213 protein-coding genes, 3 tRNA genes and 1 other RNA gene (2 of these 217 only partly in view) are annotated in these 227,134 nt (G+C 61.9%); 75 read left to right on the plus strand and 142 right to left on the minus strand.

Translation table 11 applies throughout. The features are described from left to right. Window positions 1–974: the 3' portion of a HupE/UreJ family protein gene (locus tag HAD_RS00245; RefSeq protein ID WP_051595793.1), read on the plus strand. The gene continues 34 nt to the left of window position 1, outside the view; only the last 974 of its 1,008 coding nucleotides appear in the window; its start codon lies beyond the left edge, outside the window; its stop codon occupies window positions 972–974. A 4-nt stretch (window positions 975–978) separates the two neighbouring features. Here HAD_RS00245 and HAD_RS00250 read toward each other — a convergent pair whose 3' ends face one another. After that, a complete protein-coding gene (locus HAD_RS00250; RefSeq protein ID WP_051596192.1) occupies window positions 979–1,800 on the minus strand; it encodes a sulfite exporter TauE/SafE family protein in 822 nt (273 codons plus the stop codon). A 281-nt stretch (window positions 1,801–2,081) separates the two neighbouring features. Here HAD_RS00250 and HAD_RS00255 point away from each other — a divergent pair, with 281 nt between their 5' ends. Then, entirely contained in the window at window positions 2,082–3,437 is a 1,356-nt protein-coding gene (locus HAD_RS00255) for a vWA domain-containing protein (protein ID WP_035568565.1), read from the plus strand. A 21-nt stretch (window positions 3,438–3,458) separates the two neighbouring features. On the opposite strand, the gene HAD_RS00260 is transcribed toward HAD_RS00255, so the two are convergent. Beyond that, window positions 3,459–5,255, minus strand: a complete 1,797-nt coding sequence (locus tag HAD_RS00260; protein ID WP_035568566.1) for a flavin-containing monooxygenase — start codon at window positions 5,253–5,255, stop codon at window positions 3,459–3,461. A gap of 182 nt (window positions 5,256–5,437) precedes the next feature. Between HAD_RS00260 and HAD_RS00265 the strand changes: the two genes are divergently transcribed. Continuing rightward, window positions 5,438–6,346, plus strand: coding sequence for a DMT family transporter (locus HAD_RS00265; RefSeq protein ID WP_035568568.1), 909 nt, complete (start codon window positions 5,438–5,440; stop codon window positions 6,344–6,346). A 3-nt stretch (window positions 6,347–6,349) separates the two neighbouring features. Here the strand turns inward: HAD_RS00265 and HAD_RS00270 are convergent, their stop codons facing one another. From HAD_RS00270 to HAD_RS00345, 16 genes are all read right to left on the minus strand, one after another. After that, the gene (locus HAD_RS00270) at window positions 6,350–6,754 is read right to left on the minus strand and encodes a DUF1489 family protein (RefSeq protein ID WP_241765273.1); all 405 of its coding nucleotides are present in this window, start codon (window positions 6,752–6,754) and stop codon (window positions 6,350–6,352) included. 53 nt (window positions 6,755–6,807) lie between these two features. Then, window positions 6,808–7,458: a hypothetical protein gene (locus tag HAD_RS00275; protein WP_156942102.1), complete on the minus strand. Its 651-nt coding sequence runs from the start codon at window positions 7,456–7,458 to the stop codon at window positions 6,808–6,810. Window positions 7,459–7,670: 212 nt separating this feature from the next. Next, window positions 7,671–8,090: a Fur family transcriptional regulator gene (locus HAD_RS00280; protein ID WP_035568572.1), complete on the minus strand. Its 420-nt coding sequence runs from the start codon at window positions 8,088–8,090 to the stop codon at window positions 7,671–7,673. Between the two features lie 15 nt (window positions 8,091–8,105). Beyond that, on the minus strand, window positions 8,106–9,302 hold the full coding sequence (locus HAD_RS00285) for a winged helix-turn-helix domain-containing protein (RefSeq protein ID WP_035568573.1): 1,197 nt from the start codon (window positions 9,300–9,302) through the stop codon (window positions 8,106–8,108). Window positions 9,303–9,309: 7 nt separating this feature from the next. Then, window positions 9,310–9,858 carry a methylated-DNA--[protein]-cysteine S-methyltransferase gene (locus tag HAD_RS00290; RefSeq protein ID WP_035568574.1) on the minus strand — a complete coding sequence of 183 codons (549 nt, stop codon included), beginning with the start codon at window positions 9,856–9,858 and terminating at the stop codon, window positions 9,310–9,312. A 59-nt stretch (window positions 9,859–9,917) separates the two neighbouring features. Then, window positions 9,918–10,802 (minus strand): dienelactone hydrolase family protein, encoded by an 885-nt coding sequence (locus HAD_RS00295; RefSeq protein ID WP_035568575.1) that lies wholly within the window; start codon window positions 10,800–10,802, stop codon window positions 9,918–9,920. A gap of 80 nt (window positions 10,803–10,882) precedes the next feature. Next, window positions 10,883–11,338, minus strand: coding sequence for a GNAT family N-acetyltransferase (locus HAD_RS00300; protein ID WP_084331705.1), 456 nt, complete (start codon window positions 11,336–11,338; stop codon window positions 10,883–10,885). Continuing rightward, the gene (gene tsaB / locus HAD_RS17645; protein WP_051595794.1) at window positions 11,335–11,979 is read right to left on the minus strand and encodes a tRNA (adenosine(37)-N6)-threonylcarbamoyltransferase complex dimerization subunit type 1 TsaB; all 645 of its coding nucleotides are present in this window, start codon (window positions 11,977–11,979) and stop codon (window positions 11,335–11,337) included. Before tsaB ends, HAD_RS00300 begins: the two co-directional genes overlap by 4 nt. A gap of 12 nt (window positions 11,980–11,991) precedes the next feature. Continuing rightward, window positions 11,992–12,591 (minus strand): malonic semialdehyde reductase, encoded by a 600-nt coding sequence (locus tag HAD_RS00310; protein WP_035568577.1) that lies wholly within the window; start codon window positions 12,589–12,591, stop codon window positions 11,992–11,994. 71 nt (window positions 12,592–12,662) lie between these two features. Continuing rightward, window positions 12,663–13,241, minus strand: coding sequence for a NifU family protein (locus HAD_RS00315; RefSeq protein ID WP_035568579.1), 579 nt, complete (start codon window positions 13,239–13,241; stop codon window positions 12,663–12,665). A 94-nt stretch (window positions 13,242–13,335) separates the two neighbouring features. Beyond that, window positions 13,336–14,412 (minus strand): hypothetical protein, encoded by a 1,077-nt coding sequence (locus tag HAD_RS00320; RefSeq protein WP_035568581.1) that lies wholly within the window; start codon window positions 14,410–14,412, stop codon window positions 13,336–13,338. Between the two features lie 190 nt (window positions 14,413–14,602). Then, complete coding sequence (locus tag HAD_RS17650; RefSeq protein WP_051595795.1) at window positions 14,603–15,061, minus strand: copper chaperone PCu(A)C; 459 nt, start codon at window positions 15,059–15,061, stop codon at window positions 14,603–14,605. 94 nt (window positions 15,062–15,155) lie between these two features. Then, window positions 15,156–16,196, minus strand: coding sequence for a tryptophan--tRNA ligase (gene trpS, locus HAD_RS00330; protein WP_035568582.1), 1,041 nt, complete (start codon window positions 16,194–16,196; stop codon window positions 15,156–15,158). A gap of 24 nt (window positions 16,197–16,220) precedes the next feature. Further along, complete coding sequence (gene murJ, locus HAD_RS00335; RefSeq protein ID WP_035568583.1) at window positions 16,221–17,777, minus strand: murein biosynthesis integral membrane protein MurJ; 1,557 nt, start codon at window positions 17,775–17,777, stop codon at window positions 16,221–16,223. Between the two features lie 22 nt (window positions 17,778–17,799). Continuing rightward, window positions 17,800–20,646: a [protein-PII] uridylyltransferase gene (locus tag HAD_RS00340; protein WP_084331707.1), complete on the minus strand. Its 2,847-nt coding sequence runs from the start codon at window positions 20,644–20,646 to the stop codon at window positions 17,800–17,802. A 33-nt stretch (window positions 20,647–20,679) separates the two neighbouring features. Continuing rightward, entirely contained in the window at window positions 20,680–21,150 is a 471-nt protein-coding gene (locus tag HAD_RS00345) for an Lrp/AsnC family transcriptional regulator (RefSeq protein ID WP_035571329.1), read from the minus strand. 108 nt (window positions 21,151–21,258) lie between these two features. On the opposite strand from HAD_RS00345, the gene HAD_RS00350 reads away from it, so the two are divergent. Further along, the gene (locus HAD_RS00350; protein WP_035568584.1) at window positions 21,259–22,461 is read left to right on the plus strand and encodes a methionine gamma-lyase; all 1,203 of its coding nucleotides are present in this window, start codon (window positions 21,259–21,261) and stop codon (window positions 22,459–22,461) included. On the opposite strand, the gene HAD_RS00355 is transcribed toward HAD_RS00350, so the two are convergent. The 4 genes from HAD_RS00355 to HAD_RS00370 form a co-directional block, all read right to left on the minus strand. Beyond that, window positions 22,458–23,303, minus strand: coding sequence for a hypothetical protein (locus HAD_RS00355; protein WP_035568585.1), 846 nt, complete (start codon window positions 23,301–23,303; stop codon window positions 22,458–22,460). The two genes, HAD_RS00350 and HAD_RS00355, sit on opposite strands and share 4 nt — an antisense overlap. Before the next feature lie 118 nt (window positions 23,304–23,421). After that, entirely contained in the window at window positions 23,422–24,837 is a 1,416-nt protein-coding gene (locus HAD_RS00360) for a mechanosensitive ion channel family protein (protein WP_206741233.1), read from the minus strand. A gap of 47 nt (window positions 24,838–24,884) precedes the next feature. Further along, window positions 24,885–25,250 carry an EthD domain-containing protein gene (locus HAD_RS00365; RefSeq protein WP_035568586.1) on the minus strand — a complete coding sequence of 122 codons (366 nt, stop codon included), beginning with the start codon at window positions 25,248–25,250 and terminating at the stop codon, window positions 24,885–24,887. Then, entirely contained in the window at window positions 25,247–26,482 is a 1,236-nt protein-coding gene (locus tag HAD_RS00370; RefSeq protein ID WP_035568587.1) for an acyl-CoA dehydrogenase family protein, read from the minus strand. Before HAD_RS00370 ends, HAD_RS00365 begins: the two co-directional genes overlap by 4 nt. A gap of 126 nt (window positions 26,483–26,608) precedes the next feature. Between HAD_RS00370 and HAD_RS00375 the strand changes: the two genes are divergently transcribed. Then, complete coding sequence (locus HAD_RS00375) at window positions 26,609–28,846, plus strand: copper-transporting P-type ATPase (protein WP_035568588.1); 2,238 nt, start codon at window positions 26,609–26,611, stop codon at window positions 28,844–28,846. A 5-nt stretch (window positions 28,847–28,851) separates the two neighbouring features. On the opposite strand, the gene truA is transcribed toward HAD_RS00375, so the two are convergent. The 8 genes from truA to HAD_RS00415 form a co-directional block, all read right to left on the minus strand. Further along, window positions 28,852–29,589, minus strand: coding sequence for a tRNA pseudouridine(38-40) synthase TruA (gene truA, locus HAD_RS00380; RefSeq protein ID WP_035568589.1), 738 nt, complete (start codon window positions 29,587–29,589; stop codon window positions 28,852–28,854). An 11-nt stretch (window positions 29,590–29,600) separates the two neighbouring features. Continuing rightward, window positions 29,601–30,089 (minus strand): GNAT family N-acetyltransferase, encoded by a 489-nt coding sequence (locus HAD_RS00385; protein WP_035568590.1) that lies wholly within the window; start codon window positions 30,087–30,089, stop codon window positions 29,601–29,603. Between the two features lie 172 nt (window positions 30,090–30,261). Then, window positions 30,262–31,215, minus strand: a complete 954-nt coding sequence (fmt, locus tag HAD_RS00390) for a methionyl-tRNA formyltransferase (protein ID WP_035568592.1) — start codon at window positions 31,213–31,215, stop codon at window positions 30,262–30,264. Between the two features lie 56 nt (window positions 31,216–31,271). Next, complete coding sequence (locus tag HAD_RS00395) at window positions 31,272–32,261, minus strand: NADPH:quinone oxidoreductase family protein (RefSeq protein WP_035568594.1); 990 nt, start codon at window positions 32,259–32,261, stop codon at window positions 31,272–31,274. A 46-nt stretch (window positions 32,262–32,307) separates the two neighbouring features. After that, on the minus strand, window positions 32,308–32,838 hold the full coding sequence (gene def / locus HAD_RS00400) for a peptide deformylase (protein ID WP_035568596.1): 531 nt from the start codon (window positions 32,836–32,838) through the stop codon (window positions 32,308–32,310). A gap of 57 nt (window positions 32,839–32,895) precedes the next feature. After that, a complete protein-coding gene (locus HAD_RS00405; protein WP_035568598.1) occupies window positions 32,896–34,236 on the minus strand; it encodes a DNA recombination protein RmuC in 1,341 nt (446 codons plus the stop codon). Between the two features lie 56 nt (window positions 34,237–34,292). Then, window positions 34,293–34,616: a YbaB/EbfC family nucleoid-associated protein gene (locus tag HAD_RS00410; protein WP_035568599.1), complete on the minus strand. Its 324-nt coding sequence runs from the start codon at window positions 34,614–34,616 to the stop codon at window positions 34,293–34,295. An 11-nt stretch (window positions 34,617–34,627) separates the two neighbouring features. Then, a complete protein-coding gene (locus tag HAD_RS00415) occupies window positions 34,628–36,331 on the minus strand; it encodes a DNA polymerase III subunit gamma/tau (protein ID WP_035568601.1) in 1,704 nt (567 codons plus the stop codon). A 125-nt stretch (window positions 36,332–36,456) separates the two neighbouring features. Here HAD_RS00415 and HAD_RS00420 point away from each other — a divergent pair, with 125 nt between their 5' ends. Continuing rightward, window positions 36,457–37,269, plus strand: a complete 813-nt coding sequence (locus HAD_RS00420) for a hypothetical protein (RefSeq protein ID WP_035568604.1) — start codon at window positions 36,457–36,459, stop codon at window positions 37,267–37,269. Window positions 37,270–37,287: 18 nt separating this feature from the next. On the opposite strand, the gene HAD_RS00425 is transcribed toward HAD_RS00420, so the two are convergent. Beyond that, window positions 37,288–38,067, minus strand: a complete 780-nt coding sequence (locus tag HAD_RS00425; RefSeq protein ID WP_035568607.1) for a tyrosine-protein phosphatase — start codon at window positions 38,065–38,067, stop codon at window positions 37,288–37,290. Window positions 38,068–38,201: 134 nt separating this feature from the next. On the opposite strand from HAD_RS00425, the gene HAD_RS00430 reads away from it, so the two are divergent. Beyond that, on the plus strand, window positions 38,202–38,759 hold the full coding sequence (locus HAD_RS00430; RefSeq protein ID WP_035568608.1) for a lipid-binding SYLF domain-containing protein: 558 nt from the start codon (window positions 38,202–38,204) through the stop codon (window positions 38,757–38,759). Window positions 38,760–38,828: 69 nt separating this feature from the next. Here HAD_RS00430 and HAD_RS00435 read toward each other — a convergent pair whose 3' ends face one another. The 3 genes from HAD_RS00435 to HAD_RS00445 all read right to left on the minus strand — a co-directional run bounded on the left by HAD_RS00435 (window position 38,829) and on the right by HAD_RS00445 (window position 42,071). Continuing rightward, the gene (locus HAD_RS00435; RefSeq protein ID WP_035571331.1) at window positions 38,829–39,656 is read right to left on the minus strand and encodes a mechanosensitive ion channel family protein; all 828 of its coding nucleotides are present in this window, start codon (window positions 39,654–39,656) and stop codon (window positions 38,829–38,831) included. A 155-nt stretch (window positions 39,657–39,811) separates the two neighbouring features. Further along, a complete protein-coding gene (locus HAD_RS00440; RefSeq protein ID WP_035568609.1) occupies window positions 39,812–41,263 on the minus strand; it encodes an AMP nucleosidase in 1,452 nt (483 codons plus the stop codon). 118 nt (window positions 41,264–41,381) lie between these two features. Beyond that, window positions 41,382–42,071: a hypothetical protein gene (locus HAD_RS00445; protein WP_035568611.1), complete on the minus strand. Its 690-nt coding sequence runs from the start codon at window positions 42,069–42,071 to the stop codon at window positions 41,382–41,384. Between the two features lie 747 nt (window positions 42,072–42,818). Here HAD_RS00445 and HAD_RS00450 point away from each other — a divergent pair. Next, the gene (locus HAD_RS00450; protein WP_035568614.1) at window positions 42,819–43,172 is read left to right on the plus strand and encodes a UrcA family protein; all 354 of its coding nucleotides are present in this window, start codon (window positions 42,819–42,821) and stop codon (window positions 43,170–43,172) included. Between the two features lie 150 nt (window positions 43,173–43,322). Here HAD_RS00450 and HAD_RS00455 read toward each other — a convergent pair whose 3' ends face one another. After that, the gene (locus tag HAD_RS00455; protein ID WP_035568616.1) at window positions 43,323–43,679 is read right to left on the minus strand and encodes a YXWGXW repeat-containing protein; all 357 of its coding nucleotides are present in this window, start codon (window positions 43,677–43,679) and stop codon (window positions 43,323–43,325) included. Window positions 43,680–43,692: 13 nt separating this feature from the next. Beyond that, a complete protein-coding gene (locus tag HAD_RS00460) occupies window positions 43,693–44,361 on the minus strand; it encodes an EF-hand domain-containing protein (RefSeq protein WP_035568617.1) in 669 nt (222 codons plus the stop codon). 217 nt (window positions 44,362–44,578) lie between these two features. On the opposite strand from HAD_RS00460, the gene HAD_RS00465 reads away from it, so the two are divergent. After that, a complete protein-coding gene (locus tag HAD_RS00465; protein WP_162177449.1) occupies window positions 44,579–45,895 on the plus strand; it encodes a sensor domain-containing phosphodiesterase in 1,317 nt (438 codons plus the stop codon). An 82-nt stretch (window positions 45,896–45,977) separates the two neighbouring features. Here HAD_RS00465 and HAD_RS00470 read toward each other — a convergent pair whose 3' ends face one another. Then, window positions 45,978–47,015 carry a ribonucleotide-diphosphate reductase subunit beta gene (locus tag HAD_RS00470; protein WP_035568621.1) on the minus strand — a complete coding sequence of 346 codons (1,038 nt, stop codon included), beginning with the start codon at window positions 47,013–47,015 and terminating at the stop codon, window positions 45,978–45,980. A 306-nt stretch (window positions 47,016–47,321) separates the two neighbouring features. Between HAD_RS00470 and HAD_RS00475 the strand changes: the two genes are divergently transcribed. Beyond that, the gene (locus tag HAD_RS00475; protein WP_035568624.1) at window positions 47,322–47,867 is read left to right on the plus strand and encodes a 2'-5' RNA ligase family protein; all 546 of its coding nucleotides are present in this window, start codon (window positions 47,322–47,324) and stop codon (window positions 47,865–47,867) included. A gap of 39 nt (window positions 47,868–47,906) precedes the next feature. Here the strand turns inward: HAD_RS00475 and HAD_RS00480 are convergent, their stop codons facing one another. Next, window positions 47,907–48,266 (minus strand): group I truncated hemoglobin, encoded by a 360-nt coding sequence (locus HAD_RS00480; protein ID WP_035568626.1) that lies wholly within the window; start codon window positions 48,264–48,266, stop codon window positions 47,907–47,909. A 141-nt stretch (window positions 48,267–48,407) separates the two neighbouring features. Between HAD_RS00480 and HAD_RS00485 the strand changes: the two genes are divergently transcribed. Beyond that, the gene (locus HAD_RS00485) at window positions 48,408–49,103 is read left to right on the plus strand and encodes a winged helix-turn-helix transcriptional regulator (protein WP_035568628.1); all 696 of its coding nucleotides are present in this window, start codon (window positions 48,408–48,410) and stop codon (window positions 49,101–49,103) included. A 17-nt stretch (window positions 49,104–49,120) separates the two neighbouring features. Here HAD_RS00485 and HAD_RS00490 read toward each other — a convergent pair whose 3' ends face one another. Further along, complete coding sequence (locus HAD_RS00490; RefSeq protein ID WP_035568630.1) at window positions 49,121–50,836, minus strand: SulP family inorganic anion transporter; 1,716 nt, start codon at window positions 50,834–50,836, stop codon at window positions 49,121–49,123. A 75-nt stretch (window positions 50,837–50,911) separates the two neighbouring features. Then, window positions 50,912–52,657 carry a cation:proton antiporter domain-containing protein gene (locus tag HAD_RS00495; RefSeq protein WP_035568632.1) on the minus strand — a complete coding sequence of 582 codons (1,746 nt, stop codon included), beginning with the start codon at window positions 52,655–52,657 and terminating at the stop codon, window positions 50,912–50,914. 166 nt (window positions 52,658–52,823) lie between these two features. Between HAD_RS00495 and HAD_RS17655 the strand changes: the two genes are divergently transcribed. Next, window positions 52,824–53,678, plus strand: a complete 855-nt coding sequence (locus tag HAD_RS17655) for an alpha/beta hydrolase (RefSeq protein WP_162177450.1) — start codon at window positions 52,824–52,826, stop codon at window positions 53,676–53,678. A 71-nt stretch (window positions 53,679–53,749) separates the two neighbouring features. Here HAD_RS17655 and HAD_RS00505 read toward each other — a convergent pair whose 3' ends face one another. The 6 genes from HAD_RS00505 to ffs form a co-directional block, all read right to left on the minus strand. Beyond that, window positions 53,750–54,439, minus strand: a complete 690-nt coding sequence (locus HAD_RS00505) for a TerC family protein (protein WP_035568634.1) — start codon at window positions 54,437–54,439, stop codon at window positions 53,750–53,752. A gap of 120 nt (window positions 54,440–54,559) precedes the next feature. Next, window positions 54,560–56,536 (minus strand): alkyl/aryl-sulfatase, encoded by a 1,977-nt coding sequence (locus HAD_RS00510; RefSeq protein WP_035568636.1) that lies wholly within the window; start codon window positions 56,534–56,536, stop codon window positions 54,560–54,562. Between the two features lie 236 nt (window positions 56,537–56,772). Then, the gene (locus HAD_RS00515; protein ID WP_084331711.1) at window positions 56,773–57,849 is read right to left on the minus strand and encodes a lipid A deacylase LpxR family protein; all 1,077 of its coding nucleotides are present in this window, start codon (window positions 57,847–57,849) and stop codon (window positions 56,773–56,775) included. A 17-nt stretch (window positions 57,850–57,866) separates the two neighbouring features. Then, window positions 57,867–58,718, minus strand: coding sequence for a lipid A-modifier LpxR family protein (locus HAD_RS17660; protein ID WP_051595798.1), 852 nt, complete (start codon window positions 58,716–58,718; stop codon window positions 57,867–57,869). A 407-nt stretch (window positions 58,719–59,125) separates the two neighbouring features. After that, a complete protein-coding gene (locus HAD_RS00525) occupies window positions 59,126–60,994 on the minus strand; it encodes a ribonucleoside-diphosphate reductase subunit alpha (RefSeq protein ID WP_035568638.1) in 1,869 nt (622 codons plus the stop codon). A 462-nt stretch (window positions 60,995–61,456) separates the two neighbouring features. Beyond that, window positions 61,457–61,554: signal recognition particle sRNA small type (gene ffs, locus HAD_RS18295), an RNA gene on the minus strand. Window positions 61,555–61,720: 166 nt separating this feature from the next. On the opposite strand from ffs, the gene HAD_RS00530 reads away from it, so the two are divergent. From HAD_RS00530 to HAD_RS00540, 3 genes are all read left to right on the plus strand, one after another. Further along, the gene (locus HAD_RS00530) at window positions 61,721–63,796 is read left to right on the plus strand and encodes a S9 family peptidase (RefSeq protein WP_035568640.1); all 2,076 of its coding nucleotides are present in this window, start codon (window positions 61,721–61,723) and stop codon (window positions 63,794–63,796) included. A 72-nt stretch (window positions 63,797–63,868) separates the two neighbouring features. Beyond that, window positions 63,869–65,917 (plus strand): tetratricopeptide repeat protein, encoded by a 2,049-nt coding sequence (locus HAD_RS17665; RefSeq protein ID WP_051595799.1) that lies wholly within the window; start codon window positions 63,869–63,871, stop codon window positions 65,915–65,917. Beyond that, window positions 65,904–66,311, plus strand: coding sequence for a globin (locus HAD_RS00540; protein ID WP_035568643.1), 408 nt, complete (start codon window positions 65,904–65,906; stop codon window positions 66,309–66,311). Before HAD_RS17665 ends, HAD_RS00540 begins: the two co-directional genes overlap by 14 nt. A gap of 47 nt (window positions 66,312–66,358) precedes the next feature. On the opposite strand, the gene HAD_RS00545 is transcribed toward HAD_RS00540, so the two are convergent. Together HAD_RS00545 and HAD_RS00550 are read right to left on the minus strand one after the other, a co-directional pair. Next, the gene (locus HAD_RS00545; RefSeq protein ID WP_035568644.1) at window positions 66,359–66,544 is read right to left on the minus strand and encodes a hypothetical protein; all 186 of its coding nucleotides are present in this window, start codon (window positions 66,542–66,544) and stop codon (window positions 66,359–66,361) included. A gap of 77 nt (window positions 66,545–66,621) precedes the next feature. Next, complete coding sequence (locus tag HAD_RS00550; RefSeq protein WP_035571338.1) at window positions 66,622–67,245, minus strand: LysE family translocator; 624 nt, start codon at window positions 67,243–67,245, stop codon at window positions 66,622–66,624. Window positions 67,246–67,320: 75 nt separating this feature from the next. Between HAD_RS00550 and HAD_RS00555 the strand changes: the two genes are divergently transcribed. Then, window positions 67,321–67,773 carry an Lrp/AsnC family transcriptional regulator gene (locus tag HAD_RS00555; protein ID WP_035568646.1) on the plus strand — a complete coding sequence of 151 codons (453 nt, stop codon included), beginning with the start codon at window positions 67,321–67,323 and terminating at the stop codon, window positions 67,771–67,773. 8 nt (window positions 67,774–67,781) lie between these two features. On the opposite strand, the gene typA is transcribed toward HAD_RS00555, so the two are convergent. Next, entirely contained in the window at window positions 67,782–69,611 is a 1,830-nt protein-coding gene (typA, locus tag HAD_RS00560; protein ID WP_035568647.1) for a translational GTPase TypA, read from the minus strand. Window positions 69,612–69,859: 248 nt separating this feature from the next. On the opposite strand from typA, the gene HAD_RS00565 reads away from it, so the two are divergent. Beyond that, window positions 69,860–70,435 (plus strand): type 1 glutamine amidotransferase domain-containing protein, encoded by a 576-nt coding sequence (locus HAD_RS00565; RefSeq protein ID WP_035568649.1) that lies wholly within the window; start codon window positions 69,860–69,862, stop codon window positions 70,433–70,435. A 61-nt stretch (window positions 70,436–70,496) separates the two neighbouring features. Next, a complete protein-coding gene (gene nudC, locus HAD_RS00570; RefSeq protein ID WP_051595800.1) occupies window positions 70,497–71,420 on the plus strand; it encodes an NAD(+) diphosphatase in 924 nt (307 codons plus the stop codon). A 65-nt stretch (window positions 71,421–71,485) separates the two neighbouring features. Here the strand turns inward: nudC and HAD_RS18485 are convergent, their stop codons facing one another. From HAD_RS18485 to HAD_RS00590, 4 genes are all read right to left on the minus strand, one after another. Beyond that, on the minus strand, window positions 71,486–71,833 hold the full coding sequence (locus HAD_RS18485) for a hypothetical protein (RefSeq protein WP_156942105.1): 348 nt from the start codon (window positions 71,831–71,833) through the stop codon (window positions 71,486–71,488). Between the two features lie 68 nt (window positions 71,834–71,901). Then, complete coding sequence (locus HAD_RS00580; RefSeq protein ID WP_035568651.1) at window positions 71,902–72,510, minus strand: porin family protein; 609 nt, start codon at window positions 72,508–72,510, stop codon at window positions 71,902–71,904. Window positions 72,511–72,622: 112 nt separating this feature from the next. Next, complete coding sequence (locus HAD_RS00585; RefSeq protein WP_084331713.1) at window positions 72,623–73,081, minus strand: YHS domain-containing (seleno)protein; 459 nt, start codon at window positions 73,079–73,081, stop codon at window positions 72,623–72,625. A 14-nt stretch (window positions 73,082–73,095) separates the two neighbouring features. Further along, the gene (locus HAD_RS00590) at window positions 73,096–73,617 is read right to left on the minus strand and encodes a hypothetical protein (protein ID WP_051595801.1); all 522 of its coding nucleotides are present in this window, start codon (window positions 73,615–73,617) and stop codon (window positions 73,096–73,098) included. Window positions 73,618–73,797: 180 nt separating this feature from the next. On the opposite strand from HAD_RS00590, the gene HAD_RS00595 reads away from it, so the two are divergent. Beyond that, window positions 73,798–74,691, plus strand: coding sequence for a LysR family transcriptional regulator (locus tag HAD_RS00595; RefSeq protein ID WP_035568653.1), 894 nt, complete (start codon window positions 73,798–73,800; stop codon window positions 74,689–74,691). Window positions 74,692–74,699: 8 nt separating this feature from the next. Here HAD_RS00595 and HAD_RS00600 read toward each other — a convergent pair whose 3' ends face one another. Beyond that, window positions 74,700–75,524: a prephenate dehydratase gene (locus HAD_RS00600; protein WP_035568654.1), complete on the minus strand. Its 825-nt coding sequence runs from the start codon at window positions 75,522–75,524 to the stop codon at window positions 74,700–74,702. Window positions 75,525–75,681: 157 nt separating this feature from the next. Here HAD_RS00600 and HAD_RS00605 point away from each other — a divergent pair, with 157 nt between their 5' ends. Then, on the plus strand, window positions 75,682–76,509 hold the full coding sequence (locus tag HAD_RS00605; protein ID WP_051595802.1) for a c-type cytochrome: 828 nt from the start codon (window positions 75,682–75,684) through the stop codon (window positions 76,507–76,509). A gap of 3 nt (window positions 76,510–76,512) precedes the next feature. Here HAD_RS00605 and HAD_RS00610 read toward each other — a convergent pair whose 3' ends face one another. Both HAD_RS00610 and HAD_RS00615 read right to left on the minus strand, forming a co-directional pair. Beyond that, window positions 76,513–77,361, minus strand: a complete 849-nt coding sequence (locus HAD_RS00610) for a C40 family peptidase (protein ID WP_035568655.1) — start codon at window positions 77,359–77,361, stop codon at window positions 76,513–76,515. Window positions 77,362–77,382: 21 nt separating this feature from the next. Next, entirely contained in the window at window positions 77,383–77,778 is a 396-nt protein-coding gene (locus HAD_RS00615) for a MarR family transcriptional regulator (protein ID WP_241765274.1), read from the minus strand. Between the two features lie 124 nt (window positions 77,779–77,902). Between HAD_RS00615 and HAD_RS00620 the strand changes: the two genes are divergently transcribed. Next, entirely contained in the window at window positions 77,903–78,388 is a 486-nt protein-coding gene (locus HAD_RS00620; protein WP_035568656.1) for a Fur family transcriptional regulator, read from the plus strand. After that, window positions 78,385–79,308: a thioesterase family protein gene (locus HAD_RS00625; protein ID WP_156942106.1), complete on the plus strand. Its 924-nt coding sequence runs from the start codon at window positions 78,385–78,387 to the stop codon at window positions 79,306–79,308. The genes HAD_RS00620 and HAD_RS00625 overlap by 4 nt, the downstream gene beginning before the upstream one ends. A 6-nt stretch (window positions 79,309–79,314) precedes the next feature. Here HAD_RS00625 and HAD_RS00630 read toward each other — a convergent pair whose 3' ends face one another. From HAD_RS00630 to hppD, 7 genes are all read right to left on the minus strand, one after another. Further along, window positions 79,315–80,511 (minus strand): amino acid aminotransferase, encoded by a 1,197-nt coding sequence (locus tag HAD_RS00630; protein WP_035568657.1) that lies wholly within the window; start codon window positions 80,509–80,511, stop codon window positions 79,315–79,317. Window positions 80,512–80,573: 62 nt separating this feature from the next. After that, the gene (locus HAD_RS00635; protein WP_035568658.1) at window positions 80,574–81,203 is read right to left on the minus strand and encodes a CoA transferase subunit B; all 630 of its coding nucleotides are present in this window, start codon (window positions 81,201–81,203) and stop codon (window positions 80,574–80,576) included. Beyond that, complete coding sequence (locus tag HAD_RS00640; protein ID WP_035568659.1) at window positions 81,203–81,910, minus strand: CoA transferase subunit A; 708 nt, start codon at window positions 81,908–81,910, stop codon at window positions 81,203–81,205. Before HAD_RS00640 ends, HAD_RS00635 begins: the two co-directional genes overlap by 1 nt. Window positions 81,911–82,083: 173 nt before the next feature. Continuing rightward, window positions 82,084–83,097 carry a fumarylacetoacetate hydrolase family protein gene (locus HAD_RS00645; protein WP_035568660.1) on the minus strand — a complete coding sequence of 338 codons (1,014 nt, stop codon included), beginning with the start codon at window positions 83,095–83,097 and terminating at the stop codon, window positions 82,084–82,086. Between the two features lie 3 nt (window positions 83,098–83,100). Further along, entirely contained in the window at window positions 83,101–83,652 is a 552-nt protein-coding gene (locus HAD_RS00650; protein ID WP_035568661.1) for a VOC family protein, read from the minus strand. Next, complete coding sequence (locus tag HAD_RS00655) at window positions 83,653–83,865, minus strand: hypothetical protein (protein WP_035568662.1); 213 nt, start codon at window positions 83,863–83,865, stop codon at window positions 83,653–83,655. It abuts the gene before it with no gap. Continuing rightward, a complete protein-coding gene (gene hppD / locus HAD_RS00660) occupies window positions 83,862–84,953 on the minus strand; it encodes a 4-hydroxyphenylpyruvate dioxygenase (RefSeq protein ID WP_035568663.1) in 1,092 nt (363 codons plus the stop codon). Before hppD ends, HAD_RS00655 begins: the two co-directional genes overlap by 4 nt. A gap of 85 nt (window positions 84,954–85,038) precedes the next feature. On the opposite strand from hppD, the gene HAD_RS00665 reads away from it, so the two are divergent. Next, window positions 85,039–85,506, plus strand: coding sequence for a MarR family winged helix-turn-helix transcriptional regulator (locus tag HAD_RS00665; RefSeq protein ID WP_156942107.1), 468 nt, complete (start codon window positions 85,039–85,041; stop codon window positions 85,504–85,506). 10 nt (window positions 85,507–85,516) lie between these two features. On the opposite strand, the gene HAD_RS00670 is transcribed toward HAD_RS00665, so the two are convergent. Both HAD_RS00670 and HAD_RS00675 read right to left on the minus strand, forming a co-directional pair. Further along, window positions 85,517–86,494 carry an alpha/beta fold hydrolase gene (locus HAD_RS00670; RefSeq protein WP_035568666.1) on the minus strand — a complete coding sequence of 326 codons (978 nt, stop codon included), beginning with the start codon at window positions 86,492–86,494 and terminating at the stop codon, window positions 85,517–85,519. Continuing rightward, complete coding sequence (locus HAD_RS00675) at window positions 86,494–87,249, minus strand: DUF4197 domain-containing protein (protein WP_035568668.1); 756 nt, start codon at window positions 87,247–87,249, stop codon at window positions 86,494–86,496. Before HAD_RS00675 ends, HAD_RS00670 begins: the two co-directional genes overlap by 1 nt. Window positions 87,250–87,456: 207 nt before the next feature. Here HAD_RS00675 and HAD_RS00680 point away from each other — a divergent pair, with 207 nt between their 5' ends. From HAD_RS00680 to HAD_RS00700, 5 genes are all read left to right on the plus strand, one after another. Then, window positions 87,457–87,819, plus strand: a complete 363-nt coding sequence (locus HAD_RS00680; RefSeq protein ID WP_035568669.1) for a BlaI/MecI/CopY family transcriptional regulator — start codon at window positions 87,457–87,459, stop codon at window positions 87,817–87,819. After that, window positions 87,816–89,756, plus strand: coding sequence for a M56 family metallopeptidase (locus HAD_RS00685; RefSeq protein WP_035568670.1), 1,941 nt, complete (start codon window positions 87,816–87,818; stop codon window positions 89,754–89,756). The genes HAD_RS00680 and HAD_RS00685 overlap by 4 nt, the downstream gene beginning before the upstream one ends. 146 nt (window positions 89,757–89,902) lie before the next feature. Continuing rightward, window positions 89,903–90,355, plus strand: a complete 453-nt coding sequence (locus HAD_RS00690) for a hypothetical protein (protein ID WP_035568673.1) — start codon at window positions 89,903–89,905, stop codon at window positions 90,353–90,355. 5 nt (window positions 90,356–90,360) lie between these two features. Beyond that, window positions 90,361–91,170 carry a 3-deoxy-manno-octulosonate cytidylyltransferase gene (kdsB, locus tag HAD_RS00695; RefSeq protein ID WP_035568675.1) on the plus strand — a complete coding sequence of 270 codons (810 nt, stop codon included), beginning with the start codon at window positions 90,361–90,363 and terminating at the stop codon, window positions 91,168–91,170. A 5-nt stretch (window positions 91,171–91,175) separates the two neighbouring features. Next, a complete protein-coding gene (locus HAD_RS00700; protein ID WP_035568678.1) occupies window positions 91,176–91,781 on the plus strand; it encodes a histidine phosphatase family protein in 606 nt (201 codons plus the stop codon). 13 nt (window positions 91,782–91,794) lie between these two features. Here HAD_RS00700 and HAD_RS00705 read toward each other — a convergent pair whose 3' ends face one another. Further along, complete coding sequence (locus HAD_RS00705; RefSeq protein WP_051595804.1) at window positions 91,795–94,137, minus strand: PAS domain-containing sensor histidine kinase; 2,343 nt, start codon at window positions 94,135–94,137, stop codon at window positions 91,795–91,797. Between the two features lie 156 nt (window positions 94,138–94,293). After that, a complete protein-coding gene (gene pepN, locus HAD_RS00710) occupies window positions 94,294–96,873 on the minus strand; it encodes an aminopeptidase N (RefSeq protein ID WP_035568680.1) in 2,580 nt (859 codons plus the stop codon). Between the two features lie 129 nt (window positions 96,874–97,002). Here pepN and HAD_RS17670 point away from each other — a divergent pair, with 129 nt between their 5' ends. Then, a complete protein-coding gene (locus tag HAD_RS17670; RefSeq protein ID WP_156942108.1) occupies window positions 97,003–97,359 on the plus strand; it encodes a VanZ family protein in 357 nt (118 codons plus the stop codon). Window positions 97,360–97,363: 4 nt separating this feature from the next. Here HAD_RS17670 and HAD_RS00720 read toward each other — a convergent pair whose 3' ends face one another. Further along, window positions 97,364–97,939, minus strand: a complete 576-nt coding sequence (locus HAD_RS00720; protein WP_035568681.1) for a hypothetical protein — start codon at window positions 97,937–97,939, stop codon at window positions 97,364–97,366. 192 nt (window positions 97,940–98,131) lie between these two features. On the opposite strand from HAD_RS00720, the gene HAD_RS00725 reads away from it, so the two are divergent. The 3 genes from HAD_RS00725 (at window position 98,132) to HAD_RS00735 (ending at window position 100,764) form a co-directional block, all read left to right on the plus strand. Then, complete coding sequence (locus HAD_RS00725) at window positions 98,132–99,247, plus strand: acyl-CoA dehydrogenase family protein (RefSeq protein ID WP_035568683.1); 1,116 nt, start codon at window positions 98,132–98,134, stop codon at window positions 99,245–99,247. Window positions 99,248–99,259: 12 nt separating this feature from the next. Further along, a complete protein-coding gene (locus tag HAD_RS00730; RefSeq protein ID WP_035568685.1) occupies window positions 99,260–100,459 on the plus strand; it encodes an acyl-CoA dehydrogenase family protein in 1,200 nt (399 codons plus the stop codon). Between the two features lie 116 nt (window positions 100,460–100,575). After that, window positions 100,576–100,764 (plus strand): YgaP family membrane protein, encoded by a 189-nt coding sequence (locus tag HAD_RS00735; protein ID WP_035568687.1) that lies wholly within the window; start codon window positions 100,576–100,578, stop codon window positions 100,762–100,764. 15 nt (window positions 100,765–100,779) lie between these two features. Here HAD_RS00735 and HAD_RS17675 read toward each other — a convergent pair whose 3' ends face one another. Genes HAD_RS17675 through HAD_RS00755 form a run of 4 tightly spaced genes read right to left on the minus strand, consistent with a single transcriptional unit; the run spans window position 100,780 to window position 104,229 of the window. Further along, window positions 100,780–101,370 (minus strand): ABC-type transport auxiliary lipoprotein family protein, encoded by a 591-nt coding sequence (locus tag HAD_RS17675; protein WP_051595806.1) that lies wholly within the window; start codon window positions 101,368–101,370, stop codon window positions 100,780–100,782. Continuing rightward, complete coding sequence (locus HAD_RS00745) at window positions 101,370–102,329, minus strand: MlaD family protein (RefSeq protein ID WP_035568690.1); 960 nt, start codon at window positions 102,327–102,329, stop codon at window positions 101,370–101,372. The genes HAD_RS17675 and HAD_RS00745 overlap by 1 nt, the downstream gene beginning before the upstream one ends. 17 nt (window positions 102,330–102,346) lie before the next feature. After that, window positions 102,347–103,111, minus strand: coding sequence for an ABC transporter ATP-binding protein (locus HAD_RS00750; protein ID WP_035568692.1), 765 nt, complete (start codon window positions 103,109–103,111; stop codon window positions 102,347–102,349). After that, complete coding sequence (locus tag HAD_RS00755) at window positions 103,108–104,229, minus strand: ABC transporter permease (protein WP_035568695.1); 1,122 nt, start codon at window positions 104,227–104,229, stop codon at window positions 103,108–103,110. Before HAD_RS00755 ends, HAD_RS00750 begins: the two co-directional genes overlap by 4 nt. Window positions 104,230–104,316: 87 nt before the next feature. Between HAD_RS00755 and dgcA the strand changes: the two genes are divergently transcribed. Next, window positions 104,317–105,300: an N-acetyl-D-Glu racemase DgcA gene (gene dgcA / locus HAD_RS00760; RefSeq protein WP_051595807.1), complete on the plus strand. Its 984-nt coding sequence runs from the start codon at window positions 104,317–104,319 to the stop codon at window positions 105,298–105,300. A 10-nt stretch (window positions 105,301–105,310) separates the two neighbouring features. Here the strand turns inward: dgcA and HAD_RS00765 are convergent, their stop codons facing one another. After that, on the minus strand, window positions 105,311–106,870 hold the full coding sequence (locus HAD_RS00765; protein ID WP_035568697.1) for a DHA2 family efflux MFS transporter permease subunit: 1,560 nt from the start codon (window positions 106,868–106,870) through the stop codon (window positions 105,311–105,313). A gap of 27 nt (window positions 106,871–106,897) precedes the next feature. Then, window positions 106,898–108,208 (minus strand): HlyD family secretion protein, encoded by a 1,311-nt coding sequence (locus HAD_RS00770; protein ID WP_084331716.1) that lies wholly within the window; start codon window positions 108,206–108,208, stop codon window positions 106,898–106,900. Window positions 108,209–108,314: 106 nt separating this feature from the next. Between HAD_RS00770 and HAD_RS00775 the strand changes: the two genes are divergently transcribed. Together HAD_RS00775 and HAD_RS00780 are read left to right on the plus strand one after the other, a co-directional pair. Then, window positions 108,315–108,983 (plus strand): TetR/AcrR family transcriptional regulator, encoded by a 669-nt coding sequence (locus HAD_RS00775; protein WP_051595809.1) that lies wholly within the window; start codon window positions 108,315–108,317, stop codon window positions 108,981–108,983. A 70-nt stretch (window positions 108,984–109,053) separates the two neighbouring features. After that, window positions 109,054–110,190 carry an EstA family serine hydrolase gene (locus HAD_RS00780; RefSeq protein ID WP_035568700.1) on the plus strand — a complete coding sequence of 379 codons (1,137 nt, stop codon included), beginning with the start codon at window positions 109,054–109,056 and terminating at the stop codon, window positions 110,188–110,190. Window positions 110,191–110,196: 6 nt separating this feature from the next. Here HAD_RS00780 and HAD_RS00785 read toward each other — a convergent pair whose 3' ends face one another. Next, on the minus strand, window positions 110,197–111,309 hold the full coding sequence (locus HAD_RS00785) for an Rv3169 family protein (protein WP_035568702.1): 1,113 nt from the start codon (window positions 111,307–111,309) through the stop codon (window positions 110,197–110,199). Between the two features lie 104 nt (window positions 111,310–111,413). Between HAD_RS00785 and HAD_RS00790 the strand changes: the two genes are divergently transcribed. Together HAD_RS00790 and HAD_RS00795 are read left to right on the plus strand one after the other, a co-directional pair. After that, window positions 111,414–111,842: a PaaI family thioesterase gene (locus tag HAD_RS00790; protein WP_035568705.1), complete on the plus strand. Its 429-nt coding sequence runs from the start codon at window positions 111,414–111,416 to the stop codon at window positions 111,840–111,842. Next, a complete protein-coding gene (locus tag HAD_RS00795) occupies window positions 111,839–112,201 on the plus strand; it encodes a DUF423 domain-containing protein (RefSeq protein ID WP_035568708.1) in 363 nt (120 codons plus the stop codon). Before HAD_RS00790 ends, HAD_RS00795 begins: the two co-directional genes overlap by 4 nt. Window positions 112,202–112,226: 25 nt before the next feature. Here the strand turns inward: HAD_RS00795 and HAD_RS00800 are convergent, their stop codons facing one another. Beyond that, complete coding sequence (locus tag HAD_RS00800) at window positions 112,227–112,682, minus strand: hypothetical protein (RefSeq protein WP_156942109.1); 456 nt, start codon at window positions 112,680–112,682, stop codon at window positions 112,227–112,229. Window positions 112,683–112,958: 276 nt separating this feature from the next. Here HAD_RS00800 and pip point away from each other — a divergent pair, with 276 nt between their 5' ends. Next, complete coding sequence (gene pip, locus HAD_RS00805) at window positions 112,959–113,948, plus strand: prolyl aminopeptidase (RefSeq protein WP_035568714.1); 990 nt, start codon at window positions 112,959–112,961, stop codon at window positions 113,946–113,948. A 138-nt stretch (window positions 113,949–114,086) separates the two neighbouring features. Here pip and HAD_RS00810 read toward each other — a convergent pair whose 3' ends face one another. From HAD_RS00810 to HAD_RS00845, 8 genes are all read right to left on the minus strand, one after another. Then, entirely contained in the window at window positions 114,087–115,511 is a 1,425-nt protein-coding gene (locus HAD_RS00810; protein ID WP_035568716.1) for a sodium-dependent transporter, read from the minus strand. A gap of 82 nt (window positions 115,512–115,593) precedes the next feature. Next, the gene (rodA, locus tag HAD_RS00815; protein WP_199285835.1) at window positions 115,594–116,817 is read right to left on the minus strand and encodes a rod shape-determining protein RodA; all 1,224 of its coding nucleotides are present in this window, start codon (window positions 116,815–116,817) and stop codon (window positions 115,594–115,596) included. Continuing rightward, a complete protein-coding gene (mrdA, locus tag HAD_RS00820) occupies window positions 116,814–118,748 on the minus strand; it encodes a penicillin-binding protein 2 (protein WP_035568718.1) in 1,935 nt (644 codons plus the stop codon). The genes rodA and mrdA overlap by 4 nt, the downstream gene beginning before the upstream one ends. Next, window positions 118,745–119,296: a hypothetical protein gene (locus HAD_RS00825; RefSeq protein ID WP_035568720.1), complete on the minus strand. Its 552-nt coding sequence runs from the start codon at window positions 119,294–119,296 to the stop codon at window positions 118,745–118,747. Before HAD_RS00825 ends, mrdA begins: the two co-directional genes overlap by 4 nt. Beyond that, window positions 119,296–120,168: a rod shape-determining protein MreC gene (locus HAD_RS17680; protein WP_051595810.1), complete on the minus strand. Its 873-nt coding sequence runs from the start codon at window positions 120,166–120,168 to the stop codon at window positions 119,296–119,298. The genes HAD_RS00825 and HAD_RS17680 overlap by 1 nt, the downstream gene beginning before the upstream one ends. Before the next feature lie 38 nt (window positions 120,169–120,206). After that, window positions 120,207–121,247 carry a rod shape-determining protein gene (locus HAD_RS00835; protein WP_034763228.1) on the minus strand — a complete coding sequence of 347 codons (1,041 nt, stop codon included), beginning with the start codon at window positions 121,245–121,247 and terminating at the stop codon, window positions 120,207–120,209. A gap of 267 nt (window positions 121,248–121,514) precedes the next feature. Further along, a complete protein-coding gene (locus tag HAD_RS00840) occupies window positions 121,515–122,996 on the minus strand; it encodes a flavin-containing monooxygenase (protein ID WP_035568722.1) in 1,482 nt (493 codons plus the stop codon). An 87-nt stretch (window positions 122,997–123,083) separates the two neighbouring features. Next, window positions 123,084–124,856 (minus strand): hypothetical protein, encoded by a 1,773-nt coding sequence (locus tag HAD_RS00845; RefSeq protein WP_035568724.1) that lies wholly within the window; start codon window positions 124,854–124,856, stop codon window positions 123,084–123,086. A gap of 224 nt (window positions 124,857–125,080) precedes the next feature. Between HAD_RS00845 and HAD_RS00850 the strand changes: the two genes are divergently transcribed. From HAD_RS00850 to HAD_RS00865, 4 genes are all read left to right on the plus strand, one after another. Then, window positions 125,081–126,889: a sensor histidine kinase gene (locus HAD_RS00850; protein WP_156942110.1), complete on the plus strand. Its 1,809-nt coding sequence runs from the start codon at window positions 125,081–125,083 to the stop codon at window positions 126,887–126,889. Between the two features lie 116 nt (window positions 126,890–127,005). Then, window positions 127,006–128,268 carry an FAD-dependent oxidoreductase gene (locus HAD_RS00855; RefSeq protein WP_035568729.1) on the plus strand — a complete coding sequence of 421 codons (1,263 nt, stop codon included), beginning with the start codon at window positions 127,006–127,008 and terminating at the stop codon, window positions 128,266–128,268. Between the two features lie 30 nt (window positions 128,269–128,298). Continuing rightward, window positions 128,299–130,221, plus strand: coding sequence for an asparagine synthase (glutamine-hydrolyzing) (asnB, locus tag HAD_RS00860; RefSeq protein ID WP_035568732.1), 1,923 nt, complete (start codon window positions 128,299–128,301; stop codon window positions 130,219–130,221). Window positions 130,222–130,325: 104 nt separating this feature from the next. After that, window positions 130,326–131,627 (plus strand): serine hydrolase domain-containing protein, encoded by a 1,302-nt coding sequence (locus tag HAD_RS00865; RefSeq protein ID WP_206741235.1) that lies wholly within the window; start codon window positions 130,326–130,328, stop codon window positions 131,625–131,627. A 276-nt stretch (window positions 131,628–131,903) separates the two neighbouring features. Here the strand turns inward: HAD_RS00865 and HAD_RS00870 are convergent, their stop codons facing one another. The 6 genes from HAD_RS00870 to HAD_RS00895 form a co-directional block, all read right to left on the minus strand. Further along, window positions 131,904–134,918, minus strand: coding sequence for a TonB-dependent receptor domain-containing protein (locus HAD_RS00870; RefSeq protein WP_051595811.1), 3,015 nt, complete (start codon window positions 134,916–134,918; stop codon window positions 131,904–131,906). 229 nt (window positions 134,919–135,147) lie between these two features. Further along, a complete protein-coding gene (locus tag HAD_RS00875; RefSeq protein ID WP_035568734.1) occupies window positions 135,148–135,579 on the minus strand; it encodes a VOC family protein in 432 nt (143 codons plus the stop codon). A gap of 44 nt (window positions 135,580–135,623) precedes the next feature. Then, window positions 135,624–136,127: a c-type cytochrome gene (locus HAD_RS00880; RefSeq protein ID WP_162177451.1), complete on the minus strand. Its 504-nt coding sequence runs from the start codon at window positions 136,125–136,127 to the stop codon at window positions 135,624–135,626. Between the two features lie 10 nt (window positions 136,128–136,137). Continuing rightward, window positions 136,138–137,379, minus strand: coding sequence for a DUF1552 domain-containing protein (locus HAD_RS00885; RefSeq protein WP_162177452.1), 1,242 nt, complete (start codon window positions 137,377–137,379; stop codon window positions 136,138–136,140). A gap of 95 nt (window positions 137,380–137,474) precedes the next feature. Next, on the minus strand, window positions 137,475–139,163 hold the full coding sequence (locus tag HAD_RS00890; protein WP_084331719.1) for a DUF1592 domain-containing protein: 1,689 nt from the start codon (window positions 139,161–139,163) through the stop codon (window positions 137,475–137,477). After that, a complete protein-coding gene (locus tag HAD_RS00895) occupies window positions 139,150–140,607 on the minus strand; it encodes a hypothetical protein (RefSeq protein ID WP_156942111.1) in 1,458 nt (485 codons plus the stop codon). The genes HAD_RS00890 and HAD_RS00895 overlap by 14 nt, the downstream gene beginning before the upstream one ends. Before the next feature lie 419 nt (window positions 140,608–141,026). On the opposite strand from HAD_RS00895, the gene HAD_RS00900 reads away from it, so the two are divergent. Beyond that, complete coding sequence (locus HAD_RS00900; protein ID WP_162177453.1) at window positions 141,027–141,620, plus strand: TetR/AcrR family transcriptional regulator; 594 nt, start codon at window positions 141,027–141,029, stop codon at window positions 141,618–141,620. On the opposite strand, the gene HAD_RS00905 is transcribed toward HAD_RS00900, so the two are convergent. After that, window positions 141,600–142,451 (minus strand): TetR/AcrR family transcriptional regulator, encoded by an 852-nt coding sequence (locus HAD_RS00905; protein ID WP_035568745.1) that lies wholly within the window; start codon window positions 142,449–142,451, stop codon window positions 141,600–141,602. The two genes, HAD_RS00900 and HAD_RS00905, sit on opposite strands and share 21 nt — an antisense overlap. A 280-nt stretch (window positions 142,452–142,731) precedes the next feature. Between HAD_RS00905 and HAD_RS00910 the strand changes: the two genes are divergently transcribed. Both HAD_RS00910 and HAD_RS00915 read left to right on the plus strand, forming a co-directional pair. After that, window positions 142,732–144,180 carry a carboxylesterase/lipase family protein gene (locus tag HAD_RS00910; protein WP_084331720.1) on the plus strand — a complete coding sequence of 483 codons (1,449 nt, stop codon included), beginning with the start codon at window positions 142,732–142,734 and terminating at the stop codon, window positions 144,178–144,180. A 65-nt stretch (window positions 144,181–144,245) separates the two neighbouring features. Next, window positions 144,246–145,415 carry an amidohydrolase family protein gene (locus HAD_RS00915; RefSeq protein ID WP_035568749.1) on the plus strand — a complete coding sequence of 390 codons (1,170 nt, stop codon included), beginning with the start codon at window positions 144,246–144,248 and terminating at the stop codon, window positions 145,413–145,415. Between the two features lie 197 nt (window positions 145,416–145,612). Here the strand turns inward: HAD_RS00915 and HAD_RS00920 are convergent, their stop codons facing one another. From HAD_RS00920 to HAD_RS00955, 8 genes are all read right to left on the minus strand, one after another. Beyond that, window positions 145,613–145,921 carry a DUF2149 domain-containing protein gene (locus HAD_RS00920; protein ID WP_035568751.1) on the minus strand — a complete coding sequence of 103 codons (309 nt, stop codon included), beginning with the start codon at window positions 145,919–145,921 and terminating at the stop codon, window positions 145,613–145,615. Further along, the gene (locus HAD_RS00925) at window positions 145,918–146,400 is read right to left on the minus strand and encodes a MotA/TolQ/ExbB proton channel family protein (protein ID WP_035568753.1); all 483 of its coding nucleotides are present in this window, start codon (window positions 146,398–146,400) and stop codon (window positions 145,918–145,920) included. The genes HAD_RS00920 and HAD_RS00925 overlap by 4 nt, the downstream gene beginning before the upstream one ends. Continuing rightward, window positions 146,400–150,278, minus strand: coding sequence for a cobaltochelatase subunit CobN (cobN, locus tag HAD_RS00930; RefSeq protein ID WP_035568755.1), 3,879 nt, complete (start codon window positions 150,276–150,278; stop codon window positions 146,400–146,402). Before cobN ends, HAD_RS00925 begins: the two co-directional genes overlap by 1 nt. 14 nt (window positions 150,279–150,292) lie before the next feature. Next, window positions 150,293–152,242, minus strand: a complete 1,950-nt coding sequence (locus tag HAD_RS00935) for a TonB-dependent receptor domain-containing protein (RefSeq protein ID WP_035568757.1) — start codon at window positions 152,240–152,242, stop codon at window positions 150,293–150,295. A 394-nt stretch (window positions 152,243–152,636) separates the two neighbouring features. Beyond that, the gene (locus tag HAD_RS00940) at window positions 152,637–153,332 is read right to left on the minus strand and encodes a class I SAM-dependent methyltransferase (RefSeq protein WP_035568759.1); all 696 of its coding nucleotides are present in this window, start codon (window positions 153,330–153,332) and stop codon (window positions 152,637–152,639) included. A 33-nt stretch (window positions 153,333–153,365) separates the two neighbouring features. Beyond that, window positions 153,366–153,977, minus strand: coding sequence for a DUF1826 domain-containing protein (locus tag HAD_RS17685; RefSeq protein WP_162177454.1), 612 nt, complete (start codon window positions 153,975–153,977; stop codon window positions 153,366–153,368). Beyond that, on the minus strand, window positions 153,977–155,182 hold the full coding sequence (zigA, locus tag HAD_RS00950; protein ID WP_035568761.1) for a zinc metallochaperone GTPase ZigA: 1,206 nt from the start codon (window positions 155,180–155,182) through the stop codon (window positions 153,977–153,979). Before zigA ends, HAD_RS17685 begins: the two co-directional genes overlap by 1 nt. Window positions 155,183–155,238: 56 nt before the next feature. Further along, complete coding sequence (locus HAD_RS00955; RefSeq protein WP_035568763.1) at window positions 155,239–155,634, minus strand: MerC domain-containing protein; 396 nt, start codon at window positions 155,632–155,634, stop codon at window positions 155,239–155,241. Between the two features lie 101 nt (window positions 155,635–155,735). Here HAD_RS00955 and HAD_RS00960 point away from each other — a divergent pair, with 101 nt between their 5' ends. From HAD_RS00960 to HAD_RS00970, 3 genes are all read left to right on the plus strand, one after another. Continuing rightward, window positions 155,736–156,242, plus strand: coding sequence for a Fur family transcriptional regulator (locus HAD_RS00960; RefSeq protein WP_162177455.1), 507 nt, complete (start codon window positions 155,736–155,738; stop codon window positions 156,240–156,242). Window positions 156,243–156,331: 89 nt separating this feature from the next. Further along, a complete protein-coding gene (locus tag HAD_RS00965) occupies window positions 156,332–156,904 on the plus strand; it encodes a DUF2796 domain-containing protein (protein ID WP_035568766.1) in 573 nt (190 codons plus the stop codon). Between the two features lie 41 nt (window positions 156,905–156,945). Then, complete coding sequence (locus tag HAD_RS00970; protein ID WP_051595818.1) at window positions 156,946–157,653, plus strand: DUF3299 domain-containing protein; 708 nt, start codon at window positions 156,946–156,948, stop codon at window positions 157,651–157,653. A gap of 179 nt (window positions 157,654–157,832) precedes the next feature. Here the strand turns inward: HAD_RS00970 and HAD_RS00975 are convergent. From HAD_RS00975 to HAD_RS00985, 3 genes are all read right to left on the minus strand, one after another. Further along, window positions 157,833–157,908, minus strand: a tRNA-Val gene (locus HAD_RS00975). 88 nt (window positions 157,909–157,996) lie between these two features. Continuing rightward, window positions 157,997–160,411 carry an endopeptidase La gene (gene lon / locus HAD_RS00980; RefSeq protein WP_035568768.1) on the minus strand — a complete coding sequence of 805 codons (2,415 nt, stop codon included), beginning with the start codon at window positions 160,409–160,411 and terminating at the stop codon, window positions 157,997–157,999. Window positions 160,412–160,577: 166 nt separating this feature from the next. Then, window positions 160,578–161,879, minus strand: coding sequence for an NADH:flavin oxidoreductase/NADH oxidase family protein (locus HAD_RS00985; protein ID WP_035568771.1), 1,302 nt, complete (start codon window positions 161,877–161,879; stop codon window positions 160,578–160,580). Between the two features lie 53 nt (window positions 161,880–161,932). Here HAD_RS00985 and parE point away from each other — a divergent pair, with 53 nt between their 5' ends. Together parE and HAD_RS00995 are read left to right on the plus strand one after the other, a co-directional pair. Then, window positions 161,933–163,936, plus strand: coding sequence for a DNA topoisomerase IV subunit B (parE, locus tag HAD_RS00990; RefSeq protein ID WP_035568774.1), 2,004 nt, complete (start codon window positions 161,933–161,935; stop codon window positions 163,934–163,936). Window positions 163,937–164,061: 125 nt separating this feature from the next. Continuing rightward, window positions 164,062–164,484: a hypothetical protein gene (locus tag HAD_RS00995; protein WP_051595819.1), complete on the plus strand. Its 423-nt coding sequence runs from the start codon at window positions 164,062–164,064 to the stop codon at window positions 164,482–164,484. 97 nt (window positions 164,485–164,581) lie between these two features. Here HAD_RS00995 and HAD_RS17690 read toward each other — a convergent pair whose 3' ends face one another. The 3 genes from HAD_RS17690 to HAD_RS01010 all read right to left on the minus strand — a co-directional run bounded on the left by HAD_RS17690 (window position 164,582) and on the right by HAD_RS01010 (window position 167,683). After that, window positions 164,582–165,199, minus strand: a complete 618-nt coding sequence (locus HAD_RS17690) for a DUF1036 domain-containing protein (RefSeq protein WP_051595820.1) — start codon at window positions 165,197–165,199, stop codon at window positions 164,582–164,584. A 166-nt stretch (window positions 165,200–165,365) separates the two neighbouring features. Further along, complete coding sequence (locus tag HAD_RS01005; RefSeq protein ID WP_035568777.1) at window positions 165,366–165,611, minus strand: YrhK family protein; 246 nt, start codon at window positions 165,609–165,611, stop codon at window positions 165,366–165,368. A 191-nt stretch (window positions 165,612–165,802) separates the two neighbouring features. Then, the gene (locus tag HAD_RS01010) at window positions 165,803–167,683 is read right to left on the minus strand and encodes a DUF6119 family protein (RefSeq protein WP_035568780.1); all 1,881 of its coding nucleotides are present in this window, start codon (window positions 167,681–167,683) and stop codon (window positions 165,803–165,805) included. 215 nt (window positions 167,684–167,898) lie between these two features. On the opposite strand from HAD_RS01010, the gene HAD_RS01015 reads away from it, so the two are divergent. Beyond that, the gene (locus tag HAD_RS01015) at window positions 167,899–169,548 is read left to right on the plus strand and encodes an NAD+ synthase (protein WP_035571376.1); all 1,650 of its coding nucleotides are present in this window, start codon (window positions 167,899–167,901) and stop codon (window positions 169,546–169,548) included. Between the two features lie 2 nt (window positions 169,549–169,550). Here the strand turns inward: HAD_RS01015 and HAD_RS01020 are convergent, their stop codons facing one another. The 5 genes from HAD_RS01020 to HAD_RS01035 all read right to left on the minus strand — a co-directional run bounded on the left by HAD_RS01020 (window position 169,551) and on the right by HAD_RS01035 (window position 173,599). Further along, on the minus strand, window positions 169,551–170,495 hold the full coding sequence (locus HAD_RS01020) for a diguanylate cyclase (protein WP_162177456.1): 945 nt from the start codon (window positions 170,493–170,495) through the stop codon (window positions 169,551–169,553). Window positions 170,496–170,617: 122 nt separating this feature from the next. Then, entirely contained in the window at window positions 170,618–170,746 is a 129-nt protein-coding gene (locus HAD_RS18805) for a hypothetical protein (RefSeq protein ID WP_277813267.1), read from the minus strand. A 69-nt stretch (window positions 170,747–170,815) separates the two neighbouring features. Then, a complete protein-coding gene (gene acuI, locus HAD_RS01025; RefSeq protein ID WP_035568783.1) occupies window positions 170,816–171,811 on the minus strand; it encodes an acrylyl-CoA reductase (NADPH) in 996 nt (331 codons plus the stop codon). A 13-nt stretch (window positions 171,812–171,824) separates the two neighbouring features. Then, window positions 171,825–172,463, minus strand: a complete 639-nt coding sequence (acuR, locus tag HAD_RS01030; protein ID WP_035568785.1) for an acrylate utilization transcriptional regulator AcuR — start codon at window positions 172,461–172,463, stop codon at window positions 171,825–171,827. A gap of 284 nt (window positions 172,464–172,747) precedes the next feature. Then, window positions 172,748–173,599: a hypothetical protein gene (locus HAD_RS01035; RefSeq protein ID WP_156942113.1), complete on the minus strand. Its 852-nt coding sequence runs from the start codon at window positions 173,597–173,599 to the stop codon at window positions 172,748–172,750. A gap of 145 nt (window positions 173,600–173,744) precedes the next feature. Here HAD_RS01035 and gltX point away from each other — a divergent pair, with 145 nt between their 5' ends. Together gltX and HAD_RS01045 are read left to right on the plus strand one after the other, a co-directional pair. Further along, the gene (gene gltX / locus HAD_RS01040) at window positions 173,745–175,085 is read left to right on the plus strand and encodes a glutamate--tRNA ligase (RefSeq protein WP_035571381.1); all 1,341 of its coding nucleotides are present in this window, start codon (window positions 173,745–173,747) and stop codon (window positions 175,083–175,085) included. A 186-nt stretch (window positions 175,086–175,271) separates the two neighbouring features. Continuing rightward, on the plus strand, window positions 175,272–175,595 hold the full coding sequence (locus HAD_RS01045) for a hypothetical protein (RefSeq protein WP_035568787.1): 324 nt from the start codon (window positions 175,272–175,274) through the stop codon (window positions 175,593–175,595). Window positions 175,596–175,669: 74 nt separating this feature from the next. On the opposite strand, the gene HAD_RS01050 is transcribed toward HAD_RS01045, so the two are convergent. Next, window positions 175,670–177,574, minus strand: a complete 1,905-nt coding sequence (locus HAD_RS01050) for an acetyl-CoA carboxylase biotin carboxylase subunit (RefSeq protein WP_035568789.1) — start codon at window positions 177,572–177,574, stop codon at window positions 175,670–175,672. Continuing rightward, window positions 177,543–178,460: a DUF817 domain-containing protein gene (locus HAD_RS01055; RefSeq protein WP_084331725.1), complete on the minus strand. Its 918-nt coding sequence runs from the start codon at window positions 178,458–178,460 to the stop codon at window positions 177,543–177,545. Before HAD_RS01055 ends, HAD_RS01050 begins: the two co-directional genes overlap by 32 nt. A 150-nt stretch (window positions 178,461–178,610) precedes the next feature. Between HAD_RS01055 and HAD_RS01060 the strand changes: the two genes are divergently transcribed. Then, entirely contained in the window at window positions 178,611–178,955 is a 345-nt protein-coding gene (locus tag HAD_RS01060) for a hypothetical protein (RefSeq protein WP_035568790.1), read from the plus strand. 4 nt (window positions 178,956–178,959) lie between these two features. Here HAD_RS01060 and HAD_RS01065 read toward each other — a convergent pair whose 3' ends face one another. From HAD_RS01065 to HAD_RS01085, 5 genes are all read right to left on the minus strand, one after another. Continuing rightward, complete coding sequence (locus tag HAD_RS01065; RefSeq protein ID WP_035568793.1) at window positions 178,960–179,760, minus strand: enoyl-CoA hydratase-related protein; 801 nt, start codon at window positions 179,758–179,760, stop codon at window positions 178,960–178,962. A gap of 87 nt (window positions 179,761–179,847) precedes the next feature. Beyond that, window positions 179,848–180,861, minus strand: a complete 1,014-nt coding sequence (locus HAD_RS01070) for an acyltransferase family protein (RefSeq protein WP_241765275.1) — start codon at window positions 180,859–180,861, stop codon at window positions 179,848–179,850. A gap of 137 nt (window positions 180,862–180,998) precedes the next feature. Further along, window positions 180,999–181,325 carry an EF-hand domain-containing protein gene (locus HAD_RS01075; protein ID WP_035568796.1) on the minus strand — a complete coding sequence of 109 codons (327 nt, stop codon included), beginning with the start codon at window positions 181,323–181,325 and terminating at the stop codon, window positions 180,999–181,001. A gap of 152 nt (window positions 181,326–181,477) precedes the next feature. After that, on the minus strand, window positions 181,478–182,059 hold the full coding sequence (locus HAD_RS01080; RefSeq protein ID WP_035568799.1) for an NAD(P)H-dependent oxidoreductase: 582 nt from the start codon (window positions 182,057–182,059) through the stop codon (window positions 181,478–181,480). Between the two features lie 90 nt (window positions 182,060–182,149). Then, window positions 182,150–183,757 carry a carboxyl transferase domain-containing protein gene (locus HAD_RS01085; protein ID WP_035568801.1) on the minus strand — a complete coding sequence of 536 codons (1,608 nt, stop codon included), beginning with the start codon at window positions 183,755–183,757 and terminating at the stop codon, window positions 182,150–182,152. Between the two features lie 116 nt (window positions 183,758–183,873). Between HAD_RS01085 and HAD_RS01090 the strand changes: the two genes are divergently transcribed. After that, a complete protein-coding gene (locus HAD_RS01090; protein WP_241765276.1) occupies window positions 183,874–185,691 on the plus strand; it encodes a patatin-like phospholipase family protein in 1,818 nt (605 codons plus the stop codon). 67 nt (window positions 185,692–185,758) lie between these two features. Next, entirely contained in the window at window positions 185,759–187,732 is a 1,974-nt protein-coding gene (locus HAD_RS01095) for an ATP-binding protein (protein ID WP_241765277.1), read from the plus strand. A gap of 12 nt (window positions 187,733–187,744) precedes the next feature. Here HAD_RS01095 and HAD_RS01100 read toward each other — a convergent pair whose 3' ends face one another. The 5 genes from HAD_RS01100 to HAD_RS01125 all read right to left on the minus strand — a co-directional run bounded on the left by HAD_RS01100 (window position 187,745) and on the right by HAD_RS01125 (window position 192,687). After that, on the minus strand, window positions 187,745–188,290 hold the full coding sequence (locus HAD_RS01100) for an arsinothricin resistance N-acetyltransferase ArsN1 family B (RefSeq protein ID WP_035568806.1): 546 nt from the start codon (window positions 188,288–188,290) through the stop codon (window positions 187,745–187,747). A gap of 2 nt (window positions 188,291–188,292) precedes the next feature. Continuing rightward, a complete protein-coding gene (locus HAD_RS01105) occupies window positions 188,293–189,465 on the minus strand; it encodes an isovaleryl-CoA dehydrogenase (protein WP_035568809.1) in 1,173 nt (390 codons plus the stop codon). Between the two features lie 38 nt (window positions 189,466–189,503). Then, a complete protein-coding gene (locus tag HAD_RS17695) occupies window positions 189,504–190,664 on the minus strand; it encodes a glycoside hydrolase family protein (RefSeq protein ID WP_051595823.1) in 1,161 nt (386 codons plus the stop codon). Between the two features lie 118 nt (window positions 190,665–190,782). Then, a complete protein-coding gene (mgtE, locus tag HAD_RS01120) occupies window positions 190,783–192,201 on the minus strand; it encodes a magnesium transporter (protein ID WP_241765278.1) in 1,419 nt (472 codons plus the stop codon). 27 nt (window positions 192,202–192,228) lie between these two features. After that, complete coding sequence (locus tag HAD_RS01125) at window positions 192,229–192,687, minus strand: MarR family winged helix-turn-helix transcriptional regulator (protein WP_035568813.1); 459 nt, start codon at window positions 192,685–192,687, stop codon at window positions 192,229–192,231. Between the two features lie 254 nt (window positions 192,688–192,941). Here HAD_RS01125 and HAD_RS01130 point away from each other — a divergent pair, with 254 nt between their 5' ends. Further along, window positions 192,942–193,511, plus strand: coding sequence for a tetratricopeptide repeat protein (locus HAD_RS01130; RefSeq protein WP_035568815.1), 570 nt, complete (start codon window positions 192,942–192,944; stop codon window positions 193,509–193,511). A 234-nt stretch (window positions 193,512–193,745) separates the two neighbouring features. Here HAD_RS01130 and HAD_RS01135 read toward each other — a convergent pair. Further along, window positions 193,746–193,830 (minus strand) — tRNA-Leu (locus tag HAD_RS01135). Between the two features lie 85 nt (window positions 193,831–193,915). Here HAD_RS01135 and lipB point away from each other — a divergent pair. Continuing rightward, window positions 193,916–194,614: a lipoyl(octanoyl) transferase LipB gene (gene lipB / locus HAD_RS01140; protein ID WP_084331921.1), complete on the plus strand. Its 699-nt coding sequence runs from the start codon at window positions 193,916–193,918 to the stop codon at window positions 194,612–194,614. Here lipB and HAD_RS01145 read toward each other — a convergent pair. From HAD_RS01145 to HAD_RS01165, 5 genes are all read right to left on the minus strand, one after another. Continuing rightward, complete coding sequence (locus tag HAD_RS01145; RefSeq protein ID WP_035568817.1) at window positions 194,599–195,378, minus strand: hypothetical protein; 780 nt, start codon at window positions 195,376–195,378, stop codon at window positions 194,599–194,601. The two genes, lipB and HAD_RS01145, sit on opposite strands and share 16 nt — an antisense overlap. Before the next feature lie 40 nt (window positions 195,379–195,418). Continuing rightward, a complete protein-coding gene (locus tag HAD_RS01150) occupies window positions 195,419–195,943 on the minus strand; it encodes a DUF805 domain-containing protein (RefSeq protein ID WP_035568820.1) in 525 nt (174 codons plus the stop codon). A gap of 164 nt (window positions 195,944–196,107) precedes the next feature. Then, complete coding sequence (locus HAD_RS01155; RefSeq protein WP_035568823.1) at window positions 196,108–196,557, minus strand: DUF805 domain-containing protein; 450 nt, start codon at window positions 196,555–196,557, stop codon at window positions 196,108–196,110. Between the two features lie 100 nt (window positions 196,558–196,657). Then, window positions 196,658–197,191: a DUF805 domain-containing protein gene (locus HAD_RS01160; RefSeq protein WP_035568826.1), complete on the minus strand. Its 534-nt coding sequence runs from the start codon at window positions 197,189–197,191 to the stop codon at window positions 196,658–196,660. Between the two features lie 148 nt (window positions 197,192–197,339). Continuing rightward, window positions 197,340–199,343, minus strand: a complete 2,004-nt coding sequence (locus HAD_RS01165; protein WP_035568829.1) for an acetyl-CoA carboxylase biotin carboxylase subunit — start codon at window positions 199,341–199,343, stop codon at window positions 197,340–197,342. 148 nt (window positions 199,344–199,491) lie between these two features. Here HAD_RS01165 and HAD_RS01170 point away from each other — a divergent pair, with 148 nt between their 5' ends. Further along, window positions 199,492–200,460, plus strand: coding sequence for a hypothetical protein (locus tag HAD_RS01170; protein WP_035568831.1), 969 nt, complete (start codon window positions 199,492–199,494; stop codon window positions 200,458–200,460). Here HAD_RS01170 and HAD_RS01175 read toward each other — a convergent pair. Then, a complete protein-coding gene (locus HAD_RS01175) occupies window positions 200,457–200,918 on the minus strand; it encodes an ion channel (RefSeq protein WP_035568833.1) in 462 nt (153 codons plus the stop codon). The genes HAD_RS01170 and HAD_RS01175 overlap by 4 nt on opposite strands. 126 nt (window positions 200,919–201,044) lie before the next feature. On the opposite strand from HAD_RS01175, the gene HAD_RS01180 reads away from it, so the two are divergent. The 4 genes from HAD_RS01180 (at window position 201,045) to ald (ending at window position 205,911) form a co-directional block, all read left to right on the plus strand. After that, window positions 201,045–201,860, plus strand: coding sequence for an SDR family NAD(P)-dependent oxidoreductase (locus HAD_RS01180; RefSeq protein WP_051595825.1), 816 nt, complete (start codon window positions 201,045–201,047; stop codon window positions 201,858–201,860). Window positions 201,861–202,035: 175 nt separating this feature from the next. Beyond that, window positions 202,036–202,713, plus strand: a complete 678-nt coding sequence (locus tag HAD_RS01185; RefSeq protein ID WP_035568834.1) for a TorF family putative porin — start codon at window positions 202,036–202,038, stop codon at window positions 202,711–202,713. A 169-nt stretch (window positions 202,714–202,882) separates the two neighbouring features. Next, on the plus strand, window positions 202,883–204,706 hold the full coding sequence (locus HAD_RS01190; RefSeq protein ID WP_051595826.1) for a cation:proton antiporter domain-containing protein: 1,824 nt from the start codon (window positions 202,883–202,885) through the stop codon (window positions 204,704–204,706). Window positions 204,707–204,795: 89 nt separating this feature from the next. Then, complete coding sequence (ald, locus tag HAD_RS01195) at window positions 204,796–205,911, plus strand: alanine dehydrogenase (RefSeq protein ID WP_035568835.1); 1,116 nt, start codon at window positions 204,796–204,798, stop codon at window positions 205,909–205,911. Window positions 205,912–205,986: 75 nt separating this feature from the next. Here ald and HAD_RS01200 read toward each other — a convergent pair whose 3' ends face one another. Together HAD_RS01200 and HAD_RS01205 are read right to left on the minus strand one after the other, a co-directional pair. Next, complete coding sequence (locus HAD_RS01200; RefSeq protein ID WP_051595827.1) at window positions 205,987–206,520, minus strand: MlaC/ttg2D family ABC transporter substrate-binding protein; 534 nt, start codon at window positions 206,518–206,520, stop codon at window positions 205,987–205,989. Window positions 206,521–206,861: 341 nt separating this feature from the next. Next, window positions 206,862–206,945, minus strand: a tRNA-Leu gene (locus tag HAD_RS01205). Window positions 206,946–207,127: 182 nt separating this feature from the next. On the opposite strand from HAD_RS01205, the gene HAD_RS01210 reads away from it, so the two are divergent. Further along, entirely contained in the window at window positions 207,128–207,562 is a 435-nt protein-coding gene (locus HAD_RS01210) for a hypothetical protein (RefSeq protein ID WP_156942115.1), read from the plus strand. Here HAD_RS01210 and HAD_RS01215 read toward each other — a convergent pair. The 5 genes from HAD_RS01215 to HAD_RS01235 are packed head-to-tail and all read right to left on the minus strand — an operon-like array spanning window position 207,559 to window position 212,194. Beyond that, window positions 207,559–208,770: an acetyl-CoA C-acetyltransferase gene (locus tag HAD_RS01215; RefSeq protein ID WP_035568837.1), complete on the minus strand. Its 1,212-nt coding sequence runs from the start codon at window positions 208,768–208,770 to the stop codon at window positions 207,559–207,561. The two genes, HAD_RS01210 and HAD_RS01215, sit on opposite strands and share 4 nt — an antisense overlap. A gap of 5 nt (window positions 208,771–208,775) precedes the next feature. Beyond that, window positions 208,776–209,558, minus strand: coding sequence for an enoyl-CoA hydratase (locus HAD_RS01220; protein WP_156942116.1), 783 nt, complete (start codon window positions 209,556–209,558; stop codon window positions 208,776–208,778). A gap of 33 nt (window positions 209,559–209,591) precedes the next feature. Further along, window positions 209,592–210,080, minus strand: a complete 489-nt coding sequence (locus HAD_RS01225; protein ID WP_035568839.1) for a hypothetical protein — start codon at window positions 210,078–210,080, stop codon at window positions 209,592–209,594. Beyond that, window positions 210,077–210,853 carry a competence/damage-inducible protein A gene (locus HAD_RS01230; protein ID WP_035568841.1) on the minus strand — a complete coding sequence of 259 codons (777 nt, stop codon included), beginning with the start codon at window positions 210,851–210,853 and terminating at the stop codon, window positions 210,077–210,079. The genes HAD_RS01225 and HAD_RS01230 overlap by 4 nt, the downstream gene beginning before the upstream one ends. A gap of 24 nt (window positions 210,854–210,877) precedes the next feature. Next, entirely contained in the window at window positions 210,878–212,194 is a 1,317-nt protein-coding gene (locus HAD_RS01235) for a serine hydrolase domain-containing protein (protein ID WP_035568842.1), read from the minus strand. A 145-nt stretch (window positions 212,195–212,339) separates the two neighbouring features. Between HAD_RS01235 and HAD_RS01240 the strand changes: the two genes are divergently transcribed. Together HAD_RS01240 and map are read left to right on the plus strand one after the other, a co-directional pair. Beyond that, complete coding sequence (locus HAD_RS01240) at window positions 212,340–212,780, plus strand: OsmC family protein (protein ID WP_035568844.1); 441 nt, start codon at window positions 212,340–212,342, stop codon at window positions 212,778–212,780. Window positions 212,781–212,842: 62 nt separating this feature from the next. Then, window positions 212,843–213,664: a type I methionyl aminopeptidase gene (map, locus tag HAD_RS01245; RefSeq protein WP_035568846.1), complete on the plus strand. Its 822-nt coding sequence runs from the start codon at window positions 212,843–212,845 to the stop codon at window positions 213,662–213,664. A gap of 3 nt (window positions 213,665–213,667) precedes the next feature. Here map and HAD_RS01250 read toward each other — a convergent pair whose 3' ends face one another. Further along, the gene (locus HAD_RS01250) at window positions 213,668–214,312 is read right to left on the minus strand and encodes a cupin domain-containing protein (protein WP_051595828.1); all 645 of its coding nucleotides are present in this window, start codon (window positions 214,310–214,312) and stop codon (window positions 213,668–213,670) included. Window positions 214,313–214,441: 129 nt separating this feature from the next. On the opposite strand from HAD_RS01250, the gene radC reads away from it, so the two are divergent. The 7 genes from radC to rnhA all read left to right on the plus strand — a co-directional run bounded on the left by radC (window position 214,442) and on the right by rnhA (window position 220,776). Further along, the gene (gene radC / locus HAD_RS01255) at window positions 214,442–215,131 is read left to right on the plus strand and encodes a RadC family protein (RefSeq protein WP_051595829.1); all 690 of its coding nucleotides are present in this window, start codon (window positions 214,442–214,444) and stop codon (window positions 215,129–215,131) included. A 107-nt stretch (window positions 215,132–215,238) separates the two neighbouring features. Beyond that, window positions 215,239–216,747 (plus strand): spinster family MFS transporter, encoded by a 1,509-nt coding sequence (locus HAD_RS01260; RefSeq protein ID WP_035568848.1) that lies wholly within the window; start codon window positions 215,239–215,241, stop codon window positions 216,745–216,747. A gap of 32 nt (window positions 216,748–216,779) precedes the next feature. After that, window positions 216,780–218,261 carry a spinster family MFS transporter gene (locus tag HAD_RS01265; RefSeq protein ID WP_035568849.1) on the plus strand — a complete coding sequence of 494 codons (1,482 nt, stop codon included), beginning with the start codon at window positions 216,780–216,782 and terminating at the stop codon, window positions 218,259–218,261. 9 nt (window positions 218,262–218,270) lie between these two features. Further along, window positions 218,271–219,245 carry a homoserine kinase gene (gene thrB, locus HAD_RS01270; protein ID WP_035568850.1) on the plus strand — a complete coding sequence of 325 codons (975 nt, stop codon included), beginning with the start codon at window positions 218,271–218,273 and terminating at the stop codon, window positions 219,243–219,245. After that, window positions 219,242–219,736: a hypothetical protein gene (locus tag HAD_RS01275; protein ID WP_035568851.1), complete on the plus strand. Its 495-nt coding sequence runs from the start codon at window positions 219,242–219,244 to the stop codon at window positions 219,734–219,736. The genes thrB and HAD_RS01275 overlap by 4 nt, the downstream gene beginning before the upstream one ends. Before the next feature lie 65 nt (window positions 219,737–219,801). Beyond that, entirely contained in the window at window positions 219,802–220,293 is a 492-nt protein-coding gene (locus tag HAD_RS01280; RefSeq protein ID WP_156942118.1) for a hypothetical protein, read from the plus strand. A 39-nt stretch (window positions 220,294–220,332) separates the two neighbouring features. Continuing rightward, on the plus strand, window positions 220,333–220,776 hold the full coding sequence (rnhA, locus tag HAD_RS01285) for a ribonuclease HI (RefSeq protein WP_035568855.1): 444 nt from the start codon (window positions 220,333–220,335) through the stop codon (window positions 220,774–220,776). Here rnhA and mnmH read toward each other — a convergent pair. Beyond that, window positions 220,773–221,819, minus strand: a complete 1,047-nt coding sequence (gene mnmH, locus HAD_RS01290) for a tRNA 2-selenouridine(34) synthase MnmH (protein ID WP_035568857.1) — start codon at window positions 221,817–221,819, stop codon at window positions 220,773–220,775. The two genes, rnhA and mnmH, sit on opposite strands and share 4 nt — an antisense overlap. Window positions 221,820–221,971: 152 nt before the next feature. Continuing rightward, window positions 221,972–222,853: a hypothetical protein gene (locus tag HAD_RS01295; RefSeq protein ID WP_035568859.1), complete on the minus strand. Its 882-nt coding sequence runs from the start codon at window positions 222,851–222,853 to the stop codon at window positions 221,972–221,974. 374 nt (window positions 222,854–223,227) lie between these two features. Between HAD_RS01295 and selD the strand changes: the two genes are divergently transcribed. Further along, complete coding sequence (selD, locus tag HAD_RS01300; protein ID WP_035568861.1) at window positions 223,228–224,274, plus strand: selenide, water dikinase SelD; 1,047 nt, start codon at window positions 223,228–223,230, stop codon at window positions 224,272–224,274. Here selD and HAD_RS01305 read toward each other — a convergent pair whose 3' ends face one another. The 3 genes from HAD_RS01305 to HAD_RS01315 are packed head-to-tail and all read right to left on the minus strand — an operon-like array spanning window position 224,275 to window position 226,179. Then, window positions 224,275–224,703 (minus strand): hypothetical protein, encoded by a 429-nt coding sequence (locus tag HAD_RS01305; protein WP_035568863.1) that lies wholly within the window; start codon window positions 224,701–224,703, stop codon window positions 224,275–224,277. Between the two features lie 47 nt (window positions 224,704–224,750). Further along, complete coding sequence (locus HAD_RS01310) at window positions 224,751–225,185, minus strand: hypothetical protein (protein WP_035568864.1); 435 nt, start codon at window positions 225,183–225,185, stop codon at window positions 224,751–224,753. 4 nt (window positions 225,186–225,189) lie between these two features. After that, window positions 225,190–226,179: an NAD(P)H-dependent flavin oxidoreductase gene (locus HAD_RS01315; RefSeq protein WP_035568865.1), complete on the minus strand. Its 990-nt coding sequence runs from the start codon at window positions 226,177–226,179 to the stop codon at window positions 225,190–225,192. A gap of 142 nt (window positions 226,180–226,321) precedes the next feature. Here HAD_RS01315 and HAD_RS01320 point away from each other — a divergent pair, with 142 nt between their 5' ends. Next, on the plus strand, window positions 226,322–227,134 hold the 5' portion of the coding sequence (locus tag HAD_RS01320) for a 5'-nucleotidase, lipoprotein e(P4) family (RefSeq protein WP_035568866.1). It continues 102 nt past the right edge of the window; the window shows 813 of its 915 coding nt (coding positions 1–813); its start codon is at window positions 226,322–226,324; its stop codon lies beyond the right edge, outside the window.

A 227,134-nucleotide genomic window follows, 5' to 3' on the forward strand; every position in this document is an offset into this window, starting at 1 on the left:
CAGCCTGCCTGGCAGGTGTCGCCGCATGGCTGATGATGGCTGCCCCGGCGGCGGCGCATGAAGTGCGTCCGGCCTATCTGGAAGTGATCGAAACGGCGCCCGGCACATATGATGTCACCTGGAAACAGCCGGTCCTGGATGGCCGCCGCCTCAAGATTGATCCGGTGTTTCCGGAAGCCTGCGCTCGCGAAGGCGAATATGTCGCCTCACCCGGCGGGACGCTGGTGCAGCGCTGGACCACACGCTGCAATCTCAATGTGGGCGAGATCCGGATCGACGGACTGGAACGGACCCTGACGGATGCCTTTGTCAGGATCGACCGGCTGGAAGGCGATGATCTCGAGGCAGTGCTGCGTCCATCCTCTCCCGTGCTGGACCTGACCGTCCCGACCGGCGCGCCTGTGGCCGCGTATTTCCGGATCGGTGTCGAGCACATCATCTTTGGCTGGGACCATCTTCTGTTTGTGCTGGGCATGGTCTTGCTGGTGCGGCCGCGTCAATTGCTGCTGACGCTGACCGCCTTCACTGTCGCGCATTCCATTACGCTGGCCGCGGCAACACTCGGCGGGATCACCCTGCCCGGCCCGCCGGTAGAGATCACAATCGCCATGAGCATTGCCCTTCTGGGGGCCGAAGCCATGCACCGCATCAAGGGTTGGGACACGCTCAGCCAGCATATCCCCTGGGCCATTGCTTTCGGGTTCGGCCTGATCCACGGCTTTGGCTTTGCGGGGGCCCTGTCGGAAATCGGCCTGCCCAAGGGGGCCGAGGCGCTGGCGCTGCTCTTGTTCAATGTCGGCGTTGAAGCCGGTCAGGTCCTGTTTGTGAGCGTCGTGCTGGCGGCGGCCTTCATCGTCCACAAGCTGGCAGCCGGGCGCATGGTGCCGGTGCGCGTGGGTCTGGCCTATTTCATCGGCTTCATGGGCAGCTACTGGGCGATCGAACGGATCGCCGGCGCCTTTTTCGGCGTTTGACCGGCTAGAAGCCCAAGGCTTTCCACAACATGCGTGCGGCCACCACGGCCAGCAGGATAGCGAACATCCGGCGCAGGCGCGCGGCGTCCAGCTTGTGGGCCAGCGACGCCCCGACCGGGGCCATGGTGACGGTAAACAACGAGATCAGCGCGAACGCCGCAAGGTTCACATGGCCGAGCGAGAATGGCGGCAGGCCTTCCCGCCCCCAGCCGATATAGATGGCCATGAGCGCAGACGGCAGGCCGATGGCAACACCCCAGCCGGCCGCGGTCGCCACAGCCTGGTGGATCGGCCGGCCATAGAGCGTCATCAGGCTGACGCCGAAGGTGCCCCCGCCGATGCCCATCAGGGCGGACAGCGCCCCGACCGCCATGCCCAGCGCGGCCCGCAGCGGCCCTTTCGGCATCTCATCGGCGAGGCGCCATGTGGGCCGGCCGAAGAACAGCTGCGCCGACAGCACGAACGCCAGCGATCCGAAGATGCCGAGCAGCGCCCGTTTCGACAGGAACCCGGTCAGGGACATGCCCGCCAGAGCGCCCAGCACGATCCACGGGGCCCAGCCCCGGATGATCGACCAGTCGACGGCCCCGTGACTGTTGTGGGCGCTGACACTGCGCGCCGAGGTGAGGATGATCGTGGCAAGCGATGTGGACACCGCCACATGCATCGCGGCTTCGCCATACCCCATGGCATCGAACAGGAAGTACAGGACCGGAACGATAATCGCCCCGCCGCCAATTCCGAACAGGCCAGCCGCCAGCCCGGCTGTGGCCCCGGCCAGCGCAAGCGCCACCAATAAAGGCCCATACTGAACGATCAGCTCCATCGTTTCCTCCTCCATCCCCGCTGCAGATTGGCCTGGCAGGCGCCCTGCGGCAGCGATTTTCGCCAGACAGGCTGTTTGCACGAGCCAGCATGTCATGACCAGTATCAAACGCTGCGTTCTGTTGCAGGCCTTGCGCGACCAGACCGGTTCCCGCCTACGGAAGGCCGGCAAAACCTTACCAGAAACTTGCGACGCGTAAGGAGTTTTGGCCTGCATCTTAGCCGCGCAGAAACGTTAATCATCCATAATCCATGATGAATATGTGAAAGCGGGACGAGCTGATGTTGAACAGGCTGACCACATGGAAAGAAAATCGCGAAGGCAATGTCGCGATCATTCTGGCAATCGCGATCATCCCGATTCTGGCGCTGATCGGCATTGCAATCGACTTGCAGAACACGAACAGGAGCCGCCAGTTCGTCCAGTACTCGCTGGACAATGCCGTGATCGCGGGGTCGCGCGCAATGCAGTCTGGAAAATCCAAAGCCGAAATCAACGCTTACATCAACGACTTCGTCGACGGCGTGTTGAAGGCCAAGAACTATTCCGCTTCCTGCAAGCCGGTTGACGTGTCCTATTCCAAGGGCAGCCAGGACATCAACGCCACGATCAAGTGCCAGCAGAAAACCACGCTGACCGAACTGATCGGTCATCAGTATCTCGATTTCACCGTCTCCTCCGGCTCCACCTACGGGATCGGCAAGGTCGACGTCTCCTTCGTGTTCGATATTTCGGGTTCCATGGGCTGGTCTGGAAAAATGGACGCCCTGAAGGATGCGGCGGAAGATGCTGTCGATGTTCTCTTGCCAACAGGCGAGGCGGCCGACATGGGCGACGTGCGCATCTCCATGGTGTCCTATTCGAACTACCTCGATGCTGGCAGCTACTTCCAAAAAGTTACCAACAAAAATCCGACGCGGACCTACACCGAAACATATACGTCGCGCGAACGGGTCTGCGTTCGGTGGAAGCGTAATGGCCGTTGCCGGAAATACAAATATCAGGATGTCGAGCATACTTCGACAAAATCGATTACCAGCACATGCGTGCAGGAACGCCGCGGTTCCGAAACCTATACGGATGAAGACCCCGGCCCGTTTGCATGGATCGAGGCCGTCGAACCGACATACGACTCCAGTCGAGATCGCTGGAACATGCCTTCCTGCAATCCGATCAGCCCCCTTCCGCTGACGGATGACCGGGACGACCTGAAAGACTATATCGGCGACCTGAATGCCAATGGCGGCACGGCCGGCCATATCGGCATCGCCTGGGGCTGGTATTCCATCTCCCCCGAGTGGAAAAGCGTCTGGCCATCGGGCTCCGATCCGCTCGGTTATGACGAGCCGGATTCGGCAAAAGCCATGATCATGATGACCGATGGTGACTTCCTGAACTGGCACAATACCGGCGAGGGTACGTCCTTCGACCAGGCCAAGGTGCTGTGTGACAACATCAAGGAAAAAGGCGTGCGGCTTTACACCGTGGCTTTCCAGGCGCCGACAGCCGGTAAGCAGATCCTTGAATATTGCGCCTCAGGGACGGAGTTCGCCTTCAAGGCGGAGAGCGCCGACGAGCTGACCGACGCCTACACCAAGATTGCCCAGTCCATCTCGGACCTGCGCATCACCTACTGATCCGGCGATTGGCGGGGCCGCTCAACCGAGCGACAGCCCCGCCAGTTCCCCCTCTTCCCGCCATGTCTTGAGGATGGCGAAATACGGATCGGGCCCGGCTCCATAGGACGCATCCTGACGGCTCCGGTCACCCGGCTTGCCCTCATTGTTGTAGTAACCGGGCGTGCACTCCTCCAGGAACTTCTGGCGCAGCATGGCCTTTTCGATGATCGTATCCACCCAGGCCTGCTCGGCGTCTTCCGTCAGTTCGAACCGGCTCGCCTGCCGCGCTTTCGCTTCCGACATCGTGTAACCGATCTGCACGGCTTGCTCCGCCAGCAGGTGCGGATAGTTCGCCGTGAACCCGGCCTGGCCCGGCCCCATCACGAACAGGTTCGGAAAACCGTGCACGAACATGCCGTGCAGGCTGCGCATGCCGTTCTGCCAGACGTCCGCAAGCGATGCGCTGGAACGTCCGACAGGATTGTAGCCTGCCCGCCTTGTATAGTCGGTGCCGACCTCGAACCCTGTGGCATAGATCAGGCAGTCGACCTTGTACTCCTTGCCATCGACGACCACGCCGTGCTCGGTGATGGCATCGACGCCCTGTCCTTCGGTGTCCACCAGGGTGACGTTGTCCCGGTTGAACGCCGCAAGATAGTCATCATGGAAACAGGGCCGTTTGCAGAACTGGCGATACCAGGGCTTCAGGGCATTCGCTGTCGCGGGATCCTTCACGATCTCATCGACCCGGCCGCGCACCTGCTCCATCTTCTTGAAGTCGGCGATCTCTGCCAGCTCGGCCAGCTTTTCGGGCGACAGGTTCTGGTTCCCTTCCTGTGTCGCGATGTGCAGCAGGTTGCGGATAATGTCCGTCCACCCGTCCTGCACCATGTCGACCGGGGCGAAACCACCTGAAACCAGCGTATTGAAATTCTCCATCCGCGCCTTCTGCCAGCCAGGCTTGAGCGATTTCACCCACGCGTCATCCGTCGGCCGGTCACCGCGATAATCGACCGAGGACGGCGTACGCTGGAACACGTAGAGATGCTTTGCGCCGCGAGCGAGATGCGGCACGCACTGCACGGCCGTCGCGCCCGTTCCGATAATCCCCACCACCTTGTCAGACAGTTTGTCGAGCCCGCCGGAACAATCGCCGCCGGTATAGTCGTAATCCCACCGGCTGGTGTGGAAGGAATGCCCCTTGAAGGTTTCCACACCCGGAATGCCAGGCAGTTTCGGCCGGTTGAGCGGGCCGTTGGACATGACCACGAACTGCGCGGTGAAATCGTCGCCGCGATTGGTCAGCACCTGCCAGGCGTTCTTTTCTTCAATCCAGTTGAGGCCGGTGATTTCCGTCCCCAGAAGGGCATTGCGGTAGAGGTCATAGTGCCGGGCAATCCGGCGGGAATGTTCGAGGATTTCCGGCGCGCGGGAATATTTCTCCACCGGCATGTAGCCGGTCTCCTCCAGCAGCGGCAGGTAGATATAGCTTTCGATATCGCAGGCTGCGCCGGGATAGCGGTTCCAGTACCAGGTACCGCCGAAATCGCCGCCCTTCTCGACCATGCGAATATCGCCGAACCCGGCCTCGCGCAGTTTCCCGGCCGCCAGAAGCCCGCCAAAACCGCCGCCGATCACGCAGACTTCCACATGATCCGTCACCGGATCGCGTGGTTCGAAATCGCAATACGGATCATCTATGTAATGGGCGAAATCGCCCGCCATGTTGACGTATTGCTCGTTGCCTTCAGTCCGCAGGCGCTTGTCGCGTTCCGCGCGGTACTTGTCGCGCAGGGCGTCCGGATCGAACGCCTCAGGCCGTGCATCGTCTGCCATGGCCGCTTCCTCCTGATGTTTCCTCGTCCGGATCTTTGTCCGGTTGAGGCCAGTTTACCGGAACCGCGCGGCCTGAAACAGGCTGACCCAACGCAAACCTGAAGCAGAAAATGGATGCACCCGTTCAAGCCGTCCACTTCCCCGCTTGACGGAAAGCAATCCGCCAGCGAAGGCTCCGGCCCATGCGTCTGCCCCACCCCATCATCCTTGTCTGTCTCGCCGTCCTCTGCGGCTGTACGCTCGACGCCACGATGAAAGGCGTCACGCTGGGTGGCACCGGCGTCATCACCGCAACGGCCTGGCGCTATATCCTGGCCTCGTTCATCATGGTGGGATTGTTCCTTGCCATGCGCCGCCCGATGCCGGGCTGGAAGGCGATCCGCTTCCACACGTTGCGCTCCATCGCGCAGGTGACGTCATCGGTTACCTTCTTCTACGCCCTCACCCAGATCACGCTCGCCGAAGCGGTCGTCATGGGGTTTACCGCCGCGCTGATGATCGCACCGATCGCGCGGGTCCTGCTGGGGGAGCGGATGAGCCCGGTCACGGTCGGCGCGTCGCTGGTCGGTTTTGTCGGCGCCGCCATCGCCATTTCCGGGGAGCCCACCAGCATGCCGGAAGGCGGAACCCGTGTTTACGGCATCTCGGCGATGCTGGTCTCGGCTGTCGGATATGCGCTCAATATCGTCCTGCTGCGGATGCGCACGAAGGAAGAAGACGCCATTACGCTGGTCACCTTCATGAACGTGCTGCCCGTTCTGTTCCTGCTGCCCTTCCTGCCTTTTGCCGGCGCGCTGCCGGAAACGAACACATGGCCGCTTCTGGGGGCAGCCTCACTCGCCGCCGTCGGCATCTGGTCGTTCATGACGCTCGCTTATGCCCGGGCCAGGGCGCAAACGCTGGCGCCGTTTGAATATACCGGCCTCATCTGGTCGTCCCTGTTCGGGTATGCCTTCTTTCAGGAGATCCCGAATGTCCGGCTCTATGGCGGCGCGGCGATCATCATTGTCGCCTGCCTCGTCGTGGCGTTCGAAACGCACTTCACCGCCCGGCGCGAAGCCCGTGCGGCAGCCGCCGAAATCGCGCCGTGAGGCTTACCAGACACCTGCATTTTTGAGGGCCGTGTCGAGGTCTGGCGGAATATCGAGCGCCGCTTCGCCAGACTTCAGGTCACGCGGGGCATCTTCCGGCTTGAGATAGCGCCAGCCCTGGAAGGGCCGCTTGGGCTTTGCATAGGTGCGCACCAGCTCCGGATCGAAGATCAGGGCGCACATGTCCCGCCCCTCTGAATCCTGTTCCTGCCGGATATCGACGATGCGCTGGCGCACGCGGATCGCACCTTTCACCACCCAATAGATGGACCCGCCGCGCAGGATTTCTTCCGCACGCTTCGGGAACATGCGGGTGTAATGCGCCGGATTGGGCGACGTCTTCAGGTAGCGCGCCTGCCAATTGGCTATGTCTTCGACATCTTCGGAGCCGACGCTGAGTTTCACCATGTGAATCGTCATGGGCAGAAGTCTAGCGCGCCCCGGCCCGGAGACCAAAGCACCTACTGCGTCAGATGGACGGACTCGAATTCCTGCTGGGCTTCGTTGCTGGCGAAAAAGAATTCGGCCTTCACGATATTCGCCGAATAGCGCCGGTCGATTGTGCGGAAGGCCGCGCGGGCCTGCAGGTCGATGGAAAAACCGGAGACATAGCTCATGCCCCAGCGCGGCTCTGTCCGGATGAAATAGGACTGGTCGTACCGGGTGAGCGTGCCGCCTTCCGGCCCGGCAACGGGATTCGGCAGCGTGTAGTCGATGCGCAGGAACCGCTCGCCCACCGGGTCCAACCAGGCGGTCGCCCGCAGGCGCTCTGCGGCCCAGACGTCGAACGCCCCGTCATTGCTGGAGGGCCGGTGGTGGAAGGAGACTTTCCAGGCCGCGCCCTTGTCGTCCACCGTCACTTGCGGGCCGAGGCTGGCGCGCAGGTCGTCCGGGAACAGGCGCCCGTCCGGGGCGGTCTCATGGGCCCATTCGGCGGCGACCGTGTCGAGTTCCTCGTCGTCGCCTTCCCAGGCCAGCGCCGTCCAGCGCGCCGGGCCCTTCTTGCGCGGATCGAAGCGGTAGACGCGCCGGGCGTGGGACGATTGCAGCTCCACCGTGAAGGCCGCCCGCAGGGTCGTCGGCGCTTCCGTCGCCTGCAGCGCGGAATTCATGGGGCCAGATCCGGTGGCCAGGGTGAAGGTGAGCAACCAGGCTAGAAACATGACAGTGACGCAATCCTCCAGACAGGGTTAGGCCCGGATTACGGCATCACTACGGCGGATCACGCAGGACTGAACCATGACCAAGGCGGATCACAGCATGCGCTCTCAATGATTTACGTGAGTTGAACGGAGCGGTCAGACGAGCAGCCGGCAGGTGCCCGTCAGTCCTTGTCGGCATCCTTGAGCGGGACGCCGTAGAGTTCCAGCCGATGATCGACCAGCCGGAAACCGAGCCGCTTCGCGATCAGCTCCTGCAGCTCCTCGATTTCCTCGGAGTGGAATTCGACGACTTCCCCGGTGCGGACATTGATCAGGTGATCGTGATGCTCGTCTGGCACCTCTTCATAGCGGGCGCGGCCATCGCGGAAATCGTGGGCCTGGATGATCCCGGCATCCTCGAACAGCTTCACGGTGCGGTAGACCGTGGCCAGCGAGATGGAGGCATCCTGGGCATTGGCCCTGCGGTGAAGCTCTTCGGCGTCCGGGTGGTCCGTCGCGGTCGAAAGCACACGCGCGATCACGCGCCGGGGCTCCGTCATGCGGAGGCCTTTCTCAACGCAGAGTTTTTCGAGTCGATCCATGCTACGTATTTGCCCTTAGCGCGACGGTAAGTCCAGTTTCAGATGTTTGTTCCGGACGACGCTGTCAACTCCGGCGAGCCGTGCGAAGCGAGCGAGTTCTGCTTCCAGACGGGCATCCCGGGCACTGGTCCACGCGACCCCGGGCTCCGGCCAGAGCCGTTCCACGCTCAGCGTTCCGGCGGCCCGGTCGGCTTTCACCTCCACCCGGCCGACCATACGGTCCCCTTCCAGCAGCGGATAGACATAATAGCCCCAGCGGCGTTTGGCCGCCGGGACGAAGATCTCGATCCGGTAATCGAAACCGAACAGGCGCTGCAACCGGGCCCGGTCGCGGATCACGGGATCGAACGGGTTCAGGATGCGCAGGCGCGAGGTCGGCGCGGGCGCGGTCTCCAGCCGGGTCTCGATGTCCGCCGGGGCGAGTGCGCTGACCCATTTGCCGTCTGCGCCTTCGATCCGCACCGGCACGAGGCCCGTCTGCTGCCCCGCCCAGTCTTTCACCTCGGCGAGGTCTGCTGCGTCCCAGAAGCGCTGGATATCCCCTTCAGAGCCGAACGCCAGCCGGTCCAGCGCCTGGCGGCACAGCCAGTCGACCTGTTCCTCCTCCGGCGGTTCGTCCTCCCGGTGATGGCCGGGAATGACCCGGTCTGTGAGGTCGTAGAATTTGGTGAAGTTTTCCCGGTGCGAGGTCGACAGCTCCCCCGCATACCACATGTAGTCCAGCGCCAGCTTGTGCGGCGGGCGGCGCCACATCTCGCGCGGCCCTTTGATTTTCGTGTCGAACGCCTTGGTGCTGAGCGGGCCTTCTTCGCGGATCCGGTCCACGATGCCGTTCCGGCCCGTCTCGTCCAGCATGCCGCGATGCCAGTCCCAGCCGCGGACTTTCGCCTCCAGACGGCGGAACTGGCGCCGCCAGTTGGGATAGAACTCCATCGGGATGACCGAGGCGTCGTGCGTGAAATGTTCGAAGATCCCGCGATCCTTCCGCATCAGCTTGTCCAGCATGGGTTCGCGGTAGTTCTGGTTACGGGACCAGAGGATGTGATGATGCGCCCGCGAGACGACGCGGATCGAATCGAGCTGGACGAAGCCGAGGCCTCGGATCAGGCCCGGCAGGTCCAGCGTTCCGGTTGGCGTGGCCGACAGGCCCTGGGCATGCAGCCAAAGCCGGCGGGCATCACGATTGCGGATTTCGAGCGGTGCTTTGGTCATCGGGGCATCATTCAAACAGTTTCAGCTGGCCGCCGTCCGGGTAAACGCCCTCGCGCGCCAGCAGCGCTTTCTTGGTCAGCGTCCCGCCCGGTGCGGAGAAGCCCCCCAGCCAGCCATTGGCGCCCAGCACCCGGTGGCACGGCACGATCACCGGCCAGGAATTGCGCCCCATGGCGGTGCCGATCGCCTGCGCACCGCCCGGCCGTCCGATGGCAGAGGCGAGGTCGCCATAGGTCACCGTCTGGCCCCATGGCACTTTGCGCAGCGCGTCGTAGGCCGCCCGTTCAAACGCGGAATGCCGCGCCATATCGAGCCGCTGGCCGTCAAAGCCGGTCGGGTCACCGGCGAGGAATGCCTTCAGGGCCGCTATCACCTCGGCGATCTCCGGCGGAACGTCCGCCTCCTTCATCAGCTCAGCCCCATGGCGGGTGATCCGCGCAACGGTCTGCTCCGCGTCAGCCTCCGGCAATTGCACGCCGGTCAGGCCCGCTTCAGTCCAGGCAAGACCGCACCGGCCGATTGGTGTGTCAAAATGGGACGCCCACTCCTTGAACATAGAGGGAACATTTCTCAGTTTGAGATGCGAGTCCATCCCTGTCCCGGAACATATCGCGATCAGGCGAGGTGTTTTGCGAAAAAGTCGAGTGTCCGGCTCCAGGCGAGCGCCGCCGCGTCCGCGTCATATCGGGACGTCGTGTCATTGTGGAACCCGTGGTTCACGCCCTCATAGAGGTACACCTCGTACGGCTTGCCAGCCGCATTGAGCGCGTCCTGGTAACTCGGCCAGCCTGCATTCACGCGGTCGTCCAGCCCGGCGAGGTGGATCTGCAGCGGCACTTCCAGCTTTGCGGCGTCCTCGGCGCTCGGCCAGCCGCCATAATACGGCACGGAACAGGAAAGCCAGGGCTGTTTCACAGCCATCAGATTGGTGATGGCGCCGCCAAAGCAAAAGCCTGTGATGCCGACCTTGCCATTGGTCGCCTCATGGTCGCGCAGGAAGTCTGCTCCGGCCATGAAGTCCGCCAGCATTTTCCCGCGGTCACGCTTGGCCTGAAGGGCCCGGCCGTCATCATCATTGCCGGGATAGCCGCCAAGCGGATACAGCGCATCCGGCGCAAAGGCGACATAGCCTGCCTTGGCTGCGCGGCGGGCGACATCCTTGATATACGGATTGAGCCCCCGGTTTTCATGCACAACCAGCACACCGGGCCGGACCCCGCCGCCCGCGGGGCGCACGAGGTAGCCTGCCATCTCGCCCGCCCCATCGGGCGAGGCATAGGTCACCATCTCCGTAGTGATGTCGCCATCGTCTTCGGCGGTCTGCTGTTTCGAATAATCCGGCATCACGCAGGCCGCGAGCGAGGCGACGCTTAATCCGCCCACCGCATACTTTCCCAGCCCCTCGAAAAAGCCGCGGCGTGACAGGTGGCCGTGGCAATATCTGTCGTAAAGGTCGAACACGCCCTGAGGGATCTCTGCCGGTTTCATGTCGTCTGCCATTGCGTGTCCTCCTGTTGCTGCGGGGATCGTAGCGCAGATGCAGGATTTGGATAGGGCAAAGCGATCACGTCTGTGTGGGGTCAGAGGCCCATATTGCGCGACATGAGCACCGCATCGACTGGCACATCGCGCCCGCTCGTATAGTAACGCGGACGGCGGCCATCCTCAGTAAATCCGAATCCCCGATAGAGCGCACGGGCGGGCGAATTGTCCTCGGCCACGTCCAGCGTGATGCGGGAGACGCCCCGCTCGCCCAAACGGCTGATGAGGGCACTGATCAGGGTGGCGCCGAGGCCCTTGCGTCGATGTTCCGGCGCGGTGGCAATGGTCAGGATGTCGCTCTCGCCTGCAACGGTCTGCGCCATCGCAAAGGCGGCGAGCCCCCCGTGCAGCTCCACGCCCAGTGTCAGGATGGACGTATCCAGCAACAGGCCGCGGAACGAGATGGCGCTCCATGGATCGTCGAAACAGCGCATGTGCAGCTGGCTCATGCGCCCCGCATCGTCGGGGCGCAGGACGAGCACGGGATGGGTCACTTCCGGGGCTCCGGCAGGGTCGCGTCCGGATCGCGGGCATAGACCGGGGACGGAGGATGCGTTGCCGGATCGAACTGCCCGCCCTTGATCGCCGCGGTGATCGCCGACGGCAGGAGTGGACGCAGGTCCAGCTTTTCCTTCATGTCGCCGACGGCATCGGCATTGTCCATGAAGATCGGCGCGTGGAAGCCTTCCAGCATGGGCAGCAATTGTTCGAGGCGCAGTTCCAGCACGTCGGCAATCCCCTGCCCCTCGCTGATGCCCTGGATCCACCAGGTCTGATCCGGCGGTCGTTTCTGACCGGCGAGGCAGCCCATCACAGTGTCTTCCATCCCGGCTGGCACGGCGGCTTCCAGGCTGGTCACGCCGACGCAGTCCGCCCCGGTCACCAGCGACAGGCCGCGCGCATAGGCAACGCCGATGCGGATGCCGGTAAAGCTGCCGGGGCCGGTGACGACGGCGATCCGGTCAACCTCGTCCAGCGTCACGCCCTCCGCATCCAGCAGGCCCTGGACGAGGGCCGGCAGATGCTTGTCCTGGCCGCGGGCCATCACCTCGCGCGCATCGGCGAGGATTTCACCGTCACGCACCAGCGCCACTTCCATGGCTGTAAAAGCGGTGTTCAGCCCCAGGACCAGCATCGTCTTTTCCGCTTAAAGAATGCGGCACGCCTCATCGAACGCCAGGCGCGGGGAGCGGTCGAAGATCGTCGTCCGGTCGCCATGGCCGATATTGCAGATGAAGTTCGCCTTCCAGTTCTTCATCTCACCGTCCTGGCTCTCGAAGAACTCCTTGTTGACGGCATCCATGTCGAAGCCGGACATCGGGCCACAATCGAGGCCGAGCGAGCGGGCCGCCAGCATCAGGTAAGCGCCCTGCAGCGTCCCGTTCCGGAACGCGGTCTCTTCCTTGATATGGTGGAACCAGTCCTTGGCGGCCGGCGCGTGCGGGAAGAGTTTCGGAATCTTCTCGTGGAACTCCATATCGTGCGCAATGATCACCGTCCACGGAGCATTCTGCGTCTTCTCGCGATTGCCTTCCGACATCAGCGGCACAAGGCGGGCCTTGCCTTCTTCGGAACTGATGAAGACAAACCGCGCCGGGGAATTGTTGGCGCTGGTCGGGCCGAGCTTCGCAAGGTCATACACCGCGCGGATCAGGACTTCCGGCACGTCTTCCTCGCGCCAGCCATTGTAGGAGCGCGCATCGCGGAAAACCACGTCCAGCGCATGGTCGTTCACAGGGTGGGCCATCAGGATAGTCCTTTTGCTTTTGGGGATATGCGGCCCGGCTTCGCGCGGGCCGTCAAGATGTCAGATCGAACCTAGAGGACGGCTTCGACCGCCGTCACTTCCGGCACATAGGTCTTCAGCATGTTCTCGATGCCCTGCTTCAGGGTCATCGTCGATGACGGACAGCCGGCACAGGCCCCGCGCATCGACAAGTGGACGATGCCGGTATCCGGTTCAAACCGGTGGAAGATGATGTCGCCGCCATCCTGCGCCACAGCCGGACGCACGCGCGTCTCGATCAGCTCACGGATCTCTTCGACGATTTCGGCGGCTTCGCCTTCATAGGTCACGTCGGCCTCGGAAGAGGCGGAGGGTTCGGCGCCGTCTTCCACGACCGGCAGACCGGCCATGTAATGATCCATGATCGCGGCCAGGACCATCGGCTTCACATGCCGCCAGTCCTTGTCTTCCGCCTTGTTGATCGACACGAAGTCATTGCCGAGGAACACACGCTCGACCCCGTCGACCTGGAACAGCGCACGGGCCAGCAGGCTGATGCGCGCGCTGGCAACATCCGGAAAATCGAATGGGCCGCGGTCGCCTGCTACGTCATGTCCCGGCAGGAATTTAATCGTGTCCGGGTTGGGAGTCGGTTCGGTTTGGATGAACATCGCCGCCTGCCCTTTCTGTCAAAAGCTTCACCTGTGCAACAGATGGCGCGGACGGGCAGTCGTATCAAGGGCTGAAAGGCTTAAGAAGCCGGTCTCAGTGGGCAGCGCTGGCTATGGCCGGATCGAGCTGGGCCACTTCTTCGCCGGTTTCAGGCGCTTCGGATGGCGGCAGCGGCTGGTCGAGACGCTCGGCCAGCTCCAGAGAGGTCCGCTGGGCATCGCGCAGGAAGAAGCCGAGGCTGGCGAGATGGTTGGCCATGATGGCGCCATCGCCTTTCTGGTTGGAGACGACCAGCGGGCGGATCCGGGCGGCACGTGTCCAGGCTGCTTCGGCCTTGTCATAAGCGGCCATCGTATCGGCATCGGCCAGGCTGTCACGGTCGGCCAGACGGGCCGCTTTCAGCATCTGAAGAGCAATGTGGGCACGGGCCTTGGCGGCATAGAAAACGCGGATGTCCTGCTTGGAGGCGGGCCAGCCGGTCGATTCCTGATAGATCTGGGTGGACAGGTCGTCCTGGTCGGCTTCGGCCCAGCCAGCGAACATGCGGGCTTCGTCAGCGGCCAGCACCCGGCGGTCGGCGACGGTAACGAGGCCACGGCTGGCGCGGGAGTCGAACCGGTTGAGGGCTTCGGCTGCGGCGGTCATGCGCGGGCGCATGTCTTCGCCGGGAATGCCATGCAGCAAACGCGAGGCGGCGATCAGGTCGGCATCCGGTTCGCCATTTTCGTCCGGCACGGCGGCGGCGGCCATGCGGGTAAATTCGGACAGGCCATCCGCGGTGGCTTCCTGCCAGGCAGGCATGGCCGTCAGGCGGGACTGCGGGTGCCAGTTCGGCTTGTCCTCGGCCCAGCCCTTCCCTTCCAGTTCACGCGCAATCTTGGTGATGGCGATGCCGGATTCCGGGAAGGCCCATGCCTGGCCTTTCGCAAAGACAATGTCGGAATCGTCGATCTTGTGGGACATGACCACGGAGAACGGATAGGCGCCGACCAGCGCGAACAAGAGGCTCAGCTTGAAAAGGAAAATCGTACGGCGCCAGAAGCCGCGGAAGAAATCCATGATCGGATGCGGCTCTGCCTCATCCAGTTCACGCAGATGTTCTTCGGACACCTCGTTGGGATCTGGTCCCTCTTCAAGGTAGGCAGCGTGCAAGCGGCTGTCGAAGGCCATACTCTACAAATCCCCGGCTTTGGCGCGGTGTTGCTTTCACAACACTATGCGTTCGATTGTGGCATTTTAACAGGTCATTAACTGTTAAATGTCCGCAACCTGCAGTCTGTGCACGCAAATGCTGCGCCAAATGCGCCGGGGGTGTCAGTTTTCAGCCAGAACGGGGCTGTCCGCAGTCGGATCAAGCGGCTCAGTCGCCGAGTCCCTTGACCTCAGCGCTGGTCACCACCGTCTGCGAGGTGCCGTCCGAATCACGGAACTCCAGAGAGAGGTCGACCGTGTCGCCCACGGCCATGGCCGGATCGAGGCCGAACAGCATGAGGTGGTTGCCGCCGCGCTGGAGCACGATGGGATCGCCTTCGGATGCGGTGAAGCTCTCCACCTGGCGCATCTGCATGACGCCGTCTTCCATCGTCATCGTGTGCAGCTCGACCCGGTCGGCAATGTCGGTCGAGGCGCCGACCAGTTCCACCGGCGCGCCGGTGACATAGGCCATCAGGCCACCCCCGGCGACGTCGCGGCCCTCGGCCGGCTTGATGATGAAAGCGTCCTTCACTTCAATCACGGACTCGCCGGCGGGCGACTCGGCCGGACCGGAACAAGCTGCCAGCATCAGGGCGGCGGCGGGAATCAGAACGCGAAACAGCATGGGGCACATCCTTTCAGAACCTGCGCGCAAGTCGTAGCCCGCCCGCCGGGCAGGTCAATGTGCCGGAATGGCACGCTGACCTGTCAGGCAGATATCAGGGTCGCCAGTATCCGACGGCGCGGCGAACATCTTCCATGATCGGTGCGGCGATGGCATTCGCCTTCTCGGCCCCGTCGCGCAGGATGGCGTCGATCCCGGACTGGTCTGCGAGGATGTCGCGGAAGCGCTGCGTGATCGGGGCGAGATGCGCCACCATCACATCGGCCAGCGCCGGCTTGAACACGCCGAAGCCCTTGCCGCCATATTCGGCCAGGACCTCTTCGACGCTCTGCCCGCTCACGGCGGAATAGATGCCGACAAGGTTCTCGACCTCCGGGCGCCCTTCCAGTCCCTTCACTTCGGACGGCATGTCGCCTTCCAGGTCGGTCTTGGCCTTCTTGATCTTCTTGGCGATCAGGTCGGCATCATCGACCAGGTTGATGCGCGACAGGTCCGACGGGTCGGACTTGGACATCTTCTTGTTGCCGTCCTTCAGGCTCATGATCCGCGCGCCGGGGCCCTTGATCAGCGGTTCCGGCAGCGGGAAGAAACCCGGTACGTCGTATTCGCGATTGAAACGGTCGGCGATGTCGCGGCTGAGTTCCAGGTGCTGCTTCTGGTCTTCGCCCACGGGCACATGCGTTGCCTTGTAAGCCAGGATGTCAGCCGCCTGCAGGACCGGATAGGTGAACAGGCCGACGGAGGCCCGCTCGGCATCCTTGCCGGCCTTGTCCTTGAACTGGGTCATCCGCTCGACCCAGCCCATGCGCGCAACGCAGTTGAACACCCAGGCCAGTTCGGCATGGGCCGGCACAGAGGCCTGAGCGTAGACAATCGATTTCTTCGGGTCGATGCCGCAGGCGATGAACGCTGCCGCGATCTGGCGGGTCTGGTCGGCCAGCACCCCCTTCTCCACCGGCATGGTAATGGCGTGCATGTCGACGACGGAATAGACACAATCCCAGCCGTCATTCTGGAGGTCGACGAACTTCTTCAGCGCGCCGAGATAATTGCCGAGGTGGAGGTTACCGGTCGGCTGGATACCAGAGAAGACCCGCTGGGGGCCGGTGTATTCGGATGTGTTTGTGTCAGTCATGCGCAAGCGCTGTAACCGATTTACCTAGCGGCGCAAGGCCTGCGTGATGTCGCGGGGCCGGATCGCGCCGGTCAGGAAGGCCGCAACGGCATAGATCAGGCCGCCGGCGAGGATCACGATTGCAGCGGCCAGCGCGCGCGAGTCGATGATCGTGTCCCGCACCCACTGGAAATTGTGCACCATGAACCAGACCGCCCCGGCCATCAGGCCGCTGGCGATCAGGGCCCGCAGCGTGCGCGATACCAGAACCGGACCCGGCCTGTACCAGCCGCGGGCTGCCAGCGTGGTGCCCAGCAGCAGGGCGTTCACCCAAGCGGCCACCGATGTGGCGATGGCGAGGCCGACAAAGCCAAGCTGCCCCTGACTGTTCAGCCAGAAGAACAGGCCTGCGCCGAGCGAGGTGTTGATCGCCACCGATGTCAGCGCGAACCGCATCGGGGTTTTCGTGTCTTCCCGGGCGAAGAAGGCCGGGGCCAGCACCTTGATCAGCACGAAGGCAGGCACGCCCCAAGCATAGTGGAACAGCGCCCCGCCGGACGCCTCGGCATCCGATTGCAGGAATGCCCCGCGTACGAAGAAGGCTTCGATGAGGAAAACCGGAGCGACCAGCAGCGCCGCGGCAGCCGGAAGCGTCAGCGCCATGGCGAGGCCGATGCCTTCGTCCATCGTCGCCTGGCTGCCTGCATGGTCTTCACTTCGCGCGGCCCGGCTGAGGCGCGGCAGGATGGCAACGCCGACCGCGACGCCGACCAGTCCGAGCGGCAGCTGGTAAAGCCGGTCGGCGGTGTAGAGCCACGATTTGGCCGCCTGCTCGAAGCTGGCCAGCGACTGGCTGACAATGATGTTGATCTGCGTGCCCGACGCCGCAATCGTGCCCGGGACGGCCAGCGCCATGACCCGGCGCACGGCCGGCGTGATGCGCGGCCAGCCAATCAGGCTGAGGCGCACCTTCTGGCGTGTGACGCCCCACCAGAGCAAGGCCACCTGAAGCACGCCCGCGATCAGGACCGCGACCGCCGCAGCCTTGGACACGACCTCCGGCACGTTCGAAACCAGCGCCGCCGGGATAAGGCAGAGATTCAGCAGCGTCGGCACGCCAGACGACAGGATGAACCGCTGGCCGGAATTCAGCACGCCGGACAAGAGCGCCGCCAGCGCCATACAGGTCAGGTATGGCATGGTGATCCGTGTCAGGAGCACAGCCAGATTGTAGTGCACATGGTCGTCAGCCTGTCCGCCATGGATAATCAGCAGCACCCAGGGCATGAAGATCTGGGCGAGAATGGTCAGCGCCGCAGTGAACGCGAAGAGGACGCGCAATGCCTCCTGCGCCACGGCCTGCGCGGCCTCTGGTCCTTCGGCCTCCAGCGTGCGGGCATAGGTCGGCACGAAGGCGGACGCGAAGGCGCCCTCGGCAAAGATGCGGCGGAACAGGTTCGGGAATTGCTGGGCCGTCACCCAGGCATCATTGATGGGCCCCGCGCCCAGCTTCGCCACCAGAAGGATATCCCGGGCAAAACCGAGGATACGGCTGCCCAGCGTCAGCGAGGATTGCACCAGGGTGTTGCGGGCGATGCTCATGGGGCCTGTCGTGCAGGGGTTCTCAGAAACTGTCTACGGCCCGCGACCGGCGCAGCTTCCGGGCCGGTGTGTGCGGGGCATCCGGTTCATGGCGGCCCAATACGTCAAGAAGCTGTTCGCGCAGGGACTCTTTGAGGGCAGCATCCTGCTGCAGTTTCTGGCCGTCTTCTGTCTGCACATAGAAGGCATCGAACATCCGCTCGCCGAACGAGCCGACATGCGCCGAGTGGATCGAAATGCCGGAATCGGCCAGGCAGTTCGCCACATCGTAGAGCAGCGCCGGCCGGTCGCGCCCGGCAATGTCGATGACCGTGTGGTCGGCTGAAAGGTCGTCCCGGATCTGCACCGAAGGATGCACCAGGAAGGCCGCTTGCCGTCGGCCCAGGCGCTCGCGCACCGACATGTCGACAGGCTCTCCGGCCAGCACCTTGTGCAGATCCGCCTGCAGCCGCTCGAGCCGGGCCGGGTCGTCCTTGCCGAACGGCTTGTCCTGAATGTCGTGCAGCATGAAGACGTCGATGATGCCGCCTTCGCGGCTGGTATAGACCTGCGCCGCGATAATGTTCGCGCCGTTGTGGGCAATCGTCCCGGCAAGGTCTGCGAACAGGCCGGGCCGGTCTTCGCCTGAGACGAACAAGGCCATCGCCCCGCCTGCCAGGGACAGGCGGTGATGGACCTGGTTGCCGCCGCCATTCAGGGCCTGCGCATGCCAGGCGAGATCGTCGATGTCGAAGCCGGTCCAGTAAGCCGTCTCCATTGCGAGCATCAGCGGAGGCACCATGCCCAGCCGGTCGACCAGTTCATTCTGGCGGCGTTCGGCGCGGGCTTCGAGTTCGGCCTGCACGCCCGCCTCGTCGGTCCGTCCGCCGCGCAGCGCGGCCGCTGTGTTGTGGTAGAGGTCCGTCAGCAGCTGGCCTTTCCAGGCATTCCACACACCTGGACCGACGGCCTTGATGTCGGCAATCGTGAGAATGTAGAGCAACCGCAGCCGCTCCAGAGAACCAACCATTTCCGTAAATTTGGTCACGGTCCGCGGATCGGAAATATCCCGCTTCTGCGCCGTCTCGCTCATTTCCAGATGGTGGCCCACCAGCCAGGAGACGAGCTCCGTTTCGTCTTCCGACAGGCCGAGCCGTTCACAGGCTTTCCGGGCGGTCTTCATGCCGGCGATCTGCTGGTCGCCCTTCCCCTTGCCGGTGTCGTGCAACAGCATGGCGAGGTAGAGCGCCCGGCGGTTCTCGATCAGGTCGAACAGCTCGCCGACCAGTTTGATCGGGTGTTCATCGCGGCCATATTCCATCTCTGCGATGGCTTCCACGGCGCGGATCGTGTGCTCGTCGACCGTATAATGGTGATACATGTTGAACTGGGTCTGGGCGACGATGCCGCCAAATTCCGGGATCGCCCGCCCCAGAACCCCTGCTTCATTCATCCGGCGCAGGATACGGCCGGGATTATCCCCGCCCAGGATGGCGTCGAGGATCAGCGCCTGCGCTTCCGGCTTCTCGCGCGTCCGCTCGTTCAGGGCACGGAGCGCCCGGGTCAGCAGGCTCAGCGCGTGGGGGTGAATGTCCTTGCCTTCATCGCGCGCCACAATAAACAGGCGCAGCATGTTCAGCGGATCGGCCCGCATGGCCTTGTCGTCCTGAACATTGATCCGGCCATTATCGATAATGAAGCCCGGCTCATCCAGTTCCACCGGTCCGCGCACCGGCAGGAAGCGGCGCAGGCCTTCCGGCTTTTTCTTCTGGTCCGCTTCCAGTTTTGCCGCGAGAATCCGCGTCAGGCCGCCGACATCCTTGGTGACAAGGAAGTAGCGCTTCATGAAACGCTCGACGCCCTGCTGCCCGCGCCGGTCACGATAGCCCATGCGCGCCGCGATCTCCGGCTGCAGGTCGAAGCTGAGGCGCTCCTCTGCCCGGCCGGTAACGAAATGCAGGTGGCAACGTACCGTCCACAGGAAACGCGCCGCGCGGATGAAGACAGTATATTCATGGTCCGTGAACGGACCGGCCTGCATCACGTCTTCCAGCGTATGCCCGCCATAGGTCTGTTTGGCGATCCAGTAGAGCGTCTGCAGATCGCGCAATCCGCCCTTGCCCTCTTTCAGGTTCGGCTCGACGACATAGCGCGCATCGCCCTGGCGGGCGTGGCGAGCGTCGCGCTCGGCCAGCTTGTCGGCAATGAACTGCGCGTCGCGTCCCTTGACCGCGCCCTCGTGGAAGGCGGTCAGCATCTCTTCGGCCAGCGCCTCGTCGCCGCAGATATAGCGGGCATCCAGCAGGCTGGTCTTGATGGTCACGTCTTCCAGCGACAGCTTCACGCAATCGCTTGGCGTACGGAACGCATTGCCCACCTTCAGCCCCATGTCCCACAGGGCGTAGAGCATGTATTCGACAACGCTCTCGGTGTGCGGGCTGACCTTGTAGGCGCGCAGGAACAAGAGGTCCGTATCCGAGGACGGCCCCATCACGCCGCGGCCATAACCGCCGGTCGCCATGATGGTGATCCGCTCGGCCTCGGTCGGGTTGCGGGCCCGGTGCACGTGCGTGGTGGTGAAGTCGTAGAGCGCGCTGATCACCTCGTCCTGCACGGCGGAGAGGAGGCGCGCGGTGTCCAGCCCGTCGGCGCCCTGCTGCAGACGTTCCTGCGCGATCATGCGGCCGCGGAACATGGCCCCGTGCAAGAGGTCCAGCGCTGCCTTGCGGGCCGCCTGGGGGTCCCCGAAATTGTCGAGCGCCGCGGCGGTGAGCTTCACGCGCAGGGCGCGGCCGTCGATGATGTTGGAAATACGCCACTTGCCCGGCCGGCGCAGGAGCGGGCTACGGGTTTCGAGGAGTGTCGGGGCCTTGGTGGGCGGTAGGGTCATGGGGCCTGTCTATAGCAGGTTCCGGGGCGGGTTCTATGCACCCTTTTCCACACGAACCGGCAGGATGCGGGACTTCTTCACAACCCCGTAGGCAAAACTGGTCTCGATGGAGGCGATTCCCGGCAATTTCTGGATCGTGTGGCGCACGAGCTGTTCGTAATCGTCGAGGCTGCGGGCGACGATTCGCAGCTCGTAATCGGCGCCGCCGGTCATCAGGTAACAATCGAGAATCGCTTCGGTTTCCGCGATTTTCTTCTCAAAGGCCTGCACGTTTTCCTGCGAATGGTTGGCGAGCCGGATGCGGACGAGGCAGGTGATGGGATAACCGCAAGCTTTCTGGTCGACGAGGGCGGTGTAGCCCTGGATCACGCCGGCGGCCTCAAGGTTGCGCACGCGGCGTAGGCAGGGTGAGGGCGAGAGCCCCACTTCCTCGGCCAGTTCGAGGTTGGTGAGGCGTCCATCGCGCTGCAGGGCGCGGATAATCCTGGCATCTATGGCATCCATATACACCAGTATTGGCATATTATGCCAATTTACAAGCAATATACGACGCAGTTCGGCACCTTTCGCCCACATTCCCATGGTAGAATCTCCTCAAATACGGAGACCCCCATGGCATTCGATGCAACCCGCCCGCTCGGCCCCGCCACCCGCGCCATTCATCATGGCTATGACCCGGCTAAAAACGACTATGCGCTGACCCCGCCGGTGCATCTGACGTCTACCTTTGCCTTCCCGGATGCGCAGACCGGCGGCGCCCTGTTTGCAGGCGAGGCCGAGGGCCACATCTACTCCCGCATCTCGAACCCCACCGTCGCCCTGCTGGAAGACCGCGTCGCCAGCCTCGAAGGCGCCGAAGCGGGCCTCGCCACCGCCAGCGGCATGGGGGCGATCAGTTCCCTCATGTGGACGCTGCTGAAACCGGGCGATGAGGTTATCACCGACCAGACGCTGTATGGCTGCACCTTCGCCTTCATGCGCGACGGCCTCTCCCGCTTCGGCGTGAAGATCACCCATGTCGACCTGCGCGACCCGGCGAACCTCTCCGCCGCCCTCTCTGACAAGACGCGCGTCGTGTATTTCGAAACCCCGGCCAATCCGAACATGCGCCTGGTCGACATTCGGGAAACGGCCCGCATCGCGCATGAAGCCGGCGCGCTTGTGGTGGTGGACAACACCTATGCCTCTCCCCTGCTGACGCGGCCGATTTCGCTCGGCGCGGACTTCGTCGTCCATTCGGCGACCAAATATCTCGGCGGCCATGGAGACCTTGTGGCCGGCATGGTGCTCGGCCGGGCGGAGGCCCTCAAGGAGGTCCGCATGTTCGGCGTGAAGGACATGACCGGCTCCGTCATGGCGCCTTTCAATGCCATGCTGGTGATGCGTGGACTGAAGACCCTGCAGCTGCGCATGGCGCGCCATTGCGAGAGCGGCCAGAAAGTGGCCGAATGGCTGGAAGCCCAGCCCGGCGTGGACACCGTCCACTATCCGGGCCTTGCCAGCCACCCGCAGCATGAGCTGGCAAAGCGCCAGATGGACGGCTTTGGCGGGATGATCGCGTTCGAATTGTCCGGCGGTTATGAAGCGGGTATCGAGATGATGAACCGGCTGCAGCTGATCCGCCGCGCGGTCAGCCTCGGCGATGCCGAGACCCTGATCCAGCATCCGGCCAGCATGACCCACTCGACCTACACCGAAGAAGAACGCCTCGAACATGGCATCAGTAATGGCCTGATCCGCCTCTCCGTCGGATTGGAGGACGTCGACGACATCCTGGCGGATCTTGCAGACGCGCTGGGAAGTAATGCAGGCTAGTCGGCAATCCCCCGCCAATACTCCCGCCAGTTCACAACGCCATTTCCATCGCGATCATAAACTGCGAAGCGCGCACGAATAAGCTCCGCCTGCATCGGCGTCGGCGCGTCCGCTTTACCGTGCAGCCAAGCCTTCCTGGTTTGAGCCTCGGCGGCTGGTATTTCCTTGTTCTTCGGTCCCCGCCCCCAATAGCCGCCTACATGGTCCCGGCCACGGCCGACTGGCGGATTGAGCGCTTCCTCCAGCCTGATCGCACGATCTCCATCCGCATCGATCTCATCAAACAAAGTGAGAAAGAGCGTTTCTTGTGACGCTTGGTATTCTGCCTTCGTCGCAATTCCATCTTCATTCGTGTCGTACCTGGCAATGAAATGGCGCGCGGAGGCCCGGGCACTTTCCTCAGATGACGCCCTGACCCTCTCATAGGTCTCTTGCGGGAGATCCCGTCTGACCTCTTCCAGAAACATTGTCCTGGATTCAGAATTCAGAAAATCTTCCGGCCCCAGCACACCGTCGCCATTCGTGTCCTTGTGGGCAAAGTACTCAGCCCATCTCGGTTCCGGTTCCGCTTTTGACGGTAATGCCGCGACGCTCAAAGCCCCGGCGATCAGCGCCGCGAGCCCACCGCCGCGCACCCACCATGGCGTGCGGCGGACAGCTTCGATGGGGCGGGCGATCATGGGCTGGTGAAATCGCGCCACATATTCCTCGATCAGGCGGCGGATGACGCCGGAAGCGGACTCCCCCCGCTGTTCGCAGGTTTCGTGAAACGCCTGTTTGGTCTCGGGCGCGAGGCGCACCTCGATCTTGTCGGTCTTTTTCGATCTGCGCTGGTCCGCCATCGCTGCCTCCGTTTGCTTGCCCTCATCACAAGCGAAACGGGTGCGGCCTGCCAACCCCCGATTGTGTCAGGCAGGCTGGATTTCGTGTCATGACATGCGGGAAACAGCGCCAGCCGCCCTACTCCACCGGGCTTTCTTCATCCAGCAAGTCGGGCTCTTTGCTGCTGGCGCGTTCGGCGGCGACTTTTTCGTCGATAGTATTGTCGGCGGCGACGTCTGACGCTTCGCTTGTATCGACTGGCTTTTTCGGCGGCGCGGCTGGAGGGGACGGCGTACTGACGGTCGCACTGCCTGTGGAACCGCCTTTCAGCGCGTCCTCGATCTTGCTGTCGAAGCGCAGCTTGTAGATCGGCTCCGGCAGCGTGAAGCCGCCCTCTTCCAGGGCATCCTTGGTGGCGGCGATGGCGAGCCCCCGGCCCTTGGCGAAATTGGTCTCGGTCTGGTTCACCCAGCCCATGAAGCGCAGCACGATATTGGAGTCGCCGACCGTCTGGATGAAAGCTTCCGGCTCCGGATCCTTCAGCACGAACGGCATCGCCTTCAGCCGGTCGAGACCGAGCTGCATCGCCGCCACAGGGTCGTCGGCCGCATCGACACCGAGGTCGAACTCAAAGCGGCGCTCGGGATTGCGCGTATAGTTCAGGATCACCGACTTGAAGACGATCGTGTTGGGAATGCGCAAATGGTTGCCATCCAGCGTCATCAGGATCGTGGAGCGCGAGGTGAGGCGGATGACCTTGCCCTCGTGATCGTCGATCACGACATGCTCGTTCGCGCGGAAAGGCTGGCGCACACTGAGCATGATGGAGGAGATATAATTCTCCAGCGTATCACGCACCGAAAAGCCGATGGCGAGGCCGATCACGCCTGCCCCGCCCAGAATGGTGCCCATCAGCGTGGTGGCGCCGAGGACGTTCATCGCCATTACCAGCGCCACGAGAAGCGCCACGATGCGGAATGCGCCGGAGACCAGTTCGACCAGGAACGGATTGGGCAGGATCAGGCGCCAGAAGCCGCGCCAGGAAGCAATCAGGTGCCCCAGCAGGGCAATGACCAGGAACACGGCCAGCGATACGCCATAGAGCGGCAGGGCGCGGTAGAGCTTTTGCAGGCGGCTGGACGAATCCCCGAACAGGCTGCCGGTGCTGTCTTCCACGGCCAGACGGCGCTCGATCTGGTTCTCGACCGTAACGACGCCGTTGACGCGCAGCGCCAGCTCTTCGGCCCGCGCATCGGCGGCGCTGCTGGACACATCCCCGCCAAGCGTCACCACGCCATGGTTCACTTCGACGGTCACCCGGCGAAGGGAGTCGATCTCGGCGAAAATGTCCGTGATGCGCGTCCGGATGTCGGCGTCGCTGGCCTGTGGCGGCGGCGTCTGGATCGCGGGGGTCGGATCGGTTGGTTCGTCCGGCCCCGGCAATTGCGCCAGCGCGTGCGGCGCAGACAGAGCGAAGCACAAGAGAAACAGCCCGGCGCGCAGCCAGCGCGCCGCTGCGGCGGGGAACTCAGTCGGGTTTGTTTTCGGGCTCACCGAAGCACAACCCGCGAGACCGGACAAAGTTCCCTGAGCCGGACGAATTACCCCACCACCTCCGTCTCGTCCCCGAACCAGAGCGGGGAGTTGGCGAGGTCGATGAACTTCTTCTCGTCCTCCAGCAGTTCGGCGCCGGCTTTTGCCGCCGCCTCGCTGGTGTTGGCGGCCATGGCCTCTTCGCTTTCGAACCAGAGTTCGGCCACGCCGTCATAGGAAGGCGGCCCGCCACGGCTGGCCTGCATGGCCGCGTTCAGCGGGTCATGCGCGGTATGGTTCTGGACATATCGGAGAATGCCCAGAACCTCCGCATGCTTTGCCACCAGCGGGGCGTGCTGCTCCCGCCAGTAAGTCTGAAATTCCTCCCGGGAGAGGTGCGGCAGGCGCCTCAGGCAGAAGGTCAGCTTGATCACAGCAAATCTCCGCCCGCTGCGGCGGCGCTGGTGCCGTCTTTCTTGAAGGCGCGGATGACGTTCTTGCCGGTGATCCATTTGTGCACCTCGTCCGGCCCGTCGACGAGGCGCTGGGACCGGATGTGCGTGTACCAGGCCGCCAGCGGCGTATCGAGCGAATAGCCGAGCGCGCCGTGCAGCTGGATCGCCGTGTCGACCACTTTGTGCACCATATTGGCCAGGAACACTTTGGCGATGCCATTCTCCTGGCGGATGTCCATGCCGTTCTCGGCCTTGTAGGCAATGTGCATCAGCATCAGGCGCGCGATGTAGAGCTGGCTGGCGCATTCGGCCAGCATGAACTGGACACCCTGACGGTCTTCCAGCTTCTTGCCGAAGGTTTCGCGGCTGGTGACATGTTCCGTTGCCAGATCAAGTGCGCGCTGGGCCATGGCGACATTGTGCATGCCGTGGCGCAGGCGGCCATAGGCGAGCCGGTGCTGGCCCATGGCAAAGCCCTGCCCTTCGCCGCCGAGCAAATTCTCTTCGGGCACAATCAGATTGTCGATCTTCACCTCGGCATGCCCGCCGCCCATCTCGGCATAGTGCGGCCCGTGCACCGCCATGGTGGGGATGTCGCGCAGGATGTTGTAGCCGGGGTTCGGCAGCTCCACGATGAAGGTGGAATATTGCTGGTGGCGCGGGGCGTCCGGATTGGTCTTGGCCATGACGACCGCGATGTCGGCGGCCGTCGCGGCGCTGGAGAACCATTTCTCGCCATTCAGGACGTAGTTGCCCTTGCCGTCTTTCACCGCTGTGGTCTGCATGCCGGTCGCGTCGGCACCCGCAGCCTTCTCCGTCATGGAGTAGCAGATCCGCTTTTCGCCATTGATCAGCGGTTTCAGGTATTTCTCTTTCTGGAAGTCCGTGCCGTGGGCCAGCAGCGTCAGCATGGTCGCGTCGTCCGGGCCTTGCGAGTTCATCGACAGCGCACCGAGGTGGCTCTGCCCCAGTTCCATCTGCACCAGCGCATTGGCCAGCGGCCCGAGCCCCATGCCGCCATGCTCGACCGGGAAGAAGGGCAACCACAGACCCTTGGCGCGGGCTTTGGCGCGCAGCTCGGCCAGCACTTCCTTGTAGGGCTTGCCATCTGCCATTTTCTTCTCGGCCGGGATGCATTCCTCCTGCACCCATTTGCGCACGCGCTCGCGTACTTCCTTGGCCTCTTCCGGTATCGTGAAATCAATCGCCATGTTTCGCTCCCTTGTCTTTATGACCGAGAGGCTAGTGCCGAACGCCGTGCCCGCAAGCCTGACTTCGCGTCAGACGGTTCAAAGGCCCGGCCTTCATTCTGACGGGATCGTTCTTACCTCTACGGCATGACACATGATCATTCCGGCCATCACGATCACGAAGAGTCCGGCAGCCACTGCCATCATGACCATGGGGCGAAACCGGACAAGCCAGACAGTGCGTATGACCATATCCCGCCCGGCTATGCCGGCACGGTGTGGACCTGCCCGATGCACCCTCAGGTGCGCGAAACGTCCAATACAGGCTGCCCGATCTGCGGCATGGCGCTGGAAGCTGAAACAGCGACAACAGAAGAAGACACGTCCGAACTGGACGACATGACCCGGCGTTTCTGGGTCGGCGTCGTCCTGTCAGTGCCTTTGCTGGTGATCACGATGGGCGAGATGATCCCCGGCGTCTCCCTGCCCGGCTTCACGAAGACGCCCGCTTTCAACTGGGTGCAGTTTGCGTTGGCGACGCCGGTGGTCGCCTGGTGCGGCTGGCCTTTCTTCGTGCGCGGCTGGCGTTCTGTCGCGAACCGCAGCCCGAACATGTTTACCCTGATCGCCCTCGGCACCGGGGTCGCCTATCTCTATTCGCTGGCCGCCACATTGGTGCCGGGCATCTTTCCGGAAACCCTGCGCGGGCCGGACGGGCATGTGCCGGTCTATTTCGAATCTGCCGCCGTGATCACCACGCTGGTCCTGCTGGGCCAGGTGCTGGAACTGCGCGCCCGGCGGGCAACGTCCGGTGCGATCCGGGCCCTGCTGCAGCTGACCCCGCCAACCGCGCGCATCGTCCGCAAGGATGGCCGCGAGGAAGACATCCAGCTGGAAGACGTGAAAACCGGGGATCGCCTGCGGGTGCGACCCGGCGACAGCGTGCCGGTGGACGGCGAGATCCTCGAGGGCAATTCCAGCGTCGACGAATCCATGGTCACCGGCGAGCCTGTGCCGGTGGAGAAAGCGTCGGGCGACAGGGTGACCGGCGGCACAGTGAACCAGACGGGCACCTTCGTCATGGAGGCCACCCATGTCGGCGACGAGACGCTGCTGTCGCGTATCGTGAAGATGGTGGCCGAGGCCCAGCGCTCCCGCGCGCCGATCCAGGGCCTCGCCGATACCGTCTCCGGCTGGTTCGTCCCGGCGGTTGTGCTGGTCGCCATGGTGACGTTCGCGATCTGGCTGGCCGTTGGCCCGGACCCGCGCTTCGCCCATGCCCTCGTCAATGCCATTGCCGTCCTGATCATCGCCTGCCCCTGCGCCCTTGGCCTTGCCACGCCGATGTCGATCATGGTGGCCACCGGCAAGGGCGCGCAGGCGGGTGTGCTGGTGCGCAATGCCGATGCGCTGGAGACGATAGAAAAGGTCGATACGATCGTCGTCGACAAGACCGGCACGCTGACCGAGGGCCACCCGGAACTGGTCACGGTGGAACCGGCGGAAGGATATTCCGAAGAGAACCTGCTCACGCTCGCCGCCGGGGTCGAGACCTCGTCCGAACATCCGCTGGCCGCCGCCATCGTGCGAGGCGCGGAGAAACGCGACCTGAAACCGGGCGAGGCCTCCGGCTTCCAGTCCACCACCGGCGAAGGCGCCGAGGCCGATGTGAACGGCAAGCGCGTCGCGGTCGGCAATGGGAAACTGATGCGCCGGATCGATGCCTTTGACGAAAACCTTGCTGCCAAAGCGGATGACTACCGCGCCAAGGGCCAGACCGTGATGTTCGTCGCCGTGGATGGCGCCCCCGCCGGCCTGATCGGCGTGGCGGATCCAATCAAGGACACGACGCAGGACGCCATAGACCGTCTGCATGCCGAAGGCCTGCGGATCGTCATGCTGACCGGCGACAACGAAACCACCGCCCGCGCCGTGGCCGACACGCTGGGCATCGACGAGGTGCATGCCGATGTCTCCCCCGAAGACAAGAAGGACGTGGTCGCAAAGCTGCAGGCAGAGGGCGCCATTGTCGCCATGGCAGGCGACGGCATCAATGATGCGCCTGCCCTTGCCCTCGCCAATGTCGGCATCGCCATGGGCACCGGCACGGATGTCGCCATGGAAAGCGCCGGCGTCACGCTGGTGAAGGGCGACCTGCTGGGCGCCGCGAAAGCCCGCACACTCAGCCACGCGACGATGCGCAACATCCGGCAGAACCTGTTCTTCGCGTTCGTCTACAACTCGCTGGGCGTGCCGGTGGCAGCGGGGATCCTCTATCCTGTCTTCGGCCTGCTTCTGAGCCCGATGATCGCGGCGGCGGCGATGAGCCTCTCCTCCGTCTCCGTCATCACCAATGCCCTGCGCCTGCGGGCGTTGAAGCTTTAGCCCGCTCAGTCGTAATCGACATGCGTCAGGTAGAGTCCTTCGGCCGGGGCGATGGGGCCGCATTGCGTGCGGTCGGCGGCGGCGAGGATCTCCGCGATCCAGCCGACCGACTGCTTGCCCCGCCCGACTTCGACCAGGCTGCCCACCATGGAGCGGACCTGCCGGTGGATGAAGCTCTGCGCCCGGCAGGTGATGATGACACGATCGCCTTCCCGCGACACCGTGATCGCGTTCAGCGTCTTCACCGGCGTCAGCGCCTGGCAATCTGAATCGCGGAACGTGGTGAAATCGTGCGTGCCGGTCAGGGCCTGCGCGGCCTCGTGCATCTTCTCTGCACTGAGTTTCGACGCCACCCGCCAGGCAAGACCACGATCCAGGGCCAGGTCGGCGCGGCGGTTGGAGATCACATAGCGGTAATGGCGCTGGGTGGCATTGAAGCGGGCATGGTAGTCGTCGCGCACTTCCTCGGCCTTCAGGACGGCAATCGGGTGCGGGCGCAAATGAAAGTTCATCGCATCGGCGACCTTACGGCCCCGATCAATCTGCAGGTCCATATGGGCCACCTGTCCGGTGGCATGCACGCCGCTGTCGGTTCGCCCCGCGCCGAACACATTCACCGGCGCACCGTCCAGCCTGGCAGCCGCATCCTCCAGCGTGCCCTGGATGGTCGGCACGCCGGGCAGCTTCTGCCAGCCCTGGAACGGGCCGCCATGGTATTCAATGAGGAGTCTGTATCGGGGCATTTGCCCCGCCCCTAGCCGAAGGCAGCGGGATAGGTCAATTCACCGGATTCCGGTGCGCCGGGATTGATAGCCTGCGCCATGAAAGCCGGACCGGACCACGGCGCCCGGAACGGCTTTGCCAGATCCGCTGAAAATCCAAGGGAGGAATAGAAATCCGGATGGCCGAGAACGAAGACGAGGCTTTCCCCCCGCCCGGCCATGACAAGCAGCCCCATGCGAATCAGGGAACTGCCAATCCCGCGCCGCTGCAGGTCCGGCCGCACGCTAACCGGCCCCAGCCCGACGGCGGACGGCTTTCCATTGATGAGGATACGAAAAAGCTCGATATGGGCGACCAGCGCGTCGTCCCGGTGCGCGACGAGCGACAGCAGGGATTCATGATTGGCATGCAGTTTCCGCACGATGCCGGCTTCTTCTGTTCCACCGAAGGCCAGCGTATTCAGGTCTGCAACCGCATCAATGTCTTCTGATTTGAATCGGCGGATCCAGGTTTTATTCATGTTATGGCCGTTCTGGTCGCAACGACAGGGTATGCGGACCCTTTCGGATCCCCATATCCAAATCAACTTTCCCATTTGACGTCCGGCATCCGCCCCCAAGCGCACGCATACACCCTAAGGGAGAATGGTTGCGCATGCAACAATTCAGTGGGTCTGCCGTGATGGCATCCGCTCAGAACAGCATCGTATCCGGAGGAATTGGCTGGCCATTCAGGAACATGTCCGCATCCAGCGGTTTTCCGCCCGGCTTTTGCAGGCGCGTGAGGCGGACCGCGCCGCCATCCCCGCAGGCCACGAGCAGATTGTCATCCAGAATCATGCCGGCCGGGGCGGACGTTTCACAGCCTGACCGGCGGCTATCCAGCAGCTTCAGCCGCACCGGAGAGGTGCTGCCCGGCGGGAGCCATTCACACCAGGCGCCGGGGAATGGGGACAGCCCGCGGATCTGGCAATCCACCTCGCGGGCCGGGCGGTTCCAGTCCACTTTCTGGTCGGCCGGGCCCAGCTTGTGGGCGTAGGTGATCCCCTCTTCCGGCTGGGCTTCCGGCGTCAGGCTGCCATCGGCCAGGCCCGCAAGAGCAAACGGCGCCAGGTCCGCGGCCAGCTCCATCAGGCGGTCATGCACGCTGCCGGCCGTATCTTCGGTGCTGATCGGGGTGCGCCGGGAGGCGAGCACAGGGCCTGTGTCCAGTCCTGCATCCATCAGCATGGCATCGACGCCGGTCTCGGTATCGCCCGCCATGATGGCGCGCTGGATCGGCGCGGCGCCCCGCCAGCGCGGCAGGATCGAGGCGTGCATGTTGAGACAGCCAAGGCGCGGCGCATCCAGCACGGCCTGCGGCAGGATCAGGCCATAGGCAACAACCACGGCGGCATCCAGATTGAGGGCTGCGAAGGCCTCCTGTTCCGGCGCCTTCTTGAGGCTTTTCGGTGTGCGGACTTCAAGGCCCTGAGAGTCCGCGAAGGCGTGGACAGCTGTGGGAGTAAGCTTCTTGCCCCGGCCGGCCGGGCGCGGCGGCTGTGAATAGACGCAGGCAATATCGTGGCCCGCTGCGATCAGCGCTTTCAGCACGCCGACGGCGATATCCGGGCTTCCCATGAACGCGATACGGAGTTTCTGGCTCATGGGCGCGGACTTACCGGCAATTCCGGGACTTGCAAAGCGGCAGGCTGCCGCCTGTCTTAAGCGCCACCATCTGCAGCGACTTCCAGCACAACCTTGCCGGTGCCCTTGCCCGAAAGCGCCGCTTCCATCGCCGCGCCGAACTGATCGAACGGATACACGGTTCCAACCGGCGGCCTGATCTTGCCCTCAGCCGCCCAGCCAGCAAGCTCCTGCAAAGTGGCGATCGCCTGCGGAAGCTCTTTTTCCATGTGCTGGCGGACATCGACGCCCATCAGGGCCGCGCCCTTCATCAGGGTGAGATTCGCCGGCAAGGCCGGGATCGGTCCGCCGACAAAGCCGACCACCATGTGACGCCCGCGCCACCGCAGCGAGCGGAAGGCGAGTTCAAAGAGCGGGCCGCAGACCGGGTCGAACACCACATCCGGGCCTTTGCCACCAGTCAGCGCCTTGAGCCTGTCACGCCAGCCTTCGGGATCTGTGTCGATCGCTTCGTCGGCGCCGTGCGCCAGAGCAAAGGTGCGCTTTTCTTCCGTGGACGCCGCCGCAATGACGCGGGCACCAAGGGCTTTGGCGACCTGAATGGCCGCGGATCCAACGCCGCCTGCCGCCCCGAAAATCAGAACCGTCTCACCTGCTGCCAGGGCCGCGCGATCCTTCAGGCCGTGCGAAACGGTCAGGTAATTCAGGGGGAGGCTTGCGGCCTCGGCAAAACTGAGCGTCTGCGGAACGGAAATGACCATGGCCGCCGGTGCCAGCGCGTATTCGGCGAAGCCGTTTGCCGTCATCGTCATGACCCGGTCACCCGGCTTCAAATTCGTGACGCCCTCGCCCACGGCTTCCACTGTGCCGGACACTTCCCGGCCGGGCGTATGCGGCAAGGGCGGTTTGACCTGGTAGCCGCCCAGCGCGACCAGAGCATCGACATAGCCGACGCCGCACGCCGCGACACGGATCAGCACCTGCCCCTTCTTTGGCGCAGGCTTTTCCAGATCCTTGAATTTGTAACTCTCGATCGACTCGAGCGTATCGGCGACAACGGCTTTCATTGAGGAGCCCCCCACAAGGCTGGATGTCTTGCGCCGATCCTTGTGATCAGGCTGCGCTTTCGCGCATCGCGCGCAGTTTGGCTTTCTTCACCTTGTCGACCGCGCGCTGGCGTTTGAGACGCGAAAGATGGTCGATGAACAGCGTGCCTTCGAGATGGTCCATCTCGTGCTGGATACACACCGCATAGAGATCCTCGGCCCATTCCTCGACCTTGAAGCCATCATAATCCAGATAGCGGATCAGGCATTTCACCGGCCGTTCGACCTCGTCGAAAATGTCCGGCACGGACAGGCAGCCTTCTTCATAAGGCGTTGTCTCTTCGACGGTTTCGACGATTTCCGGGTTCACGAAATAGCGCGGCGCCGGCTCTTCGTCTTCCTTGGCGAGGTCCATCACGATGACGCGCAGCGGCACGCCGATCTGGATCGCGGCCAGGCCGATGCCCGGCGCGTCGTACATGGTTTCCAGCATGTCATCCATGAGCGCGCGGATTTCGTCGGTGACGCCGCCCTCAACGGGCTTCGACACCTCTTTCAGGCGCGGATCGGGGACAGTGAGAATTTCGCGAATAGCCATATTTTTCAGATAGGCGCGCGCCCCCGCCCGGTCAACGGGTGAGGCTGCGCAGGCAATTTATTCCGCGGCGGGCAGTTTGCGGGTCTCTCCGAGGTCGAGCTGGCCGGTTTCGGGCGTCGATGTGCGGGATTCGATCTGCTTCGGCTCTGCCAACGGCTTGTTGGGCGGGGCGATCTCCATGTCCTCGAACTTGCGCAAGGTCGGCAGCACACGCTTGTCGAAGGAGCCCATGGCCGAATTGAAATGGTCGACCGATCCATTCAGGGATTTTCCGAGCTTCTCGATATGCCCCAGCATCACGCCCATCCGGCCATAGAGTTCAGCGCCGAGTTCTGCGGCGGCCATGGCATTCTCGTTCTGGTGATGCTGGCGCCAGAGATGGGCGACGGTCTTGGCCAGGGCGATGAGGGTGGTCGGCGTGGTCACGATCACCTGTTTGGACATCGCGCGCTCAATCAGGTCGGGCGCTTCCTGCAGCGCGGCGGCGAAGAAGTTCTCCCCCGGAATGAACATGGCAATATAGTCAAACCGGTTGCCGAGATTGGACTGGTAGTCCTTCGAGGCCAGCGTGTTGACGTGGCGCTGCACGCTGGTCGCATGGGCCTTCAGGTGCGCGAGTTTCTGGGCCGGGTCTTCGGTTTCCACCGCCGCCATGTAGGAGGCGAGCGAGACCTTGGAATCGATCACGATCTGGCGGTCGCCCGGCAGACGGATGATCGCATCCGGGCGCTGGCGGCCCGCCTCGGTGTCGTCATGCACCTGTTCGGAAAAGTCGCAATGAGCGGACAGGCCGGCCTGTTCCATCACATTGCGCAGAGTCATCTCGCCCCAGCGCCCGCCGCCCTTCGGCGCGGTCAGCGCGTTCACCAGCTTGCCGGTCTCGGCGGTGTTGCGGTGCAGGCTTTCGCTGATCGCCTTGACCTGTTCGGACAGAAGCGACTTGTCCGCGGTGCGGACTTTTTCAAGTTCGTCGACGCGTTTCTTGAAGGCATCGAAATTGTCGCCAATGGGCTTCATCAGCTCTTTCAGGTGGCCCTGCGCGCCTTCCTTGTGCTTCTCGAATGTCTCGTTGGCGAGCTGCAGGAATTGCGCATTCGCCTGACGCAGCACGCCCTGCGCCATGTCGGCAAATTTCTTCTCGTCCTCTGCGCTGCGGGCCCGGGATTCGGCAAGGGCGATCTCGGCCTCACGCAGGTTTGCTTCGAGCGTCACCACACGCTGACGGGCAGCTTCACGCTCGTCAGTGGCGTGGTCGCGCTCCATCTGCAGCCGCTCGGTCTTCTGCTGTGCGGAGCTGAGCTGCATCCACGCAATGACGCCTGCCCCGAGGGCGAGGAAGAAGAGGATCAGGTGGGCAAGATCAAAACTCTGCCCGGCAATGGTGACAATCGGTTCCATTCAGCCTCTCTGGCATGATTCCGGAGGAACATATACGGAACAGGAACAGGTGTCGACTAAAACGGCATCTTGAAGCCCGGCATCATGCCGCCGAAGCCGGAGGTGGCTTCTTTCATGGCCGCTTCCATGGCCTCGTCGAGGCGGCGGCGGGCGTCGGCATGGGCGGCCTTGATCAGGTCTTCCAGGATTTCCGGCTCGTCGCCCATCAGGCTCGGATCGATGCTGAGGGAAACGAGTTCCCCCTTGCCGCGCAGGCGCACCTTCACGAGACCCGCGCCGGACACGCCATCGGCCTCGGTCGACTCGATCTTCTCCTGCGCTTCCTGCATCTTGCCCTGCATCTGCTGGGCCTGCTGCATGATCTTGGCGAGGTCTTTCATGATCGGGTCCTTCAGGCTTGGCGGCGGGTGCTCAGGTCTATGACGTTTTCGGCATCGGCGGGAATTTCGGGATTTGCCCGGTCCTCGTCGACAACATCCACAATGGTGGCGCCCGGCAGGCTGTTCAAGGCCGCCGCGATGATCGGATGCGCCGCCGCTGCCGCGAAGCGCTCTTCCTTTGTGCGGATCTCGGCCGCGCGCACGGTTTCCGCTCCGCCGCGAATTTGCTCAACAATCCAGTCGTCACCGGTCTGGCGTTCCAGGAACCCTTTCAGGCGGGCCAGCACATCCGACGGTGCCGACGGCTCCAGCTCGCAGGTGAAGTGGCCGTAGCTGACCGGGCCGGGCTTGATATAGCGCTCCATCTCGACCTGGAGATTGATCTCCCGCAGGGCCGTCAGATGGGCAAGGATACTCTCAAAGCTGTCCAGCCCGCCGGGGTCTGGCGGGGCCTCAGCCTGTCCTTCAGGCTTTCCCGGCGAAGCTTTGCCCTCCGCGATCATGCGGGCGGCTTCTTCCGGGGACGGAAGACTGGCAGAGGCAACAAGGCGCAGGATCACCATGTTGAGGGCCGTGGCCGGATCCGGCGCGACCTGAAGCACATTGTAGCCGGACAGCAGGATCTGCCAGGTACGGGACGCTTCGGCCGGCGTCAGGCGCTGGGCCATGGCGCGCGTGCGCTCCACCCAGTCGGCCGGGCCGCCGGGCTGGTAGTCATCGCCGGTGGCTTGCGCGATGGAAATATCGGCGGCGATTTCGAGCAGGTCCTTCAGGATCACCGCCGGGTCTGCCCCGCCGCGCACCTGGTCCTGCACTTCTTCCAGCGCGGCTTTCGCTTCACCGGCGATGGCTTTCTCGAACGCGTCCATCAGGCGGCCCCGGTCGCCCAGGCCCAGCATGTCACGCACGGCCGCGCCGGTGACCGTCTCCCCTTCCATCGTCTGGACGATGGCCTGGTCGAGAATGGACAGCCCGTCGCGGACAGAGCCTTCGGCGGCCCGCGCGATCAGGGCGAGGCCTTCTTCGGACACAGTCGCGCCTTCGTTCTTCGCGATCCGCCCCAGATGCATCGCCAGCGCCGCAGGTTCCAGCCGTTTCAAGTCGAATCGCTGGCAACGCGACAGCACCGTGACCGGCACCTTTCGGATCTCTGTCGTGGCGAAGATGAACTTCACATGCGGCGGCGGCTCTTCCAGCGTCTTCAAGAGCGCGTTGAAACTGGCGTTCGACAGCATGTGCACTTCGTCGATGATGTAGACTTTATGCTTGGCCGAGACCGGGGCGTAGCGGGCCCCGTCCAGCAGGTCGCGCATGTCAGCCACCCCGGTGCGGCTGGCGGCATCCAGCTCCAGCACGTCCGGATGGCGCGACGCCATGATCGCCTCGCAATGCTCACCCAGCGGCCTCAGGTTCACCGACGGGCCGTCATGATCCTCTGACGTGTAGTTCAGCGCCCGGGCCAGCAGACGCGCTGTGGTCGTCTTGCCGATGCCGCGCACGCCGGTCAGCATGAAGGCATGGGCGATACGGCCGGTCTCGAAGGCGTTCCGGAGCGTGCGGACCATGGCCTCCTGGCCGATCAGGTCTTCGAAGGTGCGGGGCCGGTATTTCCGGGCGAGCACTTCATAGGCGCCGGGCTTTGCCGGGGCCTCGTCTTCCCCGAACATGGAGAAGGTCGCGTCGTCGCGCTCGGTATCGGAATCGGTCTCGCTCATTGCGCCGGACCTTAGCCGCTGCGAGGGGCTGGGCCAATGGGCTGCTGCGGTAGAGATGGAAACCGCGCTGCCAGCTCACAAAACCGTAACTCCCGCGCGCAGCCGCCTGCCGCTACAGGTTGCAGATGGGCGGATGGCAGAACCTGCGGGCACATTGCCTGAAAATACTGCGGACACGGGCGGCGCAGGCCGCGCTGTCTGTTGGCGGGCACGTCCTCGTGCTGGGCGGGCTGCTTCTGGCCAATCCGTGGAGGCCTGACCCGGTCTTGCCCGAACCACCGCTGATCGTGGACCTCGTCACCCTCACAGTGGCGGAGGAAGAGAAAACCGAAGAGGCGCCCGCGCCGGGGCGTCCTTCCCCACCGCCCCCTGTGCCAAAGCCAGCCCCCAAGCCGGCGACCGTATCGAAGCCCGCTCCTGCGCCTGCCCGCAAGCCCCCAAATGATCGCCCACCTGCAAGCGAGATCATCCTCGCGCCCATGGACGCGCCCGGCCCAGCAGACACTCCGGATAGTGGTGATGCGATCGCGGCCACGCCATATCCCGGCGCGGCAGGCGTCGATCCGGCGGTGGGTCAGGCCATCGCCGCCCTCTTCTGCCGCCGCATGGACGAGGACGAACGCTATGCCGCCGGGTGCGCCGAGCAACCCGCCATCGACCCGTTCGAACGCCCGCCCGCCATCGCCATGCTGACCCCGGAGGAGCGCCGCATCCAGGCGGTCCGAACACAGCAGCTGGCCCGGACGGCGGGCTATGGCAATTTCCTCGAATGGTATCTGGCGCATGACGCCGTGATCCCCAAAACCCTTCCGGGCGGGATCGACAATTCCATCTTCATGGACCGCAAGGACGAGGCGACGATGCAGCAGGAGCGCCTGATGCGCGGCGGCACGCCTGACTGGGCCGCCGACATCGCCCGCGCCCACGGGCAGGAGTGAGCGCGGTTCCGCTCCGCCTCAGCCTTCCAGCAGTTTCTCGCGGATTGTGTCCTGCTGCGCTGGCGTCACGCCGAGGGTTTCGGTGAGGTAGGTGTCGAGCGAGCCGACTTCGCCGATGATCGTGCCCATCGCGGTTTCGAGATAAGGCAGCCGCACGCCGATGAAGGGGCGGAAGACTTCCGGCTCATAGTTCTTGCCGATATGGGCGTTGAACATGGTGGCGATCTCGCCAAGGCGCCCGTCCACGTCGACGGCCTCATTGGTGAGGATATAGTCGGCGTGGATGTCATCCTGCGCGACGCCCAGCACATGGTGGGTCAGCGCGCAGAGAATGCCCGTGCGGTCTTTCCCCGCGGCGCAGTTCACGAGGCCGGCCTCGTCATCTTTCAGCTCCGCCAGATGGCTGAACCAGGTGGAGAACAATTCCTTGTGGTGCGCCTTGAACGGGGCGACTCGGTAATAATCCGTCATCCAGGCCTCGGCCTTTTCGGCGTCGGCCTCGACTTTTGTCAGAAACTGGTGGTGCGGCGCCTCATGCTCGCGGCCGCCGTCATGCGTGATGGTCATCGGGGCGGACCATTTGCCCGGCTGGCGCTCGCGCTCGTCGGGGCGGCGCAGGTCTGCCTGCACGGCAATCCGCTTCTGCCGTATCTGTTGCAGATCGCCATGCGTGGCCTCGGCATAATGGCCGGAGCGGAACAGCCGCCCCTGCTTCACGTGGCCCCCATGGCGGGAGGCATAGCCCCCGAAATCCCGGAAATTGCGAACGCCTTCAAGCGGCAGGATACGATCTTTCATGTTAGGGCAGCTAGCGCGGCCCCGCGCGCTCGTCTACCCTGACCCTATGACAAGCCTTTCAATTTGAGGCTTGGGAACCGAAGGGCCTGCCGGGCGTTTCGGTTTGGATATTTCAACAGACCCAGGAGTCTCAAATGGCCCGTATTCGTTCAATGATTGCTGCTGCCTGCCTTGCAGTGGGGACAGTTTCCGTCACTGCCTGCTCTACCCTGCCTGACGAAGTTGACCGCGCCCAGATCGACACTGACAGCCGCCAGGCACTGAACCAACTCTATGCCAAGAACGATGCCGCCCGCGCCATTGGCCAGCAGGCCCGCGCCGTGCTGATCTTCCCGTCGATCGTGAAAGCCGGTCTCGGCATTGGCGGGGCCTATGGCGAAGGTGAGATGCGCCAGGGCGGCGGCGTCACCGGCTACTACTCCACCTTCACCGGCTCGTGGGGCCTGCAGGCCGGCGCGCAGCAATATGGCTATGCCGTGTTCCTGATGAACGACGACGCCGTGCAGTATGTGCGGGAATCCGAAGGCTGGGAAATTGGCGTCGGCCCGACGGTTGTGCTGGTGAATGCGGGCGTCGCGCAGAACCTGTCGACCACGTCGCTGAAGGAAGATGCCTACGCCTTCATCTTCGACCAGAAAGGCCTGATGGCCGGCATCTCGATCGAAGGCACGAAGATCAACAAGCTGCACTAAGCTGATCGCAAAAGACAAAGGGGCTGGCCTGTCACCGGGCCAGCCCCTTTTTTTGTTCCGGTCAATGGATCAGGTCTCGTTGACCAGGATGACTTTGCGGTGCGGGAACGGGATCTCGATCCCGGCCGCATCCAGGGCCTTCTTCACCTGTTCGGGCACGGAGAACCGGACCGTGAAATAGTCCTCGCCGTTGACGAAGGGACGCGTCGCAAACTCGACCGCGCTGTCGCCCAGCGTGTTGACCACAACGACCGGTTCCGGATCATCCAGGATCAGTGGATGATCCGCGAAGACCTTGCGGATGACTTCCTTGGCCTTGTCGATGTCTGTGTCATACGACACGCCGAACGCCATCTCGACGCCGCGGATCGGGTGATGGCTGTGATTGACGATCTTCTCGCCCCAGATCTGGCCATTCGGAATCACGACCTGCTGGTTGTCGAACGTCTGCAGGACGGTGGTGAACAGCGTGATTTCCTCGACCTTGCCGAAACTGCCGGCCGCATCGACGAAATCCCCGACCTTGTAAGGCCGGAAGATCATCAGCATGACGCCTGCCGCGAGGTTGGACATGGCGCCCTGCAAGGCGAGCCCGACCGCCAGGCCGGCAGCACCGAGCAGCGCAACGATCGAGGTCGTCTCCACCCCGAACCGGTTGAGCACCGCAACGGCCACGAAGGCCATGATGACGTATTTGGCGACACTGCCCAGGAACCGGAACAGCGTGTCATCCAGTTTCTCGTGCCGCTCGCCCATCCGGCGCACGGATTTGCCGATCCTCCCGGCAGCCCAGAGGCCGACAATGAGGATCAACAGCGCCAGCAGGATATTTGTTGCCCACCCCAGCAGGCCGGGCAGGTATTGATTGATGTCCAGTTGCTCGATCCAGTCTTCCATCAGCTTTCCCCATGTTTGCTCAATCGGAGCGTGAACAATTCCACGCCTGAATGGAAGCCGGGTTTTCCATTCATCCGGCATTCATATCATGGCTGACGGGCGCTGGCGCCCGCCCTGCCGGCCAGCTTTATCGGCCAGCTTTTATCGGCCAGCTTTTATCGGAACGGCGGCTCGTCGAAGCTGCGGAGCTTGCGGCTGTGCAGCTTGGCGCCCTTGTCGGCGGCGAGGCGTTCGAGCGTCTCGATGCCGATGCGGATGTGCTCGCCGATGGCCCGCTCGTAGAAACGGTTGGCGGCGCCGGGCAGCTTGATCTCCCCGTGCAGCGGCTTGTCCGACACGCAGAGCAGCACGCCATAGGGCACGCGCAGGCGGTAGCCGTTCGCCGCGATGGTCGCGCTTTCCATCTCGATGGCGATGGCGCGTGACTTGTTGAACCGCGGGGCCGAGGCTGAAAAGCGAAGTTCCCAGTTGCGATCGTCCGTGGTCACCACGGTGCCGGTCCGCAGGCGCTTCTTCAGCTCGTCGCCAGATTCCCCGGTGACATGGGCGGCGGCTTCCTGAAGGGCGATCTGGACTTCCGCCAGCGCCGGGATGGGGATCTCCGGCGGCAGGACCGAGTCCAGCACATGATCTTCACGCAGATAGGCGTGCGCCAGAACATAATCGCCGATGGCCTGCGAATGGCGCAGCCCGCCGCAATGGCCGACCATCAGCCAGCATTGCGGACGGATGACCGCCAGGTGATCGGTGATCGTCTTCGCATTCGCTGGGCCGACACCGATATTGACCAGCGTGATGCCGGCATTGTTCGGGGCACGCAGGTGATAGGCCGGCATCTGCGACCGACGCCAGGGGGACGCATCTATTTCGGCGCGGGAGTTGGCCGTCGGCTCGGAAATCTCCAGCCCGCCCGGCACCGAAAGAGAGGTGTAGCGCGAGCCATTGCCCAGCTGCTCCAGCGCCCAGTCGCAGAACGCATCGACATAGCGGTGGTAGTTCGTGAACAGAATATAATGCTGGAAGTGCTCCACCGGCGTGCCGGTATAGTGCTGCAGGCGTTTCAGCGAGAAATCCGAGCGCAGCGCATCGAACAGGGCGAGCGGACGTTCGGTGAAAGGCTCGTACAGTTCGCCATCGGCCACCTCGTCCCCGATTTCCGCCAGGTCCGGGCTCGGGAAATGGCGGGCGAGTTCTGCCGGGGAGATTTCCTCAAGGCCGGAGGCCTGCCCCTGCTCCCACACATAGGCGTAAGGCATTTCCGATTGCGAGCGTTCGACGAAGACCTCGATCTCGTAATACTTCAGCAGCGGGGTCAGCTGTTCCATCAGGTACGGGCGGAAAAAGTCCGGCCGCGAGAAGGTGGAGATATAGGTGCCCGGTTCCGAGATACGGCCGAAGGACCGTGAGATGCGCGGGGCTGGCCCCTCCGGATTGTAGACGATCCGGATCTGCGGATAGCAGAAGGCGCCGGATGCGCGCAGTTGCGGATCGGGCGGCGTGCCTTCGTGCAGGAAGGTGTGAAGGGCGGCGGATTGCGCCTCGACAGCCTCGGTATAAAGCGCTTCGAGGGCGTCAATGACGGCTTCAGGTGTAGTGAGTTTCGACATGTCGCCATCTGCCCCAGAGGGAGAGGTCTGTCAATTCACCATAATATGAAATCGGCCAGCACCCCTGCCCGGCACGGGGCGGGCCCGGCCGGTGAAATGCCTGTCTTTTCAGACGGGTTCAGCTGGAATCGAGAATGGGCAACCAGGACAGGGCTGCATCGTGCAGTGTCCAGAACAGTTCGCGCAGGACGGGCGTGTTCTGCCGCCCGGTACAGGCGGCGGGCGGCTCGTTCGCGACGGGCAGCGGCAGGGATTTGTCGGCCCGGATGCGGGCGAGCGTGCGGCGGAACCGGGCGACCTGCGCCTCCGGATCGCAGAGCGCCTGTTCCAGCGCGGCGAAGCGATTCATCAGCCGCTTTGCCGGCACAAGATCCTGCGGGCCCGGCCGCGCCTCGGGGTCTGAACGGGCACCTTCATAGCGGGCGCGTGCCGCAAGCCGCGCGGCGAGGCGGGACGCTTTCTTTGCGGGCGACAGCGATGCCTCGGTCAGGCGGAAGACAGGCAGCCCAAAGACCCGGGGGCCTGCCCCGTCTGCGGGCGGGGCGGCCTGACAGACACCCTTGCGCTGCGGTGCGGGGCCCGCCTCCGGCAGAGGGGTCTCCATCGCGGTCAGGAACAGGATGCGGCGCACCATCGTCTCCAGCCGCTTCAGCTCTGCATCCACCGCCCGGCATACCGCTCGCGGCAGGAAGGCGCGCACCCCCAGCGGACCGAGGCCAAGCTTTGTGGCAAGCGCCGCGGCCTGCTGGCCGGCATAGGCCCAGGCAAGGCCGAGCGATGTGGAAAGGCGAACGGGGGGAATCATCATGGCGCCACTCTGCGTCCCGCCCTTCCCCGGAGGATTGAGAGGCGCGCTCCCCCACAACTGGCGGCCCGGAAAGCGCGCGGATCGCGGCGTACGCCACCGCGCTTGTCCAACACGCGATGCTGGATATCGACCCGGCTATCCCCACGATGGGCAGCCCATCCGGCACAGCAGACCGCAACGGCGAACACCATCCGTAGAAGGAATATTTATTTTTATCTGCAAACGGATAGTCTTGCCGATCCCCTTAGACCCGGAAAGGATTTAAGGTTAACGCGGACACAGCCGGAACACTTGACGCGGCGGCATCTGCAGCACCGCCCTCAGGCATCCGGACACAGAGCACTTCGCCCCTTTTCGCAAGGCAGCATTGCGTTGCTGCAAGGGTCGTCCGGATGGAGATTTTTGACAGAATTCTGACGGTTCGCCCGACAGCGGGTGAATGCAGTAAACACTGCCAATGGCGACTGGCGGCAAAGGTTTGGGCAATCCTGCCTGAACAGCAGGCGGACAGGATTCTTACAGGCTTCCGGATGCAGTTCGCTGAGAAAACACTCTTGTAATGCTGCGCTTGCGAGATGATTGTTGCGGTGCAGCACGCGGCCGCTTCGGGGCTGGCCAACGTCTGCCCGGTGAGTGTGTGTCCGGGCCGGCGTGTTTCGAAGCGAATTTCCCGCGTGATGCATGCTTGAGGGAGGAGTTTCAAAGCCGTCGAGAAGACGGCACCAAACTCTGAAGGACTAAATTCTGATGATCAAACAAATGTTTACGGCCGCCGCCCTCGTCGCCGTGGTTCCGTTTGTCGCTTCGGCTGAAACCTCCACGCCGATCACCGTTGAAATCTCCTATGATCACGACCTGCTGGCATCCAATTCGGGCGCCGAGCTCATGCTCTCCGAAATCCGGTCCCAGGCTCGCAGCGCCTGCACCTCGTCGGGCAGCAAGTTCGGCCGCGCCCCGATGGTCGACCGCGACTGCGTCGATGCCGTGATGGCCCAGGCGGCTGTCAAAATCCTCAAGGAACGCGAAGAAATGGGCCTGAAAACGGCACCGGTCTTCGCCCGTCTCGGCACCATCGAGACCGCATCATACGAACAACGCTAGACCATTTCCTCCCGGAATAGCGTTGGAGGGGCGCCCGCGGCCACGGGCGCCCCTCACTGATTCCGGGGACAGGGTCCGGAATCCAGGCGCAAGAAAAGCCCGGCCGGGAAAACCGGGCTCTTCCCACTGGTCCTGACTGCTGATGGGGGTCTACTTCCAGCGGCCAGGTTTTCGGTACCAACCTCGATTGGATTTCACCCACTGGTCAGGCACCCAGAGAGCGCCTGCATGCGGGGGTGACCGGTCCCAATGACCGTCGATCCAGACAAAATCAGTCCCGGTCCAGCTCCAATAGCCACTGATCCAGACTGACAGGGAAGTCGGACGCGGCGGGATGATAACGGTCCGCGGCGGAGGCGGTTTGGCCGTGATGTAAACGACGCCCGCCGGAGGCGGACCATAGTGCCGATGCGGGCCATAGCCGGCGCAGGCGGTCAGACCTGCGAGGGCAAGGATGGCAACGGCAGAAAGAACGCGTCGGCTTGCCAGATCTCTTCTGCTTTCCATGTCTCACTTCCTGTTACATGCCGCGATTGTAGGACTGCAGCTCGCCCCAGCTCAGCGTGCCGTCATCATTCGTGTCGGCTTCCAGCCAGGAATGCTCGCCAAAGCGCATGTATTCCTCACGGCTGACGATGCCGTCGCCATTGCCGTCCATGACCCGGTAGCGCTCGGTCTTGCGCAGGTTCGCCTGCTGGCGCATCAGCGCCTGGCGTTCCGGATTGGCATTGCTGTAAGGACCGGGGCCGAAGCGCGCGGCATGGTACTCTTCCAGCGTCAGGCCGTTTCCGTCAGCATCCATCTGACCGAACATGTCGCGGTGCCAGTCTTCGAATTCTGCGCGGTTCACACGGCTATCGCCATCGCGGTCGAATTTGTGCAGGCGGTCCTGCGTTCCGAGATAGCGCCGGTCACGATCCGGATCGCGCATCATGTCGCGGTCCCGGTCGCGGTCCTGCAGCTTGTCACGGCCGGAAGCGGGATCCATCACGCGCAGCCGGTCACGGTCCATGTCACGGTCCATGTCACGGTCCATGTCACCGGCCATGGAGCCCATGCCGGCGCCCGAGCCGCTTCCGCCCTGTCCACCGCCACCCGGTCTATTACCGCCCTGCGCAACCGCAAGGCCGGACATCGCGACAGCGCCGACCAGAATCGCCGCGGCTCCCAGGAATTTCAGTTTCAGCATTTCTGCCTCCTCATGCTGAACATGCCGCGAACCAACCGCCGCAGCCTTGCCCTCCCAAGCAGGTGCCAGTATTCCACAGCACGCTGACAACAGCCTGACGGGCGTGCTTATTTCTCGAAGATGCGTTCGCGGCGCGTATCGTCCGGCGGCAGGACGCAATGCCTGAACCGGCCTGCCGCGGCTTATCCTTGCCCCTTGGTTAATGAGGTGCGGAAACATGGCGCCGATTGTTTCCCATATCTCAACAAGACCGCGTTACCTGCGCAGTATGGAAAACAGTCTCTCGCATCTGACGAGCTCGTTGATATCGAAGGATTCCGATATCATGGGCGCAGGCAAGTCAGATCTCTTTGATTCCGCGCTCGCCGCGGTTCGCGAACATCTCGGCCTGGATGTCACCTACATTTCGGAAATCAGCGACCGGCACATGGTTTACCACCATGTCTGCGACCCGGCAGGCCAGGACACCCCGGAAGACAACCGGCTGAGTGCCGGCGATAAGCTGGCGCACAAGAAAACCTACTGTCACAATGTCGCCGTCGGGAATTTGCCCGAATTGATCTGCGACACGCAGGATATCCCGCTTGCACGAGACCTGTCCGCGACGAAAAACCTGAACATCGCCTCGCATATCGGTGTCCCGGTTCAGCTGAAGGACGGGCGCATCTACGGCATGATGTGCGGTTTCAGTCACCAGCCCAACAAGACGCTGAACGAGCGCGACCTGGCGACGATGCGGATCTTTGCAAATCTGGTGGGCGAGCACCTGGACGAAAAGCTCCGTACCGAGTCCATCATTGAAACCAAACTCCGCCGCGTACGGGACGTGCTTGATTCAGACGCGCTGGACGTCGCCTTCCAGCCGATCGTCAACATCACAAGCATGCAGACCGTGGGCTATGAAGCCCTGAGCCGTTTCTCCGGCCCCAGCGCCTGCACACCGGACATCCTGTTCGCAGAAGCCGGCGATGTCGGCTGCCGCACTGAACTGGAACTGCACGCCATCGAAAAGGCCCTCGGCGCCATGCCGCGGCTGGAACCGCGCCAGTTCCTGTCGGTCAACGCGTCACCGTCCACCCTCGTCAGCGAGGATTTCCTGCAACTGGTTTCGCGATACCCGCTGCAGCGTATCGTCGTCGAGGTGACCGAGCATGCGCAGGTCGGCTCTTACGACCAGCTGTCGGCCGCCCTCGCCCCGCTGCGCCGGCAGGGCACGCGCCTTGCCGTGGACGATGCTGGCGCGGGCTATGCCTCCATGCGCCATATCCTCCAGCTGCATCCTGACATCATCAAGCTGGACATGAGCATCACGCGGGACCTGGATTCCTGCGCGTCCCACCGGGCGCTCGTCCGGGCACTGGTGTCGTTCACGCAGGAAACCCGCGGCCATGTGGTTGCCGAAGGCATCGAGAAGGACTCGGAGCTCAGCATCCTGCGCGAACTCGGCGTCCACAAGGGCCAGGGTTACCTGCTGGGGCGCCCGTCGAAGACACTGCCGGACCTGCCCGAACCGGACATGCGCCTGCGCGCCTGATCGAAGACGGCCAGCAGAAACAAAAAAAGCCGCCGGCAGAGCATGCCGGCGGCTTTCTTGTTCCGGACGCCGGGCGCCTGACCTATTCGGCCGGGACGTTATCCGGCTTGGCGGCGGGGCGCTTGTCGAACTTGGTCCAGACACCTTCATCGCCGTGCCAGTCACCCTTCGTGGCGCCTTTGGAATATTCCGTGGCGCGCTGTTCGAAGAAGTTCGCGTGCTCGACCCCGTTCAGGATCTCTGTCAGCCACGGGATCGGGTGGACGGTGACACCATAGATCGGCTCCAGCTTCAGCTGGCCGAGGCGCCAGTCCGCGATGTAGCGGATATAGTTCTTGATGTCGTCGGCCGTCATGCCTTCGACCGGGCCCATCTCGAAGGCCAGCTCGATGAACTTGTCTTCCAGCGCCACCACGGTGCGGCAGCATTCGCGGATCCGCTCGCGCAGCTCATCGTTCATGACGTTGGTTTCGGCGCAGAAGGTGTGGAACAGCTTGATCATGCCTTCGCAGTGCAGCGACTCATCGCGCACCGACCAGGAAACGATCTGACCCATACCCTTCATCTTGTTGAAGCGCGGGAAGTTCATCAGCATCGCGAAGGACGCGAACAGCTGAAGGCCTTCCGTGAACGCACCAAACACAGCCATGGAGACGGCAATGTCTTCGTTCGACTCACAGTCAAACTGGCCGAGATAGTCGTGCTTGGCGGCCATCTCCTTATATTCCATGAAGGCCGAGAATTCGCTGTCCGGCATGCCGATGGTTTCGAGCAGCAAGGCATAGGCCGCGATGTGGATCGTCTCCATGTTGGAGAAGGCCGACAGCATCATCGACACTTCCACCGGTTTGAAACGCGGCATGTAGTTCGTCATGTAGTTGGCGCCGACCTCGACGTCCGACTGGGTGAAGAAGCGGAAGATCTGCGTCAGCAGATTGCGCTCTTCATCGGAGAGTTTCACCGCCCAGTCCTTGCAGTCCTCGCCCAGCGGCACCTCTTCCGGCATCCAGTGGACCTGTTGCTGCGTCTTCCAGAAATCATACGCCCACGGGTAACGGAACGGCTTGTAGGCCACGCTTGGGGTGAGCAGTCCGGGAAGAGAAGAATCGGTGGCAGCCATGATGGGCCTCCTTGGCAAGCGAGTCGGTTATAAGGGTAATCAACACCACATATAGTGCTTAAGAAGCGTTAACGACGCAAGATGCAGCATGCCGCACGCGACATTAGTCCACAGGGTTGCGCACAGAATTGGCTTGCACTGGGCAGAAGCCTAGCACACTCCGGCAGGGATCAGAACAAGCGCAGCGCTCATGCTGAACGAAGGCGAAGCACGGGCGCGGGCTGGCACGCCGCAAGGCACCGATAGTAAAGTAGGCGCAGGACAAGGGGGACCCGTGACCATGCCGAATCGCCAAAAGGGCACGCAATGAACCGCGCCTTGTTCACCCTGGCGCTACCGGAATTTGCGCCCGGTGCCCGCGAATGGGTGGACCGTGTCCGTGTCACACACGACCGGGAGTTCGCCGACCGGGTTGGTCCGCACTTCACGCTCGTCTTTGGTGACACCTCCATCGATCAGGAAGCCTACTTCGCTCATGTGGGCGAGGTCGCGGGCGCGGCACCCCCCTTCCCGTTTGCCTGCCGCAGGGCCGAGGTCGGGACGGACCATCAGAACGACACCGGCTATGCCTTTCTGGTGCCTGACGCGGGCCACAGCGAACTTCTGGATCTCAGGGCTGCGCTGCACACGGGCCTCTTCGCACCCCTCCTGCGGCTGGATATTCCGTACAATCCGCACATCACGGTCGGCAGGTTCGAGCGTGTTGGCCCGGCCCGGCCGATTTGCGACGCGCTGAATGCCTCCGGGATAGACGTGTCAGGCAGGATCACCGGTTTAACGGTGGTCGCCATGCAGCCGGATGGACGCATTGACGAGGTGGCTGGTTTTCCCCTCGGCGCACGCGCGGGCTAGGCCTTCATGCTGAGCGACGGCGAAGCACGGGCCCGGTTGCTACTGCCCCACGACCTCATTTTTCATACTGAAGAAGACGAACAGGACTTCCTCCTTCTCGCGCTGGCCGACGCCATTCTTGTCGAGCGCGATGAGCACGTCGTCCAGAACGGCGACGAACTCGTCATTCGAGATATTCATGCCGCGGTGCGTACCGACCATGTCCTTGCCGGTATAGACATTCGGCCCGCCGGTCCCCGTGGTGAAAAACTCCGCCGCTCCCTGCTTGGCTTTCGGAATGTCGCTATCGACATAGCGGCGCGCGATCACGGGGTTCTTAAGGTGGGTATCCAGCAGGTCGCTGGCGAGCTGGGTGATCCCCGCCTCACCCCCAAGGCGTTCGAACAAAGTTGCAGACATGACGCTCCTCCTAATGAGCAGGTTTCGATCAAAACCAGCCAGCCCTGGCTGCCCGGTGGACCATGCCTGTGCTGCCGGGATCGAAGCGTCCAGTTCAATAAGTGTATCTAAAAGGACCGAAATCGCCCATACAGGGCCGGTATGACCGCCAGCTACAAGCAATTCTGTCCCGTCGCGATGGCAGCCGAAATTCTGTGTACGCGGTGGACGATGGTCCTGTTGCGCGAATTGCTGGCAGGATCGACCCGCTTCAACGAGCTTCGCCGGGGCGTACCGCGCATGTCGCCAGCCCTGCTCTCCCGCCGCCTAAAGGAACTGGAAGCAGCCGGAATCGTCGAACAGGTTCAGCGGGACGGAGACGGCGCAAACGAATACCGGCTGACCGAGCCCGGCAGAGACCTGCGCCCGGTGATCGAGACATTCGGCATCTGGGGGCAGCGCTGGGTCGATGCCGACCTGTCACTCGAAAACCTCGATCCGTCACTGCTGATGTGGGACATGCGCCGCAGTCTCAACACCTCTCCTCTGCCGAACGCGCGCAGCGTGGTCCAGTTCATCTATTCGGACCTGCCGGCCTCCCAGAAATACTGGTGGCTGATCGTCGAACCGGACGGCGAGGTCGACTTGTGCTCGGTCGATCCGGGCTTCGAGATCGACCTTTATGTGACAACGCACCTGCGCCCAATGACGGCCATCTGGATGGGCCTGTCGACGGTCAAGGCAGAGCAGAAAAACGGCTGGCTCCATCTCGACGGCGATGCAGATCTTGCCGAGCGAATGCAGACCTGGCTGGGGCTGAGCCCGTTCGCGGCCGAGGCCAAGCGCATACCGAACTAGCCTATCGCGGAGAGCGCTTACCTCTCATCCAGCATGGCCAGCGCCTTGGCCTGGGCGGTCTTGATGTCCGGTTCCACGAAGACATCCGGCGGGCCGACATGGTGGGCCTTGAGGGCCGCTTCGGTCGCTGGGTTCAGGCCGGTGATCCAGACAGCAATCTTGTGGCGGGCCGCCGCCTCGACCAGACCCTCGATCGTGTGGGCGGCGGTCGAATCGACGAAGGGCACCTGCGAGAAATCCACGATCAGGGCGCGGTGCTGGTCGCCGATCCGGTCGAGCACGGAGCCGATGGTCGCCGCTGCGCCGAAGAAGAATGCGCCGGAGATGCGATAGACGATCACATCGCGGCGGGTGTTGGTGGCCTCGTCATAAGGCACGCGATCCCGCAGATTGTCGGCCTCGTCCGGCCGGACGAGCGGCGCGCCGAGGTCCACCGTTGCGGCCTGCGACATGCGCTGGATGAACAGGGCCGCGCCGAGGGCGAAGCCGACGATGATCGCTTCGGTCAGGTCGCGGAACACGGTCAGGCCGAAGGTGGCGAGCAGCACAGCGGCGTCCCCTTTCGAGGCCTTCAGCAGCCGCCAGAAGGCGTGCTTCTCGAACATGTTCCAGGCAACCACCGCCAGCACGCCTGCCAGCGCTGCCATCGGGATGTAGGCGATCAGCGGGGCGGCGATGATCATCATGCCCAGCAGGAAGACCGAGTGCAGCATGCCGGAGACCGGCCCATGCGCCCCTGCCCGCACATTCGTGGCCGTCCGCGCAATCGTGCCGGTCACACAGATGCCGCCGAACAGGGCCGAGCCGATATTGGCCGCGCCCTGCGCCACCAGTTCGCAGTTCGAGCGGTGGCGCCGTCCGGTCATCCCGTCCGCCACCACGGCAGAGAGCAGCGACTCGATGGCCCCCAGCAGGGTGAACGAGATCGCCGCCGGCAGCACGTCCATGACCTTTGCCATGGACAGCGCCGGAACATGCGGCATGGGCAGGCCGGCAGGCATCGCCCCGAAGCGTGTGCCGATGGTGGCGATGTCGAGCTTTGCCAGGGCCGTCACCAGCGCCGCCAGCACCACCGCCAGCAGGATGCCCGGCCAGCCGGGCCGGTAACGTTTCAGCGTGAAGATCACGGCCATGGTGCCTGCCGCGATGGCGAAGGCGTGCCAGTCCGCCGTCGGCGCAGCGGCGGCCAGGACGGGCAGCTTTTCGAGGAACGGCCCCGGCTCTGTCCCGGAGAGGGTCAGGCCGAACAGATCCTTCAGCTGGCTGGAGCCGATGATGATGGCGATGCCTGCCGTGAAGCCCACCGTCACGGGGTACGGCACGAACTTCACGAATGTGCCCAGCCGCAACCAGCCCGCGAGTGCCAGCAGGATGCCGGACATCAGCACCGCCAGGATCAGCCCGTCCATGCCATGGGTCGCCGCGGTCGTGTTGACCAGAACGATGAAGGCGCCCGCCGGTCCGCCGATCTGGAACCGGCTGCCGCCCAGAAGCGAAACGAGAAAGCCGCCGACGATCGCCGTGATCAGGCCCTGTGCCGGGCTTGCCCCTGATGCCACGGCTATGGCGATGGATAATGGCAGGGCCACGATGGCAACTGTGAGACCGGCAATCGCATCGGCCCGCAACCGGCCGAGATCATAGCCTTCACGCAGCACCGTTATGAGTTTCGGCGTGAAGAGGTCGGAAAATCCGGGAGTTGGCGGCGCGGCTTTTTGCGTGAATGAAGTCATGGCTCGCCTACCCCGCTATCCGAGAACGCATACCTCTACACCACCAGAAGGTGTAGATGAAAGAGGCGAAACAACTCAGGTCTGCTCCAGCGTGGCCTTGCGGTATTCGGCATCGCGCTCGGCACCGATGAGCGAACGGACCGTATCTGGCGTGTAGCCAAACTGTTCCAGCGCCCGGGCCGACATCTGCAGACCGGCCTCGATGGCATCCGGCACGACATGTGTGGCCCCGGCCTTGAACAGGCTGCGGGAATGGTCTGCATCCTGCGCGCGGGCGAGAATCGGAATTTCGGGACGGCCCCGGCGTACGGCGCGTACGATATGCTCGGCGGCCTGCGGATCGTCGATGGTCACCACGACCATGGCCGCACCCGGCAGGCCGGCCTTGTCGAGGATTTCCTTGCGCGCGCCATCACCGAAATAGACGCTCCAGCCCTGCTTGCGCAGGCGCGCCACCGTATCCGGCCGGCTGTCCAGCGCCACGACCCGCGTGTTCTCCTCGTCGAGAATGCGGGCCACCGACTGCCCCACCCGGCCAAACCCGGCGATGATGACATGGTTTTCCAGCTCTGCATTCTCGGCCGGCAGGGTCGTGGCATGGCCCTGCCCCTTGTTCTGCATCCGGCGCATGAGGGATTGCGACCCGCGCCAGGTGACCGGGATCAACAACATGGACAGGCCCGCCACAGCCGAAACCAGCGTCGCCTGATCGCCGCTGATCACGCCGCCCGCCACGCCGGCGGCCAGAACGACAAAGGCAAACTCCCCCGCCGGGGCCAGCAGGCCGGCGGTCTCCGTGGCCAGTTCCCGGCTGCGCCCGAAGATGCGGACGGCGACCCACGCGATGGCATATTTCACAACCAGCAGGGAGATCAGTCCCGCCAGCACCAGCGGCCATTGCTGCGCGATGACGCCAAGGTCCAGCCCGAGGCCAACCGTCATGAAGAAGAGGCCCAGCAGCAGGCCCTTGAACGGGTCGAGGTCCACTTCCGTCTGGTGCTTGAATTCCGTCTCGCCCAGCATCAGGCCAGCCAGGAACGCGCCGAGCGCGATGGACAGGCCCGCGCTGGCCGTCAGCACCGCTGCGCCGACCACGGTGAGCAGCGTAATGGCCATCAGGAAATCCCGCCCGCCGGCATCTGCCGCCATCTGGAACAGGCGGCGCAGAAGGAAACGGCCCACCAGCAGCAGGATCCCCACCGCCAGAACGCCCTGTACGGCGGCCTCCAGAAGGACAGTGCCAAGGTTCCCCCCGGCGTCCGTCGAGGCAAACCCGACAAAGATGAGGATTGGCGCAACCAGAATGTCCTGGAAAAGCAGAACCCCCAGCGCCGTGCGCCCGACAGGTGCCGAGGCCTGGTGATTGGCCGTCATCAACTGCATCACGACGGCGGTGGAAGACAGCGCAAGCGCCAGCCCGACCACGATCGCAGCGGTCAGGTCGAAGTCGAAAACAGTCGCCAGGACCGCCAGCAGGATCGCACTGGCGGCGGCCTGCACGATGCCCGCGCCGAACACGATCCGCCGCAGCGACCAGAGCTGCTCCACCGACAGCTCCAGCCCCAGCAGGAACAGGAGGAACAGCACGCCCAGTTCGGCGAACGGCGCAGCGGCTTCGGGCTCGGCAATGGTAAACATGCCAAGCGGCGCCCAGGTGTCAGAAAAGGAGCCAAGGCCCCACGGCCCCAGGGCTACGCCGGCCAGAATGAAGCCGACAACCGCCGGCAATTTCAGCATCCGCAGCGCCGGGACGACAAGGCCCGCAGCGATCAGGAAGACCAGCGCATCCTTGATGAGGATTTCATGGCTTCCATCGTGCATGCAGATTTCCCCTTATCGCGACTCATCGGCCCCGGTGCCGTCACATTTCCATCCTATCGGACCGGGCCTGTACTCTCCAAGGAAAGACATTACGTTGCATCAAGATTCACCGGAAATGCTGACACATGGCGTTCCATACCGGCGTCTTGTATGGAAGGTATCCGTCATGCGTTTCATTTTTACCGCGTTTCTGTGCTTGTTTGCCTGGATGGCCGTATCAGGGCCAGCCTCGGCCAAGGTGTATCGCGATGTGGTCTACAACCACATGCCGGCGGTCAGCGATGGCAACTTCATCATGGACATCTACGCCCCGGACGAGGCGGAAGACACGCCGATCATCATCATGGTGCATGGCGGCGCGTGGACCTTTGGCAACAAGCAGAACGCCATCGGGCCGAAACAGGCAGACTTCTTCACCGATGAAGGCTTCATCTTCGTCTCGATCAATTACCGCCTGGCCCCCGACCATCCCTTCCCGGCCCCGGTTCAGGACCTCGCAAGCGCCATCTCCTACCTCTACCGCAACGCCGACACTTATGGCGGCGATCCGGATTCGATCTTCCTGATGGGGCATTCCTCCGGCGCCCATTCCGTGACGATGGTCTCGATCGACCCGCAATACCTGCGTGCCGAAGGCCTGAACCTGGGCGTGATCAAAGGCACGGTGGCGCTGGACGGGGCCTCTTACAACCTGGTGCGCACGGGCAAGAAGCGGGGGGAGCTGCCGCGATTCTACCGGCCCGCCTTTGGCGGCAAGGAATCGGTCTGGCGTGCCGCCTCCCCGACCCTGCATGTGATGGACGGCCGGCGCATTCCGCCCATGCGGCTTTTTTATGTGGACCGGCCGGTGTCCCCGAGCCGCGCCAAGGAACTGGCCGAGACGCTGCGTGACCATGGCTATGACGCCAAGGCCGTGCTGGCCAAGAAGCGCTCCCACAAAAGCCTCAACAAGAAGCTTGGCACTGACGGCGACAAGTTCGCCCCGATGATCGTGGACTTCTTCCGCAGCCAGATGAAGTAACTGCCGGTTCGCTGGATGCGATCCTCATCAGGGCGCGCTTTCTCTCTACGCGCCATGCCTCACCTGCCTGGCTAGCGGCAGGCTGATGGTGTGTCGAGGCCGAGGAGCGGCAAGCCGTCGGCACACAATTCGTGGCCGCCTTCCCAGATCATGTGCAGCGCCACATAGAGAATGATGGCGAGGCCTGCAAAGGCGATCCAGCGATGACGGGTCAGCACTTTGGCGATGAAGGTGGATGCAATGCCCATCAGAAGGATCGACAGCGCAAGGCCAAAGACCAGCACGACCGGGTGTTCCCGCGCCGCGCCCGCGACACCGAGCACATTGTCGATCGACATGGACACATCCGCGATGATGATCTGCGTCACGGCCTGACGCAGCGTCTTGCCGGACTTCTGCCCTGCGACTGTACCGTCGGCGTTCAGGTCTGCGCCCGCCAGCGCCTCTTCGGCATTGTGTTGCGCCTCTTCCCGAAGTTCCCGCCACATCTTCCACGCGACCCAGAGCAGCAACACACCGCCTGCAAACAGGAGACCGATGATCAGCAGCAGTTCCGCCGCAACGAGGGCGAACGCGATGCGCAGGACGGTGGCGAAGATAATCCCGATCAGGATGGCCTTGGCACGTTGCTGCTTTTCCAGCCCCGCCGCCGCGAGGCCAATGACAACGGCATTGTCGCCCGCCAGCACAAGATCGATCGCCACAACGGCGAAGAAAGCCTGCAGGAGTTCCGGAGAAATCAAGGAAAAGTCGAAGACCATCTCGGCCAGTGCCTTTTACGAGCCCGGCCAGAATGACGGGGAACGGCCCCTCAATATGGGATAAGCCGTTCCGGCCCGCAATGAGACGTCATCAGTCCCATTACAGGCCGGCGGTATGTCTTATGGTTCGACGACGTTGAACCAGAAGGGCGGGGTTTCCAGCGCGCTGAACCAGGCGAGCAGCGCACTCGGGTCACCCTCCACTTTCGCTTCCCCTGCCTTGGCAATGTCCTGGAAGCTCCGTGTCTGGAGAATCAGGTCATTGAAGGCAGCCCGGGAAATCGTCAGCGTTGCCGCCGGCGATCCGGACGCAGAGCCCGGACGCGGGAAGGCCGTGCGGGTGCCAACGTCCAGCATGAGTGTCTCTTCCGTATCCGGGAAAACGAAGTTCAGCGTGAACGGATCGCGCGTCAGCTTCTCAGGCGCGTAGCGCACGGCCAGCGCATTGAACAGTTCCACCGTCGGCACGCCCTTCAGGAAGTCGAGATTGCCGAGGCGGATCGCCTGATCGAGAGGCAGGCCGCGGCGCAGCTCGGCCGCGCCGGTCAGGTAATAGTCACGCCAGGCGCCGGACTCGGCCTGAAAGCCCATCTGTTCGTAGGTGGAAGCCAGCCAGTCACGGGCAAGCTTGTTTTCCGGATTGGTGAAAACAACCGCGTTGAACACTTCTGCGGCCCAGCGATAGTCGCCTTCGTTGAAAGCGTCCTCACCTGCGACCAGGGCCGCGTCTTCCCCGCCGGCCAGTGCCACCATGCGCTTCGAACGCTCTCCCATCGGCCAGGCATTGTAGGTGGCAGGCACGCCATCCCACCAGCCGAAATAGTACTGGTAGACCGCCTTGGCGTTGTGGTTCAGCGTGCCGTAATAGCCGCGCGTATCGAAATGGGTTTCCTGAACGTCCGGTTCCGGAATGTCCTCCGCGACTTCAAACTGGGTCTGCCCTTGGTTCGCCCGGCGTACCGTCTGGTCGTGGGTATAGCGGTAGACGTCGCGCTGTCCGCGCAGATAGTCCTGCACATTCTCCGTGCCGAAGGTCGGCCAGTGGTGCGAGGCGAAGGACAGGTCGGACTTGTCCGCATAATTGACCAGCACATAATCCAGCACGCGGCTCCATTCGAGGAAGTCCCGCACCTTCGCACCGCGCAGGGTGAGGCCGTTGTGGAACGTCGCCGTGGCGACCTCAGCCGTGCAGAGGGCGCGGAAGTCCGGCAGGTAGAACATGAATTCTGCGGGCGCTTCTGTGCCGGCCGCATCGATGAATTCGAATTTGACGCCATCGATCGTGCGCTGCGTGCCGCGGCCGGAAATCTCTTCCGTCGGCGGAATGAAACCGGCTGTACCCCGCGACAGGGCCGGCCCCAGACCGGTGCCAACCTGCCCGGCGGCATCGTTCGGGAGTGTGCCACCGAACATGAGGATCGCCCGGCGCGACATGTAGTTGCCGGCAAGCAGGTTTTCCGCGATGGCGTTTTCGGTGAATCCGATCGGGGCGAGCACCGGCACGCCATTGGCGATGTCATCTTCTGAAATGACGCCCCGGGCACCGGCGAAATGGTCGGCATGGGAATGGGTGTAGATGACGCCGCTGACCGGGCGCTCGCCCAGCGTGTCATTGACCAGCTTGAGGGCGGCCGCTGCGGTTTCCTTGCTGGTCAGCGGGTCGACGATGATCCAGCCGGTCTCCCCCCGGATGACGGACATGACCGCCAAGTCGTAGCCACGCACCTGGTAGAGCCCGTCCTTGACCTCGAACAGGCCATGCTTTGCGAGCAGCTGCTGCTGGCGCCACAGCGACGGGTTCACCGTGGCCGGTGCCGCGCCTGTGATGAAATCCTGCGCATGAACGGCCCAGACGACCTTGCCGGTCTCGTCGACAATGTCTTCCTGAATCTGGGCGAGCAGGCCGTGATCGGCATCTTCGAAGTCACCGGGCTGGTCCAGCGGGAGGCGCTCTGCCAACGCCGTATTCGCTGCTTTGGTGGCGTCGGTGGCGACACCGGCAGGCGGGGCTGCATCGGCTTTCGGGGTTTCCGCTGCCTGTTCGGAACAGGCGGCAAGGCTGATCAGCGCAGCAAGTGCGAGCGCGGCATGTCTCATGGGGTTCCTCCCGGATTTTATCCCTGCAGTCTGCGCCGGGCCTGTTGGACAGGCAAGGAATCTCAGCGATCCGGCCCCGCAGTCATAGAACCGGTATGTATAGTATACCCCAATGAATGCCTAGTATTTACTGGCACCCATCGCGCCAAATGACGCATCTCCATACTATCGGTATGTATAAATGCGCCGGTCTGCCCTGTGCCGGAAACCAACGCAATCCCTGGTGCCGCGCGGCCCTAGTGGGCGACCGAAATCGAAACCGCCCCGAATCGCTGGGGGCCATCCTGATAAGCGAACTGTTCCGTCCGGTTCACCCAGGTGAAGGCGACCTGCACATCACGATAGTGAACCACAACGCCCGCCTGTAGGTCGCCCACCAGCGCGCGGCGGTCTTCAATCCGCGCCGAGTCGCGCCACAGATTGCCATCCAGGAACATGTCCCGCGCGACGGCGCGCCCATCGACACCGACAAAGGCATATCCGCCCCACGGATTTTCATTGGTACCGGGAATGAACTCCCCTGCTCCGGCCAGTGCCGGGCGGATACGCGGCGGGCCGAAACCGGAATCGAGATCCCATCCGATCCGCGCCGTCAGGCCTGTGTTGGCATAGGTGCGGACGTTGCCGAGGGCGAAACCGGCATGGCCGCCAAAATCCGCCTCCAGCCCAAGCAGCAGGTCGACCTTGTTCAGCCGTTGCAGACGCTGGGCGATGATCTCCACACCTGGTTCATCTTTCAACTGGTGGTCCCAGCCCTGAGCCCCCGGAATACCCAGCATCTTGTGCCAGTTGTTCTGGACGAACTCCCCTCCCGCGGACGGGCCGACAATGCCGAGATTGACCTGCAGCGTATCCTGCACGCCCTTCTCGATGTCGGTGGCAATGACTGTCGAGGAAAAGGAGAGCCAGCCGGCATAGGGCCGGTCCTGCGGATTCGGATTTGTCAGGGTAATGTCTTCCGGCGTGAAGATGGCGTGCGACAAGCCGAAACCCTGCCGCAAATCGGTCCGTTCCACCTCAAGCCAGGGCAGACGGGCCGCGACCCATTTCAGGCCGGGATGCACCTTGTCGGCGGCTGACACATGTTCGAGACGCACGCCATTGGAATAGTTCCGGTCTGTGCCGGAGCCAAACATGTCGTTTTCCGACGTGAGCGACCAGACACCGGGTTTTCTCGGCGCGACCGGACCGGTTGGCGCCTGATCGTCCGCAGACGCCGGAGGGGCCAGCCCGCAAGCCGCGCCAATGAAAAGGGCCGCTGCTATCCGCGCGGCCCCTGTCCCAGTCCATGTTCCAAATCGGGTCAGTTTCATGCCCCGAGCGATAGCACCTAACGGCGCATCGTGAAACTAACTCCTGCGAAATCTTCATTCTCGCTGAAGCCACCATTCCGGTCGCGATACTTCACTTCGCGGCGGATATAGGACAGCGATAGCTGGCCGCCGCCGCGCTGGATCGAGACCCCCGCCTGAAGGTCACCGACGGTCACCTGATCCGTCAGGGACATATTGTTCAATTGCGGAGTAAACCCGTTCCGGTCTGCATCCCAGACCAGGGCCTCGCCATCGGCACCGGCGAACAGGTACCAGCCCTGAGGCTGGCCATTCGAATCCAGTAGATCGAAGTCCTGACCGATACGGACCTCACCACCGAAGCGCTGGGTCAGAACCTCGCCATCTTCGCGCACCGCGATACGCGGGGCGACCCCGACATCGAACTTGAGACCGGTCATCTCTTTCGGAGCCGAGAACGCGACTTCAGCAGCGATATCTTTCTCGACCTTGGCCAGGGCCGGATTCAGCGCCTTCGCCGCAGACCGTTCAGCGGTCACGGCCGTCAGGGCGCCGGAACCGGACCAGCCCAGTTCAGGTTTGTCCAGCGACGGTGCGGCAAGCGAGCCTGACGAAAAGTCAGCAGGCGTGCCGGCAAATGCAACGGTCGCGATCTCGCTGCCAAGGCCAAGCGGCGTGCCGGTGAACCGGCTCGGCAGACCATCGACGACATGAACGGAAATCGCGGCGCGGTCGGTCGCAATCGGCGACGCATCTGATTGGGTGTCGGGTGCGGCCATCATCATGCCGACCGTGGGCGGCACAGCCGGTTCGATCCGCACCTGATCGTGCGGAGAGACGGCCACGCATCCCTGGCAGGCCATCGTCAATACTGCACTGGAAATTGCCATTACCATTCGACCCACACCTCTCATGGCTGCTTCCCCCGGATAAAACCGTTAACGGGAATTAGGCCATCGTTCATTTAATGTAGCATGAAGGACACGGGCGCCTCAAACCACTTTCCACTCAAAAAAGATTAATTCCGATTACTCCAACGCTTTTCTGTAGAGTCTGTTCCAGACTCCGGTTTTTTTGAGGTATTTTCGCGCAAATCTTGCGCCAAATGGTCAAATTCCAGAATTAACCTATTGAAAAATTTAGAATAAGCGCACGCAATCCAAACGCGTGAACGAAATGTAATGCGCCATCCTGACGCGAAATCGTGCATGTCCGCCCGCTTTTGACACACGCAAACGGCGAGAACCTTATCCCGGTTCCCGCCGCACGCGATCAATATACAACTTCCAGATGACGCCTACTGGCAGGCGAGACACTCGTCATAATCGGTGTTCGGTGTCTCCATCTGCCCGGCTTCCGCCTTTTCGGAGCCCGCGAAGGCGGCCCGCTGGACCGACTTCGAGCGGCAGTAATAGAGTGACTTGAGCCCCTTCTCCCAGGCCGTCCAATGCAGCATGTGCAGGTCCCATTTGGCGATGTCACCCGGCAGGAACAGGTTCAGCGACTGCGACTGGCAGATGTAGGGCGTACGGTCGGCCGCCAGTTCCACAATCCAGCGCTGGTCAAGTTCGAAGGCCGTCTTGAACACGTCGCGCTCATGCTCGTCGAGGGCTTCCAGATGCTGGACCGAGCCTTCATGTTCCAGGATCGATGCCCAGGTTTCCGGCGTATTCAGGCCCTTGCTTTCCAGCAGGGTTTCAAGCTGCGGGTTCTTCACCGTGAAGGAGCCCGACAGGGTCTTGTGGGTGTAGACGTTGGCCGGGATCGGCTCGATGCCGGCCGAGGTGCCGCCACAGATGATCGAGATCGACGCGGTCGGCGCAACGGCCATCTTGTGGCTGAAACGCGCCATCATGCCGGCGTCGCGTGCGTCTTCGCAGGGCCCGCGCTCTTTCGCGAGCTTCACCGATGCCGCATCGGCGCCCTTGCGCACGTCCTTGAAGATCTTCTCGTTCCAGACCTTCGCCATGGCGCTTTCCATGGAGACATTCATTTTCTGAAGGAAGGAGTGGAAGCCCATCACGCCGAGGCCAACGGACCGTTCGCGCTTGGCGGAATAGACCGCACGCTCCATTTCGGACGGCGCGCGCTCGATGAAGTCTTCCAGAACATTGTCGAGGAAGCGGAAAATGTCTTCCAGGAAGTTCTCGTCCTTGGACCATTCCAGATACTTCTCGGCATTCACCGAAGAGAGGCAGCAAACGGCCGTCCGGTCTTCCCCGCGGTGATCGACACCGGTCGGCAGGGTGATTTCCGAGCAGAGGTTCGACTGCGTGACCTTGAGGCCCAGCTTGCGCTGGTGCGCCGGCATGGAATTGTTCACCGTGTCGGTGAACAGCAGGTAGGGCTCGCCGGTCTGCATGCGCAGCTCGAGGATCTTCTGCCACAGCTTGCGGGCATTGACCTTCTTCAGAACTTCGTTGGTCTTCGGCGAGATCAGGCCGAACTCTTCATCATTGCGGACGGCTTCCATGAAGGCGTCGGTGATGTTGAGACCGTGGTGCAGGTTCAGGGACTTGCGGTTGAAGTCGCCCGACGCCTTGCGGATTTCCAGGAACTCTTCGATTTCCGGGTGGTGGATGTCGAGATAGCAGGCAGCCGAGCCGCGGCGCAGGGAACCCTGCGAGATCGCCAGCGTCAGCGAGTCCATCACGCGGATGAACGGGATGATGCCGGAGGTCTGTCCGTTCTGGCCGACTTTCTCACCGATGGAGCGGACATTGCCCCAATAGGTGCCGATGCCGCCGCCATTGGACGCGAGCCAGACATTCTCTGTCCAGGTGCCGACGATGTCGTCGAGCGAGTCGCCAACCTGGTTGAGGAAGCAGGAGATCGGCAGGCCACGGTCCGCGCCACCATTCGACAGAACAGGCGTCGCCGGCATGAACCAGAGTTTCGACATATAGTCATAAAGGCGCTGGGCGTGGGCCTGATCGTCGGCGAAGGCTTTGGAGACCCGTGCGAACATGTCCTGATAGGACTCGCCTGGCAGCAGATAGCGGTCTTCCAGCGTTTTCTTGCCGAATTCGGTGATGTTGGCATCGCGGCTGGAATCGGTGACGACCTCAATCGTCGAGACCACCCGCAACTGCGCATCTGCACCCGACTTCGGCTTTCCCTTGCGGGTCGCGTTTTCAGTCACAGCGTTGGCGTTGGTTGCAGACATGCGGCAGCCCTCCGGATCTATTGAAAATATAGGAACTTCAGCCCCAAGCGCCAACATGTGGCGCTCTCCGTCGTTCCTGACACTACATATAGTGTCCGAAGGTTAACACTCGGTCAACGTGGTTTGTCCGCAAACCTTCACATTCGCCGTGGAAATCTGGTTAACAAAGTCTAACCGGAAGCCTGAAAACTCAAGTGCCACGGGCCTTCTGGCCTGTGGAAATCACAGGTGAAAGCAGACCGTCGGACCGGGTGGCCGCCGAAAAATCGGGCATGCCCTGTTCAGCGGAAAAGCGGGAAAACCGGCCTGCTCACTATCCCTAGTAGGTGCCTGCTGGCGAACACACGCAGAAAACGATTCCTGAACACGCCGATTCCCTGATGAGGCGAGCCGGATGAGTCGCCCTGCCCCGCGGCAGGCGGGTCGGAAAGCCATGTTCATTTATTGGATATGGAGAAGGAAGAAGGAGACAGGCGAGCGACCCGGGCGGAAAACTCGTTGGGGCTGCTCCGTTCCCGGCCTGACCCGGTTGGCGAGCGGCCCGTCCGCCACCTGCCTCCCGGGGGCTATATGCGCAGAGGCCGCCCCGGACGCAAGAGCCAGAGTGAGTCCATGCCATGCGCATACCGGACCAGGCCGGACGATAACGGACCATCAAATGCTGTTCTCCGCATCAGCCACATGCTAGCCATGACCTTTCTTGTTTAAAAATGGGAGGGTTTCTCAATGAGACAGAAACTGCTTGCGATGGCCGCGGTGGCCGCATTGCTGAGTGCAACGCCGGCTTTGGCGAAGGATGACGACGCCCCATCGAAACGCTTCACCGCCGAGCGCGTCTTCGACATGGAATACGCAACCGACCCGCAGGTCTCCCCGGATGGAAAGACCGTGGTCTATGTGCGCCATTCCATGGACAAGATGACCGACCGCGACACGGGGCACCTCTGGTCCATCGACCTTGAGAGCGGCGCGCACCGTCCCCTGGTGACCGATGTCGCCGCCGCCCGCCCGCGCTGGTCGCCGGATGGTTCGCGCATCATCTATATGTCGTCGAACGGCGAAGGCCCGGAGATGCGCCTTCTCTATCTCGACAGCGGCCGCAGCTTCTCGCTGGCCCAGTTCACCGAGGAGGGCCCGAGCCAGGCCGTCTGGTCGCCGGACGGCAAACAGGTCGCCTTCTCCATGTTCGTGAAGGGCGAGACACCGAGCTTCGCCAAGCCCCTCTCCCCGCCCGAAGGCGCCAAGTGGAATGAGGGCGTGAAGGTGATCAACGACCTCACCTTCCGGTTCGACGGTGCTGGCTATCTCAAGGATGGGGCCGAGCAGGTGTTCGTGCTGACCGTCGATGGCGGCACCCCGCGCCAGGTGACCTTTGAAGAGGCCGATCTCGGCGGGCCGCAATGGCTCGACAATGACACGCTGCTGGTCACCGGCAATCTGGCCGAAGACCGGGACATGGACCCGGTCGAGAGCGAAATCTATACGGTTGAACTCGCCGACAATTCGATCAGCCCCCTGACCAGCCGCGATGGGCCGGACATCGGCCCGGTCGTCTCGCCGGACGGCAAGACCATCGCCTTCCGCGGCTATGACGATCACCTGAAGGCCTATGAGCAGGCCAATCTCTACCTGATGGATGCCGATGGCGGAAATGTGCGGGAACTCGCCGCGGACTTCCCGCTGGAATTCGGCAGCATCGCCTGGGCCCCGAACGGCAAGAGCCTGCTGGCCCTGTGCGAAGACCATGGCGTGCTGAGCGTCTATAATGTCGACCTCAACGGCAAGGTCAGCGAAGTCGTCACCAATGTCGGCGGCGCGTCCATTGGGCGCCCCTATGCCGATGGCAGCTTCTCCGTCAGCGAAGGCCGCCGGCCGGTGATCGCCTACACGGCCGGTTTCTCCGACCGCCCGGCCGAGGTCGCCACGATCGGTGCCAATGGCAAGGACAACAAGGTGCTGACCGAACTCAACGCCGATGTCCTCCCCTTCCTCGATATGGCAACCGTGGAGGAACTCCACGTCGCCTCCAGCGCCGATGGCCGCGAGATCGAGGCCTGGGTCGCCCTGCCGCCGGACTTCAAACCCGATGGCAGCTTCCCGATGATCCTGGAAATCCATGGCGGGCCATATGCGATGTACTCGCCCTTCTTCGGCAGCGAGATCCAGCGCTATGCCGCCGAAGGCTATGTCACCGTGTGGAGCAATCCGCGCGGCTCGACCGGCTATGGGGAAGAGTTCGCCCAGCTGATCGACCTCGCCTATCCCGGCAATGACTATGACGACCTGATGAGCGTCGTCGATGACCTGGTCGCGAAGGATTATGTCGATGAGGATCGCCTGTTCATCACCGGCGGGTCCGGCGGCGGCATCCTGACAGCCTGGACCGTGACCAAGACCGACCGCTTCGCCGCGGCCGCCTCCATCAAGCCGGTGATCAACTGGATGACGATGGCATTGGCCGGCGACATCTCCCAGTTCGTGCGCCGCCACTGGATCCGCGCCGACCCATGGTCTGATCCGGAAGCCTTCCTGAAATTCTCGCCGATCCGCTATGTCGACAAGGTGACAACACCGACCATGATCATGGTCGGTGAGGAAGACTACCGCACGCCGGCCTGGGAAGCCGAACAGTTCTACACTGCGCTGAAAATGAATGGTGTGGACACGGTCTATGTCCGCGTGCCGGGCTCGCCGCACTATATCGCCTCGCGCCCCTCCCGCCTGATCGCCAAGACCGACAACATCATGGGCTGGTTCGCGAAATATGATCCGGCGAAGAAAAAGGATGCGGCGGAGGAGTAGGCCGCATTCAAGCGAGGGTTGCCATAAGGCTGGCACCCTCGCATTCTCTCCCCGGATGGAGGGACGTCCGGAATGAAGACCGTTTCCGCAGTGACGCTCAGCGGTCTGGTAACCGTAGCAGCCGGTGTGCTGACCTACATGGCCAGTGAAGACGCGGGCATCAGTATAGGCGTCTCAACCGGAATCGGCATTGTCAGTTTCGGGCTAACTCTCTTCTCAACCCTGACACAACCCCGGGTCCAGTCTGAAGATGACGCTGTCGCCGCACAGGGCAAGATACTGCAAGACGGCATTGAGGCCCAGCGCGCGACACGGGCTGAAGGAGCCGTCATTCGAGAAACTGTGCGGGAAGACGGTGAAGCCACCCGCAGCCTGATCCGCCAAGAGCTGGCCAAAATCGGTCAGGACAGCGGCCTCACCCCTAATCAGACCCGCGCGATCCTCGCCAGCTTCGGACACGAAAATGTTCCGGAGGAGATGTGGGAGACAAAGCTCCGGGAAAGTGCGGAACGGCTCGCTGAACTGGAAGCGCGCCTAAAAACGCTGACCAATGACGAACCCGAGATCGCCAATCTCCTGCGGCGTGCGGGCGACGCGATTGACGCGGCGGATTTCGAGACGGCAGATGCCTTGCTGGCAGAGGCAGAACAGCGCGATGTGGAGGCAGGCGAAATGCGGCTCACCCGCGCCGCGCGAAGCCGGGAACAGCGGGGGGACCTTGCCCGCTCATCCGGCAAATATGTCGAAGCCGCGGAACATTATGCGAAAGCCGCCAGCAGGGTTCAAAGTCTCGATCCGCTGGACTGGGCGCGCCTGAAACACAATCAGGGCCGCGTGCTTTGCGAACGTGGCCAGTTCGATCCGGAACCGCAGCTTCTCCTGCAATCGGTTGCCGCCTATCGCGAAGCACTAAAGGAGCGCACACGCGAGCGCGTCCCGCTGGACTGGGCCACGACCCAGAACAATCTCGGCAGTGCGCTATGGACCCTCGGCGAGCGCGGCGATGACGACGCCCTCGGTGAGGCCATCACTGCCTTTCGTGACGCCCTCAAGGAGCGCACACGCGAGCGCGTCCCACTGGACTGGGCCATGACTCAAAACAATCTCGGCGCCGCGCTCTTTACCCTCGGCAAGCGCGGCGACGACGACGCCCTTCGTGACGCCATCGCCGCCTATCGCGAAGCTCTCAAGGAACGCACACGCGAGCGCGTCCCGCTGGACTGGGCCGCGACCCAGAACAATCTCGGCAATGCGCTCCTGGCTTTCGGCAAGCGCGGCGATGACGTCGCCCTCCATGACGCCATCGTCGCCTATCGCGAAGCTCTCAAGGAACGCACACGCGAGCGCGTCCCGCTGGACTGGGCCGCGACCCAGAACAATCTCGGCAATGCGCTCCTGGCTTTCGGCAAGCGCGGCGATGACGTCGCCCTCCATGACGCCATCGTCGCCTATCGCGAAGCTCTCAAGGAACGCACACGCGAGCGCGTCCCGCTGGACTGGGCCGCGACCCAGAACAATCTCGGCAATGCGCTCCTGGCTTTCGGCAAGCGCGGCGATGACGTCGCCCTCCATGACGCCATCGTCGCCTATCGCGAAGCTCTCAAGGAACGCACACGCGAGCGCGTCCCGCTGGACTGGGCCGCGACCCAGAACAATCTCGGCAATGCGCTCCAAGCCCTTGACGCGCGCGGCGATGACGACGCCCTTCGTGACGCCATCGCTGCCTATCGCGAAGCCCTCAAGGAGGGCACACGCGAGCGCGTCCCGCTGGACTGGGCCACGACCCAGAACAATCTCGGCAATGCGCTCACGACTCTCGGCGAGCGCGGCGATGACGACGCCCTCGGTGAGGCCATCACTGCCTTTCGCGACGCCTTCAAGGAGCACACACGCGAGCGCGTCCCGCTGGACTGGGCCGCGACCCAGAACAATCTCGGCAATGCGCTCTGGACCCTCGGCGCGCGCGGCGATGAAGACGCCCTAGAACAGGCCAAAGAAGCGTACATGCTAGCACTGGAAGAGTGGACAGCTGAAAGGGCTCCCTACTACCATGAGATCGCTTCACAAAGCCTCGCCCGGGCCGAAGCACTGCTGGAGGAGCGGAAGAATGGCACAGACTGATCTCCTCACAGACAGCCTCACCCTGCTCTCTGAGCGGGCCGGGGACGTGACGGGCCTCGTCTATGCACGGCTCTTCGCGGCCTATCCGGAGCTGGAAGACCTGTTCCTGATGGATACGGATGGCGGGGTGCGCGGCTCGATGCTGTCTCAGGCGTTCGAGTGCCTGATGGACCTCGCCGAAGGGCCCGGCACGATGGCGGAGACGGTGATCCGGTCGGAACGCGTCAATCACGACACGTATGACGTACCGGCCGGCATGTTCGAGGTGTTCTTCGACATCATCCGGGATGTGACGAAAGAAGTGGCGGGCAGTGACTGGTCGCCGTTGATGGAGGCTGCGTGGGCATCAGTCCTTGCCGATGCGTCGCGCCTCTCCCAGCCCCTGCCCGCCTGAAGCGCCAGCGGCCCTGCCTTTGACCGCGGCGCCCCATCCGGAAAGTTCTAATCGTTGGCGGGCGACTCATCGCGCCGGCGCGTCTTGCCGACGCCGATCACCATGCCGAGGCCAAACAGCGTAAACGCGCCGACGGCAATCCAGCTCGGTTCGATCCCGAGCAGGAAGGCCCCATAGGCGAGCCCCGCGATAAAGATCACGAAGCCGATCAGATACAGAGAAAAAGACGACAAGACTTGCGCTCCCGGTTTTTTGTTATTCCAGGAACAAACGCCTCACATGCCGTCCGGTTCCGCCCGGACTGATGCGGTCAGTGCACGGCAAGGTCGCCTGATGTCAGGATCGGCCACAGGGTGGCGACCAGCAACAGCGACGCCGTGACGTTGAAGACGCGCAGACGCAAAGGGCTGTGCAGGAACCGCCGCACCTGCGTGCCCATGACTGCCCAGGTCGAGGTGCTCAGCAGGCTGATCCCGGCAAACACGCCTGCCATGATCGCCAGGCTGATGAAGGGATGCCCGGGCAGCGTGTAGGCGCTGATCGCCGTCAGGGCCATGGCCCAGGCCTTCGGATTGACCCATTGGAACGCCGCCGCCTGCAGGAAGCTGAAGGGCTTGCCGGCGGAGGCATCCAAAGCCGAATCCGGCGGCGGCGCAGCATTGGCGATCTTCCAGGCAAGGTAGAGAAGATAGGCCGCGCTCACCCCTTTCAGGGCGACGAGCGCCACAGGAAACAAATCGAAGACCCTCGCCAGTCCAAGGCCGACCAGCACGATCATCAGCGTGAAGCCGACGGTCACGCCGGCCATGTGCGGCAAGGTCCGCTTCAGGCCGAAATTCGTGCCGGATGCCATCAGCATCAGATTGTTCGGCCCCGGCGTGATGGAGGCGATGAAGGCGAAAACGAAAAGTGCGAGGAGGAGTTCAAACGGCATCATCCCGCAACTTTATGCGAGCATTGGCGCAATGTGCTTGCATATTCACCTGCCCGGAGACTAATTTCACAATCCATGACCAATATCGACGCCATCAACCGAAACATATTGCACGAACTTCAGGCAAATGGCCGGATCAGCAATCTGGAGCTGGCCGAGAAAGTCGGCCTGTCGCCATCGGCCTGCCTGCGCCGCGTGCAGGAACTGGAACGCAGCGGCGTTATCCAGGGGTACCGGGCCGTGGTCGACCGGACGGCAACCGGCGGCGGCTTCCTGGCCTATGTCACGGTCGGCCTGTCCCGGCATACTAAGACGGATCAGGCGGCCTTCGAGAAAGCCATGCACAAAGCCCCGGAAGTCCGCGAGTGCCACAATGTGACGGGCACGGTCGAATACCTGTTACGTGTCGAGGTCGCCGACCTCGCCGCCTACAAGCATTTCCATACGGAAGTGCTGGGCACAGTCCCGCAGGTCAGCGCCATCACGTCCTATATCGTGATGGGCTCCCCCAAGGACCAACGCGCCTGACGTCAGGATCAGGTGTCGGATTTCTTGGCGTTGCGCTTGCGCTCGTGCGGGTCGAGGAAGATCTTGCGCAGGCGGATATTCTCCGGCGTCACTTCCACGAGTTCGTCGTCGGAGATGTAGGCCAGCGACTTTTCCAGCGTCATCTGAAGCGGCGGGGTCAGGCGCACGGCCTCGTCCGAGCCGGAGGCCCGCATGTTGGTCAGCTTCTTGCCTTTGAGCACGTTCACTTCGAGGTCGTTGTCGCGCGTGTGCTCACCCACGATCATGCCGCCATACACCTTGTCGCCCGGATGGATCATCATCGGCCCACGGTCTTCGAGGTTCCACAGGGCGAAGGCCACGGCCTCCCCCTGCTCCATGGCGATCAGCACACCGGTGTGACGGCCCTGGATGCGGCCCTTGTGCGGGGCGTATTCATGGAAGACGCGGTTCATGATGGCCGTGCCGCGCGTATCCGACAGCAGCTCGCCCTGATACCCGATCAGGCCGCGCGTCGGGGCGTGGAACACCATGCGGGTGCGGCCGGCGCCTGAGGGGCGCATGTCCAGCATGTCGGCTTTGCGCTCTGACAGCTTCTGAACCACGATGCCGGAATGCTCGTCATCCACGTCGATGACGACTTCCTCGATCGGCTCCAGCTTTTCGCCGTTCTCGTCTTCCTGCATCACGACCTGCGGACGCGACACGCCAAGCTCGAAGCCTTCGCGGCGCATCGTCTCGATAAGAACAGCCAGCTGGAGTTCGCCGCGGCCGGAAACGGTGAACGCTTCAGCATCGGAGGCCCGGTCAACCTTGAGGGCGACGTTGCCTTCGGCTTCTTTCAGCAGGCGGTCCCAGATCATGCGGCTGGTGACCTTGGTGCCTTCGGTGCCCGCCAGCGGGCTGTCATTGACGCGGAAGGTCATGGAGATGGTCGGCGGGTCGATCGGCTGGGCCGCGATCGGCTCGGAAACCGACGGATCGCAGAACGTGTCGGCGACGTTCGCCTTGGTCATGCCGGCCAGCGAGACGATGTCACCGGCTTGCGCCTCATCCACCGGCACGCGCTCAAGGCCGCGGAAAGCCAGCACTTTCGACACACGGCCCTGCTCGACCAGACCGCCTTCGCGATCCAGCACCTTGATGGTCTGGTTCGGCTTGATACTGCCGGACGCGACGCGGCCGGTCAGGATACGTCCGAGGAAGTTGTCGGCGGAGATGGTGGTGGCGAGGAAGCGGAACGGGCCCTCTTCCACTTTCGGCGTCGGCACATGATCCACGACCAGCTGGAACAGCTCGTCCATGTTGGCCTTCGCCTCCTCGTACTGGCTCGACATCCAGCCCTGCTTGGCTGAACCGTAGAGGATCGGGAAGTCGAGTTGCTCGTCGGTGGCGTCGAGATTGGCGAACAGGTCGAACACGTCATTGACCACTTCGTCCGGGCGGCGCTCCGGCTTGTCGATCTTGTTGACGGCGACGATCGGCTTCAGGCCGACTTTCAGCGCCTTGGACACCACGAATTTGGTCTGCGGCATCGGGCCTTCGGCCGCGTCCACCAGCACAATGGCGCCGTCCACCATGTGCAGGATACGCTCCACCTCACCGCCGAAATCGGCGTGTCCGGGTGTATCCACGATGTTGATGCGGTAGCCGTTCCACTCGACCGAGGTGGTTTTGGCGAGAATGGTGATGCCGCGCTCTTTTTCCAGATCGTTGGAATCCATCATCCGTTCGGCGGTCTTCTCGTTTTCACGGAAGGTGCCGGACTGCTTCAGGAGTTCATCGACCAGCGTCGTCTTGCCGTGGTCGACGTGGGCAATGATGGCGATGTTACGCATTTTTTCGATAGGCGTGGACATGGGCGGCAGGCTTTCGGGAGGGAAGAAGAGGAATTCCCGCGCCCGGTACAGGATGCCGCACGGTTTGGCTATGCCCAAGTGTCACAAAGCGGCCAGGGGCTGAACAGCTGCCGGATCGGCCAAAGCGCCGTTTCCTGTAGCAGACGTCATGGAACAAGGGCGACGGCCCACCCATTGGTTCGGTGTGAGCTGGATGGGGACTGCGCGGCGTTCGCCGCGCGGGCAACAACCGAAAGAAAGGATTCATCATGACGAAACGTGCCGAAAACCGCACCCTCGCCATTCTCGCGACCGACGGCTTTGAGCAGGTCGAGCTGACCTCGCCGAAGGAAGCGATCGAGAATGCCGGCGGCACATGCAAGATCGTCTCGCCGAACGACCAGCGTATCCAGGGCAACAAGCACCGCGAACACGGTGACTGGTTTGATGTGGATGTGAAGCTGGACGAGGCGAAGGCGGAAGACTTCGATGCGCTGCTTATTCCGGGCGGCCTGTTCAATCCCGACGCATTGCGCCGGAACAGCAAGGCGCTGGCATTCGCATCCGCATTCTTCGAGCAGAAGAAACCCGTCTTCTCCATCTGCCACGGACCGCAGGTCCTTATCTCGGCAGGTCTTGTAAACGGCCGCAAAATGACAGGCTTCTCTGCGATCCAGCAGGATCTGAAGAATGCCGGTGCCGTCGTGACCGACGAACCGGTCGTGGTGGACGAAGGCCTCGTCACCTCGCGAAACCCGGACGATCTTGGCCAGTTCAATGCAAAGATCGTTGAAGAGATCTGTGAAGGCAAACACGCCGCCCAGCGCGAGTCCGTGACCGCCTGATCTGGAGGCTTCCGCGCGGTGCCGTCTTGATTGCCGCCGAAAGCTGCTGCATGCGCGTTGCATGACGAACTCAAATGACATGCCGCTTGCGGCGAAACCGATTGACCGTGCCGCGCACCGACGACTGGACGAGGCGTGGCTGGAGGAAGCCTTTGCACGGAAAGATGTGCTGGTCCTGCTGATGCGGAACGGCGAACCTTTCGTGCATCCGGGCCGCGACAGCGGTCTGGTCTGGATGGGCCCCGAAGCGGCCCGCCTCTCGCCCGGCTCGCCCCGCCTCTTCCTTGGCGAAGACAAGGCCGGCACACCGGTGTTCGCACTCGACCTGCCGGAACGCTTTGCTCTGGAGGGGTCGCTGATCGAGGGCGCGGGAGAATTTCTAGATTTCCGCGCTGCCGCCGGGTCGATTCCGGACATGGATGGAAACTGCGCATCGACCGCGCGGTCGATTTTCATGTGGCACCAGAGCCACAGGTTCTGCTCAAAATGCGGGTCTGAAAGCGCCATGGTCGAAGCCGGATGGAAGCGGCAATGCCCGGCCTGCGGCGCCGAACATTTTCCGCGGACAGATCCGGTCGCGATCATGCTGGCCGTCAAGGACGGCAAGGCGCTGATCGGAAGACAGAAGATGTGGCCGCCGGGCTTCTACTCCTGCCTCGCCGGATTCTGCGAACCCGGAGAGACAATCGAACAGGCTGCGGCGCGCGAAATATTCGAGGAAGCTGGTGTCGTTGCTGATGCTGCGAGCGCAGAGTACGTCGCCTGCCAGCCCTGGCCCTTCCCGTCCTCACTCATGGTCGGCCTTATTCTGGAAGCGGAAGGGTTCGACATTTCAATCGACGAAAAAGAGATCGAAGTGGCCCGCTGGGTCACGCAGGAGGAGATGGTTCGGATTCTGAATCACAGTCACGAAGAGATCTTCGGACCGCCCCCGATGGCAATTGCTCACCACATCATGAAAGTCTGGTCAGAAAAAGATCATTGACCGCACACGGAAGGCGTGTTTCGGCTCTCGTCACAGGCGAAAATCTGGAGTTGAGTTCGCGCGAATCACAGTAGTGAGAAAATTGCCACTGACAGGAGATCGGACATGGCAACTGCAACGAAGAAACCGGCGGCGAAGAAGCCAGCCGTGAAAAAGCCGGTCGCGAAGAAGCCGGCCGCAAAGGCCGCGACTGCGACGAAAACCGCTGCCGCCAAAAAACCGGCCGCAAAGAAACCCGCTGTCGCTAAAAAGCCAGCTGCGAAGAAGCCGGTTGCAAAGAAACCAGCCGCAAAGCCGGCCGTGAAGAAAGCCGCTCCGAAAGCTGCCAAGCCTGCTGCTAAGAAGCCGGCCGCCGCCAAGAAGCCCGCGGCAAAGAAACCGGCTGCGAAGAAAAAGTAAGCCGGATCAGACATTCCAGGAAAAGCGGACGCGGGAAACCGCGTCCGCTTTTTTTATTGCCGGAAGGTCAGCGAAGGCGCGCTCAGAAACGGTGCTTCAGGCCGATCTGGAATCCTTCGACGTCATCATCCATCCTGCCTTGCTCCGCATAGTAATTATAACCACCGGTCAGGCTGGTCGACTCCGTGAGCGAGACCTCCGCCCCCAGGCTGCCGGCGAAGCCGTACCCACTCGGTGAGCTGGAGATTGTGATGCCGTCTCCAAAATCCGGACTGGAACCGGTTTGTTGCGTCACATCGTATTTGTAGTGTGAGACCCCGGCCTTGGCGACAAGACGGATACGATCAGTCACCGGCAAATGACCAACGCCCATCAGATCAATGCGATGCGTGAGGTCTGCCGACGTCCGGAAGGCCGGGAGGGTGACGGTATTGCCGTTGACGTCATACGTGCCCCCCGGTGAGAATGTCCCGTCCCCGTCAATACCGGTGGCTGCGGTCACCTCGGCACCGAAATAGCGGTTGAAGTCGTAACCGCCCGTCAGACCCAGGGCCTGATATTCATTTTGCCCATCGGTCTCCTGCAAACGCTCATAGCTCAGTCCGGCATACCAGCCGGACTCGTCCGAGCCTTCAGCATAGGCGCAGGGAATGACGGTCGCAGCCGCCAGAAGGAAGGTGAAAGTTCGCATCCAGGTATCCTTTCAAAGTGTTGGATACCTGTTCCTTGAGATTTATTTCGTATCAACCTCAAGTTAAACGAGAGTCATGACGCAGAATTCACGCAACCTGTCGTAACGGCACTTATTCCTGCAGGTCCTGCCATTGCATGTCGGCCTTTTCGATGAAGCCCGGAACATCTGCGTTCCACTTTTTCTGGATCCCGGCATTGTAGTTCAGGTAAAGCTTGCCATCGACAATCTTCCAGTACTTTGCATTGCCCTTGGCGTATTTGCCGTCGGCCATCGCCCAGGCGCAGTAGCCGCCATATTGCGGCGCGTACGCAGCCGGGTCGGCGAGAAAGGCGTCGCGGTTTGCGGCTGACGCAAACTGGAACGTGGCGCCCTTGTACTCTGTCGAGAATTCCTTGGAGCCCTTCACCGGCTGGCCATCGGTGAAGTAGGCCACAGGATCATACCCCTGCAGGGCGGTGTCAGAGAACCGGCCCGTATAGATCGCGGGTTCTGCATAAGCGGCCGGTACGGCGAGCGAGACCGGGGCGAAGGCCATGAAGGCGGCGAGGAAGAGAGATCGGAGTTTCATCAGGGTGGATCCTTTCAGGCAGGCACGTGCCGGGTTTCGGAACGCGCGGACATGTCCATCGGCGGCACCAGCACGTCGCGGATACCGGAGAGGATGGCGAAAAGGGTTTCACGCCGCGCAATGAGCATGGCAATCGAGCTGAGCCAGACCGTGACTGCCATGACGAACAGGCCGCCACCATCATTGTTCGGATCGATGCCAAGCGGTGTCCAGAGGTGGAAGTTCACGGCCCCGGTCATCACGGCAACAGCAATCAGGGCGCCGATTGTCTGCAAGCGGCGAAGCGCGGGAAACAGGCCCAGCAGCAACAGCGTCGCGGCCAGGAGCTCGGCCGAGCCGATGACATACTGGCTGAACAGGCCCGTCTGGGCGAACAGGCCGGGCGCGCCCAGGCTGGCAGCCCAGGCATCGAGCCGGCCAAAGATAACCTGCGTCTCAATGGCGTTGGTAAACTTGAACCGCAGGCTGTCGAGGAATACCGCCGACGCGATGAGGCTGTAGGCAATCGGGGTATATCTTTTTACACGCGAAAGCATGGTGTGCGTCTCCCTTTGACGCAGCTTGTCTCACAAGGATGCGCACACGGGCAAAGCAAAGGCGTGTGAGCCCCGCTCACGGATTCGTGGGCGGTGTGCGAGCAGGGAAATGCGCCTCCCCCCTCGCAGAACTGTCCCGCCTCCCCTACATTCAGGCTCGTTCTGCATGGGGTGACTGAGATGGACCGGATCGATGCAATGCGCCTGTTCGTCCGTGTGGCGGATGCGGGCAGCTTCTCGCGCGCTGCCGCCGACATCGGAATCGGTCAGCCCACCGTCTCGCGGCGGATCCAGGATCTGGAATCCCAGCTCGATGCGGTGTTGTTCCTGCGGACAACCCGGGCGCTCAGCCTGACCGAAGCCGGTGAACGCTTCTACCGCCGCGCCGTCGATATCCTCGCCGAGTATGACGAAGCCGAGGCCGAAGCCCGTGGCCTGGAGCACGAGCCCGTCGGCCTGCTGCGCCTCTCTTGCTCCCACTCTTTCGCCCGGCACGTGATTGCGCCGGAGATCGCCAGCTTCATGCGCATCTATCCGCATGTGAAGTTCGACGTGATCGGCGATGACTCCCTCACCGACATTGTCGGTGAAGGCGTCGATCTTGCGTTCCGTCTCGGTGAGCTGACCGACTCCAGCCTGATGGCAAAAAAGCTGGCAGACGCGCCGCGCGCCCTGTGGGCCTCCCCTGCCTACCTTGAACGCAGAGGTAACCCTCAAACACCGGCAGACCTTGCGAAGCATGACGCACTGATTTTCCGCCACGCCCGCTCCACCATCTGGACACTGACCAATGGCAATCAGAAAGAAGACGTGACCGTCGATGGGCCGTTCCGGGCCTCCGGCGGAGAGATCCTGCAACAGGCCGCCGAGGACGGACTCGGCATCCTGATGGCACCGGGCTGGCTCGTGTCGAACTGTCTCGGGTCAAACACGCTGGTGCGCGTCCTGCCTGACTGGAACGCCCAGAGCCTGTCGATCCACGCGGTCTGGGCGGCGGGCAAGCTCCGCGGCAAGGCAAAACTGTTCGCCGACCATCTCGCCGACAGTCTGAAATCGAAGACCCAGATCTGCTAGGGTTCGCGTTAGCTGGAGGCGGGAAACACGCCGACCAGCTTCATCATCTGCGTGAAGAAGCCCACCTCTTCCAGCGCCAGCTGAACCGAACGCTCATCCGGATGACCTTCGATTTCCGCGTAGAATTGCGTGGCGGTGAAATTGCCGCCCACCATGTAGCTTTCCAGCTTGGTCATGTTGACGCCATTGGTGGCGAAACCGCCCAACACCTTGAACAGGGCCGCGGGAATGTTGCGGACCTCGAACAGGAAAGCCGTCTTGGCCGGGCCGTCGCCGACCTCGATCTCGGATGGCTCACGGGACATGATGACGAATCGGGTCGTGTTGTGCGCGGCGTCTTCGATGTCTTCAGCGAGAATTTCGAGCCCATAAACTTCGGCCGCCAGACGCGGCGCAATCGCAGCGACGGTCCGGTCCCCGCTCTCGGCCACTTCGCGAGCCGCCCCCGCGGTATCCGATGCCGCCACCGAATCAATTCCATGCGCCCGCAGGAATTCCCGGCACTGGCCGAGCCCCATGATGTGGGACCGGGCTGTTTTGACCTCATCCAGCTTCACACCCGGCAGGGTCATCAGCTGAAACCGGATCGGCAGGTAGTGCTCGCCGACAATCTGCAGGCTCGTGCCCGGCAAAAGGGAGTGAATGTCGCTGACCCGGCCCGCGATCGTATTTTCGACCGGAATCATCGCCAGATCCGCTTCGCCCTTCTCTACAGCGGCAAAACAGTCCTCAAACGTGCGGCACGGCAGGGGCTCCAGGGCCGGAAAGGCCTGCTTGCAGGCAATATGCGAATTGGCCCCCGGTTCGCCCTGGTATGCGATTTTTCCCGTCATTTTTCCGGCCTTTACCTTGTTTTCTGCTGCGTCGGATCGCCGCGACGAACAGGGGAAGCTTCCCTGTCGCGCAGCCTTTATATTGCGGGCCATCCGTTAGCGTGCCAAAAGGCGCGCGCCAAGACTTATGACCAGACAGATTCGAAGGAAGATCCTCATGGGGGAACTCGGTCTCAACAAGATCCTGGGAGCGCTGCTGGCGACCGCACTGGGCCTTTTCGGGCTCAAGACGCTTTCTGATGTAGTGTTTGCCCATGGGGGAGAAGGCCACGGGGAAGAGCACGCTGAGGCGACCTCCCTGTCAGAGCAGATGTGCGAGAACTTCGCATACTGCGTCGAAGTTGCCGGCGGCGGTGCCGCGGCAGTTGAAGAGGAAGAAGTATTCGACCTCGGTGCCCTGCTCGCTGCTGCGGATGTTTCGCGCGGCGAACGCACCTTCAAGGGCCAGTGCACAACCTGCCACACGATTGATGACGGCGGCGCCAACGGCACCGGCCCGAACCTGCATGGTGTGGTTGGCGCAGACAAGCACGTGCACCCGGGCTTCAATTACTCTGCTGCTTTGACCGAAGTCGGTGGCAGCTGGACGTATGAAGACCTGAACCATTGGCTGGAGAATCCAGGCGCCTTCGCCCGTGGTACGTCCATGTCCTTCGCAGGCCTGCGCAAGGATCCGGACCGGATCAACGTGATCGCCTATCTCGCCTCGCAATCGCCGAATGCACCGCCATTCCCGGATCCGCTGCCGGCGGCTGAGGAAGACGATGCCGCAGCCCCTGCTGAAGACGGCGCTGAAGCCCCGGCAGAAGGCGAAGAAGCCGCTGCCCCGGTTGAAGACGCTGTGGAAGCTGTGGAAGACGCTGCCGATGCAACGCAGGAAACGGTGACCGAAGTTGTCACCGAAGAGGCTGACACGGCCATGGACACTGCTGAAGAGGCTTTTGACGAAGAAGCCCCGACGCCGACGGAAGAAGAAGGCGAGTAAGGCTCAGGCGCCGGTCTTCCAGGCCGGCACCGTCCCTCTTTCAGAAGATACCTGTATGCGCCGGGCCCCTGTGGGCTCGGCGTAATACTTTGAGATCCGGGTGATGGCATCGCCCAGCGGTTCGCATGCGGCGGCCATATGCCAGGCATTGGCGTGCAGGAGATGGTCCGGATCGGTCATGATGCCAACATGCCCCTTCCAGAAGACGAGGTCTCCGCGCTGGAGGGCGCCGGGGTCCCGCCAATCGGCGATGGCATCGCCAGCCCAGTCGAACTGCATGTCGCTATCCCGGGGCAGCAGGACGCCCGCTGCCTCGAATGATTGCTGGGTCAGTCCCGTGCAATCCAGGCCGAGACCGGAGCGTCCACCCCAGAGATAAGGCGTGCCGATATATCGCTCCGCGACGCTGGCCGGATCCTCATCCAGGACATCCAGCGCTGCGAGATGCCTTTGATGCACCCAGCCCGCATCCTGACACTGGCGCCAGTCTCCCTCTTCCGCGATGACACTCACCCGCCCGCCAAGGCTGAGCGTCAGCTGTGGCGGCGATTTGAGGTCCGGCGCGGCGTAGGCATGGGTGTGGGGCCGGGTGACCCGGTGGGTCGGGGCCAGCAGGCGTTCGGCAAGCCCCGCCAGGGCGACCCAGCCGACATACCGGTCGCGCTGGCACTGGACGAGCGCAAAACCGTGCTGTTCTTCAAACACGTCCAGAATTTCGCCAAACAGGGCTTCCGTTGCCAGCCGCGCATCCGGCAAAGGCGTCTCGCGGACGGCAACACTCCCTGCCCGCACCTGCACGGGCCTGGATGGCCTGTCGGGCGGTGTCAGTCGCGTATCATTGTAATCAGGCATGAAAAGCCCCGCAGCGTTGTGTTACGCCGCCGAGGCCTTGCGTGTTTTCGGGCTCACGGCAGCTTCCTGATCCTTGCCGGAAGCTGCGGCAAGAACAAGGCCGGCAAACTGGCGAAGATAGGTCATGCCGGGTGGGCGCCGCTCCAGGAAGATATTCCGCAGGTCCGCCTCGTCGCGCACGCGCTTGATGAAATCGAGGCGTTCCAGCGCATCCAGCGCCCGGGTGACGGCCGGTTTGGCGATATTCAGCTGTTCAGCGAGGCCGCGCACCGTGTGCGGGCCGGGCGTCAGGGCGATGGTCATCAGGATGGCTTGCTGGCGGGCCGTCAGGTCAGGCGCATCGGAGCGGACCGAGGCGGTGACCGCGCGGCGCCAGAGTTCCAGACCATCACGCTCTGACAATTGCATCCGGCTCATCCCCTTGGATTTTCGTCTATTGCAAGAATCTCAGGTGATTTGCGGACTCCGTCCAGTCCTTCAGTGGCTGGCAAGACAGCGCTTGCCCCTTCACATTGTGGACAAAACACACGACATTAGGCCCATGAGCGCTACAGAGAGCCATTCCCATGTCCACGCCAACACGCCCTGCAGCCCGCAGGACGTGGACGCGTTCCTGAACGAAGCCGAAACCCTGGTTGTCCGCCAGGGCCAGCGGATGACGAAAATCCGCCGCAAGGTGCTGCGCCTGCTGCTGGAAAGCACGGAGCCCGCCAAGGCGTACGATCTGCTTGCCAATCTCGATGGGGAAGGCTCTGCGAAGCCGCCGACGATCTACCGCGCGCTCGATTTTCTGCAGGAGACCGGCCTCGCCCACAAGATCGAGAGCCTGAACGCCTATGTCGCCTGCGGCCATGCCAGCCACCGGCACTCCGCCGTGTTCCTGATCTGCGACAAGTGCCACGGCGCCGAAGAACTTCACGCCGAAGCGACCAGCCAGGCCCTGAAGGCCGAAACGGACGCTGCAGGCTTCAAAATGTCCCGCGCCGTCGTGGAAGTGCGCGGCATCTGCCGGGATTGTGCTGCGTGAAAACTCTTTGGCGGGGAAGCTGCAATCAATGGGATTGCGACGAGATGGGGCACATGAATGTGCGCGTCTATGTCGAAAAGCAAATGGAAGGCCTGGCGGTCTTTGCCCATGCGCTCGGCATGCCGCATGCGTTCCGGCAGAATTCCCCCTCCACGATCGCACCGGTGGACCAGCATATCCGGTTCGTCCGCGAAGTCCTGCCCGGGCGTCCGCTGACCATGCATGGCTGCCTTGTCGAAGTCGGAGAGGCAGATGCCCTGGTCTATCAGGAACTGCGTCACGCCGATGGCCAGCTGGCCGCTGCCTTCCGGACCCGGATCATGCATATCGACACGGCAGGCCGTGAACCCTTTCCATGGGGCAAGAGCGTGCGCGCCGCCATGGCCGACGACATGGATACACCGCCGGAAGAATCCGCCCCGCGCTCAATCGATCCGGTTGCCGAGGGCTTGCCCTATGATGACATATCGGTCGAGATACCGCGCAAACTTGGAATAGCGTGTATCGGCATGGGCGCCGTGCCGCCGCAGCACCTGGATGTGCACGGACGGATGTCTCCGGCATGGGTGATTGGCCGCGTATCCGATTCCGTCCCGAACCTCCTGTTCGGATGGCGCAAGGACGTGGCCGCCGCTGCGGGAGACCTGCGCATGGGGGCGGCCGTTCTGGAGTATCGGATCCGCTATCACGACATGCCGCAAGCCGGTGACCGGTTCGAAGTCTATACGGGTCTTGGCGGCGTCGAGGGAAAAACCCACAGCTTGTTCCACTGGATGATGGACCCTGTGACCGGCAAGCCCTGGGCGACAAGCCAGGCCACCGCCATCACGCTGGATCTCGACGCGCGCAAGGCCATCCCTGCCCCGGCAATGGCGATCGAAGAACTCGAACGCCTCGCCCCGAAGGGCCTGTCGATCTAAATCGTCTTAGAGCGCTGTCGCGATGATCTCGGCCACGCGCGGGATGTCTTTCAGGTTCAGGCCCGCGATGTTGATGCGGCCCGATCCCGGCATGTAGAGGCCGCTTTCCTCGCGCAGAGCCTTCGCGCCTTCCGGCGTCACCGGCAGCTGGCTGAACATGCCGTTCTGCGTGGTGAGGCTGGCGAGCAGGTTCGAGCCTGTGCGCTGCACGAGTTCCCCCGACAGCGCCTGGCGCAGCGAGATCATCCGCTCCCGCATCGATGTCAGCTCCGCTTCCCATTCGGCGCGCAAGGCTGCGTCGCCGAGGATGGTGGCAACGATGCCCGCGCCATGCGCCGGGGGCATGGACCAGGTGGCCCGGGAAATATCCGCCACATGCGTGGTCGCCGCAGCGATGCCATCTGCCGTCTCGCCAACCGCCAGGAAGCAGCCCGCCCGCTCGCGGTAGAGACCGAAATTCTTGGAGCAGGAATAAGAGATCAGCGCTTCGCCTGCCGCGTCGATGAAGGCGCGCACGCCCGCAATATCCTTGTCGAGGCCATGGGCGAAGCCGTGATAGGCCACGTCCAGCATGACGATCAGGCCGCGCTCTTTCACGAAGGCGCCGACCGCCCGCCAGTCGTCCAGCGTGAGGTCGATGCCTGTGGGGTTGTGGCAAGGCCCCTGCACAATCACGCCATCGCCACGCTCGGCTTTAGCCAGGTCTTCGAGCATGCCGGCCCGGTCTGCCGTGCCGGTATCCGGATCTGCGTACCGGTAGCTGTCCGTTGTGAGGCCCGCGGACTGGACCACTTTCGGATGGTTCGGCCAGGTCGGGTCTGACACCCAGACCTTTTTCACGCCAAGGCGGCGCATCAGGCCCACGCCCAGCGAAAGCGCGCCGCAGCCGCCCGGTGCGGTAAAGGACAGCGTGCGCCCTTCCTTGCGAACGGGCGCATCCACACCGAACACGAAGTCTTCGATGGCGTTGCAGAAGTCCACATTCCCGCGCGGGCCTTCATAGACCTTTGTCGTCTGACGCTGAAGCATCAGGGCCTCGGCCTTGGCAACCGCCGACATGACCGGGGTATTGCCCTGGTCGTCCTTGTAGACGCCGACGCCCAGATCGAATTTCTCCGCCCGGTCGTCTTCACGAAAAGCGGTCATCAGGCCGAGCAGAGCGTCCGGCGGAAGCGGCGATAGCGGGGAGAATGCAGAAGTCATGGCGCAGCCCTAATCCGGAGCGCGTCCGGATTCAATCCTCCTCGTCTGTCTGACAAGACGTATTAGTCGACGATGGTCGCTTCGGTGTTTTCCTTGACGTCCTGCAGCGATACGCCGGGCGCAAGTTCGATCACCTTCAGGCCGCCTTCGACCACGTCCATGACGCAGAGATCGGTGATGATGCGATTGACCACGCCCTTGCCGGTGAGCGGCAGGGTGCATGCCTTCAGCACCTTGGTCTCACCCTTCTTGTTGCAGTGATCCATCACCACAACGATGCGCTTCACGCCGGCGACAAGGTCCATTGCGCCGCCCATGCCCTTTACGAGCTTGCCGGGGATCATCCAGTTGGCGATGTCGCCATTCTCGGCCACTTCCATCGCGCCGAGAATGGCAATGTTGATGTGGCCGCCGCGGATCATCGCGAAGCTTGTCGCGCTGTCGAAGAAGCTCGTGCGCGGCAGCGTCGTGATCGTCTGCTTGCCGGCATTGATCAGGTCGGCGTCTTCCTCGCCCTCGAACGGGAACGGGCCCATGCCCAGCATGCCGTTCTCGGACTGGAGCGTCACGTCCATGTCGTCCGGAATGTGGTTCGCCACCAGCGTCGGAATGCCGATGCCGAGGTTCACATAGAATCCGTCGTGGAGTTCCTTTGCGGCGCGCGCCGCCATGTCATCACGTGTCCAGGGCATTAGTAGTGCTCCCGCTTACGGGTGGTGCGTTGTTCGATACGCTTCTCGAAGGTGCCTTTCACGACACGCTGAACGAAGATGCCCGGCAGGTGAATTTCATCCGGGTTGAGACTTCCCGTCGGCACCAGTTCTTCCACTTCGGCCACGGTGACCTTGCCGGCCATCGCCATCGGCGGATTGAAGTTGCGGGCCGTCTTGTTGAAGATCAGATTGCCCTGCGTGTCGGCTTTCTCGGCCTTCACGATGGACAGGTCCGACACAAGGCCCGTTTCGAGGATGTAGGTCTCGCCGTCGAAGTCACGGTGTTCCTTGCCCTCGGCGACCAGCGTGCCGACGCCCGTCTTGGTGTAGAAGCCCGGAATGCCTGCGCCCCCTGCCCGGCAGCGCTCGGCCAGCGTGCCCTGCGGGTTGAACTCCAGCTCCAGCTCTCCGGAGAGGTACTGGCGCTCGAACTCCTTGTTCTCGCCCACATAGGACGAGATCATCTTCTTGATCTGGCGCGTCTGCAGCAGCAGGCCGAGGCCGAAATCGTCGACACCGGCATTGTTGGAAATCGCGGTGATGTCCTTCACGCCGCTGTCGCGCAGGGCGAGAATGAGGTTTTCCGGAATGCCGCAAAGGCCGAACCCCCCGGCCATTACGGTCATGCCGTCGAAGGTCAGGCCCTCAAGGGCTTCCTTCGCAGAATTGTAGACCTTGTTAGACATGGACAGGTCCTGTCGCTCCCTGGCTTGGGCACCCAGACGGGAAGAGCCCCGCCTGCGCGCGCTTTGTTATTCCGTATCACACTTTCCGGCGCGCCGAACCGTCTCGCAGCGCCAAAATTTCAACAGGCGTTGAAACACAGGCGCAGGCGGAAAACAAGACGGCGGTTCCGGAATTATGAGACCGCTTCGACCGTCTGCTCGATGGCGCCGAAGATGGAATGCCCGGCCTTGTCCAGCATTTCCATGCGGACCGTGTCGCCGGGCTTCATGAAGGGCGTTTTGGGCGCGCCGTCGGCGATCGTCTCGATCATGCGGATCTCGGCAATGCAGGAATAGCCAAGCCCGCCCTCGGCAACCGGCTTGCCTGCGCCGCCGTCGGCATCCTTGTTGGAGACCGTACCGGAACCGATCACCGTGCCAGCGGTGAGAGGCCTTGTCTTTGCGGCGTGGGCCACAAGGCGGGCGAGGCTGAATGTGGCATCGACCCCGGCCTCGGCCCGGCCAAAGGGCTGGCCGTTATAGTCCACGTGCAGCGGCAGGTGGATGACATTGTCTTTCCAGGCTTCGCCCAGTTCGTCCGGCGTCACGGCCACAGGCGTGAAAGCACTCGGCGGCTTGGACTGGAAGAAGCCGAAGCCCTTGGCGAGTTCGCCGGGGATCAGCCCGCGCAGCGACACGTCATTGCACAGCATGACCAGCTTGATGTGGCTGGCCGCATCCGCCTCCGACACGCCCATCGGCACGTCATCGGTGATGACGGCCACCTCCCCTTCCATGTCACAGCCCCAGGCGACATCGCCCAGCGGGATGGCATCGCGGGGGCCAAGGAAGGCGTCAGAGCCGCCCTGATACATCAGCGGATCGTCATAGAAACTTTCCGGCACTTCGGCGCCGCGGGCTTTGCGTACCAGTTCCACATGGTTGATATAAGCCGATCCGTCCGCCCACTGATAAGCACGCGGCAACGGGCTTTCGCACTCATGCTCGTGGAAACGGAACGTCGGCACGCTGCCCAGTTCCACCTGCTCGGCCAGCAGCTGGAGGCGCGGGGCCATATGTTCCCAGTCATCCAGCGCCGCCTGCAGCGTGGGCGCAACAGAGGCCGCGTCGGTGGCGCGCGTCAGGTCTTTCGAGACAACGACAAGACGCCCGTCACGGGCGCCGTTCTTGAGAGTAGCGAGTTTCATGAATCAGCTTTCTTCCGCGATTTTTTCGTGAAGCCACGCAGCATGGCGCGGGGCTTTCTTTGTGGCGTTCCATTCCTCGATCATCGGCTCTGCCACGTCTTTGAGCTGTTTCATCTGCTCCGGCGTGCCGATGTCGGCGGCGAGTTCGATGCGGTGGCCGTTGGGGTCGAAGAAATAGATCGACTTGAAGATGCCGTGATGCGTCGGCCCGAGCACGTCGAGCCCCATGCCTTCGAGATGCGCCTTGGTCTCCATCAGCTCTTCCAGCGAGCCGACACGGAAGGCGATGTGCTGCACCCAGGCCGGTGTGTTCTCGTCGCGGCCCATGTCAGGCTGGGTCGGCAGTTCGAAGAAGGCCAGCACATTGCCATTCCCGGCATCGAGGAAAATATGCATGTACGGGTCATGCTCGCCGGTCGAGGGCACATTGTCCTCCGCGATCGCCAGCTGGAAGTCCATGCCGAGCGCATCGCGGTAGAACTCCACGGTTTCCTTGGCGTCCTTGCAGCGATAGGCGACGTGGTGGACGCCTTTCAGGGGGGCGGGTGATGTCATCTAGGTCTCTCCCTTGTCTTTTGCGGCGTTCTTTGCGCGCCGCCAGGCGTTGAACCAGCTGCCGATCCCGAGGCCGAGCGTGACGCCCGGAATGGCCGGGGCCGAGATCACGCCGATGCGCCAGAGGATGACGCCAACCACCGTGCCGGCAACGGCCCCGATCAGGCCTTCGCCGACCGGGGAGAGTTCAACTTTCTTCTTCGGTTCGCTCATGCGTCCTCTTCGACCTTCAATGCACCTCGCTGAATCTGGTCACGTTCCATGGATTCGAACAAGGCCTTGAAGTTACCTTCGCCAAAGCCTTCCTTGTAGTCACCCTTGCGCTGGATGAATTCGAAGAAGACCGGACCGATCTCGGCCTGTGCAAAGATCTGAAGCAGGAGGCGCGGCTGGCCGCCTTCGGTCGTGCCGTCCAGCAGCAGGCCGCGGGATTTGAGCCCCTCGACATCCTCGCCATGGCCCGGCAGACGCTCGTCCAGCATCTCGTAATAGGCAGCCGGCGGCGCCGTCATGAAGGGCACGCCCTTCTGTTTCAGGCTGTCATAGCAGGCATAGAGGTCGTCGCAGATGAGGGCGATGTGCTGGATGCCCTCGCCGTTGAACTCCCGCAGGAATTCCTCGATCTGGCCGCCGCCGCTCTTGCCTTCTTCGTTCAGTGGAATGCGGATCTTGCCGTCCGGCGCCGTCAGCGCCTTGGACGTCAGGCCCGTATACTCGCCCTTGATGTCGAAATAGCGGATTTCCTGGAAGTTGAAGAGCTTCTCATAGAAGTCCGCCCAGTACTTCATCCGCCCGCCATAAACATTGTGCGTCAGGTGGTCGATCAGCCTGAAGCCGGCACCGACCGGCTGTTTGTCCACATCCGGCAGATATTCGAAGTCGATGTCGTAGATGTCGAGTTCATCGCCATAGCGGTCGATCAGGTAGATGATCGAATTGCCGATGCCGCGAATGCCCGGAATGTGCAGCTCCATCGGGCCGGTCTCGACATGCACGGGCTCTGCGCCCTGCTCCAGCAAATGCGCGTAGGCCTTGCGGGCGTCGCGCACACGGAACCCCATGCCGCAGGCTGATGGCCCGTGCTCGCGTGAGAAATACCAGGCCGCCGATTTCGGCTCATAATTGGTGATCAGGTTGATGCCGCCCTGCCGCCAAAGCTCGACATCCTTGGAGCGGTGACGGGCGATTTTCGTGAATCCCATTGTCTCGAATACCGGTTCCAGCATGCCCTTTTCGGGGGCGGAAAACTCGATGAACTCGAAGCCATCAAGGCCCGCAGGGTTGTCAAACAGGTCGGCCATGGGTTCTCTCTCCCTATTGTGATAGAAAATATAGTTTCATATGTAACTAATTGCCGGCCGCAAGGCAAGTATGAATGGACCCGCCATGCCCGAATCCTCCCGGATACCGCAGCTGCGCCTGCGAGAATTTCTTCCCTACCGCCTGTCCGTCCTGTCCAACACGATCTCGCGCCGCATTGCGGAGCTGTATGATCGCGAGTTCGGCCTGACGATCTGGCAGTGGCGCGTCATGGCCGTGACGGGCGACACGCCAGGCATCAGCGCCACCGAGATCGGCCAGCGCACCGCGATGGACAAGGTTGCCGTCAGCCGGGCAGTCGCCGGTCTGATCGAGGTCGGGTATCTGGAGCGGAAATCCTCTGAAGAGGACGCGCGGCGCTCAATGCTGTTTCTCACCTCTGCCGGAAAATCCGTGTACGATGACATCGTGCCGATGGCGATTTCGGAAGAACAGGCGCTGGAATCCGTGCTGACGCCGGAAGAGCGCCGCGAACTGACCCGCCTGATGGAGAAGCTGGCGCAGTCGGCATCCCCCGGCCGGCCGCTCTGGTAAGCAGGTCGGGTTACGCCCTGCGGCGGCGGTTGCTGAGGGACCGGGAAACATCCGAATCCTCTTCCAGCGTGAACCTTTCGACCAATCGCGCGATGAAGGCGGACAGGGCATCGCGCACTTCATAGGGCGCTTCCATGGGCAGGAAATGGGTTGTCCCCCGGATGCCCCTCATCATCAATGCCTGATTCATCAGGATGATCTTTGCACGGACCTTGGGGGAAATAATTGAATCCCGGTTGGGCCGGAGCACGACGATCGGAATCTTGTGCTTGCGAACCTTTTTGAGGGCGTGCCATGGCCGGTTCCGCTGGGCCGCGAATGTCGCCGCTTCCCATTTCGGATCGCAGGTCAGCCGCCAGACCTGTTCGTCGCTTTCGACGCTGTTGTGATCAACCCGGTCGATCCCGTCGAGCAGATAGTCCGCGAGAAAAGGTTCCCGCCAGGTCGTGAACGCCCCCCGGCCGGAATAGGATTCCAAGGCCTCGCGGAAGGCCGGGAACTCCGCCCGGCGCTTCTTTGCATTCTTCGCCATCATGTTCCGGTTCACGATCCATGAGACCGGCGGGCAGACGTGCTTCCAGAAATAATAGCTCCGCGGTTTGATGACCGGATCGGCCAGCACCAGCCCCTTGACCAGGTCGGGCCGTTTTCCGGCGACCAGAAGGGCAACGGCCCCGCCCATGGAATGGCCGCTCAGCACGACGCCATTGGGCGCCTCTTTCTCGAGCCACTCGATCACATCGTCGCGGTAGCGGTGCCACGATTTCATGCGTCCGGGCTTTGCCGGCATGGTCGAACGGCCATGGCCGCGCATATCCAGGGCCGCCACACGCTGGCGAAGTCCCAGGGGCGCCAGCAGAGACTGATACGTCATCGCATTGAAGCCGGTTGCATGGATCCACACCGCGGCGAACGGCTTGATCGGATCGCCGAATTCGATCCCGGCCAGTGTGCCGCCGGCTTTCATCTCAGTTGCAAATCGACGCATCAGCCGCGATTCCCGAACACGCGCCGCAGCAAGTCGGTTGTCCGCGCGAGCGGATTCTCCCGGATCTTCTTCTCTTCCTGCGCGACGTAGAGGAACATGCCGTCGAGGCCGTAATCGACAGCATGTGCGGTCAGGTCAGCCTGCAGGCTGGATGTGATTCCCCCGGCGCCATATTGCGACGCCACGCTTTCCATCGCCGTGAAGGCACCGGATTTCGACAGGGCCTCGCGGGCATAAGGCGTGAATGCCGCCCGCAACTGGGTTTCGGTTCTCGACCGCAGATAGTCGGTCGCCGCCGTGTCTCCGCCGTTCAGGATGTTCAGCGCGTCGCTGATGGTCATGTTGCGGATCGCGCCGAGAATCAGCGCCTGCGCTTCGGGAACAGACTCTTCCGCCGCACGGTTCATGCGCAGTTCGAGATCGTCGAGCGGGCCACTGGCGCCGACCTTTGCAAGGTTCGACTGGATTGTGCGGTACGTGCTGGGCAGAGGAATGCGGATCTTCGGATCGCCGTAATAACCGTTCGTCTGGCCCAGCTGGCTGGCGACCAGATTGGTGCCCACCGTCAGGGCTTCGCGCAGGCCGGCATCGATCTCGGCAATACTCAGCGTTCCTTGTGTTCCTTGCGATTGTGGCGTCGTGGCGGAACCGAGGACTTCGCCCAAAACGCGGCCGAACTCACCGTTTGTACCGGTTTCAGCACAACCTGCCGTGAGAAGCGCCAGACTCAGCGCTCCCAGCATCCTTCGGTTCATCTACCTTTACCCTCACTCTGGTCCCTGCCCCGGGCCCTGCATCTGTCCTACAGGAGCGATTGCCGGAATTGAAGCCGCACACGCAGGCGTGCGGCATCAAAGCCTGACCTTACGAACTTGTCACGAGAATCTGCAAAAAACTTCATTGACCACGTCTGTAGTCAAAGCGTATGACCACAAGCGTAGTCTTACCGGGGAGTCCGAGAGATGAAAATATCCGCCGCCGAACTCGATGTGATGAGTGTGCTCTGGCAGACGCCCGGCCTCGCCGCATCCGATGTTCACGAGGCATTGGGCAATGAGAAAGACTGGACCAGCCGGACGGTGAAAACCCTGCTGGCGCGCCTGGTCGAAAAAGGCGCCCTCCGCACCGAAGAGGATGGCCGCCGTTATCTCTATTTCCCGATCGTCGATGAGGACGCCTACAAGGCGAAGGCCGCGGGCCAGTTTGTGGACCGCGTCTTCTCCGGCCGGGCCGCCCCTCTGGTTGCCCACCTGGCTGACACACGCGGCCTGACGCCGGAAGACATTGAAGAACTGGAACGCCTGTTGGGGGATCTGAAGAAATGAGCGGCACAAACTTTTTTCCTGACGCGACATCCGCCTTGCAGACCGTTGTGGCGGTCTCGGTTCTGATTGCGCTGGTCCTTGTCGCCCGCCGGCCTGTCGCCAAGCATTTCGGTGCCGGCGTTGCTTATGCCCTTTGGGCCCTGCCGCTGGCACGCCTGGTCCTGCCGCCGCTGCAAATCCCGGTTTCCCTGATGCCGCTGCTGGGCTTGCCCAAGTCAGCCGCGTCTGACGCCACCGCAGAATCCGGAAGTGTTCTTGCCGCGTCAGCCACACCGGAAGCCATCGTTCCGATGCTTGCCACATCTCCGCCTGCCCCGGCCGCCATGTCCGCCCCACCTCTGGCGGAAAGCGCGATTGCAGGCAGCCTGTCTCCATCCCACACCCTGACGGACACTTTGTCTGCCGTGCTGGTGCCAGGCCTGTTCCTCGTCTGGGCGGGCGGAGCCCTGCTCTTCTTTGGCCTCAGCCTGTGGCGCCAGCATGTGTTCATGCAGACCGTCAGGCGCGAAGCCGTCAACGTGTCACCGCGCCTGCAGCACATTGCGCATCAGGTCAGCCAGCAGGTGGGTCTCAAGCGTCTGCCGGTGATCGCCTCCAGCTTCATCTCGTCCGGCCCGCTTGTGACCGGCCTGGTGCGCCCGGTCGTCATGCTGCCAGCCTGGTTCGAGACGGATTATGACGACACCCAACAGCGCGCTGCCCTGGCCCACGAATTGACCCATGTCCGCCGCGGCGACCTCTGGGCCCTGCAGCTGGCCGAGCTCTTTATCGCCTGCATGTGGTTCAACCCGCTGGCTTACTATGCCCACCGCGCTTTCCGGACGGATCAGGAAGCCGCCTGTGACGCGGACGTGCTGAAAACCGGGACGGCCTCGCCGCACGCCTATGGCGCAACGCTGATCAAGGCTGTGAAGTCGGTCTCGCAGGAACGCCTGCCTGCCGGGTCCGGCCTGCCGCTGACGCACGCCCTGAAAGAGCGCCTCAGCCGCATGACGCATCCGGCGCCAACCCGGACGCGCCGTCTGGCCGGAGGCGCAGCGACCGCTGTCCTCGGCGCCGCTGCCCTGATTGCAACCTCTTCAGTCCCGGCCAATGCGGGCGAACGCGACCATCACGAACTCCGGCTCGATAAAGGAACCGTCTATCTGAATGGCAAGCTCATTCCGGACCGCCGCATCATCGTTCTCGGCGAACCCTTTGCCGGACTCGAACCAGGTCCGGAATTCGAAGCAGAAATCAGCCGCCTGTCGAAGGAGATCTCCAGAGAGGGCAACCAGCTGGCCGCAAAAATGACGGCGAACCTGCCGGAGTTCTCGATATCGCTTGAGGACGGCGCAGAGTTTCAGGCCCTGATGAGCGAGCTGAGCGACCTGTCAGACGTTGCGGACGTCCCGGACACTTCGGGGATGAGCTTCTACGGTGAAATGTCTGAACAGGACTGGGAAGCCTGGGGCCAGAAAATGGAAAATTGGGGCCAGCAGTTCGAACAGCGGGCTGAGAAATGGTCTGCCTCTTACGAATCCCATGCGGCGGCGGCCCATAGTGAACACGAACAGGAAATCGAACGGATGACCCAGCAGCTGGAGACCAGCCTGGAATCAAAGTCCGCCAGGCTGGACGCCCTGATCGAACAAAAGTTCGGCTCCGATTTCGAAATGGGCATCGAGGCAACGTCCGACGCACTCGAGGGCCTGGTGGAACGATGCCGCGACGCTGAACTGTCTGAAGGCGAGACCCGGGTGATGAGCCAGACGGTCGATCTCAATGATGAAAAACGCACGATCAAGATCGCCTGCACACAAGGCAATGAAGCCGCGCTGCGTTCATCCCGGACCCTTGCCACGATCAATTCCAGCCGGGCGCTCTGTGACAACGAGAAACAGTCGTTCCGCGATCAGGTTGACCCGAACGGAGACCTCGACGGCGCAGACGACTAAGCGCTGAAGCGCCAGCCACCTCCGCAAATGACAAAGCCCCGGCCCTGCCTGCCGGGGCTTTTATTGTCTGAGCGGGCAGGCTTTGCAGGCTTGCCAAGCCCCTCTAGGGTGCGCTCCCAATCTGCCCTTATCCGGAGCCCGCCCGCATGACACCGCGCCTGACAGCCCTGACCCTGCTCCTCCTGCCGCTGGCAGCGTGCGCGACGGTCGAACCGGACCCCTGCTCTGCAGAGTGGATCGACTACAAGACCGACAAGATCCTGCGGAAATTCGCGTCCGAAAACCGTGGTCTCATCAATGATTTCCGCAAGCTCGCCCGCGAAGATGGCGAGGTGGACCCGTTTGTCGCGATCGCCCTCGCCCGCAAGTCCAACCGGATCCAGACCTTCGCCGACTCGTTCAATCGCACCGTGCTGCCCGAACTGGAAGCCGCGGTCGACCAGTGCGGCCGCCATGAAGAATTCGTACCGGCCCTGACGGCCTTCCTGCAGGACGAAGGCGTCAGCGAGGAGGCGATCAGCTGGATCATTCCGTTTGTTGGCGTGATGACGGAAATGCGCGACGGCACGTTCGATCTCGACGGGCACCATCAGGACTGAACACCATGCGCACACTCATTGTTGTTCCGGCACGCTATGCCTCCACCCGCCTGCCCGGCAAACCGCTTGTCACCATTGCCGGACGGACCATGGTCTCCCGCGTTGCGGCCATGGCAGCAAAAGCCGCGGATGCGCTTGGCGATGCCCAGCATGTGGTGGCAACGGATGATGAGCGGATCGCAACCCATTGCCGGGATCTCGGCATCCCGGCCGTGATGACGGATCCGGACTTGCCCTCAGGTACAGATCGCGCGCTGGCCGCCGCAGACGCGTTGGGCGCCGAACCAGACGTCGTCGTCAATCTGCAGGGCGACTCGCCGTTTACCCCGCCGGCGCATGTGGTTGCCGTCGCCAAAGCCGCCCGGGAGTCCGGCGCGGATGCAGCAACCCCCTATGTGCGCCTCTCGTGGGAGGCGCTGGATTCGTTCCGGCTGCATAAAAAAGAAACGCCGTTTTCCGGCACGACCCTGGTCCATGACGAAACCGGCCGCGCCTTGTGGTTTTCCAAGAACCTGATCCCCGCCATGCGCAAGGAAGCTGCGCTGCGGGCGGCCGGCGGCCTGTCGCCCGTGTGCCGCCATATCGGACTCTATGCCTATCGCCTGGACGCCTTGCGCCGGTATGTCAGCCTGCCCGAAGGCCGCTACGAACAGCTCGAAGGACTGGAACAGCTGCGCCTGCTCGAGAACGGCATGAGCATACAATGCGTCGAAGTCGAACCCGACACGATTGCCATTCCGGGCATTGATACGGCCGAGGATGTCGCCCTTGCAGAACGCCTTGTCGCCGAACATGGCGATCCGCTGGAGGACTGACCCTCATGGGACGGATCATTGTCTGCCGGCACGGCAACACATTCGACAAGGGCGATGTCGTCACCCGGGTGGGCGGCCGCACAGACCTGCCGCTTTCCACCTCCGGCAAGGCACAGGCCGACGCCCTCGCCCGTCACTTTGCCGATACGTCTTTCCGGGCCGCCTATTGCTCATCCCTGCAGCGGACACGGGAAACGGCCGCCGCCATCCTCAGCGCCCGCGCCGACGGGCCTGACCTCTCCGTCCTGCCATTCCTGACGGAAATCGACTACGGCCCGGACGAGAATGTCGCCGAGGACAAAGTAGTTGCGCGCATCGGGGAAGACGCCCTGCGCGCCTGGGAAGAAGACAGCCGCGTGCCGGACGGCTGGACGGTAGACAAGGCGGCCATTCAGGACGGCTGGAAATCGCTTCTCACCGAGGCGGCCCGCCTGCCGGAGGACAGCACGATCCTGGTCGTGACCAGCAATGGCATTGCCCGTTTCCTGCCGGATGTCGTGGATGCTGTACCGGTCGGCCTGCAACCGAAGCTCAAGACAGGTGCCTGGGGCGAAATCGCGTGCAACACCGGCACCCGCATCCTGACATGGAATCAGCGCCCAACCGTTTAGTCAGGATGACCGATCAGGCCGCGTCGCGGCCGCCGGATTCCTCTTCCATCTCGCCGGGTCCGGCGATCGGCAAGGTGAACGTCACCGTCGTTCCCTCCCCTTCGATGGAGGAAAGGTTGAGCTCACCCCCATGCATTTCGGCAAAGGATTTGGTCAGGGCCAGGCCAAGTCCCGTGCCTTCATAATTGCGGTCGTGGGCGCCTGCCGCCTGTTCGAACGGCTGGGACAGGCGTGGCAGGTCCGCCGCCGGAATCCCGATCCCGGTATCGGTGACCGACACCTGGATGTCGGGGCCCTGCTGCTGCACGGACACCGTGATCTTGCCGCCCGCATTGGTGAACTTGATCGCGTTCGAGACGAGGTTGAGCACCATCTGGCGGATGGCGCGATGGTCTGCATCGATCTCCGGAAGGCCGGGCTGGACATCCAGCACGACTTCGATGTCCTTGTCGGACGCCTTGCGCCGGATCATCCGGACGGCGGCATCGACCGGATCGACGGGGTCGATCGGCTGCGGATTGATCGTCATCTTGCCGGCTTCGATCTTCGCCATGTCGAGAATGTCGTTGATCATGTCCAGCAGGTGCTGGCCGGACGCCAGGATGTCCTGCGCATAACCCTTGTAGCGCGGGTCGCCGAGCGGTCCGTAGAGTTCGTGCGCCAGAATCTCCGAGAAGCCGTTGATCGCGTTCAGCGGGGTGCGCAGCTCGTGGCTCATATTCGCCAGGAAGGCTGACTTGGAGTTCGCCGCATTTTCCGCGCGCGATTTCTCTTCGGTCAGCTTGCGCGCAAGCTCGCCCGCACGGCCCTCGGACCGTTCGAGATCCAGCATCGTCTTGCGCATACGCTCTTTCTGGCGGCGCAGTTCCTCTTCCTTGCCGATATTCTCGGTGACATCGATGCCGACCGTAATGAGGCCGCCATCCGGTGAAGGCCGCTCGACCAGCTTCAGCCAGCGTCCGCCTTGCAGGCCGATCAGGTTGGCTTGCGTGTCATCTGCCGACGCACGTTCTGCCCGTATCGCCCCCGCCCTTGCGATGGCAACGGTCTCGTGGGTCATGCCCGGGCGCAGCGTGTCGGTCAGGCCGAAATCGGTGGCGAATGCCCGGTTCCAGTACAGCAGGCGCTTACGGTGGTCCCACAGGGCGAAGGGGCCGTTGAAGCCTTCCAGCGCATTGCGCAGGCGGCGTTCGGCAGCTTTCACCCGGTCTTCGGCATGCTTGCGGTCCGTGATGTCCAGCATGATCCCGCCGAACAGGGCGCCATCGTCTGTATCCGTGCCGGAGCCGCGCATCTCGATCCAGCGCAACGGCGGCTGCGCGGCGGCGAAGGCGACTTGCAGCCAGCCGATCTCGCGCGATTTTTCGATCGCCTCGCGGACGCGTGTCTGGTGTTCCGGATGCACCTGTTTCAGCAGGTTGCCGAACGAGACCGTGCGCATGCCTTCAAGGCCCAATAATTCGCTGGACGCTTCGGACAGGAAAATCGAGGTCAGGTCCGGTGTCCATTCCCAGTAACCGGCCCGCGCGCTGCGCATGACGGTCGCCATGATCCGGTCGGCCTGCTCGTCCCGCGCCGCTTCGACCATCGTGTCGGCCTGCTGCTTGGACAAGCGGCCCATGAGACCGGTGATGGCCAGGACTGGTGCCGCCAGAAGCAGCGCGAAGATCAGGAGGCTGACGAGGTCATCCCGGGTCAGCACGTCCGCGCGCGTGGCGCTGCACACGGCAAGACCGCCCCCGGCAAGTTCGCTGCACGCCAGCGCGGACCGTTGCAGCCCCTGCCCCTTCTCGAAGCGCGACTGCTGGACCGGCCGAAGGCCATTTGCGGGGCGCGGCACAGGATCGCCCGCCACCATCTGCAGCCCGCCGGAGACAAGTGAAATCTGGTGTCCCTGCGAAACTGCCGGCAGCCAGGTGCCGGCCGGAGCGAGAGCGATAACCGCGTCCTTGCCGCTGCCAGCCACCAGCACGACATCGCCAAGCTCGGAAAGCCCGGCCCGCTGGCCGCTCTTGATCAGCTTCTCTGCCACCGAGGCCGCGGCGTCGAGCCGGCTGCCGTCCGGCGCCTGCCGCGCATCGGACAATGACATCACCGCATCCACGCCCGGCGTCGCACCCGCGATGGCCGATCGTGACGCGTGATTGTCGGCGACCAGGCGGATGGCGGTCTCAACCGTGTCGGCGCGTCCGGTGACGCGTCCGGCCAGGGCTTCGGCCTCGGCCTGCAGTGTCAGCAACAGGTTCTGGTCGGCGCGCTGATGCTCGTCCCAGGCTTTCAGGCCCATGGCGGCCGCCAGCAGGAAAACGGTTGCGGCGACTGTCCATTTCAGGCGCGTGGAAACAGCCTCAGACACCGGGTCTGAGGCTTGTTTTAATTGGGATTTTCTCTCCGCGTCTACCAATGGATGATCCCTTGCCCGCAACGCAGGCAACATTCGTACATTCTACCTTGTCTGCCGGAATCATTGCCCGAGCGTTAACAAATCTCAAAGTTTCGTTAACGCACAGTCTTAGCCGAGCGCGCGGGCCACGATGTCTGCCGCGTTGGAGGAAAGACCGGCCGCCTGAAGGCGTTTCAGCGTCGCTTCTGCCGCGGCTTTGGCCTGTGGTTCCAGGATGCGCCATTGCTCGAACGCGGTCAGCAGCCGGGCGCCCAATGCCGGGTTGGCCTTGTCGGCCTTGAGGATGATTTCCTCCACCGCCTGATACCCGGATCCGTCCGGCGCATGGAACGCCGCGAGGTTCTGCATCGTGAAGGCCGCAACGACCGAGCGCACGCGGTTCGGGTTGCGCAGGTCAAAGGCCGGATGCGCGGCGAGTGTCTTCACCGTTTCGGCATCGCCTGTGGTGGCCTGCAGGGCGAACCATTTGTCCATGACCAGCGGATTGTCCTTCCAGGTGGACTCGAAATCGGCCAGCGCCTCGTTCGCCTTCCCGCCCTTCTGCACCGTATAGGCCCGCAGGGCCGCGAGGCGTTCGGTCATGTTGGTGGCGTTGTCGTACAGTTTCCGCAGCGTATCAGCCGATGCCGCATCCGGAGACACGCCGAGCAGCACGATCATGGCCGTCCGCAGGGCGCGAATGCCTGCCTGCTCCGCCCCCGGATTGAACGGCTCCGGCGTCGGCTTGCCGAGCGTTCCCGCAATGAAGCCGGACAGCTTTTCGGCAAGGGCGGACTGGAGCTTCTTCCGGGCCGCATTCAGGGTGACGGCATCGGCCGGCTGGCGTTCCAGGAACATCTCGCCCACTTCCGGCAGGCGTGTCAGGAGCGCTGCGCGGGCCGGATCGTCCACGGCCCGCTCAATGGCGCCCGCATGCGCGGCAACAAGCGCATCGTCCGGCTCGGCCTGGCTGCCTTCAGACAAGGCGAGGATTTCTTCCTTCACCAGCGTCTGGACGGCATCCCATTGATTGAACGGGTCTGTCTCCATACGGACCAGAGCGAGGCGCTGGTCGCGCGTCAGGGAGCGATTGAGACGTATGGGCGCCGTGAAATCGCGGTTGACCGAGACCAGCGGTGCCTCGGTTATGCTGTCAGGCATCTCCATCGTCAGGGTGATGTCTTCATCTTCCAGAATGGTCGTCCACTCTGCGAGATTGCCTTCCTCGTCCAGCAGCGCCATTTCCAGCGGGATCGGCACCGGCTTTTTCACCGGCTGGCCGGGCGTCGGCGGCGTTTTCTGTTTCAGCGTGATCTCAAGCTCGCGCGTCTCGGGCTTCCAGTTTTCCTCAACCGTCACTTCCGGTGTTCCGGCCTGGGCATACCAGAGACGGAACTGGGTGAAGTCCTCGCCGGTGACGTCTTCGAAGCATTTGTAGAAATCCTCGATCGTCACGGCCTGGCCGTCATGACGTTCGAAATAGAGGTCGGTGCCTTTGCGGTAGAGCTCTTCGCCGATCATCCGGCGCAGCATGCCGATCAGTTCGGCGCCCTTCTCATAGACCGTCGCGGTGTAGAGATTGTCGATGGAGCCGTAATTGTCCGGCCGTACCGAATGGGCGAGCGGGCCGGCATCTTCAGCGAACTGGCGTGCGCGCAGGCGGATGACATCCTTGATGCGCTGCACCGGGCGCGACCGCATGTCGGCGGAGAAGTTCTGGTCACGGAAGACTGTCAGGCCTTCCTTCAGGCAAAGCTGGAACCAGTCACGGCATGTGATCCGGTTGCCGGTCCAGTTGTGGAAATATTCGTGAGCGACGATGCTTTCGATGGCCTCGAAATCGGCATCGGTCGCGGTCGACTCATCAGCCAGCACATAGGCGGAGTTGAAAACGTTGAGGCCCTTGTTTTCCATGGCGCCGAAATTGAAGTCGCGCACGGCCACGATATTGAACACGCCAAGGTCATAGGCGCGGCCATAGGTCTGCTCGTCCCAGGTCATGGAGCGTTTGAGGCTGTCCATCGCCCAGGCGGCCCGCTCGGCATCGCCCTTGTCGACATGAATGGCCAGCGCGATCTCGTCGCCGTTCATCGTGGTGAAGCTGTCACGCCAGACATCATAGTCCCCGGCGCAGAGCGCGAAGAGATAGGACGGCTTCTTGTGCGGATCGTCCCACACGGCGAAATGGCGGCCATCGTCCAGGTCGCCGGTTTCGCCCGGCGTGCCGTTCGACAGGAGGATCGGATAGGCCGCCTTGTCTGCCGCCATCCAGACATGGAAGGCGCTCATCACATCCGGCCGGTCCGGATAGAAAGTGATGCGGCGGAAGCCCGTCGACTCGCACTGGCTGCAGAACCGCCCGCCGGACATGTAAAGACCGGACAGCGCGGTGTTCTGCGACGGCGCGATCTCCACCTCGGTCACCAGCGTAAAGGCATCCGGCACCGAGGCGATGGCCAGCCCCTTCTCCGTCTGCTCATAGGTGCCCGGCTCCAGCGGCGTGCCATCAATGGCGATCGAGAGCAGCTTCAGCCCGTCCCCGTCCAGCTCCAGCGCTTCCTCGGCCCCGCCGGTGCGGCGGACCTTCAGTTCGGAGCGGACTTTCGTCGCATCCGGATCGAGATCGAAACGCAGATCCACCTGCTCGACTTCGAACGGATAGGGTTTGTAGTCGGAAAGTTGGACGGAAACGGGGGTTTCGGTTCGCATAATGGCTCCGGGGTCTTGGCAATCGCTTCAATGGACATAGGAAATGGGGAGAGGCGCGTCGAGGGCCGGAACGCTGCCAGCGGCCGCGCGGCCGGTTTTGACGTGCACAAGGACAAGGAACCCGATCAGATGGCCCAGTTTTTCCGGTCACCCGCCATGCGCCGGTTTGCAGGCCTCGCCACAATCGTCCTGCTGATCGCGATTGCCGTCCTGTCCCTGCTGCCGTCAGGCGACCTGCCGCCGGTCGAAGGGTCGGACAAGGTGAAGCATTTTCTGGCCTATGGCAGCCTCGGCGGCGCCATGGCCATGGCGTTCGGGCCGGGCCGGGCCTTGCGCGCCTTTCTTATCACCATCGGGTATGGCGCCCTGATGGAAGTCGCGCAGGCGCTCGCCCCGACGGGCCGGGAATTTTCCGTGCTGGATGAAGTGGCCAACATTCTGGGCACCGGGGTCGGGACGGGTGTCGCGCTGGCCCTTCGGCGCTGACGGCCTATTCGGCCGCCACCGTCTCCGGCGGGTCGTTCAACTGGTAGACATAGCGCAGGATCGTCGCGCACTGTTTCGCCACCGGCACCAGCTCTTCCGGAAACCCGTCCGGGTCTTCCGCCGCCACTTCGGCAATCCTGCGGGCAATGCGCAACATGTCCGGTGTCTGCACGATCATCCGGGCCTGATGTTCAACCCGGTGGGGATCCCGGTCGAAATCGGCCGGGTTGACCCGCCAGCCGCCGACATCGCTCTCATCTGTCAGGACAACGGGAAACGTGCCGGAATTGTCGCCGGAATGATGTCCCATCGCCGTGCGCCACTTGGTCGACCGCCGGCCAATGCGCCAGTGTTCCAGCAGCAGGTCATCGTCATGATTGGACGGCTCGTCGCCATGCATGGCCTGTTCGGACACCAGTTCGCTGGCCTGGAACGGGCGGCCAAGCCCGCACTCATAGGTGACCTTGAGGGGCTCGGCGACGTCCTTGACCCAATGCGGGATCACCTGTTCGACCAGCGCCCAGGTGCCGACGGGCTTCACGTAGACACGCTGCATCTTGTGGAAATGGGCTTTCGCCATGCTGACCCTCCTGAAGCCGCAAAGCCTGACAGCGCCTGATTTCCACGCCATGAACCCGGCGGGGGAAATTTTACCGAAACCTTGCGGCACCCTTCCGCCGGGTCACGGCTTTCCGTGCACGTAAAGCGCGCTATTTTCCAATCCAGAAATGTAATCACGCCCGTATAATGGGCGAAGGGAGGCCATCCACTCATGAACTTCGACTTTTCGGAAGACCAGAAATACCTCGCTGGCGAAGCGCGGAAATTCCTCGAAGCCGAGAGCGCCATTCCGGTGGTGCGCGAGGTATTGAACGATGACGACAAGGCCTATTCGGAAGGCCTCTGGAAGAAGATCGCCGAAATGGGATGGCTGGGCACGGCCGTTCCGGAAGAACAGGGCGGCCTTGGCCTCGGCATGCTGGAAATGTGCGTGCTGGCAGAGGAAATGGGCCGCGTCCTGGCGCCGGTCCCCTTCTCGTCCACGGCCTACTTCCTGACCGAAGCGGTGAAGCTCGCCGGATCGGATGAGGTGAAGAACGACATCCTGCCGCGCGTCGTCGCCGGTGAGATCATCGGCTGCTACGCCGCCAGCGAAGGCCCGGGCCATCCGGACCCGGCCAACCTGAAAACCACATTCGACGGCTCCACCGTCTCCGGCACCAAGATCCCGGTCACCGATGGCGGCATCGCCACGCACGCCGTTGTGCTGGCCAAGGAAGGCTCCGGCGCGAGCCTCGTCCTGGTCGATCTCTCCGGCGCAGGCGTGACACGCAAAACGCTCTCCACACTCGACCCGACGCGCGGCCATGCCGAGCTGACCTTCGACAAGACGCCGGGCGTCCGCCTCGGTGCTGCGGGAGACGGCGCGAGCCTGAATGACCAGCTGATGGACAAGGTCGCCGTACTGCTCGCCTTCGAACAGCTGGGCGGGGCGTCCCGCGCGCTGGAAATGGCGAAGGAATACGCGCTGGAGCGTTACGCGTTCGGCCGTCCGATCGCCGGCAACCAGGCCATCAAACACAAGCTGGCCGAGATGTATGTGAAGAACGAGGTTGCCCGGTCCAACTGCTTCTACGGTGCCTGGGCCCTGTCGACCGATGCCCCGGAAATGCCGGAAGCCGCCGCCGCCGCCCGCGTCGCCGCGTCGGAAGCCTTCTGGTTCGCCTCGAAAGAGAACATCCAGACCCATGGCGGCATGGGCTTCACCTGGGAGGTGGACTGCCACCTCTACTACCGCCGCGCCAAGCTGCTCGCCGTGCAGGCCGGTGGCCCGAAGGTCTGGAAAGAGAAACTCGTGCGTGCTCTTGAGCAGAAAAACGCCGCCTAAGGAGGAAACATCATGGACTTCAACGATACACCCGAAGAAGCCGCGTTCCGCAAAGAGGCGCGCGCCTTCCTTGAAAAGCACCTGAAGCCGAAAGGCTCGGAGCGAGCCAGCCGCGACCGCGCGAACATGCTGGAAAAGGCGAAAGCCTGGCAGAAGACCAAGGCCGAAAACAAGTTCGCGCAGATCACCTGGCCCAAGGAATGGGGCGGGCGTGGCGGCACAGCCATGCAGAACGTGATCTGGGGCCAGGAAGAGTCGAAATTCGACGCGCCGACCGGCCCGTTCGCCATCGGCCTCGGCATGTGCGTCCCCACTGTCATCGCCTTCGGGTCGGACGAGCACAAGGAACGCTATGTCCAGAAAGCCCTGATGGGCGAGGAAATCTGGTGCCAGCTGTTCTCCGAACCGTCCGCCGGCTCTGACGTGGCCGGCCTGAAAACCCGCGCCGTCAAGGATGGCGACGACTGGGTCATCAACGGCCAGAAGGTCTGGACCTCGGGCGCCCACTATTCCGATTACGGCATCCTCCTTGTCCGGACGGATCCGAAAGTGCCGAAGCACAAGGGCCTGACCATGTTCATCGTGGACATGAAACAGCCCGGCGTCGAAGTCCGCCCGATCCACCAGGCGTCCGGTGGCCGGGAGTTCAACGAGGTTTACTTCACCGACGTCCGCATCCCGGACAAGGACCGTCTCGGCGATGTCGGCGCAGGCTGGAAAGTGGCGCTCGTGACGCTGATGAACGAACGTCTCGCTGTTGGCGGATCCCCCGGCCCCGACTGGGCCGAGATCATGGAATACGCCCGCGATCACGGCTCCCTGTCCGACCAGGCCTTCCGTGAGAAGCTGGCGGACTGGTACGTCGCCGCGCAGGGCTACAAGCTGACCAAGTTCCGCACCCAGACCGCCCTCTCCCGCGGCCAGACGCCGGGGCCGGAAAACTCGATCGGCAAGATCATCACGGCCAACCATCTGCAGGACATCTGTAATTCGGCCATCGAGATGCAGGACCATTTCGGCATCATCAACGAGACCGACCGGATGCCGGGCGATGCGATCTTCCAGCAGAGCTTCATGTGGGCCCCTGGCCTGCGCATTGCCGGCGGCACCGACGAGATCCTGAAGAACATCATTGCAGAGCGCGTTCTGGGCCTGCCGCAGGATGTCCGCGTCGACAAGGACAAGCCGTTTGACGAGCTGAAAAGCGGCTGATCCGTCCAACGCCCGATCTATTGAAGAATCCCGGCTGGTTCGCGCCAGCCGGGATTTTTACGTATGGCCTTCAAATTATGGTATAATAGGCTTCTACGCTTCAGGAGGAGCCCGCCATGTTCAAGACCAATGAAGGTACCATCGACCGCGTTCTGCGCGTCATTGTCGGCCTGGCGCTGATCGCCATCGTCTTCGTCGGACCGCAAACGCCCTGGGGCTGGATCGGCCTCGTGCCGCTGCTGACAGGCCTCGTCGGCACCTGCCCGGTCTATTCCGTACTCGGTATCCGTACCTGCAAACTGTAGAGACCTGACGTCCGATCAGGCGTCCGGCTCAGCGGCCGTCGCCTGTTCGGAAACGAACCCCGCCACCTGCGCCGCACAGGCCCGGCCCGCTTCGGCCAGCGCGAGAGCGCGGGACTCAGCGGAGGACGCGCCGGCATTTGCCGATGAGGTTACATTCGTCTGCGCGACCACCTTGCGCGTGTCCGCTTCCACAAGCGTCGCTTCAAGGTCGCACCGGGCCAGCGTGCCCGCGAGCGTAAAGTCTTCGATCCGCCACACGAGTTCATAATCCGCATGGGCGCCCGCCTCCAGCGCCACGGCAACGCCTGCGCCTTTGTCGTCCAGCGCATCCAGCACCGCCACCTGCATCAGGCGCGTGGCGCTATCCGCCCATTCCACGCCGCGCACGAGGCGCAAGGCACCGGCGGCATCCTCAGACGCAATCACCCGTCCGCCGAACAGGCGGGAGGCTTCAGGCTCCCGAACGGCCACGACGGTCTCGACCGGATAGGTTTCGGTCATCGCGCCAAACCGGTAGAGGCCGTCCGGGACTTCCGGTTCCGGCAGGACGCTGACGCAGGCGGTCAGCGCCGTCATGGCGAAGGCAAGGGAAATCGAGCGGATCATCAGCGTTTATCCTCATAAGGAACCGGTTCCCCGACAAGCATGCTTTGCGGGTTCTGTTCGAGTTCACGGGTCAGCCGGTCCATACGGCTGATCAGGATACGGAGATCCTGCGCGGCAAGTCTGGAATCTTCCACGACGCCGGTGGCCGGGCCTTCCAGCAGCGTGTTGACCACGCTCACCGTATCCTTGCCCTGCACGATCACGGCATCGGCGGAGGCGACGACATTGCGCACCTCGGTCAGCAGGTCGCCGAGCTGCCCGGAAAGACCGTCCAGCTCCTGATTGGCATTGGTGCTGAACGCGCCGACAGATTCCGACGCGGACGCAAATTCCGTGCTGGCGCGCGACAGGTCCTGCATCGTTCCCGTTGCGCGGTCGATCAGCCCGTCATCTGCGGCGAGCTTTGTGGTGATCGTCTCGATATTCTTCAGCGAGGTGCTGATGGATTCAATATTTTCGTCCGTCAGCAGCTCTTTCACGCGCTCCATTGTGTCGTTCGCCTGGCCGAGCACTTGCGCGCCGCCAGCGACCAACTGGTCCAGCTGGGTCTTTTCGGCCTTGATGACCGGCACGGGCTCTCCCGGCTTCGCTTCCAGCAGGCGGGCTGTGGGGGAGCCGGCACTGATCTGCACAAATGTCACGCCGGTGATGCCGGCCAGCTGGATCGATGCGGTCGAATCCGTTTTCACCGGCGTTTCACGGTCGATCCGGATGCGCGCGCGCACCTTGGACGGGTCGGCCCGGTCAATCCGGACGGTGGAGACTTCACCGACCTTGATGCCGATATAGCGTACCGCCGATCCGTCTTCGAGTGAGACAGGGCCCTCAAAGACGATATCATACGCCTTGTAGTCCCGCTGGAACTGGGACTGGCCCAGCCACAGGACGAAGGCTGCAACGGCCAGCGTTGCAACAATGACAAAAGCGCCGATGACGGCATAATTCGCTCGCGTTTCCATCGCTCCGGGCCCCCTTTCTAGTGTCCCGTTGCCGCGCGTCCCCGCGGGCCGCAGAAATATTCCTGCACCCACGGATGATCGAACGCACGTAATTCTTCGATCGTGCCAACTGCCAGCACGTGTTTTTCTCCCAGCACGGCGATCCGGTCGCAGGTCGCATGCAGCGTATCCACATCATGCGTGACAAGGAAGACGGTGAGGCCCAATGCCTGTTGCAGGCTGCGGATCAGGGCATCGAACTTTTCCGCCGTAATCGGATCGAGGCCGGCCGTCGGCTCATCCAGGAACAGGAGTTCCGGATCCAGCGCCAGGGCCCGGGCCAGGGCTGCACGCTTGCGCATGCCGCCGGACAGGTCAGACGGATATTTCGGGCTGGCCTCGGCGCTGAGACCGGCCATGCGGATCTTCATGTCGGCCAGCTGGTGGCGCAGCTCCGGCGCCAGCAGCGTGTGCTCCTTCATCGGAACTTCCACATTCTCGCGCACGGTGAGGTTCGAAAACAGGGCGCCGTCCTGGAACATCACGCCCCAGCGCTGCTCGACATCGGCCCGCTCCGCCTCGTCCAGCGTTTCAAGCCGCTCCCCGAACACTTCGATACTGCCTTCGGCAAATTCCTTGAGGCCGGTAATCGCCCGCAACAGGACGGACTTGCCGCAGCCCGACGGCCCGATCACGCCAATGATTTCACCCCGGCGAATGTCGAGATCCAGATGCTCGTGCACGACATGGGTCCCATAGGCGGTCTTCAGGTCCCGGATGCGGATGATGATGTCGTCCGTCATATGCCAAGCTCCATGTAGAGGATGGCAAAGATGGCATCGAGCACGATCACGGCGAACAGGCCCTGCACCACCGACGTGGTGGTCGCATTGCCCAGCGATTGAACGCTGCCGCCGACATTCAGCCCCTGACGGCAGGCGATCAGTGTCACCACAAAGCCGAACACCGGCGCCTTCGACAGGCCGACCCAGAAATGCTCCAGCGGCACGGAATTGCGCAGGCGGTCAAGGAAGACGCCGGGATTGATGTCCAGCGACGACCAGCCAACCACGACGCCGCCGGCGATACCGGCGAGCGTGGCCACGAAGGTCAGCGCCGGGGTCATCAGCAGGAGCGCGATGATGCGCGGCGCAACAAGAACGTCCATCGGCTTCAGGCCAAGCGTCTGCATGGCGTCGATTTCCTGGCGCATCTTCATGGTGCCGATCTGGGCGGTGAAGGACGAGTTCGTCCGCCCGGCCAGCACGATCCCGGTCAGCACCACGCCAAACTCGCGCAGCATCGAATAGCCGATCAGTTCGACCGTGTAGATTTCGAGGTCGAAATCCCGGAGCGTCGTCGCGCCGATATAGGCGACCACCATGCCGACAAAGAAAGACAGGAAAGCAATGATCGGCATCGCATCGAGGCCCGCCTCTTCCATCACGGCGACGATCGAGGTCCAGCGCAATTTCCAGGGCCGCATCAGCAGGCCCAGCGTTGTCACGATCGTCTCACCCAGGAAGGCGAGGGTCTGGAAGATTTCCGACATGACGCCGACAAAGCCGCGCCCCGTCCGCTCCAGCAGGGCGACGAAGCCGTGGTCCGGCGCTTTGACCGGGGGCACCGGGTCGGAGACGGCATGAACCTGGTCGATCAGGTTCCGGGCCACATCATTGGTGCCGGTCAGGCCCGATCCTTCCGGCGCAGCCCGCAGCGTGCGGTCGATCAGGAAGGCGCCGGCCGTGTCGATCCGGGTCAGTCCGGAGACATCCACAAGCACGGGATGATCATGCTTTAGTCCGGCCAGGTCATCATCCAGCAGGTGAATGGTCATGGCTGTCCAGTCCCCCGTCAGGCGGAGGGTGGCTCGTTCGCCGCTCTCTTCAAGCGCGAAACCGGGGGCTGTCGTAACTGGCATCTGTGGCAACTAGCCTTCCAACAGTAGCAAAACATGCTTAAGGACAGCGAAGCGGGATCGGTGAAATTTTATCGTTCAGGATCGGACATGGGCAATCGAAACCTTGAAATTTCAGCGATTTCCTCACCCCTGAAAACGGCGTTTACCATTTCCCGCGGGGCAAAGACCAGCGCGGAGACAATTCGCGTCACGCTTTCTGAAAACGGCGCCACAGGCCGCGGCGAAAGCGTACCCTACGCGCGCTATGGCGAAACCGTCGACAGCGTCATCGCAGCCATCGACTCCGCCCGCTCCGCCCTCACCTCCGGCCTCAGCCGCGAAGACCTGCAAACCCTCATGCCCGCCGGCGCGGCGCGATGCGCGGTGGATTGCGCCATGTGGGACCTGGAAGCAAAGCTCGCCGGCAAGCCGGTCTGGCAACTGGCAGGCCTGCCGGAACCGAAACCCGTCGAAACCGCCGTCACCGTCAGCCTCGACACGCCGGACGCCATGGCCGCCGCCGCGCGGGAGACGCAGGGACGCCTTCTCAAACTGAAACTTGGCGGGCCGGACGATCTCGCCCGGATCGAGGCGGTCCATACCGCCCGGCCGGACGCCCGCCTGATCGTCGATGCAAATGAAGGCCTGAATGAAAGCCAGTTGCCGGCCATCGCCAGCGCGGCTGCACAGCTGGGCGTGGTGCTGATCGAACAGCCCTTCCCCGCCGGGGCCGACGACGCCCTGCTGCGCCGCCCCGGCCCGGTGGCGATCTGTGCCGATGAAAGCGCGCACACCCGGTCGGAACTGCAGGACCTTGCGCGCCGCTATGATGCGGTGAACGTCAAGCTCGACAAGACGGGCGGCCTCACCGAAGCCCTCGCCATGGTGCGGGACGCGCGGGCCATGGGCCTGGGGATCATGGTGGGCTGCATGGTGGCTGGGTCGATTTCCATGGCCCCCGCCGTGCTGCTGGCGGGCCTGGCCGACCTCATGGATGTGGATGGGCCGCTCTGGCTGGCGCAGGATGTGGCGCACGGCCTTGCCTATTCGGACGGCATGGTCGCCCCGCCGACGCCGGACCTCTGGGGCTGATCCCCCCGGCTCAGTGCGCCGCCGCCGGTGCAGCCGCCTTCGGTTTGTCCAGCATGATCACGACCAGCAGGACCAGGGCGAACGAGACAGACATGGTCAGGAACAGATTGTTATAGGTCATCACGGCGGCTTCCATCTTCGTACGGGCGACCAGCTGCGCCAGCGCCGTGCCTTCCGGGTCTGCCACGCCGGCGGCTTGCATGCGGGCCGTCATGTTCGACAGGAAAGACTGTACCTCCGGCCGGGCCAGGGAAAGACCGTCGGCGATCTGCTGCTGGTGCAGCTGGTTGTAGCCGATCATCAATGTTGTCAGGATCGCAATCCCGATCGCCCCGCCAAGGTTCCGGCAGACCGTGAAGAGACCGGATGCGTTGGCGACCCGGTCCGGCGGCAAGGTCCCAAGCGCAAGGTTGGTCGTCGGCACCATGGTCAGGATCAGGCCCGCGCCGCGCAGGGCCTGCGGCCAGAACAATTCGTTGAATCCGGACTGGGCGGTCAGGTGCCCGTTCAGCCATGTCCCGATTGCGGCCAGTGACAGGCCCACCGCAACGACAAAGCGCGGATCGTATCGTCTCGTCATTGCCCCGGCCAGCGGCCCGCCGACGAACATGGCGAAACCGGCAACGCTCATCACCTCACCGATCTGCAGGGAAGAATAGCCGCGCACCTGCGCCAGATACAGCGGCAGGATGAAGACCGATCCATACAGGCCGAACCCCATCACCGAACCAATCAGCGCGCCGGAGGCGAAGTTCCGGTCTTTGAACACGCGCAGGTCCACCAGCGGCACGTCAGATGTCAGGGCACGGCGGAAGAAGATGACCGCCGCCACCGCACAGACGATGGACGCTTTGACAATCGCAGAGCTCTGGAACCAGCTGTCGCCCGGCCCTTCGTCGATGATCCACTCGAACAGGCCAAGGAACAGGGCCATGGCAACAAGAGCGGTGACATCCAGCCGGCGCAGCAGCGCGCGTTCCCCTTTCTGTTTCGGAACGAACAGGAAGACGAGCGTGAGTGCGGCGATACCCGGCACGACGTTGACCAGGAACAGCCAGTGCCAGGACATATGCTGCGTGATCCAGCCGCCCAGCGTCGGACCGATGGATGGCGCAAGCGTCGCCACCATGCCGATCATCACCTGTTGCGTCATCGACCGGCCGGCCGGGAACAGCGTGAAGCTGGCCGCCATTGTGGTCGGCACCATGGCAGCGCCGCTGAAGCCCTGGACGATGCGGAAGAAGATCAGGGAATCCAGATCCCAGGACATGGCGCACAGGACGCTGGATATGACGAAGCCCGCCGCAGACATCATGAACAGTTTGCGGATGCCAAAGGCCCGGTTGAGAAAGCCCGACAAGGGAATGCCCACGACTTCGGCCACAAGATAGCCGGTCTGGATCCAGGCGATTTCTTCATGGCTGGCCGATACGCCTGCCTGAATCTCCGAAATGGAACTGGCAACAATCTGGATATCCAGAATTGCCATGAACATGCCGATCACCATGGCAAAGAAGCCGATGTTGAGGGCAAGCTCCGAAGAGGCTTTCTTGCGGATTGCGTTGACCATGGCGGACCTCTCCGGCCTCTGGGCGGCTTAGCCGTCCACGCCTTTCGCGATCACGACTGCCTCGACTGACATGCCGGGACGCATCCGGCCCGTCGCCAGCGCCTCTTCCGAAATCTTCACGCGCACAGGCACGCGCTGGACAATCTTCGTGAAGTTGCCGGTCGCCGTGTCCATGGGGATCAGGCTGAACTGGCCGCCCGTCGCCGGGGCAATCGAGTCCAGCGTGCCGGTCACTTTCATGTCCGGATACGCATCGACATGGATGTCCACTTCCTGGCCGGGGCGCATGCGCTCGACCTGCGTCTCCTTGAAGTTGGCGATGATGTAGGATTGCGACACCGGCACGATGGACATGGTCTGCTGGCCGGGGCTCAGCAACTGGCCCTGAGCAACGACGCGGTTGGCAACGACCCCGTCAAAGGGCGCGCGCAATTCGGTGCGGGTCGCATCGAGCTTTGCTGCATCGACCCGCGCTTTTGCCGCGTCGACCTGCGCGTCGGCCCCGGCAACCGCGGCCTTGGCGGACTCCAGGTCTTCCTGCGCACGATGATAGTTTGCCTGGGCAACGGTCAGTTCGCTCTGCGCGGTCGTGATGCCGGCATTCCACTGGTCCAGCGTTGCACGGGCAGACTGTTCCTTTGTGGCCGCCGCATCGAGGCTGGCTCTCGGGTAATGCCCCTTGTCGGCAAGCTCCGTATACCGCTCAAAGTCATGGGCGGCGAGCGTAGCGTCGGCCTGTGCGGCCGCGGCGCTTGCCTTGGCCTGGGCCAGACGGTCGCGCTGGGCGGAAATCTGGGCGGCGGCTGTCTGCAGATTGGCTTCGGCGGCAGCGACACCGGACCGGGCCTGCGCCTGCGCGGCAACCGATTGCTGAAGGGCAGCGGCCGCTTCGGAGACGCGGGTGGCATAGTCCGCCACTTCCAGCGTCACCAGAAGGTCACCCTGCTTGACGGCCTGATTGTCCGTCACGTGGACTTGTTCGACATAGCCCTGCACTTTCGGGGCGATGGTCGCGATGTCGGCGCGGATATAGGCATTGTCGGTCGAGATCTCGTAGCGGCCCGCGACCAGCCAGTGAATGCCCTGATACCCGACGAACAGGGCCAGCAGCAGGCCGGCGCCGGAAAGAATGTATTTCCGCGGGTCCGCCTTGAACTTCGCCACCAGGCCCTGCCCTTTCGGGGCGGGTTTGCGGGCGGCGGGCGCATCGTTCGCAGGCGCCGGATCGGAGGCCGGGTCAGAGGCCGGTTCCGGCATTTTGGCCGGCGCCTCTGCCACGTTGGGAGGGGGCGCGGAAGCGGGCTGGGAGGAGTCGCGCTTGAACGGTTGTACAGCCATGGGAGGAGTTCCGTGGTATCTGTTCTGGATCCCGGTGATAGATCCAAAAAGTGTAATTCTGGTTACATCGCTTGCAATGTAATTCACATTACACCAAAATCAACCCATGAACGGTATTCACAAGTCCAAGACCCCCGCCCCGCCCGCCGCAAAGGCGGCCGACGGCGCTTCGCGCGCGGAAATGCGGCGAGCGGCCTTCCTCGAAGCGGCGCAGGATGTCTTTCTGGAACAAGGCTTTGAGGCAGCCAACATGTCGGAAATCGTCCGGCGTGCAGGCGGGTCTCTGGCGACGCTGTACTCTCAGTTTGGCGACAAGGAAGGCATCTTCCTCGCCATGCTGGAAACCCGCATGAAAGCCGTTACGGCGACGCTTGAGGTCGAACTCCAGGCCCACACGCCGGTTGAAGAAGGCCTGCGCCGCATCGGTGAGCAGTTCGCCGGGAAGCTGGTGCAGCCCAACTCGCTGGAACTCTACCGGCTGATCGTCGGCATGGCGAAGAAATACCCCCATATCGCGGACACCTTCATGGAGCTTGGGCCCAACAAGGTGCGCGCCGGGCTCGCAGCCTACCTGCAGGACCGGGCCGATGCGGGCGAGATACCGCAATTGGACAAATATGAGACGCTTGGCTCGCTCTTCCTCGACATGGTGCGCTCGCCCCTGCAAAGCCGGGCCCTGCTGGACTCGAATGTGCGCCCGTCGGAAGACGATGTCCGCACCAGCGTCGACCGGGCCGTCGACATGTTCCTCTACGGCCTTTCTGGAAAACACTGAGGCATCTCGATCATTCGATTGCTGTAAGGCGCCTGCGCGGCTACCTTCCCGGGAAAACAGGGAGAGATGAATGCCTGACGGGAACGTGGGCGGCATGGTGGACGACAAGTTCGCAGCCGTAAGAGAACAGTTCGAAAAAAACCTCAGCGACGGAACGGATATCGGCGCATCCTTCTGCGTCACCAGGGATGGCGAGACAGTTGTCGACCTCTGGGGCGGCTGGGCCGACGAAGAGCGCACACGCCCGTGGCAAGAGGATACGATCGTCAACGTCTATTCGACGACCAAGACGATGACGGCGCTGACGGCCCTCTGGCTGGCCGATCAGGGCAAGCTGGATTTCGATGCGCCGGTCGCCGAGTACTGGCCGGAATTTGCAGCCAACGGCAAGGAGGCGGTCAAGGTCAGCCACCTGATGAGCCACTCTGCCGGCCTGTCCGGCTGGGCGGACCCGCTCGACAAGCGCGTTCTGTACGACTGGGAGCAGGCAACAAACCTGCTCGCCGCACAGGCGCCCTTGTGGGAACCCGGCACAGCCTCCGGCTATCATGCGCTCACGCAAGGTTATCTGGTCGGCGAAGTGATCCGGCGGATCGACGGCCGCACCGTGGGCAACGTATTCCGGGAAGAGTTTGCCGAGCCGCTGGGCGCAGACTTCCATATCGGCCTTCCGGCCTCGGAGGATCACCGTGTGGCGCATCTGAAGCCGCCCCCGGGCGCCGGTCTCAGCGGCGCAGCACAATCGGAAATCCAGCGTGTGGCCTTCGAGAACCCGGGCATTGATGTGTCGGAAACGCGGACACGCGCCTGGCGCGGGGCCGAGATTCCGGCGGCCGGCGGCACAGGCAATGCCCGCTCCATCGCCACGGTCCAGGCAATCCTGGCGAATGGCGGCGTCATGAACGGCAAGCGTTTCCTGTCGGAAGCCGGGTGCCGCAAGGCGCTCGAATGCCAGGTGGACGGCACCGATATGGTACTGGGCATACCGGTGCGGTTCGGGCTCGGCTATGGCCTCTCCGGCCCGATGTCACCGGCCCTGAACGATCAGTCGATGTTCTGGGGCGGCTATGGCGGGTCGATTGTTCTCGTGGACATGGAGAACCGGATGACCATCGCTTACGCCATGAACCGGATGGAGGGCACCACCACGGGCGACATGCGCGCAATCACGCTCGCCGCCCAGGTCTGGCAGGCGATGGCGGGCTGAGCCGCCCTACTCCCCGGCACCGTCGAGCATGGATTTGAATCCGCTCGGCGCGTGCGGGCCCATGAACAGCTGCTCGAACGCGCCAATCCCGTCCGACGACTGGCCGCCCGGGCCTTCGTGATGTGCCCGGACGATTGCCTGGATATGCAAATTCTCCGGGATGTTCCACGGCGCGTTCGGGTCCATGTCTTCCCGCTCGACGACCAGCTGGTCGCCATGGCTCATGCCGTGCTTGAACTTTTCATGGCCGTATCCGATGCCCCGCATCAGGAAGGTGCCGATGGGCTCGAAATCCACCGTATGCGGATTGCCCTCTGAATCCTTCATGTTCAGGCGCGCTTTCGCCATGCGGCGCGTGCCCGGCGCGTAGGTCATATCCATCTGCGCATCGTCGAGATGCAGGTGTTCGCCATGCTTCGCGCCATCCGCAGCGAGCACGGCGCGCTTGTTCCACGCCTCCCCGGCGCCATCGTCATTGACGTGGAAATAGAGCGCCTGGTTCGCAAAATTCGTCGGCGTCCAGATCCAGTAGAATTGCGGCTCCAGCGGCGGGATCAGCGGCTGGGCATCCTGCGCCCCGATGGGCCGCACGCCCCATGACCGGTCGCGCGTGCCGCTCCAGCTGGCGGGGTCGACCTCGATCTCCTTGCCGTCGATGCGCAGCTTGCCGGACCAGTGGCCGTTCTGCGTCATGCGCGTCAGGTCCATCAGCATCCGCGGGCCCTGGCGGCGCGTGAAGCGCGGCTCCTCGACCGGGAAGGCCCGGCCGGTAAATTCCACGTCGAGCGCGATGCCTTCGGTCTCTTCAAGCTTCAGGCGGATCCGCTTCAGCGGCTCCAGCACTTCCACCGACATGCCGCCGATATAGGTGTCCATCCGCTCCATGTTCAGCGGGCGGGAGAAGAAGACCGAGCTCTGCTTGCCGTCATGCAGGACCGACACGGAGCCGTCGATAATGTTCAGGTGCGGGTAGACGCCCATCGCGGCGGCAAAGAACACGGATCCGTCAGACGAATAGCCATTGTAGAAGTACCGGTCGTAGAAATTCCGGTCAGATCCTGAAAAGGCAACCGGTTCCGGTGTCTGGTGGATTGGATATTCGTCTCCGGCGGTGAGCATAGTTCGCACTTCCTTCCTCTGGGTGACCTCTTGGCGGGCCGTTCATGCAAGCTAGGGTGTACGAGGGAAGCCCCGGCGACAAGGGGTGACGCGAGGGAGGCAACATGTCCTGTAAAATGAATCCGGAGGAAGCCAACACATTCCTGCGCCAGGCCTTTGAAGGCCAGTCGGTGCGCACGGAAATCGTGGAAATGGTGGAAGGCCGCGCCGTGGTGCGACTAAGGGCCGACAAGACGAATCTGCGTCCTGGCGGTTATATCTCCGGGCCGACACAGATGTCGCTGGTCGACACGGCCTCCTATTTTGCCGTGATGACCGTTACCGGACTGGAGCCAATGGCCGTAACCAGCAGTCTCAATATGAGTTTCCTGCGTCCCTGCATCGGGGACGTCGTGCTGGCGGACGCCCGCATCATGAAGATCGGGCAGACCCTGGCGGTGATGGATGTGGACGTGCGCGTCGAGGGCGCGACCAAACCGTCCAGCCATGCCGTCGTCACCTACGCCCTGCCCCGGAAGGAAACGGCCGCTTGAACCGGCTGGCGGCCTTCGCTGCGCTGATCGGCTTTCTCGGCGTCGCTTTCGGCGCCTTTGGCGCGCATGCGCTGGATGGCCGCCTGACAGCCGAAGGCGCCGACTGGTGGCACACGGCAACACTCTATGCCCTGCCGCATGCGGCGGCCGTGATGGCGATCGCCCTGTCCGGCCGTACGGGCCTTTTGCGCAGCGGCGGCTGGTTCATGGCGGTCGGCGCATGCATCTTTGCCGGCACACTTTACAGCATGGCCCTTGGCGCGCCCCGCTGGTTCGGCGCGATCACGCCGATTGGCGGCGTGTCCTTGCTGGTTGGTTGGGCATTGGCTGCGATCAGCAGCCTGAGACCGTCAAACTAGGGCGCCGCGGTCCGGCCGCTGCAGTTCAGGACGTTGCGGAATTCACGGACGCGTATTTTTCGGCGAGGCGGTCAGCCGTTTCGCGCGCATCGTCGATGACATCTTCGAAGGCGCCGAGTTCCTTGTCGACCGGCGCTGTATCCATGTCCATGTCAGGGCGGGCAGCCACTTCGCCAAGCGCGCTCTGGAAGCTGCGATAGGCCATCTGTGCACGGACAAGGGCCCGTTCATAGCTCATCACGTCTGCGCGGGTTGCCGTCTGTGCGCCGGTTTCCTCAAGCAGCGAGTCGGCCTCCCGGCTGACTTTGCCCAGTCCGGTCCGTGCTGCCTGGCTGTCGGAAACGATCCGGGCGAGCACAAGCGCCGGGGCTTCAGACCCTGCCCCAATCCGCGCGGCATATGTATTCGCCTGCGCCTGGTCATTGGTAATGCCGTTGATCAGCGTATTGGCGAGCCCTGCAAGGCCGCTATTGGATTTCACCCAGCCGGCATCGACGGCCGCGTCGCAATATTCCGTTGACGCTGTACGAAGGGAAGATTGATTTTGGGACAGCCCCGCCTGCACCAGAGCTTGACCTGGTACCATGGAAACGGTTGCGCATCCTGCAAGAAGGCATAGGGATACACCCAGAATTACGCTACGCATCAAACAGCCACCTGCATTCTGTTTGGGCCCCAATACGTAATATTCTGTACGTAACGACGGGAACCATGTCCACCTCAGACGGCAGTTTGAACGAAATTAGGTGAAGAGTGAATGAATAGACGCCCGCCACGCCGCATTTTATATCCCCGTTACGAGGCCCGGCGCTCCGGCCGGCTGCGGGTTTCAGATATTCATGAGATCTACTGGGAAGAATCAGGCAACCCGAATGGCGTGCCCGTGATCGCCCTTCATGGCGGCCCCGGAGGCGGCTCAAGCCCCGAAATGCGGCGGTTTTTCGACCCTGAGCGGTATCGCGTCTTCCTGTTCGACCAGCGCGGTTGTGGACGGTCCACACCACATTCCGAACTGCGTGAAAACACGACCTGGGACCTGGTGGACGATATGGAGGCACTGCGTGACCATGTTGGCGTCAATCAGTGGCTTGTGTTCGGCGGATCGTGGGGATCGACCCTTTCACTCGCCTATGGCGTGACTCATCCGGACCGGACTCTCGGATTAGTATTGCGCGGCATCTTCCTTGTGTCGAAACCGGAAGTGCAATGGTTTTACCAGAGCGGCGCCAGCCGCCTGTTCCCCGATTCCTACGATCGATACATTGCCCCGATCCCGGAGGATGAGCGCGACGATCTGTTGATGGCCTTCCATCGCCGCCTGACGGGCGATGACCGGCAAAGCCGGATCGAGGCCGCCCGGGCCTGGTCGCGCTGGGAGGGGGAAACCCTGTCCATCAAGGGGCCGCTGACCACGCCGCCGCGCTTCAATGAAGATGATTTCGTCGATGCCTTCGCCCGGATCGAGTGCCACTATTTCGTCAATCGCGGTTTCTTCGCCAGCGACAACTGGCTGCTGGAACAGTGCGCGAAAAAGCTGAAGGACATTCCGGGCGTGATTGTTCACGGCCGCTATGATGTCGTGACACCGCTGTCGACGGCCTGGGCCTTGTCGAAAGCCTGGCCGAAAGCTGAGCTTCACATCGTGCCGGATGCCGGCCACTCCTCGATGGAGCCCGGCATTGTCGACAAGCTGATTCAGGCAACGGATCATTTTGCCGGCGTCTACGGCTCGAAAGTCCGCGCCTGATCGCTGCCAGATCCGAGATTTATCTCCGGGACCCATATGAAAACGCCCTCCACCGCGTGGAGGGCGTTTCTATATAAGGTGTATTGAGGGTCTATAGACGGTGTTCGTGAGGGTGCGGGCGTGCCCGCTGAAGACCGTTCACTCCACAGGCGGCAGCTCGTAATTCGGGCCCAGCAGGGTTTCCAGGAAACCCGGCAACTGGACGTGGTACTGGTCCTGGATCTTGTCGAAGAAGCCAAAGAACAGGACGAACCCGACAAAGGCCGGCACGAACCAGCGCATCAGGAACCGCCAGACATTCATGATGTTCCCCTCGCCCAGCTCGGAGGTCAGCATGTCACGTGACAGGACCCAGCCGGCAAAGATCGCGACCAGCAAACCGCCCAGCGGAAGCAGGACATTGCCGGTGATGAAATCCATGAAGTCGAGATATTCGGTCGAGAAGATATAGGCCGCGCCGATCATCCACAGCATGAAGCCGACGCCCATGGCCGCGCCCATCCGGGTCACACCCTGCCGTTCTTCCAGCCAGGAAACCGAGACTTCAAGCAGCGAGATCGAAGAGGTGAACGCGGCAAACAGGGCCAGCGCAAAGAACAGGATCGACATCAGGTAGCCAACCGCGCCGAGGTTTCCGAGGGCCACCGGCATCGAGACGAAGAAGAGGCTCGGCCCGCCGGCCGGATCCAGCCCGGCAGCAAACACGATCGGGAAGATCGCAAAGCCTGCAATCAACGCCACAAATGTGTCCGATCCTGCAATGATCACGGAGGATCGCGGAATATTCGTGCCGCGGTCAAGATAGGCGCCATAGGTGATCATCAGGCCCACGCCGACCCCGATGGAGAAGAAGGCCTGGCCCACCGCTTCAAGGAAGGTCTTGAAGCCGACATCCTCCCATTTGGGCTGGAACAGGAAGGCGAACGTCTCCCCGGCATTGCCGCGCGTCAGGGAAAACCCGACAATGACCAGAAGGATCAGGAAGAAGGCCGGCATCAGGATGCTGGCGGCTTTCTCGATTCCGCCCTTCACGCCCCGGCCGACAACCGCAATGTTTGCAATGATAAAGAGGGCAAGCAGCGCCAGCATGTACCATTTGGAGGCGAGCGCATGCTCTCCCTGCCCGATGACATTGGCGAAATTGGTGCCCGAACTGGACGCGTCCATGCCGGCGAACCCGTTCTTCAAGGCCTGGATCACGAAGGCCAGCAGCCACGCCGAGATCACCATGTAGAATGACAGGATGAAGGAGGCCGTAATCGTGCCGACCCAGCCGACAAAGCCCCAGCGCTGGCTCTTGCTTTCCGCCCGCGCGAGGGACTCAACGCCCTCCACGGCCGACATGCCGGATTTCCGGCCCATGCCGTACTCGGCCATCAGCACCGGCAGGCCAATCAGAATGACGCAGGCGATGTAGATCAGGATGAACGCGCCACCGCCGTTTTCACCAGCCGTGTATGGAAACCGCCAGAAATTGCCGAGGCCGACCGAAGAGCCAACGGCAGCCATGATGAACCCGAAGCGTGAGCCCCATGTGTCTGCCTTGCGGGCGATTGTTGCCATATTTCCCTCTCCCCAGGGTATAATGTTTCGCGCGAAACTATAGGCGGAGAAACAAAAATCAACGCCATATGCTGCGTCAGGGTCAGAACAACCCCGTTGTATTCAGTTTGTCGTCGCGATGCAGATAGGCCGAAAGGATCAAGCCGAAACAGGACATCGCCGTCAGCATGGCTGTGCCACCGTATGAGATCAGAGGCAATGGCATGCCCACCACCGGCAGAAGGCCGAGCACCATGGCCACATTGAACACGACATAAAACGCGACCGTCGCCGTCGCACCCGCAACGGCATAACGGCCAAAATTGCTGGCGGACTGGAACGCTGTGTAGAGCGACCAGCCGAGAAGGATCGCGAAGCCGACCAGAATGGCCGTCGCGCCGAGAAAGCCGAATTCCTCCGCGATCACCGTCAGGATGAAGTCGGTATGCTGTTCGGGCACATAGTCCTGCTGGGACTGGATGCCCTGCAGCCAGCCCTTCCCGTTCAGCCCGCCTGCGCCGATGGCGATCTTGGCCTGTTCGATCTGGTAGCTTTCGCCCAATGAGGTGGACGCCCCGCTGGATCCGAACAACTGGGCGAGAAATGTGTCCACCCGCCCCCGCTGATAGGGTTCCAGCACGAACTGGTACACCGGCCAGACGGCGGCCGCCGCGGCGGTCATCCCGGCCAGAATGATGCGGCCGGACAGGCCCGCCAGGAAGACGACCACGCCGCCGGATGCGATGATCGCAAGTGCGGTCCCAAGGTCCGGCTGAAGAAAGACGAGCGCGGCCGGGATCAGGATAATCACTGCCGCACCGATATGAATCAGGAACCGGGACCCATTCGCGCCCAGCATGCCGTGGTAATACCGGGCCAGCGCCAGCGTCACGGCAAGCTTGGCAAACTCCGAAGGCTGAACCGCCACGGGGCCGATCCTCAGCCAGCGCTGGGCCCCGCCACCGGTTGTTCCGAAGAACTCCACCGCCAACAGGAGAAGGATCGTGCCCGCATAGGCCAGCCAGGACAGGTTCATCCACCAGGAGAGCGGCAACAGGGCCAGCGCGATCATGATGCCGAAGCAAACGACGAAACGGATCAGCTGGAGCTTCCAGAGATGCTGCTCGGCCGGATTCGTATAGGTCGATGAATAGAGCATCGCGATGCCGATCAGCGCCATGGCGACGATCAGCAGGATGAACCCCCAGGGCAGCCGCGCCATCTTGCCAAGCAGGCCGGAAGAGGTGCCGTCAAAATTGAGCGACCGGGCGGTACGCGTGCGCGCTTCCCCCCGGCTGTAGCCGCTGAAGCTGCCGTCGCGACTCATGTCGGCGTGCCTTCTTCATCGGATCGATTGATGGACGCACTCTTCGTCCATGCCGGTTTGCGGCCGCTATTGGTGCGGATGGCGTGGGCGAGAATATCGCGGGCGACCGGCGCGGCGGTGCGCGAGCCGCCCTCCCCGTGCTCGACGACGACAGAGATCGCATATTTCGGATTTTCAGCCGGGGCATAGGCAACGAACAGGGCGTGGTCCCGCAACTCGCGCTCGATGCTTTCCCCCTTGCGGACGCCGGTGGCGCGTTCAGCCGTTGTAATGCGGCGAACCTGCGCCGTTCCCGTCTTGCCCGCGAGGCGCGGGCCGCCGAGCCCGAGATCGCCGGAACTGCGCGCCGTGCCGCCCCATTCGGACGTCACGCCATACATGCCCGACTTCATGAGCTTCATGATTTCGGCATCGAGATGCGCATCAAGCACATGTTCATCCGGATCTTTCGGGCCAAGGCCGATCAGGCTCGGCTTCAGGGCGTGTCCTTCGGTTGCGATGCGCGCGGTCATCAGGGCGAGTTGCAGAGGCGTGACCCCCAGCTGTCCCTGCCCGATCCCGAAGTTCAACGTCTCCCCTTCATACCAGGGTTCTTTCCGGACCCGCCGTTTCCATTCCGGATCAGGCACAAGCCCGCCGCGGGCGCCCGTCATGCCAAGGGTCCAGGCCTGGCCGAAGCCGAACTTGCGCGCCGTGTCCGCAATCGCCTGCGCGCCGGCCCGGCGGGCGACCTCATAGAAGTAGACATCGCACGACCCCTTGATGCCGCCGTGCAGATCCACCGTTCCGTGGCCACCCTTTTTCCAGCAGTGCCACGTCCGGTTTCCGAAATGGTAGTAGCCGTTGCAATGCACCTTGTCGCTCGGCGTGATGGCGCCGGTTTCAAGCGCCGCTGTCGCGACGACCATTTTGAACGTCGACCCCGGCGGGTACACCCCGCCATGCGCCCGCGGATAGAGCGGCGAGCGGGTATTGTCACGCAAGGCTGCGTAGTCGGCACTTGAAATCCCGTTGACGAAATCATTGGGATCGAAGGCCGGCGTCGAAACCATGGAAAGGATTTCGCCGCTGTCGATATCGACGACGACGGCAGCGCCGCTTTCCCCTTGGAACCGCTCAATCGCAACGCGCTGCAGGTCCATGTCGATCGTGATGAACAGGTCCTTGCCTGCTTCCGGCGCAAGGCGTTCGTCCGGGATCTGATCGATCACGCGGCCGGCCGCATTGGTCACCAGCTTCTTGAAGCCCGGCTTTCCGCGCAGCCATTCTTCCGCAAACCGTTCCATGCCCTGCCGGCCCGTCCGCATGTCGGGGTGCCGGAACATCCGTTCGATCGTCGTAGCTTCGTCCGGCGTCTTGCCTTCGGTCAGCCGGTCCAGATCGTCCTGGCTGGCCCGGGCGACATAGCCCAGGACATGCGCGAAATCCCGTCCGCGCGGATAGGACCGCGTCAGCGCCATCTCGACCTGAACGCCCGGCAGTTCGACGGCATGAACGTTCATCCGGGCGAAGTCTTCATAGGACAATTCATTCGCCACGATCACGGGAAGGAAGGCCGCCCTGCGCAGACGGGCGCGCTGGATATCCCTCAGAACGCGCTCGACCTGCCCGTCGGAAAGCTCGATCAGCCGGCCGATGCTGGCAATCGTTGCCGCCGGGTCGTCCAGCTGTTCGGGAATGACGGTGACCCGTCCGGCCCGGCGGTGCGACGCGAGCGGCTTGCCGAAACGGTCCAGAATCCGCCCCCGCTGGGGTGGGGCGAGTTCCAGCTTGATGTGGTTTTCATTGGCCAGCTTGTCGTATTTCTTGCCTTCTAGGATCTGCAGCTGGAACAGGCGTGCGACCAGGCCGGCCCAGACGACACCGCCGCCAACGCCGGCCATCAACATCCGGCGGGAGAATTCCTGATCGGGGTGGAATCCCTTGCTCATATTGCCTGCCCCGGCGTTTCTCCCGGCCTGCGGCCAAGGTCGAACACTTTGTGGATCAGGGCATAGAGCAGCCCGGTCGTCAGCATCGCCGCAATCAGGGGCAGTATCCGCACCGGATGGTCTTCGAGGGTCGACGCCATGATCCAGAGTACCAGAAACGCCCCGGCGAACAGGAGGACTGTCGCAGCAATCGCGATCAATGGCTCATTGGTGATATCGAATTCTGACGAAATGGCCGTGCTCGCAGCGTAGGTCAGCAGATTGACCACTTCAAAGCTGCCCATCGGGGCGTGGAAGATCACGTCCTGTATCCCGCCGAATATGATCAGGATGATCATCGGCCGGATCGACAGGCCAACCCGGCCCCAGCCGACGGCGCCCCAGAGCGCGGCATGTGGCCATGCGAACGACAATCCGAAAATGTCGTTCCGAGTCAGGCCGAAGAGACCGACAGTGGCGATCAGGAACGACCCGAAAAGCAGCCGGGGTGTGGGGCCTGACTTGGCCCAAAGACTTTGCCTCCGCCGGGTCAGGAAGGAGCCGGGCATCAGCGGCGCGCCCCCTGCGTCGGGCTGGCATCACCCTCAAGCGCCGGCAGATCACCGGCCGGGATCGGCCGCTCCACCGTTGGCGGCGGAATCAGCTGCACATAACCGGACGAGCCTTCGCTCATCGCGTATTTGACACGCCAGTCATTGCCGGACTGATGCACCTCGCCGACGACCAGCCCGCGCGGGTACGCCCCGCCCTCGGCCGACGTCAGGATCCGCTCGCCCTCAATAAAAGCGCTCCGCTCAGGCAGGTCTGTCAGGGCGCCGGAACTGGTCGCCCCTCCCTGCATGATGGCATGCACGCCCGACACTTCGCCGATGACCGGGACCCGGCTGTTAAAGTCTGTCACCAGGAGGATGCGCGACGACCGCTCCCCAAGCTGGATGACGCGGCCCACAAGGCCGCCTTCATTCATCGCGATGGAGCCCGGCTCCACGCCTTGCGACCGGCCCGCATTGGCCAGCAGCGTCTGCGCAAAGGGGCCTTCACTTTCAGAGGTCACCCGCGCCGTCACCCCGCGCGCCGGCGGTTCCCCCATCAGGTTGAGGATTTCCTCATACGCTTCCAGGCGGTCGGCCATGGAAATGGCCGCAGCCTTGTAGCGGGACAGGTCCCGCACTTCGGCTTCCAGTTCCCGGATACGCTTTTCCTGCGCCACCTGCCCGGTCAGCCGGGCCCACAGGCCAATCTGTTCGCCGCCGCCAAGCCGATCACCGACCGAGGCGCGTACAGGGTTGAAAAATTGACTGATTTGCGGGGCGGATTGCGCAATAATCAGGGCTGCGAACCCAAAAATGAGCACACCAAGGACGAGGCGCTTGGGAGAGCGCCGGACGCCTTTCTGAGCTGACCGGCCCGAACGTGCCATATGGCGAGTCCTCTGGTGTTTCCTTGATTATACCGTCCCTAGACCTCCGGAGAGAGGACGTTTCGCATCTTGGAGAAATTCTCCAGCACGTGACCACAGCCATTGACCACGCAACGCAGCGGATCGTCCGCAATCATCACCGGCAGCTGGGCCTGTTCGCGGATCACGGCATCGAGGTTGCGCAGCAATGCGCCGCCGCCCGTCAACACGATACCACGATCGACAATGTCGGCCGCCAGTTCAGGTGGCATGGCCTCCAGCGCGATCTTCACGGCGTCGATGATATCATTCACCGGTTCCGACAGCGCATCGGCGATCATCGCCTCATTGATCTCTGTTTCTTTCGGCACACCATCCAGCGTTCCGCGGCCGCGCACGGTCAGCGACATGCCCGTGCCGTTTTCCGGCGGCTGGGCCGTGCCGATTTCCTTCTTGATCCGCTCGGCAGACATTTCGCCGATCAGGATCTTCTGCTCGCGGCGCAGATAGTTGACGATGGCCTGGTCCATCTTGTCGCCGCCGACGCGCACCGAACGGGAATAAACGATCCCGCCCAGCGACAGCACAGCCACCTCGGACGTACCGCCGCCGATATCGACGACCATTGAGCCTGCCGGGTCATCGATTGGCAGGCCGGCTCCGATGGCAGCGGCCATGGGTTCCTCGATCAGGTGGACTTCACGCGCCCCGGCAGCGAGGGCCGACTGGTGAATGGCGCGGCGCTCGACGCTGGTGGCGGAGCTGGGCACGCAGATGATGATGAGCGGAGACACGAACGCCCGGCGGTTGTGAACCTTCCGGATGAAGTGCTTGATCATTTCCTCGGCGACTTCGAAGTCGGCGATCACGCCATCGCGCATGGGGCGGATGGCTTCCATGTTCACAGGCGTCTTGCCGAGCATGTTCTTGGCCTGCTCGCCGACGGCATAGACGATCTTTCGGCCGCCTTGCGTCATGTAAGCGACGACGGAGGGCTCATCGAGCTTAACCCCCTGCCCCTTCACATAGACCAGCGTGTTGGCTGTGCCGAGGTCGATGGCCATGTCCGTAGACAGCATGCCGAGGAGGCTACCAATCATGTCTTACCGCGCTCTTTTCCTGAGCGGCCGGGCGACAAATCCCGGCGCGCGTGTGTAATTCCCTACACAGCCCCATAAACCCATTGCCGTTAACGCCGCTTTAATGCAAGGGATGGCGCGCAGATAAACGGAACGCTCCGTTCTGTTACGCGATTCCCGTTGCTTTTATTGAAGATTCGCGACGGCACCCCAAAACGCGGTATCCGGCATTCGAACGCCGCGTACACGAATAGTAAACAAGGGGTTAGCGGACCTTAATCTCCTGGCTCAATCAGCGGGAATGACCTGCCAGCTGTCGGGGTCAAATTTGCGCATGATCGCGGCATATTCGGTCGTCTTGCCGGACCAGTTGTTGGTCACCTTGCCGCTCTCTGTCTTGTACCAGCTGGCGCAATCGCCCGCCCAGACCGTCTTGCCGAGGTCCGCCTGAAGCTTGTCATTGTAAGCCTTCATCGCCTCCGGCTTCACATCCAGCGCCGCAACTTCCTTCGCCGCAATCCGGCCGATCGCCTGGATCACGTATTCCAGCTGGCGTTCCACCATCAGGATGATGGAATTGTGCCCGAGATTGGTGTTCGGGCCGTACAGCAGGAAGAAGTTTGGAAAGCCGGGGACAGCCACGCCCTTGTACGCTTCAGCGCCATCCTTCCAGACTTCGTTCAGGGACACCCCTTCCCGGCCATGGACCTGCATCGGGGTCAGGAATTCGGTCGACTGGAAGCCGGTCGCATAGATGATGACATCGCAGGCGTGCTCCACACCGTCGTCACCGACGACGCCCCGGGGCGTGATTTCCTTCACCCCCTGACGGATCACCTCGACATTCGGCTGGATCAGAGCCGGGTAATAGTCGTCCGAGATGAGGATGCGCTTGCAGCCCGGTTCAAAGTCCGGCGTCAGCAAGGCACGCATCTCCGGATCCTTCACCTGGTCTTCGAGATGTTTCAGGCACATCTTCTTCATCGACTTCGCCAGACCGCTCTCACCCTGGTGAAAGGCGGTGAAGCCGAAATCGGCGAAGGCCCGGATGCGCCAGCGATACCAGTTGATCCGCCACCGCTGCTTGTCGAAAGCGCGCTTGTCGGCTTCCGTGTACTTCCGCTGGCCGCGCGGACGGCACCAGGCCGGCGACCGCTGGAAATTGATCAGTTTCCCGACCTGTTTCTGTATCTCGGGCAGGAACTGGACCGCGCTTGGTCCATTGCCGATCACGCAAACCTTCTTGCCTTTCAGGTCGACGGAATGATCCCAGCGGGCAGAATGGAAGGAGGCCCCTCCGAAACTGTCCTTGCCTTTGAAATCCGGAATGGAGGGAATGTTCAGCTGGCCAAGGCCGGAGATGAGCACATCTGCGGTATGAGTCGTTCCGTCCGCCTTTGTCAGCGTCCAGGTGCGGCTGGCTTCGTCATAGCTGCAGTCGGTGATCTCTGAATTGAAGTGGCAGTGGGGACGTACGCCGAACTTGTCCGCGAAGTCTTCGAAATATTGAAGGATCTGCGGCTGCAGCGACCATTTGTAGTCCCAGTCCGGATTGAGGTCGAAGGAATAAGAGTAGAGATGGCTGGGTACATCGCAGCCACACCCCGGATAGGTATTATCGCGCCAGGTGCCGCCGACACCGTCCGACTTTTCGAACAGGTCGATCTTCGAATAACCGGCCTCTTTCAGCTTCGCGACCGCTGCCAGGCCGCTCATGCCCGCGCCGAGCACGGCAATGCTGAGAGACGTTCCATCCTTTCCCGACTGCATGCCCTTTTCCTCCACTTTATCGACTTTTTATCGATAGTGGCACGCGCTGGTTGACGGTCAACACGTCCCGCAAGGGGAAGAGACCACTCAGTTTTCAGGGACGACGCGGTAGAACCGGCCGGAGGCCTCATCCTCCGGAAGCGGCTTCACAGGCTGCAGCCAATCAGGAACTTCACCTGCGGCCAGCCGGGCAAGGAAACCATCCGGTTGCAGCTGCTGGAACGTGCTGTTCTGTCCGGCGTTGGGACAAAACAGAACATAATCGACCTGGTTTTCTGCGAGCAGCGCCGGCACTTTGTCCGGCGGCAGACCGAAGGCTTCGAGACTGGCGGAAATGCCCGCAATGTCGCGATGATAGTTCGCGTACATCACCGAATGCGGTGTCATCTCCAGCAACGCTGCACCGGTATTCGCGTCGGACAGAATCATGCCGGGCGGCACCGAGTCCAGTGCCGCACGCGTCTCGTCCGACAGACAGGACTGCTCCCCGCCGATGACGGGGGCTGACGATGGCAAGACGAGCATCACCGGCAATGCCCAGAGTGTAGGGCTGGAAAGCGCGAGCGGCAGGAGATAGCCCGTGCGCCGCCCCCCTTCTTTACGCCCGGCAATATAGGCATCCCTCGCCCACACCGCACATGGAATGATCGCCAGCAAACTGCCGAATACATAAAAACGTGTCTGGTACAGCATCAGGACGAGACCGAGCGCCAGAAGCAAGGCGAACATCAGATCCGTGCGGACATCTCTGCGCCGCAGCAGCCCGGCGATTGAAACGCCGAACCCCACAAGGCTTGGCCCCATTGCATAGGCCACGAATGGCCAGCGTCCGCCCTGCTGCGCGAACATCGGGCGTGCCTCAATGATGCTGCCAAACCAGATATCGCGCATGTCAGGTGTGAGAATGTCCAGCGGACTGCCGAGACATTGCGGCCCTTGCAACAGGAATAAGCCCGCGCACGCCGCACCAATTGCGGCAAGACCGGCAAAGCGGATGAGCCGCCCATATCCCGAAAGGAACGCCGCGCAGAGGCCAAGGCCTCCACCACCTATCGCCAGGGCAAGAAAGGAAATCGAAGACAAGGCGTCGCAATAGACCTGTCCCCAGGCCGCTTGCGGCACCGTCCCGAAGAAGCAGACCGCAATGACAGCGGCAAGCGCCGCGCCAAAGGCCAGCGTGCCGTTGCGGACCTCTGCCCCTCTCAAGGCCCAATCGACCGCATGGAAGGCGCAAAGCACCGCGACGAAAGGATAAAGCTCGATCCCGACGGCCACGGAAAGCGCCAGCATCACGGCGCTGAGAATCATGTTGCGCGGGCTCACCAGCCGGTCGAGCGACGCCCCGACCGCCACAGCAAGGAAGCCGAGCTGCAGATTGTGGTGGTCGATCGCACCGGACAGAAAGCGGAAATGTCCGAACAGGATAAAAAGCGCGACGATGAAGGTGAAGACCAGCAGCTTGCCGTCGCCGATATTGCGGACAGCCAGCGCCAGCCCGCCCAGGACGATCAGCAGGCTGATCGGTGGCCAGATCGTGATCGCCCAGGCAAGTGCGGTCTCGCTTGGCAGGAAAAAGTCGAACAGCGATGTCAGAAAAAGAGTCGGAATGTCGGGAATGCGCGACCAGTGCATCAGGGTGCCACCATCCGGTCCCAGCCTGTATTGATGCAGATCAAACCAGCCCTGCCCTGCCAGCAAGTCGCGGACCTGTACCAGCCGCATGATGTCGTCGCCATCCGGTCCCGGCCGGCCCAGCTGCTGCTTCAGCACGCTCAGCACGACGACACTCAGGAAAATTACGCCTGCCAGCAGGCCCGCCCACAAGCGTGCCGAGCCGAATTTGGAGCTTGTTGATGTCATGCCTGTCCTGACCTGCCTGGATTTGTGGCGGTAACCATATCCCCGGCAGGTGTAGGAATACCTAAAAGCCCTGTTACGGCGACAGATCGAGACAAATCCGGGGCTTGGCCTGTGGAATACTTGCAAGGTCAGTTAAGAACGTAACCGCAGGCATGGCCCGCCACCCTTAACACGCCTAACTCGCCAAAATTCCGGGAACAGGCGCAGGCACAGCAGATTTGCGCGTGAACAAGTGGTTAATCTGCGACTGTAATTCTCTTTTCGGTGTGAACTATAACTTATCCGAGTTGTGGTTCTTTGGCCTCATGACCAATGCGGCGACCCGTTTTACGTTCCTTGACTTGATCCTCTTCGGCTCGCCGAAGATCGACGAGAGCGTGCGCGGGCCGATGAACCTGCACATGCTGAGCCGGTTCCAGAAATACAAGATCCCGATCAGCGTCGTGACGCTGATCAATGCCACGATCCTGCTCGCCATGTTCTCGGCGGCCTCCCCTTCCGGTTTTTCTCCGATTGCTTTTTTCTGGTGGCTGCCTGTCGCCTTCTATTCCGTCTTCATGTTCTGGAGTGGCCTGCGTCCGCTTGATCTCAGCACGGGACGTGTCCCCTCCGGCCGATTTGTAAAACGGGCAGAACTCGGTTCCTTCCTGCTCGGACTGTGGTGGACGGGCCTGATGCTGACACCGATCGCAGAGACCGAAGCACAGCAGCTGACCATGATCGGCGTTGCCATGGGCATGTGCTGCGGCGTGGTCGGCTTTACCGCCCCTATGGTGGGTGTGGCAGCCCGGTACATGACGGCCGCAACGGTCGTGCAGCTTCTGGCCCTTCTCCAGCATCACACTGCGACGGCAATGACGGCGACGTTGTTCGGCCTCGCCCTCTCGATCGCCCTGCTTGTCAGCTCCCGGAACTTCTTCCAGTCAACTTTGGAACTGGTTGAATCCCGGACCGAAACCGAGCGCGCGCACAATCTCCTGAAGCAATCCCTGGAAACATCCCGGCATGGATTTGCGATTTTCACGGAAACAGGCGAACGCCTGGTCGCGAACACGTACCACCAGAACTATTTCCCCGACTTTGTTCCGACGGCAGCTGATCTCGGCACGAAGGAAATTTCGGTAAAAGGCAGCGACTGGTTCATCCGGTCGGTCACTCAGTCCACCAACCGGAATTTCATCGTTACGCATACGAACATCAACCTGCAGAAAGAAACGCAGCGCTCGCTGCTGGCCGCGCAGGAAACCATCAATGACGCCCTGGCTGCTCGCTCGCGCTTCATCTCGCGCGCCTCCACAGACCTTGCCGGACCGTTGAAATACATCATGACCCTCGCTTCGGCGATGTCGTCAGGCTCCCGCATCGAGTTCTCGCGCGAGGAAATCAGCGGCCACTGCGACAGCATCGACAAGGTTGCCCGCGACCTGCTCGATCTTGTGCGCGACATTGAAGAATACGCCGAAGGGGAATCTGGCGGGACGTTCTCGAACGAAGCCCCGGAAGACCTGCGCGAGCTTCTTTCGCCGGAACAGCTCTGGGCTGCCGCGACCTGGGAAAAATCGACCTTCGACCGGATCAAGGTGTCGATCCCGCAAGACCTCGATGTTGTGATGATCGACGGTCCCCGTTTCACGTCGACCGTAGTGAAACTCCTCAAGCGGGCTTCCATGGTGTCGATCGACCCGATCGTGCTGACCTGCACGCCGGACGAGGAAGGCCGTATTCATGTGACGATCGTCGATCGCGGCCGTCCGCTGAGCCCGGCTGAAGTGGCTGACTTCTTCGAGCCTTACGGTGACGAAACCCGGCCCGGTGCAGACCAGTACGTGACGCGCGGCCTCGAACTCGCACTGATCAAGAAATACCTGAACAGCCAGGGCGCTGAAATCGCTGTGCGGCCGCTGAACAAGATCGGCAACGCCATCACGATCACGCTGCCCACCTCGGCCATCGTGGGTAACAGCTCCAAGCCGCGCACAGGAACGGCTCTCAAAGACGAATCCGCGCCTTCCCGCCGGACTGTGAACGGCTGATTTCACGCCTTCGCGGGCAAGTTTTCCGGCCCTGATCTTCAAAGCGACAGCATTCGCCTTGCATCGGCGGCGCAATTGGCTAGTCCTGTTTGCCAATGCTGTTGTGAGTAGTTCAGATGAAGCCGGGCGCAAAGCGGATCGCCATTCTCGGCGCAGGTCCAGCTGGCCTGACGATCGCTCGACTCCTGATGGAGCAGAGCGGTCATTCCGTCACCCTTTTCGAGAAAACCCACCGGGTTGGCGGAAAGTCCCTGAGCGTGCGTCAGGGCGAGGACCTGATTGAATTCGGCACGTGCTACACCATCATGTCCCACCGCCGGGTCATGGACTGGATGCGCGAGCAAGGAATCACGATCCAACAGATCGTGCCGCACAAGATCGACGGAATCCCGGCGCGCGACTTTTTCAATTCCGGCCCCGGTGCACCGCTCGCCGTTCAAGGCATTTCCTATGTCCTGGCACGCCGTAAGCTGTTGAAAGCATTGAACTCCGATACGCCACCACAAAAGGCGCTTGAGGAAGCGGCGACCCCGGCAGTCGACTGGCTACGCGCCCGTAATCTTGGCAAGATTGAAAAGATGATGATGCGCACGGTCACCGGCATGGGCTATGGCGACCTGCAAACCGTGCCCGTCGTTCACGCCATGCGCTGGGTGGATATGGACCTCATCCTCTCCGGTACGCTGAACAAGATCTATATGCCTGTGGAAGGCTGGAGTGAGTTCTGGGAACGCCTGGCAAAGGACATGGATGTACGCCTCGAAACACATGTCCGGCACATCGACAGGTCCGGAGACCAGCACATGGTCGTGCTGGATGACGGGACTGAAGAGACCTTCGATGCCTTGATCTGCGCCATGCCGGTCGATCGCTTCTCCGCACTGCTGGAGCCCACCGAATCAGAACGCGTCGTCGGCGATTCCATTCACTGGGGCGGCTATGCGACGACCCTGATTTCTTCCGAAGACTGGTTCGAGGAACAGATCGAGTATTACAGCGAGACCTGCCTGCCGGGCGTGGAACCCGGCCTGCTGATGTCTGCCCGGCGTGAAGGGTATGATGCCGGGCTTGGTGGCCACCTATACATCGCCAACCAGCTTCCGGGCGATTATACCGGACCGGAATTGATCGAAATCCTGCGCGAGGAAGTGACCCGGCGCGGCGGCAGCATCAACGCCGTGATCCAGCAGGAAGTCTGGGAATATTTCCCCGAATACGACCCCGGCGCGATCCGGAAAGGCCTGATTGCCCGGATGCGCCAGATGCAGGGTGAACGGCAAACCTGGTATACAGGCGCAAGCTTTTCGCACGAATCGGTCGCCAATATTTGCATTCACAACGAAGCCCTCGTGCCACAAATGCTGAAGGCACTTGGGTGAACGACATCCAGAAACAACGGAGATGACGCTATGTGTGGCCTGATCGCAGGAATCGGCAAGGTGTCGCTCACGACACTGGACAAAGCCGTCGCAACGCTGACCCATCGGGGACCGGAATCTTCGGAGACCTGGGTCTCCGAAAACCAGTCGATGTTCCTTGGGCACACGCGCCTGTCGATCATCGGTCTGGACAATGGCGCCCAGCCGATCAGCAATTCGGACGGCAATGTCCACATTGTCGTCAATGGCGAGTTTTATGGCTACCGCGAAATCCGGGACCGTCTTCTCGCTGAAGGCGCGGTCTTCAAGACCGAGACTGACAGCGAAATCGCGCTGCATCTTTACCTGCACTATGGGCTGCAGGCGCTGAAGGAACTGCGCGGCGAGTTCTCGATCGTCATCGCAGACGAGCGGCAGAACTGCCTGATCGCCATCCGCGACCGGTTCGGCATCAAGCCCCTGTTCTACACGGTTCATCAGGGGGCGGTGTATTTCGCATCAGAGATCAAGGCGCTGCTGGCCCTCGGCGTGCCGGCCCGCTGGGACCTTGAAACCGCCTTCTATGACGGCTTCCTCTTCCGGGACCATGCCCGCACGCTGTTCAAGGACATCTGGTCGGTCCCGCAGGGGCAATATGCCATCGCCACGCCGGATAACATCCGGCTCTATACCTATTGGGACTGGAACTTCCCGACCGAGTCCGCCCTTGCCCTTGATGAGCGCAGCGATGCGGAATGCATTGAAGAATTCCGGTCCATTCTGAAGGAGTCTATCCAGGACCGTCTGGTCGCGGACGTTCCGGTCGCCTGCTATCTCAGCGGCGGGATCGATTCCTGCGCCGTGCTCGGCTTTGCGCAGCAAGGCCTGTCGCGGCCGATCGAATGCTACACGCTCGCCTTTGACGACGAACTCTACAATGAGGCCCCTATCGCGGAGAAACAGGCCGCCTTTGCGGGCGCGAACTACAATCCCATCATCGTTGGACGAAAGGACCTCGCCTCGGCTTATTCCGATGCGGTGTGGCACGCCGAAACACCATTCGTGAATGCCAATGGCGTAGCGAAATTCCTGCTTAGCCGCGCCGTGAACCAGCGCGGCATCAAGGTCGTTCTGACCGGTGAAGGCGCAGACGAGATGCTGGGCGGATACCTGCCCTTCAAGCGCGATGCGATCCTTCACCATGGCAATGGCCGCAGTGAGGCAGACTCCCAGGCCATGATCGAGCAGATCTTCGAGTCGAACCCTGCCGCCCGCGCCATCTTCATGCGGGATGGCGCCGATGATCCGGCGATCAAGGAAGTCGCCGCCCGTCTTGGCTGGGTCCCGTCCTTCATGGAAACCTATGGCCAGCTCGGCCGCATCTCATCCTCGCTCTATCGCGACGAGATGATGGCGGGGATCCACCCCACCGCCAACCCGTTCACCTATGTGATGGACCGGTTGCCGGTGAGCCAGGCGCTGGATGGCCGCCCGCGCCTCAATCAGGCGCTGTATCTGAATTCCAAAACGCATATGGCGAACTTCATCCTCACCTTCCTGGGCGACCGGATGGAAATGGCCCATTCGGTAGAAGGCCGGGTGCCGATGCTGGATCACCGCCTCGCTGAATGTGCCGCGCGCCTTCCCATCGACATGAAAGTCCGGGGCATAACCGAAAAACATGTGCTGCGGGAAGCTGCCAAAGACGTGCTCATCGACGAGGTCTACACCCGCGAGAAACACCCCTTCCTCGCCCCGCCGGTCACCAACGCTGAAGACCCGATGATGCAGATGTACGAAGACGTGTTCGCTTCAAAGGCGCTGGAAGAGCAGCCGGTGATCGCCCCTGACCGGGCCCGTAATGCGCTCAACATGGTGAAGATGCTGGAGGGCGAACAGAAGATCGCCTTTGAAGGGCTCATCCACAAGGTCGCCAGCATCACGCTGATGCACGAACGTTTCGGCATGACGTAAACAAAGTCTTGCCGGCGGAGCGCAAGTTTCATCCCCCGCCCAAGGCCAGCAGAAACCAAGATCGGTTACCCCTGTTCCTGAAGTCCGGGAATGCCCCGGCAGGATTGAGTCTGGGGTCCATCGTGTTTGTTGCGCACCTGCCGCTTTCGGCGATCATTTCTGTCACAGCCGCACTGCTTGCGCTGGCTGCATGGCGTTATCGCAGCACGCTTCTGCGTATCCGGCTCGCTCCGACGCTCTTCTCCGGCGCGCGCCAGGACTGGACCTTCAGCCACATCGCCGAAATTTTCCCAACGGTCGAAATCCCGGCTGCGGCGCACCGCACCCCCTTCCCGGAGGCAGCCTTTCAGGACCTGCCGGAGACATTCGAATTTGATGGGCAGTCCTTCGATACGGACACATTCCTCGAAGATACAGACACCGCCGCCATGCTTGTCCTGAAAGACGGCGAAATTATCCATGAAACCTATGCTGGCGCAGGTGGGCGCACGCAGGACTGGCTGTCCTGGTCGGTCGCCAAGAGCTTCGTTTCGGCTCTGGTGGGGATCGCTATCGAAGAAGGTCACATCCACTCGATCTACGATCCGGTCACGGACCATGTGCCTGCGCTGAAAGGCTCGGCCTATGATGGCGTCACCATCAAACAGGTGCTGCAGATGTGTTCCGGCGCGTCCTGGAACGAGGACTACAGCGACTGGAAATCCGACATCAACCGTTTCGCCCGCACCTTTGCGCTCGGCGGATCGCTGACCGATTTCGCCCGTTCGCTGGCCCCGGCCCGCAAGCCCGGCATGTACCGGCTCTACAATTCGATCGACACCCAGGTGCTCGGCATGCTGGTCGCCGCCTCCACGGGCAAGTCGCTGGCCGCCTACATGCAGGAAAAGCTGTGGGAACCGCTCGGCGCGGAAAGCCCGGCGCGCTGGATCGTTGACAAGGACGGCGTGGAAATGGCCTTCGGCGGCCTCACGGCAACGGCACGCGACTATGCCAAGCTGGGCGAGCTTTACCGCAATCGCGGCAACTGGCATGGGCGCCAAATCGTTCCGGAAGCCTGGGTCGACAAATCCCTCTCCCCCGACATGCCGCACCTGATGCCTGGCGGTTTTACCCTGCCAGACGCGCCATCAGGCTATGGCCAGTCACTCGGCTACGGCTTCCAGTGGTGGGTGCTGAGCACTGCGCCGCGCGAGTTCTGCGCCATGGGCGTCTATAACGAGTTCATCTATGTCGACCCCGGCCGGGGCATCACCATCGTGAAGCTCTCCTCCAACCGCGACTATGGCGTGAAGCCGGATGAGGAACACGCCAAGGAACTGAAAACGATTGAGTTCCTGCGGGCCGTGGCGCGCGATGCCGTGAACGTTGTTCAGGTAACGGAGAAGCGGACGGGAACGGCGGGGTAAGCCCTTGCCCGGGGGGTGTATAGTGCGCTTGCTTACACTTCGCGCAAACGTCGTTTAGACCCGGCGTCGGGCATATGTCATCAAGTGATCAGTTGGCATGAGATTCCGAACATATGATGCGGAATGGTCGTGCGGCGGAGAATCGTCGTTTTCAGAAGTGAAACGCCAGGAATGGGCGACCTACGCTCTGGAAATTAAACGACCGCCTCAAGAAGATGCCCTCCATTCCTGAAACAGGAAGGAGGGCAAGTTCGAGGAAAATGCGTCTACTATGGATCAGAAATTCACTTTGGCGCTGACGCGATACACACGCCCGAGTGGATTGCCGATATAAGGATCGTAGCTCAGCGGCAAACGAGCAGACGACGGCTCCTGATCCAGGACATTTTCAATACCAAGACGCATGACAACCTTCTTGTCTTCCAAGTCCATGGCATATGAAAACGCCAGGTCATGCTGCAGATAGGGGTCGACTTTCCGACCAAAATTCGTCGGCCCAAACTCAGGTGTTGAGGTACAGGCTGCCGTCTCCGGACACTGATTATCCTTCACCCCACTGACATAGCGAAGATAGTAGTTTGCCGTGAGGTTCCCATGTTCAGCACGGGCAAATGCGTTGCCCCGCCATTTTGGAACCGTCCCGGGTGAGCGATCATAGTTCGCAAAACCGACCGCATCATAGCCGGTACTGAATGTGAGGCCCTCGTAGACAAAATCATCTACTGAGTATTCGTCTGTATAAGTTGCCCCCAGCCCGAAGCTGAGACGGGTCTCACCCAAATCGCGGTGATAATCCGCCGCAAGGTCGAACCCGGATGTCTTGACATCAGGACCGTTCACCACGCGCGTGTTCACGCGAGAAATGTCAGACGCAATCGTCGTGTCCTGAACACAGCCGCCATCAAACACGATGAATTGGGTAAAGGGGCTGGAGCAATCCACGGCCGCCGTGCCATCCGTCGGCGCATCTGCAGCGATAACCGCATTGGCGATTGCCTGGAACGGCAAGTCAACGAACTGCCCTTCGAAGTCATATGACCAATAGTCGGCGCTGAAACTGAAATTGTCGGTCTTGAAGAGAATGCCGAGATTTGTTGTCAGCGCCTCCTCAGGATCGATATTCGGATTCCCCTGATACTGTGTCGCTTTATAGGCGCCACCAGCGGCATTGAACGCCGCCACACCCGTTGAGCCGCTTTCAGTGAGGTCACCTGCCAGCGGTCCGCGGAATGTTGTGCCAACAGATCCGCGCAAAGCAAGGATGTCCGTAATCTGCCACCTGGCGGAAAGTTTCGGATTGAAGGTCGAGCCGACATTGCCGCCATAGTCTTCATAACGGGCGGCCAGCGTCACTTCTACATCCGGCCCGAAATCCATGGCCGTTTCGCCAAACAGTGCGTAGACATCCTGGCTGAGATTTTCCCGCGGGTACTGGCCCAGAAAAATAAATGGGCCCGTCGGGAAGTTTGTGTCGTTCGGGTCATCCAGGCAAGTGAAGTCCCCTTCCACTGCACAGGGCACAGCGTCCGGGTCGGTATACTTGTTCAACGGTGTGTTCGTGTAGTCGCTGTCCCGGTACTGCGCCCCAAAGGCGTAGCTGAGACCGTCTCCTCCAAAGAGGCTGAACGACGTTTCCCCGGAGAAAACAAGATCAACAATGAGCTGCTCTTCTTCCCCGCGCGCACCACTGTAGGAAGAGAACCAATTGATGACGTCTGGATCGTTTTCCAGTCCAGGCACATAGGCAGGATTCGAGAGACCCAACGCCGGATTGCCAGGGGAAGCGTTGATGAACGGGTTGAAGTACAGACAACCATTGGCACCAGGCGTGGTGCCATCGCAATCAGACCCGCCAAGCCCGAGCAGTGCAGCCTGCAGACGTCCGCCAATTACATCGGGTGCCCCTGCTTCACGCGTACTTTTCAGCCATGTCGTGTAGAGCTCACCGCGGAACTTATCACTAAATTCCTTCTCCAGACCGGCAGACAGGCGAATGCCTTCATTCCTCGAAAAGCCACGGCTGGCCCCATGAGGATCGAGCGGATTACCGCCCAGGGCAAATGGACGGCCAAGCAGGATCGATGCACCACTCGAGAGAAGCTGAGGGTAGCTACCGGCTGCAAAAGTCTGATCAAGAAACGTTTCGAATCCCGGGTTAGAGCGCGGGACATAGAATGCGCTCGTACTGCCCGGGCCGTTGGGCCCCTGTACGGGCGGATAACTCGGTGAATAAGCGAGACTATTCAGCTCCGTAGATGCAAAGAGCGCTTCAGCATGCAACGTCAGGTCAGCAGCAAGATCGACATCCGTTTGCGCATAGACCTGATAACGGTCTTCATCCTCGACCAGATTATCGAATGGAACGTACGGATACCGGCATGCCGGAAATCCGGATACGGCACTGGTGGGGAAGTAGCCGTCTACACCGCCCAGTTCTTCACAGGCATTCAGCAAAGACCCATCGACTCCGATCCCCAATGGCGATCCACCGCTCGTCAACGGGATGTAAATGGCCGGGTTTGAAAGCGCCGACCAGCCGGACGGGTTAGCGCCATAAGCCGGCATTGTATAATCGCGCTCAACCGTCGGCAGTTCTGAGCGATGCTGATATCCCACTCCGAACAGGAAGTTGGCCTTGTCCAGGTTTTTCCCGGCCAGGAATGACACCTGATAATCACCATCTGAACCGTCCACGAATGAATAGTCCGCGGATGCTTCAAAACCGTCGAAAGACTTTCGTGTCACGAAGTTTGCTACACCAGCTATCGCGTCGGAGCCATATGTCGAGGCAGCCCCGTCCTTGAGGATCTCGATTCTCTCAAGCGCGAACATGGGGATAAGTTGTGTATCAGCTGCACCGTCCCCAGGCGTCGGCATTGTGCGCCGGCCGTTCACCAGAACGAGTGTACGCTCGCGGCCAAGGTTACGCAGATTGATGGATCCCACACCTTGATCCGCTCCAGCCTTGAATTGGTTTGAATCGCCCAAGACCGTCCCGACCGATGGCAATGTCTTGATAAATTCAAGCGGGGAATCAATGCCCGCGACTTCGAGGTCTTCGGTAGAAAACACATCGACCGGCAGAAGGCCGTCTTCTGCCGTGCCGCGAATATACGACCCTGTAATGACGATAGTGTTCTCACGGCGCTCGGCTGCGCCATCTTCGTTTTCGTCCGCAAAAGCGGCCCCATGCGCAAAGCCGAAGGCGAGGATTGCTCCCGCTGTCGTACCCAGCAATTGTTGACGAGATGTCCTCAAGTCTTCCTCCCTGACGTATCCTGCACGGATCATTCTTCTTTAGTGATGATCTCACTATTTTTGTTCTTCATATTTCCGTGAAAAGCAACAGATATCTCTATTTTACTTCTTATATGCTGATTTTTGTCGAGTTTCTGTTGCTGAGCGAATGTTTCATTCTCTCCATTTAGAGTTCTTTTCTTCAAAAGTCACAATGTTTCTCCTGACAGGGCAAGAGGCGCCTTGACCTGTGCCGACGGTTCAAGACCTTGCGCGCTCTCGGTCAGCCTTCATTTCGCTGAATGAATTCGAGGGTGTTTGCGTCCGGGTCTTGCACGATCCCGATGACAAGACCGCCAGTTCCAGGAACGGGTTTTGCGTCGCGGACCAACGCGGCCCCATTTTCCACCGCCCTTGAAACGGCAGTTTCAGCAGCACTTGCATTAAACACAATCCGAGCCTGGGACATCGGTGTTTCTGGCGTATGGGATTCCACAAGCACCAGCTTTGCCCCCTCTCCACCCGGGAATGCAAAAATGGTCTCGCTATAGGCTTCCACATCCATGTGCCGGACTTGAACGACCCCCAACACCGACTGATAGAATTCTTCCGCTTTCTTCAGGTCCGATACCCGGATCACCACCGCGCCAACACCTTCAACTCCCGAAGGTGCGCCATCAGGGCTTCCAATTTCCTGCGCTGAGGCCGCCCCCATTAGCCCGGCCCCCATAAGCGCGCCTGCGATCCATGACCGATACTTCATCTATCTTCCTCCCTGAACTGATCGTGACACGCCTTGCAGGTTTTGCCGGCGCTCTGAAACCGAATGGGTATTGTCGCCGGGTCCTCTGCATCGTTCGTCAGATCAGAAACGGCCGCCTTGAAGTTCGCCATCGCTTGCGCAAACTCCGCATCGTCTGACCAGATTTCCGATTTTGCATCCGTCTTCACGCCCAGCTCAGGCCCGCTTCCTTCCGGAAACCAGTTCTCCATGTCGCGTGCGTACTGGTTGAGACTTTTGATCGAAAACACTACAGTCGTGCTTGAAGGCCGCCCCGCCTTCAATTCATCCCCTATCGCTTTGAATGCCGCTCCAAGATCCTTGAAGTTTGCGCGACGCATTTTCACGATATCCGCCAGCGCCTGCTCCTCGGGAGACAGAGATTTCGTCGCCGGTTCAGGCTCGCCTGTTCCGCAGGCCACCAATACAGCGACCAGCATACCTGCCGGAAGAGTCCGGCATATACTGCCCAATACAGTCATTCCGCTCTCCTCAAGCCAGCAGTTTGGATACGGGTGCATCAGTCCGCATCGCCCCTGCCCCCCATTCACTAATTGGAAGTCCGACCAGTTGCTGGAGCGTCAGCCCCACCCGCGTGATCGGGTCGCCATTTGCAGTCACCAGCTGGCGCGTTCTGAGCCGTCCCCCAGCTGCCCCAGCCGTCATCATCGGAATACCCTGCACAGCGTGAATCTTGGCCCAGGACGTATCCGAATGCGCAAACACGAGACAATTATCCAGAAGACTGCCGTCTCCCTCAGGCGTATTGGCAAGGATTTCAACAAACTTCGCCCAGCCCTTCATGTTTTCCACAACGAACTTGCTGGTTTCGACCTGATAACCAAGTTCGGAGTCAGTGAACTCCTCGTGTGTATACAGATGATGACTGCTGGCTTCGCCAGACCGGTGAAGACTCGAAGCGGAATTCGAAAACAGCACATTGAAAGAACGCGTCTGATCACAGACCAGAGCCATCGCCAGAAGACGCGCCATCAATTCGTGATTGCGATGCACGTTCGCGAGGTCATAATTCGCTTCCATGGGCTCCGGCCGCGCAGGCGCCTGGCACGCCTCCACCCGAGCGGGCTCTACAGTCTGTAACTCCAGCTGTTGCTCCACCTCCCGAACCGAGGTGAAGTACTGGTCCAGACGGTCCTGGTCTTCCTTGCCCAGCTGTTGCGCCATCGACTTTCGCTGCTCGCCAACGACAGACAGCACGCTCAGGCGCCGTAAAGCCTTGGCGTCAGGCACAAATTCGCCACCGGCAGACGCGTTGAACTCCACCCCGAACAAGCGATCATACAGGGCTTCCGGTGACACTTCCGGCGTGTTTCGCACCTGGGCTGACCGGTAGCTGTATGTATCCCTGACATTGCCAGTTGCCGAGAAATCCACGGTTTTAAACCGAACGCCCGCACCAATTCTGTCTGCAATCGCCGTCTCGAATGTCGGCCCTTCCATGACTCCGAACTTTGTTGGAGCTATTCCCGAACGCAGGCTAAAGGTTCCGCTGACATGCACATGGTTCGGTTTGCCGTCGAGAATGGCATCGAACCCTGTGAGAAAGTTCAGATGCTGTTTCACCTTTTCGAGGGGCGCCGATTCCGGTTTGAGCACAAATTCGTTGTTCACGATATCCGGCGTCCACCGGCCGGGCGTGATGCCACATCCCCAGAACCACGTCCCCATCCTGAGCGGGGCAGATGCCGCGCGGGCTTCTGGCGTTTCCGCCATGCATTCAAGCCATGGCAATCCGACGGCTACTGGCGTGCCCGCAATTACTCCGCGCAGTAAATGGCGACGGGACAATCTGTGTTTTCCCAGAGTAATCATGACTTTCCTCCGATTTCATCAACAGAAGCGGCTTGTATTCCCGTCCGGGCCGGCTCACCGACCGAGTAGAACTCTTCGCTCAAGGCGATGTCCTTCAACAGCTCCGGAAACTTCTGCCCCTTGCGTTCAAAAGTCTTTTCCAGGCGGGATCTCCAAGCCAGCTCTTCTCCCTCCGGCTCACGGCCAAGTGCGAATTTCTGAGCTTTCTCGACCAGGCAAGCTGGCGCGCCGGGGTGATTGGCGATCGTTTGCTCCACATCAGGCAATGTGGAAAACAGGTACCCATCCAGTTCGCCGCTTGTATCGATCCGGGCGCCATTTTCGGTCTTCCGAAAGGCTCCCATTCCATCAAAGTTTTCCAGTGCGAGACCGGCCGGATCGATAAATTCATGGCAGCTGCTACAAGCCGGATCGGTTCTGTGCTGGGTCAGGCGTTCACGAGCCGTACGAAAGTTTGGATTGTGCGTATCCTGTACAACGGTGAAGTTTACCGCCGCCGGTGCGGGCTCGACACTCTGGCAAAGCAACAGTTCGCGTATCGCGATCCCCCTCAAGGTCGCAGAGCTTCGGCCAGGATGTGAGTGAAGCGCTGTAAACCCGACCTGCGACAACAGACCGGCTCGCGGATCATCATCCGCGAAGCGGTATGGCTCCCAGCCCTCCGCTTTCTTCACCGGCACCCGATAGATCATACCCAGCGGCCGGGTCATAAAGGTGTCCTTGGATGTAAAGATCGTCGGATAAGCTTCTTCCTTCTCGATCAACTGATGATCCAGAAAACGCAACACCTGCTCTTTTGCATCAACCGCAGCACGCTTGTTGAAAGCGGGATAAATCACCTTGTCCTTTTCGAGGGTATCGAACCGGTCAAGATTGAGAAAATCCTCAAAGAAAGCCTGGGCCCCCGCCTGAATACGATCGGACTGAACCATACGGCTCACTTCCGCCTTCAGAACACGCGGCGAGTGAATCTCACCAGTACGCGCAACTTCCAACAACTCTTCGTCAGGGACAGAATTCCAAAGGAAAAAGCTGAGACGATGCGCTTTCGCAAATGCAGTCAACCGGATGCCATCGCCATCGGGGTCTGGTTCCGTGTCATCCGTAAGGAACAGGAAACTTGGCGAGGCAAGCATGCCCTCAATCGCCAGCGCGACGCCCTCGCGCTCACCCCCCAAAGCCTCAGTCGATTTGCGTATCTCCGCTACCCAAAGATCAAGCTCTTCGGTTGACATGGGCCTCCGCAACAAACGCTCCCCGATGGACGAAATGCTCTCACGCAGACAAACTTCAGAAACACCCGCCTCTTCATCATCACAGGGTACGACTTTCTCCCAATGATCATCAGAGACAAGTTGTTCGGCAATCGTAGTCGCAAGACCAAAGTAACGCTCATACCCCCGAGAACTGATGGATACATGAGTTGCCCCCAGGGCTGACAGATTGTCGACTTCGGGAACCTCTTCGAACCGCCCGACGACCTTGATGTCATCTCCGAATATGTCGGCGATTGTATTTCTGTACTGGCTTTCAGAGATCAGCTTCATCTGCGGAGGCGGTGTCTCCATATCTGTGGAAGACCCGACACCGCATGCGGCAATTGCTCCACCAATTACCGGGAAGCACACCAGCGCCCCAATAAGCGTTTTACGGGTCATGCGATGCCCTTCTTTACTCTTGGTCATTTTTCTCTTTCACCTTGCGAACAGAAGCAGCAGCAGGCGGCCCCCCAACACCGACCAACGCCATAGGCTCAGCATCGGCCACGGCAATCTCGTCCATGCTCACGCCATAATATTCGCGAGTATCGAGGAAATATCGTTTGAGCTGGTCTGCTTGCGGATGAATGACAAAAGCCGGAACGGCCGTGATGTTCATTGCCGTAGATATCGCAGTACACTTCCCCGTCTCCGGGTCTGGATATCCGTCGGAGTATTTCTGAAGCGCGTCATAGACCGCTGGACAGGTGAAACCGTTGGCGACCTCAAGAGCACCCTGCTCATTGTGGAAGTTGTGCCAATAAGCGTACCGGGTGTCGAAATACCCCGCCAGATCGCCGCTCGCAGTGCCATCCCCATTCAATGTCAGGTGAACACGCGCGCCTTTAATAACATATTCCGCCGGGCGCCCCGTCCATCCGAATTTCAGGCGCAGGTCAAATGGCTCTGTAATGAGTTCGCCGTCGACAATCCACCCCTGCACTTTATTGTGCCACAACGTGTTGTCAGTCACCGTCATGCTGCCAAATGGAACGCCGTCCTTTTCACTGTTGTATGGCGTTGGATCCTGGCTGGAATAGATTCCGACCTCAACGGATTCATCATTTGTGCGGTCATCCACCCCACGGATTTCCATCAGGGTCGTGACTTCCCCGTCCCGGTACGCACCAATGTGGTAGTCTTCCATCGCCCCGCCGGCGAACTCAGCGTCGCGCCGGAAACTGTCGATACACCCCAGAACACGGTACAATTCATTATCGATCCCGCCTTCGCCGGTCGGGCTGACAAAGTCAGACGTTCCGCATGAGGCCGGGTCATCGCCTTGCGAATCCTGACCATCCAGATCGCGGCCAAAGGACACTGAACTCTGCACAGTCCGGTGCGGCGGGTCATCATAAGCATCGGGGATATTGCAGATCGGAGTCCCGTTGTGCTCGATCATGCGCTTGGCAGACAGGGCATACCCCATCTTGTAGTAAGTGCTGCGGTTTTCCGGCTGAAGAAGGTATTTTTGCTTCGCTTCCGGAAGGTTCATGATCGCAACATCCCGAAGCGCCATGGCATAGCCATCCGGACAGTCTTCAGGCGTTTCGTGAACTGCGTACCAAAAATACGTGAAGGCCAGACCGATGGTTTCCGATCCATCCGCCTCGACAATGGTTCCATCACTGCTGGTGAATTCTGCTGCTTCAGTCTGGATGTCCTGGCCGGCCCCGTTCTCTGCAGAGCAGGCGGCGCTCATCAACATGACTCCAATAGCGGCCAGCGAGACAATCGTCGTTCTTTTACGCAAGATTTCAGCCCTCCCTGCTGTTTGGTGCGAAGTTCTGAAAGCTTGCCGTCTGAGCCGACCAGGACGTGCAATATCCAGCCGGGTTAGCCGGCTGCCCATCAATTGCACAGCTGCCACAACCGGAATCTGCGGCACGGAAAAATGAGCAATTCGAACAGCTCTTGTCAGCGAAGGATGAGGCTTCCTGGTACTTGCGCCCCATTCTTGCGGCTTTCTGCCCCGCCGTTAGCTGCTTTTCGTCCAGACACTTTGCCCCCACGCCCGACCTGCTGCAGGACGCGACACCAGCTGCAACGGAGACCAGCGCCAGACGAACGAGCATTCGCCGTCTGCTCAGCCGACCCCCAATCACGTTCTCACCAATTTTATTTCTTGATTGCACGAGAATCTATAATCCTCCCCATTTTTAGGTTGGATTAGCGTGCCTCGCCGGATCCAGTCAATAACAATCTCACTATTATTGAGTTTTGTGCTTTGTGTTGCCTGAAACACCGCAGTGGCGCTACAAGGTGTAAATGACCGAAAGGACCGCCCCCTTGCCTGAAAGCACCTATGAGCGCCTCACAGACGCCGCCGATCAGGCTTTTCTGAAAAATGGCGCGATTCCGATCGCGTTTGGTGACGTTTCAGAAGCCGCAGGGGTCAGCCGGGCGCTCGTCTACTCCCACTTCTCTTCTCCGGAAGAGCTTGTGAACGCGGTCCTCAGCCGACACGTCAAACTGATCGAAGCGCGCGCCGACAAACATCCTCCGCCCCCGGAGGTATTTCAACAAGACCTGAAGCAAACCCTCGACATCTATTTTGACCACTTGTGCGATAACGGCCCGATTCTGCACCTCGCATCACAGGACGCATTTATGGCTGGAAAGTTCCGGCAGGATTACACGCGCCTCAGGAATGGCACGCTCGCGCGCCTCTCTCGCAAAGCCAGACACGAGCTGAAAGTGAGCCCCTCAGTCGCCCAGTCCCTTGTATTGCTAAGCGCTGGAGTGGCCGAGGAAGCCGCCAGACTGGCCAGAGCAAACGCCTTCACACACGACACGGCCCGACAAACAATGTCGCGCATTGTTGATCTAATGCTGGATGGCCTCAAACTCGAGTCCGGAGCGTCACCCGCCCCGGCGGCTTGAAGCTGCGGTACGCACAATCGCCGGCATAATCAGCTGTTGCGCCTCCACGATCGACAATTTTCCGAGCGAAACCAGATCCCCCGCCCGGAGCGTCAAATGCCCCAACAGCGCCACTTCTGCCTGGGCCCTATCTTCCGGCACACTTCGATCCTCAACCAGCTGCTGAATCTGACGCTGACGAAGCAGGCTCCTCCTGCTCCGGCGCCGCCGGGTGACTTCCTTCCGCACGTCATACAGAGACAAGAGATGCGTGGTGACCTCTCCGCGCTCAGCAGCGACCTGAAGGTACAGAAGGGTCGACAGGATCACTTTTGATAGCCGGTCGGAGCCCCGGCGCACTGTGTCCGCCCTCTGGGCTTCAAATGCATCCAGCTCGCGCATGGTCAGCTCGACTAAAAGAGAGGTCCGGCTATCAAAGCAATTGTAGGCCTGTGCCTCGCTAATACCGATCTGTCGCGCAATTCCGCGCAGGGACACGCCATGCACCCCCTCCTCCAGGATCAGCTCTTTTGCCCGGTCCATGATTTGCTGTTTACGCTCATCCAGCGACAACCGCGTTTGCCGGCGCCTTGCGCCATGCCGCGCACCACCGATCTCGACCAACTCGTCGGAATCCGGGTCAGCCGCCGCGTCCACAGGGCGAGGGTGAGCCGCAGGATTGGACCAATACCCCTTGGGCGGCCGGTCGATATCCAGGCGGTCACAGATTTTTGCTAGGCCGTTCGGACTGACCTCAAACCGCTTTGCGAGCGTAACGATCGGCTCCTCCCAGACCAGCCGACGCAGCTCGCCTTTCGTTATTTTCGATCCCTTGGCCAAATCTATGCCCACTTCGCTCTGCCAAATGCACTCACGCCGAGCCTAAAACCCCGCCACCACACTGCGCCACGAAACATCAAATGAAGTCAACGCGGACGAAACACGCACCGGACACATCCGCACAACCCAGCTCAACCGCAAGACCAGAGCGGGCAAAATTGCTGGTGCGATTGGCAGCCCAATTAATTCTATTTTACTCCGACTTAATCGACAAAAATTCTTTAATTAGTGAGTTTGTAATTGACGCAGGCGAATTCATTCCCTTAGGGTTGGCGATCGGGAGGAATAAAAAATGAGACTATCAATTGTCGCATTGATCGCGCTCGGATTCGCACTCGCGCATCCCTCAAATGCACAGAGTCGCACAGCGACTCCCGAGCAGGAAGAAGCGGGATATATCCGTATACTGCCTGTAGACGAGCCATTTGACACCATTTCTGTATCAACTGCCGCAGGCACGCTGGTCGGCGAGCAGGTGGACGACGTCAATATATTCCGGGGCGTTCCATATGCTGCCCCTCCAGTCGGCGTACTCCGCTGGAAACCGCCGCAGCCAGTTTCTCCGTGGAAGGGCGAACGCGCCGCGCTTGCCTTTGAGCCCCCATGTCCCCAGCCTGTATCCGCCTCCGCTTTCGTTCCCAACCAGGGCGGCGTTGTCGGCGCCTCGTCGGAAGACTGCCTCTATCTGGAAGTCTACGCCCCTGCTGACGCAGAGAATGCACCAGTCGTTTTGTGGCTCCATGGCGGAGGAGCATTCCTGGGAGCAGGACATCTCGGCTCCTATGTTGGCACCACGAACGCCCAAAAAGGTATCATCACAGTCGCCATCAACTATCGTTTGGGACCGATGGGCTATTTCGCTCATCCGGCGATTACCGCTGAAGGCGACCTCACCGGCAGTTATGCCATGATGGACGCCGTTTCCGCCCTTGAGTGGATTCAGGAGAATATAAGGTCTTTTGGGGGCGACACGGACAATGTAACGGTGGCCGGACAATCAGCCGGCGGCGTCATGGTCGCCGGCTTGCTCGCGACGCCCTCGGCCAATGGATTGTTCGAAAAAGCCGTGATACAGTCGGGCGCCTTTCTGTTTGATGGTGTTGCACTTGAAGACGCTGAAAAGCGTTCTGTCCGCGCCCTGAAACGCATCGGCGTGACTGAAGATACCACTGCTGAACAACTCAGGAAGATCTCGGCACAAACCTTTTCCTACTCCGGCGGATTACGCCGTGGATTCGGCGCGATCATGGATGGAAACTTTCTGACCGAAACGGCCAAGGACGCCCTTGCCGAAGGCACGGAGACGGACGTGCCTGTCCTTATCGGCACCAATAGTGGAGAGCCGGGCTTCGATGCCGCCAAATATATCGCAGCCCAAACCGGTAAAGAGGGCGCTGGCGCGTTCCTTTACCACTTCAGTTACGTGCCGCCGCTTCGCAAGGACGAATGGACGAACGGTCCGATACACTCAGCCGAACTCATGTTCACTTTCGACTCGCTCGACACGTCGGGCTGGGCGAAGGGAAAGACAACAACAGCCGACATAGAATATGCCAAGCGCATGAGTTCCTGCTGGGTCGCATTCTACAAGATGCCCGCAGACAGCAAGGAAATCAGCTGCGCAGGCTTGGCCTGGCCTGCCTATTCGGAGGAATCCCAGGCCGTCGCCAGTTTTGGTGACTCCATTCGCATCGGACGGGCAGACGATTTCCCGGACGGGCCAGAAGCTGGCAGCGATTGATCAGCCGGCACCCCCAAAAAGTCTTGCCAAGCAATCCCGAGGGACCGAGCAGAAGGAAGCCCACCATGACCAGCGATAAAGCTTACAGCGCACGCTTTTCCCCTAACCGCCGGTACAACGACGCAGATAGTCATATCATGGAGACCTTTGACTGGTTGAAGTCCTATGCCGACCCATCCATTCGTGAACGAATTGGCGAACTCGCACTTGGTGGCGCCGGCAGCGCCGCAGAAAAGGTCATTTCTGCGGCAGTTGCACGCCTGGAGGACAAAGAGAAGACAGCCGCCCTGGAAGCCGACGTCATCGCCAGCGCCAAAGGCTGGCAGGCGCTGGGCGCATTCGATAGCACAGAACGCGCGCGCGCCCTCGACTTGCTTGGCTTTGACAAACAGCTCGTCTTTTCGACCTTCGCGGCGACGCAATTCCTACGGGGTAATGACCCAGATATCCGGTATGGCGGCGCCCGGGCGCACAATCGGGGGATGGCCGAATTCTGCGGCAAGGACCCCCGCCTGATTGCGGTGGGGTCCCTCCCCCTTGATGACACCGCCCGCTCCATCGAAGAACTGGACGTCGCACTGGCGGAAGGCGTGGGCGCTTTCTGGATTGCTGCCGCACCTGCAGGGGACCGGAGCCCGGGACATCCAGACCTGGATCCGGTATGGGCGCGCCTCTGCGAAGCTGGCGTGCCCGCCGTGCTACACATTGGGCAGGGTACACGCGTTCTTCCGCCTGCCTATCAGAACCACGGACGCGAAAAGGCTAAAGACTGGCTCGGAGGCGGCGAAAATCTGCGCGTTCTCGACTATATGGTTTTACCTCACGCCAGCGAAATGTTCTTGTCAGCGCTGGTGTTCCATGGCGTTCTGGAGCGGTTCCCCAAACTAAAAATCGGGGTCATTGAACTAGGCGCCGGATGGGTTCCGACTTTCCTGACCCGGTTGGATATGGCCGGGAAATTCTTCCGCAAAAGCGACTACATGGTCGGGGAACTCAATCTTACTCCGTCAGACTACATCCGTCGCCAGGTACGTTTCACGCCGTTCGTTGGCGAAGACGTTGGCAGCCTGATCCGAGCAACCGGTCCGGAATTGTATCTTTTTTCCTCCGACTATCCGCATCCGGAGGGTTCACGCGACCCAATAGGAAAATTCGAGCAAACCCTTGACGGAATTCAGGAAGCTGAAAAGGACGCCTTCTATTTCAGTAACTTCGAATACCTGATCGGTAATTGATTGTATCAGGAGATTGCTAGCGATTGCGGTTGCGAGCTCTGATGACCGGAACAGGATTTTTCAGCGAGAATCTCATCGTGCACCGCTGTGGAAAGGCGCTCTTCTTTTGAGCCGATGAGAACCTCTTTCTTCCAGTTCAGGGAAGCGGGTGGCAAAGTGGTGGGAACCGCAGGCGAAATTCCTTTAGTCGATTGACCTCACTCATCTTCCGGAACGTAGATCATACGCCCGTCCGGCAGGCGATACGCGATACCGGCTTTCACCCCTTCACCCTCTCCGATCTCACCGCTGCTTTCATAGCGTGTCAGCTCTTCGCCTTGTTTGATCGTCATACGCATATCGGCTTCGCCCGGGTTCTCGATGACGATGACGTTTTCATTCCGGAAGGGATTTAGCGGATTCTGAACGAGCAGGATCATCAAAATTCCGATGATCACGACAAACAAATCGACAAGATTGACGACAGAGAGGATGGGGTCGTCTTCGTCCTCTTCCAGGAACCTCACGAAACCATCTCCGCGCCAGTCTCGATCATCCGCAACTCTTCGAGCAGCCAGCGGCGGCGAATGTTGAGAACGAAGAAGGCCAGGCTTGCAGAGATCAGGGCCAGCGTCACGCCGGAGAATGCAACGACCAGATTGCTCGCCATCTCAGCAGACTCTCCGGATGTCAGCGCCATCAATGCCGGCCCCATGGGGATAAGCGTCGCGACGAGCCCCAGCAAAGGCGCGACGCGGGACACCAGGCGCAGCGGTTCCAGCCGCCTCATAATCCAGAGCTCCAGATCATCGCTATCGGCCCTGGTCTCCCGGTAATATTGCGTCAGCGCGCCCTGTTTCCGGCCGGAATAGCGTTGCGCGAGCTCCATCAGGAAACGTCCCAAGGTCAGGAGCGAATAAACAAGAGACACAAGAATCGCTATCAGTGACGGTACGAGGAAAACGGCTGAGACTTCATAAAGTATCGTCTCGAAATCGAAAATCATCAGTATTGCCCTTTATTTAAGGTCCATTGACGCGACGTGCGAAGCTGGAGCAGCGCACCCGCAAGCATTACGAGAAGGAGCCCGGCGATCGAAGACAGGCGCAGCCAGTCCGGCCGGACGTCGCCGGGGGAAAGGACTTCATTCATGACCTGCCCCTGAATGGTCTGGGCCGCTGCAGCTGAAGTATCGGCCGCAGGTGCCCCCTGCCCGGTTCCAAAACCGAAACCGGCTGCCATATCCTCGATGTACTCGACGGTGGTCTGAGCGCCTGCGTCAGCACCGGCCTCTTCGGTAAGCTCCTGCCAGCGCTCGGTCAGCTCCCTGCGTGTCTGCTCGCTTGCATCCCAGTAACCCTTACGGATCGCTTCCGTCATACGCTCAATGATCTGAGCCTGCGCCGTTGGGTTCTGTTCTTCGAACCATTCATTGAGGCCAAGATCCCGGGCATCCATGACATAGGTATCATGCATCGCCTGCCACTGATCGGCGCGCACCATTGACTCGTCGGCCACCTGCCAACCGAAAAGGTTGTTTGTAACCCTCAGCATTTCGACGGTTCCGGCGTACCCCTCATCCATCATCGCCGAAATCCATTGCGGGTTCTGATAACGCGCGCGCAGCTCATCCGATAGGAACTTGCTTGCCTGAACCATTTTCGGCCTGGCGCGCCGCAAATCCGAAATGTAGAGCGCCGGGCTTTCTCCGTTGACGGATTTCACGGCGGCGGACAGTCCACCGAGGTATTCAAACGGGTGATCCGTCGACAAGACACCGTGCACATTGGAGGACCGTGCCAGGATCGCCGCATCAACACCCGTCAGCTGCTTCTCGAACAGGCCCAAGCTCGCAACGGACTGGCCCCAGTCAGAGGTCCCGTAAGCGAAGGATTGGCTTGCCAGATATGTCTGCGCGATGATCGCATCATCTTCCCAATTGGTCGAATCGAGTGCGGCATCCGGAACACCCGACCCATAATCACCGGGCGCATTCGAAAAGATTCTTATCGACGCCAGCCGGTCTGCAGTTCCGGCGTCCGTTCCTGCGGAGAGAAGCGCGTCTCTCACCCGGCGTGTACCGGCATAGACCGCATTCCCGGGCTCATCCTGTTTGGACAGCTCATCGATCGCCTCTGAATAAAGCCGCATAAGCCCATCAAACTGGTCCCGGTAGACACTGGTCGCCTGAATGACGACATCAACGCGGGGCCGCCCCAGTTCGGCCGCAGGAATGATCTCGAGCTTTGTGACACGCCCGCCCCGGCCCCAGACCGGACGAACACCCAAAGCATGCATGATCTGCGCTTCGGTAATCCCCAGGGTCCGGATTGCATCGGACGAGAAAAGCGAGAAAGCCAGCTTGTCGGGCGCCTGGCCATCATGGTCTGATTTGTAGGCGTCTATCAGCCCCGTGAACGCCTCCTCACCCGCCTTGTAGGCCGAGGGGGTCGGGATCTTGTCCGGCTCAAATGCAAACAGGTTACGGCCGCTCGACGCTTGCGGGTTGCGCACCGGGTCACCGCCCGGGCCAGATTTCGTGAAGCCGCCATCCAATGCGTGCAACAGGGCTTCAAGCTCTTGCGGGTCAGCCAGGTTCTGGTCATAAGCTCGGGCGCGTTCGATCTGTTCACGCATCGCTGCGTCGGCAATACCCGAAACGTCCTCACCCCCGCGCAGGAAGCGTTCGAGAAACTGGTACGGTTCACTTTCCGGCAGGTTCTCCGCCTCGGTTGCGAACATCTCGGTCTGGTCGATCCCAAGCAACGCGTAATATGGCTCACCCAATTGCTGCATCACCGTCATCAGTCTGTGCTCCGGAGAGGCGGCCAGACCGAACGTATGCAAGCCCAACGGCGTAGCTGTCTGAGCCAGTTCGTGCAGGTGATCGTGCAGGATCGGCAGGAAGGTCGCAAAGTCGCTTCGCACGTCTTCCTCTGTCCACAGCAGATCTTTTTGCAGGTTTGCCTCAATCACGACGTCGGCGAGGCGCGCATCTGTTTCATCACGCACAGCGCCTTCATCCAGCTGCTCTCGCTCGTGGATCAGGGCGTGAATGTCCCGCAGTTCATCATAGAATCCGGACGGCGCGAACGGCGGGGTCTGGTGACTGATCGTAACGGCCCGCCCCCGGCGAATCGCCTGAATTGCCTCTGCGACATTGTCCTGAATATAGGGATACACGACCGGAACGTTGCCGAGCGTCAGCATTGGATAGTCATAGGCCCACAAGCCCCGGTCCTTTCCGGGAGTCCACTCCTGGGTACCATGTGTCCCCAGATGGATGATCGCACTTGCGTCGAAGGCCTTCTGCACCATCAGGTAGGTCGCCAGAAACAAATGTCCGGGCGGCACTTTGACATCATGATAGCTCTCGCCGACCTTATCGGCCCGTGGTGGCTGCGGCAGGAAAAGCAGCTTTCCAAACCTCACAGACGGAATGACGAAAACCTTCTGCCCCTTGACCGTCCGCACCGCCCAATGGGATTCCGGCTCGCCCCACTTTTCAAAAACTGGCTGGGTCACTTCCTGTGGAAGCGTGTCGAGCCAGTCCTTATAATCCGACACGGGGAATGCCTGCGCCAATCCGTTCGCCAGCAAGTCATCCAGACGGTCGTGATGATAATACCCGCCCAGCATCGACTGACCTGCCTGCAGGATGTCATCCTCAGTCAGTTCGGGAACATCATATCCCGCCTCCCGCAACGCTGCGCCAATCTGCTCAACGCTTGCCGGAACATTCAGATTGGATGCCGACATGTTCCGCTCGCCCTGGGGCGTATTCCAGAAGAACAGCGCGAGCTTCCGGTCCACCTGATCGGAATGGCGCAACCGTGCAATACTTTTCGCCTTGCCAATCAGCAGATCGATCTGTTCGGGAATCGGGACCGGTTCTCCATTCTCAACTCCGGAGACCACGATCGGGTCCCCCATCCCCCAGGATTCCGGCGTCGCCATCAGGACCGCCGTCATGGCAGGTTCCACGCCCTGCGCCGCCTTGCGCCATTCCGCCGGCGTCATGGAGCGATTGCCCAGCAGTAAGATGGCCGGCACGTCCAGCTCTGCGAGTTCGGCCTTGCGCTGCTCGCCATTCTGCATGTGCGTATAGCTTGCAAGCAGATCGACATCAGCCGGACCGAGCATTTCCGGGATACCCGTCTCCCCCATACTGTCGAACCAGAACAGGATCGGCATGACGCCAGCCCACTCTGCCTGATGAACGATCTTGTCCAGGACAGCCGTCTGAACGCCGGAGATGTAGGTCGAGGAAATAATGACCGCCAGACGGGGCGCATCCGCTGGCCACCTGTCCCGCCCCCACGCTTCATAAGAGCTGACATCCGTAAAAAAATCGGGGGCATCCGGATGATAGATGGCACTTTCGGGCATGGGGACCGGCGCCGGGATATGGCTCGTGTCACGCCCCGAATTCCAGGCCGCGACATAGGTCAGGAAATTCCGGAAGTTCCGTTCACCACCCGCCTCATAATAGGCACTCAACGTCTCGAAGGCGGCGGGGTCCAGATTACCCGAGCGCGCTGGCCGGCCGCCTGATCCCACGGACATCCAGGGAACGCCGGCCGCGTTGAGCTGCCCCATAACGTCTTCAATCAACTGAGCGGCACGTCCACGCAGTGGCGCGTCTATGACGACCAGGTCGTATTCAGCCCAGTTCCCGGGTCCACCCTGCTCAAGATAATTGTGCGTGACCGTGACGTCGGCCTCTTTTCCCCAGCCCGCAATCCTCACGAGCTTGGACGGGAGCACAAAATCGCTGGCGACAATATGAATGCGGGCATCCCGCTCTGGCCGTTCATCGGCTGCTGCGCTGCCAAGGGCGCACGCGACAGCAATGGTCACCACCGCCAGGATCGTTCGGAACATATCCCGCTCCATCCTCAGAATGCGTAGGAAAGCGACAGGCGATAGACACGGCCGGGTTCGGCAAACGTGTAGAGGTCAGACCTGTCTGCCAGGCGTTCGTCTGTCAGATTGTCGATCCCGGCATTCAGGCGCACACGGGATCTCAGAGGCCACACAGCATCAAGGTGCAGGAGCGTGTAGTCGGGGATAGTGACGCCCGGGGAATCCAGTTGGTCGCCGGTATATTCAACGCGCAGGCGAACCTCCGCCCCTTCCCTTGGAGACCATGACACGGCGGCATTCGCCTGATGCTCAGGACGTTCCGCAATCTGCTCCCCTGTCGCCTTATCTTCTGTGTCGAGATATGTGTAGTTGGCATTGATCCCGAACCCGGCAGGCAGGTCCATCTGCCCGGACAATTCCAGCCCGTCGATCTCCGCCTCTTCCAGATTGGTATAGTAGCGGACCTCCGAGCCCCTGATGCCACAGTCGGACACACACTGGCTCTGAATCAGATTCTCCAACTCGTTGTGGAACACCCCGGCATGCACAGTCCAGGTGTCGGCAATATAGTCTACGCTTGCCTCGAAGGTCTTCGTCGTTTCAGGTTTCAGATCCGGATTGCCATAGACCCAGAAACGGCCGCCAGCTGCGAGCACCCCGAAGTCCTCAGACAGATTGGTCAGGCTGGGTGACTTGAAGCCTTCGCCGTAGCCTCCTTTTACAACAATCCGGTCCGTCGGCTGGAACACAGCATAGAGGCGCGGACTGGCTTCCCAGCCATATGCGTCATGGTGATCACCACGCAGTCCAGCGACCAGTTTGAACGTATCAGTGACTTCGATTTCGTCCTGGACGAAGACTGCCCCCTGTTCCGCTTCCGAAGTTCCATCCGGGGACGCGACATCATCCTCCAGCTTCTCACGGCGAATTTCACCGCCAAATGTAACGGAGTGGGACTCCGCCAGCTTGAAGGCGGTCAGTCCGCTGAGCACTGTGTCTTCCAACCCCTGGTCCCGGGTCGGGGTTTGACCATTCGTCCGGAAGTTCTCCCGGCTTGCGGAACTCTGATACAGGTCCACCTGCGTGCGTCCCCACGACCAGTTGCCTTTGTGCCCCAGCACGAATTGCTCGCGCTCACCTTCATCGCGATCCTCATAATCTACCGGGGATCGACCGGACGAGCGCGTATCGCGCCAGCGTTCATCGTCGCTTCGGGTGTAGATGAAATCGATGCGTTGCTGGTCATCCGGTGTCCAGACAAGGTTGAACCGTCCAGTGGACGTTTTCCGCCCTTCGATGTCCGATATGGCCGGATCATCGCGATTGGGCCGGTCATTCCGCTCCATCACATCGCCTACGATGCTCGCCCCAAGCTTGCCTTCGACGAGCGGAACCGAAAGGAAGAGACTTCCATTCACACTTTCACCACCATCACCCGATTCCGGAGAGCTGCCGCCGAGGGACAGCTCGCCCATGAATTCTTCTGCTGGAGATTTGGTGATGATGTTGACGACGCCGCCAAGCGCATCTGACCCATAAAGCGACGACATGGGCCCGCGCACAACTTCGACCTGCTCAATTGCCGCCGTAGGCAGCCAGCCAAGCTCCAGGTCGGAGTGCGCAATCACGCCATTGGTGGCGCTCACCCGGCGACCATCGAGGAGGTAAAGCGTGTACTCTTCCGGCATCCCGCGGAGACTGATCCCCCTTCTGGTCATGCCGATGCCGGTAACCTGCACACCGGGCTCACCGGCCAGGGCGTCAGTCAAATCGGTCGAGCCGCGCAATTCCAGCTCTGCATTATCTACCACCGATACGCTCGCCGGTGCGGTTAGAAGAGCCTGCTCGCTAGCGGTTGCGGTAACAACCACCGTGTCCAGTTCCCGCTCAAGGTCGTCGGCAAATGCCGGTGCTGCTGCGCTGAGCGCACCAAGGACCACCGACCCCGACAACCGACGGAACGAGAGAATTTGCTGAGTCATAGTATTTCCGATTTGATAGGTTATTTCATTACATTTTGAGGTCGTGCGAAACGGTTCTGCACATGAATTCTTGTTCAATCCGTTTTGCATGACCGTCCCGGACCACGCTGCCGTCCCGCCGACGGGTCACCGCTGACGAAGAGCTGCTGTTTCCCGCGAAATACGTACTTCAACAAACCCCCGCTCCTCCAGGCGACCAACACTCGTGGATGCCTCTTAGGACGCTGAACGACCGAGTCAATGTTATATTATACTGTTACTGTTTCTGGTGTATTTCTGCACATATTTTGCTCAACGAGGGGATACGCACTCAAAGACTCGGTGGCGCTGCCAAACACGAGCGCAGAACAGGATCTGAAAAAAGACCAGCAAGAATTTTTATTCTTGACACGGACTATGCAGAGGCAACCCAGCCACACCAGGTGAAAGCTCTGTAGAATTGCTCGACATTCGAGAAGCCCGCAGACTTCAGGATTTGTTCGTCCTGTTCTGGGGTCAGGAGCTCGACACTCCGGGATACGGCGTCGCGTGCCTGGCCTGCCATTTCAGGATCAACGCCAGACGCGACCGCGAACGCTTCATATCGGGAAAGCCATTTGTCTCGTACGTCAGGTGCCTGAGGAAAACTGGAATGGGCTGCGACGAACGGTGCGCCGGGCTTGAGGCGCTTGTGGATTTCCTTGATCGTTCTCAAGCGCTCCTGCCGGTCGAGAAAATGCAAAGTCAGCAGACATACCGCCCCGTCGAAAACCTCCTCTGGCGCTGCATCTATGTACCCTTCGATGAAGTCCACACGCGCAGCGGCGTCGCCTAGAGTGTCCCTGGCGAGCTCGAGCATTGGAAGCGCCGGGTCGACACCAACAAATGTCCAATCAGGTTGGCTTTCCGCCATCGCACGAAGCTCCAGACCTCCGCCCGCCCCAAGCACCAGAATTCGGCCATCATCCGGGACCCGCTCGGCCAGAAGGATCGTCACCATTCTATGCAGGTCAGCAAAACCAGGCGTGAAGCGCGGCGGACCGGATTGATAGTTCGAGATCGCCGCGGGATCCTTGAAGGATTTCAGGAATGGGTTTTCATCGGCTTGCATGTGTTGTGTCTCCTTCCGGAACGACTGTTCCGGTCAACATATTCCAGGGCGTTCAATATCGAACACCATCACGAAACGGGCGCTTCCGGTGCCCTCGATTGGCGGCGAGCGGTGAAAGACATGTCCTGCCTTCCCGCAGCGCTTCCCCAGAAACATACCCACTTCAAACGTGGACATTTCCTGGATCGCCGGCTCGCCATTCCCCTGTTGCTCGTCGAACCATTGGGTTCCGCGGCCGAGATAAGTCGTGATCAGACGAATATCCGTCTTGTCCTTGTGGAACTTTCGACAGGCGTCGTCGGTGACATATTCCAGACGTAAAGTGTACTCCGCCGCATGACCGGAACTGGCACAAAGAATGGCCCGTATGTCCATCATGATGCGCTCCACGACCAGGGGAGACCAATTCCGCCCCGCAAGGAACGCCTCAGCCGTTGTTAAAATACCGGCTTCGTCGCCATCGACCCGGAAATCAACAAATCCGGAATAATCCAGATCGCGAAACGCATCCCTTGTCTCAGAACCGACTCTTCGCTCCCAAAGAGCCAGTTCCACCGCTTCACGGAAACCCAATTCGATGAGCGAACCAAAACTATCGCAGGCGCCAACAGCCCGGATCTGCGACATGACCGACGACGCAGCCATTATTGCCTTCTCCATTTCGGAAACGGGTCACTCAAATCTTCACGCGCGGTGATTGTCCCGCTGCGGTCCAGATGGGCGTCGGTCAGGCATGCATCCAACCGGGCGGTAATCGACACAGGATCCATGTCGATACCGATGAACACAATTTCCTGCCGGCGATCACCATAGACCGGATCCCAGACGGAAGAGAGATAGTCCTCAAGACCTGAACGATCCGGCCATTGTTCTTGTGGGACGCCCGACCACCAGGTCCCTACCCCGCTATGCCGGACCAAAGCGCCAGCCTGGCTGACTTCGCCAAGCCAATCCGGCCGGGTGGCCAGCCAGAAGAAGCCCTTTGCCCGGACGACGTTCGGCCAGGGCTCATTGAAAAACTCAAACAGTTTTTCCGGATCGAAAGGCTGTCGCCCGCGATAGACGAAGCTTTCGATGCCATACTCTACCGTTTCAGGAACGTGGTCCTCAAAACCGTACAGTTCCTTCGCCCACAGCGGATGATCATGCGCCTTTTCAAAATCAAATCGTCCGGTGCCCATAACCTTGTCGAGCGGAACATTTCCAAATGCAGACTCCACGATATCGGCATCGGGATTGAGGGATCGTACCAGCTTCCTCACCGTGTCGAGGTCATCCGGCGAGATGATATCTGTTTTGTTCAGAATAATGACGTCAGCAAACTCGATCTGGTCGACCAGAAGCTGGACCAGCTGGCGGTCGTCGTCATCGCCGAGGCTCTCGCCACGATCCACAAGAAAGTCCGAACTGCTGTAGTCTTTCAAAAGATGCGCAGCGTCTACAACGGTCACCATCGTGTCGATCTTCGCAACGTCCCCGAGAGAAAAGCCTCGCTCATCCCGGAAGTCAAAGGTCGCCGCCACCGGCAGTGGTTCGGAAATCCCGGTGGACTCGATCAGCAGATAATCGAAGCGTCCTTCCGCAGCGAGACGCGTGACCTCTTTCAGAAGATCGTCTCTCAAAGTGCAGCAGATACAACCATTGCTCATCTCAACGAGCGCTTCATCCGTACGGGAAAGGTTAGCTCCTCCATCGCGCACAAGCGCGGCGTCGATGTTTACTTCGCTCATATCGTTTACGATGACCGCGACCCGCCGCCCCTCGCGATTGGCAAGCACATGATTTAAAAGCGTCGTCTTACCGGCGCCGAGAAAACCGGAAAGAACTGTTACCGGAAGTGTCTGGGACACTTGCACCCTCCTGCTTGAGATATCGTCGTAGAAAACGCTTCGCCCGCCTCTGGGGCTTAGAAGTCGCGTCTGGACCCGCCATGCCTGTGACGAACCCATCGCCATATGTGCGCCACCGCAAGCATCAGGGCCCCGGTCACAGTGAGTGGTGTTTCCAGTTCGTGCAGCGCTTCAACGAACGCCGCGGCAAACAGCAAGCTCAAACCGGCAACAGCCAACCCGACAAAAACTTTCCAATCTGGTGCCGATAATCGCCTGACAATGGCAAACCCCGACAGGGGCAATGCCAAGGCGACAAATAGCTTGTGGACCCACTCAGCTTCAGACCACGCCCCGGCCAGGGGAAGAAAAGCTGCAAAGAGCGGCAAGGCGAGGCAGTGCACAACGCACAGCCCAGATAGCGTTATCGCGGAGAAATCTATGACCGCTGCCCGGGAAGACCGAACCGCCATCAGGCGCTCCCCCACTGCTCTACTGCGGGCAAAAATCGTTGCGGAGCATTCATTACATTACCTCGACTTGCGTTATGTTATTACATTCTGATATATGTCCCATGAGCGCTTTACAAGAGGCTGTTTCAACCATGATCGAAAATCGGCAGGACGCCCCTTCCTCCTCTTCGACGGAAGCCACGATTCTTGCTGCGGAACGGCGTGCGGAACAGGAAGGCGTGACCTTCACCTCAATTCGCCGATACGTGTATGCCATTCTGCTCGAAGCAGACGAACCGCTGGGCGCCTACGATATTGCCGGTCGTCTTGATGGAATCGGATGCACGAAACCGACCACCGCTTATCGCGCCCTGGAATGGCTTGAGGGTCTGGGGCTGATCCGGAAGATCAGATCCGTCTCGAAATATGTCGCGTTAAAATCCGGCCCTCAGGACACACCTCTTGCATTTGTCATATGTCAGGAATGCGGGACGACGGAGCAGATTACGCTCGGCCCAGAAAGCCATGAGTTGCTGTCTGTCTTCGAAGCAAACGGGTTTCAGACCGTCAATCCGACAATCGAAGTTTCCGGACGCTGCATAGAACACCATCGGCTTACGGATGAATAATCAGATTGCCGCCTCCTTCAGAACCGGGCGAGCGCCCCATCGCCTGAAACCTGCACCTGCTTCCTTCCCCGACATTCCAGGAGCCGCCAATGAAGTCATTTAATCTTATCGGAACGTGCATTCTGAGTACTGCGAGCATTCTCCTGCCCGCATCTGCCAGCGCGCAGTCTCTCGATGCGCACGTCCATGGCGAAGCCAATATGGCAATTGTCATTGATGGAAAGCACCTATCAGCATCCCTGATGAGTGCGATGTACAATATCACGGGCTTCGAACATGCACCCGAAACAGAAGAACAGCGGGAAGTCCTGCAAACGGCTAAATCTCTTCTCGAAGATGGCACACAGCTCTTCCAGTTTAATTCTGCAGCAGAATGCGTTCTGACGTCCTCCCACCATAACTTGTCATCAACAGAAGGCCGTCACGATACGGATGAAGACAAGCCGGAAACGGATGGCGAACATCATCACAGTCATCGGGATCTGGAAGCAGACTACGAATTCACCTGCAAAAAGCCCTCAAAGCTCTCATCTGTCAGAGTGGGCCTCTTCGATCACTTCAAGAACCTTCAGAAAGTGAATGTCGTAACGCTTGCAGGTGGCCAGCAATCCGCCGCCGAGCTTACGCCGAAGCGGGAGACGCTGTCGCTGTCCGGTTCATGAGGCATAAATTCCAGAAAGCCGGGGCTCTGGCACTTCTCTTGATGGCCATGGCTGGCTGCAACCCGCCGCAAAACAGTCAGTCGCCGCCCGATGCAACCATTGATCGGCAACCGCCGCCATTGCCGGAGAACGCCGTGACAGTGGACTTTAACGCTGCTGCCGACGAAGGAACAAACAGCGTCAGCGCGGAACAAGACAAAACGGAACCTCAACAAGCTTCAGCCGCATGGGGCCTGGAGCCTGGCGAGGCAATCCCACTCAAATGGGAAGACCTGATGCCAGAAGGCGCCGAGGAAGAACTGGCGCGGCAGGAAGCCGAATTTTTCAGAATGCTGGAGCAACGCTACGCCGCGAGCGCAACCTCGCTCGCCGAGGCCCAGACTTTCGATGAAATTCAGGAAGGATCCGCGTTCGACTACATGCCTCAACTGGGAACATTCGATGTTGTCGACGACCTTGACGGCCAGCTGATCCGTATCCCGGGCTATGTCGTACCGTTTGACTTCAATGAAAGTCGGCGTCAGGGCGAGTTTCTTTTCGTCCCCTATATGGGCGCCTGCATCCACACACCTCCGCCGCCACCAAACCAGATCATCTTCGTTCGTGCAGATCCTGCGATCCGGCTCGGGGACATCTGGTCGCCCTACTGGCTCGAGGGCACACTCACGACCGAAGTGACCCATAGCGAACCCGGAGATGCCGCCTATGCGGTATCCCTGTCCAAACTCGAGTCTTATGAGTATCGCTGATCACCGAAAATGGCCGCAAGCGGGTCGGGAAGCTTCGCCTATCCTGGTCTCATTGAACCGCCCTTGCAGAGGGCCTTCAAACCAGCAGCCAGGCGAAACAAGGTTTCAAAATCACAGCACCTGCGGACCGCCTGACAGCTCGAAAGTACAGCGAAAACGTCACAACCTGTTGGAAAGGATGGTGGGCGGTAACGGGCTCGAACCGCTGACCCTCTCGGTGTAAACGAGATGCTCTACCAACTGAGCTAACCGCCCATCCGGTGGCGTACATGCCGGGCCTCGGGACAAAAAGCAAGACGGCCGCTCCAGATGAAGCGGCCGCCTGTGTTTTTTGGTTCAGGTCCTAGTGCGTGCGTGGCTGGTCGCTTGAACCGCCGCCCTGCCCCGACAGAGAGGCATGCAGCGCCGCCTCGTCGGCTTCCGACCATTCGATCGGTGTCAGCGGCCGGGTCAGCGCAATCTCCAGCACCTCGTTGATGTCAGAGACCGGCACAACCTTCATGCCTGTCTTCACATTGTCCGGAATCTCGTCGAGATCCTTCTCGTTCTCCTCCGGAATGAGGACCGTCTTGATGCCGCCACGGAGGGCTGCGAGCAGCTTCTCCTTGAGGCCGCCGATCGGCAACACCTTGCCGCGCAGCGAGATCTCACCGGTCATCGCGACTTCGCGGTCGACCGGGTTCCCGGTCAGCAGCGAAACGATGGCGGTGGTCATGGCGACACCGGCGGACGGACCGTCCTTCGGTGTGGCGCCATCCGGCACGTGCACGTGGATATCCGTCGTGTTGAAGACCGTCGGCTTGATGCCGAGCATCACCGACCGGGACCGCACGAGCGAGCTCGCCGCCTGGATCGATTCCTTCATCACATCGCGCAGATTGCCGGTGACCTTCATGGCCCCGCGGCCGGGCATCTTGACCGCCTCGATGGTGAGGAGGTCGCCGCCCGTCTCGGTCCAGGCAAGGCCGGTAACGGCGCCCACCTGATCGGTCTCGTCGGCCAGGCCATAGCGGAACTTCCGCACGCCTGCGAAGTCACCGAGGTTCTCCGGCGTCACGGTCAGCGAGGCGTCGTCGCCCTGTTCGGCCAGCTTGCGCACCGCCTTGCGGGCAAGGCGCGCAATCTCGCGCTTGAGGCTACGCACCCCGGCTTCGCGGGAGTAGTACCGGATGAGGTCGCGGATGGCCTGGTCGGTGACGACAAACTCGTCCTCTCCGAGGCCGTGATCCTCACGCACCTGAGGGATCAGGTGGCGCTTGGTGATCTCCAGCTTCTCGTCTTCCGTGTACCCGGCGATCCGGATGATCTCCATGCGGTCCAGCAAGGGCTGGGGCATGTTGAGCGAGTTCGCCGTCGTCACGAACATCACGTCTGAAAGATCATAGTCGACCTCCAGGTAATGGTCGTTGAACGTCGAGTTCTGCTCCGGATCGAGCACTTCCAGCAGGGCCGAGGCCGGATCGCCGCGATGGTCCATGCCCATCTTATCGATCTCGTCCAGAAGGAACAGCGGGTTGCCCGACTTCACCTTCTTCAGCGACTGGATGATGCGTCCCGGCATCGAGCCGATATAGGTCCGGCGGTGGCCGCGGATCTCGCTCTCGTCCCGCACGCCGCCCAGCGACACGCGCACGAAGTCGCGTCCCGTGGCTTCGGCGATGGACCGGCCAAGCGAGGTCTTACCCACACCCGGAGGCCCGACGAGGCAGAGGATCGGCCCCTTCATCTTGCCGGTGCGTTTCTGCACGGCGAGATATTCGAGGATCCGCTCTTTCACCTTTTCGAGACCATAATGGTCGTCGTCGAGCTGTTTCTCGGCCTTGAGCAGGTCTGTCTCGATGTCCTTGCGCGTGCCCCATGGCAGGGCCAGCAGCCAGTCGAGATAGTTCCGCACGACGGTCGATTCCGCCGACATCGGCGACATCTGCCGCAGCTTCTTCATCTCTGCGTCGGCCTTGGTACGGGCCTCTTCAGACAGCGGCGTGTCCTTGATGCGGGCTTCCAGCTCGGCCAGCTCATCGCGCTCGCCGCCTTCGCCCTGCTCACCCAGCTCGCGCTGGATCGCCTTCATCTGCTCGTTGAGATAATACTCGCGCTGGGTCTTCTCCATCTGCCGCTTGACGCGGTTTTTGATTTTCCGCTCCATCTGCAGCATGCCCATCTCGCTCTCCATGAGCGCAAAGACCTTTTCAAGGCGGTCTTTCACGTCCGTGAGTTCGAGCAATTCCTGCTTGTCGGAGAGCTTCACCGAGAGGTTCGACGCAACCGAGTCGGCCAGGCGGCCGGGATCGGTCATCGCAGAGATCGTACCGACGGATTCCGGCGGGATCTTGCGATTCAGCTTCACATAATTCTCGAACTGCTCCTGCACGGCCCGCATGAGGGCTTCGACGTCGGAAGTATCCGTTTCGGGTTCGTCCAGCGTCTCGACTTCAGCTTCAAAATAGTCGCCGCGGTCGATCAGTTCATTCACACGCGCGCGCGTCTTGCCTTCGACCAGCACTTTGACCGTGCCGTCGGGCAGCTTCAGCAGCTGTAGGATGGTGGCGATCGTGCCGGTTCCGTGCACGTCATCGGAGCCGGGATCGTCGATCGCGGCGTCGAGCTGGGCCACCAGCATGATTTCATTTTCCGCTTCCTCGATCATTTCGAGGGCGCGTACCGACTTGTCGCGGCCCACGAAGAGCGGGGCGACCATGTCTGGGAACACGACGATGTCCCGAAGCGGCAACACCGGAAGGTTCTTGGTCTTTGGCATGTAACTGCCTCCTTCGTATTATGGTCCCGCCTTGCGGCAACCATGTGACCCTACCCGCACATGATGGCGGGAGTCGGGCGATGTACCAGATGTGGAGAGTGGGCCAGCCCGCTTCAACCCGGCCCCTGCGCAACAAAATTGTGATTTCGCCTGCACCTGCCTGCAATCAGGGCGCTGAGGACCGCCATGCCTTTGCGGCAGCCTTTTCTGACTTCTGATTGGCCAGAAAGGCAGACAGGACACCAAGTTTCTCATCAGGCTCCCCTCCCGCGCCAAGCCGTTTCAGCTGTTCATAATACCAGCCCATGGCGCCGAAACCGTTAAGCGCCTTGACGATTTTGATCGGGGAATGCGGCCCCAGAAGGCCGGGCCCGATGCGCAGTTTCTGTTCCCACTGGTCGAGCGCGGCCTGTGTGCCGTCCAGCAGCCGCGCCGGCGCGCCGGTATCGACGCAAAGCGGCCGGCCGAGGCCGACCAGATCGGCTTCTCCCGCCGCGAGCGCGTCGTTCATCGCCGCCACGGTGCGGAAGCCGCCCGTCACCATCAGCGGCATTTTTGCCCGGTCCTGAACGGCGCGGGCGTATTTGAGGAAATAAGCCTCCCGTGCGCGGGTCGACTCGGCGACCGGCTGATCAAAGGCCGGCTGCAGGCCTTCCTGGTCCATCATCTTGGGCTGTTCGTAATTGCCGCCGGAAATCTCTACAAAATCAACGTTCAGCGTATCGAGAATGTCGATCACAGCGAGACAGTCCTCAAAACTAAAGCCGCCTTTCTGGAAATCGGCCGAGTTCAGCTTCACCGACACAGAAAAGCCGGGGCCCGCCGCCGCTTTTGCTTCTTTGACGCAGGCCACCAGCAATCTCGCCCGGTTTTCGAGCGGACCGCCCCAATCATCCTCGCGCTGGTTGGCCAGCGGGGACAGGAAGGACGACAGGAGGTAACCATGGGCGGCATGGACCTGAATGCCGTCAAACCCGGTCTGCTTCGCCACTTTCGCCGCCCGGCCGAAGCCTTCGATCACGGCCTGGATCTCCTCCGGCGTCATCGCCCGCGGCGATCCGAACTGCCCGCCCGGCAGGCCAAGGGCCACAGGGCTCGGCGCAGCCGGCCGGGGATTCACAAGTTTCGGTGTCTGCCGACCGGCATGGCTGACCTGCATGACCAGCGCCGCGCCCTGGCTTTTCGCCGCTTCGGCCCAGCGGGCAAACCCGTCCAGTTCCTCGGTCGAAATCTTCGGCCCGATGACCACATTACCCACTTGTTCCAAGTGGTTGCGGTCGATCTGGACATTGCCGGTGATGAGGCCGCCCAGCCCGCCTTCCGCCCAGCGCCGGTAGAGCCTGACATGCGCCTCAGTGACCCGGTTGCGCGAATCAGCCAATCCCTCTGTCATGGCCGCTTTCACAAGACGGTTGGGAAATGTCAGCCCGCTGGCCAGGGTTAATGCTGTGTTAATCGTGGCAGTCATTGATGCTTCCCCGTATCGACACGATCCTGCGCCGTCCCTAAGGGAGACCATAAATGGCCGCCGCCAAGCAAGCAAAGCTGTTCGACCAAATGAGCTCCGATACCTCTGGTTACTCCGCAAAGGACATTGAAGTCCTTGAAGGCCTCGAGCCTGTCCGCAAGCGCCCCGGCATGTATATCGGCGGCACGGACGAGCGCGCCTATCACCACCTCTTTGCCGAGGTTCTGGACAATGCGATGGACGAAGCCGTCGCCGGTCATGCCAACCGGATCGAGATTCAACTCGACGCCGACGGCTATCTGAGCGTCTCCGACAATGGCCGCGGTATTCCGGTCGACCCGCACCCGAAATTCCCAAAGAAATCAGCGCTGGAAGTCATCATGACCACGCTGCACTCGGGCGGGAAGTTTTCGGACAAGGCCTATGCGACCGCCGGCGGCCTGCACGGCGTGGGCATCTCGGTGGTCAACGCCCTGTCGGAACGCGTGGAAGTCGAGGTCGCGCGTGACAAGCGGCTCTACCGCCAGTGCTTCTCGCGGGGCCTCGTGGACGGCAAGCTCGAAAAGGTCGGTGCGGCGCCCAACCGGCGCGGCACGACGGTGAAGTTCAAGCCGGACCATCAGATCTTCGGCGACAAGATGCGCTGGCGCCCGGCCCGCCTGTTCCAGATGGCGCGCTCGAAAGCCTATCTCTATCGCGGCGTCGAAGTGCGCTGGAACTGCGACCCGTCCCTGCTGCCGGAAGACTCCAAGATCCCGGCCGAGGCGGTGCTCTCCTATCCCAACGGCCTGGCCGACCAGCTGGCCGAAGTGTTCGGCGGCAAGGCGACGATCACCGAAATGCCCTTCACCGGCCTTGTGGATCTCGGCGCCGAAGGCAAGGTCGAATGGGCCATCGCCTGGACACAGGCCGGCTTCGGCGAGAGCGACGGCTTTGCCCGCTCCTACTGTAACACCATCCCGACGCCCGAAGGCGGCACGCACGAGGCGGGCTTCCGCGCGGCCATCACCAAGGGCCTGCGCAATTTCGGCGAGCTGACCGGCAACAAGAAGGCCAGCGACATCACGGCGGACGACATCATGGGCCATTCGGGCCTGCTGCTGTCGGTCTTCATCCGCGGCCCGGAATTCGTGGGCCAGACGAAAGACAAGCTGTCGACCACGGCCGCATTCCGCCTGGTCGAGAACGCCGTGCGCGACCGGTTCGACCACTGGCTGGCCGGCAGCCCGAAGGAGTCCGACAAGCTGCTGACCTGGGCCGTCGACCGCGCCGATGAGCGCGCGCGCCGCAGAAAACAGAAAGAAATCAACCGCAAATCCGCCACCAAGAAGCTGCGCCTGCCGGGCAAGCTGGCGGACTGTTCGGAAAAAGGCCCGGAGAGTACCGAACTCTTCCTCGTCGAGGGCGACTCTGCTGGCGGCAGCGCCAAGCAGGCGCGCGACCGGAAAACCCAGGCCATCCTGCCCCTGCGCGGCAAGATCCTGAACGTCGAGAGCGCCTCGCTCGACAAGATGATGAACAATCAGGAGATCAACGATCTCGCCCTCGCGCTGGGAACGCAGCTGGGCCGGAAATTCTCCATCGACGATTTGCGCTATGAGCGCATCATCATCATGACCGACGCCGACGTGGACGGCGCCCACATTGCCAGCCTGCTGATTACCTTCTTCTACCGGATGACGCCGGGACTCATTGAATCCGGACGGCTTTTCCTGGCCCTTCCGCCGCTGTTCAAGCTCTCGAACAAGGGCACGATCGTCTACGCCATGGACGAGCAGGACCGCGCCGCGAAGATGAAGGAACATTTCAAGCCGAACCAGAAAGTCGACATGACCCGCTTCAAAGGTCTCGGCGAGATGAACCCGGCGCAGCTGAAGGAAACGACCATGAACCCGGCCACCCGCACGCTCGCCCGCGTGACGCTGCCGGATTCCATGGACGAGCTGACCGAGATGAAGCCTTCCGAACTCATCAACACGCTGATGGGCAAGAAGGCCGAGCTGCGCTTCCGCTTCATCCAGGAAAACGCGGCGTTCGTTGAGGACCTGGACATTTAAAGCAGGTTCCGTATCGGCGCTGCGCGCCTCACATGAACCAGGCTCAGGGCTGTCCGCCCTTGCAATTTCTTGACTTGCGGCCCTTCCGCACAAACACTCCCCTAAAAATAAGGGGAGGAAAAACAATGTACTCGCAAAAAGACTGGCTGCTCATCTTCGGGGCGGGCCTGTTCCTGCTGGGCCTCGTCACAGGCTTTGTCGGGCCGCTGCTCGCCAATCCGCGGATGGGGCTGTCGTCGCATCTGGAAGGCCTGATGAACGGCACGTTCCTGATCGCCATCGGCGCGATCTGGGACCGGGTCCACCTTGGCCCGGCCCTGAAGAAGACCGCGTTCGGCCTGTTCCTGTTCGGCACGACCGCCAACTGGGCGACCGTTTTCCTCGCCGCCGCCTGGGGCGCAAGCGCGCTGATGCCGATTTCCGGCGCCGGCCATACCGGCTCGCCGTTTCAGGAAAATACGGTCGCGATCCTTCTGCTCGTGCTCTCCGTCGCGATGATTTTCGCCACCGCGCTGATGCTGCTCGGCCTGCTCCGCAAACGGGCCTGATTTGTTGGATAGCGGCCCTGCCGGACCCTCACGAACACCGTCTACAGACCGTCTATGGACCCTCTATAGCCAGCCCGAGGGGATAGATCGCCCCGCCCTACTGCGTGCAGAGTTCGACGCAACGCTGGCGGGAGCGGGTGCAGCGGCGCATGCAAGCGTTTTCTTCCGACTTCTGGTTTTCGTTCGCCGCCCAACCGAGCACCGCCAGCGTGCCGAGGATGACAGCCGCACCGACCGCCGCATCGGAATCCGCCTTGGACGGAGACGCCGTATAGTTCAGGTTATAGGTGTAGTTCGTGTAGCTGCCGGTCGAGACCTTGAAATATTTCCGGGTCTTGAAACCCGCACTTGAACACCCTTTGTACCCCTTGATGTCAAAAACGTTGACCGGATCGACACACATGCTTGTGTCGCCACTCCAGACGAGGGACTTGTCACTGTAGCCCTCGGCGTAAACGTAATAGTTGTCACTCGTCAGGCTGCCGCCGACCGGCACGACGCAGGTGTGGGGGGCCGCATTGTACCATCCGGCCGTGTGCCAGCTCGAATTCTTCCAGTAGCCGACCGCGACCGACACTTTTTTCGGCGAATTGTTGCAGACTTTGAGGTCGGCCATAGCCGGCATCGCAACCAGGCTGGGCAGCGAGAGCAGCGTCACCGCCGCCATGGCCGCTTTTGCAATTTTCCTCCGGTTGGCTTTCTTTCCGTACAGCATCCCGCTTCTCCCATCCTGCCTGGTTCAGGCAAGACCAGCCTCCCTGGCCTTGTCCTTCCCCAGATTAGAGGGTCGGACCGGAATGCCTTTTTCGGGAACAGGCAGAAAAATCTGAAAAATTTGGGAGTCAGAGGACGCACCGGGGGCTGAGCTGGCAGGCGCTTCCCTATTCCTTCGGCAGCCGTTTCATGTGCACGTCGCGCACGACATGCACGACCGGGCGGACCGCGAAAAAGACCGAGCCGATCAGGAACAGCCACGTCCCCGCCGTCACCGTCGCCGTCTTGAAGAACAGGACCGAGCCGATAATGAACATGATCGCGGCCAGCGCATCGACACAGTCATAGGCCGTGCCATAGGCCACATAGACCTCCTTGTGGCGCGGCGTCGTAAAACGCATTCCTTCGGTCATGGTGGCCCTTTCCCCGTGTCTGTGGTGAGGCACTGGGTGCCGTTTTTGGGCGGGGCTGTAAACTGGTGGGCCGGTTCGTGAGAGGGATTGTCTATTTCGCCGGACCAGTGCGATGGGCAAACGATTTGCTAGCGTTCCAGCTTTGTTCGCTTCCACAGTATTCGCGATATTAGAAACCTGTTCATGAGGCACTAAAGCTTCTCGAATGGCCAAGTGTGATGCGAACGATAATTGCCATTATCTTGCTTTCGAGCTGAGACCTTAAACCGATCACCATCATTACTTTCACGAACTTCGGCGCAGCAGTGGCTCACCGTTCGATCCTGATTTACTGCACCATTTTCGACCAAGCATATTCTTTTGTTTCCCTCAGCGTCCGCGCAAACTTCCACCTCAATCGTTTCATACTTAGGATGACCTTCTTTCTTGGGACTTTGATCAGGTATAAAAACAAGGCCTGAAGGAATATCCATTACGAACAAATCTTGCATACACCGCATCAAACTTATCTTTGAAAACAGCGGTAAATTTTTGGATTTTTCGTCAGGGTCTTTGTGAGTGATTACTCCAAATATTACTTTAAAGTCCAAGTCATCTATTGGGGCAAGAAAGACGTCAGGATCTCGATCGCCCAACTTAGACTCAACGAGTGATCGGAATTTTTCTTTTGATGCAGACTCGCGTTTAATCAGGTGCATAGAGTTTGCACCCTGATTGAACAGGTGACTCAGGGACGCCGAGCGAGTTGAAATTTTTACGTGCACCAACTCCCCCAATCGTCCAGATTTTCGATCCGCATCTTCTTTTGTCGTATACAAATCACACGGCTCGACCTGGGATTCTCCCGGAGGGCTTATGTCCTTTAAGTCTAAGCAAATAAAGTCCGAATTAAGCGCCTCAACCCCCTTATTATATGACCCTTCGCTGTAGACCAGCTTCCCATCTTCCTCCTTATCGTGATTATAGGCGCATATATCGTACCCCTCACACCTCTCATCGATATAGTCCGTAAGCTGTTTTAGGAAGCTATCCTCCACTCTGAACCATTGCCCATCGCAAAAATGAAATAATGCATTTTCTGCATTGTCATGGAATTCGAAAATTAGGCACCTAAAGCAATTGTAGCTTTTCCAACCGACCCCATCTGCGTCTGTCAAAACCATTTTGACCTTACGAAGGAGGTCAACATCACAGTCCTCTAAAGAAAAAAGCTCCTCGATGAACTGATAGAATTCATCAATTGATATATCTGGATAAACATCGCTTTCGCCTTCTTGGGCGCGAAAAACGCAACAAGTCCTATCCCTGTAATCAACCACATCTGGAATAGTTAAACTAATATCCGGGCTTTTGGACCTGAACGCATCCATCAACTTGTCTGTGAGCTTGTCTCTTTGCGCCGGATCTTTAATGGGAGAAATGTTCTGGATATTTGGAAATAATTCTTTATACGATTTATCATTATAGAGATCGACCAATCTTGAGCAGGTGTCTGACATTTCGGTGAGCGACAGACTCATGCTCACTTTCAAGCTTGCCGCACCTGTCGCATTCTTGAACAGCTCCCTGAATTCTTCACGCACTTTTCCTGTGAGAGCCCTGATGATTTCGCTGTTGCCATCAAAATCTAGATAAGTGAGGTCAGTCGAATTTGGAACTTGGGTTCTTCTGCGCTTTGCCTCTCCAGGCTGAACGCTATCAGCGCTTTTCAACTCATTGGGGTCAAGACTATTTAGGGTAACCTTTAACCCAAAATCATACTCATACGCATAATCATCTAGCTGATGATATACATTGCCAAAAGTCAGTGCGAACCAACGTCCTTTGGCAGGGAAAAACGCTATGGCCCCCTTTGTTACTTGTTTGATCTCCTTTTTAATTCCGAAGTGCTTCTTCCACCATGGTTCTTTAGGAGCAGAATCCATCACGTACAGTATGGCATCGGCGGGCAGATGTTCAGCATCTTCAACTTTTTCCAGATCGTGCCCATCTTCCAATGCAGCGGATGGCTCGACCCCATCTTTAAGCAAGTAAATTGAGTAAGACCTGGACTTTTCTTTTTCCTTTGACAACTCAGCCCCCCCCCTTCGCCGACCAAATTTCCCCCTAAAATAGCACCATCTCCGGCAATTGCTACCACCCATTAAAATGGAATTGCTTTCGGGATTTTCGTTATACTTGGCAATTTCATAAGGGAGGCCTTTTGACTCCTAAGTCATGAAAATCTAATTCTCATTCACCTGCGCAGTAGATTGCCTCCCCCGTCATTCCCCCCTAAATGCTCTCCATGAGCAAAAATCTGAACATCCTGGTCGCGCAGCTCAATCCCGTGGTGGGCGATATCAATGGGAATCTGACGCTGGCGCGTGAGGCCTATGCCGAGGCGGCGGACAAGGGCGTTGACCTGCTTGTCCTCTCCGAACTGTTCATTCTTGGCTATCCGGCCGAGGATCTGGTGCTGAAACCGGCCGCGGTGGACCTGTCCATGCGGGCGGTGCAGGAGCTGGCGGTGGAGACCTCAGGCGGCCCCGCCGTAATCATCGGCAGCCCCTGGCTGGACGGCGGCAAGCGGCACAATTCCGCCGTGCTGCTGCAGCATGGCAAGGTCGCCGGGCGCTATGACAAGCGCGAGCTGCCGAATTATGGCGTGTTCGACGAGAAGCGCATCTTCGATCCGGGCGAAGGCCCCCTGCCCGTGTTCGAGCTGAACGGCATTCAGGTCGGCATCGCGATCTGTGAGGACATCTGGCATCCGCGCGTGCCGTCGGCGCTGGCCGAGGCCGGGGCGGAAATGCTGATCGTGCCGAATGGCAGCCCGTGGCGGCGCACCGTGCAGGTGGAGCGCCACACCAGCTTCTCCGCCTGGACCAAGACGGGCGTGCCCTACCTGTTCGTGAACCAGGTGGGCGGGCAGGACGAACTGGTCTTTGACGGGGCGAGCTATGCCGTCGATTTCGACGGGACGGAGCACCAGCTGCTCGGCGATTTCGTCACCGGCACGGCGCTGGTCACGTTCGACGGCGAGACGCACCAATTTTCCAGCGATGCGAAGGCAGAGCTGACCAGCGGCTGGGAGGCCGAATACCGCGCGGCGGTGATGGCGCTCGGCGATTACGTCAACAAGAACCGCTTCCCCGGCGTCGTGCTGGGCATGAGCGGCGGCATCGACAGCGCGCTGACCGCGGCCATCGCCGTGGACGCCCTGGGCGCCGACCGCGTGTGGTGCGTGATGCTGCCATCGAAATATACGTCCTCTGACAGTCTGGAAGACGCAAAGCGGTGCGCCGAAGCGCTGGGCGCGAAATATGACACGATCAATATCCGCCCCGGCGTCGACGCGCTGGACGAGATGCTGGCCGAGCAGTTCGAGGGCACGACGCCTGACACGACGGAAGAGAACATCCAGTCCCGCCTGCGCGCGGTGACGCTGATGGCGCTGTCGAACAAGTTCGGGCACATGGTGGTGACCACGGGCAACAAATCCGAGATGGCGGTCGGCTATGCGACGCTCTATGGCGACATGTGCGGCGGCTATAATGCGCTGAAGGATTTCTGGAAGACCGAAGTGTTCGAGCTGGCCCGCTGGCGCAACACGGCCCTGCCGAAGGGCGCGCTGGGGCCCGGCGGCGAAGTGATCCCGATGCGGATCATTACCAAGCCGCCAAGTGCCGAGCTGCGCGAAGACCAGAAGGACCAGGACTCCCTTCCCCCCTATGACGTGCTGGACGATATTCTGCGCGGCCTGGTGGAAGGAGAGGAAGACGTGGACGAGATTCTCGCCCGCGGGCATGATGCGAGCACCGTGCGCCGGATCGAGCATCTCCTCTATGTCGCCGAATACAAGCGCCGCCAGGCCCCGCCGGGCGCCAAGGTCGGCGGCAAGAATTTCGGCCGCGACCGGCGCTATCCCATCACGAACAGGTTCCGGGACGACTGATTTCAGGACGCCATGCGGCGTTCCATGGACGGATCCCAGATAACGGTCATGTTCCGGCCCCGCTGCTTGGCCGCATAGGTCGCCTGGTCCGCCCGTTCGATACATTCGGCCACGCCGGTATCGGGGTCCAGCAGGCTCATACCGAAGGACGCCGTGATCGAGAAAGGCGGAAAGCCGTCGACATCGATTGCCTTGTCGGCCAGTTCAGACCGGATACGCTCGATCAGTGCGTGCGCCGATGCGAGGTCGGTATGCGGGACACACAGCAGGAATTCCTCTCCGCCATACCGGAACAGCCGGTCGAACGGGCGCGTGTGCCGCAGCACGTGGTGGGAAAACTCTGCCAGCGCCCTGTCACCGACCAGATGGCCATACTTGTCGTTGACCATTTTGAACCGGTCGATATCCATCATAACGATCACGCAGCTTTCCAGCTTGCGCCGAACCAGTTCGTGCTGCTCCCGGAGCTTTGTCAGCATGCCGATGCGGCTGCTCGCACCGGTCAGGGGATCGACATTATAGATCTCGTCTTCCAATTCCCGCTTCAGCGTATCGATCAGGAGACGCATCTCCTTCAGCTCATTGGTAAACTTTTCATAGTCCGTCATCGGAATGGGTTGATGCGACTGTGACAGCACCAGAAGGTGAGCGGCAGATTCGTGTAATTCGCAGTGGAGCTTTTCAAGCTCCCGGAAGTTCGGATTGCTCTGAACCGCCCGCGTATCGGCGCTGTAGTACCATTGGCCAAACCGGCACTTCCGGTGCGCCTCCGGTTCGAGGTCCCGTTCATCCGGATGCAGGCCGCAAATCAGCGTCGTATTCAACGCATTTGTCCAGTGAACGTGATTGAACAGCGCCTGCTCAAGCACGGAAATCGCATTCCGGATTTCCCCGGGCGATACATGTACAAAATCACCGGTCTCAGGATTGCTGTTCTGTTCGGCCATCATTCGATCCCATATTTTCAAGCAGGTGCTAAAAAATATGGTTTACGGGAGAATAATCAGAAATATCTCTCGGATTTCTGTTCAATTTCCCACATCGGATAAAGCCGGCAGCAGGATACTGCTCAGTCGACCGGCTCATCAAACGGCTGGTTCTGGAAGGCTTCCAGTTCGAGGCCTTCGGCGCGAACTTTGTCCACTTCATCGGCATAGATATCCGACGCTTCGCCGAAGCCAACGATGCGTGACGGCACGATCGCGTCATTCGCGATGGCGTCGTCATAGAGCAGCCAGGCGCACTTGCCGTGAGGCGTTCACTCTTCCTAATTTTCAAGTTCCGGGTTTATCGGGACAATGATGCGCCCACGGACTTTACCTTCCAGGAAGAGCGGCGCCGTCGAAAGCACATCTTCGAATGCCACCTCCGTGGACATGGCTTCCAGCTTTGTTGGGTCCAGATCGGTTGCGAGGCGTTCCCATGCGGCCAGTCTTTTTTCTTTTGGACACATGACACTGTCGATGCCTTTCAAGGTGACGCCTCGAAGGATGAAGGGGGCCACACTTGTCGGCAGATCCATGCTGCCAGCGAGCCCACAAGCCGCAACGGTCCCGCCATATTTGATCATCGACAGGAGATTGGCGAGCACAACGCCGCCAACAACATCGACTGCGCCCGCCCAACGCTCCTTGTTCAGGGCGCGCGGCGGCCCGGAAAGATCGGCCCGGTCAACAATTGAGGACGCGCCCAGGCTTTTGAGATAGTCCGTCTCTTCGGGCCGGCCCGTGGCCGCCGCAACCGTGAATCCCTTGTTTGCAAGCAGACTTGTTGCGACGCTTCCGACACCTCCGGATGCGCCCGTGACAAGGATTTCGCCGCTGGCGGGCGTTACGCCTTCGTCTTCCAACGCCATGACACAGAGCATCGCGGTATAGCCGGCGGTGCCAATCGCCATGGCCTGCCGCATCGTCAGGCCATCAGGAAGACGGACAAGCCAATCGCCCTTCACCTTGGCGCGCTTTGCAAGCCCACCCCAATGCTTTTCGCCGACACCCCAGCCGTTCAGAACAACGCGGTCTCCGGGCGCAAAATCAGAATGGCGGCTTTCAGACACGACACCGGCAAAATCAATGCCCGGAATCATCGGGAAGCTTCGCACGACCGGGGAGCTGCCCGTGATCGCCAATGCATCCTTGTAGTTCAGGGTCGACCAGGCAATGTCGACGACCACATCTCCCTCTTCCATTTCGGGAAGGGTCACCTGACTCCGGGAAACGGTCTGCTCATCTGTATCTTTGTTGATTACGATTGCATCGAACATGTGTGTCGCCTTTTCAATTTGATGCGAGGGCAAAGAAGCCAGTTGCGAACTGGCGTAGGGGGGCCGGACTCTGTTCGAGCTTGGCGCGCAAAACCGCGCCTTCCCAACCGATCCAGAAAAAAGCGGCGAGCGCTTCCGGCTTATGGTGCTTGCCGATCTCGCCCTGGTTTTGCGCTTCAAGAAGGCAGGCCTCTGTCAGGCGTTGCCAGTCCGACAGAGCGGAGGAAAGCAAGCTGCGGAATCCCGGTGGGAGGGCCGCCATCTCCTGCCCCAGGTTTCCAACGAGACACCCGCGCCTGAACGCGTGCTTTTCCATCCCCTTTTCGGCGTCGGAAATAAAGCCCCGCAGCCGGTCCAGCGGAGAGAGGTCAGCGCGTTGGAACCAGGAACGAAGCTTGGAGGAGAAAAACTCATTGTAAGCATTGATCAGTGCACCGCCGAAATCCTCTTTCGATTGGAAGTGGTAGTAGAAACTGCCTTTGGGCACGCCCGCCGCCCGCAGGATTTCATCAACCGCGACCGCGCAGTAGCCCCGCTCGGTCAGGTACTCCAGCCCGGTCCGGATCAGTTCCTGACGCGCCGTCTGATCGCCCGGCGGTTTGCGTGGGCGGCCTCTGCGGCGGCTGGGTGTCGGGGCGTCTGTCGAACTCATTTTTTGTTTATAGACCAAATAGTCTATTAAATGCAATATCTGACGAAGAGGAATTGCAGAATTGCTGGAGTCACCCGGGATTATCCAGCTTGCGGTCATGAGGGATTGTCAGCGGAGATGGCTTTGAGACGGCGTTTTCAGGCGCACAGAATCCGCGAATGAGCCGGAGCCCATTCGCTGCTTCAAAAAACATCTCTCGAAATCATCCAGCCCGCACGAATGATGTACGTGCGGCCTTTCCCGTCACGGCACGACGTCGAAGCATGCGCGCAGAGGGCGAAAGCCTAGTCGACCGACCCGTCATCAAACGGCTGGTTCTGGAAGGCTTCCAGTTCGAGGCCTTCGGCGCGGACCTTGTCGACCTCATCGGGATAGATGTCCGACGCTTCGCCGAAGCCGACGATGGGCGACGGGACGATATCGTCCTGCGCGATGGCATCGTCATAGAGCAGCCAGGCGCGGGTTCCGCCGATACAGGCGACCTCCACCCACTGGTCTTCCTCCAGGGCCATGCCCGTCATGCTGGAGATGTCGCGCAGCTCGGCCTCGTTGATCGTGTATTCCTGCCCGTCCACATCGAAGATGGCGAAGCCTTCGCCGAGATAGCGCAGGTAGGACAGCACGTCGCCGGCCTTCAGGTTCAGTACCTGCATGCCCTCATCGCCGGGCGTTTCGATCCTGGCATCGACCAGCATCGTCACCGGTTCGATCTTCGAAGCGACGATGAATTCGAGATTGTCGCGTTCCACCCGCTGGCGGTTCCAGATCTGGTAGTTGGCATATTGCGGCAGGGTGCAGGGCACATTGGCCGGGGCATCCGGGTTGGGCCGGGCGCGGCCGTTCACCGTCACGCCCTGTTCCAGCACCACAAACCCGGCGGGATACTCCCCGGGCCAGCCATAGGACACATGCCAGGTATCGGGGTATCCGGCGAGCGCGGCGAAGTCCCGGTCGTTCGGAGCAGACTCGGCCAGCTCATAGGGGGACGTGATCGGCTCTGACTCCGGCACGTCGGCCTGAAGCGTCTCATGCTCCGCCGTTGCAGGGGCCGTGGCGTTGCCACCGTCCGGCGACTCCGCCGGCTGGCCGCAGGCCACTAGGCTTCCTGCCAAAGCAAGAATCCAGGCTTTCTTCATGACCCCCTCCTCGGGTTGCGACTCACGTGCAGGTGTCACACTAGCATACTGATTAGCAAGAAACTGGCATGGATCGCTTGGCTTTTTCTGCAATTTGGTGTCGAAAGCGGCACACATTTCCCTGATCCATGGCCATATCATCTTCATGACCTCCCCTATCGTTCGTTTCGCCCCTTCGCCAACCGGCCGCCTGCATGTCGGCAATGTGCGCACTGCGCTCATCAACTGGCTGTTCGCCCATAACCAGGGCGGCAAATTCATCCTGCGTATCGACGACACTGATGTGGAACGCTCCACAAAGGAGAATGAAGACGCGCTGAAGGTGGACCTTGAATGGCTGGGCCTCGTCTGGGCCGACACGTTCAACCAGTCCGCGCGATTCGACCAGTATGACGCCGCGGCTGACAAGCTGCGCGAAATGGGCCTGCTCTATCCGTGCTACGAGACGGCGGAAGAGCTGGACCGCAAGCGCAAGATCGCCCTCTCCCGCGGCCGCCCGCCGGTCTATGACCGGGCCGCGCTGGAGCTGACGGACGACGAGAAGGCCAAACTCGAAGCCGAAGGCCGCCAGCCGCACTGGCGGTTCAAGCTGTCCGGCGAGCGCGTCGAGTGGGAAGACCTCGTGCGCGGCGCGCAGAGCATCGACACGTCCAGCCTGTCGGACCCGATCCTGATCCGCGGCGACGGCTCCTACCTCTACACGCTTCCCTCTGTCGTCGACGATATCGAGGCCGGCATCACCCATGTCGTGCGCGGGGAAGACCACGTCACCAATTCCGGCGCACAGATCGAGATCTTCAAGGCGCTCGGCGGTTCGGCCCCGGACATGGCGCACACGCCGCTGCTGATCGGCGCCGACGGACAGGGCCTGTCGAAGCGGCTCGGCTCGCTCTCCATGGGCGAACTGCGCGCGCAGGGCTATGAGCCGATGTCGATCTGCTCGCTGCTGGCGAAGATCGGCACATCCGACAATGTCGAGGCGCGCGAAAGCCTGCAGCAGCTCTCCGATGAGTTCGACTTCGGCAAGATCGGCCGCTCCCCGGCCCGGTTCGACGAAGCGGAACTGAAAGGCCTCAACGCCGCGATCCTGCACGCCCTGCCCTTCGACGCGGTGAAAGACCGCCTCGCCGCGGTAGACCCGCGCGCGGCCGACGAAGCCTTCTGGACGGTGGTGCGGGCGAACTGTGCCCTGCTGCCGGACGTCGCCGGCTGGATCGACACGGTGTTCGGCGACATCACCCCGCTGGTGGACGATGAGGACAAGGACTTCGTCGCCACGGCTGCCACGCTGCTGCCGGAAGGCGAGCTGACAGCCGAGACCTGGAGCCAGTGGACAGGCGCCGTGAAGGCAGAGACCGGCCGCAAGGGCCGCAGCCTGTTCATGACGCTGCGCAAGGCCCTGACCGGCCAGGAACACGGCCCCGACATGGGCGCCCTCCTGCCGCTGATCGGCCGCGAACGGGCGCTGAAGCGTCTGGCTGGCTGATACCGGGACAGGCAAGTTCCTGATTTTGTTCCGTTTTGGTTCGACGTGAACAAAAATGGAACTTTTTCCTTTCCAAAACGTGAATATTCTGCTTATGTTCTCCTATCGCAGGACGGGTGGAACGACACCTTCCTGCATGGGTTTCAAGCGCCACAAAGTTGGCAAAGAGAGCTGAGGAGTTGCGGGATGGTTCGGTTGGTCATCAAGGGATGTGAGTTTGATCCGGCGCAGGTGAAGGATGTCGTTTTCGGCGACAGCTTCCGCATGGAGCTCGACAAGGCGATGGAACTGGCAGACGCCGGCGTCGAATTCTGGGCCGCCGGTCCGGACAGCGCCATGGCCCGCGTCATCCTTGGCGAGAATGAATATGGCGAGCGCATCCTGAAGACCGAAGCCATCGCCTTTGCCGCCAATCATCTTGGCGAGATCGTCGCCCCGCCGGTCGTGCGCCGCCCCTACCGCGCCGAGACACATGTTCCTGCACGGATGGATTTCGCCGTCGCAGCTTAAGTCACGCAGCGGCCCTCACCTTCCGCCCGCGCCAGAACGGTGCAGCCACCTCCCCCGGACGCGGGAGGTGAGGGTTACTCCGCCACCAGCTGAACCAGGATATCACCTTCGGAGACCTGGTCTCCCACCTTGCCTGCCACGGTTTCCACGACCCCGTCGCGCGGCGCGGTCAGCGCATGTTCCATCTTCATGGCTTCCATCACGGCAACCGTGTCACCGCGCGTTACCTCCGCGCCGGCCTCGACCGAAATCGACAGGACCTTGCCCGGCATCGGCGCGCTGACATGGTCACCGCCGAGCACGGCTTCGACATCCGCATCGAACTCCGGCACCTCGACCAGCACCGTGTCACCGCCCGTCGTGACCGCGTAGCGGCGGGGCGAAATGTCCGTTACCAGCGGCAGGGGCGTCTCGGGAGGCAGATCCCATGCATCCGGATCCACCCAATCGGCATCGGCGCCGACCGCCACCATGACCTTGTGCACCGGCGCCGTGTTCATGCGCCAGCCATCCTGGAGGCCCCATGGCGTTGCGCCGCCCGCCTCATTGAGGCGCACATCGCAAACGGCCATGACGGAGGCAAGCTCGTGTTCCGCAGGCGGAAGGGTCAGCGCCTCGCCCGCCTCCGCAATCCAGTTCACATGGTGGGAATGGTTGAGGAAGGCGTCCGATGACGCACAGCGGCTGAGGAAGCCCGCATTCGACGGCACACCGGCGAGCTGCAGGTGCGACAGGGCGGAGATCAGTTTCTCGCAGGTCGCATGGCGATTACCGTCATGCACGATCAGCTTGGCGATCATGGAATCATAGTTCGACGGCACGCGGTCGCCCGTCTCGAACCCGGCATCCCAGCGGATCGTTTCACCGTCTACCGGCTCCATCAGGCCGAATTCCAGGATCAGGCCCGCGCCGGGCAGGAAGCCTTCGGCCGGGTCCTCGGCGCAGATCCGCGCCTCGATGGCATGGCCATGCAGCGGGATGTCCTGCTGGTGCAGCGGCAGCAAGTCGCCAGAGGCCACGCGCAATTGCCACTCAACCAGGTCCTGCCTCGTGATCATCTCGGTCACCGGGTGCTCCACCTGCAGGCGGGTGTTCATTTCGAGGAACCAGAACGTATCGAGCGAGAGCGGTTTTGATCCGTCTACGATGAATTCCACCGTACCGGCGCCTTCGTATTTCACGGCCTTCGTCAGCGCCACGGCCGCGTCCGTCATCGCCTTGCGGACGTCTTCCGGCATGCCGGGCGCAGGCGCCTCCTCGATCACTTTCTGGCGGCGGCGCTGCAGCGAGCAGTCGCGCTCATACAGGTGGACGGCATTGCCATGGGAATCCCCGAACACCTGCACCTCGATATGGCGCGGCTGTTCGACCAGCTTTTCCAGCATCACGCGGCCATCGCCGAAGCTGCTCTCAGCCTCGCGCACGGCGCTTTCCAGTTCGGCGGCCAGTTCCGACGCCTTGGTGACGAGGCGGATGCCCCGGCCCCCGCCCCCGGCGACTGCCTTGATCAGCAGCGGGAAGCCGATCTCTTTCGCCGCCTCGGTCAGCGTCTTTGCGTCCTGCGCCTCGCCGCGATAGCCGGGCAGCACGGGCACGCCCGCCTCCTCAGCGATGCGTTTCGCCTCATCCTTCGGCCCCATCGACCGGATGGCAGACGCCGGCGGGCCGACCCAGATCAAGCCCGCCTTCACGACGGCCTCGGCAAAGTCGGCATTCTCCGACAGGAAGCCATAGCCGGGATGGATCGCATCGGCGCCGGTCTCTTTGGCGGCCGCAAGGATGGCCTCGACCTTCAGGTAGCTCTCTGCGGCGGGCGCCGGGCCGATGTGCACGGCCTCATCGGCCTCGCGCACGTGTTTGGCGCGCGCATCGGCATCGGAATAGACGGCGACGGTCGCGATGCCGAGGTCCCGGCAGGTGGCAAAGATGCGGCAGGCAATCTCGCCCCTATTGGCGACGAGAAGTTTGGTGATTTTCATGGGACGGCCCTCCCGTGCCCCACTGGCTGCCGCGATGGACGGCAGCGACCAGGACGAAACTGATGATCATCAGCAGATACCACGATCCGAGTTTCGATAAAGAGACCGGGTGCCAGCCGTCCTCCTGCCCCGGATAGGCCCAGGCCCTGGCGAAGGTGCCGATATTCTCCGCAAACCAGATGAACAGGGCGACCAGCAGGAAACCGACCACCAGCGGCATCGGCCGGTGGTGCCGGTCGGGCCGGAACCGGACGAGGCACGGTCCGTAAACCACTGCCGTGCCCGCAAACAAAGCGAGGCGCACATCCGGCAGCCAGTGGTGGGCGAAGAAATTCACATAGATCGCCGCCGCCAGCAGGCCCTGCAGCCAGAGCGGCGGGAAGCGGTCAAACCGGAAATCGAAAATCCGCCAGACCCGGGCGAGATACGACCCGACCGCGGCATACATGAAGCCCGTAAACAGCGGCACCGCCCCGATCCGCAGCACGCTTTCCTCCGGATAGATCCAGCTGCCATGGGCGGTCTTGAACAATTCCATGATCGTGCCGGTGATGTGGAAGACGAGGATCACCTTCGCCTCCTCCAGCGTCTCCAGCCCCGTCCACAGCATCAGGACCTGGATCAACACCGCGCCGATCACCAGGAAATCGTAGCGCGAGACCGGCGCCTCCTCCGGATACCAGAGGAAGGTGACGAGTAAGAGGCCCAGCATCGCCCCGCCGAACAGGCAGGCCCAGCCCTGTTTGATGCCGAAGCTGACAAATTCGAAGGCGGCGAGGCTCCATGGCCCCCTCACCCAGCGCGCACGCAGGGCTTCGCGCCCGGCATGCAGGCGGCGCTGGACGGCATTGGGCCGGGACGGGCCGAAGGCGGGGGGCGCGGTCATGCCCCTTGCTCTGACACGCCTTCAAGGCGGGTTTCAGGCCGGTTCATGGCCCTTCGCGCGCCTCGCCCGCCCTCGTCATGGCCATATCCTGCCCTTGCGCGGCGCCGAACCCTTTGTAAGGGTTAACGGCCTGAATCGGAGGGAAGAGACATGGCCTATGCATCTGGCGTCAGACTGAGCAGCCTTGCGGGTCTCGTGGGGGCCGCTGTCGGCGGATATATCGGCTACACACAGGCCGGGCATGTCAGCGAGCTTGAGCCCATTGCCGGCGCGCTGATCCTTGGCGTGACCGGCCTCGTGGTCGGCAGTGCGGGCGCCTATCTGCTCAAATCGCTGATGCAATTCCTGATCTACCTGATCATGTTCGGCGTGCTCGCCTATGTGTTCCAGCACCAGATCGAGCAGTTAACCGGGATCAACCCGGTCAACGCGACGATCAGCCTGTTGGAAGACATCGGCCTGCCTGTGAAGAGCATGCGGAAGTCGCTGGAATAAGGCCCTAGCGGACCCAGTTCGGGCGCCGCTTTTCGAGGAAGGCGGATATGCCTTCCTTGCCCTCGTCGGAAACCCGCCGCGCGGCGATCCGCTTTGCCGTCTCATGGCCAAGGTCCCGGTCGATGATCTGGCCCGTGACGTCGGCGACCAGTTTCTTCGCATCAGCCACAGCGCCCGGCGCCGCGGAGAAGACGAGATTGGCAAGGTGCTCTTCCATCTTCGTCATCTCTTCCAGGCTCTCGACGACATACTGGACGAGGCCGATCTTCTCGGCAAAGGCGGCATCGAAGGTTTCCGCCGTCGTGAACAGCGCGCGCGCCCAGCGCGGGCCGATGGCGTCGATCACATAGGGGCTGATCGTGGCCGGTGTCAGGCCGAGGCGGACTTCGGAGAAACGGAACTTGGTGTTCGACATGGCCACGGCCACGTCACAGGCCGCCACCAGCCCTGCGCCGCCGCCCATAGCCCCGCCCTGCACCATGGCAAGCGTCATTTGCGGCATCTCGTAGAGCGACTGCAGCATCTCGGCGAGGTTCACCGCATCGCGCACATTGTCCTCTTTCGTGTGCGTGGCGGCGCGCTTCATCCAGTTGAGATCGGCCCCGGCGCTGAACGTGTGGCCATTGCCGCGCAGGATCATCATGCGGATCGTGGGCTGGTCGGCGATCGTCTTGAACGCGTCGGTCAGCTCGGCGATCAGCTCCATATTGAAGGCATTGTGCACGTCGGGCCGGTTGATGACGACGACGGCGAGCCCCTCTTCGGTGGCTTCGAGTTTGATGAGATCGTAATCGGAATCGCGCATGGGGCCCTCGCGTTGTAATTCTGAGAGTCTTTTGGACCGCTCACGCGCTGACGGCAACCGGCCTTCCGCCGCAGGCCGCCTGCTGGCTCAGGACGCAACCTGCCGGTAATGGCTCGACGGCCTCAGCGCCGGCTTCTCGACCAGGTGCCAGAGCAGGAAGCTCGCCGCGAAGACGAACAGCGCGGCAATGGCAAAGCCCGCGGCAAAACCGAGCTGCACGAACAGGCCCGCCATGATCATGGCCTGCAGGATCGGGAAGTGGGTGATGTAGACGCCATAACTGACATCGCCGAAGCGCGCGGCGTTGAGTACCGGACCGGGCAGGAAGGCGATAGCCGCGATGGTGCCGGCAAGACCCGCCGCCCGCAGCGGCGCGGCAAAGGGGTGCGCAAAGCTTGCCGCCAGCAGCAAAAGCCCAACCGCGCCGAAGAGCATCGGGCGCGCCTTCGCCACATGCCAAAGGCCCCAGAGCGCGATGCCGCTGGCAAAAAAGGCGAGTTGCCCCGGCAACTGGCGGGCAAGGTCCGGCGCCTGTGAATTCTGGAGGAGCACCGGCACCAAATGCCGCCACGCCTCCCCGCCCGCATAAAGCAAGGCCAGCACGACCCACCCTGCCCGTCCAAAGGCCCGCATCAGGACCGCGATCACCGGCAGGGCGATGTAGAACATCACCTCCACTTTCAGCGTCCAGAGCGCGCCGTTCACGGCGGTGAACCGATTGTCCGCGAAGAGCCCGGGCAGATCCGGCGACAGGAAGTTCAGGAAAACGAGGTTGGCCCCGACATACCGCGCAACCCCGGCGGCATTGCCGGTCAGCGCCAGGCTGACTGCGGCGGGAATGAGAATGACCGTAGCATAGGCCGGATAGAGCCGCCGGACGCGCTTGCCGGTATAATTCGCCACCGTCTTCGAGCGGGCGAGCGATCCTGCCACCAGCGCACCGGAGACGATGAAGAAGCCCTGGATCGAAAGCTCCGCCGCCACGGCCAGGCCGGATTCCAGCGGGCCGGACGGATCCAGCGCGGTCAGCGCGACCGCATGAAAGGCGAAGACGGCCGTCGCCAGGACGAGCCGGATAAGGTCGAATCGATTTCCGGACATACTCCCGCCTTTCCGCTGGCGGTTTAGCCCGTTTCGATCACGCCCGGAAGGGATGACACCGGCAATCTGATACCTGCCTGCAAAAAGCGACGGCCCCCCGCCGCGCGCGGGAGGCCGCCTTCGGACGGTGCTCGAGCTCAGCTCGTTTTACCGTCCGGTTCCTGTGCGTCGTCAATTCCGTTTTCGGGGACCAGGCGCTTGGGGCCGGCGCGCCAGGCGTCAATGATGGCATTGTATTCGGCCTCAAGCACATAGCCGTCGGCATCGGCGTCGAACTTTGTGAACTTGGCCATGGCCTCGGATTCGGTGGCCCGGCCGCCGGAGGTTTTCCAGGAAACGAATTCGGCCTCGCTGAGGCGGCCATCGGCGTCTGTATCGAGGCCGGAGAAGTCCGGCATCTCTCCGGCATGGCCCATCAGGGCCGTGGCAAAGGCGGCGACCACAAGGAATGGGGTGCGTTGCATGACATCTCTCCTGATTGTGCTGCGCCACCGCCAGTTGCGGCACTGGCCTGCGACACGAGGAGCCTACGTCAGGGACGCGTTCATGTTGCGTGAAAACGGGTTCACGACACGATTTTAATAATCCGGCCTACTGATCCCTTACCGGGTACGGATCAGGTGCCCTCGGCGCCGATCTTGCGGCAGAAGGTTTCCCAGGACCGGTAGCCTTCCTCGCCAAGTTCCCCCGCTCCGCCGATGATCGTGTGATGAAGGGGATGGAAACCGGACAGTCCGAGCAGGCCGCGCTCCAGCGCCTTCAAGGCCCCGGCATCCATACCGAACCGGTAGACGAGGCCTGGCATGCCCATGGAGACGAGCACGCGGGCGGACTTGCCCTTCATCATCTGGGCGGGCCAGCCATTGTCGCTTTCGCCGAGGAAGAACTCGCCCCGCGCGGCCTGTTCGAAGAAGGCTTTCAGCATGGCGGGCATGTTGCCCATCCAGAGCGGGAACGCGATCAGCAGGTGCTCGGCTGCGGCGATCTTCTCCCGTTCTGTCAGGATCGGTTCGGGCGGCGGGGTCTCGAACTCCTCCGCGGACCGCAACAGCGGTATGTCGAGTGCGGCGACATCAATGCGGGTGACGGTATGGCCCGCGCTTTCCGCGCCATCGGCATAAGCGTCGCACAGGGCGTGGATCAGGTGTTTCGGATCCGGGTCCGGATGGCCGTTGATGATGCAGATGGATTTGGTCATGGGCGGGTCCCTCTTCCTGTCTCATCGCGTGACAGGATGATGCCAGACCTCTGACGCAGCGCAATCCGCAAACGTCCCTAGATTAACCTGCTACATCCGGAAGACACCAAAGCCGCGTTCGCCGAAGGGGGCGTTGAGGCTGGCCGAGAGGGCCAGGCCCAGCACGCGGCGCGTGTCGGCCGGGTCGATGATGCCATCGTCCCAGAGGCGCGCCGTGGAAAAGTACGGGCTGCCTTCGGCCTCATAGAGATCACGGATCGGCTGCTTGAAGGATTCTTCCTCGTCGGCAGACCATTCCCCGCCCTTGCGCTCGATGCCGTCGCGCTTGACCGTGGCGAGCACGCTGGCGGCCTGCTCGCCGCCCATGACGGAGATGCGGGCATTCGGCCACATGAACAGGAAGCGCGGAGAATAGGCCCGGCCGCACATGCCGTAATTGCCGGCGCCGAAACTGCCGCCGGTGACGACGGTGAATTTTGGCACGCTGGCCGTGGCCACAGCCGTCACCATCTTGGCGCCGTCCTTGGCAATGCCGCCCGCCTCGTATTTCGAGCCGACCATGAAGCCGGTAATGTTCTGCAGGAAGACGAGCGGGATACGGCGCTGGTCGGCCAGCTCGATGAAGTGCGCCGCCTTCTGGGCGCTTTCGGAAAAGAGGATGCCATTGTTGGCGAGGATCGCCACCGGCATGCCGTAGAGCCGGGCAAAACCGCAGACGAGGGTTTCGCCATACAGCTTCTTGAACTCGTGGAACTCCGAGCCGTCGACGAGGCGCGCAATCACTTCGCGGGCATCATAGGGCTCGCGCACATCCTGCGGCACGAGGCCATGAAGTTCGGCGGGGTCGTAAAGCGGCTCGGCAGGCTCGGTCAGCTCGAAGGGCTGGGGCTTCGGCTTTGAAAGTGTACGGACGATAGAGCGCACGATGGCCAGCGCGTGGGAGTCATGCGCAGCATAGTGATCGGCCACGCCAGACCGGCGGGCGTGCACATCGGCCCCGCCAAGATCCTCTGCCGAGATCACCTCCCCCGTCGCCGCCTTTACCAGCGGCGGTCCGCCCAGGAAGATCGTCCCCTGCTTGCGCACGATCACCGTCTCGTCCGACATGGCCGGCACATAGGCGCCGCCCGCCGTACACGAGCCCATGACAGCGGCGATCTGGGGAATGCCCTTCGCGCTCATCTGGGCCTGGTTGTAGAAGATCCGCCCGAAATGTTCCCGGTCCGGAAAGACTTCCGACTGGTGGGGCAGGTTTGCACCGCCCGAGTCGACAAGGTAAATGCAAGGCAAATGGTTTTCGAGCGCGATCTCCTGGGCCCGCAAATGCTTCTTCACTGTGACGGGGAAGTAGGCGCCGCCCTTCACGGTCGGATCGTTGCAGACAATCAGGCATTCCCGGCCTTCTACCCGGCCGACGCCGGTGATGATTCCAGCGGCAGGCGCCTCATCGCCATACATGCCATGGGCGGCCAGCGCGCCGATCTCCAGAAAGGCACTGCCCGGGTCCAGCAGGCGCTCGACCCGGTCCCGCGGAAGCAGCTTGCCCCGGTCCACATGGCGCTGGCGGGAGCCTTCAGGCCCGCCAAGCGCGGCTTTGGACGTGTGCGCCCGCAAATCTTCAAGCAGGCGTTCCATGGCGGACTTGTTCGCGGCAAAGCGCGGTCCCGCCACGTCGAGACTGGATTTCAGGACGGGCATTCAGCCTCCCTTCAGAAGTTTCAGGCAGGCTTAGCTGTCTGTGGGGCAGGTGTCACGCGCGTGTCACCGGATTTTACCAGACTGACCGAGAAGCCCTCTAGGAAAGGCCGCCGCCGATGCGCATGTTCAGGAACATGAAGCTGGATCTCACACCATCCCTGAAGGCAATTGCCTTCCTGAAGGATGTGCCAGCCAAGGCGATGAAGGCGGCCGGGCGCGAAGCGTCCTGGTTCTGCGTTCCGGCTGGCGGGACGCTGTTCCTGCGCAACGAACCGGCGGACATGATCTATTTTGTCCTGTCCGGAGCCCTGGGCGCCTTTCGCGCCAATCCGAACGGACAGACCGAATTCGTCGGCCATATCCGCCCCGGCGAGCCGGTGGGCGAGATGGCGCTGTTCCTCGGCGGGATTGATCTGGACGGCGATGGCGCCCCCGAAGACGCCCCGCACACCAGCTCTATCTATGCCCTGCGCGACTCCGAAATTGTCGGCTTTTCCCGCGAAGGCTGGCACAAGCTGGTCAAGTCTGAGCCGGAACTGCTGGAACAGATGATTCGCATCATCCTTCGCCGGGTCGGCCGCGAGGGCCAGCGCAATGTCAGCTCTGCGCCGAAAGTGTTCACGATGGTCGCGACCTCCCCGACGATCGACCTGGAACTGCGCGCCCGGGCCTTGAGGGCCAGCGTCGAAGCACTGGGCAAGAAGGCGATTGTCGTCGGCGAGTCCCTGGGCGCCGACAAGCCCGCGGCCTATTTCGACGATCTGGAGCAACGCCACGATGTGGTGATCCTGATCTCTACGATCGGGGACACACGCTGGTACAGGCTGTCGGTCCGCCAGGCAGACCGGATCTGGGTCGTCGGCCGGGCCGATGCCAAGCCCTCCAATCCGCTGATGCCGGACGACGACTCCCCTGCCCGCGAACTGAAACTGGTCGATGTGCTGTTGCTGCATCCGGGCGACGACCGGCGGGCCTGCAAGCCGGTTGAATGGCTGGAAGCCGCCGGCGCGAGCCGCCTGTTTCACTGGCAGGGCATGGACGGCCCGAATTGCGACCGGCTCGCCCGGGTCATGGCCGGCGTCTCGGTCGGCCTGATCCTGTCCGGCGGCGGAGCCCGCGCCTATTCCCATATCGGCGTCGTGCGGGCATTGCGCGACCGGGGCGTGCCGATCGACTTTGTCGGCGGCGCCTCCATGGGCGCTGTCATTGCCGCCTGTGTCGCCATGGGTTGGGACGATGCCGAGATCGACATGCGTATCCGCAAGGCCTTCGTCGAGAGCAATCCGCTCGGAGACTATACGTTGCCCGTCGTCGGCATGGTGAAAGGCGTGCGGGTGAATGCCCGCCTGAAGGAACATTTCGGAGACGCCGAAATCGGTGATCTCGACATCCCCTTCTTCGCCACCTCGACCAATTTGATGACTGGTACACAGAGGATTCACCGCACAGGCCAATTGCGTGATGCGCTGCGCGCCACGATCTCGCTGCCCGGCATCCTGCCGCCGGTGGTGGACGGGAAAGATCTTCTGGTCGATGGCGCCGTCCTGAACAATTTCCCGGTAGATGTGATGCGCGACATGCATCGCGGCTTCGTCATCGGATCCGACGTGACGCGCCAGCCGGAAGGCCTGAAGATCGACGAGTTTGAAAAACCTGCCGGCTTTTTCCGCTGGGTGGCACGCCATGGCTTTTCCAGTCCGCCGCCGATTGCCGGTGTGCTGATGCGGTCTGCAACCATCCGCGCAGACACAGAGTTCGGCCGGGACATGACCGACGTGCTGATCCTGCCGGAACTTGCGGAAACAGAGCTGCGCGACTGGGAAAATTACGATGCCTGCGTCGAATCCGGCTACCAGGCCGCTCTGCTCGCTCTGGACGAAACAAGCATGGTCACACTGCCCCGTCCGGAAACCGCACTTCTGACGAATCTGTAATTTTCAATACAGTATTAAGCATATTCGGTCAGCTTCCCCCAGGGTTGACGGGGGAGGATGGGAGAAAATGCGTATGGATATGGCGCTTTTGGACATGTTGCCGGTGGTCATTTGCGAGACGGCGGCCGTACGTGACGACTCCGGCAAGCTGATTGACCTTCAGTGGACCGCGTCCAACCGGCTCATGAACGAATCGATCCGGCCCGATGGCCAAAGCATCGTCGGCATGCGCATCTTCGAATTCGATCCCGCCTACAAGAACACCGAAATGGTCCGCGCCGTCACCCATGTGATCGAGACGGGGGAATCGCGCTCATTCACGACCTCGCAAGGCCGGGCGGCGAAAATGCTCGGCAAAATCATGAAGACGACCGTTATTCCGGTCGAACGCGACTCGGAACGCCGCGCGCTGTCTGTCTCTCACGAAATCACTGATATCGCCGAAGAGCGCGACGAGGCTCTCCGCCTGTACGAACTCTCGAAAACGGCTGCCGACCACGCCCTGCATGGCATCATCCTGAACGATGCCGCCGGCCGGATCACCTATGTGAACCGGGCACTCTGCGAAATGTCCGAATATTCCGAAGAGGAACTCATCGGCAAGGATGTCGGCATCCTGACGGGCGATGAAACCTATGAGCCGGACCCCGAACTGGCGATGAAACTCGCCAGCGGCGAGATGCTGCGGCACGTCACGCAGGCAGAAACGCCGACAAAATCCGGTGGCACAAACCAGGTCGAACTGTCACTGACCAGCGCCCGCTGGGGCGAAAAAGGCGAACGGGTGTTCATCACCTATGTGCGCGATATCCGCGAGGAACGCCGCAAAGCCCACGAGCTGCGCGATGCGCTGAACCGCGCCGAACAGGCCACCCGCCTGAAATCCGAATTCCTGGCGAATATGAGCCATGAGATCCGTACCCCCCTGAACGGTGTTCTGGGCATGACGCAGGTGCTGGCCCATTCGAGCCTGACGCCGGACCAGAAGGAACAGGTCGCGACCATCCTCGATTCCGGCAAGACGCTGATGTCGATCCTGAACGACATTCTGGATCTCTCCAAGATCGAGGCCGGCAAGCTGGAAGTCACGCCGGTCGTCGGAGACCTTCGCCACAAGCTGAGCCGCATGATCAAATTGCATGCGGCAACGGCCGAGGAAAAAGGCATCAATCTCCAGCTGTTCATCGATCCGAGTGTTCCGTCCCGGATGAAATTCGACCCGGTGCGCGTGCGCCAGTGCGTCGGCAACCTTGTCTCGAACGCCATCAAGTTCACCGAAAAAGGCGAGGTGATGGTCGTCGTCACCTGCGAACCGACCAAGACCGGGCAAACCCGGGTCATCGTGCATGTCTCCGATTCCGGATGCGGCATCCCGGCCGAGAAAATGGACCGTGTCTTCGAAAGCTTCTCGCAGGCCGACGGATCCACGACGCGCCGCTTCGGCGGCACCGGCCTGGGCCTGCCGATTACGCGCAAACTTGCCCGCATGATGGGCGGCGATGTGACGGTCGTCAGCGAGCCTGGCCGCGGGTCTGTCTTTACCCTGAAATTCGAAACAGAAGCCGGCGACGTGATCCACATGCATGACACGGTGCTTCCCAAACCTGCGTCGCCCGCAGCGAAACGCGAAGGCCTGAGCGGACGCCGCGCCCTGGTGGTGGATGACAACGCCATCAACCGGCGCGTCGCGCGCACCTTCCTGGAACATTACGGCCTTGTCGTCTCCGAAGCCGGGGATGGCAATGAAGCGCTCGAAGCGCTCGATTACGAACCGTTCGACGTCGTGCTGATGGACATTCACATGCCTGGGCTCGATGGCGCGGAAGCGTTCAAGCGCCTGCGCAATTCCGGCAGCCTGAACCGCGTCGTTCCGGTGATCGCCCTCACGGCGGATTCCATGCGCGGCGACCGGGAGAAATATCTCGCAAAAGGCTTTGACGGTTACGTCGCCAAGCCGATTGACGAGCGGTCCCTCGTCACGGTGATCGGCCAGGTACTCAGTGTCCCCACAGACTTTGGCGAACGCCGCGCCCGCGCCTGACAGGCATCGCGTCTAGCGGCCGGGATTGATTTCCGGCAAGGGCACGGGGTCTCGCGGCACACCGGGGACATCGGACAGGATCTTCTGCCACCAGCCGACATCGTGCCACGCGCCGAGCTTGTAGCCGACATCCCGGTAGGTTCCGAGATGCGTGAAGCCGAGGCGCTCATGCAGGGCAATGCTGGCGGCGTTCGGCAGGGCGATCCCCGCGAAGGCATTCCGGAACCCCTGCTCTTCCAGCATATCCAGTAACCGGACATAGAGCTTCGTGCCCACGCTCCGGCGCTGCGCCTGCGGGGCGACATAGACGCTGACATCACAGGACCAGCGATAAGCCGCCCGGGCCCTGTGCGGCGAGGCATAGGCATAGCCGAGCGGTTGGCCAGCGTCTTGGGCCACAAGCCAGGGATAGGTCTGCAGGGTTGTTTCAATCCGCCGCGCCATCTCCTCTGCAGAAGGTGGCTCCATCTCGAACGAGATGACGGTGTCGCGGACGTAGGGCGCGTAGATGCCGGCGATCCACCCGGCATCGTCAGACGTCGCCAGGCGGATCTTCATGTTCAGGCCGTTTCGCCGAACAGTTCGCGGCCGATCAGCCAGCGGCGGATCTCGGACGTCCCTGCCCCGATCTCGTAGAGCTTCGCATCGCGCAGCAGGCGCCCGGTCGGGTATTCATTGATATAGCCGTTCCCGCCGAGGATCTGGATTGCATCGAGGGCCAGCTTCGTTGCGGTCTCGGCCGCGTAGAGGATCGCGCCAGCCGCGTCCTTGCGGGTCGTCTCGCCCCGGTCGCAGGATTTGGCAACCGCATAGACATAGGCCTTGGCCGCATTCATCTGGACATACATGTCCGCCACCTTGCCCTGGATCAGCTGGAACTCGCCGATCGACTGGCCGAACTGTTTGCGGTCATGGATATACGGGATCACGACATCCATGCAGGCCTGCATGATGCCCGTCGGCCCGGCGGACAGCACGGCGCGCTCATAGTCGAGTCCGCTCATCAGCACACGGACGCCGCCATTCAGCGGCCCCATGATGTTCTCTTCCGGCACTTCGCAATCCTCGAAGACCAGCTCCCCGGTTTCCGACCCGCGCATGCCGAGCTTGTCGAGCTTCTGCGCGACAGAGAAGCCTTTCATGTCCCGCTCGATCAGGAAGGCCGTGATGCCTTTGGAGCCCGCCTCCGGCTCGGTCTTGGCGTAGACAACCAGGACATCCGCATCCGGCGCATTGGTGATCCACATCTTGGTGCCGTTCAGCACATAGCGGTCGCCTTTCTTCTCGGCACGCAGCTTCATCGACACCACGTCAGACCCGGCCCCGCTCTCGCTCATGGCGAGGGAGCCGAGATGTTCGCCGGTCATCAGTTTCGGCAGGTAACGCGCCTTCTGGGCGTCACTGGCCCAGCGGCGAATCTGGTTCACACACAGGTTCGAATGGGCGCCATAGGAGAGGCCGACCGAGGCAGACGCGCGGGAGATTTCCTCCATCGCCACGACGTGCTCCAGATAGCCGAGCCCCGTGCCGCCCCATTCCTCTTCGACCGTGATGCCGAGCAGGCCTAGCTCGCCCATTTTTGGCAACAGATCGCGCGGGAATTTGTCCGTCTTGTCGATCTCGGCCGCGCGCGGCGCGATTTCGTTCTGGGCAAAACTTGCCACGGTTTCGCGGATCATGTCGGCGGTTTCGCCGAGGTCGAAGTTCAAAGTAGGATATGTGTTCGCAATCATGGCGGTTGATTAGCAGGCCGTTCCGGTCCTGTCAGCTATCAATCCTGCCGCGTAATCGCACGATAGAGATAGTAGATGGCCAGCACGCTGAGCAGGGCTGAGCCGAAGGCCAGCAGCGGCCCGACATAGGCCTCGCCGGCACTGCCCGGAAAGCGCTGTACGGAGGGGGCGACTGTCCGGCGGACGCCTTCGAACACGCCCCACAATCCCAGCCCTGACAGCAGCGCATAAGGCAGCCAGCGCATGACGCTGATATCGCCGTTCATCCCATTGCTGCGCGAGGGCGGCAGGGCCGGCGGACGCAGGATTTCCCGCTTGCCTTCATGGGCGGCGGGCGGGACGCGTTGCGGCGCGGGCTCATCCGGCTGGCGGGGGGGCGCTGCGGGGATCTGACGGGCCTCGATGATGTTGTTGTCCGGGTGGTCTTCCCCTGCCCCGTCCGGCTCGGCCAGGGCGGAGACGGCGCGGGTAATCTCGTCGGCCGTGGGCACACCGGGGGCAGCCCCTTCGGCAGAGCGGCCGGTTTCCGGCTCCTCGCCGAGAAGTTTCGACATCCGCTCGGACACGGCGCGGGCCGCCGCCTGCGGAGCGGTTTCGGATGCGGGCCTCGGCGGCGCGGCAGAGATGCGGCCATCCTCGGTGCGGGCCTCGATCACCACGGCCCGCTCACGCGACATGGCCAGCGCAGCGCCCGGATCGTATTGCGGGCGCAGAAGCGCGCCGGGCACGGGGATGCGGCCGGAGGGATGTTCCAGGAACAGGGCCTTCTCCGCCGCGCGACGGCGCACCAGCGCATCGACCACGCGAACCTCGTCATCCACCTGCGCCTTCCGCCAGGCCGTCATGCCCTCGGCTGCCTGCAGGCGTTCACCGCTGTTCAGCAGCGCCAGCACATTGGACTCGAGGAAGGCCTGCGGCCCGATATTGAAGGCGAAGGACACCAGCGCATCGAATTCGTTCTGGGTCAGCGGCGTCAGGACGCGCTGGCCGATCAGGTCTTCGATGGGCTTCAGATCATGATGGCGCAGCACGAGTTCGGCATCTGCACGGGTGACGCGAAGTCCTTCCCGGGCTCCAGCTGTGTGGCCAAATCCAACGATCCAGGAGCCGTCCGGCAGGCGGGTTGCACGCGCACGAAAGCCCTCGAAGCTCTTGATAAGCTCGACCCCGGCTCCGGACGTGCGTGTTGGCAGGGCCAAGACAAATGGCTCCCGTATTGAAACAGTTGGTGTTTTTCTATGACGCACCCGTGCAAATGGCGCGCCTTTTCCCCTGTTGCGTGAGTCCGGCGTGCATATGCAGGTCAGAAACCGGACTTCAGAGCAGAACCAGCGTCGCCAGCCCAAGGAAGGAGAAAAATGCCATCACATCGGTCAGCGTCAACACAAAGACCGAGGAGGCCACGGCCGGGTCTGCGCCAAGTTTCTTGAGGCCGAGCGGCACGAGGATGCCTGAGAAGGCCGCCCACAGGAACGTCGCCATCATGGCCGAGGCGAGCACGAGCGACAGTTTCACATCGTGGAACCAGAGCTGTGCGACGAGGCCGACGCCGACCGCAAACAGGACCCCGTTCACGAGACCGCTCAACACTTCGCGCAGGATGGCCCGGCGCACGGCGTCCCCTTCCAGCTGGCGCTCGGCAATGGCGCGGACGGCCACAACGAGGCCCTGGCTGCCGGCATTGCCGCCCAGCGCCGCAACCACCGGCATGAGGATCGCCAGCTGCACGACCTGGTTCAGCGTGCCTTCGAACAGCGAGATGATGCCCGAGGCAACAAAGGCGGTGACGAGATTGACGGCCAGCCACGGAGCCCGCGCCCGCACCGTATCGACCACGGAGTCAGACCCGTCTGCGGAGCTGACGTTCAACAGCGAGAACAGGTCTTCCTCGGCCTCTTCCTGGATGACATCGACCATGTCATCGACCGTGATCATCCCGACGAGGCGCCCGGCAGCGTCCTTCACAGGCGCAGAGGCCAGCGAGTATTTCTGGAACTGGAACGCGACTTCTTCCTGGTCCATGTCGGTGCGGACATCCGACAAAGGGTCGGTCATGATGTCGGAGAGCTGCACGTCGCGCGGCGTCCGCATCAGCGTCGCAAGCTGGACGATCCCCTGCAGCCGGTAGGCCGGATCGATCACATAGATTTCGTAAAAGACTTCCGGCAGTTCCTCGCCGAGTTCCCGGGCATGGTCGATGGCGTGGCCGACCGTCCAGTATTCCGGCACGGCCACGAATTCCGTCTGCATGAGACGGCCGGCCGATTCCTCTTCATAGGCGAGGCCGCGTTCCAGCTGGGCCCGGTCGAAGGGCTCCAGGTCTTCAAGGATGCGTTCGCGGCGGTCATCCTCAAGATCTTCAAGGATGACGGTGGCATCATCGGAGTCGAGTTCGTCGAGGGCGCTGGCAACCGCTGTATCGGGAAGGACATCGACCGCCTCTTCCCGATAGGAATCGCGCAGCTCGATCAGGATGTCGGACGGCAGCTCCCCGCCCAGCAGCTCGACCGCATCGGAGAAGGTGTCGAAGGGCAGCGCTTCCAGCAGGTCGGCGGCGTCGGCCGGGTGCATGCGCTGCAGTGTCCGCGCCAGCCACCGGGTATCTCTCTCATCGACGGCGTCGGTGAGGTCGTCCAGCAGGTCCGGATCGACATTCGGCGGTTCTGGCGCCGGATTGGAAGGCGTGGACACATCCGTCATGGCGCCTGTCTTGCCGCTGTTGCTGCGCCGCGGCAAGGCCCCTCCTCTCCCTGCGTGAAGATATCAGGGCGAAAGCGTATCCGGGCGGACTTCCCGCAGGGCATTGGTCAGATTGTCGAGGTGGGGATCGCCCAGAACAGCCTCCATCTTCGCCTGCGCCTGCTTCCAGTAGGGGCGCGCCTCTTCCAGCTTCTTCAGGCCGAGCGTTGTGAGCAGGACGCGGCGCTTGCGGCCCGTGCCTTCATTGCCGCGATGGACAAAGCCGGCCTTTTCGAGCGGCTTCAGGTTCCGGGAAAGGGATGTCCGGTCGAGATTCATCAACTCGGCGACCTGCGAGATCGAGTCCGGCTCGTACCGGCCGATCACATGCAATAGTCCGAATTGGGTAATCGTTAGTCCGGTCGGGCGCAGTGCATCGTCATAATGACGGGTGATAAGGCGCGCTGCACGCAACACGCGCCCCGCCACGCAGGTGCCTGTCACTTCAGAGAGAAGGTCAGCTGTATCGATCATCTCAGTCATGGTCTCGTGTATATGCAGCCTTTCCGGCATATGTCCAATCACGCCCAGTTTTACTATGGTCACGCTTTAGAGTCCGTGTATGGAAACTCCAGTATAGTGCATATACACTATTTATAGGTTCGGCAAACACCTCCGTATGCCGGCCTCTCTCCTCCCCCGTCCGGTTGTCCTCGGCCGGACGGGGTCTTTCCCGGCACGTCGTGGCACACTCCATAACGTGCATATGCACTAAATAGCCCAGAAAGGCGCCCCTCATGTTTTCCTCCCGACACATCACCGCCGGCCTGCTCGCCCTCGGATTTGCCGCTGACCCGGCCTTCGCCGCCCCGGACATCTTTTATAACGGGCCGGCCCCCGCCGAAGCCTGCGCAGAAGGCGTCGCAGAGCCTGGCGCAGCCTCTCCCTCACTGAAGCGGATTTGCGAAGCGGCGCTCGACGATCGCTCTCTGACACTTGCTGACAGGGCCGCAACACTCGCCAATTCCGGCATCGTCAGCCTGCGCCTCGGCGACTTCGAGCCCGCCCTCGCCCGCCTGAAGGAAGCGGCCGACCTTGGCCCGAAACGCAGCGACATATCGATTAGCCTTGCGGCCACCCTGATCCGGCTCGGACGTGCGGACGAAGCCATCGCGGCGCTGTCGGATATCGATTCGGTGTCCCCGGAAAACCGGCACATCGCCTACTACAACCGCGCGCTGGCATACTGGGCGCTGGAAGACACGGAAGCGGCCTATCGGGACTTCTACACCAGCGCCGCCCTCAAACCAGGTTTCGCGCCGGCCGAAGAGGCGCTCGGACAGTTCCAGGTGGCATCGGTCGAATAAGCCCCGGCCGCATCAGGGCTGTTCGTGCGCCCGCACAACAGCCCTGAGCGCGGTCTGTCGCGGAGCACAGTGAAGCGGGAAACATCAAAGGATTCATTCGATTGCTAAAATTGAACAGCCCTGAGCGCGATCCATCGCGGAACGTAGTGAAGCGGGGATCAATTTGGGATTCATTCATTCGCTAAAATCGATCCTCGATCGATTTTTTGGCGCGACGCGCCAATCGCGAATGAATGGTGCGGTCGAGAGGACTCGAACCTCCACGGGTTGCCCCACAGCGACCTCAACGCTGCGCGTCTACCAATTCCGCCACGACCGCACATGTCTCATTCGAGGCGAAGGCGCCGTATAAGGCCCGTCCGGCGCTTTGTGAAGCCCCGAATACACCCTATATGCGGGGCGTGATGCACAAATTTCCACCTGTTCAATGGGCCGTGTCCGATCAGCCGGTTCCGTACGAAGATGCGCTGGCCTTCATGGAGGCGCGGGCGCGAGCGATTTACGAGGACGGCGCGCCCGAGCTCGTCTGGTTTCTCGAGCATCCGCCGCTCTATACGGCGGGCACGTCAGCAAAGCTGGACGACCTGCGGGACCCTTCCCGATTCCCGGTTTTCGATGCCGGGCGCGGCGGGCAATACACCTATCACGGGCCCGGCCAGCGGGTGGCCTATGTGATGCTGAACGTTGGCCAGCGCGGCAAGGATGTGCGCGCCTTCGTGCAGAATCTCGAACGCTGGATCATCACGGCGCTGCAAAGCTTCAACATCGACTCCGGCCCCCGTGACGGCCGTGTCGGCGTCTGGGTCGACCGGACGCAGGCCGGCGGCCCGCTGCGCGAAGACAAGATCGCCGCCATCGGCGTGCGCCTGAAACGCTGGGTCAGCTTCCATGGCATCAGCCTGAATGTGGAGCCGGATCTGGAGCACTTCACCGGCATCACGCCCTGCGGCATTGCCGATCCGCGCTATGGCGTGACCAGTCTCGCCGATCTCGGCATTCCGGCAACGATGGCAGATGCCGACATCGCCTTGCGCGATGCGTTTGAAACCGTGTTCGACAGCCAGCTTGTGCCGGTGCCCGGCCCGCTTCAGCCGGCCGCGTAGGCCGAAGGAACTTCATCCTCGCCCTGCGCAATGTCGCTGCCGGTCCGGAACCGGCCAACCCCGCCATTCGGCATGCGGGCGACATAGAGCAGCGACCAGAGCATCACGAAAAAGGAGGCTGGCGCCCAGACCATCATGGCAAGCCCGAGTCCGGCGCTGGCGGCCATATCACGTTCGCTTTGCGGCGGCCCCTGGCGGCCTTTCTCCGGCGGGCGCTTGTCAGCCTGCTCCGCGGGTGCGGCAGCCGCCCCTGCGCCCTGCCCGGCGGCGGCTTCGGCCGACACGGCAGGCTTCGGTGCATGCATCTCTTCATACTGTTTGATGCCGCCCTGTGCGCCGACAAAGAAAGCGGCCAGACCCAACATCAGCGGGACCAGAACGATCGTCGCCCGGAGTGGCGACTTGTGCGCCTCGTTGAAGCGCCGGACATGGGCAATCCAGGAGGTGAACTCCGTCGCGATCATGAACACGAAGAACGGCAGCAGCACTTCCGGGACCGGCACGATAAAACCGTCGACCGGCTTCCAGAGACCGCTCAGGTCTGCGCCTGACAGCGACGCCACAAACACGGCAAACACCGGCACGATGAACAGCAGCACCCGGCCCAAGAACATGAAGGTCCACGCCCGGCTGAAATGCAGCTTCGGGCTCGACCCAAGCGGATTGAACAGGGTCTGGCCCCAGTTCATCTCGTGGGGATTGTCGCGCGCATCCTTGATCCAGGGACGGTGCGGATCAATCGCGTCGGGATAATAGGGTTTCATGCGTGAGCGAGTCCTTGGACGAAGTGTCAGGGGCGTAGTGTCAGGGCGTGTCAGAGCTGCCGGTTGGCGGCCCGTGGGCATTGGTCTCCGGATCGGAAGGCAGACGGGCCCCGATCAGGGCGAGTCCGGCACTGCCAATCAGGAAACTGGCGAGCGTGGTCAGAGCTGTGCCGCGGGCAATCTGGAGCGCATGTTCCTGCTGGGCCTGCAGCATGCCGCCAAAACCGTCCTTCAGGCCGATCTCCTGGATCTGGGTCATCAACGGCATCATGTTCGGCGACAGGATCGGAAGCAGCACGGCGTTCAGGATCGACGTGACCACCACAAACCCGAACAGGATCAGAATGTTGAACCACGCGGTCTGCCCGGCATCGTGCAGGCGTTTTCCGAAGACGCAGAAATAAGCCCACAGCATCGGGTATTGCAGGATCGCTGCCCCGATGGAGGCAACGACCGTCAGGACCTGAATGATCAGACCGGCACCCGTCAGCAGGATCAGGCCACGCAGGAAATCGCGTGGGCCGATCCGGCCTTTCGGGCTCAGCAGGACACGGGAAATGTCCATGAAATGAAATACTCCTGTCGTCAGGGCGGGTCTTCTGCCGCGTTCTTATCAATAAACGATAAATTCACGCAAGAGAAACCCGCACAATGAAGAGCCGGACCCCGCAAGGGCCCGGCTCGGAAATTTATGTCCGGCCGAGGCCGGGAACGGCGCCTTCGCGCCGCTCAGACAAACGTGTCGGCAGCGCCGGCGCCCGGGTTCAGCGGATCCGGACCATACTTGTTCGGCCCCTTGGTACCCGGGATACAGGCGATGACGATCATGGCGATCGACGCGATGAAACCGATCACCGGGATCACGCTGGCCACCACGAGGCCGAGATAGATCCAGCCCGTCTGGTTGATATCATGCAGCCGGCGCACAAACAGCGCGATGCTGGGAATGACAATCGCCAGGCCGTAAATCACGATCAGCGCAATCAGGATGAAACCAAGCGGCGAAACTTCCTCGGTGCGCATGTTGATTCCGCCAAGGACGAAGAACAGGATGGCCCAGATGGCAACGATGATCATGTTGAACAGGTAGACCCACCAGTATTCCGAGCGCATCGAGCGCCCCTGGAAATCCACATAACGCGCGAAGAACATTTTTACTGCGTCTGGAAAGCTGACCATTTCAGGTCTCCTTGTGTTGCCGGGCCCTCTTTGAAGCACCCGTGCTGTTGATCATTCTGACTGCATGCCGTCCGTAGAGAGACGACGGAAATCTACTGATTTAGCTGAAGGTGGTGCCTGCACTGCCCGGTCCGGGGCCATACTGATTGTCATTCGGATCGGTCTTGAACAGGCTCATCACGAAGCCGACCACGCCGGTCACGATCGCGGTGGACAGGATGGACGGCAGCAATTGCGCCTGTGACATCCGCTTGGACTCTTCCATGACATACGCCATCGCGGCGCCCGGATCGTTGGAGGACAGGTAATCCTGCATGTTCTCTTCCATCTCGCGCTGCATGGCCCCGACATCGACCCCGAACAGGGCTGGCAGGACCATTCCGGAGATGGCGGAAACGACAATCGCCAGCACGATCATGGCCAGCGTCAGCCAGCCGGTCTTGCCGGCATCATGGAAGCGCTTGGCATGCACGGCGATCCAGGGCCAGATGAAGATGATGCTGACGAATCCCAGAAACGGCGACACATAGGCCGACACAACCGTCAGCACGGCGCTGATGCCGAACAGGGTCAGGACCGCCCGCCAATAAGTCGGCTGGTCGATGCGTCCGTTCGGACTGAAAAGAAGTTCCATTGCCGGTCCCCAAGATGATCGTTCGATGCGCGGGAATTCCTGCCCTTCCCCCGCAGGTGTTGCCGGGCGGCATAGTCAGCCGACCCGGGCATTCCTGCGACAGGATAGCGCGGCAATTTGATTATTGGGAGGTTAATTCGTCCCCGATTCAGGCGAACTCGACCATAATTTCGTCGGCAGCGACGCTGTCGCCAGCGCCAACATTGATCGCTTTGACCGTTCCGGTTGCTTCTGCCCTGATAATGTTCTGCATTTTCATGGCTTCGACGACGCAGACGGCTTCGCCTTCCTGCACTTCCTGATCGAGTTCCACATCAATGGACACAACCAAGCCGGGCATTGGCGAAATGATCAACTTCGACGTGTCAGGCTTCGGCTTCTCCGGCAGGCGGGCATGCAGTTCCGCAATCTGCGGCGTGCAGACCAGCGCCCGCAGGGCAACACCCCGGTGGCGGAACAGATAGCCTTCAGTCCGGTCAGCAAACTTCACGGCGAACGCCTTGCCGTCCAGAGAGCCCTCGACGAGGTGCTGGCCGGGCAGCCAGTCGGTGACCAGCGTGTGCGGCTTGCCGCCATCGATGGAGATTTCCGCGTCGCCATCACCGCCAAGGTCCAGCGTGACAGGGTATTGCTTGTCGCCAAGGATCACGATCCAGTCGCGGCGGGCTTCCGGCACCGGCGCCATACGGCCGGACGTCAGCGCGGCGCGGCGCGACAGGAAGCCGTGCACATAAGCTGCGGCGCAGATCAGCTGGGTTTCCTGCGTCTTCGTCGGCGGGACACCGTCAAAGCCGTCCGGGAACTCGTCCTTGATATAGGCAGTGGTGATATTTCCGGAGCGGAAGCGCTTCTCGTCCATCACGGCAGCGATGAACGGGATATTGTCCTGGATGCCCTCAATGTGGAACCGGTCGAGCGCCTCGACATGCGTGTCGAGAGCCGTATCGCGGTCCTTGCCCCAGGTGATCAGCTTGGCGATCATCGGGTCGTAGAACATCGAGATCTCGTCGCCCTCACGCACACCGGAATCCATGCGCACCTCGCCCTTGCCAAGCTTGCCTTCGCCCGGTGGGTGGAAGCGCTTCAGACGGCCGATCGACGGCAGGAAGTTACGGTACGGATCTTCTGCATACACACGGCTCTCAACGGCCCAGCCATTGATGCCGATGTCGGATTGCTTGAGCTTCAGCGTCTCGCCATAGGCAACGCGCAGCATCTGTTCGACAAGGTCGACGCCGGTGATCATCTCGGTCACCGGGTGCTCCACCTGCAGGCGGGTGTTCATTTCAAGGAAGTAGAAGCCCTTGTCCTTGCCGGACGCAACGAACTCCACCGTGCCGGCGCTGTCATAGTTCACCGCCTTGGCGAGGGCCACGGCCTGCTCGCCCATCTTCTTGCGGGTCTCAGGATCGAGCAGCGGCGATGGCGCTTCCTCGATGACTTTCTGGTTGCGGCGCTGGATCGAGCATTCGCGCTCATTCAGGTAGACGCAGTTGCCATGCTTGTCGCCCAGCACCTGGATCTCGATGTGGCGCGGCTCAAGAATGAACTTCTCGATGAAGACGCGGTCGTCCCCGAAAGAGGATTTTGCTTCGGCCTTCACGGCCGGAAAGCCTTCTTCGACTTCCTTGTCATCATAAGCGACGCGGATGCCCTTGCCGCCGCCGCCGGCCGATGCCTTGATCATGACCGGGTAGCCGATTTCCCGGGAAATCTTCACGGCTTCCTTCGTATCCTCGATCAGGCCCATATGGCCTGGCACCGTGGAAACCCCGGCCTCGGCGGCCAGTTTCTTGGAGCTGATCTTGTCGCCCATCGCTTCGATGGCGAAGGCGTTAGGACCGATCCAGCCGATCCCCTCTTCTTCCAGTCTTTTCGCAAAGCCCGGATTTTCGGACAGGAAGCCGAACCCCGGATGGATGGCTTCGGCGCCGGTGGCCTTCACGGCCTCGATAATCTTGTCGGCGTCCAGATAGGATTCCGAGGCCGGGGGCGGACCGATATGAACGGTTTCATCGGCCATTTCGACGGCCATGGAGCCGGCATCGGCGTCGGAATAGACAACCACCGTCTGCACGCCCAAACGGCGGCAGGTCTTGATGACACGAACGGCGATCTCGCCGCGGTTTGCAATCAGGATCTTCTTGAACATCGTTACCCCGGCAGGCCTTTGAAAACTTACAGCTTGCCGCAGTTACGCCGCACACCCGAACTTGTCCACACATGACGGAGCGACAAAAGGCCTTGCGATTAGCAGTCAGATTTGTTAGTGAACGCTCACTACTTAACGGGAGACCGCCATGACCGTGATCCGGATTGACCCACAACAGCTGCAGGCCGAAGGCCTGATCAATGCCGATATGACGCGCCTCCTGGAGGCGCGCGCCCTGACGGAATCGCGGTTCGGACTTTTCGTGAACCTGTCCCTGATCATGGGGGCGCTGGCCGTCGCAGCCGGGGCCATTGCCCTGGTGCCTGACGCTACGACAGGCCTTCTGCTGGCCCTTCTGGCCATCGCCGCAGCGGAACTGACCCGCCGGTTCGCACCGGACGCCTCGCTGAAAGTCCTCTCTGCCGGCCTCGCATTGATGGGCGTACTGGGGCTCGCCGGCTGGATTGGCTGGCAATATGAAGACGCCCCTGACACCACCCTGCCCGCTTTGCTGATCACTTTGCTGCTCGGCGCCGGGGCGGTCTGGTTCCGGTCCGCCTTCCTGATGGTCCTGTCGGTGCTGGCCTTCGGCGCGGTCTTCGGCACTGGCACCGGCTACTGGCATGCCTGCTACGGCCTGTTCGTCGAACAGCCGATCATGACAATCGCCGTGTTCGGCGCGCTGGCTGCGGGCCTGTACGCCCTGCGCAGCCGGATTTCCGAGACCTGGAAACACCTGGCGGGCATTGCCGCCCGCACGGCTTTTTTCCTCGTCAACTTCGCGTTCTGGGTCGGCTCGCTCTGGGGCGACGACCTCGGGCCGGACTACCGCTATGCCGAGGGCAATGACTGGGAGGCCTGGCGCGCCGCCACGACGCATGTGCCGGAAGCCGTGTTTTCAATCGGCTGGCCGGTTCTGCTGGTCGCCATCATGGCCCGCAGCCGGAATGGCGGCTTCCTTTCGGTGACCGCAACCGTCTTCCTCGCGATCCACGCCTATACGCAGTATTTCGAGACGTTCGGCGCCCATCCCTGGACGCTGCTGGTTGGCGGGATTGTGCTGGTGGGCCTGGCGGTCGGCGCGGCGAAGCTGATGCAGCAGCCCAAGCAGGCCTAGTCGTCCCGGCCCTCGATCTTGGCCTCGAAGGCGCGCACACGGGCCGTCAGCGACACGAGGAAAGCCGTCGACCAGCTGATCAGGAGGAAGCCGTTCATGGATTCGGCCACGCCCAGCATCCGCCATTTGTGCGACAGGATCACGTCTCCGAAGCCGACCGTGGTGAAGGTCGAGGTGGAGAAATAGACCGCCGTTTCCATCTGGTGGAGCTCACCCACAAACAGATAGGCAAAGGCATAGAGCCAGATCTGCAACGAATGCAGCGCAAACAGGCTGAACACGACAATCAGGATGCCCAGGCCCTGCCCCAGCGTATCTCCCATTTTCGACGTCCGACGCCGGAATTCCCGTCCCCGCTGGCGCAGCAGTGCGGTCAGGCCAACAAGCCCGGCAAAATGGATCGAGAAGGTAATCGCAACCATAACGGTCGCCACGGCCAGATTCAGGAACAGAATCATATCCTGAGCCTCCAATTGTACAGGCCTGTTTACCCCGCAGCCATTTAGCTTTCGTTGACGGAGCGAAAATCTGCCGCCACAAGCGCAGGCACGACGGAACACACAAAACACGCAGGGAGGCCGGGCATGGCAGACACGAAAGATCTCGCAGGGCGCAAGGCGATTGTCACAGGGTCGGCCACCGGGCTCGGACGTTCGATCGCGCTGCAACTGGCCGAACGCGGCGCAGATGTGATCATCAATTGCACGAAATCGGTCAGCGATGCCGAGCAGACGGTCGCCGATTGCCAGGCCTTTGGGGCTCAGGCACGCCTGGTCCAGGCCGATGTCTCAACCGAGGAAGGCTGCCGGGCGCTTGCAGACGCCGCCAGCACCTGGGGCCGGCTGGACATTCTGGTCAACAATGCGGGAATCACCCGTCACGCCCGCGACCATGCCGATCTCGACGCCCTCTCGCGGCAGGACTTTCTCGACATCTATGCCGTCAATGTCGCCGGCCCCTTCCTGATGATGCAGGCCTGCAAGGCGCTGCTGGTGAAGTGCCATGAGGAAACCGGACGCGCCGCAGCGGTGCTGAACGTGTCATCCATCGCCGGCGTAACGGGCGTGGGCTCTTCGGTCGCCTATGCTGCATCCAAGGGCGCTTTCAACACGATGACCCTGTCTCTCGCCCGGGCTCTCGCCCCAGCGATAAGGGTTAACGCCATTTGTCCCGGATTCATTGGCACCCGCTGGTTCAAGGACCAGATGGGCGAGGAACAATACAATAAAATGGAGGCGGGTGTCGCGGCCTCCGTCCCGCTGAACGTGGCCAGCGGCCCCGACGACATTGCAGATTCCGCCGTTTTCTTCTGCACGGACGCGAGTCGGCACGTGACGGGCGAGACCCTTCTTGTGGATGCCGGAATGCATCTCGGCTACGCACCATTGGTTGCTCGCTGACGCATTCGTGACGCACAAACTTCGGGCAGCACTGCCTGAAGTCTGCTCAATTCAGCGGCGATCCTTAACTCGGTACCCGGAGAACTTCTTTTTCAGTCCGCCGCCGCCAAAAGGCACGGCAATCTGACCCCGGCGCTCAACGAAGCGCTCTAATTTTAGAACGGGGAAGTTCAAAATGGTATCCAAGGTTACACGGGCGGGGGTCGCCCTCGCAGTACTCGCGACCGCAGCCGGCGGCGCCTATGCCGAAGGCGAATGGTCGGGCAACGTCGCACTGACAACAGACTATGTCTGGCGCGGGGTTTCACAGTCCAACGAAGATTTCGCCATCCAGGGCGGATTCGATTATTCCAATGGCATGTTCTACGCCGGTACGTGGGCGTCGAATGTCGATTTCGGCGACGAGCCGGAAGATGCCAACCTGGAACTGGACCTGTATGGAGGTCTCGCGGGGGAGACTGAAAGCGGGATCAGCTGGGACGTTGGCTTCATCTACTACGCCTATCCGGACACGGAAGAAGCAGATTACGACTTCGTCGAACTGCAGGGTGCACTCGGCTACACATTCACCAGCGGCGTTTCCGTCGGCGGTGCCGTGTACTGGGATCCGGACAATGAAAACGTCTATGTCGAAGGGTCTGCCGGTTATTCCTTCACCGACAACTTCTCGATGGACGCAACGCTCGGCAACTACAGCTTCGATGCTGGTGGCGACTACACCAACTGGTCGCTGGGCGGCACCTACTCCCTGCCCGTCGGCATCGATGTCGACGTGCGTTACTGGGATACGGATGTGGACGGCGTCGGCGTCTCTGACGAGCGTGTTGTCCTGACCCTCGCGAAGTCTCTCTAGGACTTCGAGAACCTCCAACTGCGCGGGGATCATGCCCTCCTCCCGTGCAGCAAGGTGAAGGCCGCTGGTTCCCGCCGGAACTGGCGGCCTTTGTTTTACCCCAATGTCTTCCTATCTGTAGCATGGAGGGGGTTCCCCAAAACCAGACCGATCTAAAGGAGACGATTGCGTGGCAGCCGAGTTTACACCTGTACAAGCTGTCGATGCGCTCGTCCCGGCGATCACGCTACTGGGCTTTGGCGCCGCGTCTGCGCTGGTCACGAAAGCGGCCCGGCTGAGTCCGATTGTCGGCTACCTCATTGTTGGCATACTGATCGGACAATACGGCCTGGGCCTGATCCATGAGAGCCCGGCGACGCACCTGCTTGCGGAACTGGGGGTTGTGTTCCTGCTGTTCGATATCGGCATGCACGTGTCCATGCGCGAACTGAAGGAAAGCCGCCGGGACCTGCTGGGCCTGGCCCCGGCGCACCTGATGCTGACGGGCCTGATGAGCGCCGGCGCACTCTGGATGATCGGCATTTCCTGGCCGATTGCGCTGGCCGTGGGGCTCAGCCTCGGCCTCTCCTCCACCGCCGTTGTCGCCCGCATCCTGACAGAGCGGGAACAGAATTCCTGTCCCATCGGACGGGCCACCACGCATGTCCTGATCTTTCAGGACATGGTGGCGATCTTCCTGATGATCTACGCCACATCGCTGGGCGGCGCCGAAAGCGGCGCGTCCGGGGTGGCGGGTGTGATCTCCACACGCCTGCTCGGCGGGGCGGACCTGCCGCTTGCCGCCTCCCTTGCCCTGTCGCTTGTCCAGGCAGGCCTGGCATTCTTCGCAGCGGTCCTGGCCGGCAAATACCTGATCAACCCGATCTTCCGCACGCTGGCGATTATCCGCAATGAAGAGGCCTTCACGGCCTTCACGCTGCTGTTCGTGCTGGCGGCCGCCTGCGCGACAGCGGTGAGCGGCCTGTCGCTGACACTCGGCGCTTTCCTGGCTGGCCTTGCCGTTTCCGGAACCCCGTTCCGCCACCAGGTCCAGACCGAGATGGCCCCCTTCCGCAGCCTGCTCCTGTCCTTCTTCTTCATCAGCGTCGGCCTGTCCATCGACGTGCCCGCCCTGCTGCGCAACCTGCCATTCGTCCTGCTCGCAGCTGGCGGGCTGATCGGCCTGAAGACCGCGCTCGGCTTTGCCGCGGCGCGCCTGAACGGCTGGAGCATTCCCGGCGCGACGCAAATGGCTTTCCTGCTGGCGCAGGGGTCTGAATTCACGCTCGTCGTCCTGTCGCTGGGCGCCGTCGTCACCGGCATGCCCGGCCCGCTGATGAGTAGCGTCGTTGCCGCGGTCGCGCTGTCCCTGGCCATCGCGCCGGTCTGGGCAGACCTTGGCGCCCGCCTGTCCCGCGAAATCGTCCGCCGGACCCAGTCCCGGACCGAGGCAGCGCCCAGATCGACTCCGCTGCTCGACCGCCCGGTCATCATTGTCGGCATGACACAGACCGGCCGCCTCGCGGTCGATGCGCTGGAGGATCATGGCATCCCCTATCTCGCAACCGAGTTCGACCCCGACCGGCTGTTGTCCGCCGTCGCGGACGGTTACCGGGTCTCGTTCGGCGATGCCTCCAATCTGAAACTGATCGAAGCCATTGGCGGCAACCAGGCCCGCGCCATGGTGCTCGGCATTCCGCGCTACGAAATCTCGCTGGAGGTCACACCCGTCGTGATGCGGCGCTTCCCGGATCTCAAACGGTTCCTCACCGTGGACAACCCCGTGGACATGGACCGGTTCTCCGCGCTTGGCATCAACACCCATTTCGCCATGGGGGAACCACGCGGCATCGAGATGGTGATCGACATGCTGAATGCGCTGGGTGTGCCTGAAGACGAGGTCAGCGCCTGGATCAGCCACGAAACCGAACGCTTTGCCATTGGCGAAGCCAAGTCGGACGAAGATGATGACGACCTCGACCCGGTGGAGCCGGACCTCGATCAGGCCGCCTGACACGCCCCTCTGGAATTCACCAGAACAGCGGGGTGGAAATTGCGCAAGATGAGGTCTATAGGCACCATCATTCCCCTCAGGAGGCTTAAATGCGCATTGGCGTTCCAACAGAAATCAAGAAGCAGGAATCTCGTGTCGGACTGACGCCGGAAAGCGTCGGAGAACTGGCGCGCGCCGGCCATGAGGTCGCCATTCAGGATGGCGCCGGGCTCGGCTCCGGTTTCTCGAACGAGGATTATACGGCGGTTGGGGCCAGGATCCTGCCGGATGCCGATGCGGTCTTCAAAGCCTCTGAACTGATCGTGAAGGTGAAGGAACCCCAGCCGGAAGAGACCGCACGCCTGACGCCGGACCATACGCTCTTCACCTATCTCCACCTGGCGCCCGATCCTGTGCAGGCCGCAGGCCTGATGAAGTCCGGATGCCTCGCCATCGCCTATGAGACCGTCACCGATGCGCAGGGCGGCCTGCCGCTGCTGCGCCCGATGAGCCAGGTGGCCGGACGCATGTCGATGCAGGTTGCGGCCTGGGCCCTGATGCGCACCAAGCGCGGCCGCGGCATCCTGCTGGGCGGCGTGCCGGGCGTGATGCCGTCGAAAGTGGTCATCATCGGCGGCGGCGTCTCCGGCACCCATGCAGCCGAGATCGCGGTTGGCATGCGCGCCGACGTCACTGTCTTCGACCGCAACAACAACCGCCTCGCCGAACTCGACGAACAGTTCCGCGGCAGCCTGAAAACCATGTACTCCACCGCCCATTCGCTGGCCGAGGCCATCAAGGACGCCGACCTTGTTATCGGCGCCGTGCTGATCCCCGGCGCGGCCGCGCCGAAGCTGGTGACCAAAGCCCAGCTGAAAACGATGAAGCCCGGCGCCGTGCTGGTCGACATCGCCATCGACCAGGGCGGCTGTTTCGAAACCAGCCACGCCACCACGCATGAAGACCCGATCTATGAAGTCGACGGCGTGCTGCACTATTGCGTCGCCAACATGCCCGGCGCCGTGCCGCGCACGTCGACCTACGCGCTCAACAACGCCACCCTGCCCTTCGTGATGCAGATCGCCAACAAGGGCGCGCGCGAAGCGATCAACGCCAACCCGCACCTCGCCAACGGCCTGACGGTGGACGGTGGCAAGATCGCGCACGAGGCGGTCGCCCATGATCTGGGTGAAGACTATGTCCGCCCGACCTGGCTGAAGGACTGATCCCGGCGAAAACCGGATGCAAGACAAGCAAAAGCCGTCCGGCATGACCGGACGGCTTTTTCATTGGAGGCAGTGTCAGGACAGCGCGGCGATCGCGTCGTCGATCGTGGCACGCGGCCGGTCCAGGATCGCGCTGATCTGGGCACGCTGTTCGATGGCCAGCCACAGGCCCAGCACCTCCACATCCACGACGCGCCATTCGCCGTTCCGCTCGATCACACGCCAGCGCACGGTCATCGGGTCTTCGCCCTTTGGCGTGACCCGGGTGGCGACGATCGAGTCGGTTTCACTACGGTCCGTTGACCCCAGCACCTCGATCCTGGCGTCCTGGAACGTGTCGGCATTGTCCCGGAATGTTTCGGCCAGGAAAGCACTGAACGCGTCCGTGAACCGGGTCTGTTCCTCGGCGCTGACACGGCGGGCGTGCTTGCCAAGGGTAAATCGCGCCACGGCGGCAATGTCGATCGAACGGGTAAAGGCTTCCTCGCCTTTCACCGGATCGGCGATATCGGCAGCGGCCCCGGCGATGAGTGCCTCGGCGTCAGGCCCCGCCAAAGCTGGCAAAGGCGCCAGGGCGATGACAGCGGATGCGATGAGCGTGCGGATCATTGGACTCAATCCTTCGGGTTGAACGACACACTACATATGGCGTGCCACCCCGCGGAGTTCCCCGCTTAACTATATAGTAATCATGCAAATCGCGCATGGACCCGCCCCCTTGAAACGCGCGAATCCGAATCAGGCGCGGCTTTTGTGCCACATCGTAACAATTCTGTTTCAAGCTGAACCGATACAGACCCGGCTGTGCCTTTCCCGACACAAAGCCCTGTCCCGGCGGGGATTTTTGGTAAACCGGCCGGTAACCATAAAAAGAAAGCCCTGGACGCGTTTGCTTTGAGGCGCGGAAGGCCCGGACCGCACGCCGAAAAATTTTACGCTAGGAATACAGGTGGTGCGCGCTGTGGGACTCGAACCCACACTCCCGAAGGATGGGGATTTTAAGTCCCCTGTGTCTACCATTCCACCAAGCGCGCGAACCGTCTGGTTGCCTTTCTGGCATACACGCACAATCCGCCACAACACCATGTGTCATCGCAAGCAAGCTGTGTATTTCCGCCAGGCAAAAGCGGGCGTTGAGCCGCAGCGGGGTGGACTTGGCAGACCTTGCCGGGCGATGCTGCCAGGCACGTACCGCGACACCCGGCCGGAGGAAACCATGCTGAAAGCCCTGCCCTTCCTGTGGTTCATGCTGGCGGCGCTGGGGGCCGCTGCCCAGCTGTTCGTGGCGCGCATGTCAGGCGGCGAGGCCATGGGCACGATGCTGTTCAGCGCCGCCTCCATGGTTCTGAACATAACCGTCAGCACGATCGGCATGGCGCTGGTCTACCTGCTGATCCTGCGCACCCGGCCATCCACTTCCGTCGCGATCATCGGCTACAGCCATTTGTTCCTGGCAGCCGCCGCCTATGTCGGCCAGACGGTCGGGACGCTGGAGCGCAACCGCTATCTGGCCGGCACGGGCGACATGGCCGCCGCAGGCTATGCCTACACCGCCGGCGGCCTTGCCAGCCTGTTGGCAGGGATCGTCTTCATCCTGGCGCTGATCGTGGCGCTGAATACGCACCACGAACGCCTTGAGGATATTTTCTAGACGACGCGCTCGAACACGGCTGCCAGGCCCTGCCCGCCGCCGATGCACATGGTCTCGACACCGTAACGCGCCTCCCGGCGGTCCATCTCGCGCAGCAGCGTGGTCAGGATGCGCACGCCCGTACAGCCGACCGGATGGCCGAGCGAGATGCCGGAGCCGTTCACGTTCAGGCGGGTCATGTCATCATCGCTGAAGTTCAGCGCCTTGGTGCAGGCCAGCACCTGCGAAGCGAAGGCCTCGTTCAGTTCGAACAGGTCGATGTCCTTCAGCTCCAGCCCGGCGCGTGCCATGGCTTTTTCCGAAGACGGCACCGGGCCGATGCCCATGACTTCCGGGCCGACACCGGCCACCTGCCAGGACAACATCCGGCCGAGCGGCTTCAGACCGTATTTTTCGGCCGCCTCACGCGTACAGACGATGCAGGCGGCGGCGCCATCATTCTGGCCGGAGGCATTGCCCGCCGTAACGGTCGCGTCCGGGTCCACCTTGCCGCGGATGGCGCGCAGGGTGGAGAGTTTTTCAATCGTCGAGTCGGCGCGGATGTGCTCATCCTTGTCCACCACCGTATCTGCCTTGCGGCCCTTCACCGTGAACGGAACGATCTCCTCATCGAACTTGCCGGCGGCCTGGGCCGCAGCGGCTTTCTTGTGCGAATTGTAGGCGAATTCGTCCTGGGCTTCGCGGGTGATCTGGTAATCGCGGCGCAGGTTCTCTGCCGTTTCGATCATGCCGCCCGGTACGGGATGGTGCTTGCCGCCCGCGGTGTAGCGCCCGCGCGACAGGCCATCATGCAGGGTCAGCCCGTCGCCCTTCAGGCCCCAGCGCATTTCAATGGAAAAGAACGGCGCGTTTGACATGCTCTCCGCCCCGCCCGCGATGACGAGATCGTTCGCGCCGGAGCCGACCTGCATGATCGCATTGATGACTGCCTGCAGGCCCGAGCCGCAGCGCCGGTCGATCTGGTAGCCGCCGGTCGATGTGGTGAGGCCGGCATCCAGCGCCACCATGCGCCCGAAGGCCGGGGCTTCCATAGTCGGGTAACATTGCGCGAACAGGCAGTCTTCCACCGCCTCAGCCGGCAGGCCCGTGCGCGTCATCAGCTCACTGATGACATGGCTTGCCATCTCGTGGGCATGCACAGTCTTGAAGCTGCCGCCGAAGCCCCCGACCGCGGTGCGTACGGGTTCACAGATTACAACGTCTCTCATCAAATTTATCCTTGCTGGTCGCGGCCACGGGCGGTGACCTGTTTGCGGGCTTCTTCAACGGAATCGGCGGTGACGGACTCGGCGTGCTCGATCGAGCGGCGCACTTCTTCCTTCATCGCGTCGGCGAACGGCATGCCGTAACCGTCATCGATCAGCGCCTTGTACTTCTTCAGCATCACAGGCTGCGTGCCGCACATTTCATGGGCGAGTTTCATCGCCGCCGGCACCAGTTCGTCTGCCTTGTAGACACGGTTTACGAGGCCCCAGCGTTCCGACATTTCCGCATCAATGAAATTGCCGGTGAAGGACAGTTCCTTGGCGCGGCTGATACCGATCAGGCGCGACAGTTTCTGCGACAGGCCCCAGCCGGGCACGATGCCGACGCGGGCATGCGTGTCGGCGAACTTCGCATTCTCGGACGCCAGCAGCACGTCGCACATCAGGGCCAGTTCGAACCCGCCGGTGATGGCAAAGCCGTTGATCGCGCCGATGACCGGCCACGGATACGCTTCAATCGCGGCGAGGATGTTGATTGCCTTGGAGTCTTCATCTGCGCCAAGGGCAAAGCCGGTCTGGCCGGCCTCTTTCAGGTCCACCCCGGCGGTGAAAGCCCGGCCTGCACCCGTCAGCACGACGGCGCGGATATCGGGATCGTCCTTCAGCTCGGTGAACACCCGCACGATCTCGGTACGTAGTGCACGGCTGAGCGCGTTCAGCGCGTCCGGGCGGTTGAGGGTCACAAGCGCAACGGGTCCGTCGCGCTCAACAAGAATAATGTCGTCAGCCAAGATGGCCTCCTTTTTTCGTCAGTCTGGGAATTGTCAGGCCGGTTTCCGGCGCAGCAGGTTTATGATGGCGATGATCAGGGCGACAAACGCGATCGCCGCAGCCAGGAAGAAAAGACCGAATTTCAGGGGCGTCAGCCACTCTTTCGTATCCAGGAAATTTGCCGAGCCATTCAACGCCAGCGCCTGGACGGTGTTCTCGGTCAGATCCACGATGATCGTTGCGAAGGCCGGCACGGCGGCCGCCTTGCCGAAACTGCCGAAGAAGCGCAGCGCCATACCGGCGAGAAACCCGCCATAGGCCAGCGGATAGGCGGTATCCAGCAGCACGGTGACCCAGAAGTGGGCGTTACGCTGGGCCTCTGTCATCCCGGCCACGATCTCGCGGGCCTGTATGGCCGATGCCGACGTGTCGAGATACGTGCCGCCAACGGCGGTCCTGAACACGCCGAAGCCGAGTCCGATGACGATCATCAGGACAAACAATGTCCAGATAACCGGTGTCCGTTTCAGAAAGTCTGTCATGATTCCGCGTCCTCCAGCCGCTCGGGTCTTACGCCCGCTTGTTCGATGATCGCCGACAGTTTCGCGGCGACCTCTTCAATAAGCGCTTCATGGAGGGTGGAGGCAACAAGGTGCACGCCATTGTCGCCCACGGTCCGGAACCAGGGATAGGAGCCGAAGGACACTTCCGGCATCTCTTTCGCCAGTGCGCCCAAGGGTTCGGCGATGTCCCCTTCCCGCAGGCCCGTGCCGCGGATCGTGATCTTGTGGACCACGGCGCCCGTTTCGAGACGGGGACCGATATCTTCCAGCATGGCGCGGGCAACCTGCGGCACGCCGGCCAGCGTGAACACGTTCCCGGTCTGGAAGCCCGGCGCGCCGGACACCGGATTGGCGACAATTTCCGACCCATGCGGAATACGCGCCATGCGCCGGCGGGCCGGCGTGTATTCGGTGTCCATGGCCTTGTACCGCTCGGCCAGCATGGCGGTCACTTCCGGGTGTTCGGAAATGCCGACCCCGAACGCCTTGGCGATGGCGTCGGCCGTGATGTCGTCATGCGTCGGCCCGATGCCGCCCGTGGTGAAGACATAGGTGTATTTCGCCCGCAATTCGTTCACCGCTTCGACGATCTCGTCCTCGATGTCCGGCACGGTCCGGCTTTCGCGCACGGGGATGCCCAGCGGGGCCAGATAGGTCGCGATCTGCTGCAGATTGATATCACGGGTCCGTCCGGACAGGAGTTCATCCCCGATCAGCAGGACGGCGGCGGTAGGCGAGCTGCGGTCTGTCATGCCAGTTCCATCTCCCAAGCAGCGCTACTCTGCAAGCGCGCGATAAACGAGTTTGGCGGATTCCGACCGCATGTCCCGGTCGAGGCCGCCGGGGAAGCGCTGGATCATGCCGACAAAAAACAGGTCGTTGACCGGATCGATCCAGAACCAGGTGCCTGCCGCGCCGCCCCAATAGTAAGTGCCCTCCGGCTGGCTGGCCCCGGTCGCCGACGGATCGACATAGACCGCGAAATCCAGTCCGAATCCGTGCCCCGCCATTCGGGGATTGGGACTCACACCGTCGGAGAACAGGCTCACGCCGTCCGGCAGCACATCGGTGCGCATCAGTTTCACCGTCTCGGGTTCGAGGACGCGGACGCCGTTCAGCTCACCGCCATCGACCAGCATCTGGCAGAACCGGGCATAGTCGCCCATGGTCGAGACGAGGCCGTGCCCGCCCTTTTCCATGCCGATCTCGCCTTCCCGGTACGCGAAGCCGGGCGCCTCGATCGGTACCAGCTCGCCGGTCTCGGCGTCGGGCGTGAAAACGTCGGAGAACCGGCCGCGCTTTTCCTCCGGCACATAGAAGCCGGTATCGGTCATGCCCAGCGGGCCGAAGATCTCGTCCTGCAGGTATTGGCCAAAGCGCTTCCCGCTCAGCTTCTCGACGATATAGCCCTGCACATCGACCGCCGTGCTGTAGGCCCAGTTGGTGCCGGGCTGGTAGAGCAGCGGCACGGTGGCGAGCCGTGAAATGTAGGTGTCCATGTCCGGCGCGCCCAGCACTTCGGCCTCGGCGAACATCTTGTTGACCGGGTCGTCACTGAACAGGCCATAGGCAAACCCTGCCGTGTGGCTCATCAGCTCGCGCATCGTGGCGGGCCGGTCGGTGTTGACCAGGATCGGCTCACCGGCATCGTCATAGCCTTCGAACACTTTCAGACCGGCCAGTTCGGGCACGAATTTCGTGATCGGATCGTCCAGGCTGAAGGCGCCGTCTTCATACAGGGTCATCAGGGCAACGCCCGTGACCGGTTTGGACATGGAGTAGATGCGGAAGATCGTGTCCTCGGTGATGGGCGCCTCATCTGCGGCCCGCCGGATGCCGTACTGGTCGTAATTGATGACCTGTCCGTCCTTCACCAGCAGGGTGGAGATGCCCCGCACCCGCCCGTCATCGACCGATTGGCGCATGGCGGCATCCAATGCAGCCAGTCCGTTTGCGGAAAATCCCGCCGGGGATTCCGTAGCGTCCAGATGGTCAAACGCAATCGCCGCCGGTTCAGTGGCAGGCGTCGTGGTGCAAGCCGTTACGCCCAGAATGGCCAGGGACGACAGAAATACGCTTGGGCGCCAGTTCACGGACTTATCCTCCCTGCCTCAGATCGGAGGCTTTTTTTCTTTGCTTCCGGGCACACTACAGAGATCAGCGGCCGGGCGCCAAGCCGGAACGTTACGGCATCCTGTGCATTGATCCTTCAGATCCTGCCACAAAAGGAGAGTCCCCATGAAACGCACCGCCACCGCCGTCTGGAAAGGTAACCTTCGCGAAGGCACCGGCACGCTGGATACACAGAGCGGCGCCCTCGACGCCCATCCCTATTCTTTCAAGGCGCGGTTCGAGGATGAAAACGGCAAGTCCGGCACCAATCCGGAGGAACTGCTGGGCGCGGCCCATGCCGGCTGTTTCACCATGCAGCTCTCTCACCTGCTGGCCGAAGCAGGTCATCCGGCGGAACAGCTGAAGACCAGTGCGACCGTTTCGGTCGAACCGAAGGATGGCGGCGGCTTCGAGATCACGCGCAGCGCCCTCAGTCTTGAGGCGAATGTCCCGGGCATCGAACAGGACATATTCGAGGCCATTGCGGGCAAGGCCAAGGCGGGATGCCCCGTCTCCGTTGCGCTGGGCGGCGTTGAAATCACACTGGAAACCCGCCTCGACCGCTGACCGAGGGTGGAAATTTTCTGCTTTTGCTGCCACATTCGGCCCAGACAGCAGAAAGTTCACCGATGACCGACACCAACCTCCTCCTGCCCATGCGCACGGGCGAAATCCGCATTCACGATGCCGAAGGCTTCGAAGGCATGCGCAAGGCCGGGCGTCTGGTGGCGGAATGTCTCGACATGCTGGTGCCTGAGGTGAAGCCCGGCGTGACGACCGAGCACCTGGACAATCTGATCCGCGACTTCGTGCTGGACCATGGCGCGACCTCTGCCACGATCGGCTATCGCGGCTATCGCCACGCTTCCTGCATCTCGCTGAACCACGTCATCTGCCACGGCATTCCGGGGCCGAAGCCGCTGAAAGAAGGCGACATCGCCAATATCGACGTGACCCTCATCATCGACGGCTGGCATGGCGACCATTCGCGCATGTTCGGTGTCGGCGAGGTGAAACGGAAGGCCGAGCGCCTGATGGATGTCACCTATGAAGCCATGATGGCCGGCATCGCACAGGTGAAGCCGGGCAACCGCTTCGGCGATATCGGCGGCGCCATCAGCGAGATCGCCCGCAAGAACCGGATGTCCGTGGTCGAGGATTTCTGCGGCCACGGCCTCGGCCGTCTCTTCCATGACGAACCGAACGTGATCCACTCCGCCGACTACAATACCGGCCCGGAACTGAAGCCCGGCATGTTCTTCACCGTCGAGCCGATGCTGAACCTCGGCCGCAAGGACGCCGCCATCCTGCCGGACGGCTGGACGGCCGTGACGCGCGACCGCCAGCTCTCGGCCCAGTACGAGCATTCCGTCGGCGTGACCGAGGACGGCGTGGAAATCTTCACGACCAGCCCCAAAGGCTGGCACCAGCCGCACAAGGTCGACCTCTAGGCTCTATTCCTGTTTGAGTTCCGGCGGAGGCGGCGGCGCGTAGAACGGCGCGGCGGCTTCCGGCATCTGATCCATTGAAATGATGATGCCATGCTCGGCAGCGAGCTGGCCGATCACGGCGCCGGCCTCTTCGGCATTGGCAGGCCTGGCTTCGGCAATCCGCGGCGCAGCACTCGCCATGAATGCCTCGAAGGAGCTGCCGGTCGTGGTCATCAGCAGTTCGGTCGGCGTGTCGCTGCCATTCCAGAACATGTGTGTGTGGCCCCGGTTGAGGGCCGCAAAATCCCCCGGCTTGAGGCGCAGTGTCTCGCCATTCGACAGGACGTCCAGCGTGCCGGAGAGGACGTAGAAATACTCATCCTCAAGGCTGTGCGTGTGCGGCGGCGAGCCGGGGCTCTTCGGCGGCAGCAGGAATTCGTAGATCGTCACCTCGCCGGCCGATTCCGCGTTCGACAGAAGCAGGCGGACCGGATGGAAGGGATTGTCCACCATCTCGCCCGTGGCGGCCCGCACCAGTTTGTCCGGATGATCGCCATGGTCCGACATGGTCATGGCATGATCATCCGCATGTTCGTGCGGGTGCGCGCCATGTGCACAAGCGGCAAGGCCAAAGGCCAGCGCAGGCAGGATTGCTGTGGTCAGTTTCATGCAGGCTTCCCCCTTTTCTTTTCCGGCCTCTTGGCGGGCCGTAAGGGAAACGCTTCCACAAGAACCTGCCCCCGGCAAGCGCGCCAAACCCACTTTGTCGAAACGGATTTTCGTGGTTTCTCCGCAAGGATGAAAACCGGAACGGACAAACCTCACTGGCAGGGCCATCGCGAGCGTCTGCGCGGCAAGCTGCTGTCACGCGGGGCCGCGGCGCTGGACGATTACGAGATTCTCGAAGTCCTGCTGATGGCGTTCATCCCCCGGCGGGACGTGAAGCCCATCGCCAAGGCGCTGGAGGCAAAGTTCGGCAGCCTGTCCGGCGTGCTCGCCGCCCCGGCCGCCGATCTCGTCAAGGTCGACGGCGTCGGCGAGACCGTGGCCGCCTATCTGAAAGCCGTCGCCGAAATGCAGAGCCGCGCTAGCCTGCAGGAAATACGCAAGCGCGAAGTGATCTCTTCCTGGTCTGCCCTGCTGGAATATGTCCGCCGCGAGATGCAGCACGAGACGCGGGAGCAGTTCCGTGTGCTTTTTCTGGATCGGAAAAATCAGCTGATTGCCGACGAGGTGATGAGCCAGGGCACGGTGGATCATGCGCCGGTCTATCCGCGCGAGATTGCCCGCCGGGCACTGGAGCTGGCCGCCTCCAGCCTGATCCTGGTGCACAACCACCCTTCGGGTGACACGACGCCCTCGCGCGCCGACATCGACATGACGCGGGAAATCATCGACGCCCTCATTCCCTTTGAAATAGAGGTCCATGACCACCTGATCGCCGGAACCGGCGGCGTCACCAGCTTCCGATCTGCAGGCCTGATCTGATCGTTACCTTACGATAAGGCTTGCAGCGGGCGCACGGGGCACTACCGTGGTGACACTGCCAGCAAATGCTCCGATCAGAAGGGCAACGCTGCATCGGAGGAGACTACATGAGCGATACGACAGCCGGCCAGGCAGCTCAGCCTGGCCATATCACCGGTTTTGGCTCTCGTGGCTACAGGACGTACGTCCTGATGTCGCTCATGCTGGTTTACACGCTGAACTTCATCGACCGGTCGCTGATCGGCGTGGTCGGTCAGCCGATCATGGATTCCTTCGGCCTCAGCGACGCGCAATGGGGCCTGCTGAACGGCCCGCCCTTTGCCCTCTTCTACGCCCTGATGGGCATTCCGATCGCCATGTGGGCCGACCGCGGCAACCGCGTGTTCATCATCGGGCTCTGCATCATCATCTGGTCGATCATGACGGCGCTTTGCGGCTTCGCTGCGGGCTTTATCTGGCTGCTCCTCTTCCGCGTTGGCGTGGCCATCGGTGAAGCCGGCTGCACACCGCCTGCCAACTCCCTGATCACGGATTACTACCCGCCAAAGAGCCGCGCCAACGCGCTCGGCATCTATTCCATGGGTGTTACAATTGGCGGCGTCCTGGCGCAGCTGTTCGGCGGCACGATCGCCTCCATCAAGGGCCCCGACATGGGCGCCTGGCTGCATTCTCTCGGCCTCGGCTTCATGTTCGATCACCTCAACTGGGAAACGGTTGAAGGCTGGCGCATCGCCTTTGTCGTCATCGGCGCGCCCGGCGTCCTGATCGCCGCGATGATCTGGTTCACGATGCGGGAGCCGCCGCGCGGACACTCCGACGCGCCGTCTCTCCACATTGAGAAAGCCGGCATCCTCGAAGCCTTCAAGGAATTCGGGCGCAAGCCGACCTTCTGGTCGCTGTCCCTCGGCGCGGCCTTTGTGGCCTTTGTCGGCTACGGCCTGTTTGCCTTCCAGACGCCGTTCCTGATGCGGGTCCACGGGGTCAGCCTGCATGACGCTGCCGTGAAATTCGGCGCGCCGCTGTCCGCTGTGGCTGCGGGTGGCACGTTCCTCGGCGGATACCTGGCCGAAAAGCTGTCGCACCGTTACCCGGCCGTTTCGGCCTGGCTGCCCGGTGTCGGCCTGCTGATTGCCGTGCCGGCCTATTCCATCGCCTTCCTGACCACTTCACTGACTGTGGCAATCTTCTTCTGGGTCATCGCGGCCGTCACGCACTATGCCTATCTGGGCGCCCAATACACGGTGGGAACGGGCATCGTCAGCCCGCGTGCCCGCGCGACGACTATCTCAGTCCTGCTGTTCATCGTCGCCCTCATCGGCAACGGTATCGGCCCGATGTTCACCGGCTGGATGAGCACGCATTTCATGTCTTCGAGCCTGGCGGCCCAAGGCCTTTCGGACCAGTTCGCCAGCTTCGAGCCGAAATTCTGCGGCGTGAATGTCGACCAGCTCGGCGCCGACGGCCCGGCCCTCTGCTCGGCCTATGCCGAAGGCCTGCGCCATTCCATGGTCGCCACGGTGATGATCTTCATCATCGCTGCTGCGTTCTACTTCCTCGCCGCGCGCACCTTCATGCGGGACCGCTATGACCCGGCCGCACCTTCCGGACAAGGATGATTTCGAACCCGGCCCATTAACAGGAGACGCCCATGACTGACGCCGCCTTGACCCGACCGGGACACGAAACGGGATACGGATCCTCCGGATACCGTGCCTACGTCCTCAGCGCGCTTCTTGTCGTCTACATCTTCAACTTCATCGACCGGTCGATCTTCGCGATCCTGACCGAGCCGATGAAGACGTCGCTGAAGCTGGAAGACTGGCACATGGGTGTGCTGGGCGGCCTCGCCTTTGCGATCTTCTACACAACGCTTGGCATTCCGATTGCGCGCCTCGCCGAACGGCGCAGCCGGATCGGCATCATCGTGATAGCGCTGTCCCTGTGGAGCCTGATGACCGTCATGTGCGGCTTTGCGATGGGCTTCATGTCGCTGTTCATGTTCCGCCTGATGGTGGGCGTCGGCGAAGCGGGCTGCACCCCGCCGGCCCAGTCGGTCATCGCGGACTATTTCAAACCGTCCAGCCGGGCGACAGCCGCCTCGATCTACGCGCTCGGCGTGCCGCTTGGCGGCATGATTGCCGGCCTCGCGGGCGGCCCGATCAATGACTATGTGACCGGCGACAATGTCCACGCCCTGCTGGACAACTGGGGCTGGACCTGGGCGGTCGAGATGATCGACTGGAAGAGTTTCGAGGGCTGGCGCATCGCCTTTATCGCCGTCGGCCTGCCGGGCGTTGTGCTCGCCACGATCATCGGCATGACCATCAAAGAGCCGCCGCGCGGCTATACGGATCCGCCGAACGCCTCCGGCATGCCGACGGAGCGCTCGGGCTTCGTGGCCGCGTTCAAGACGCTGATGAAGAAGCCGACCTATGTGCATGTCGTCACCGGGGCGGCCATTGCCTCCTTTGCCGGCTATGGCATCGCGCAGTTCTCGACCTCCTTCCTTCGCCGGACGCATGGCCTCAGCCTGACCGAAGCGGCCCTGATCTTCAGCCTTGTCATCGGCCTGATGGCGGCGATCGGCGTGTTCCTGTCCGGCTTCCTGGCCGACAAGATGTCGGTGCGCCATCCGAAGGCCCTGTCCTGGATGCCGGCGCTGGGCATGGGCCTGTCGGTGCCGCTCTACTGGCTCGGCTATCTCGCCCCGACGGTGCCGCTGATGCTGCCGCCGCTGATGGCGGCCGCCTTGCTGCACTATTTCTATCTCGGCCCGATGTATGCCGTCTCGACCGGTGTGGCCGACGCGCGCACGCGGGCCACCGCCGTCGCCATCACCCTGTTTGCCGTGAACCTGATCGGCATCGGCCTTGGCCCCACCCTGATCGGCATCCTGTCGACCGTGCTGAAAACCATGATGCTCGGCGGGCATGACCTCGGTCTGACGCTGGAAATCTGCAAGGATGTGACCGGCCTGCCGGACGCCCAGGCAGCGGCCTGCAACAGCGCCAATGCCCGCGGCCTGCAATGGTCGATCATCATCTTCGCGTCGCTGTATGGCTGGGCGGCCCTGCATTATCTGTGGGCTGGGAAGACGCTGCAGCGTGACATGATCACCCGGTCGGCTTAATCGGGTGGCATGGCTGTCTACACTCAGGTTTCCGACGAGGCGCTCGCCGCCTTCCTGACCGAATACGATCTCGGCGCCCCGCTCTCCTTCAAGGGGATCGCGGAGGGCGTCGAGAACTCGAACTATTACCTTGAGACGGAAAAGGGCCGTTACATTCTCACCCTGTTCGAGAAGCGGGTGAATGCGGACGACCTGCCCTATTTCGTCGGCCTGAAACAGCACCTGGCCGCAAAAGGCTATCCCTGCCCCTCGCCCATCGCCGCGCGGGACGGCAAGGCGCTGCGCACGCTGGAAGGCCGCCCGGCGCTGGTCGTCACCTTTCTGGAGGGCCTGTCGCCCCGCAAGCCGAACGTCACCCAGTGCCGCCAGCTTGGTGCGGGCATGGCGCGCATGCACATGGCGCTCGCAGATTTCGGCATGGAGCGCGCGAACAGTCTCGGCCCGGCCTCATGGCCGCGCCTCTGGGCCGGGCGGGAAGCCGACGCGGACGCGCTGCAGCCCAGCCTCGCCGACGCCATCGCGGGCGACCTCGCCGCCATCGCCGCCGCGAAACCCCACGCACTGGACCTGCCGCGCGGCACGATCCATGCGGATCTGTTTCCCGACAACGCCTTCTTCCTGGGCGACACATTCTCCGGCGCCATCGACTTCTATTTCGCCTGCACCGATGCCCTCGCCTATGACCTGGCCATCTGCCTCAATGCCTGGGCCTTCGAGGATGGCGGCGCGTCGCTCGACTATAATTTCTCCAAGGGCGCGGCCCTGATCGCAGGTTATGAAAGCGTGCGCCCGCTGGAGGCAGCGGAGCGCGCCGCCCTGCCCGTCCTTTGCCGCGGGGCGGCCCTGCGCTTCTTCCTCACGCGGCTCGTCGACTGGTCGTCGACACCGGAAGGTGCCCTCGTAAAGCCCAAAAACCCCCTCGAATATGCCGGACGCCTCGCCTTCCATCGCAAAGTGGAAACGGCAGAAGGCTATGGTGCATGACACGGGACTGGAAACAGTGGCTGAGGCTGATCCTCGCTGTCCTGTTTACGCCGATCCTCGCTGCGGGTCTCATCGCGGCGGGCCTCGCCATGGTGATCATGCCTGATCTGGTCTTTCGCGTCATGATCGACTCGACGACGACCCGCCCGGCCACGCTGCCGGAAATCATGGCCAGCCTGTTCGGCTTCGGCGCTATTGGCGGGGGGCTTGGTGTTGTCCTCGGCTGGCCCGCCATGATCCTTGGCGGCCTGCCCGCGCATCTCTGGCTGGTGCACAAGGGCCGGACAGGCTGGCGGACCTATGCCCTGGCCGGCCTCGTCATCGGCACACTCGTCATGCTGGTCTGGCTCCTCGCCACGGGAGACCTGCGACACCCCTTGCGGGCCCTGAATGTCGGCCCGCTGCTGCTGTCCGGACCAGTGACCGGCGTCCTCGCCGCCAGCCTGTTCTGGTTTATCGCGCGCCCGGCACGCAGCCGTCTCACACCGTGACCCCGGTTCCGGACCCGCCGCTTCCCAGCTATGCTGGCCCGGCCGCGCGGCGGAGTTTCAAACGGGTGAAACTTGCCCTGTTCCTGTCATCGCTCGCCGCCTGTCTGTTTGTCACAATCATCGGCGCCGTCTCCACGCGCATCCTGATTCTGGCCGCGGGCATCACCGGCGCAGCGACCAATTACAATATGCTGAGCGATGGCAGCTTTCTCGGCGGGCTGAGCGGCGCGTTTCAGCTGGCGAGCTATAATTTCCTGCTCTTCTTCATCAATGTGCCGGCCGCCTGGCTGGCGCTTGGCTTGTCCATCGGGCGCCTGCCTTATCGCGGCATCATGCACCGCAAGCCCTACGTCCGCTGGGGCAGTATCTGGGGCGCGATCCTGGTCGGCGGCACGACAAGCCTGTTCGGTTTCCTGGCGGGTTTTGTCAGCGGCACCGGCGCCCTCCTTGGCGGCGCCTTCATCGGCGCTCTCGCCGGCGCGCTTTGCGGTCTTCTGTTCTACGCTATCGTTAAACCTGCCAACCAGCTCGCCGAAGTGGACGTGGGCGTCTTCTGACGCTTGACGGTTCCGCCGAAGCCAACCACCTGAAAGCCCATGACTGACAAGATTGAAATCTGGACCGATGGCGCCTGCAGCGGCAATCCCGGCCCCGGCGGCTGGGGCGCACTGATGCGCTGGAACGGCCATGAAAAAGAACTCTGGGGCGGCGACAGCGCGACCACCAACAACCGGATGGAAATGCTGGCCGTCATTGAGGCGCTGAATGCGCTGAAGGGCCCTTCAAAGATCACCCTGCACGTCGATTCCACCTATGTGAAAGACGGGCTGACCAAGTGGATCCATGGCTGGAAGAAGAATGGCTGGAAGACGGCCGCGAAGAAGCCGGTCAAGAATCAGGACCTCTGGATGGCGATGGACGAAGCCTGCCAGCGCCACGACATCACCTGGAAATGGGTGAAAGGTCATGCCGGCGACCCCGGCAACGAAAAAGCCGATGAACTCGCCCGCCGCGGCACCGAAGAAGCGCGCGGTCGTTAGGCGAGCAGCTGCGCGGCGGCAGCATTGAAATCTTCCTCGCCGGTGCCTGTCATCTCGATCACCGTTTCCGGCTTGTCTTCCCGCCGCTTGCGGCTGCGGGCATAGAGCGGGTCGTAGTGCTGCTGCATCAGCTGGCGGGCCAGTTCCCTGAAGTCGCCCTGCCCGGCCAGCGCCAGCCACGCTTCGATCGTTTCCTTCGACTGGATGCCTTTCAGCTTGCCGATCGCGGCGGCAAGGCGCGGCGCGTCTGCGATAATGTCCGCATACGTCCGGACAAGAAAGTCTGCCCGCACGTCGAGGCTCATATGCATTTCGATCCGCGGCGCGGCCAGCATGCTCCGCCACAACCGGCGCGGCACGCGGCGCTGTCCCACCAGGGCGGACTCGGCCTCCACAAAGACCGGTTTTGACAAATCCATGCGGCGCAGCTGGTCCCAGATTTCGGTTTCGAACAGGCGCTGGGCCGGCTGGGTGCCATCGCCCATGTCGCCAAAAGCGGAGCCGCGATGATTGGCCAGCCCCTCAAGATCGATCACCTGCCCGCCCTGCGCCGCCAGCGCATGCAGCAGCGCCGTCTTGCCCGTGCCGGTCTGCCCGTCGATCAGGTGCACCGGCAACAGCGGCTCATCGCAGTCGAGCCCGGCGACCACGTCCCGCCGCCAGGTACGGTAGCCGCCCTTCACCACGCCAGTCGGCCAGCCGACGGACGACAGGATCGTCGCCATCGCATTGGAGCGCATCCCGCCCCGCCAGCAATAGACGAGCGGGCGCCAGCTTTTCGGCTTGTCGGCCAGCGCCGTTTCCAGATGATGGGCGATGTTGCGCGCCACGATGGCCCCGCCGATCCGGTTGGCCCTGAACGGGCTTTCCTGCTTGTAGATCGTGCCGACCTTTGCCCGCTCGTCATTCGATAGCACCGGCAGGCTGATGGCGCCCGGCATGTGGTCATCCGCAAACTCGGCGGGCGAGCGCACATCGATAATGGCGTCATAGCGGGCCAGGTTTTCCGGGCTGAGATCGGTGACGGTTTCGAGATAAGGCATCGGGAGAAGAGGTAGCAGGTTTTGCCCGCCCGGCCAGCTGGCATATTGCGGCGCGCAGGCCCAGAAACGAAAGGCCCGAAAACAAACAGGCTCCAAAACAAACGGGCCCGGCATTCCGCCAGGCCCGTTCGCATTGTGCTCGCAGGTTTTCCCTATTGCGATACGTAGGCGTAGTTGCCCGTGCCTGTCTGGACACCCTGATAGATGTTCCCATCCCCCGACTGGAGGATATCGGCCGCATTGCTCGTGCCGCTCTGGTCCATCGTCGCCGCGTTCAGATTGCCGGTCTGAGTCAGGTCGACATCGTTCAGCGCGCCGGTCTGGTAAAGCCGGACCGAGTTCTCGTCGCCCATCGTCACCGACCGCGCGAGGTTGAAGTCGCCCGTCTGCTCAATGACCGTGCCCTGCGAGAAGGCCTTGCCATTGTCGTTGCCGATCTGGGTGACTTCGGAAACCGTGTTGTCGTTGCCCGACTGTTTGACGAAGATTCCTTCGTCCCGGTCATAATTCACCAGCGTGCCGCCATTATTGGTCCCTTCCTGGTAGACGAGATTGACCGCGTTGCGGGCCCCGCCGCCCTGAACGATCCGGGCCGAGTTCCAGTCACCGATCTGGTCGATCTGGGTGAGCGAGGAAAACGAGCCGCCATTCTGGGAAATGCCGGCACTGTTGCGGTACCCGATCTGCTGGGACTCGCCGACCACATGGCCACCGCCATTGGTCTGCGCGATATTCAGGCCGTTGCTGTTCCCGATCTGGTCCACCCCATCGCCCGAAAGGCCGACCGTGCTGCCATTGCCGTGACCGGCCCCGCCGAATTCACGCTGGTTGATCCTGACGGAATTGTCGTCCCCCAACTGATTGACCGGATCGACTTCCGTGCCAACCTTCTGGTCACTGTCGAATTGCCGGATGTCGAGCGAGTTCCCGGTTCCATCCTGTGTTGTGTATGCTTCATTATTGTCGGCCCACGCAGCTTCTGCTGTGAGACCGATCAGTGCTACGCCCGCGACGAGCGCCAGTCGCATTTTCATGGCGATTTCTCCTGTTTGATGGGTGCCCTGGGCACCTGAAGGCATGCCTTTTCGCCGGAGCGAAACGCACACATTCACGGAAGCAATTTCTGGATATGCATCCCCTCCCCAAGGCATGTCGCATCCGTCTTGGATGCGCGTTAACCATAATTTAGTAATCCAGAATTGCAAACGCTTGCGTTGTGACCGGGAAAGATCTGCGCCGCTGCCGCCCGCACGTCATGGCCTGCCGGCGATCCGGGTCAGGACAATCCGCCTGCCCGCCCGTCCTGTCATGTTTTCAACAGGTCCCGCCGGATGCAGCGCGCCCTGACTGCCCGGTTCCCCCCAGCCGGGCGGCGCGCTAAGGTGGCACACCAGGCCGGAGATTTTTTATGCCAGATACACTCGCTGAGCCCCGACTCACCTCCCTCGCCCATGGTGGCGGATGCGGCTGCAAGCTCGCGCCGAACGTTCTGGCCGATATTCTTTCGGAAATGCCGCTCGCCATCGGCTCGAAGGATTTGCTGGTCGATGCCGGCACCAGCGACGATGCGGCGGTCTACCGGATCAACGAGACGACGGCCCTTGTCGCCACGACCGATTTCTTCACGCCCATCGTCGACGACCCGCACGCATTCGGGCGGATCGCGGCGACCAATGCCCTCTCGGATGTGTTTGCCATGGGCGCCAGGCCGATCTTCTCCCTCGCCATTGTGGGCATGCCGATCGGGCAGATCTCCCCCGAAACGATCCGCGCCATCCTCGCCGGCGGGCAGTCGGTGGCGGAGACGGCCGGAGCGCCGGTCGCGGGCGGACACTCGATTGACGCGGCCGAGCCGATCTATGGCCTCGTCGCCATGGGCCTGGTGGACCCTGCCCGCATCCTGATGAATTCAAACGCAAAGCCGGGCGACGTGCTGATCCTCGGCAAGCCGCTGGGCATCGGCATCTATTCGGCCGCATTGAAGCAGGAAATCCTGACCCCTGCGCACTATGAAGAGATGATCGCCTCGACCACGCGGCTGAACACGCCGGGGACGGATCTTTCCGCCATGGACGGCGTGCACGCCGCCACCGATGTTACCGGCTTCGGCCTGATCGGTCATGGCAGCGAAATGGCCCGCGGCGCGGGCGTGTCACTGGTGATCGAGAAAGCAAAGGTGCCTGTGTTCTACGGCGCGCGGGCGCTCGCCGAAGATGGCGTGAAGACCGGCGCCTCCGGCCGCAACTGGGACTCGGTGAAACACCTTGTCACGGGTGACATGACAGACGTAGAGCGCGACCTGCTGTGCGATCCGCAGACCAGCGGCGGCCTGCTGGTTTCCTGCGCGCCGGAGGTGGCAGACGATGTGCTCGCCCTGTTCGCCCGGCATGGCCATGACGGCGCCGCCATTGTCGGCCGCGTCGAGGCCGGGGCGCCATCGGTTCAGGTCACCTGATCAGCTGGCACCAGCACCGGCGCACAGGCCGTCATCCACGATAAGTTGTTCGCGAATGGTCTCGACATATTCGCCGGCCGTCTGGAATTCGGCCTCGCTGACATCAAGGGCCGTTCCGCCCTCCGCATTGTCGATCAGATTGCCGGCCGCCTTCAGGCTGAGATTCTGTTCCTTGCGCGCGTCAGCCAGAACCTGGGTCACCTTGAGAATGGCCGCCCGGTCGTCTGTGCTCTGTTGATCGAGCGCTGTCGCATAGCATGCGCAATAGTCGGCAACGGTCTTGTCCTTCTCCGCGAGGTCGGCTTCGACCTCGGCATCGCCGCCGAGCATGGCGGTGCAGATGGCCGCGGGCTTTGCCCCGGCGGAATTGGACATGCCGCAGGCAGCGAGCGCCGCGCAGGCCCCCATCAGAATGGAAATCCGTTTCATGTGAGCTCCTTCTACAGTCATCAGCCAGAGAACCATAAGAGCCGGATCTAGGACGCTCGGCAACTCTGCGGGTCGTGGCGCGCCCGTGACAGCGAATCCTCAATCGGCTGAGCGCCCTGCTTCAGGGCGCCTTCCGGAATCCCGTAAAGGCTGCCGTCGCGGTCATCTTCCAGCAATTCGGCCACATCTTCGGTCGAGCGGCCGGTGCCCTCCCGCATCTCGATCACCTTGCGCATCAGCGCGAAAGTCTGAAGGCGCGTTTCCTCGTCGAGACCGGCTTCGATGGTGACGAAACAGGCGCAGAAATCACCGAGGTCTGCCCCGTCCCAGGCCAGCCGCTCTGACATGCTCGTATCGCCCGCGGACATCTGCTGGCACAGCTCAAGCGGCTGCACAGCCGGTTCCGCCGGCGCGCTGGCGCAGGCTGACAGGATCAGCCCGGCCAGCAGGCCCGCGGAAAGCTTCAGATTTCCCCACCCCATGAGATCAGGCCGGAACCTTGCCGCCAAGCATGCCCATCATCTGGTTGGAGATGATGTCTTCAGCCTCGGCCATGATCCGGTCCATCAGTTCCTGAACGGTCGGGATGTCGTGGATCAGGCCCGCGACCATGCCGCAGCTCCACGCCCCGGCATCCATTTCGCCTTCCACCATGATCTTCGGATAGACACCGGCGACTTCGGCGATGATGTCCTCGAACTTGATGTTGGTTCCAAGTTCCTTCTCCTTCTCCAGGAGACGCTCGACGCCGGCATTGTTCAGCACACGCTCGGTGTTGCGCAGCGGACGCATGACGAGGCGCGTGTCCAGCTCGCTCGCCGCGACGATCGCCTGTTTCACGTTCTCGTGCACCGGGGCTTCCTTCGTGGCGATGAAGCGCGTGCCCATGTTCATGCCCTGCGCGCCCATGGCGAGCGAGGCGACCAGCGAGCGGCCATCGGCCATGCCGCCGGAGGAGATGAACGGGATTTCCAGTTCGTCAGCGGCGCGCGGCAGCAGGATGAAGTTCGGCACGTCATCCTCGCCCGGGTGGCCGCCGCATTCGAAGCCATCGACCGAAACGGCATCACAGCCGATCGACTGGGCCTTCAGCGCGTGGCGCACAGCAGTACATTTGTGGATCACCTTGATGCCGGCGCCCTGAAGGTGCGGCAGCACGGAGGACGGGTTGTTGCCCGCGGTTTCCACGACTTTGACGCCGCCCTTGATCACGGCCTCGACGATGGCCGGGTAATCCGGCGGCGTGGTCGATGGCAGGAAAGTGATGTTCACGCCGAACGGCTTGTCGGTCATGTCCTTGCAGCGGGCGATCTCGTTGGCCAGATCGGCCGGGGTCTTCTGGGTCAGCGCGGTGATGATGCCGAGGCCGCCGGCATTGGACACGGCTGCGGCCATTTCGGCAAAGCCGACATAGTGCATGCCGCCCTGCACGATCGGACGCTCGATACCCAGCATTTCGGTGAGCTTGGTCTTCATGGAATGTCTCCTCCGGTCACGGTTTGCCCGTATCCTTGGCCGAACGCTGGCGCCCCGGCAAGAGTGACGAAAGGGAACCTTCCGGGCCAGTTGTCGCGATCCCGAGATAGACTTCTCCGCAGGATTGAAGGAGACAGTGGGTATGAAACATCACATTCTGCTCAGCACTGTCGCCCTTCTTGCCGCCTGTCAGACCGCACCGGTGGCCCCTGCCCCGACGGAAACCACCACCGTTGAAGTGATCGAAACCGTGGCCCCGCCGGCCGCGCCGACACAAGGCCAGCAATGGCTCTACGGGTCGGCCGAGGCCCGTATCGCCCTGAAGCAGGACTGGAACGCCATCGCCGCCTATGTCGAAGCGAAAGCCGCGAGCCGCCCGAACACCAGCGTCGTGCTCGCCCCGGTGACGGAAGACGGCGCCACGGCCGAAACCGCCGACTTCCTCGCCTGCGATGCCGACCAGCCGCTCGCCGCCGTCTTCGATGCCGACGAAACGCTGATCTGGAATCTCGGCTCGATGGGATATTTCACCCGGTCGGGCGTCGGCTTCGACCCCGCCATCTGGGACCAGTGGGAGAAAACCGGCGCAGGCAAGGCCGTCGCCATTCCGGGCGTAAAGGACGCGTTCAAACGCATCCGCAATGCCGGGGTGGAGATCATCGTCAACACGAACCGGTCCAACACCAACGTCCAGGGCTCTGCCGACACGCTGAAGGCCGCGGGCCTCGGCGAGTTCGCCCATGGCCAGACCCTGTACCTGCGCGGCGACGCCCCCGGCGGCAGCGGCAAGGACGGGCGCCGCTACATGATCTCTGACACGTACTGCGTCATCGCCCTCGCCGGTGACCAGCTGGGCGACATTGCCGACATCTTCAATGACGACGCCCTCACCCCGCCGGAGCGCAAGGCCCTGACCGCCGCCCCGGCCTTCGACCAGATGTGGGGCAATGGCTGG

Source organism: Hyphomonas adhaerens MHS-3 (assembly GCF_000685235.1).
Taxonomy (GTDB): Bacteria; Pseudomonadota; Alphaproteobacteria; order Caulobacterales; family Hyphomonadaceae; genus Hyphomonas; species Hyphomonas adhaerens.

What these genes read in the sequence shown, in the direction of transcription:
- HAD_RS00250 (WP_051596192.1), bottom strand. Translation starts at nt 1,800, where the DNA reads ATGGAGCTGATCGTTCAGTATGGGCCTTTATTGGTGGCGCTTGCGCTG.
- HAD_RS00255 (WP_035568565.1), top strand. Translation starts at nt 2,082, where the DNA reads ATGTTGAACAGGCTGACCACATGGAAAGAAAATCGCGAAGGCAATGTC.
- HAD_RS00260 (WP_035568566.1), bottom strand. Translation starts at nt 5,255, where the DNA reads ATGGCAGACGATGCACGGCCTGAGGCGTTCGATCCGGACGCCCTGCGC.
- HAD_RS00265 (WP_035568568.1), top strand. Translation starts at nt 5,438, where the DNA reads ATGCGTCTGCCCCACCCCATCATCCTTGTCTGTCTCGCCGTCCTCTGC.
- HAD_RS00270 (WP_241765273.1), bottom strand. Translation starts at nt 6,754, where the DNA reads ATGGTGAAACTCAGCGTCGGCTCCGAAGATGTCGAAGACATAGCCAAT.
- HAD_RS00275 (WP_156942102.1), bottom strand. Translation starts at nt 7,458, where the DNA reads ATGAATTCCGCGCTGCAGGCGACGGAAGCGCCGACGACCCTGCGGGCG.
- HAD_RS00280 (WP_035568572.1), bottom strand. Translation starts at nt 8,090, where the DNA reads ATGGATCGACTCGAAAAACTCTGCGTTGAGAAAGGCCTCCGCATGACG.
- HAD_RS00285 (WP_035568573.1), bottom strand. Translation starts at nt 9,302, where the DNA reads ATGACCAAAGCACCGCTCGAAATCCGCAATCGTGATGCCCGCCGGCTT.
- HAD_RS00290 (WP_035568574.1), bottom strand. Translation starts at nt 9,858, where the DNA reads ATGTTCAAGGAGTGGGCGTCCCATTTTGACACACCAATCGGCCGGTGC.
- HAD_RS00295 (WP_035568575.1), bottom strand. Translation starts at nt 10,802, where the DNA reads ATGGCAGACGACATGAAACCGGCAGAGATCCCTCAGGGCGTGTTCGAC.
- tsaB (WP_051595794.1), bottom strand. Translation starts at nt 11,979, where the DNA reads ATGCTGGTCCTGGGGCTGAACACCGCTTTTACAGCCATGGAAGTGGCG.
- HAD_RS00310 (WP_035568577.1), bottom strand. Translation starts at nt 12,591, where the DNA reads ATGGCCCACCCTGTGAACGACCATGCGCTGGACGTGGTTTTCCGCGAT.
- HAD_RS00315 (WP_035568579.1), bottom strand. Translation starts at nt 13,241, where the DNA reads ATGTTCATCCAAACCGAACCGACTCCCAACCCGGACACGATTAAATTC.
- HAD_RS00320 (WP_035568581.1), bottom strand. Translation starts at nt 14,412, where the DNA reads ATGGCCTTCGACAGCCGCTTGCACGCTGCCTACCTTGAAGAGGGACCA.
- HAD_RS17650 (WP_051595795.1), bottom strand. Translation starts at nt 15,061, where the DNA reads ATGCTGTTTCGCGTTCTGATTCCCGCCGCCGCCCTGATGCTGGCAGCT.
- trpS (WP_035568582.1), bottom strand. Translation starts at nt 16,196, where the DNA reads ATGACTGACACAAACACATCCGAATACACCGGCCCCCAGCGGGTCTTC.
- murJ (WP_035568583.1), bottom strand. Translation starts at nt 17,777, where the DNA reads ATGAGCATCGCCCGCAACACCCTGGTGCAATCCTCGCTGACGCTGGGC.
- HAD_RS00340 (WP_084331707.1), bottom strand. Translation starts at nt 20,646, where the DNA reads ATGACCCTACCGCCCACCAAGGCCCCGACACTCCTCGAAACCCGTAGC.
- HAD_RS00345 (WP_035571329.1), bottom strand. Translation starts at nt 21,150, where the DNA reads ATGGATGCCATAGATGCCAGGATTATCCGCGCCCTGCAGCGCGATGGA.
- HAD_RS00350 (WP_035568584.1), top strand. Translation starts at nt 21,259, where the DNA reads ATGGCATTCGATGCAACCCGCCCGCTCGGCCCCGCCACCCGCGCCATT.
- HAD_RS00355 (WP_035568585.1), bottom strand. Translation starts at nt 23,303, where the DNA reads ATGGCGGACCAGCGCAGATCGAAAAAGACCGACAAGATCGAGGTGCGC.
- HAD_RS00370 (WP_035568587.1), bottom strand. Translation starts at nt 26,482, where the DNA reads ATGGCGATTGATTTCACGATACCGGAAGAGGCCAAGGAAGTACGCGAG.
- HAD_RS00375 (WP_035568588.1), top strand. Translation starts at nt 26,609, where the DNA reads ATGACACATGATCATTCCGGCCATCACGATCACGAAGAGTCCGGCAGC.
- truA (WP_035568589.1), bottom strand. Translation starts at nt 29,589, where the DNA reads ATGCCCCGATACAGACTCCTCATTGAATACCATGGCGGCCCGTTCCAG.
- HAD_RS00385 (WP_035568590.1), bottom strand. Translation starts at nt 30,089, where the DNA reads ATGAATAAAACCTGGATCCGCCGATTCAAATCAGAAGACATTGATGCG.
- fmt (WP_035568592.1), bottom strand. Translation starts at nt 31,215, where the DNA reads ATGAGCCAGAAACTCCGTATCGCGTTCATGGGAAGCCCGGATATCGCC.
- HAD_RS00395 (WP_035568594.1), bottom strand. Translation starts at nt 32,261, where the DNA reads ATGAAAGCCGTTGTCGCCGATACGCTCGAGTCGATCGAGAGTTACAAA.
- def (WP_035568596.1), bottom strand. Translation starts at nt 32,838, where the DNA reads ATGGCTATTCGCGAAATTCTCACTGTCCCCGATCCGCGCCTGAAAGAG.
- HAD_RS00405 (WP_035568598.1), bottom strand. Translation starts at nt 34,236, where the DNA reads ATGGAACCGATTGTCACCATTGCCGGGCAGAGTTTTGATCTTGCCCAC.
- HAD_RS00410 (WP_035568599.1), bottom strand. Translation starts at nt 34,616, where the DNA reads ATGAAAGACCTCGCCAAGATCATGCAGCAGGCCCAGCAGATGCAGGGC.
- HAD_RS00415 (WP_035568601.1), bottom strand. Translation starts at nt 36,331, where the DNA reads ATGAGCGAGACCGATTCCGATACCGAGCGCGACGACGCGACCTTCTCC.
- HAD_RS00420 (WP_035568604.1), top strand. Translation starts at nt 36,457, where the DNA reads ATGGGCGGATGGCAGAACCTGCGGGCACATTGCCTGAAAATACTGCGG.
- HAD_RS00425 (WP_035568607.1), bottom strand. Translation starts at nt 38,067, where the DNA reads ATGAAAGATCGTATCCTGCCGCTTGAAGGCGTTCGCAATTTCCGGGAT.
- HAD_RS00430 (WP_035568608.1), top strand. Translation starts at nt 38,202, where the DNA reads ATGGCCCGTATTCGTTCAATGATTGCTGCTGCCTGCCTTGCAGTGGGG.
- HAD_RS00435 (WP_035571331.1), bottom strand. Translation starts at nt 39,656, where the DNA reads ATGGAAGACTGGATCGAGCAACTGGACATCAATCAATACCTGCCCGGC.
- HAD_RS00440 (WP_035568609.1), bottom strand. Translation starts at nt 41,263, where the DNA reads ATGTCGAAACTCACTACACCTGAAGCCGTCATTGACGCCCTCGAAGCG.
- HAD_RS00445 (WP_035568611.1), bottom strand. Translation starts at nt 42,071, where the DNA reads ATGATGATTCCCCCCGTTCGCCTTTCCACATCGCTCGGCCTTGCCTGG.
- HAD_RS00450 (WP_035568614.1), top strand. Translation starts at nt 42,819, where the DNA reads ATGATCAAACAAATGTTTACGGCCGCCGCCCTCGTCGCCGTGGTTCCG.
- HAD_RS00455 (WP_035568616.1), bottom strand. Translation starts at nt 43,679, where the DNA reads ATGGAAAGCAGAAGAGATCTGGCAAGCCGACGCGTTCTTTCTGCCGTT.
- HAD_RS00460 (WP_035568617.1), bottom strand. Translation starts at nt 44,361, where the DNA reads ATGCTGAAACTGAAATTCCTGGGAGCCGCGGCGATTCTGGTCGGCGCT.
- HAD_RS00465 (WP_162177449.1), top strand. Translation starts at nt 44,579, where the DNA reads ATGGCGCCGATTGTTTCCCATATCTCAACAAGACCGCGTTACCTGCGC.
- HAD_RS00470 (WP_035568621.1), bottom strand. Translation starts at nt 47,015, where the DNA reads ATGGCTGCCACCGATTCTTCTCTTCCCGGACTGCTCACCCCAAGCGTG.
- HAD_RS00475 (WP_035568624.1), top strand. Translation starts at nt 47,322, where the DNA reads ATGAACCGCGCCTTGTTCACCCTGGCGCTACCGGAATTTGCGCCCGGT.
- HAD_RS00480 (WP_035568626.1), bottom strand. Translation starts at nt 48,266, where the DNA reads ATGTCTGCAACTTTGTTCGAACGCCTTGGGGGTGAGGCGGGGATCACC.
- HAD_RS00485 (WP_035568628.1), top strand. Translation starts at nt 48,408, where the DNA reads ATGACCGCCAGCTACAAGCAATTCTGTCCCGTCGCGATGGCAGCCGAA.
- HAD_RS00490 (WP_035568630.1), bottom strand. Translation starts at nt 50,836, where the DNA reads ATGACTTCATTCACGCAAAAAGCCGCGCCGCCAACTCCCGGATTTTCC.
- HAD_RS00495 (WP_035568632.1), bottom strand. Translation starts at nt 52,657, where the DNA reads ATGCACGATGGAAGCCATGAAATCCTCATCAAGGATGCGCTGGTCTTC.
- HAD_RS17655 (WP_162177450.1), top strand. Translation starts at nt 52,824, where the DNA reads ATGCGTTTCATTTTTACCGCGTTTCTGTGCTTGTTTGCCTGGATGGCC.
- HAD_RS00505 (WP_035568634.1), bottom strand. Translation starts at nt 54,439, where the DNA reads ATGGTCTTCGACTTTTCCTTGATTTCTCCGGAACTCCTGCAGGCTTTC.
- HAD_RS00510 (WP_035568636.1), bottom strand. Translation starts at nt 56,536, where the DNA reads ATGAGACATGCCGCGCTCGCACTTGCTGCGCTGATCAGCCTTGCCGCC.
- HAD_RS00515 (WP_084331711.1), bottom strand. Translation starts at nt 57,849, where the DNA reads ATGAAACTGACCCGATTTGGAACATGGACTGGGACAGGGGCCGCGCGG.
- HAD_RS17660 (WP_051595798.1), bottom strand. Translation starts at nt 58,718, where the DNA reads ATGGCAATTTCCAGTGCAGTATTGACGATGGCCTGCCAGGGATGCGTG.
- HAD_RS00525 (WP_035568638.1), bottom strand. Translation starts at nt 60,994, where the DNA reads ATGTCTGCAACCAACGCCAACGCTGTGACTGAAAACGCGACCCGCAAG.
- HAD_RS00530 (WP_035568640.1), top strand. Translation starts at nt 61,721, where the DNA reads ATGAGACAGAAACTGCTTGCGATGGCCGCGGTGGCCGCATTGCTGAGT.
- HAD_RS17665 (WP_051595799.1), top strand. Translation starts at nt 63,869, where the DNA reads ATGAAGACCGTTTCCGCAGTGACGCTCAGCGGTCTGGTAACCGTAGCA.
- HAD_RS00540 (WP_035568643.1), top strand. Translation starts at nt 65,904, where the DNA reads ATGGCACAGACTGATCTCCTCACAGACAGCCTCACCCTGCTCTCTGAG.
- HAD_RS00550 (WP_035571338.1), bottom strand. Translation starts at nt 67,245, where the DNA reads ATGCCGTTTGAACTCCTCCTCGCACTTTTCGTTTTCGCCTTCATCGCC.
- HAD_RS00555 (WP_035568646.1), top strand. Translation starts at nt 67,321, where the DNA reads ATGACCAATATCGACGCCATCAACCGAAACATATTGCACGAACTTCAG.
- typA (WP_035568647.1), bottom strand. Translation starts at nt 69,611, where the DNA reads ATGTCCACGCCTATCGAAAAAATGCGTAACATCGCCATCATTGCCCAC.
- HAD_RS00565 (WP_035568649.1), top strand. Translation starts at nt 69,860, where the DNA reads ATGACGAAACGTGCCGAAAACCGCACCCTCGCCATTCTCGCGACCGAC.
- nudC (WP_051595800.1), top strand. Translation starts at nt 70,497, where the DNA reads ATGACGAACTCAAATGACATGCCGCTTGCGGCGAAACCGATTGACCGT.
- HAD_RS18485 (WP_156942105.1), bottom strand. Translation starts at nt 71,833, where the DNA reads ATGTCTGATCCGGCTTACTTTTTCTTCGCAGCCGGTTTCTTTGCCGCG.
- HAD_RS00580 (WP_035568651.1), bottom strand. Translation starts at nt 72,510, where the DNA reads ATGCGAACTTTCACCTTCCTTCTGGCGGCTGCGACCGTCATTCCCTGC.
- HAD_RS00585 (WP_084331713.1), bottom strand. Translation starts at nt 73,081, where the DNA reads ATGAAACTCCGATCTCTCTTCCTCGCCGCCTTCATGGCCTTCGCCCCG.
- HAD_RS00590 (WP_051595801.1), bottom strand. Translation starts at nt 73,617, where the DNA reads ATGCTTTCGCGTGTAAAAAGATATACCCCGATTGCCTACAGCCTCATC.
- HAD_RS00595 (WP_035568653.1), top strand. Translation starts at nt 73,798, where the DNA reads ATGGACCGGATCGATGCAATGCGCCTGTTCGTCCGTGTGGCGGATGCG.
- HAD_RS00600 (WP_035568654.1), bottom strand. Translation starts at nt 75,524, where the DNA reads ATGACGGGAAAAATCGCATACCAGGGCGAACCGGGGGCCAATTCGCAT.
- HAD_RS00605 (WP_051595802.1), top strand. Translation starts at nt 75,682, where the DNA reads ATGGGGGAACTCGGTCTCAACAAGATCCTGGGAGCGCTGCTGGCGACC.
- HAD_RS00610 (WP_035568655.1), bottom strand. Translation starts at nt 77,361, where the DNA reads ATGCCTGATTACAATGATACGCGACTGACACCGCCCGACAGGCCATCC.
- HAD_RS00615 (WP_241765274.1), bottom strand. Translation starts at nt 77,778, where the DNA reads ATGAGCCGGATGCAATTGTCAGAGCGTGATGGTCTGGAACTCTGGCGC.
- HAD_RS00620 (WP_035568656.1), top strand. Translation starts at nt 77,903, where the DNA reads ATGAGCGCTACAGAGAGCCATTCCCATGTCCACGCCAACACGCCCTGC.
- HAD_RS00630 (WP_035568657.1), bottom strand. Translation starts at nt 80,511, where the DNA reads ATGACTTCTGCATTCTCCCCGCTATCGCCGCTTCCGCCGGACGCTCTG.
- HAD_RS00635 (WP_035568658.1), bottom strand. Translation starts at nt 81,203, where the DNA reads ATGCCCTGGACACGTGATGACATGGCGGCGCGCGCCGCAAAGGAACTC.
- HAD_RS00640 (WP_035568659.1), bottom strand. Translation starts at nt 81,910, where the DNA reads ATGTCTAACAAGGTCTACAATTCTGCGAAGGAAGCCCTTGAGGGCCTG.
- HAD_RS00645 (WP_035568660.1), bottom strand. Translation starts at nt 83,097, where the DNA reads ATGAAACTCGCTACTCTCAAGAACGGCGCCCGTGACGGGCGTCTTGTC.
- HAD_RS00650 (WP_035568661.1), bottom strand. Translation starts at nt 83,652, where the DNA reads ATGACATCACCCGCCCCCCTGAAAGGCGTCCACCACGTCGCCTATCGC.
- HAD_RS00655 (WP_035568662.1), bottom strand. Translation starts at nt 83,865, where the DNA reads ATGAGCGAACCGAAGAAGAAAGTTGAACTCTCCCCGGTCGGCGAAGGC.
- hppD (WP_035568663.1), bottom strand. Translation starts at nt 84,953, where the DNA reads ATGGCCGACCTGTTTGACAACCCTGCGGGCCTTGATGGCTTCGAGTTC.
- HAD_RS00665 (WP_156942107.1), top strand. Translation starts at nt 85,039, where the DNA reads ATGCCCGAATCCTCCCGGATACCGCAGCTGCGCCTGCGAGAATTTCTT.
- HAD_RS00670 (WP_035568666.1), bottom strand. Translation starts at nt 86,494, where the DNA reads ATGCGTCGATTTGCAACTGAGATGAAAGCCGGCGGCACACTGGCCGGG.
- HAD_RS00675 (WP_035568668.1), bottom strand. Translation starts at nt 87,249, where the DNA reads ATGAACCGAAGGATGCTGGGAGCGCTGAGTCTGGCGCTTCTCACGGCA.
- HAD_RS00680 (WP_035568669.1), top strand. Translation starts at nt 87,457, where the DNA reads ATGAAAATATCCGCCGCCGAACTCGATGTGATGAGTGTGCTCTGGCAG.
- HAD_RS00685 (WP_035568670.1), top strand. Translation starts at nt 87,816, where the DNA reads ATGAGCGGCACAAACTTTTTTCCTGACGCGACATCCGCCTTGCAGACC.
- HAD_RS00690 (WP_035568673.1), top strand. Translation starts at nt 89,903, where the DNA reads ATGACACCGCGCCTGACAGCCCTGACCCTGCTCCTCCTGCCGCTGGCA.
- kdsB (WP_035568675.1), top strand. Translation starts at nt 90,361, where the DNA reads ATGCGCACACTCATTGTTGTTCCGGCACGCTATGCCTCCACCCGCCTG.
- HAD_RS00700 (WP_035568678.1), top strand. Translation starts at nt 91,176, where the DNA reads ATGGGACGGATCATTGTCTGCCGGCACGGCAACACATTCGACAAGGGC.
- pepN (WP_035568680.1), bottom strand. Translation starts at nt 96,873, where the DNA reads ATGCGAACCGAAACCCCCGTTTCCGTCCAACTTTCCGACTACAAACCC.
- HAD_RS17670 (WP_156942108.1), top strand. Translation starts at nt 97,003, where the DNA reads ATGGCCCAGTTTTTCCGGTCACCCGCCATGCGCCGGTTTGCAGGCCTC.
- HAD_RS00720 (WP_035568681.1), bottom strand. Translation starts at nt 97,939, where the DNA reads ATGGCGAAAGCCCATTTCCACAAGATGCAGCGTGTCTACGTGAAGCCC.
- HAD_RS00725 (WP_035568683.1), top strand. Translation starts at nt 98,132, where the DNA reads ATGAACTTCGACTTTTCGGAAGACCAGAAATACCTCGCTGGCGAAGCG.
- HAD_RS00730 (WP_035568685.1), top strand. Translation starts at nt 99,260, where the DNA reads ATGGACTTCAACGATACACCCGAAGAAGCCGCGTTCCGCAAAGAGGCG.
- HAD_RS00735 (WP_035568687.1), top strand. Translation starts at nt 100,576, where the DNA reads ATGTTCAAGACCAATGAAGGTACCATCGACCGCGTTCTGCGCGTCATT.
- HAD_RS17675 (WP_051595806.1), bottom strand. Translation starts at nt 101,370, where the DNA reads ATGATCCGCTCGATTTCCCTTGCCTTCGCCATGACGGCGCTGACCGCC.
- HAD_RS00745 (WP_035568690.1), bottom strand. Translation starts at nt 102,329, where the DNA reads ATGGAAACGCGAGCGAATTATGCCGTCATCGGCGCTTTTGTCATTGTT.
- HAD_RS00750 (WP_035568692.1), bottom strand. Translation starts at nt 103,111, where the DNA reads ATGACGGACGACATCATCATCCGCATCCGGGACCTGAAGACCGCCTAT.
- HAD_RS00755 (WP_035568695.1), bottom strand. Translation starts at nt 104,229, where the DNA reads ATGCCAGTTACGACAGCCCCCGGTTTCGCGCTTGAAGAGAGCGGCGAA.
- dgcA (WP_051595807.1), top strand. Translation starts at nt 104,317, where the DNA reads ATGGGCAATCGAAACCTTGAAATTTCAGCGATTTCCTCACCCCTGAAA.
- HAD_RS00765 (WP_035568697.1), bottom strand. Translation starts at nt 106,870, where the DNA reads ATGGTCAACGCAATCCGCAAGAAAGCCTCTTCGGAGCTTGCCCTCAAC.
- HAD_RS00770 (WP_084331716.1), bottom strand. Translation starts at nt 108,208, where the DNA reads ATGGCTGTACAACCGTTCAAGCGCGACTCCTCCCAGCCCGCTTCCGCG.
- HAD_RS00775 (WP_051595809.1), top strand. Translation starts at nt 108,315, where the DNA reads ATGAACGGTATTCACAAGTCCAAGACCCCCGCCCCGCCCGCCGCAAAG.
- HAD_RS00780 (WP_035568700.1), top strand. Translation starts at nt 109,054, where the DNA reads ATGCCTGACGGGAACGTGGGCGGCATGGTGGACGACAAGTTCGCAGCC.
- HAD_RS00785 (WP_035568702.1), bottom strand. Translation starts at nt 111,309, where the DNA reads ATGCTCACCGCCGGAGACGAATATCCAATCCACCAGACACCGGAACCG.
- HAD_RS00790 (WP_035568705.1), top strand. Translation starts at nt 111,414, where the DNA reads ATGTCCTGTAAAATGAATCCGGAGGAAGCCAACACATTCCTGCGCCAG.
- pip (WP_035568714.1), top strand. Translation starts at nt 112,959, where the DNA reads ATGAATAGACGCCCGCCACGCCGCATTTTATATCCCCGTTACGAGGCC.
- HAD_RS00810 (WP_035568716.1), bottom strand. Translation starts at nt 115,511, where the DNA reads ATGGCAACAATCGCCCGCAAGGCAGACACATGGGGCTCACGCTTCGGG.
- rodA (WP_199285835.1), bottom strand. Translation starts at nt 116,817, where the DNA reads ATGAGTCGCGACGGCAGCTTCAGCGGCTACAGCCGGGGGGAAGCGCGC.
- mrdA (WP_035568718.1), bottom strand. Translation starts at nt 118,748, where the DNA reads ATGAGCAAGGGATTCCACCCCGATCAGGAATTCTCCCGCCGGATGTTG.
- HAD_RS00825 (WP_035568720.1), bottom strand. Translation starts at nt 119,296, where the DNA reads ATGCCCGGCTCCTTCCTGACCCGGCGGAGGCAAAGTCTTTGGGCCAAG.
- HAD_RS17680 (WP_051595810.1), bottom strand. Translation starts at nt 120,168, where the DNA reads ATGGCACGTTCGGGCCGGTCAGCTCAGAAAGGCGTCCGGCGCTCTCCC.
- HAD_RS00835 (WP_034763228.1), bottom strand. Translation starts at nt 121,247, where the DNA reads ATGATTGGTAGCCTCCTCGGCATGCTGTCTACGGACATGGCCATCGAC.
- HAD_RS00840 (WP_035568722.1), bottom strand. Translation starts at nt 122,996, where the DNA reads ATGCAGTCGGGAAAGGATGGAACGTCTCTCAGCATTGCCGTGCTCGGC.
- HAD_RS00845 (WP_035568724.1), bottom strand. Translation starts at nt 124,856, where the DNA reads ATGACATCAACAAGCTCCAAATTCGGCTCGGCACGCTTGTGGGCGGGC.
- HAD_RS00855 (WP_035568729.1), top strand. Translation starts at nt 127,006, where the DNA reads ATGAAGCCGGGCGCAAAGCGGATCGCCATTCTCGGCGCAGGTCCAGCT.
- asnB (WP_035568732.1), top strand. Translation starts at nt 128,299, where the DNA reads ATGTGTGGCCTGATCGCAGGAATCGGCAAGGTGTCGCTCACGACACTG.
- HAD_RS00870 (WP_051595811.1), bottom strand. Translation starts at nt 134,918, where the DNA reads ATGATCCGTGCAGGATACGTCAGGGAGGAAGACTTGAGGACATCTCGT.
- HAD_RS00875 (WP_035568734.1), bottom strand. Translation starts at nt 135,579, where the DNA reads ATGGGGGCGGCCTCAGCGCAGGAAATTGGAAGCCCTGATGGCGCACCT.
- HAD_RS00880 (WP_162177451.1), bottom strand. Translation starts at nt 136,127, where the DNA reads ATGACTGTATTGGGCAGTATATGCCGGACTCTTCCGGCAGGTATGCTG.
- HAD_RS00885 (WP_162177452.1), bottom strand. Translation starts at nt 137,379, where the DNA reads ATGGCGGAAACGCCAGAAGCCCGCGCGGCATCTGCCCCGCTCAGGATG.
- HAD_RS00890 (WP_084331719.1), bottom strand. Translation starts at nt 139,163, where the DNA reads ATGACCAAGAGTAAAGAAGGGCATCGCATGACCCGTAAAACGCTTATT.
- HAD_RS00910 (WP_084331720.1), top strand. Translation starts at nt 142,732, where the DNA reads ATGAGACTATCAATTGTCGCATTGATCGCGCTCGGATTCGCACTCGCG.
- HAD_RS00915 (WP_035568749.1), top strand. Translation starts at nt 144,246, where the DNA reads ATGACCAGCGATAAAGCTTACAGCGCACGCTTTTCCCCTAACCGCCGG.
- HAD_RS00925 (WP_035568753.1), bottom strand. Translation starts at nt 146,400, where the DNA reads ATGATTTTCGATTTCGAGACGATACTTTATGAAGTCTCAGCCGTTTTC.
- cobN (WP_035568755.1), bottom strand. Translation starts at nt 150,278, where the DNA reads ATGTTCCGAACGATCCTGGCGGTGGTGACCATTGCTGTCGCGTGCGCC.
- HAD_RS00935 (WP_035568757.1), bottom strand. Translation starts at nt 152,242, where the DNA reads ATGACTCAGCAAATTCTCTCGTTCCGTCGGTTGTCGGGGTCGGTGGTC.
- HAD_RS00940 (WP_035568759.1), bottom strand. Translation starts at nt 153,332, where the DNA reads ATGCAAGCCGATGAAAACCCATTCCTGAAATCCTTCAAGGATCCCGCG.
- HAD_RS17685 (WP_162177454.1), bottom strand. Translation starts at nt 153,977, where the DNA reads ATGGCTGCGTCGTCGGTCATGTCGCAGATCCGGGCTGTTGGCGCCTGC.
- HAD_RS00955 (WP_035568763.1), bottom strand. Translation starts at nt 155,634, where the DNA reads ATGGCGGTTCGGTCTTCCCGGGCAGCGGTCATAGATTTCTCCGCGATA.
- HAD_RS00960 (WP_162177455.1), top strand. Translation starts at nt 155,736, where the DNA reads ATGAGCGCTTTACAAGAGGCTGTTTCAACCATGATCGAAAATCGGCAG.
- HAD_RS00965 (WP_035568766.1), top strand. Translation starts at nt 156,332, where the DNA reads ATGAAGTCATTTAATCTTATCGGAACGTGCATTCTGAGTACTGCGAGC.
- HAD_RS00970 (WP_051595818.1), top strand. Translation starts at nt 156,946, where the DNA reads ATGGCCATGGCTGGCTGCAACCCGCCGCAAAACAGTCAGTCGCCGCCC.
- lon (WP_035568768.1), bottom strand. Translation starts at nt 160,411, where the DNA reads ATGCCAAAGACCAAGAACCTTCCGGTGTTGCCGCTTCGGGACATCGTC.
- HAD_RS00985 (WP_035568771.1), bottom strand. Translation starts at nt 161,879, where the DNA reads ATGACTGCCACGATTAACACAGCATTAACCCTGGCCAGCGGGCTGACA.
- parE (WP_035568774.1), top strand. Translation starts at nt 161,933, where the DNA reads ATGGCCGCCGCCAAGCAAGCAAAGCTGTTCGACCAAATGAGCTCCGAT.
- HAD_RS00995 (WP_051595819.1), top strand. Translation starts at nt 164,062, where the DNA reads ATGTACTCGCAAAAAGACTGGCTGCTCATCTTCGGGGCGGGCCTGTTC.
- HAD_RS17690 (WP_051595820.1), bottom strand. Translation starts at nt 165,199, where the DNA reads ATGCTGTACGGAAAGAAAGCCAACCGGAGGAAAATTGCAAAAGCGGCC.
- HAD_RS01005 (WP_035568777.1), bottom strand. Translation starts at nt 165,611, where the DNA reads ATGACCGAAGGAATGCGTTTTACGACGCCGCGCCACAAGGAGGTCTAT.
- HAD_RS01015 (WP_035571376.1), top strand. Translation starts at nt 167,899, where the DNA reads ATGAGCAAAAATCTGAACATCCTGGTCGCGCAGCTCAATCCCGTGGTG.
- HAD_RS01020 (WP_162177456.1), bottom strand. Translation starts at nt 170,495, where the DNA reads ATGGCCGAACAGAACAGCAATCCTGAGACCGGTGATTTTGTACATGTA.
- acuI (WP_035568783.1), bottom strand. Translation starts at nt 171,811, where the DNA reads ATGTTCGATGCAATCGTAATCAACAAAGATACAGATGAGCAGACCGTT.
- acuR (WP_035568785.1), bottom strand. Translation starts at nt 172,463, where the DNA reads ATGAGTTCGACAGACGCCCCGACACCCAGCCGCCGCAGAGGCCGCCCA.
- HAD_RS01035 (WP_156942113.1), bottom strand. Translation starts at nt 173,599, where the DNA reads ATGAAGAAAGCCTGGATTCTTGCTTTGGCAGGAAGCCTAGTGGCCTGC.
- gltX (WP_035571381.1), top strand. Translation starts at nt 173,745, where the DNA reads ATGACCTCCCCTATCGTTCGTTTCGCCCCTTCGCCAACCGGCCGCCTG.
- HAD_RS01045 (WP_035568787.1), top strand. Translation starts at nt 175,272, where the DNA reads ATGGTTCGGTTGGTCATCAAGGGATGTGAGTTTGATCCGGCGCAGGTG.
- HAD_RS01050 (WP_035568789.1), bottom strand. Translation starts at nt 177,574, where the DNA reads ATGAAAATCACCAAACTTCTCGTCGCCAATAGGGGCGAGATTGCCTGC.
- HAD_RS01055 (WP_084331725.1), bottom strand. Translation starts at nt 178,460, where the DNA reads ATGACCGCGCCCCCCGCCTTCGGCCCGTCCCGGCCCAATGCCGTCCAG.
- HAD_RS01060 (WP_035568790.1), top strand. Translation starts at nt 178,611, where the DNA reads ATGGCCTATGCATCTGGCGTCAGACTGAGCAGCCTTGCGGGTCTCGTG.
- HAD_RS01065 (WP_035568793.1), bottom strand. Translation starts at nt 179,760, where the DNA reads ATGCGCGATTCCGATTACGATCTCATCAAACTCGAAGCCACCGAAGAG.
- HAD_RS01070 (WP_241765275.1), bottom strand. Translation starts at nt 180,861, where the DNA reads ATGTCCGGAAATCGATTCGACCTTATCCGGCTCGTCCTGGCGACGGCC.
- HAD_RS01075 (WP_035568796.1), bottom strand. Translation starts at nt 181,325, where the DNA reads ATGCAACGCACCCCATTCCTTGTGGTCGCCGCCTTTGCCACGGCCCTG.
- HAD_RS01080 (WP_035568799.1), bottom strand. Translation starts at nt 182,059, where the DNA reads ATGACCAAATCCATCTGCATCATCAACGGCCATCCGGACCCGGATCCG.
- HAD_RS01085 (WP_035568801.1), bottom strand. Translation starts at nt 183,757, where the DNA reads ATGCCCGTCCTGAAATCCAGTCTCGACGTGGCGGGACCGCGCTTTGCC.
- HAD_RS01090 (WP_241765276.1), top strand. Translation starts at nt 183,874, where the DNA reads ATGCGCATGTTCAGGAACATGAAGCTGGATCTCACACCATCCCTGAAG.
- HAD_RS01095 (WP_241765277.1), top strand. Translation starts at nt 185,759, where the DNA reads ATGCGTATGGATATGGCGCTTTTGGACATGTTGCCGGTGGTCATTTGC.
- HAD_RS01100 (WP_035568806.1), bottom strand. Translation starts at nt 188,290, where the DNA reads ATGAAGATCCGCCTGGCGACGTCTGACGATGCCGGGTGGATCGCCGGC.
- HAD_RS01105 (WP_035568809.1), bottom strand. Translation starts at nt 189,465, where the DNA reads ATGATTGCGAACACATATCCTACTTTGAACTTCGACCTCGGCGAAACC.
- HAD_RS01125 (WP_035568813.1), bottom strand. Translation starts at nt 192,687, where the DNA reads ATGACTGAGATGATCGATACAGCTGACCTTCTCTCTGAAGTGACAGGC.
- HAD_RS01130 (WP_035568815.1), top strand. Translation starts at nt 192,942, where the DNA reads ATGTTTTCCTCCCGACACATCACCGCCGGCCTGCTCGCCCTCGGATTT.
- lipB (WP_084331921.1), top strand. Translation starts at nt 193,916, where the DNA reads ATGCACAAATTTCCACCTGTTCAATGGGCCGTGTCCGATCAGCCGGTT.
- HAD_RS01145 (WP_035568817.1), bottom strand. Translation starts at nt 195,378, where the DNA reads ATGAAACCCTATTATCCCGACGCGATTGATCCGCACCGTCCCTGGATC.
- HAD_RS01150 (WP_035568820.1), bottom strand. Translation starts at nt 195,943, where the DNA reads ATGGACATTTCCCGTGTCCTGCTGAGCCCGAAAGGCCGGATCGGCCCA.
- HAD_RS01155 (WP_035568823.1), bottom strand. Translation starts at nt 196,557, where the DNA reads ATGGTCAGCTTTCCAGACGCAGTAAAAATGTTCTTCGCGCGTTATGTG.
- HAD_RS01160 (WP_035568826.1), bottom strand. Translation starts at nt 197,191, where the DNA reads ATGGAACTTCTTTTCAGTCCGAACGGACGCATCGACCAGCCGACTTAT.
- HAD_RS01165 (WP_035568829.1), bottom strand. Translation starts at nt 199,343, where the DNA reads ATGTTCAAGAAGATCCTGATTGCAAACCGCGGCGAGATCGCCGTTCGT.
- HAD_RS01170 (WP_035568831.1), top strand. Translation starts at nt 199,492, where the DNA reads ATGACCGTGATCCGGATTGACCCACAACAGCTGCAGGCCGAAGGCCTG.
- HAD_RS01175 (WP_035568833.1), bottom strand. Translation starts at nt 200,918, where the DNA reads ATGATTCTGTTCCTGAATCTGGCCGTGGCGACCGTTATGGTTGCGATT.
- HAD_RS01180 (WP_051595825.1), top strand. Translation starts at nt 201,045, where the DNA reads ATGGCAGACACGAAAGATCTCGCAGGGCGCAAGGCGATTGTCACAGGG.
- HAD_RS01185 (WP_035568834.1), top strand. Translation starts at nt 202,036, where the DNA reads ATGGTATCCAAGGTTACACGGGCGGGGGTCGCCCTCGCAGTACTCGCG.
- ald (WP_035568835.1), top strand. Translation starts at nt 204,796, where the DNA reads ATGCGCATTGGCGTTCCAACAGAAATCAAGAAGCAGGAATCTCGTGTC.
- HAD_RS01200 (WP_051595827.1), bottom strand. Translation starts at nt 206,520, where the DNA reads ATGATCCGCACGCTCATCGCATCCGCTGTCATCGCCCTGGCGCCTTTG.
- HAD_RS01210 (WP_156942115.1), top strand. Translation starts at nt 207,128, where the DNA reads ATGCTGAAAGCCCTGCCCTTCCTGTGGTTCATGCTGGCGGCGCTGGGG.
- HAD_RS01215 (WP_035568837.1), bottom strand. Translation starts at nt 208,770, where the DNA reads ATGAGAGACGTTGTAATCTGTGAACCCGTACGCACCGCGGTCGGGGGC.
- HAD_RS01225 (WP_035568839.1), bottom strand. Translation starts at nt 210,080, where the DNA reads ATGACAGACTTTCTGAAACGGACACCGGTTATCTGGACATTGTTTGTC.
- HAD_RS01230 (WP_035568841.1), bottom strand. Translation starts at nt 210,853, where the DNA reads ATGACAGACCGCAGCTCGCCTACCGCCGCCGTCCTGCTGATCGGGGAT.
- HAD_RS01240 (WP_035568844.1), top strand. Translation starts at nt 212,340, where the DNA reads ATGAAACGCACCGCCACCGCCGTCTGGAAAGGTAACCTTCGCGAAGGC.
- map (WP_035568846.1), top strand. Translation starts at nt 212,843, where the DNA reads ATGACCGACACCAACCTCCTCCTGCCCATGCGCACGGGCGAAATCCGC.
- HAD_RS01250 (WP_051595828.1), bottom strand. Translation starts at nt 214,312, where the DNA reads ATGAAACTGACCACAGCAATCCTGCCTGCGCTGGCCTTTGGCCTTGCC.
- radC (WP_051595829.1), top strand. Translation starts at nt 214,442, where the DNA reads ATGAAAACCGGAACGGACAAACCTCACTGGCAGGGCCATCGCGAGCGT.
- HAD_RS01260 (WP_035568848.1), top strand. Translation starts at nt 215,239, where the DNA reads ATGAGCGATACGACAGCCGGCCAGGCAGCTCAGCCTGGCCATATCACC.
- HAD_RS01265 (WP_035568849.1), top strand. Translation starts at nt 216,780, where the DNA reads ATGACTGACGCCGCCTTGACCCGACCGGGACACGAAACGGGATACGGA.
- thrB (WP_035568850.1), top strand. Translation starts at nt 218,271, where the DNA reads ATGGCTGTCTACACTCAGGTTTCCGACGAGGCGCTCGCCGCCTTCCTG.
- HAD_RS01275 (WP_035568851.1), top strand. Translation starts at nt 219,242, where the DNA reads ATGACACGGGACTGGAAACAGTGGCTGAGGCTGATCCTCGCTGTCCTG.
- rnhA (WP_035568855.1), top strand. Translation starts at nt 220,333, where the DNA reads ATGACTGACAAGATTGAAATCTGGACCGATGGCGCCTGCAGCGGCAAT.
- mnmH (WP_035568857.1), bottom strand. Translation starts at nt 221,819, where the DNA reads ATGCCTTATCTCGAAACCGTCACCGATCTCAGCCCGGAAAACCTGGCC.
- HAD_RS01295 (WP_035568859.1), bottom strand. Translation starts at nt 222,853, where the DNA reads ATGAAAATGCGACTGGCGCTCGTCGCGGGCGTAGCACTGATCGGTCTC.
- selD (WP_035568861.1), top strand. Translation starts at nt 223,228, where the DNA reads ATGCCAGATACACTCGCTGAGCCCCGACTCACCTCCCTCGCCCATGGT.
- HAD_RS01305 (WP_035568863.1), bottom strand. Translation starts at nt 224,703, where the DNA reads ATGAAACGGATTTCCATTCTGATGGGGGCCTGCGCGGCGCTCGCTGCC.
- HAD_RS01310 (WP_035568864.1), bottom strand. Translation starts at nt 225,185, where the DNA reads ATGGGGTGGGGAAATCTGAAGCTTTCCGCGGGCCTGCTGGCCGGGCTG.
- HAD_RS01315 (WP_035568865.1), bottom strand. Translation starts at nt 226,179, where the DNA reads ATGAAGACCAAGCTCACCGAAATGCTGGGTATCGAGCGTCCGATCGTG.